The organism is Ruegeria sp. CH5 (assembly GCF_056537025.1).
This window is the reverse complement of the sequence record NZ_JBQFQT010000001.1, coordinates 677,030-899,095: the sequence shown is the minus strand read 5'-3', so window position 1 is coordinate 899,095 and position 222,066 is coordinate 677,030. Positions and strand designations below refer to the sequence as shown.

The window sequence follows — 222,066 nt, the reverse complement described above, 5'->3', positions numbered from 1 at the left end:
TCGGCGGAATACGCCGTGGAACACGTATTTGATCGATGGGTTGCCGCCCACACCGATTGCCAACCCGGGTCTGGCCAGCTTGCAAGCTGCCGTGGCGCCAGACGAGACCGATTTCGTGTTCTTCGTCGCAGATGGAACCGGCGGCCATGCCTTCGCCAAGACGCTGCAGGAACACAACCGAAACGTTGCCAAATGGCGTGAGATCGAAGCCGAGCGGAACAATTCGGGTAACTGATCCGCTCGCTGGTCGAGAGCAGAGCCGGCATAAATCAGGCGGACAACCCGCCTGAGAAATAAAAAGTCAAAATCCTGGAAAAAAACTGCGCGCATGGAGACATGCGCGCAGTTTTTTATGCGGCCGATTTGCGGCGCGGACGGCGCCGACGGTTGGCGGGGCCATTTGTGCCCTGCGGTTTCGGGCCACGGCGTCGATTGCGCTGGCGATTGCCGGGCTTGGCGGCCTCTGCGGCTTCGGGTGCCGCTCCGCTGGCGACCGGGATCTCGATCTTCATCAATTTCTGAATCTGACGCAGCAGATCAAATTCATCTGGTGCACAGAAGGCGATGGCTTCGCCTTCGCGGCCGGCCCGAGCGGTGCGGCCAATGCGGTGCACATAGTTGTCAGGAACGTCCGGCAGGTCATAGTTGATGACATAGGCCACCCCGGGAATGTCGATGCCACGGGCTGCCACGTCGGTGGCAACCAGAACTGTGATCTCGCCGGCGCGGAAGGCCTTGATGGCGCGATCCCGCTGGCCCTGGCTCTTGTTGCCATGGATCGATGCTGCGTTGTAGCCGTCGGCCACCAACCCTTTCATCAGCTTTTCCGCACCATGCTTGGTCCGGGAGAACACAAGCGTCAGGGCGTCGGTATCACGCGAAAGGATCTCGCGCAGCTTGGCGGGTTTTCCCGGCTTTTCAACGAAATGCACCGACTGGGTGATCTTGTCGGCCGCCTTGCCCGGAGGCGAGACCTGTACCCGTTGCGGGTTGGTCAGGTAGGCGCGGCTGAGTTCCTCCATCTGCTTCGGCATGGTGGCCGAGAACAGCATGGTCTGGCGCGGAGTGCCCAGTTGCGGCGCGATTTTGCGCAGAGCGTGGATGAAGCCGAGGTCCAGCATCTGGTCGGCCTCATCCAGAACTAGGTGCCGAACCGAGCCGAGATCGACCGCGCCACGTTCCATCAGGTCGATCAAACGACCGGGGGTCGCGACAAGAATATCGGTCCCACGCGACAGGAACATGATCTGTTTGTTGATCGACTGTCCGCCAACAACTGTGGCCACGCGCAGTTTCGTCTTTTTGGTAAGCGTGCGGAGGCTTTCAGCGATCTGGTTCACCAGTTCGCGGGTTGGGGCGAGGATCAGGGCCTTGGCAGTCTTCGGCGCCGGTTTGCCGGGCTGCGCCAGAAGGTGGTCGATCAGCGGCAGGCCAAAGGCCAGCGTCTTGCCGGTGCCGGTCTGGGCAAGGCCCAGAATGTCATGTCCTTCCAAGGCCAACGGGATGGCCTGGTTCTGGATCGGTGTGGGTTGAGTGAAATTTGCGCGCTCGAGCGCGTCGTTCAGTGCCGGCGCGAGGCCGAGCATGTCGAAATCGAACAAGTCGTCTTCCTTTGTGATCCGCGTCGGCATTGGCCGTGCGCGAAAAAGAATAGCTGGCCGTGCGGATTGCACGACCGGCAGGGAGTGTGCGCAGCCTCAGGATTTGCGGGCGAGTCCCGCAACATCCGGCTTTTGCGTCAAGAACCCTGCGTGAATGGGAACTGGGAAAATTGGGCGCTATCTCGGACCTCGGTTCGGTCCGCGTGCTCACGCGGCAGCGCTGTGGCGTAGATGAGCGCTGCTGAGGCGAATGTCAAGCCGACACCGGCAGTCAAGGCTGCCGGTGTCCTATTCGTTGCAAATGGATGGTCAACCACGGGGCGGCGGGGCGGCGGCCGCCAGCGCTTTTTCGACTGCCTGTGCGGTGGAGGGGTGACCGGCCTTGGACAGGCACGAAGCAATTAAACCCGCGTCAGGGCGCTCGGGGCGCTTGCCGGGCTTGGGACGATCGCCCAAGCAGTTTTGGAGCGCAGATTGCGGAACGCCAATCTCGCTGGCGATCTTGCCAAGATCAGGTCCGCGGTGCCCTGTCTGAGCCTGCGCCACTGTGCCGAAGAGCATCAGGCCTCCCAAACAGATTACCGAGACATAGCTGAGGGGATGGTACATTTTTTGTCCTTCAGTAATTTTCCGTATGCTTGCGGTTCTTGGCGTTGATGCAGATTGCGTGTGCAATCAGTTTTTGAAACGCACGACGGGAGTTACTCCGTCGCGGAAGTCTTGCCGATCAGAGAATTGGTTGCTATTCCTGAGCTGGATTAGGATTTTGTTAACATTGACAGTGCGTTATTTGTTGCGCGCTGTTGCGTCGGAGCTTGACTGAGCGCCCAATTTCGCGTATAAGTTGTGTCATGCTAGAAGAAGTGGGCGACGGCCCCGGGGCGACCCGGCGGCCGTTTTTTATTTCTCTCGTGCGGAGATCACTCACGCATGAGGTCACAGGCAAACATGACTTTGATTACCCCGGAAGAGCGGATGTCCCGGACGGCCGAGCTGTTGCAGTCGTTGGAGGTGTCCATTCGCGGTTTGCGGCAAGCGGCGGAAGACCTGCGCAAGCGGATCGAGACCGGGGAGGATGCAGACCTGGCGAGTTCAGCCAGACAACTCGGGCAGCTAGAGGGGCTGATCCGAAGTTGCCAGAAAGTGGAGACAAGCTTTGTCGAACAATGTCACAGACAGGCGGGAATTGCCCAAGGGGGGTATGCGCTCGACTTGGAGCGGGCCCGATCTGAGATCGGGTGCCGATTGGCTCGCCTCCGCGCCTGCTGCGGTGCGGGACAGATTCCTGAGTGAGATCGGGGAGGGGGGGCTGTGTGCCCTCCCTTTCCTGTTCGAGTTCTGGGCGCTGCCGCATCAACTGCCGCCCGAGGGTGATTGGAGGTCCTGGGCCATTATGGGCGGGCGCGGCGCGGGCAAGACGCGGGCCGGGGCCGAGTGGGTGCGGTCGATGGTCGAAGGGGCCAAGCCGTTTGATAAGGGCGAGGCCCGGCGCGTGGTGCTGGTGGGCGAGACCTTTGACCAGGTGCGCGACGTGATGATCTTTGGCGACAGCGGGATCATGCAGTGCTCGCCGCCTGACCGGCGGCCGAAGTGGAAGGCATCGGAACGCAAGCTGGTCTGGCCCAACGGGGCCGAGGCGCAGGCCTTTTCGGCGCATGACCCCGAGGGGCTGCGGGGGCCGCAGTTCGATGCGGCTTGGGTGGATGAGCTGGCCAAGTGGAAAAAGGCAGGCGAGACCTGGGACATGCTGCAATTCGCGTTGCGGCTGGGCGAGCGGCCGCGGGTCTGTGTGACCACGACGCCGCGCAACGTGAAGGCACTGAGGGATCTGCTGGCGGCGCCGTCAACGGTGATGACCCATGCGCCGACGGAGGCGAACCGGGCCAACCTGGCGGAGTCATTTCTGGAGGAGGTGCGCGCGCTTTATGCGGGCACACGGCTGGGGCGGCAGGAGTTGGACGGGGTGCTGCTGGCCGATGCCGAGGGGGCACTGTGGACCGGTTCGATGCTGGATGCGGCGCGGGTCAAGGCGGTGCCCGAACTGGACCGCGTGGTAGTAGCGCTGGACCCGGCGGTGACGGGCGGGTCGGGCGCGGATGCCTGCGGGATCGTGGTGGTCGGCGCACAGCTGCAGGGGCCGCCCGAGGACTGGCGCGCCTATGTGCTGGCCGACCGGACTGTGCAGGGCGCTGGCCCAGCGGGCTGGGCGCGGGCGGCGATCGAGGCGATGGATGAATTTGGGGCCGAGCGGCTGGTGGCCGAGGTCAACCAAGGCGGGCAGTTGGTGGAGGAGGTGGTGCGGCAGGTGGACCCTCTGGTCCCGTTCCGGGCGGTGCGGGCCTCGCGCGGGAAGGTGGCGCGGGCCGAGCCGGTTGCGGCGCTGTATGAGCAGGGGCGGGTGCGCCATGTGGCCGGGCTGGAGGCGCTTGAGGAGCAGATGTGCCAGATGACCGCGCGCGGGTATGAGGGGCAGGGCTCGCCGGACCGGGTCGATGCGCTGGTCTGGGCGTTGCATGAGCTGGTGGTGGGGCCGGCGGCGGCATATCGGAGGCCGAAGGTGCGGGTTCTGTGATCAGCCCTCGGGCTTTTCGAACTTTGCGAAGGCCTCGGCATAGTCGGGGTGCCATCGCGAGAGGGCGGGGCGGTTGTGGATGATGTCCTCGGCAGCCCATTGAACCCGGCGGCGGTCGCGTTCCGCATCGACGTCGTTGTCGGGGCAGAGGATGTAGAAATCGCCCTGGGCCATGCGGTCGAGGAAATAGTCAACGGTCTGCTCGCTGGTCCAGGCGGCGGCCGGTTTTTCGGGCAGGAATGACGCGACCATGCCGGTATAGGTAAAGCCCGGAACGAAGAGATGCGCGGTGATCGGTGCGCCGGCCTCGCGCAGCTCGTGCGCGAGCTGTTCGGTCAGCGTTTTGACGGCGGCCTTGGACACGTTGTAGCCGGGGTTGCCCGGCGGGGAGGTGATCCCCTGTTTTGACCCGGTGTTGATGACGACGGCCGGGCGGTCAACCTCGATCATGCGAGGCAGGAAGGCGTGGATGCCGCGCAGGACCCCCAGAAAGTTCACGTCGAGAAGCTTCCGCCAGTTGTCGAATGACTCCCATGTTTTCGTCGGCAGGCTGATCCCTGCATTGTTCATCAAGACGGCAACCTGCCCGGCGGCAAAAGCTGTGTCGGCCAGGTTTTCCATGTCGGCTTGCGAGGTGACATCCGTCGGCACCGCGGTGATGTTTACTGCGTCAAGACCTGCCTTCAGGTCTTCCGTTGTTGCGTCGAGCGCCTGTCCCGGAAGATCGGCCAGTATGACGTTTAGCCCGGCTTGGGCAAAACGCTGTGCCGCGACGCGACCGACTCCGCTGGCGGCGCCGGTCACGACAGCGATCCCTCCGGTCTTCACTGCGCTTTCATACATGGCTGGTCCCTCGTGATGCTCAAATGCAGAGGATAGCGCATTTCCGTCGGATGCCGAGGTTTATCCTGCGGGCACACGTTCCGAAGCCGTTGCGCAACCGCCGTACGCCCCATTCCCGAGGCTTAAAGATCTTTCCGTCATAACTACTTTCAACAAGCCGGGCAGAGCGGCGGCAGAAAGGAGCATCTGGACATGGTATTCGATTTCTTGCGTCGTGGATCGGCTGAGAAAGCCCCCGAGGCAAAAGCAAGCGCAGCCGGGCCGGTGGTGGCCTGGCAGACCGGTGGGCGCGTAGCCTGGAGCCCGCGGGACACCGTCTCGCTGACGCGCACGGGGTTCTCGGGCAACCCGGTGGGGTTCCGGTCGGTCAAGCTGATTGCCGAGGCCGCGGCGGCGCTGCCCCTGGTTCTGCAGGATGATGCGCAGCGGTACGAGACGCACCCGGTTCTGCGCCTGATGCGCCGTCCGAACGCGGCGCAGGGCAAGGCCGAGCTGCTGGAGGCGCTGTTCGGGCAGCTGCTGCTGTCGGGCAACGCCTATGTCGAGGCGGTGCAGGCCGAGGGTGTGCTGCCGGTTGAGCTGCATGTGCCGCGCTCGGACCGGATGAGCGTGGTGCCGGGGGCGGATGGCTGGCCCAGGGCCTATGACTACACCGCCGGGGGCAAGACGCACCGGTTCCCGGCCGAAGCCATCTGCCACATCAAGTCGTTCCATCCGCAGGATGACCATTACGGCTTCTCGCCCTTGCAGGCGGCGGCGATGGCGATCGACGTGCACAACAGCGCCTCGCGCTGGTCGAAATCGCTGTTGGACAATGCCGCGCGGCCCTCGGGGGCGCTGGTGTGGAAGGGCGGCGACGGGCAGGGCGCGATGGCCGAGGAACAGTTCCGCCGCCTGAGCGACGAGATCGAGGCGAACTATCGCGGGGCGCGCAACGCCGGGCGTCCGATGGTTCTGGAAGGGGGGCTGGATTGGAAGCCGATGGGCTTTTCCCCCTCGGACATGGAGTTTCAGAAGACCAAGGAAGCCGCCGCCCGCGAGATCGCGCTGGCCTTCGGTGTCCCGCCGATGCTGCTGGGGATCCAGGGGGACGCGACCTATTCGAACTATCAGGAGGCCAACCGGGCGTTCTATCGCCTGACCGTTCTGCCCCTGGTGACGCGGGTGGCGGCGGCGTTGTCGGACTGGTTGTCGGGCTTTACCGGCGAAGATCTGGTGCTGAAGCCCGATCTGGACCAGGTGCCGGCGCTGGCGACGGAGCGTGACGCGCAATGGGCGCGGGTGGCCAATGCCGATTTCCTGACGGATGCCGAAAAGCGTGCTCTGCTGGGCCTGCCGGCGCTGGCGGAGACGGCGGATGGCTGACACGCCGGGATACCCGCCCTTTGACTGCGCGCCGGGCCTGCGTCTGGCCGCGCACGAGAGGGTGGCCGAGATCCAGCATGCGCATCTGTGCAGGCGACTGGATCAGATCGAGGAAATGATGGAACGGCTGGAGCGGCGGTTGTGGCTGACGGTCTATGGCGTGGCGGCGGTGATCCTGGCGCAGGCGTTCCAGTCTTTCCTGACGGTGGCGCCATGAATTCAGTGGCTTACGAGGAGTTGTTCATGGATTTGGAACGCAAGTTCGCGCGGTTCGGCGATGGGCTGTCGGTGACCGAAGACGCGGTGATCGAGGGCTATGCCAGCCTGTTCGGCCAGGTCGATCAGGGCCGCGACGTGGTGCAGAAAGGTGCCTATGCCGCGTCGCTGGCCGGGCTTAAGGCGGCCGGTCAGCGGGTCAAGATGTTGTGGCAGCACGACCCGGCCCAGCCCATCGGCGTGTGGGACGAGGTGCGCGAGGATGAGCGCGGCCTGTGGGTCAAGGGGCGGTTGCTGGAGAGCACCCAGAAGGGGCGCGAAGCGGCCGAGCTGATCCGCGCGGGTGCGCTGGACGGGCTGTCGATCGGCTATCGCACCAAGCGGGCCGTGAAGGATGACAAGGGCCGGCGGCTCTTGACGGAACTGGAGCTGTGGGAGGTGTCGCTGGTGACCTTCCCGATGCTGCCCAGTGCGCGGGTGGCGGCAAAGGGGACGGACCCCGATGCCGAGGACACCTGGCGCAGTATTGCCGAGGTGTTCGAGAACGCCCGGCAGGAGCTGGCGCGACCCTAGCGCGCCTCAACCCCCACCCAGAAAGGAAGTGCTGATGAGCAAGACCGAGACCGCGGCCTTGACCGGAGAGGGTGTGCCCCTGGTTCAGGAGGTGAAGCAGGCGATGGCTGGCTTCGCAAGAGAATTCAAGGGCCTGAAGGCTGAAGTTCAACACAAACTGCAACAGACAGAAGAGCGACTGACCATGCTGGATCGTAAATCAACCATCGCGGCGCGCCCGCATCTTGCGGCCTCGACCCTGGAGGAGGCGCCGCACCAGAAGGCCTTTGATGCTTATGTGCGCTCGGGCGATGACGATGCCCTGCGCGGGCTGGAGATCGAGGCCAAGTCGCTGTCGACGGCCGTCAACAGCGATGGCGGCTACCTTGTCGATCCGCAGACCGCCGAGATGATCAAGTCGGTGCTGAAATCCACCGCGTCGATCCGTTCGATCGCGTCGGTCGTGAATGTCGAGGCGAATTCGTTCGACGTGCTGATCGATCATACCGATGTGGGCGCAGGCTGGGCTGCCGAGAACGCCACCGCCGCCGAGACCGGCACCCCGTCGATCGACCGCATCTCGATCCCGCTGCACGAGCTAAGCGCGCTGCCCAAGGCCTCGCAGCGGCTGCTGGATGACAGCGCATTCGACGTCGAGGGGTGGCTGGCCGGCCGTATCGCTGACAAGTTCGCCCGCGCCGAGGCGGCGGCTTTCATCAACGGTGACGGCATCGACAAGCCCAAGGGCATCCTGAGCCATCCGGCGGTGGACAATGATGTCTGGACCTGGGGCAACCTGGGCTACGTGCCCACCGGTGTCGCGGGCGGCATCGACGCGGATGCGATCGTGGACGTGGTCTATGCGCTGGGCGCGCAGTACCGCGTGAACGGCACCTTCGTGATGAACTCAAAAACCGCCGGCGTGATCCGCAAGCTGAAGGATGCCGACGGCCGCTTCCTGTGGTCGGACGGCCTAGCCGCGGGTGAGCCCGCGCGCCTGATGGGCTATGCCGTGCTGATCGCCGAGGACATGCCCGATCCGGGCACCGACAGCTTCTCGATCGCCTTCGGTGACTTCTCGGCCGGCTACACCATCGCCGAGCGCCCCGACCTGCGCGTGCTGCGCGACCCGTTCAGCGCCAAGCCGCATGTCCTGTTCTATGCCACCAAGCGCGTGGGCGGCGACATCAGCGACTTTGCCGCGATCAAGCTGGTGAAACTCGGCACCGCCTAAGTGGTGACGGATCCGGGGGGCCGGTGGGCCGGTCCCTCGGGCGGCGGGCGCGGGCCGGGGTGAGATCCCCCGCGTTGTCTAGCTGCTCCCCTCCGTCCGAGCAACGTGGGGCGGCGCGTGCCCGCCATTTTCCAAGGATGCGGCCCCCGGAGGGGTCCGAGATTGCGGAGTGAATGGATGATGTTGATCGAAGAAACCGCCATCGCGGATGCGGCGCTGCCGGTGGATCAATTCAAGGCGCATCTGCGGCTGGGCACGGGATTTGCCGAGACCGGCCTGCAGGACGACGTGTTGAAAGGGTTCCTGAGGGCGGCGATGGCCGCGATCGAGGCGCGCACGGGCAAGGTGCTGATATCGCGCAGTTTCACCTGGACCCTGAGCCGCTGGCGCAACGACGTGGGCGAGGTTCTGCCGGTCGCGCCGGTGACGAGCATCGACGCGGTGACGCTGACCGACGCGCGGGGCACCCAGCAGGTGGTGGCGCCCGGGACTTACCGCCTGGAGCGCGACAACCAGCGCCCCTGCCTGCGCCCGATGGGGGCTTGCCTGCCCGCCATTCCCACCGGTGGAGAGGTGACCATCGCGCTGACGGCCGGGATGGCGGCGGACTGGGGCGGGCTGCCGGCGGATCTGGGGCAGGCGGTGCTGCTGCTGGCGGCGCATTACTACGAGTATCGTGACGAGACCAGCTTGAGCGACGGCTGCATGCCCTTCGGCGTGACCAGCCTGATCCAGCGCTATCGCATGGTGCGCTTCGGCGCGGGGGTGATGCAATGAGCGCGCCCCGTCTAAACCGGCAGCTGGTGCTGGAGGCGCCGGTGCGGGTGGCCGACGGTGCGGGGGGCTATGCCCAGACATGGACGCCGCTGGGCACGCTGTGGGCCGAGGTGACTGCCCGGGCCGGAACCGAGCGCGCGATCGCGAATGTTCCGGTGTCGCGCGTGAGTTACCGCATCGTCATGCGCGGCGCGCCCGAGGGGTCGTCGATGCGCCCGGCGCCCGATCAGAGGTTTCGCGAGGGCAATCGGCGCTTCGTGATCCGCGCCGTGGCCGAATACGACGCGGCCGGGCGATATCTGACCTGTTTCGCGGATGAGGAGGTGGCGGCATGAGCTATGGCGTTTCGGCGGCGCTGCAGGCGGCGGTGTTCCAGCAATTGGTGGCGGATGCCCAGGTGGGCACGCTGAGCGGTGGCGCGATTTATGACGCGGTGCCTTCGGGGACGGTTCCGCAGACCTACGTGACGCTTGGCCCCGAGGAGGTGCGCGAGGCTTCGGACAAGACGGGGCAGGGCACTTTGCATCGTTTCACGGTGTCGGTGGTGTCCGAGGCGGCCGGGTTCGGCGCGGCCAAGACGCTGGCCGGGGCCGTGTGCGACGCGCTGGACGGCGCCCCGCTGACGTTGGATCGGGGGCGGCTGGTGGGGCTGTGGTTCGAGCGGGCCTCGGCCCGGCGCACCGGGACCGGTGGCGCGATCCGGCAGATCGACCTGAGATTCCGCGCCCGCGTGGAAGACAACTAAGCAATCAATGGAGAGAGAAAATGGGTGCCCAGAACGGTAAGGACCTGCTGGTCAAAGTGGACATGAACGGCACGGGTCTGTTCCAGACCATCGCGGGGCTGCGGGCCACGCGGATCAGTTTCAACGCAGAAAGCGTGGATGTCACTTCGTTGGAAAGCCAGGGCGGCTGGCGCGAGCTGCTATCGGGGGCGGGGGTCAAGTCGGCCTCGATTTCCGGATCGGGCGTGTTCAAGAACGCCGGCACGGATGAACGCGCGCGGCAGCTGTTCTTTGACGGTGAAACGCCCGCCTTCCAGGTGATCATTCCCGATTTCGGCATCGTCGAAGGACCGTTCCAGGTGACCGGGATCGAGTATTCGGGCTCGCACAATGGCGAGGCGACCTATGAGATGAGCCTGGCCAGCGCCGGCGCCCTGACCTTTACGGCGCTGTGATGGTCAATCCGTGGACAGGCGAGGTGGCGCTGGTGGTCTATGGCCAGCGCCGGGTGCTGAAGCTGACGCTGGGCGCGTTGGCCGAGCTGGAGCAGGAGCTGGGTGCCGGGTCACTGGTCGAACTGGTGCAGCGGTTCGAGAGCGGCGCTTACTCGAGTGGCGACGTGCTGGGGCTGATCGTTGCGGGGCTGCGCGGAGGCGGCACGGATGTGACCCGCGCCGACATGTTGCGGGCCGAGATCGAGGGCGGCCCGATGGCCGCGGCGCGGGCGGCGGCCGAACTGCTGGCGCGGGCCTTCATGGTGCCGGGTGAGTCATGAGCGGCTTTGACTGGCCCGGCCTGATGCGGGCCGGGCTGCACGGGCTGCGGCTGACGCCGGATCAGTTCTGGCGTCTGACCCCGGCCGAACTGCGGCTGATGCTGGGGCAGGGCCGCGGGATGCCGGCGATGAACCGGGCGCGGCTGGACAAGTTGCTGGCCGCCTGGCCGGACAAGATACAAGGAGAGCGTGATGACGGATCGGGACGGGTTTGACGACCTGCAGGAGCGCGGCGAGGCGCTGGGCGACGCCCTGGGCGATGCCGCCACGATGGCGGCGGCCTTCGACGCCCAGATGAAGCGGATCAGCGCCGCTTTTGAGGAGACCGGCAAGGATGTCGCCACCCTGGAACGCGGCATGTCGAGCGGGCTTCGCAAGGCCTTCGACGGCGTGGTTATGGACGGAATGAACCTGTCGGATGCGCTGGACGTGCTCAAGAACTCGATGATCCGCACGGCCTATTCGGCGGCGATCAAGCCGGTGACGGATCATTTCGGCGGCATGCTGGCCAATACGGTCGGCGGCCTGGTTCAGGGGCTGCTGCCCTTTGCCGATGGCGGCAGTTTCGCGCAGGGGCGCGTCATGCCTTTTGCCAATGGCGGCGTGGTCACCGGGCCCACCACCTTTCCGATGCGCGGTGCGACCGGGTTGATGGGCGAGGCCGGCCCCGAGGCGATCATGCCGCTGGCGCGCGGACCCGACGGCAAGTTGGGCGTGCGCAACTCGGGCGGCGGAGGGGCGGTGAACGTGGTGATGAATATCACCACGCCCGACGTGCAGGGCTTCCGCCGCAGCCAGGGCCAGATCGCCGCCCAGATGAGCCGTGCCATGGGGCGCGGCAATCGCAACCGGTAGTTTAGGGAGCAGGACATGAATTTCCACGAAGTTAGATTTCCCGCCAGCCTGAGTTTCGGCTCGGTCGGTGGACCCGAGCGGCGCACGGATATTGTGACGCTGGCCAACGGGTTCGAGGAACGCAACACGCCCTGGGCACATTCGCGGCGGCGCTATGATGCCGGATTGGGGATGCGGTCGCTGGACGACATCCAGACGCTGATCGCCTTCTTCGAGGCGCGTCAGGGTCAGATGTACGGGTTCCGCTGGAAGGACTGGTCGGACTACAAGTCCTGCGCCGCATCCGTCGGGGTCGACAAGGGGGACCAGGTGATCGGGCAAGGCGACGGGGTCACGACCGAATTCCAACTGGTCAAGACCTTTGCCTCGGGAGGGGTCAGCTATGTCAGGCCCATCGTCAAGCCGGTGCAGGGTACGGTCAAGATTGGGCTGGATCAGGACGAGGCTCGCGAAGGCGTCGATTTCGAGGTGGACCTCAATAGCGGTCTGGTCCAATTCGCGGTCCCGCCGGCCGAGGGGGTCGAGGTGACCGCAGGGTTCGAGTTCGACGTGCCGGTGCGGTTTGACACCGACAGGATCCAGGTCAGCGTGGCCAGCTTTCAGGCAGGCGACGTGCCCAATGTTCCTGTTGTGGAGGTGCGGGTTTGATGAGCGGCGACAAGCAGGCATTGCTGACCCATCTTCAGTCCGGTTTAACTACGGTCTGCCGCTGTTGGGCGATCACCCGAACCGATGGCATGTCCTTCGGGTTCACCGACCATGACCGCGAATTGGCCTTTGACGGGCTGGTGTTCAAGGCAAGCACCGGTCTCACAGCCTCGGCCATCGAACAGGCGACGGGCCTGTCGATCGACAATTCCGAGGCCATGGGGGCGCTGTCTGATGCGGCCGTGCGCGACGAGGATATCGAAGACGGCCGCTTTGACGGTGCCGATGTCCGAGCATGGCTGGTCAACTGGGCCGCGCCGGAACAGCGCATGTTGCAGTTCCGTGGCTCAATCGGCGAGCTGCGCCGCGCTGGGGGCGCGTTTCACGCCGAGTTGCGCGGGCTGACCGATCTTCTGAACCGACCCTTGGGGCGGATCTACCAAAAACCCTGTACGGCCGTTTTGGGTGACAAAGCCTGCGGCTTCGACAGGTTGACGCCCGGCTACTGGGCCGAGGCCGAGATTGCGGAGATCGACGAAGGTCCGATCCTCAGACTGCAGGGTGCCGAGGCGTTTGAGGACGGCTGGTTCGAACGTGGCCGCGTCGATGTGCTGACCGGCCGCTCTCAGGGTCTTTGGGCTTCGGTGAAGACGGACCGAAGCATCAAGATCGGGCGGGAATTGCACCTTTGGACCGCTCTGGGCTCGGGTCTGGCCGCCGGTGACCGTGTGCGGGTGCTGGCGGGCTGCGACAAGCGGATGGAGACCTGTCGGTTGAAATTCAACAACATCATAAATTTCCAGGGTTTTCCGGATCTGCCGAGCGAAGACTGGGTGATGGCCGTGCCGAAACAGGGCAACGCGAACAATGGAGGCAGCAGGCGGTGATGGTGACGGCGCAGGATATCGTGGACGAAGCGCGAGGCTGGCTGGGAACGCCCTATGTGCATCAGGCCTCGGTCAAGGGAGCGGGAACCGATTGCTTGGGATTGCTGCGCGGCGTCTGGCGATCCGTCATCGGCCACGAGCCCGAGGCGGTGCCTACCTACAGCATGGACTGGTCCGAACCGCAGGGCGAAGAGCGCATGTGGGCGGCTGCGCGGCGCAATCTGGTCGAACGTCCGCGCAACTTTCTGGCCCCTGGATGCGTGCTGCTGTTCCGGATGCGCGATGCCGGTGTGGCCAAACACTTTGGTATCGTGAGTGAAGCGGGCGCCGTGCCACGCTTCATCCATGCCTATTCCGGACATGGCGTTGTCGAAAACGCACTGAGCGACCCCTGGCGCCGCCGGGTGGTCGCCTGCTTTGAATTTCCTTTGGAGGGCAACTGATGGCGACGATAGTTTTATCTGCGGCGGGGGCTGCGCTGGGCGGGTCCATCGGTGGAACCGTTGCTGGGCTGTCAACGGTCATCGTGGGCCGGGCAGTCGGCGCGACGCTCGGGCGGGTTATCGACCAGCGATTGATGAGCCAGTCGGTCATGGGTGCCGGAAGCGAGGTGGTCGAGTCTGGCCGGCTGGACCGGTTCAGACTTACGGAAACAGGCGAGGGCGCGCCGTTGTCCACCGTGTTCGGCCGAATGCGGGTCGGTGGGCAGGTGATCTGGGCGTCGGATTTCCTTGAGACCCGCAAAACCACGACGTCTACGCAGTCTGCTGGCGGCAAAGGAACGCCAAAACCAGCCGAAGTCACCACGACCACCCATAGCTACAGCTACTCGATATCACTGGCGATTGCTGTCGGCGTCGGAGAGATCGCGGTCATCGCGCGGATATGGGCCGATGGGGAAGAGCTTGAGCGCAACAGTCTGAACATGCGGGTTTATTCCGGTAGCCAGGATCAGCTGCCGGATCCATTGATCGAAACGATCGAAGGTGCCGGAACGGTTCCGGCCTATCGCGGCACTGCGTATGTTGTGATTGAAGACCTGCCGCTGGCGCAATTTGGCAATCGCGTTCCCCAGTTCTCTTTCGAGGTTGTTCGGCCTGATCAGAAATCCGCACCAGACTACGAATCCGAATTGCAACAGATTGTCCGGGCCGTGGCCCTGATGCCTGGCACCGGGGAATACACGCTGGCCAGCACGCAGGTAAACTATTCCAAAGGGTCGGGCCAAAGCTGGGCCGCCAACGTCAATTCGCCCTCGGGCGAGCCCGATCTGGTGGCCTCGGTGCGTGCCCTGAACAAAGAACTTCCGGGCTGCAAGGCTGCGTCGCTGGTGGTCTCTTGGTTCGGAGATGACTTGCGTTGCGGCGCTTGCAGCGTTCGACCCAAGGTGATCCGCGACGACGTGGACGGCGCCAACATGCCGTGGAAAGTCTCTGGGCTAAAGCGCAAATCGGCCCAGGTCGTGCAACATGTGGACGGGCGACCCGTCTATGGCGGTACCCCGGCCGATGCGTCGGTGGTTCAGGCCATTCAACACCTCAAGGGCTCCGGCAGCCGGGTAATGTTCTATCCTTTCATCCTGATGGATCAGATGCAGGGTAATGGTCTTCCAGACCCATGGTCGGATGCCGGCGATCAGCCGCATCTGCCGTGGCGCGGCCGGATCACGCTGGACGTGGCTCCGGGGCGCCCCGGGTCCTTGGACGGAACCGCAGGTGCGGACGCTCAGGTGGCAAACTTTTTTGGTGCAGCCCAAGCCTCGGATTTCATCATCGGTAATGGCACTGTCACCTATACCGGACCGGAAGAATGGAGCATGCGCCGTTTCATTCTTCACTACGCGGCGTTGTGCAAGGCAGCAGGCGGGGTCGAGGCGTTCTGCATCGGCTCGGAAATGCGTGGCCTTACCCAGATACGCGGCGCGTCCGGGTTCGCGGCCGTTGCTCAGCTGAAGGCATTGGCGGCGGAAGCGCGGCAGATACTGGGGCCAGACACCAAGATAGGCTACGCCGCGGATTGGACGGAATATTTCGGGTACCAGCCTGCCGATGGCAGCGGTGACCGATACTTCCATCTGGACCCTCTGTGGGCAGACGAAAACATCGATTTCGTCGGGATCGACAACTACATGCCGGTCTCGGACTGGCGGGATGGCAACGAGCATCTGGATGCGCTGGATGGTGCTAGGTCAATCTACGACCTGGATTATTTGCGCGGCAACATCGAAGGCGGTGAAGGATACGACTGGTACTATCCAACACCCGAAGAACAGGACGCGCAGATAAGGTATCCGATCGAGGACGGCGAACATGCAGAGCCATGGGTGTGGCGATACAAAGACATCCGCAACTGGTGGTCGAACTTGCACCACGAACGGATCGGAGGAGTGCGCAAAGCTGACCCGACCGATTGGGTTCCGGGATCAAAGCCGATCTGGTTCACGGAATTGGGTTGTGCGGCCATAGACAAGGGAACGAACCAGCCCAACAAGTTTTTGGATCCGAAATCCTCGGAATCCGATCTGCCCAAATACTCGAACGGTCAACGCGACGATTTCATTCAGGTTCAGTATTTGAAGGCAGTTCTTGGATATTGGGCCGATCCGCAGATCAACCCGGTTTCGGACATCTACGATGGTCCGATGGTGGACGTTTCGAACGCCTATGTATGGGCGTGGGACGCGAGACCTTACCCGACATTCCCGAACCTGCGTTCGCAGTGGAGCGACGGCGAAAACTACGCCCGTGGTCATTGGTTGAACGGACGTTCTGGTGCCAGGACACTGGCCTCGGTGGTGGCCGAGATTTGTCAGGCTGCAGGCGTCTCCGATTTTGATGTGTCTGCGCTGGACGGAGTTGTCCGTGGATACGTGATCGAAGATGTTTCGGACGCGCGGGCGGCCCTTCAGCCACTGATGCTGCGCTACGGATTTGATGCGATCGAGCGGGACGGTGTCCTGACATTCCGCATGAGGGCCGGGCGCCAGGCATTTGATCTGTCGCTGGATCAGGTCGCGGAAAGCCCCGAGGTCGATGGCAGGGTCCAGTACCAGCGCGAAGCCGAGGCCGAAATGGCCGGCCGCGTGCGTCTGCGCTTTGTTCAGTCGGATGCGGACCACGATGTGGTAGCGGAGGAGGCCGTGCTGCCCGATGATCGGACCCATTCTGTAGCCGTGAACGAAATGCCTCTGTCGATGACCCGCGCCGAAGGACGGCAGACGGTCGAACGGTGGCTGGCCGAGGCCCGCGTCGCGCGCAATACCGCGCGCTTCGCGCTGCCGCCGTCGCAGATGCATCTGGGCGCCGGCGACATTGTTCGACTTCCATCCTGGAATGGGGGAGCCGGTGCGCTGTATCGCATAGACAGGTTGGAACAGGCTGACATCCAGCTGGCAGATGCCGTGCGGATCGAGCCCGGGGTCTATTCGCCGTCCGATATGGCGGATGATGGGTTTGTCTCTCAACCCTTTGTGGCCCCAGTCCCGGTTCTTCCGATTTTTCTGGATCTGCCACTCATTACCGGCGCCGAGGAGCCGCACGCGCCTTATCTGGCCGTCACGGCCGATCCCTGGCAAGGCAGCGTCGCCGTCTATTCTTCGGACGCCGACGAGGGCTACGCGTTGCGCGATCTGGTGACTGGTCAGGCTGTGATCGGGTTCACCGAATCCGCCTTGCCGTCCGCGAGCGCAGGGGTATGGGATGAAGGTGCGCCGCTGCGCGTGCGCAGTGTCGATGGCGTCTTGCAGTCGCGGTCGCGTGACTCGCTTCTGACCGGCGCCAACTTGGCGGCGATCGGAGACGGCACGCGCGGAAATTGGGAAGTGTTTCAATTCGCGGATGCCGCCCTGCAGGAACCCGGTGTTTATGACCTGTCTGGCCGCCTGCGCGGTCAATTGGGTACGGACGCAATCATGCCCGAAATCTGGCCGGAGGGTTCCGTGTTCGTGTTGCTCGACGAGAGGGTTCTTCAGACCAGCCTGCTGCGGACCGAACGCCGAATTGCGCGGCACTACCGGATCGGGCCCGCAACTCGCGGATACGACGACGATTCTTATGTCCATAAGGTCGAGGCCTTTGATGGAAACGGTCTGCGACCCTACGCTCCAGTTCATCTGAAGGTCGAAAGACACGGGGGCGATGACCTGTTCACTTGGGTGCGCCGAACCCGGCTCGACGGCGACGATTGGGACGTGCTGGACGTGCCGCTGGGCGAGGAGTCCGAGACTTATCTGATCCGGATTCGGTCAGGTGGCGCACTTGTTCGGGAAGAGATCGCCACGACGCCAAGTTGGACCTATTCCGCGGCGGCACAGTCTTCGGACGGGGTCACGGGCCTCTACGAGGTCGAGGTGGCGCAGGTTTCGGCCAGCTACGGGCCGGGCGCGGCCGCGCGGCTGAGTGTGGGGTAGGGAGACCATGCGCCCTGTTTTGCACGGCGATGTCAGTTCTGCGGCGCGGGTTTTGCTGACCGTGCCGCAAGCCCAGCGTGAGCGGCTGTGCGCGCGCATGATCGCCGAGGCCGAGTTGGCTGACCGTCACGTGGCCGCGACGGGTCGTTTGCATCCTGTTCACGGGAACGGAGGATTGATGGCAGCGGCACGCAGCCGCCCGTTGGCAGATGAGCCAAGCTTCAGCGACACCGAGTATTGCCGGTGTTTCGAGACGGTACTGCGCCAACTTATCCGGTTTCAACTCAACCGGCCGCGCAGCTGACGCACTTGCTGGCGGCCGGGTCCAGGTCCAGGCGTCTGCGCGGAATGTCGTCACCGCAGTCCTCGCAATACCCGAATTCGCCCTCGGCCATTCGGTCGAGGGCGGCTCTCAGCCGTCGGGCTTCGAGATCTCGTCGCGTTTGTTGCGCCTTGGCCATGGCTTGATTCTGCAGCGCATCCATTCGGCTGAGCCGCCCGACCGCCTGCTGGTCAAGCTCGACCACGGATTGAGCGTCCTGACCGGCCAGGGAATTGCGTTCCAATTCCTCTAGCCGGGACAGGATAAGTGTTTCAAATTCCCTGAGTTCGGACCGGTTCATTTTCTGTTGTGTTGCACATCAAGGGTTTGCGTTTGGCCTTTTTGGGCCTAGATGGCTATTCTAGGCGCAGCAGAGGATCAAAAGCCATGTTTGAAACGCGCACCCAAGTAACGTCAGTTGACCCCGTCTGGGACCGGATCACGGCCGAAGCACAGGCCGCCGTCGAAAAAGAGCCTTTGATGGGCGGACTGGTGCATGCCTGTATCCTGCACCACAAATCTCTGGAACGTGCGTTGTCCTATCGGATCTCGGCCAAGCTGTGCTCGAACGAGATGTCGATGATGGTTCTGCGTGAAATCGTCGAAGAGGCATATGCCGATGACAAGGCGCTGATGAATGCAGCCCGCGCGGATCTGATGGCCGTGTACGAGCGCGACCCGGCCTGCCATCGTCTGCTGCAGCCGATTCTGTATTTCAAAGGCTACCAAGCCATGCAGGCCTATCGCGTGGCACACTGGCTGTGGCAGAAGGGCCGGCACGATCTGGCCTATTTCTTCCAGATGCGCAGTTCGGAAATCTTCGGGATCGACATTCACCCCGCCGCGAAGATCGGCAAGGGGATCATGATCGACCACGCGCACTCCATCGTGATCGGTGAAACTGCGGTCGTGGGCGACAACGTCTCGATGCTGCATTCGGTGACTCTTGGCGGGACCGGCAAGGAAGAAGAGGATCGTCATCCCAAAATCGAGGATGGCGTTCTAATCGGGGCCGGGGCCAAGGTTCTGGGCAACATCCGCGTGGGTCATTGCAGCCGCATTGCCGCCGGTTCGGTGGTGCTGCAGGATGTGCCGCCCTGCAAGACCGTAGCGGGTATCCCCGCCAAGATCGTGGGTGAGGCGGGGTGCGACCAGCCCTCGATCTCGATGGATCACATGCTGGGCAAGGATCAGTAAGCCTGTTCTCAGGTACGAAAAAAGCCGCCTCGGGGTCCGAGGCGGCTTTTTTGATTTTTGTGACTTGGATCAGGCCAGCATGACCATGGGGTTTTCGAGGTTGTCCACGATGGCTTGCAGGAGCTGTGCCCCAAGCGCGCCGTCGATCACCCGGTGATCGACCGACATGGTAACCGACATCACGGTCGCCACGGTCAGCTCCCCATCCTCGCCCACGACTGGCTTCTTGGCGCCGGTGCCGACGGCCAGGATGCCCGCATGCGGCGGGTTCACGATGGCGTCGAAATTGTCGATGCCATACATGCCCAGGTTCGAAACCGCGAAGGTGCCGCCCTGATACTCATGCGGGGCCAGCTTGCGCTCGCGCGCGCGCGCGGCTAGGTCCTTCATTTCGGTCGACAGGGCCGACAGAGATTTGGTGTCGGCGTCTTGCAGGACCGGGGTGAACAGGCCGCCTTCGATCGCCACGGCCACGGCCACGTCCGAGGGTTTCAGCTGCAGCACCCGGTCGCCCGCCCAGACGGCGTTGCACTCGGGCACTTGCTGCAGCGCGTTGGCGACGGCCTTGATGATGAAGTCGTTGACGCTCAGCTTTACGCCACGGGCTTCCAGCTGCTTGTTCAACTGGCTGCGGAATTTCAGCAGCGCGTCCAGCTTGATATCGCGGCGCAGGTAGAAATGCGGGATAGTCTGCTTGGCCTCGGCCAGACGGGCGGCGATGGTCTTGCGCATGCCGTCCAACATGACCTCCTCGTACTCGCGGCCCTCGTACATGCGAGCCACCATGTCGGCCGAGGGGCCTGCAGGAGCAGCGGCAGTGGCCGGCGCCGCGCTTGCCGAAGCAGCCGGTGCCGGTGCCGCTGCCGGAGCGGTTGCGCCTTCGACATCTGCTTTGACGATGCGGCCATGCGGGCCCGAGCCCTTGATCTGTGCTAGATCCAGACCCTTTTGGGCGGCAATGCGACGGGCCAGCGGAGAAGCAAAGATGCGACCGCCATCTGCCTTGACCGGAGCCGCAGGTGCCGAAGCGGGGGCGGGCGCCTCGGACGCCGCAGGTGCGGCGGCCTCGTTGCCCGCGTCGGCTGCGGGTGCAGCCTCGGGCGCTTTGGCGGCGGCGGCGATGTCATCGGCGCTTTCGCCCTCTTCCAGCAGCACGGCGATGGGGGTGTTGACCTTGACCCCTTCGGTGCCCTCAGGAACCAAGATCTTGCCGACGATACCTTCATCGACGGCTTCGAACTCCATCGTGGCCTTGTCGGTCTCGATCTCGGCCAGCAGGTCGCCGGAGGAGACGGTGTCGCCTTCCTTGACCAGCCATTTGGCAAGCGTGCCTTCCTCCATGGTCGGCGATAGGGCGGGCATCAGAATTTCGGTGGGCATCTGTCAGTCGCTCCTTACCGATAGGTCACTTGTTTGACGGCGGCGATCACCTCGTCGGTGGTAATCAGCGCCAGCTTTTCCAGGTTCGCCGCATAGGGCATGGGCACATCCTTGCCGGTCAGCGTGATGACGGGCGCGTCTAGATAGTCGAACGCTTCCTGCATGACCACGGAACTGATGTAGCTGCCGACTGAGCCTTGCGGCCAGCCTTCTTCCACGGTGACCAGACGGTTTGTTTTCATCACCGAGTTGATGATCGCGCCAGTGTCCATCGGGCGGATGGTGCGCAGGTCGATCACCTCGGCGCTGATGCCGTCCTCGGCCAGCTTGTCGGCGGCTTCCAATGCGTATTGCATGCCGATGCCAAAGCTGACGATGGTCACATCGGTGCCTTCGCGCCAGATGCGGGCCTTGCCCAGCGGCACGGTCAGGTCATCGACCTGCGGCACGTCGAACGAGCGGCCATAGAGGATTTCGTTTTCCAGGAACACGACCGGGTTGGGATCGCGGATGGCCGATTTCAGCAGACCTTTGGCGTCGGCTGCCGAATAGGGCATCACCACCTTCAGGCCCGGGATCTGCATGTACCAAGCGGCATAGTCCTGAGAGTGCTGGGCCGCCACGCGCGCGGCGGCGCCGTTGGGGCCTCGGAACACGATCGGACAGCCCATCTGACCGCCGGACATATACAGCGTCTTGGCGGCAGAGTTGATGATCTGGTCGATCGCCTGCATGGCGAAGTTGAATGTCATGAACTCGACGATCGGCTTCAGGCCGCCAAAGGCGGAACCCACGGCAATGCCGGTAAATCCATGCTCGGTGATCGGCGTGTCGATCACGCGTTTTGCGCCGAATTCGTCCAGCAGGCCTTGGCTCACCTTGTAGGCGCCCTGGTATTCACCGACTTCTTCGCCCATCAGGTAGACGTCTTCGTCCGAGCGCATTTCCTCGGCCATCGCGTCGCGCAGAGCCTCACGGACCGTCATCGATTTCATCTCGGCATCTGCCGGCCAGTCCGGCGACAGGTCCACGGTAGGCGCGGCCGGTGCAGCAGGGGCAGGAGCGGGGGCCTCGACCGCCGCCGGGGCGGCTTCGGCCTCCGCTGCGGCTGCGGGTGCAGCCGTGGTCACGGCCGAGGCGTCTTCGCCCTCTTCGACCAGGATCGCGATCGGGGTGTTGACCTTTACGCCTTCGGTGCCCTCGGCAATCAGGATTTTGCCGACGATGCCTTCATCGACGGCTTCGAACTCCATCGTGGCCTTGTCGGTTTCGATCTCGGCCAGAATGTCGCCAGAGCTTACGGTGTCGCCTTCCTTGACCAGCCACTTGGCCAGTGTGCCTTCCTCCATGGTCGGCGAAAGGGCGGGCATGAGAATTTCGGTTGCCATGTCTTATTCGTCCTCTCAGGCGTAAATGTCGGTCCAGAGCTCGTCCAGCGACGGCTCGGGGCTTTCCTTGGCGAACTCGGCGGCCTGGTTGACGACCTCCTTGATTTCCTTGTCGATCGCCTTCAGGTCATCCTCGGTGGCGTGCTTGCCGGTCAGCAGCAGCTCGCGCACGTGTTCAATCGGGTCGCTCTGCTCGCGCACCTTCTGAACCTCTTCGCGGGTGCGGTACTTGGCGGGATCCGACATCGAGTGTCCGCGGTAGCGGTAGGTCTTGACCTCGAGGATGTACGGGCCCTTCCCGGCCCGGCAGTGCGCCACGGCCTTTTCACCGGCCTCTTTCACCGCCAGAACGTCCATGCCGTTGACAATTTCGCCGGGAATGCCGAACGCCTCGCCGCGGTGATAGATGTCCTTGGTCGAAGTTGAGCGCGCTTGCGCCGTGCCCATCGCGTACTGGTTGTTCTCGATCACGAAGACCACCGGCAATTGCCAAATGGCCGCCATGTTGAAGGTTTCATAGACTTGACCCTGGTTCGCTGCGCCGTCACCGAAATAGGTAAAGGTCACGCGGCCGTTGTCTTTGTACTTGTCTGCAAAGGCCAGGCCTGCACCCAGCGGAACCTGTGCGCCGACGATGCCATGGCCACCGTAGAAATGCTTTTCTTTCGAGAACATGTGCATCGAGCCGCCCTTGCCCTTGGACAGGCCGCCTTCGCGTCCGGTCAATTCAGCCATGACGCCGCCCGGATCCATCCCGCAGGCCAGCATGTGGCCGTGGTCGCGGTAGGAGGTGATGCGCTTGTCGCCATCCTCGGCCGCAGCTTCGAGCCCCACGACGACGGCTTCCTGACCGATGTAGAGGTGGCAGAAACCGCCGATCAGACCCATGCCGTACAGTTGACCGGCCTTTTCCTCGAATCGGCGGATCAACAGCATCTCGCGGTAGTAGGTTTTGAGTTCTTCCGCAGAAACATTTGGTTTCTTTGTGGTTTTTCGCACAGCCATCGTGGCGACCTCTCCCTTCCGGCAAGATAGTTTAGCGTTAAACTATCTCATAAAGCATTTCGCGCTTTCTGGCGAGCGGAAATGTGACGCAGCGTCCTGGACGGGGTGGGGTATCTGTTTCTACCCGAAATCCGGCAGGTTTTCGCCTTTTGGTTCAACGTATGCACGGGTAGTATGCCTCCATTGGCAGGCAATTTTTGACAGGCGCCGGAGACAGATTGGAATGATGATCCTTAGAGAGCCGAAGCTGGTTTTCATCAAAACGAAGAAAACCGCCGGATCATCCATCGAAATTGCACTGAGCGCGAAGCTGCAGGACGGAGATTTCGCAACACCGTTCGGCAAGGAAGCCGAACTTCAACGTCCGGGGAAGCAATACATCGTCCGCCGGTCGGTTAAGCTTTTGCGGGACAGAGCCAAAGGCGAAGTGCAAGCCCGGTATCCCCACAATGGGATCGGCGTGGTCAATCGGTATCTGTCCGATATTGCGGAGGGCTGCAGCAGCATTTGCGTTGAGAGAAATCCCTGGGACAAGGCTGTCTCAGCGTTCTATTTCTGGATGCATCAGCGCAGAACACAGATCAACGACGCAAATGCACTGTTCCTGAGCTTTTGCCGGACTCGCCTGAAGTTCTTCTCTGACTTCCATCTTTAATCTGAGGGCGGGGAGATCGCGGTTGATCGGGTGTTGCGATACGAAAGCCTGGACAGCGATCTGGCGCAGGTGCTGGATGACTTCGGCCTTGGCGATGTCAGCCTCGGCGACAAGCGTTTGAATTCCGGCATTCGAAAGTCAAAGCAGTTCGATGTTTTCTACGGTGAAAACTGGGACGGCGAAGCCGTGGACTTGGTGGCTAACCTGTTCCGACGGGAAATCGACGCTTTCGGGTATCAGTTGCCGACTGCAGAGGAACCCGGGGCGGTCGGGCAAACAGCTAGTTAGCGGATGACGATTTCATCAGCCCGGATCATTCCCAAAACGGTTCGGGCCTGCTGATCCAGCAGGTCGAGATCAAGGTAGGTGTCTGAAAGGCGTCGGGTCAGGTTTTCCATCCGAGCGATGTCGGCGTTCAGCGCCGCAAGGTCGCGTGACAGAGCGTCCCGTTCCGCTGAAATCTCGATCCGTCGGAACAGGCCGTAGTCGCCCTGAACGGCAGCAAAGGTGAAATAGACACCCAGCATGAAGGCCACCGAGAAGAATGCGACTGCGCCCAGACCGGGCCGATTGGAACGGGACACTCTGTTGACCGCCGTATGAATACTGCCTCAAAAACGTGCCCTTTGCGGGCATCTGTCGGCACTATGTCACAGGTGATTCGGGTTGTGAATCCCCCGATTCGCACTTTTTGCAATTCGACGAAAAAAGTGATGCTCGAAGAGCCATAACCGCGTAGGTATCCGCTCAACGCAAAGCGGTCAGTTCCTGATTTCGATTCAGGGTCTGTTCTTCCATGCAAGACCAATAGAACATTTGCGCGGCACTGCCATCGCTTTTGAGTTCGGGGTCACAAGTTGCGTCCCTGCGTTTCAACCAAGCGCGCTGTTCGTTCAACAAAGCCTCGCCGTTTCCGCGCCTGTCCGCCGCTGATTTGACCTCTTTCCAAAGGCGGTTCAGTTCTTTATCGGCGATTTCCCATTTCTCTTTGGCACAGAAAGTGGCGTCGATCTGAGTTTGCCCGGCACAATGGGACTGCGCGCCAGAAACACTGGGCAAGAGGATAACAGCAAACGTGGCAACGGCTTTCATGGCCCATCTCCCGGTCTGTGAGAGAATACCACGAATGCCGATCGCCAACTAGAATGGGGTTATTGGGCCAGCGCTGCCACACCGGGCAGGGTTTTGCCCTCCATCCATTCCAGGAACGCACCGCCGGCGGTCGAGATGTAGGTGAAGTCCTGCGCGGCACCTGAGGCGTTGAGGGCTGCAACCGTATCGCCGCCACCGGCGACCGACACAAGTTTGCCCGCCCGCGTCAGTTCTGCGGCTTTCAATGCAGCGGCATTTGTCGCTGCGTCGAAGGGTTCCAGTTCGAACGCCCCCAATGGGCCGTTCCAGATCAGAGTCTTGCTCTGTTCGAAGATGGTGCAGATTGCGGCGACGCTGTCCGGCCCGGCGTCCAGGATCATCGAATCTGCGGGGCACTTGTTCGCTGGGACGACCTTGTGTGGGGCGTGTGCTTCGAATTTCTCGGCAACGACAACATCGCTGGGCAGGACGATCCGGCAGCCTGCCTTGTCTGCTTTTGACATGATTTCGGCTGCAGTATCGGTCATCGCGTGCTCGGCCAACGATTTGCCAACGTCCAGCCCTTTGGCCAACAGAAAGGTGTTGGCCATGCCGCCGCCGATGATCAGGTTGTCGACCTTCTCGATCAGGTTGCCCAGTAGATCCAGCTTGGTTGATACCTTGGCCCCACCGACCACGGCGGTCACCGGACGCTGAGGATTGCCCAGAGAGGCTTCGAGTGCGCTGAGCTCTGCCTGCATCAGGCGCCCGGCGCAGGAGGGCAAAAGGCGCGCCAGTGCCTCGGTCGAACTGTGCGCCCGATGAGCCGCCGAGAAAGCGTCGTTGCAGTAGATGTCTCCCATCTTGGCCATACCTTCGGCCAAGGTCATGCTGTTCTGGGTCTCCTCGGCGTGAAAGCGGGTGTTCTCCAGCAGCAAGACCTCGCCGTCACCTTGGTTTGCCGCGGCGATTTCAGCCTCGTATCCGACGCAATCCTCTCCGAAGCGGACCTTGGTTCCAAAGGCGGCTTCCAGCGCGGGCACCAGCTGTTTCAGCGACAGGTTCTGCCGACGCTCACCGCCGGGCCGGCCGAAATGGGCCAGCAGGATGGGTTTGCCGCCAGCGGCCAGAATGTCGCGCACCGTGGGCACGATCCGCTGGATCCGCGTGTCATCGGTCACGGCGCCATCCAGAACCGGGACGTTGATGTCTACGCGCACAAGAACGCGTTTGCCCTGCAAATCCATGTCGTCCAGAGTTTTCCAGCCCATCGTGTCATCCTCGCCGTTGTCACCACGCGTAAGCGGTTCTTTTCCTGCATTTTGCCCTCAGGTCAATGCGTCACTTGGCTTTCGCGCGTCCGGCGCATAGGTATTTGCGCAAATCAATTCCACAGGAGGGCCCCATGGCCGAGATCAAGGATCCCGAAAACACCATCATCATCGAGCTGAAGGACGGTAACGTCGTCATCGAACTGCTGCCGGACGTGGCGCCTCAGCACAGCGAGCGCATGAAGGAACTGGCGCGCGCGGGCGAGTATGACAACGTGGCCTTTCACCGGGTGATCGACGGCTTCATGGCGCAGACCGGCGACGTGCAGCACGGCGACATGGAAGACGGCTTCAACATCCGCATGGCAGGCACTGGCGGGTCGTCCTTGCCGAACCTTCCGGCCGAGTTTTCCAAGTTGCCGCATGACCGGGGCACCCTGGGTGCCGCTCGTTCGGCCAACCCGAACTCGGCCAACTCGCAGTTCTTCATCAACTTCAAGGACAACCACTTCCTCAACGGTCAATACACCGTTTACGGCCGCGTGATCGAGGGGATGGAGCATGTCGATGCCATCACCCGCGGCGAGCCGCCTGCGAACCCCGACCGCATGATCAGCGTCAAGGTGGCCGCCGATGTATAAGCTGGCCGCCGTTTTTACCTTGTTGGCCAGCCCCGCGCTGGCCGCAGGCCTGCAGATCGAAGTCGAGGGCGAGGCCAACGGCACGATCACCATCGACCTGTTCGAGGACGTCGCGCCCAAGCATGTCGAGCAGATCACCGCTCTGGCCGCCGAAGGCAAGTATGACGGGGTGGTGTTCCACCGCGTGATCGAGGGGTTCATGGCACAGACCGGGGACGTGGAATACGGTAAACTGGGCAGCGACATGCGTCGTGCCGGCACCGGCGGTTCAAGCCGTCCGGACCTACCAGCCGAGTTTTCCGAAGTCCCTTACGAGCGCGGCATTGTCGGAATGGCTCGCGCAAGCAATCCGAACAGCGCAAATTCGCAGTTCTTCATCATGTTCGAACCGGCCCCGACCCTGAATGGCCAGTACACGGTGGTGGGCAAGGTGACCGACGGCATGGATGTTGTTGATGCGATCAAACGCGGCACAGGCCCGAACGGCGCGGTGGTCGGCCAACCGGACGTCATGACCAAGGTGACCGTCACCGAATGATCCCTAGACCCGGCGCGGATTGCGCGCCGGGTTGTCCGCGCACGGCGCTTCACGTCCCTGTGTAAGGGGCTTGGCCTGGCCGCACTGCCTGACGCACGATGGCAGCTAGCCAAAGGTGCCTCATGCGATGCCGTCTGTTTGCCCTTCTGCTGTTCTGCGCAACCGCGGTGTCCGCGGACCCGAACCTGTGGCGCGACGAATGGCCCAAAACCGATTTTTCGGTCACCTCGATCGGTGACTGGTCTGAAGTCCGGTCCGGCGGACCGCCGAAAGACGGCATCCCGGCCATCGACAAGCCCGAGTTTGTCCCAGCTACGGCGGAAACCGGGCTGGGGCTGACCGAGGCCGTGATCACGGTGGAACTGCCCGGTACGCGCCCGCGCGCCTATCCCCTGCGTTACCTGATCTGGCATGAAATCGTGAATGATCGGATCGGTAACCGTCCAGTCGCGGTTACCTATTGTCCACTGTGCAATTCGGGGCTGGTTTTTGATCGGCGTATCCCGGGACGGGTTCTCAGTTTCGGCGTGTCCGGCAAGCTGCGAAATTCGGACATGATCATGTATGACCGCGAAACCGAAAGCTGGTGGCAGCAAGCCACCGGCGAGGCGATTGTGGGCCAGTTTACCGGTGCTCAGTTGACAGCGCTGCCAGCGTGGATGGAAGGGTGGGATCAGTTCCGCAAGCGCAATCCCGACGGTCTGGTGATGGCCGAGCCGAATTTTGCGCGGGACTACGGGCGCAACCCTTATCGAGGGTATGACAGCGCGCGCAGACCGTTCCTGTATGACGGCGCGCTGCCTCCGCATGGTATTCAACCGCTCGAACGGGTGGTGCGTGTCGGAGAGCGGGCCTGGCCTCTGACGCGATTGCGTGCGGCTGGGCGATTGTCAGAAGCAGGCGTTGTCATCGTTTGGTCGGCGGGGCAGGCTTCGGCTCTGGACGCCGGGCGCGTCGACAAGGGACGCGACATAGGATCGATCCGCGTCACGGATGGTGCCGGACGGGATGTCGTTCATGATGTGATGTTCGCGTTTGCCTTCCACGCCTTCTGGCCCGACGGTATCTGGATGACAGGGCGCTGACCCGCGCGCCGCGCGATCAATTCACCTGTCTGGCAACGCTCCGGGTCCAGCCGCTCAGGCCGCGTCGGATGCGGGCCAGAAGACCGTATTCGTTCACGTGCTTTTTGTAGGCTCGGTAGGACGGCGCGCGTGACAGGCAGCGCTCTTCGTGCCAGGCCCGTGCGAAATAGATCAGGTTCACACCCAGGAGGGCCAGACAGTTGGCCAGGCCTGCCCAGAAGTCGACCGCGATGAACGGGATCGAAATCATCCACCAGGTGATGTTCTTGCTGATGTAGGACGGGTGTTTGCTGATGTTGTAGGGAAAGTCGCAGGCCAGCCCGCGATAGGTCAGGTTCGAGAACCGCAGACCCATGCGCGCGGCGGTCAGGCAATAGACCGCCAGGAAGAACAGGATGGTGCCGCCCCACAATCCGTAGAGGACAGGGTAATCCCACAGCCAGACACCCCAGGCGAAGCCATCCTCGACATAGTTGAAATAGCTGCGTGACAGCAGTTGCCAGAACGGGGCATAGCAGATCACGCAGACCAGCCATCCGCTCACCGTCGTCTCGGTCCAGCGGATATGAGAGGTCAGAAGCCGGGTGGCAGTGGCATAGCCGATGGTGACGATTGTCAGGTCCAGAAAGAAGGCAAAGCGGTAGAGATATGCATAGGCCTGCTGAAAATCCTGCGCATCCCACAGCGAACGGGTCTGCAGAAAGCTCCAGTCATAGACCAGATAGCAGAACATCAGTGGCAGAAAGAATCCTTTGACGCCCAGCCCAAGAAGAAAGGATTTCAACTCGCGGGCCCCGGTGGATTGGCGACCAAAAGACAAAACCACACGTCCCAGATGCCACATGCCGTCGCGAGGATGCCGCATCGAGAAATGAACCGCCGTGACAACGGAAAGGACAATCGCAAGGATCAGCGGCCAGTAGTCGCCGAACAGCGAAAAGAACGGCTGATACCATTCATCCCGGTAGAGGTCGGCGGTGGAGTAGAACAGCGCAAGCAGCGCGAGACTGGCCGACAGACCAATAAGTTTGATCCAGAAATCAGCCAGATACGCCGGGTCTTTGAAGTTTTCCGGGTTGTAGACCAAGCCGCTGCCCGGCTTGCGATGAATTCGTGCTATGAAAATCTCGGATAGGGCCAGAATGGCAAAGATCGTCAGAGCGAACAGAACAGTCTGATCCCGATCAGAGACCGCGCCGAGGTCTGGCCAGAAATAATGAACCAGCGGAATACTGGCCATAGCAATCCATGCGGTGGATGCGGGAATTGCGGAAGCGGGGCGCCGGAACTTTGGCCAGGAAATCATGATCAGGTCTTTCACAGAGTTATGCGAATTCTGGCGGTTCGTTCCGGAAATTCAACCACCCTGATCCGACCGGTCGAATTCTTGCCGCGGGTGTGGCCCTCGCAACCGGAAAACAGGGTCACCTCCCGGCGTGGGCCGGGAGGGGTTTTGCATTAGTAGGACGAGTTCCTATTCGTCCGAGGCCATCATCTTCCAGATCGCGGCCCCCAAAGCGCCACCGATCAGTGGGGCGACCCAGAACAGCCACAGCTGCGCCAATGCGGGTCCATCGGCAAACAGCGCCACCCCGGTCGAGCGGGCCGGATTCACCGACGTATTGGTGACCGGGATCGAAATCAGGTGGATCAGCGTCAGCCCAAGGCCGATGGCAATGGGCGCAAATCCGGCTGGAGCCTTTTCGGATGTCGCGCCCAGAATGATGATAAGGAAGAAGGCGGTCAAAACGATCTCTATCACCAGCGCCGACATCATCGAAAACCCTTCGGGCGAGGCCTCACCATACCCGTTCGAAGCAAAACTGCCAACGCCTTCGAAGCCGGGTGCGCCGCTCACGATCACGTACAGAACGGCTGCGGCCAGTATCGCCCCAAGCACCTGCACAGCCCAGTAGGGCAGCAGATCCTTGGACGGGAAACGCCCACCGATCATCAGCCCGAGGCTGACGGCGGGGTTGAAGTGACCACCCGATATGTGGCCGACCGCAAAGGCCATGGTCAGGACCGTCAGGCCGAAGGCGAACGACACGCCCAGCCATCCGATGCCCACATCGGCGACCCCGGCAGCCAGCACCGCGCTGCCACAACCGCCGAGAACCAGCCAGAACGTGCCGAAGAATTCGGCCATCAGTTTTGCTCGCATGATAAAACCTCCCAATTTCAACGAGGTGAAGTTTAATTCAAAAAACACCTTTTGTGAAAATGTATCGCGCGTGCAGGGCTTTGCGGCCCTGATAGGGGGCCGGATTGTTGCCTGATGGGCATAGAAAAACGCCGCGGACAGGGGCCGCGGCGTTCTTGGAGCTCGGTACTCGGAGCGGTTTACTGGCTGACTTCAGCCGCCGGATTGGCTCCGGTTTTGCCGCTGCGTCCTGGGTTCAGCGGATCGTCCTGACGCTGAACCGAGCCTTCGAAATGCGCGCCGCTTTCGATGGCGATGGTCTTGTGGATGATGTCGCCCTCAACCCGAGCGGTCGAGGTCAGACGTACTTTCAGACCACGCACGCGACCCACGATGCGGCCGTTCACGACCACGTCGTCCGCGGTCACTTCGCCTTTGATGGTCGCGGTTTCGCCGATGGTCAGCAGATGCGCGCGGATATCGCCTTCGATGGTGCCTTCGACCTGGATGTCACCGGTGGTCTTGATGTTGCCGGTGATATGCAGGTCCGACGACAGAACCGATGCCGGCGGCTTGGGCTTGGGCGCGGTGCTTGCGGCCTTCTGTTCGGTCGGGGCAGGGGTCGCCTGAGGCGCCGGGGCTGCCGGCTTGGCCGTTTCGGATGCCTTGGGTGCGGGCTCGTTGATTTTGCTTTTAGAAAACATTGTTCGCAGCCTTGATGAAGTCCATTGGGTTTACAGGTTTTCCGTTCACGCGCACCTCGTAGTGCAGATGCGTTCCGGTCGACCGTCCGGAATTACCCATATCAGCAATGTGATCCCCGCGCGAGACCCTTTGGCCGACCTTCACGCGGATCTTCGAGTTATGGGCATAAAGTGTCTCAACCCCGAAGGCGTGCTTTATCTTGATCAGACGGCCATAGCCGGATTGCCAGCCCGCATGGGTCACGACACCGTCGGCGGTGGCGAAGATATCCGTGCCCGTCGGGGCCGCAAAGTCGGTGCCCTTGTGCATCCGGCGCCCGCCGGTTTTGGGGTCGCGGCGATAACCATATCCGCTGGTGAACCGGAACGCCGATTTGACCGGTGTGGCAAACGGGGCCTTTTCGGCCGCTATGCGATACAGATTCAGCTGGTCCATCTGCTGCAGAAGCTGATTTGCGCGCACCTCATCTGCCGAAAGCTCTTCGCCGCGGGTACTGAAGGAAATCGGCGTCAGCGGCCCACCCATGCCGCTGTAGCCGCGCCGCACTTCGTCAAGCATCCGGTCGGTGGGCATTCCGGCCTCGCGGAACATCTTGTCCAGCGGTTCGACCGAGATCACCATGGCTTCTTCCAGCTGGCGGAAGATCTCGTCATTGCGCTCCTGCATCAGCAGGATTTCCAGCTCAAGCTCATCGCGCTGGTCCAGCGCCGCCTGTGCATCCGTGGCGATCTGGTCCCGCTGCTGTGCTGTCCGGGTCAGGGCGTCGGCCATGAATTCGATCTGTGCCGGAGCGGCAGAGGCGAACATCGCAACCGATGCGCCATCGGATTTCGCCTGAAGCTCGGCGAGCTGGGCCCGGGCTTCCTCACGCTGCTTCATGGTCGACCGCAGGGTGGTCTGAATGACCTCGATGCCGGTTTCCAGCTCGCGTCGACGGTTTTCGGATTCCAGCAGTTCCGACTGCATCGCCGAGATCTGCTGAAGCGCCGAGTTGAACCGGGCGTGTGCGGCCAGTGCTTCCTGAGCCCGCGCGTCGCGTTCCTGCGACAGAATGTTCAGCCGTTCCTGGTATGTCGCCTGATCGCGTTTGGCCTGTTCACGGAAATTGCCCGACCCGATGCTGTCCATCAGAAGGATCGCCGTGGCGACCGCCGTCCAGCCGACCATGATCGAAACGCCAAGTGCGGCCACGATCTGCGTCTCCGAGCTGAGCCGGATGAAGCGTGTGTCATTGTCGGATTTCAAGAAGACCCGGCGTTCCGGGAAGTGCCGTTCGAGCAGTGAGTGTAGTTTGATTGCCAGACGTGTTCTCACGCGCCTTACCTCTCATCCCCAATGTCGGGACCGGTCGTGAGTGGATCGCCGCCCCTTGGGCCGATTGCTTAAAGGGCCGGTCCCGGTTGGGCAAGTTTGTTAACCGATTGGTCGACAATTACGGTGTTTTCCCGCACGTCATCGGCAGAAAATTGCCGAAAGCGGCGCGACTCCGTCAGCGTTTCGCGTCTCCCGGGGCCGGCAGATCCTCGGTCAAAGGCCAGTAGAAATCGGGCGGCAGGCCGGCTTCGGCCCGCTTTTCCTCGTTGAAGGGCGGCTTGAGCGCGCCATGGAAATAGCGCCGGACCAGTTGATGGAACACGTCCTTGGGGTCGGCATTCTCGCGGCCGCACAGAAAGTGGAACCATTTCGAGCCATAGGCCACATGCCCGACCTCTTCGGCGTAGATCACCTCAAGCGCGGCCACGGCCTGATCGGCCTTTGCCTTGCGGAAGATGTCGATCATGCCCGGTGTCACGTCGAGGCCGCGAGCCTCGAGCACCATCGGCACCACCGCCAGCCGGCCCATCAGGTCTTCGGCGGTGTCCTCGGCCGCACGCCACATCCCGGCATGGGCGGGCAGGGCGCCGTAGTGGCTGCCCATCGCTTCCAGGCAGTCGCAGACCATTTCGAAATGGCGCGATTCCTCCTCGGCGCATTTGACCCAGTCGTCGTAGAATCCGATCGGCATCGGCACATGTCCAAACCGGGCGATGACGTCCCAGTGCAGGTCCACGGCATTCAACTCGATATGGGCCACAGCGTGCAGCAGCGCGATGCGTCCAGCCTCCGAGCCGGGGCGACGGCGCGGCACGTCGCGTGGCGACAGCAGCTCGGGCTTGTCAGGACGCGACGGATGCAGCGGTGGCGTGGCTGTTCCGACTTCGATCGCGGGGGCGTCGCCGCTGCGCGCTGCAAACCAGTCGGCGGCATAGCGTTTTGAGAGGGCGGTCTTGGACCGCCCATCCGCAGTGGTCAGAACCTCGGTTGCCATCTGGGTCAGGGTTTTGGCCACGGTAATCCTCGGGTTGGATGAAAACTGCCGCCTCTTAGACCGGATGGCCCGCAGCGTCAAAGCGCGCGTACGGCCTCCAGCACCTCATCCACATGGCCGGGAACTTTGACCTTGCGCCAGACGCGGGCGATCTTTCCGTCGGCGTCGATCAGGAAGGTCGAGCGCTCGATCCCCATCGACTTCTTGCCATACATGTTTTTTTCGACCCAGACGCCGTAATCCTCGCACACGGTCGAACCTTCGTCGGACAGCAGCGGAGTGGTCAGCCCGTGCTTGGCGACGAACTTGTCATGCTTGGCAACGCTGTCGCGAGAGATGCCGAAAACCTGTGCGCCGGCGTCGGCAAAGGATTGAAGCTGCTCCGAGAAACCGATGGATTCCTTGGTGCAGCCCGGCGTATCATCGCGGGGATAAAAGAACAGAACAACGGGACGACCTCGCAGGTCCGACAGGGTGACCGTGCCGCCGCCATCGCGGGGCAAGGTGAAATCGGGGGCGATGTCTGCAACGTCAGGCATTTTGAACTCCGGTCAGGATTTGTAGGTGATGCCGCGTATCATAGGGCGGCTCGGGCAGGTTGAAAGACGTGGACGGCAAATTGGCGCAAGACGAACAGGACGAGGCTGAGAAGGGCGGGAAACCGCTGCGCCGCCGATCCCGTCGGCGGACAGCCGGGCTGTGGGCCTTGCGCGGGGTGTTCCTGCTGGTGTTTCTGGCCGTCCTGTCCGGGGTCATGGTGTTTGGCCATCGGATCCACGCGCCGGAATGGCTGCGCGACCGGGTCGAAACGCGGCTGGAAAACGCATTGGGCGGCCTGCAGATCCGGTTCGGCGACGTCAGCTTTATCATCAACAAGGAATGGCGCCCGCGTCTGCGGCTCAGCGATGTTTCGATCAGCGACGCCGAGGGGCGCCAGATCGCACAGGTCTCGAGCATGCAGGCCAGCCTGGCGATGCGCCCGCTGCTGCGCGGCCATGTCCGGCCCAAGCGGATCACCCTCAACGGCGCGCAGATCGCATTGACCCGAGCCGAGGACGGATCGCTCTCGCTGACCGTCGGTTCCGGCAGCGCGCCTGTGCAGAATGCGCCAACCTTGGCCGAATTGATCGAACAGTCCGATCAGGTCTTCCTGTCACCGGTCCTGTCGTCCCTGACTTCGGTCGAGCTTGACGCCATTACGCTGGATTACCGCGACTTGCGCCTTGGGCGGTCCTGGGTTCTGGACGGCGGGCATATTCTGGCGACGCGGAGCGAAGGCGCCTTGCGCCTGGCGACCGGGTTCTCGGTGTTGGCGGGCCGTGACTATGTCAGCATGATCGAAGCGAACTACACCAGCACGCTCGGCTCACCCGAGGCGCAGTTCGGGATTTCGATCACCGATCTTCCGGCGACCGACGTGGCGGCGCAATCCCCGGCACTGGCCTGGTTGCAGGTATTGGACACGCCGATCTCGGGCGCATTGCGCGGCAGTATCGACGGGGCCGGCGCGCTCGGGCCGGTATTTGCAACCTTGAACCTTGGGGCCGGGGCCGTTCAGCCCAACCCCGAGACCCGACCGGTTCCGTTCGACTCGGCCCGCACGTATTTCACCTATGACCCGGCGCAGCAGGTTCTGGATTTCAACGAGGTTTCCGTGGTGTCGGGCTGGGGCAGCGTACAGGGCGAGGGCAAAGCCTATCTGAAGGGTGTAGAGGCCGGCGCGCTGGAAAGCATGGCGGTGCAGTTCCGTCTGAACGGTATCCGGGTGAACCCAGCCGACCTGTTCGTTGATGCGCTAGAGGTCAAGCAGGCCGATCTGGACTTTCAAGTGCGCCTGAACCCCTTCCGGCTGCAGCTGGGGCAGGTCGTGGTCGAGGATGGCGAAGACCTATTGCGCGCTTCGGGCGAGCTTGTGGGCCTGCCGGAGGGGTGGAGCGTGGATCTGAACGCGCGGCTGGGGCACATGGCATCAGACAAGCTGCTGCATTACTGGCCGCCCCGATTGGCTCCGAAGCCGCGCAAATGGGTGACCGAGAACCTGTACGAAGGCAATCTGTCGGACATGGACTTCGTTCTGAGGCTGCGGCCCGGAGACTCCAAGCCCGAACTGTATCTTGATTTCGATTTCGATGATGCGCTGGTTCGGTTTGCCAAGACCTTGCCGCCGATCCAAGGCGGGCGTGGGCAGGCCACGCTGATTGGCCGTCGATTCACGGTGACCGCCCGCAAGGGCGTGGTGATCGCCGATGACGGTGGCGCGGTTGATGCCTCTGGGACGTCGTTCATCATCCCGGATACAGACATCAAAAAGAATACACCGGGCATTGTGCGTGTTCAGGCCAGTGGCAGTGTGACCTCGGCCTTGTCGTTGCTTGACCGGGCGCCGCTGCAATTGCTGACCAAGGCAAACCTTCCGGTCGATCTGGCTTCGGGCAGCGTGCGACTGGGCGGCACTCTGTCTCTGCCCTTGATCAAGGGGTTGAAATTCGAGGACACGCAATTTCACTTTCTGGGAGAATTGATTGATCTGGATACGGAAAAACTGGTTCCGGGCTTCCGCATCAGCGCCGCCAAACTGCGCCTGAGCGGGGATCAGACCCAGGTGGCCATAGACGGAGACGGTCTGTTCGGTGAGGTGCCGATACAGGCGACTTGGCGACAGCCGATCGGCGGCAAGACAGCACAACGCAGCACGCTCAGCGGGCAGATCGAACTGTCCCCGCGGCTGATGGATGAACTGAAGGCCGGATTGCCGTCCGGTATGCTGACCGGGCAAGGCGTGGCGGAGATCAGTCTTGGAATTGGAGGGGGAGAGCCGACAAAGCTGACCGCGACCTCTGATCTGGTCGGCGTCGGAATGGCAATTCCCGAACTGGGTTGGCAAAAATCCGCAGCCACTGCCGGCACGTTGGCCACCGAGGCGGCGCTGGGCGATCAACTGCGAGTGGACAGCCTGCGGATTGATGCCGCCGGATTGCGCGCGGTGGCTTCGATCTCGATCGCGAATGGCGCTTTGGATCGGGTTCAGTTCAGTTCTTTTGAACTGGGCGATTGGTTGGCTGTTCCGGCCGAGTTGATCGGCCGTGGTGCCGCGGCGCCGGATATCCGCGTTTTGGGCGGCGTTCTCAACCTGGGCAAAGCGACGTTCGGCAGCGGCAGCGGCGGCGGCGCGTCATCGGGTCGAGGTCCGAACCTTGACGTGGCGCTGGACCGGCTGCAGGTGACCGAGGAAGTGGCCCTGACCGGTTTGAAGGGCAATTTCGAAACGACCGGAGGGTTGAAGGGTGGATTTTCCGCTCAGGTCAACGGAGGCGCCCCGGTCCAGGGGCAGGTTGTGCCCAGCGGATCGCGCAGTGCGGTCAGCCTGCAATCCGTGGACGCCGGTGCGGTACTGCGGTCTGCCGGTTTGTTGACCCAGGCCAGAGGAGGAAAGCTGCAACTCCGGTTGAATCCGGTGGCTGGCCCGGGCAACTACGATCTGACCCTGAAAATCACGGACACGCGGATCCAGGATGCTCCGGCCATGGCGGCGTTGCTGAATGCCATCAGTCTGGTCGGTCTACTGACCGAGATGGCCGGGCAGGGGATCTACTTCTCATCAATCGACAGCGAGATGCGGATCACGCCGACCGAGGTCAAGATTCTCAGCGGCAGTGCGGTTGGACCGTCGATGGGGCTGTCCTTCGACGGGACTGTGGATACCGAACGAAAGTTCCTGAACCTGCGCGGCGCGATCTCTCCGATCTATATGGTGAACGCGATTGGCAGCGTCCTGACCAAGAAGGGCGAGGGCGTATTCGCGTTCAACTATACGCTGGTGGGCCCGATCTCGGCCCCGCAAGTGTCCGTGAACCCGCTGTCCGGTCTGGCGCCACTGTTTCTGCGCAACTTGCTACGAGAACCTGCCCCAACCGTTTCCGACGGCCCCAACGCAACGCCTGTCGCACCGGACGGACCCAGCCCGTCGGTGGGAAGCCGGGGCGAGGACCGCTGACGCAGAGTGTGGCCGAATCTGTTCGGGCGATGTATGGCGCGGCCATGAAGCTGAGTGATTTCGATTTCTACCTGCCTGATGACCTGATTGCCACGCGGCCCGCCAGTCCGCGGTCTTCGGCGCGCCTGCTGGTGGCACAGGGTGACGCGATCTCGGATGATCGGGTGTTCAACCTGCCCGACTGGCTTAGCCCCGGTGATCGGCTGGTGCTTAACGACACGCGCGTCATCCCGGCCCGGCTGAGCGGCCGGCGTCATCGCGACAGCGCCCAGGGTCCGGTCTCGGCCGCGATCGAGGCCACCTTGCTGGAGCCCAGCGCCGACGGGACCTGGGGTGCATTACTGAAACCGCTCAAGAAGATCCGGGTGGGCGAAGAAATTGTGTTCTCCGACGACCTCAGCGCGGTTCTGGAAGGGGTCGCTGACGGCCAGGCCCATCTGCGCTTCAATCTGAAGGGCGATGATTTCGACCAGGCGCTCGAGCAGGCCGGAGCAATGCCTTTGCCCCCCTACATCGCGGCCAAACGGCCCGCGGACGAGCGTGACAAGACTGATTATCAGACCGTTTGGGCGCGGCAGGCCGGGGCTGTGGCGGCACCGACCGCCTCTCTGCACTTTGACGAGCCATTGTTGCAGGCCCTTGCGGATCGGGGAGTCGAGTTCACCCATGTTACCCTGCACGTCGGGGCCGGAACGTTCCTGCCGGTCAAGGTCGAGGATGTGACGACCCACAAGATGCACGCCGAATGGGGACAGGTCAGCCCGCAGGCCGCAGCCGAGATTCAGGCGACCAAAGCCTCGGGTGGTCGCGTCATCCCGGTCGGCACCACCGCCTTGCGACTGATCGAAAGTGCCGCGCGCGATGGATCGATCCAGCCTTGGGAGGGGGAGACCGACATCTTCATCTACCCCGGCTTCCAGTTTCAGGTCACCGACGCGCTGATGACCAATTTCCATCTGCCGAAATCGACGCTTCTGATGCTGGTTTCGGCGCTGATGGGACGGGACAGGATGCTGAGGGTCTATGATCATGCGATCAAAAGTGGCTATCGCTTCTTTTCCTATGGTGACGCGTCGCTTTTGATCCCTTAGAGGGCGGGATCGCGGGATCGAATCTGGTGAATGTCGTAGACAAGCGCGACCGGGACATCGTTTGATCCTTTAACGAAAGCCATTGTTCAGCGGATTTGGAGTGCAAACATGCTTCAGGTACTTGCCAGCGCGTGGGCGCTTCTACTCGGAATGGGTCTGCTGATGATCGGCAACGGCCTGCAGGGCACCCTGTTGGGTGTCCGGGGCGAGATCGAAGGGTTTTCGACCCTGCAGATGTCATTTGTCATGTCCGCGTATTTCGTGGGCTTTCTGGGCGGATCCCGACTTGCACCCGAGATGATACGGCGGGTCGGGCACGTGCGGGTCTTCGCGGCGCTGGCGTCCTTCATCTCTGCCGTGATGATCAGCTATCCGATGCTGACCGATCCGATCGCGTGGTCGCTGGGTCGTGTGGTGATCGGGTTCTGCTTTTCCGGCGTGTACGTGACCGCCGAAAGCTGGCTGAACAACGCCGCGAGCAACGAAAACCGTGGCCAGGCATTGTCGCTTTACATGATCGTCCAGATGATCGGCATTGTAAGCGCGCAGGCACTGATGCTTGCGGGTGACCCGGCCGGGTACGAAACCTTTGTGATTGCCTCGATCCTGGTTTCCGTTTCCTTTGCTCCGATCCTGTTGTCGATTTCTCCGACCCCGGCTTTTGATACGACCAAGCCGATGACGCTCAGGCAGCTGATGGACACGTCGCCCTTGGGCTGTGTCGGCATGTTTCTGTTGGGTGGCATCTTCTCGGCTCAGTTCGGCATGGCCGCGGTTTATGGCGCGCGGGCAGGGCTGACACTGGTCGAGATTTCAACCTTCGTGGCGTCATTCTACATCGGCGCGTTGGTTCTGCAGTATCCGTTGGGCTGGTTTTCGGACCGTATGGACCGGCGCCTGTTGATCCTGCTGGTGTCGGTCGTGGGCGGCATCAGTGCGGCGGTGGGCATGGTTTTCGGGGTCGACTTCCCGGTTTTGCTGGCTGCGGCCTTTGTCATCGGCGGCATGTCCAATCCACTGTATTCCCTGCTGATCGCCTACACCAACGACTACCTCGAACACGAAGATATGGCAGCCGCGTCCGGCGGGCTGATTTTCATCAACGGGCTTGGCGCAATTGCCGGCCCGCTGATCACCGGTTGGTTGATGGGGGATGCCGTGTTCGGGCCGTCCGGCTTCTTCCTGTTCATTGCCGCACTACTGTTTGCCATGGCGGTCTATGCGGTCTACCGGATGACCCAGCGGGCCTCGGTGCCCGTGGACGAGACCGGCACCATGTCGCCCCTGTACCCGACGGCATCGCCGGTCGCACTGGAAGTTGCGCAAGAAGTCGCGATCGAAGCGGCGCAGGACGAAGAGGAAGAACACCAACCTGCCTGACCGCCGGATTTGTGTCGTCAATGTTGCAATATGTTACTGTAACAGGTCTGTAAAACCGACTTATATGACGTTACGTCCCTCGGGGGGGAACAGACGGAGTCAAGGGCAATGGTTGGTCCTGAAGAAGTACTGAGTTTCTGGTTGGATGAAGTAGGCCCCGAGGGGTGGTACCGCGAAGATGAAGCGCTAGATGCGCAGATACGGGACCGCTTCCTTGAGACATGGCAAGCCGCGTGCGGGGGTAAGTTCTCTCTTTGGTTGACATATCCCAGCGGATCGCTGGCCTATATCATCCTCATGGATCAGTTTCCGCGCAACATGTTCCGAGGCAGCGGCAAAGCCTTCTCATCCGACAAGGCGGCACTGGCAGCAGCGAAATGTGCCGTCGACAAGGAATGGGATCTGAAGATCGACGAGCCAGCCCGACAGTTCTTCTACCTGCCGATGATGCACTCAGAGAATCTGTGCGATCAGGAGCGTTGTGTGCGCCTGATGTGCCAGCGCATGCCGGAACATGGTGCAAGCAATCTGCTGCATGCCCGCGCCCATCGTGAGGTGATCCGCAAGTTCGGGCGTTTCCCGTACCGCAACGCGGCGCTTGCCCGTGAGACTACGGCACCCGAAGCCGCATATGTCAGCGGCGGTGGATACGGCACAACGGTGCGTGAGTTGCAGGCGGCGGGCTAGGCCGCCTCTCCACATCCGCGCAATTCGATCAGCCTGGCCGTTGTGGCATCGACGGCCGTGGTGATTGCGTAATCAATCAGTAGCTGAGGATTTTCGACCAGTTCGTTGAGGCGAGCCTGCGTGGTTTCCAGCTTGGCCTGAACCTCGTCCAATCGCACCAGCGCCTGCTGAAGCTTCTGCTTCAACTCCGGCTCATCATCTCCCAGGATGCGAATACCGGACAGATCAGCGCGCAGACTTGCAAGATCCTCTCGGACGCCCTGCGCCTGTTCACGCAGCGGCTGAACGATTTGCAGGCTTTCTCTGAAGTTGTCCTGAATATTCTCGACGCTTCGCGCCAGCTTCCAACCAAGGAACAGACACAGAGCCACAAGGATCAGTGTGGCGTTCAAAAGGGCAAGCAACAAATCTTTGAGAGTCTTGGCCATGATTGGTTTCCCTAAAATCTGCAGATCCGAAATTCGAACATGGTTGCAGGTCTTTTCTAGCCTTCAAGGGACGCGGGGTATAGGCTGAATACCGCGCGCTCTTGTTTTGATGACCCTGCGTCACATATGTCGCGGGGCAGCATATTGATGCGTTCGAAAAAATAGTTTAACGGTAAACTAGTTTTCAATCGACCTGCGCCGAGAGGTAAACATGGCTGCACAATCCTTTGATCTGATCGTAATCGGTGCGGGCCCCGGCGGCTATGTGGCTGCCATTCGTGCGGCCCAACTGGGCCTCAAGACCGCCGTGGTCGAGCGCGAGCATCTGGGCGGCATCTGCCTGAACTGGGGCTGCATCCCGACCAAGGCCTTGCTGCGGTCGGCCGAAGTGTTCCACCTGATGGAGCGCGCCAAGGATTTCGGTCTGAGTGCGGACAAGATCGGTTATGATCTGGACGCGGTCGTCAAACGCTCGCGCGGGGTTGCCAAGCAGCTGACCAGCGGCGTCGGTCATCTGCTGAAGAAGAACAAAGTCACCGTCGTGATGGGCGAGGCGACAATCCCGTCGAAAGGCAAGGTGACGGTCAAGACCGACAAGGGCACCGAGGAGCTGACGGCGAAGAACATCATCTTGGCCACCGGTGCCCGGGCGCGCGAGTTGCCGGGCCTGGAGGCAGACGGCGATCTGGTCTGGACCTACAAACATGCGCTGCAACCGGCCCGGATGCCGAAAAAGCTGCTTGTTATCGGGTCCGGAGCGATTGGGATCGAGTTTGCCAGCTTCTACAATACGTTGGGCGCAGACACGACCGTGGTCGAAGTGATGGATCGGGTCTTGCCGGTCGAAGATGCCGAGATCAGCGCGTTCGCCAAGAAATCCTTTGTCAAACAGGGCATGAAGATCATGGAGAAATCCATGGTCAAGCAGCTGGATCGCGGCAAAGGCAAGGTGACGGCTCATATCGAAACCGGCGGCAAGGTCGAAAAGCACGACTTCGATACTGTCATCTCCGCCGTTGGGATCGTCGGAAATGTCGAGAACCTCGGGCTTGAGGCGCTGGGCGTCAAAATTGACCGCACCCATGTGGTGACGGATGCATACTGCCGGACCGGGGTCGATGGCCTCTATGCAATCGGCGACATCGCCGGGGCGCCTTGGCTTGCGCACAAGGCCAGCCACGAAGGCGTGATGGTCGCAGAACTCATCGCTGGCAAACATGCCCATCCCGTGAAACCGGAGAGCATCGCTGGATGTACCTATTGTCATCCCCAGGTCGCGTCGGTTGGCTATACCGAGGCCAAGGCCAAGGAGCTTGGCTTTGATGTCAAGGTGGGCCGCTTCCCGTTCATCGGCAATGGCAAGGCAATTGCATTGGGCGAGCCGGAAGGCATGATAAAAACCGTATTCGACGCGAAAACCGGCGAGTTGCTGGGCGCCCATATGGTTGGTGCGGAAGTGACCGAACTGATTCAGGGCTATGTCGTCGGTCGCCAGTTGGAGACCACCGAAGAAGACCTGATGAATACAGTCTTTCCGCACCCGACCTTGTCGGAAATGATGCATGAATCGGTTTTGGACGCCTACGGGCGCGTGATCCACATGTAAAACGGTCTGTCCGCGGGCTGCGGCTTATGGGGGCGGTGCCCCCGGCCGCGTTGCCCGCGACACGCCGGGATACCGCCGGCCGGATGAAGTTCGCATCCGCGCTTCACCCGGCTCGGAGTATCCCGGAGCGCAAGGCAGCGCCTTGCGATATTCGCGGCTATCGGCTCAGAGCGTCCAGAATTCGGGCCCACGAGCGGATCCCTTTGTGAAAGCTCTTCACGTCGTATTTTTCATTGGGCGAATGGATTGCGTCATCGTCGTTGGCATAGCCGACCAACATTGAATCCAGACCCAGGACCGTATTGAAATACCCCACCACCGGGATCGATCCTCCCATGCCGGTGAAAACGGCTTCGCGCCCCCATTCGTCGGACAGTGCGGCGCGTGCCGCTTCGAATTCCGGGCGATCCAGGTTCATGACCGACGCAGGGGAGCCCTCGAGATCATTGTCCCAGACGACTTTGGCGTCAGGAGAGAGCCGGTATTCAACATGCTTACGGATCTTGTCGCGCAGTTTGTCCGGGTCCATTTCACCGACCAGGCGACATGTGATCTTGCAATGGGCCTGGCTGGGGATCACCGTTTTCGAACCGGCGCCGTTGTAGCCGCCCCACAACCCGTTGATCTCCAGCGTCGGTCGCGCCCACTGCTGTTCAAGGGTCGAGTACCCATTCTCACCATGAGGTTGCGTGTAACCCACCGAGTTGAGGTATTCGGCCTCGTCGAAACCACAGTTCTCCCACTGGCGCAGCTGTTCGGCGGGGACTTCGTGGACTCCTTCGTAGAAACCTTCCACAGCGACCCGTCCGGTTTCCTCATCGTAGAACGAGGCAACGATCCGCGAGATTTCCCGCAGCGGGTTCAAGCCGGGGCCGCCGTAATGGCCGGAATGCAGGTCGATGCGCGGACCGATGATGGTGAATTCGTCCTTGAGCATGCCGCGCAGTTGCGATGCGATCGAGGGCACCCCGCGTGATACCATCGAGGTGTCGCAGACCAGCGCCAGATCGGCCTTCAACTCTTCCGTGTTGGCCTCGAGAAATGGGACCAGCGAAGGTGAACCGGATTCCTCTTCGCCTTCGAAGAAAAACGTGATGCGGCAAGGCAGCTTGCCGTTGACCGCCTTCCAGGCGCGGCAGGCTTCGACAAAAGTCATCAACTGGCCCTTGTCATCCGAAGAGCCCCGTCCGCGGATGACCTGACCGTGTTCTGTCTCTTCCAGCGCCGGGTCGAACGGGTCACGGTTCCACAGGTCCAAGGGATCAACGGGCTGCACATCGTAGTGGCCGTAGAACAGCACGTGCGGGGCGTCCGCATCGTCGCCGACATGGCCCACGACCATCGGGTGGCCCGGGGTGGGGTGCTTTTTCGCATCGATCCCGATGCTTTTGAGGTCGTCGACCAACCAGTCGGCTGCCTTGTCCACGTCTTTCTTGAAGGCCGGATCGGTGGAAATCGACGGGATTCGCAGAAACTCCATCAGCCGCTCGATGGAGGCTGAGAGGTCAGAGTCGATTTTGCTCAGAGTGGCGTCAAGCGACATGGGTGTACTCCTGAATGGATGAGATATTGCGGCGGACCCTAACAGCGCTGGCAGCGCCGTCCAGCCCGTAGCGGCGGGAAAACGCGCGTCTGATCGGAAACATTCTGCGCGAAACGGGACGTAACCTGCGTCGTTTCCTCGCGCCTTATGGTCTCAACTTTACTTGTCGCTGCGGGTTCAAGGCGATAATTGATGCAAATCAAAGTTGCGACCCCTGTCTGGGCGTTAGGCAGGAAACCTGAAAATAGGCGCGGATGCGGCCGAAAAATCGGTTATGATACGCATCGGAACACAGCCTTGCCGTGCAATCACCCTGCGGCGGGGTCACGAAGGAGGGTCCTTTGGACTACACTGCTCAGCTCGACTCAGCGATTGCCAGGCTGCACGACGAAGGCCGTTACCGGACCTTCATCGACATCGAACGCCGCAACGGACATTTTCCCCATGCCGTGCGTACGCGTCCGGACGGGTCACAGCAGAACATCACCGTCTGGTGCGGCAACGACTATCTTGGCATGGGGCAGCACCCCGTCGTGCTGGCGGCGATGCACGAGGCGATCGACGCAGCCGGAGCGGGCTCTGGCGGGACGCGCAACATCTCGGGGACGACCGTCTACCACAAGCGGCTCGAGGCCGAGCTGGCCGATCTGCACGGCAAGGAAGCGGCCCTGCTGTTCACCAGCGCTTATATTGCAAATGACGCCACGCTAAGCACGTTGCCCAAGCTGTTTCCCGGGCTGATCATCTATTCCGACGAACTGAACCACGCTTCGATGATCGAAGGCGTGCGCCGCAATGGCGGGGCCAAGCGGATATTCCGCCACAATGACGTTGAGCACCTGCGCGAGCTGCTGCAAGCCGACGACCCGGCGGCGCCGAAGCTGATTGCGTTTGAGTCGGTCTACTCGATGGATGGCGACTTCGGTCCGGTCGAACAGATCTGCGACCTAGCCGACGAATTCGGCGCGCTGACCTATATCGACGAAGTGCACGCGGTTGGGATGTACGGCCCGCGCGGCGGCGGTGTGACTGAGAGAGACCGCCTGGCGCATCGGATCGACATCATCAATGGCACTTTGGCCAAAGCCTACGGCGTGATGGGTGGGTATATCGCAGCAAGCGCGAAGATGTGCGATGCGGTCCGTTCATATGCGCCGGGCTTCATCTTCACCACCTCGCTGCCACCATCGGTCGCCGCCGGTGCTGCGGCCTCGGTGGCGTATCTCAAGACAGCGCCCGAACTGCGTGAGCAGCATCAGACCCGAGCCAAGATCCTCAAGCTGCGACTGAAGGGTCTGGGCTTGCCGCTGATCGATCACGGCAGCCACATCGTTCCGGTGATCGTGGGCAACCCGGTGCACACCAAAAAGCTCAGCGACATGCTGCTGGACGACTACGGGATCTACGTGCAGCCGATCAATTTCCCAACCGTTCCTCGGGGGACGGAACGTCTGCGCTTTACGCCTTCGCCGGTTCATGGACCCAACGAGATGAACCGTCTGGTCCAGGCCATGGACGAACTTTGGTCACATTGTGCGCTAAATCGCGCCGAACTTGCTGGTTAACCTAACGCCGACATGTGCAACTTGTTTGCCGCGTGTTAAGCTTACGCTAACAAAAGTAGCGGACGAATCGTTATGGGGATGATTCGCCGTTAGCGTGAAACACGCGATGGGCAGAATGGGGCAGCAGGAATGATTGGGCGCAGAACACAGCGCAATTCCGAAGAAGACGTGGACGTCAGGCCCAAGGGGTTCGACGACTACGAAGTACGGCTTGGAGACGTGATGCGCGGTGAGCGCGCGACGATGGGCAAGTCTCTTCTCGACGTACAGCGCGAACTGCGGATCAAGGCCAACTACATCGCTGCCATCGAGAATGCCGATCCCGACGCATTCGACACACCCGGCTTCATTGCCGGGTACGTGCGTTCTTACGCCCGCTATCTGGGGATGAACCCTGACGACACTTTCGCCGCGTTCTGCAAGGAAAGCGGGTTCGAAGTGGCACATGGAATGTCCGCACAGGCATCCGTGGTCAAAAAATCGGTCGGGGACCTTCCGAACCGTGGCCCGATGGGGCGCGATCCGTTCATTTCGCCGAACACGCCCTACATTCCCGGCCGCGAGTCCGTGTTCAGCCAGATCGAGCCGCGTGCCGTAGGCTCGTCGCTTGTCCTCCTCGCGCTGATTGCCGGGATTGGGTACGGCGGTTGGTCGGTTCTGAACAAGATTCAGCAGGTTCAGGTCTCGCCCGTCGAACAGGCCCCGGTCGTGCTGTCCGATCTTGACCCGCTGTCGGCCATCCGGACCGAGTCCGGAACGACCGAGGTTGCGGCCGCTGAAATTCCCAGCCCCGAAGCGCTGGACCGTCTTTACCGCCCCCAAGCACTGGATGTACCGGTGATGGTTGCGCGGGATGCCCCGATTTCCACACTCGATCCGCGGACCGTAGGAACTTTCCGTCCGCCCGAAGTCCCGGAAATCGCGCTGGCCGAAATTCATACTGTTGAAAGAACTGCCGCGACCCTTCCGCAGGTGGTCGAGAAGGTCGACACGTCGCTGAAAATCGTCGCGGTCGAACCGGCCTGGATGCGGGTCACCGCAGCGGATGGCAGCGTGATCTTCGAAGGCACGTTGGGAACCGTCGAAAACGGCAAGAGCTTTGAGGTTCCCCTGACGGAAGAGCCACCGCAACTGCGGGCCGGTGCGTCGGGCAACGTGTATTTCTCGATGAACGGCGAGCTCTATGGGCCGGCCGGTGCACCGGGAACCGTCGCCAAGGGTGTGGTTCTGTCCAAGGACGCGGTGGCCGAGACTTATGCCGTGGCGGATCTTGAGGCTGAGCAAAACATTGCGCTCAAACAGCTGGTGGCCGAGCTTCAGACACAATCCGCCGAGGCGCCGGCAGAGTGATCTTACCATTGCGGCGGGCTTGCCCCCGGACTATCTAAAGGCCAGACCCCAGGCTGACGCGGATCCGTTTTCATGTCTCTGAACCATGTGCGCCCTTGGCGCGACATCTATCGCCGCAAATCCCGCCAGATCATGGTTGGCAATGTCCCGGTAGGTGGCGACGCGCCGATTGCCGTTCAGACTATGACCAACACGCTGACGACCGATGTCGCCGCAACCGTGGCGCAGGTACAAGCTGCGGCAGAGGCGGGGGCTGATATCGTGCGCGTTTCGGTCCCGGACGAGGCGTCGTCGAAGGCGTTGAAAGAGATCGTGCGCGAAAGCCCGGTGCCGATCGTGGCGGATATCCATTTCCACTATCGCCGCGGCATCGAAGCCGCCGAGGCCGGTGCCGCCTGCCTGCGCATCAATCCCGGAAATATCGGCGACGAGAAGCGGGTGAAAGAGGTCATCAAGGCCGCACGCGACCATAATTGCTCGATCCGCATCGGCGTGAACGCGGGCAGCCTGGAAAAACACCTGCTGGAGAAATACGGCGAGCCGTGCCCCGAGGCGATGGTGGAAAGCGGGCTGGAACATATCCGCATTCTGCAGGACAACGATTTCCACGAATTCAAGATCAGCGTGAAGGCCAGCGACGTGTTCCTGTCGGCCGCGGCCTATCAGGGCATCGCCGAGGCCACCGACGCCCCGATCCATCTGGGCATCACCGAGGCCGGTGGGCTGGTAAGCGGTACGATCAAATCGGCCATCGGGCTGGGCAACCTGCTGTGGATGGGGATCGGCGACACGATCCGCGTCAGCCTGTCCGCCGATCCGGTCGAAGAGGTGAAAGTCGGGTTCGAAATCCTCAAATCTCTTGGCCTGCGCCATCGGGGCGTGAACATCATATCGTGCCCCTCCTGCGCGCGGCAGGGGTTCGACGTGATCAAGACGGTTGAGACGCTGGAAAAGCGGCTGGAACACATCAAGACGCCCATGAGCCTGTCGATCATCGGCTGCGTCGTGAACGGCCCCGGCGAGGCCCTGATGACCGATGTCGGTTTTACCGGTGGCGGCGCAGGCTCGGGCATGGTGTATCTGGCGGGCAAGGCCAGCCACAAGATGTCGAACGAACAGATGATCGACCACATCGTCGAGCAGGTGGAAAACAAGGCGGCTGAGCTGGACGCTGCTGCAGAAGCTGCGGAGTAGTACTTTAACTTCGATCCGGAACTAATTCTTCATAAGCCATTTTTAGGACCATTTTCTCGGTATCAATCGCGATACCAACTGACATGGACCGGAGTTCGATTCTTTGAAACCAATGCCTTTCGTGACGGCGTTTGCTGTCGTCCTTCTTTCTGCGTGCAGCAGCCCCTCTACCGGGTCGGACAAACGCCCAGGTTTCTTTAGTGTTCCAGTTCCGCAGTCTGCACCGGGGACGCAACTTGGGTATATGTCGGTGCATGTGTCCGGTTTCGGAAATGACGGAGTGACGACTCGCGCAGACGTCCGGCTCAGCCCGGGTGGAACCGGCAAGCCGCGGGGCCGTTTGACCCCGATCATGAATGTCGACCCGCAGCTGGCGTCTCGGGTCGCGGTATCTTTCAAAACCGGTCAGGATGCCCAGGCGGCCTATGATTTGGCAAAACAGATCGCCCGGGCGACCTACTGCCCAACCGGCCCAATTTCTGAAAACACCGGTATTCGCAAATACGACAATCCCCAGGACCTGCAGGCAATTCTGGCTGAAAGCAAACGGCAGGGGCGTGACGTCATTCCATCAGGCATTCGTGGCAAATCCGTGCCGGCGACCCAATTCAGAAAAACTGGAACTCCGACTTGGGTCGTGTCGATGAAATGCGACGCCCCGTATCCATACGACTAGGGCGTCGTTTCAACGGGGCGGCGATCAGGCCGCCCCAGCTGCTTCAGCCGCGTTCAGCCCGCACACCGTCAGCGATCTGTTTCATCTGATCTGCAGGCAGGAAGCCCCGCAGCATCTCGGTGCCCAGAACAAAGGATGGGGTGCCCGAAATCCGCATGCGCTGTGCCAGTGCCCGCGTCTTGGCAATTTCTTCGGTCACTTCGTCGCTGTCCATCGCCGCAAGGATGGCGTCACTGTCCAGTCCCAGCCCGTCCGAGATACGGCGCAGCGTCACCTCGGAAGGCTCGCCCGTGAATTCCAGCAGGGCGTCATGGACTTGCTTGTACGCGTCATCCCCGGCGACCTGCTTGGTGGCGATGGCAAAGCGCGACGAAAGAACAGACGCATCGCCCAGAATTGGGAATTCCTTAATGATCAGGCGGATGTTGCCATCCTCGGCCAGCAGCGCGTCCACTTCGGGGACCGCGCGGCGGCAGTATCCGCAGCGGTAGTCCATGAACTCGACCAGGGTGATGTCGCCGTCCGGGTTGCCACCGACCCAGCTATAGCCGTCATTGAACAGCTCGTCGGCGTTTTCTGCGATCAATTGCTGGTCGGCCTGTGCTTCGGCGGCAGCGTTGCGCTGCTCCAGTATGTTGATCGCCTCGAGAATGACTTCGGGATTTTCCAAGAGGTATTCCCGCACTTGCGCTCCGAACTCTGCTCTTTCGGATTCGGTCATCGAGGACAGATCCAGCGCATTGGCCGGACCGGCAATCAGGGAAAGCCCCAGAAGGGCAGGTGCTGCGTGTCTGAGGATCATTTCCGGTTCCTTTTCGATTTCTCAGCTTGTTCTGCGGCAATCAGCACATCCTGTGCCCGTTGCCAACCCGTCGAGCCTTCGGGCAACTGACCGATGGCTCGTCTTGCGTGAATTCCGGCATCCAGCAGACGCCCCTCAAGAGCGAAACGTTCGGCAGTGACGGCAGATGCCATACCGTTGTTGCCGACCTTTGAATAGGCCATTCCCAGATCCTGCATCAGGCGGCCGTTCCGGTAGTCGCGGGCGCGTGCGCTTTCCAACACCTGCAGGGCCTTTTTCGTCTGTCCGTCAGCAAGCAGCGCGCGCCCGTAGCCTGCCATGATCAATGCGTCGGTCGGAGCCAGCTCGGACGCCTTGGCATAGGCCGTGACCGCCTCCGAGACCCGAAGGTTCTCCAAAAGGATCTGCCCCTTCAGTTCGTGATAGAACGGATCGTCAGGGCGGATCGCCAGCGCACCATCAATGGCCGCCCGCGCAGCCGAAAGGTTGCGGTTCTGATGATGGGCGGCGGCCTCGCGCATCAGGCGAATATCCTGCGCCGTTTCTTCCTTGGCCCGCCGCAGGGTCCAGCCGGGAGAGCGCAGAAACGCGGACAGCTTGCCCTTGACTCGCGCAAACCAGTAGTCGGCATTCGGGTTAGACTTCGCCCGATCCCCGAACTGGTACAGAAATTCCTCGGCAGCGCGCAGGCGTTCACGGCTGGTCGGGTGCGAGCGCATATAGGGGTCCTGATTGATCTCGCTCAGCAATTCCTGGCCTGCGAATTTGCGGTGCAATTCGACCATGCCGATGGGAGAAATCTCGGCCCAACGCAGGTAGCTGGCGGCGCTGCGATCCGCCGAGGATTCTTCGGCCCGCGTGTGGCCCAGAAAACTGCGGATTGCGGCCCCTTGGGTGCCGGCGGCAATGCCCGCGGCGGCCTCTCCGCCGCCCGCAGCGGCGGCAATCAGAGCCAGCGCGGTGCCAAAACCGGCCGCGCGTTGAGCCGCCCGAAGGTTCTCGGCCCGGCGGGCAAGGTGCCCGTTGGCAATATGGGCCGCCTCATGCGCGATCACGGCCTGCAGCATCTCGGGGCTGTCGACCGTCAGGATCAGTCCGTGGTTCAGGTAGATCGTGTTGTAGTCGATGACGAACGCGTTGAACGTCCCGTCCTTGACGACCATCACCCGCACGCGGTTGGTGTTCAGGCCGGCGGCGCGCAAGATCGGAAAGGCCAGTTCGCGCAGCCCGTGTTCGATATCGGGGTCGCGGATCAGGCTTTGCGCGTGGCTTTGTGCGACGGTTGCGATCCACAGCGCCACCGCCAGCAGAAATGCCGGGATTGACGCCAGCCGGGATCCGCGTTCAAAAGCCATGGTCGCAACATGGGAGATGGGCATGCGAAACTCAACCCGGTCGGGCGTTGATCCCTTCATCGTGATGGACGTGATGGAGGCCGCGCGCCGCGCCGAAGAGGCCGGGCGCCACATCATCCACATGGAGGTCGGCCAACCCGGAACCGGCGCCCCGCAAGGCGCGCTGGAGGCGCTGGCCGACGCGATGCGGCAAGGCCCGCTGGGCTATACCGTCGCGCTGGGTCTGCCGGCGCTGCGGCAACGCATCGCACGGATGTACGGCGAATGGTACGACGTCGACCTGAACCCCGATCGGGTGGTGATCACTCCCGGATCCTCGGGCGGATTCCTGCTGGCCTTCACCGCGCTGTTCGACAGCGGTGACCGGGTGGGGATCGGCGCGCCGGGATATCCGTCCTATCGGCAGATTCTGCGGGCGCTGGGTCTGGTGCCGGTCGATCTGCCGACCGCACCGGAAAACCGCCTGCAACCGGTGCCACGGGATTTTGCCGGGCTCGACCTGCAGGGGCTGATGGTGGCCTCGCCCGCGAACCCGACCGGAACCATGCTGGACCACGCCGCCATGGGCGCGCTGATCGAGGCCGCGCGGGGGCAGGGGGCATCGTTCATCAGCGACGAAATCTATCACGGGTTGGAATACGAGGCCAAGGCGGTCACTGCGCTGGAATTGACCGACGAGTGTTATGTCATCAACTCGTTCTCCAAGTATTTCTCGATGACTGGCTGGCGTGTCGGCTGGATGGTGGTGCCCGAAGATCAGGTGCGCGTGGTCGAGCGCATCGCCCAGAACATGTTCATCTGCGCGCCCCATGCCAGCCAGGTCGCCGCGCTGGCCGCGATGGATTGCGAGGAGGAGTTGCAGGGCAACCTCGCCGTCTATCGCCGCAACCGCGACCTGATGCTGAAGGGCCTGCCCGAGGCCGGGTTCACCAACATCGCGCCACCCGACGGGGCGTTCTATGTCTATGCCGATGTCTCGGACCTGACCGACGACAGCCGCGCCTTTGCCGCCGAGATCCTGGACAAAGCCGGCGTCGCCGCGACGCCGGGGCTGGATTTCGACCCGGTACGCGGCCACACGACTCTGCGCTTTTCCTACGCCCAGTCGACCGAAGACATCGAGCAGGGCCTGGAACGGCTGCGCAGCTTTATGGCGGATCGCCGGACGGCGCAGAAGTCGGCCTGAGGCGTTCACAAAGCGGCCACGCTGCGATAGGCTCCTGCCAAACGATCTCGGGAAAACTTGAGGCCATGAGCAGGATCTTCTTCGTATGTGCGCTGATTTGGGCGCTGGCCGGAGCCGTTTGGGCGCAGGAATTCAACGCCTTGGCGCGGGTCCTGCCCGAGCAGAGCCGGATCACTGACGGCAAGGGTGCGGGGGTGACGCTTGAGCTGGGGCTCAGTCAGGGCGTCCCGTATCGCGTTTTCACGCTTCAAGACCCTTACCGTATGGTCATCGATTTCCAGGAGGTCGACTGGAGCGGCCTTGATCGGGCCAAGCTGTTGCAGACCCGTCGGATCAGCGGGGTCCAGTTCGGCGCCTATGTGCCCGGATGGTCCCGGATGGTGCTGGATTTGGGGGCGCCCTTGGCCGTCGATAAGGCGGCCATGCGCGTGGACCCCGACAGCGGGGCCGCGGTTCTGACGCTGAATCTGAAAGGTACGGATTTCGACAATTTTGCCGCCAGCGCGGGTGCGCCGCGCAATCCGGGCTGGGATTTGCCTGCGCCTGCCGTCACGCCCCCGGTCGTGCCGCGAGATGGCGAAAGACCGCTGCGCGTGATGCTGGACCCGGGGCATGGTGGCATCGACCCCGGCGCGGAATCGGGTGGCGTTAACGAAAAAACCCTGATGCTCACGTTTGCGCGCGAACTGCGGGAACACTTGCTGCGCGCTGGCGGATACGAGGTCGTGATGACCCGGGTGGACGATCACTTCGTGTCGCTCGAACGCCGAATATCTCTGGCCCATCGGGCAAGCGCCGATGTGTTCATTTCGTTGCACGCGGATGCATTGTCCGAAGGGCAGGCTCATGGGGCCACTGTCTATTTCCTCTCCGATGAGGCCTCGGACGTGGCCAGCCAGAAACTGGCAGAACGGCACGACCGCAGCGACCTGATCGCGGGTATCGACCTGAGCGGCTCGGACGACCAGATTGCTGACGTTTTGCTGGACATGGCACGGCAGGAGACCCAGCCGCGCTCGGAAGCTTTGGCCCATGCGCTTGCGCACGGCATGGGGCAGCAGGGCGGCCCCATGAATCGGCGCCCGATCCGCAGTGCGTCGTTTTCCGTCCTCAAGGCTGCCGACATTCCCTCGGTTCTGGTCGAGATCGGATTCATCTCCAGCCCCAGAGACTTGAAAAACCTCGTAAATCCCGAGTGGCGCATCGGAATGGCGCAAGGAATTCACCAAGGTCTTGAAGCCTGGCGCCAGCAGGATCTGATCCGCCGCGGCTTGATTGGGCAGTGACCCTGCGGCGCAAAGTGGCTAGAATGCGCCCGTGTGTTTTGACCCTTGGGTGCAGCGACACTATATAGGCGTCACCGCGAACAAAAGGCAGCAACGTGATCCGGTTCATTCTTTCGATTTTCGGGGCGGTTTTCAGCCTCGTCACCTTGGGTATTTTCATGGTCGCGCTGGTGATTGGCGCGGTCTTCTGGATGTATGGCCGCGACCTGCCCAGCCACGAGTCGCTGGCCCAGTACAAACCGCCCACCATCAGCCGTATCTATTCGGGCAAGGGTCAACTGATCGACGAATTCGCGCAGGAGCGCCGCCTGTTCACCCCGTCCGAAGAAATCCCGGACCTCGTGAAGCACGCGTTTATCTCGGCGGAAGACAAGAACTTCTATTCGCATCAGGGGTACGACCCGCGCGGGATCATCGCAGCCGGGATCGAGGCGGTCCAATCCAAGGGTGAGACGCTGCGCGGCGCGTCGACCATCACCCAGCAGGTGATGAAGAACTTCCTGCTGTCCGGCGACCGGCGGGTCGAACGCAAGATTCAGGAAATCATCCTCGCGACCAGATTGGAAAAAACGCTGAACAAGGAACAGATCCTTGAGCTGTATCTCAACGAGATCTTCCTTGGCCAAAACTCCTACGGCGTGACCGCCGCTGCGCAGACGTATTTCAACAAGACTTTGCAGGAACTGGCCCCGCATGAGGCCGCGACGCTGGCTGCGATGCCCAAGGCGCCTTCGGACTATCACCCGGTGCGCCAGAAACAGCGTCTGTTGGATCGCCGCAACTACGTGCTGCGCGAGATGTATCAGAACGGATATATCGATCAGGCAACCTATGAGACTGAAGTGGCGCAACCGCTGCGTTCGGTTCAGAACGGTGATTTCGAAAGCTTCCGCACCGCACTGCCACCGCGCGACTATTTCACCGACGAAATCCGCCGCCAGCTGAGCGAGGACTTCGGCGAGGGTGAGTTCTTTACCGGTGGTTTCACCGTCCGGGCCTCGGTTGACGAGGAGATGCAGGTTGAAGCCGCACGCGCCCTGCGCGAGGCGCTTCAGAAATATGACCAGTCGCGCGGCAAGTGGCGCGGCACGGGTGAAACCATCCCCGAGGAAAAACTGGCAGACGAAGCGCAGTGGCGCGAAGCTCTGGCGATCATGGAAATTCCGCGGGACGTGGTGCTGCCCACGCAATGGTACCCCGCGGTGGTGCTGGATGTGGCCGATCAGCAGTTGACGGTAGGGATCGAGAACGGTCCGGCTGACGGCATCATCCCGCGCAGCGACATCAAATGGATGCAGGGTGACTTCAAGGCAAACTTCAAACGCGGCGACGTGATCCTGGTCGTTGCCGGGGAAGAGGGCCAGTGGTCCGCCCGTCAAGTTCCCGAGGTCCAAGGCGGCTTCGTGGCGATGGATGTGAACTCGGGCCGCGTTCTGGCGATGCAGGGCGGGTTCTCGTACCAGGACTCGGTGTTCAACCGGGCAACCCAGGCGCAGCGCCAACCGGGATCGGCCTTCAAGCCTTTCGTCTATGCGGCAGCACTGGACAGTGGCTACAGCCCAGCGACCATCGTCGTAGACGCCCCGATCGAGGTGAACACACCGCAGGGCTTGTGGACCCCGAAGAACTCGACCAACAAATTCTACGGGCCGACGCCCCTGCGCACCGGGATCGAGCAGTCGCGAAACCTGATGACCATCCGACTGGCGCAAGAGGTTTCGATGCCGGTGGTTGCGGGATACGCGGAGCGGTTCGGTGTGTATGACAACATGGGTCCCTACCTGGCCAATGCGCTGGGGGCCGAGGAGACGACGCTCTACAAGATGGTGGCGGCCTATGCGATGTTCGCCAACGGCGGCGAGCGGGTCGAACCGACTCTGGTCGACCGGATCCAGGACCGGTTCGGCAAAACGATCTATCGGCATGATGACCGGCAGTGCCTGGATTGCAACTCCAGCTGGCTGGAGCCCGACGCCTCACCCACGATCGTGACCGACCGAGAGCAGGTGATGGATGCAATCACGGCATATCAGCTGACGTCGATGATGAAGGGCGTGGTTGATCGCGGCACCGCGTCTCGTGTGGTCAATCTGCCGGTTCCGACGGCTGGCAAGACCGGTACGACCAACGAATCCAAGGACGCCTGGTTCATCGGCTTCACCTCGAACATCGTTGCCGGGTGCTACATCGGGTATGATCGCCCGCGCCCGATGGGGCGGGGTGCTTACGGCGGCACGCTGTGCGGTCCGGTCTTCCAGAGCTTTATGGAAAAGGCCGTCGAGAAATACGGCGGCGGTCCGTTCGAAGTGCCGCCGGGTGGGCACTTCATCAAGATCGACCGTTTCAGCGGTGCCCGTCTGCCGGATGACGCATCGGGTGACTATGTGGTGGCCGAGTATTTCCGTGATGGCGTCGACGGGTTCATCGACCGTGTCTATGACGGTGGTTTTGCGATGGGGTCCGATCTGCCGTTGTTCGAAGAAGTGACCAATGGCGGGCGCCAGGTCCAGACCTCGACCGGGCAGACCATCATCGTGGGGCCCAAGGCCAGCCAGGGCGATCTTCAGGGCGGCGGACTTTACTGATCTGCAGCGCTTAGAAACAGGCGCAGCAGATCGGCCTCCGGGTCACTCTCGACCGATCCGCCGGACCGCCAGCATATGGACAGGGCGCATTTGGCCGCCGCCCATCGGGCCAGACGCGCCCGCGAAACATTCATCGCCGCGGCGTACAGATTCAGGCACGCGGAAATCTGCCCATCTTCGCGCACAAGGTCCGGCATGCCTTTCGGGTGCCGCAGCGCATTTGCCAGTTCGAACGCCGGATCTCCGACATAACCCTTGGCATCGACCACGCGCGGGCCGGATGCAGTCAGGATGACATTGTCGGGGTGCAGGTCTCCATGCAGGGGGAGATGCACGGGCTGCGTCTGCAGCAAATCCTGAGCCAAAGCTATGGCGCGCCGCATATCGGTTTGCAGGGGCCGCGTACATTGATCGGCAAATCCGACGTCAAAAAGCGGTGCAAACACTTGCTCCAAAGGCCTCAGCCCGCTCACTTCGACAATCGGATCAGCATGCAGGTTCCGCGCCGTTTCAGCCAGTAGTGTCAGGGCGTCGGCCACGTTGCCTGCCCGTGCAAGATCGCCGAGGGTCGGACCCTCGAGCCACTCCATCATGACCGCCCGGCGGCCCTCGGCCAGGATCGCGACGGCGCCCCGGTTGCGCCAGGCAGCCAGCAGGCGGCATCCCGGCGCCTCGTTGCCCCGATCGGCACGGCGATAGAGTTTGAGCGCAACTTCAGACCCGTCCTCACGTTTGGCCCGCCAGACACGCGCCGCGCCGGTATCCACCACCAGCCGCGGGTCGGCCAGATGCCATTTCTTCAGGAACTGCTCCGGTCCGTGCTGCATTTGCCTTTCGGGTCATCTTGTGGTGGCCTGAACCTCTTGCTATCACGCAGGCCTGATTGAGCAAGTTGGGACCTGACCATGCGCGCCGAAATCCAGAACATCGTGGCCGAGATCCAAAAATCGCTGGAGCTGCTGGCCCAGCGTATGGACTATGAAACCGCGCCGCACCGGCTGGAGGAGTTCAACGCCCGCGTCGAGGATCCCAACCTGTGGGACAACCCCGAAAACGCGCAGAAGCTGATGCGCGAACGGCAGGTTCTGGTCGATGCGATCGAGACCTACGAGTCGATCAAGACTGATCTGAACGACAACATCGAACTGATCGAACTGGGCGAGATGGAGGGCGACGAAGAGGTCGTCAAGGATGCCGAAGAGGCCCTGAAGAAACTGCGCGACAAGGCGGCCGAAAAAGAGCTCGAGGCGCTTCTGGACGGCGAGGCCGACGCCAACGACACCTTCCTTGAAATCAACGCGGGCGCCGGGGGCACCGAAAGCTGCGACTGGGCCTCGATGCTGGCGCGGATGTATGTCCGCTGGGCCGAGAAAAAGGGCTACAAGGTCGAGCTGCAGTCGGAAACTCCGGGCGAAGAGGCGGGGATCAAGTCGGCGGCCTACAAGATCTCGGGCCATAACGCCTATGGCTGGCTGAAGTCCGAAAGCGGCGTGCACCGGCTGGTCCGCATCTCGCCCTATGACTCGGCGGCTAAGCGGCACACGTCGTTCAGCTCGGTCTGGGTCTATCCGGTGGTGGACGACAATATCGAGATCGAAGTGAACCCGGCCGATATCCGCGTCGATACCTACCGGTCCTCGGGGGCGGGCGGTCAGCACGTCAACACCACCGACTCGGCGGTGCGGATCACCCACATCCCGACCGGCATCGTGGTGACCAGTTCGGAAAAATCGCAGCACCAGAACCGCGACATCGCCATGAAGGCGCTGAAATCGCGCCTGTACCAGATGGAACTGGACCGCCGCAACGCCGAGATCAACGCCGCGCACGAAGCCAAGGGCGATGCCGGCTGGGGCAACCAGATCCGGTCCTATGTCCTGCAGCCCTATCAGATGGTCAAAGACCTGCGCACCAGCTACGAGACGTCGGACACCAAAGGGGTCCTGGACGGTGATCTGGATGCATTCATGGCAGCCACTCTGGCCCTCAAGGTCTCGGGCAAAAGCCGGGCCGAGGCGCAGTCGGACGACTGATGCCGCGCAGTTGAACTGCGTGGAAAAGATATATCCAAAACACCGGGTTTAAATGCACACATGGGGTCGCTAGGCTGAGCGCAAGCAAAGCCCGGACGTAACCCCATGAACCTAAGCGATACTTCAGCCGCTGATCTTCTCGAGAAACTCGCGACAGGGCATTTGTCAGCCGCTGAGTTGATGCGCGCGACGCTCGACCGGATTGCCCAGGTGAACGGGCAGGTCAATGCAATCGTCGCGCTGCAGGACGAGGATGTGCTTATGGCACAAGCCCGGGCCGCCGACGAAAAGTCGGGCCGCGGGTCGCTTCATGGGCTTCCGATTGCCGTCAAAGACCTGGTCAATGTGGCTGGCATCGCGTCGACCCAGGGGTCGCCGGTTTTTCGCAATCACGTCCCAGCCGTCGACGACCTGATCGCAGCACGGTTGCGGGCTGCCGGGGCTATCCTGATCGGAAAGACGAACACACCGGAGTTCGGGTTGGGCTCGCACACCTTCAATCCGGTCTATGGCGCAACCCGGAACCCATACGATCCGGCCCGATCCTGCGGTGGGTCGTCGGGTGGCGCAGCGGTGGCCTTGGCCACTGGGATGGTCGCGCTGGCGGATGGGTCGGACATGATGGGCAGCCTGCGCAATCCGGCCGCGTGGAACAACGTGTACGGTTTCCGGCCCAGCTGGGGCCGGGTTCCCTCGGAACCACAGGGTGATTTGTTCCTGCACCAGCTCTCGACCTTGGGACCGATGGCCCGCAGCCCGCAGGATATCGGACTATTGCTGGATGTGATCTCTGGCCCCGATCCGAGGCAGCCTTTGAGCGTTCCCTGCGAACCCGTCACCCCATTGTCTGTCGAAAGCCTGGAGGGGATGCGGATCGGATGGCTGGGCGATTGGGGCGGCGCATTCCCGACTGAGGAAGGGATTTTGACCCAATGCAGCAACGAGTTGGCGATTTTTGAGGGACTTGGCGCAACCGTCGAGGACGTACCGCCGCCCTTCGATGCCGAACGCCTGTGGAACAGCTGGATCACCCTGCGGTCGTGGAGCGTAGCAGCAAGTCTGCTGCCCTTGGCCGACCGAAAAGACGCCCTGAAGGACACCGCGCAATGGGAGCTGGAGCGAGGTCTGGCCCTGACAGCGATGGAGGTCCATGCAGCCAGCGTCACCCGTTCGGATTGGTACCGTCGGGCGGTTGAACTGTTCGCCGAGTATGATGCGCTGGTGTTGCCGGCAGCTCAGGTGTGGCCGTTCCCTGTGAATCAGCCGTATCCGCGCAGCATTGGTGGGGTCGCGATGGACACCTATCATCGCTGGATGCAGGTGGTCACACCGGTCAGCCTGATTGGTCTGCCCTGCCTTTCGATACCGGCGGGGTTTGGCCCCGGAGGACTGCCGATGGGAATGCAACTGTTCGGGCCGCGCGGCAGCGACGCGCAACTGCTGGCTTTGGGGGCCGCCTATCACGCCGTGACGCATTGGCCGCAAAAACGCCCGGCCATGGCCTGAGGGCAAGGGGAGGAGAAACGGAACATGGAAAAGCCATTCGGAGTGCCAACGCTGAAACCGGCGGATATCGGCATGTTGCGCACGGCGCTGCATCGCGCCTGGCAGGATTATCGCCGCGCACCGGTCTTTGGCCTGCTGTTCGGCGGCTTCTACGTTCTGGTCGGGTGGTTGATGGCCTGGGTAACCGTGCAAACGGGCACCTCGTTCTGGCTGGTGCTGGCTGCCATCGGCTTTCCGCTGATCGGGCCATTCGCCGCCGTGGGTTTGTACGAGGTATCGCACCGGCTCGAGCGGAATGAGCCTTTGGACTATGGCGCCATCTTCGGTGTCGTGATCCAGCAGAGCCGCCGTCAGTTGCCGTCGATCTGCGCGATCATCGTCGTGATGTTTCTGTTCTGGTTCTTTCTCGGCCACATGATCTTTGCGCTGTTCATGGGGCTGTCGACAATGACAAACGTGTCGTCATCGCTTGAGGTATTTCTGACACCCAACGGTCTGGCCATGCTGGCTGTCGGCACTGCTGTAGGCGCGATCTTTGCCATCCTGCTTTACATGATCACCGTGTTGTCGATCCCGATGCTGCTGGACCGGGAGCTCGACTTCGTCACTGCCATGATCTCGAGCTATGCATATGTCAGCGTGAACAAGCGGGTCATGCTGGGCTGGGGTGCTTTCATTGCGGTCACGACCTTTGTCGCCATGGTGCCCTGGTTTTTGGGATTGCTGATCGTGTTGCCTCTGTTCGGTCATGCCAGCTGGCACCTGTATCGGCAGATCACCGAAGACGACGCAGCGGCGGGGCCGGTCGCCGAGCCGGCCCAAGCCTAGGTTCTCGGGGTCAGGAATCGGGCACTTCGCGGCCCATGTCGACCAGCATCTGACGCAGACGTCCCGCGCCGGGCAGGTTGGCTTCAAGCGCATGGACATAGGCGTGGGTCAAAAAAAAGCTCCGGGCGTCGTCGTCCTGCTGGCTGGCGGCGGCCAATTCGTACAATTCAGCCAAAGCCGTGATGTCACCCGCCGCATGCGCCTGCAGAAGGCGGGTGTGCAGGTCGGTCATTCAGCGGCCAGTTCGTTGCGATGTGCCATCAGACGCTGCGCCACCCAGTCGTGGAACAGATGGGTCGGCCCGTCCATCGCCGGCGAGAAATGTCCGCCGTCAAACCCCGGCGCCGCGCGGCCACGCTGCATCCCTTCTACGACGAACACATCCTCTTCAAAGACCACTTTCCACTGCTCGGCATTGCGGGCGCGCAGATCCGCATCGGTATCCGGCGCCGAATAGAACAGGTGGATGTGCTCCGAGGTCCGGTTCTGGGCCTCGGGCCGCAGAATGATGGCGAAGGCGTGGTCCCGGTGCACGCCCAACAGCACGTTGGGGAAGGCGGCGATGTATTCGGCTGCGGTGTCCCATTTCTCGCTGAGGCCGTCGAAATCGGGAAAAACCCGACCGTCCTCAGTTTTCAGTTGCCGATAGACCAAGGTTCCCTGACCGGAATAAAGGCCGGGCTCCTGGATGTGATAGTGATCCTCAAGCCGCGAGTAACTGTTCAACCCGGGATGCACCCACGGCAGGTGATAGCTTTCACAGTAGTTCTCGACCGCCAGTTTCCAGTTGCAATTGACGTCCAACCGAAAGGAACTTTCCGGGCCGCCGTGGTACAGCGGTTTGTCGAACTCGGCCCAACGCTCGATCAGCCTGGCGTTGGCATCCTCGAACGCCGGCGCGTCGCCCGAGACGTTGATCCACACCACGTCGCGCCAGATATGGCTGCGCACCTCGATCAGGCCAAGTTCCGATTTGCTGACCGCGTCATGTGCGTTCTGGCCCGGGCCGCCCACATGCGGCGTGGCGACCAGCCGGCCTTCGGTGGAATAGCACCAGCTGTGATAGGGGCAGCGAATGGCGCCTTCGATCTTGCGGGGCTCTTCGACCAGGATCATGCCGCGGTGACGGCAGATATTCTGAAACACACGGACCGTACCGGAACGGTCACGCAGCAACAGGAGCGGAATACCCATGAACTCCAGCGGAACCGCGTCCCCGGGCTCGGGGACATCGGCGGTGACCGCGAGACCGGCCCAGCCATCCAGCAGCAGGGCGCGAGTTTCTTCGGCGTGCAGGGCAGGGTCCGTATAATGTGCGTTGGGCAGGCCCAGAGCGGTTTCAATGCTCTGACGAACAGCCGACAGTTCGGTTGGGGTGCTGGCCATCTGGTTCTCCTCGCTTCTCCACCAGCCTAGGCATCCGGGGCCAGCCCTCGCTTACACTTCTGCGACTCCGGCTTTTCTAACAACGACATGCACGGGAGTTTGGGCGGTTTCCTATGTCCGGCGCGCCAGTCTTGCTGCCTCCAGCGTTGCCCGGAAATCGTGGCCCAGATGGCGGATTTCCAATCTGTAGATGTGCGGAGTAGCCGCAGAGTGCTCCATGCACGAACCGATCCATACGCCGTTGCCATCGGTCATGTCTTTGCGGATTACGATCGTCTTGCTGTCACGACCAGCCTCGCGCGACAACACTGCGTAGATATTGGGCCCGGCGCAGGCGGCGAAGCCACGAAGCTCACGGCTCGTGGCGGAACGCGTGCCTGCCATTGCCGGCGGCAGGAAGCCGCGCAGGACAGCACATTGATGCAGGTGCCGGGTTTGAACCAGCCAATGATGGGCGCGTGGATCGTCTTCGCCGCCATGTTGCGTCACAAGATAGACGCCGCTTGGAAACGCGTCCTCGGTCAAGGCTGCCAGTCCGGGCCGAAGGAACTGGACCACGCTTTCAGGCAGGTCACAGCGCCGGGGCGCGGGGATTTCCTCAAGCGGTTTCAGCAGAATGCGGGCATCCACGTCAAAGAACCGGCAGATCCGGTCCAGAACGTCCGGGCGTGGAAAGCTCTCGCCAGAAAGATACCGGTTGAACTGCGTGCGGTTGACGCCCAGCTGTCTGCACAGCTCGGCGACCGAAGGATAGCGGTCGGCAAGTTGCCTGAGATTCGCCCCCAGCATGCTGCGCAGCTCGGCGGGCGTGCGAGTGTCTACGGCCATGTCTCACTCTGGTTTGCAACGGTTCGGGAAACACGACCGGAGCGGCCAGAAAGGCCGATCGCCAGTCAAGAAATCGTAAAATTGACCCCATGGAACACGCAGTTTGCGTGTTCTGGTCGAAGCGTAACGCGCTCAGGCGCGAACGCAATAGGCATTAAGCCCATTTGTATGGTCTTTTTCCTGTCAGTGCTCAGTTGTGCACCTGTGGAAACGATCTGACAACGCAAAACGCCCCGTCGATCGGGGTGACGGGGCGTTTTGATGGGTTCGCGAAAAATCAGTTGCCGCGCAGCAGGGCCGCGACGCCTGTCCGTGCAACCTCGACAGAGCCCAGCGGGCGCATCAGATCGGCAAATGCATCGATCTTGTCCGGCGCGCCGGTGATTTCGAAGATGAACGAATTCAACGTGCTGTCCACGACATTGGCCCGGAAAATGTCGGCAAGACGCAACGCCTCGACCCGCTTGTCGCCTTCGCCGACGACCTTGATGATCGCCAGTTCCCGCTCGACCGAAGGGCCTTCGACTGTCAGGTCATGCACGTCATGCACCGGGACGATGCGGCCCAGCTGAGCCTTGATCTGTTCGATCACCTGCGGGGTACCAGTGGTGACGATCGTGATGCGGCTGAGGTGTCCGGTATGGTCGACCTCGGCCACGGTCAGGCTTTCGATGTTGTAGCCGCGCCCCGAGAACAGCCCGATGACCCGGGCTAGAACCCCCGGTTCGTTTTCGACCAGAACAGCAATCGTGTGGCGTTCCTGCACGTCCGAGAAGGTCGGGCGCAGGTTGTAGGCCGAGTGGCGGGTGGAACCTTTTCGGATCTTGAGTGCAGTCATTGGAAGACCTCATCGTTGGCAGAGGAATAGTCTGGCGCCCGTAGCCGTTGAACAACGGCGCCGATGCAGACCAGACAGGAAAGATACAAAAGCGGTGCAAAAAGCAGGCGGATCGAGATGTCGGCCTCGCCGCGGAACAGAAAGGCGAAGAAAGCGGGGGCGGCACCCAGCCACATCGCTCCGGCCAGCACCAGGCCCCATGGGCTGTTCGTCAATACACCTGCGCGCAAAAGGAATAGTCCCGCAGCGGCGATCAGCGCAGATTCGTAGAACCACAGGTATGGGGTGGACAGCATGACCGCCAGCGCAAGCACAGCGGCGCGCAGGTCAAAACCGATGCGGGGGCTGCGCCACGTGATCGTGACCATGATGGCCGCGCAGGCTGTGATCGTCCACTGAACGGCCAAGGCGACGGGCTCGGGCAGCCCAAAGCTGGCGAGCGTCGAATAGGGGCTGAGCATCAGATTGTTTTCGACGATGGTTTCACGCACCACCGAAAAGTGGACCGCCATCATGTTGCGCATTTCCAGCCAGTATTCCGGACCGTAGAGCGCGGTTGCCAATCCCGAGATAACCAGAGTCGTGACGCCGGCCGAAATGATGGTCGGCCACGCCCGGCACGCCAGCAAAGCAAAGGGAATCAGGATGCCCAGCTGAGGTTTGAGCGTCAGAAGGCCGATAAAAAAGCCGGCAAGAACCAAACGTTGGTTCTTGAGCGCTGCAAGTGCCGCCAGCAAACCGGCCATCCACAGGGCTGCGGTCTGCCCCATGAACAGGGTCGGCAATATCGCGGGTGGCAGCGCAAATGCGAACCAGACCGGTGTGATGCCTTCCGCGAACGGCCGGGCGGCGAATATCATCGCGACGATCGACGCGATCGAGAAGACCAGCCAGGCAATGGGGAAGGGAAGGGCGCCCAAGGGTTGCAGCGTTGCAAGAAACGCCGGCGGGTAAGACCAGGGCATCCAGTCATCTTCCTTGATGACGTTGTGCATGGCGGTCAGGCTGTCGACACTGAAAGCCGACAGAGGCTCACCCAGATGGGCCAGACGTCCGGCGGCCCAAAAGACCCGAAAGTCGATCGGAAAGCCGGCGCTGCCATTGGCCGCGATCTCGCTCCAGCTGAGGCCGAGCCAGATGACAAAGACCCCAAGCACCAGCGCAGGGACAAGAATGCCCAACTGCCAGCCGCGACGCCCCGCAAAAATCTGCAGGTTCTCGCGTGGAGATGTCTGAGTGGGGATGCCGGGCATGTTCCGTCCTGTCCTGTGAGCGTCCATCAGGGCCAACAGCGTGGCCCTGTGTCCGCAAGCAATATCAAACCAGCACCGCGCCGCCAGCCTGAATGACACCCTTCGTTTCGGCCTCGCCCAGCAGCATCTCGTTATGGGCCTTGCCCGACGGGATCATGGGGAAGCAGTTCTCGTGCTTTTCCACCAGACAGTCAAAGATCACCGGACCGTCGTAATTGATCATCTCCATGATCGCGTCATCCAGATCGGCGGGGTCTTTGCAGATGATCCCCTTGGCCCCGAAGGCCTCGGCCAGCTTGACGAAATCGGGCAGGGCCTCGGACCACGAATGCGAGTAGCGTTCGCCGTGCAGCAGTTCCTGCCACTGGCGCACCATGCCCAGGCGTTCGTTGTTCAGGATAAACTGTTTCACCGGCAGGCGGTATTGGACGGCGGTGCCCATCTCCTGCATGTTCATCAGCCAACTGGCCTCGCCCGCGACGTTGATCACCAGCGCGTCCGGGTGTGCCATCTGCACCCCGATCGAAGCCGGGAAGCCATAGCCCATGGTGCCCAGCCCGCCCGAGGTCATCCAGCGGTTGGGGTCTTCGAACCCAAGGAATTGCGCGGCCCACATCTGGTGCTGGCCCACCTCGGTACAGACATAGCGATCGTGGTCCTTGGTCAGCGCCTCGAGCCGTTCCAGCGCGTATTGGGGTTTTATCGCCTTTTCGCTGTTGGTGTAGGCAAGGCAGTTGACCTTGCGCCAGTCCGAGATCTGGGCCTGCCACTTGGCGATCGCTTCGGTGTTGGTTTTGCGACCACGCGCCTTCCAGACCTTCAGCACGTCTTCCAGAACATGCGCCACGTCCCCCACGATGGGGATGTCCACCCGGATCACCTTGTTGATCGAGGACGGGTCGATGTCGATATGCGCCTTTTTCGACTTGGGCGAGAAGGCGTCGATACGCCCCGTGATCCGATCGTCGAACCTGGCGCCGACATTGATCATCAGATCACAGTCATGCATGGCCATGTTCGCCTCGTACAGACCGTGCATGCCCAACATCCCGACCCAGTTCTTGCCCGATGCCGGATAGGCGCCCAGGCCCATCAGGGTCGAGGTGATGGGGAACCCGGTCGCGTCGACCAGCTCGCGCAGCAGTTGGCTGGCAGCGGGGCCTGAGTTGATCACGCCGCCGCCGGTGTAGAACACGGGCCGCTTGGCGGTTTCGATGGCGGCGACCAGTTCGGTGATTTCTTCGATGTCGCCCTTGAGCGCCGGTTGATAATGCGAGGTCGATGGTTTCGGCGCGGTGTATTTTCCGGTGGCAAACTGGACGTCTTTGGGAATGTCGATCAACACAGGACCGGGACGGCCCGCGGTGGCGACATGAAACGCCTCGTGCATGGTTTCCGCCAACGAGTTGGTGTCTTTGACCAGCCAATTGTGCTTGGTGCAGGGCCGGGTGATGCCCACCGTGTCCGCCTCTTGGAACGCATCCGAGCCGATCATGAACGTCGGCACCTGACCGGTCAGAACCACGATCGGGATCGAATCCAGAAGCGCGTCGGTCAGGCCGGTCACCGCGTTGGTCGCGCCGGGCCCCGAGGTCACCAGTGCGACACCGGGTTTGCCGGTTGAACGGGCATAGCCCTCGGCGGCATGTATCGCGCCCTGTTCATGCCGCACCAGGATGTGACGGATGTCATTTTGCAGAAAGATCTCGTCATAGATCGGTAGCACGGCGCCGCCGGGGTATCCGAATACCGTGTCCACGCCCTGATCCTTGAGGGCCTGGACCACCATCTTTGCGCCGGTCATCTCACGTGTCATCTGCTTTGCTCCGTTCGCGACATGTGTCTTGCGTTTGACAAAAAAAAGCCCCCGAAGTTTCGGAGGCGCATGGGTTCGATTATGGTTTACCGTTACCGGCCCATGCGCGTGGTTCCTACGATTACTACTAGCGTTCTCATCGCCAGAGGCTCCTTTTTGCGTGGGGCAGACATTATGGGCGGCGCGAAGGGGCGTCAACAGGCAATCTGGCCAATTTCCTGACTCTGATGTCGAATTTTGCGACATTTTGTTGCGCAGATTGCCGCATGTGGGGAAATTTCCGGAAATACTGGCCGAGTTTTGCCGAGTTCCGAGCGGTGGTCGAGGTCAGAATGCGTCAGAGCGATGTCTGAAACGGGCATGATGCGGGGGCCGGGCTGGGTCAGGCTGGGGCTGCGAACAAGTCAGGGAGGACGGCATGCTGATGGATCTGGTGGACCTCGGGCGCTATCCGATAGATCGTCCGAATTCGGCGGCCTATGATCGGTTGATCGATGACATTCGTCGTGACCTCGACAAAGATGGTTGCGCAGTTTTACCCGGATTTGTCCACGAAGACGGGTTGGGTCAGTTGCTGACCGAAGCCGAAGCCGTCGCGCCGAGTGCGCATCGCAGTTTCAACCGGACCAACGCCTATTTCACCAAGGACGATCCCCGCTTTGGTATCGCCCACCCGATCCGTCAGTTCTATGACCGGTCGAACGCCTTTGTTCCGGCCGACAATTTCCCGTCTACCGGTCCCCTGCGCAGAATCTACGAGTTCGAAGGATTTCTGCCCTTCATACGCGAAGCTCTGAATGAACCCGCGGATCGGTTCTTTCGCTACGATGATCCATTGGCGGATGTGATCATCAACGTGGTCGAAGAGGGGCAGGGCTTTCCGTGGCATTTCGACACGAACAACTACACGGTTACTCTGGCGATCCAGAATGGCGAGCAAGGCGGCGCCTTTGAATACGCGCCGAACCTGCGCACCGCTGAGGAGGAGAACTTTGACAAGGTGGCCTCGGTTCTAGACGGCAATATGGGAATGGTACGCCAGTTGGAGCTCAATCCCGGTGATCTGCAGATCTTTCGGGGGCGCTATTCCTTGCATCGCGTGGCGCCAGTGTCGGGTGCACGGCCGCGCTACGTGGGGATATTCTCCTTTGTCGAGGCCGAAGGCATGTGTGGCGGGGTCGAGCGTACACGGCAGCTCTACGGCCGTGTGCTGCCGTGTCATCGCGACAGGGAGGGGGTGCGAAACGATGAGCTTCTGGACTGACCCGTGATAGGGTGGAGCAGTCAGATCCTGCCAGGGAGTGCAAGGTGCCACGTATTGTTCAGCTGACCCCCTTTGTCCTGTGTTCCTCGCTGAGCCGGCAAATTGCATTCTACTGCGATCGTCTGGGTTTCGCGTGTGGGTTCACGCAAGACAACTATGCTTTTCTCAGGCTTGGCCCGGTTGCAATTCGCCTGCTGGAATGCCCGCCGCGCGCGGATGGCCTGCCGCTGGGCCACGAGCAATCCTTCTATGTTGATGTCGAGGATATAGACGACTTGTACGAAAGCCTGCGTCCCAAACTCGAGGACCTCCCTGAAGGGCGGGTTCGTGCGCCATTCGATCAGCCATATCAACAGCGAGAGTTTCACGTTCTGGATGAGGACGGCACGCTGATCTTTTTCGGCGAAGGAATCCGTTGAAGCGCGGAAGCTGCGCTGATGGCGCGGCCGTCAGAAGGCCACGCCGGTTCCTTGCAGAACGCCATGTTCCAGCGCGTATCGGGTCAGGCCGGCAGTCGATGAGATGCCCAGCTTGCGCTTGATGTTTTTGCGATGGGTTTCGACCGTGCGAACCGAAATATCCAGCGCCAGCGCGACTTCCTTGTTCGACTTGCCCTGCGCCAATTCCAGAAGGATCGTCTGCTCGCGTCCGGTGAGCGCTTCGCGCGCCGCATCCTCTTTCGGTTCCAGCGATCCGATCGCCCCGGTGCACAGATAGCGCTCTCCACGCATGACCGCGTCTATGGCCTGCTTGATTTCGTCCGTCGGCACATCCTTGAGAACATAGCCCTTGGCCCCGTGGCTCAATGCGGTCGAGATGTATTCCGGGCTGTCATGCATCGACAGAATGAGGATGCGGGTGTCGGGCAGCCGTTCGAGGATCAGCTCCGTGGCGCTGAGCCCCCCGAGCCCCGGCATGTTCAGATCCATCAGGATGACATCGGGCTGCAGGCGCGCGGCCTGATCCACCGCGTCTCGGCCATTGCCCAACGTGCCGACGACCTTGATGTCGTCAAAACTCTCGAGGATCGACTGGATGCCCTCGGCGACCATGGGGTGATCGTCGACGATAAGGACTCGGATCGTTTCGGTCATCAGGAACCGGCCTTTCCTTTGGGTGTCGCGTCTTCCTGCGGCGGCAACAGGTGGCTCAGCGGCAGGCTGACTTCGATCACTGTACCACTTTGTGCGCCGCGTGATGACAGGATACGCAGGGATCCGTCAAGCTGTTCTATGCGCTCTTGCATGTTGCGCAGCCCGATCCCAGTGCTGACCCGGCCCGGTCGTGACCGAAGGCCACGGCCGTTGTCGGTGATGCGCATGGTCGCGCCCTTCTTGTGGCCGCGCAGGTCGATCGTGACGCGGGTTGCGCCAGAATGGCGTTCGATATTCGTCAGCGCCTCTTGCGCGATACGGTAGAGGGCGATCTTGCTGTCCTGGTCCAGACGATTGCGGAACACGACGGTCGAAAACTCGGTCTCGATCCCGGTCCGTTCGCGGAAATCATCGGTCAGCGCCTTCAGGGCCGGGCCAAGGCCCAAGTCATCCAATACGCCGGGCCGCAGGTCGCGACTGATGCGACGCACTTCGGTAATCGCGGTGCCCAGGTTGTCTATGCCCTTGTCCAGCGGCGCACGTGCGCCGTCATGATCGCCCTTGGACAGGCGCCGCCGGGCATTGTCCAGCGCATAGCGTACCCCGACCAGGATCTGGCTGATCCCGTCATGCAGCTCACGCGCAACGCGGCCGCGCTCTTCCTCCTGAGCGTCGATGACCCGCTTGGTCAGTTCCTTCAGCTTGGCATCCGCAAGCCGGCGTTCGCGGATGTTCAACAGCATCCCCGAGGCGAAGACGATCAGAACCGCCGCCAGAACGATACCGCCGATATACAGGAAAGTGCGTTGCACCCGCGCTTCGACCTCGGCGCGGGCATTGGCTACGGTTGCGACGATGTCGTCGATGAATACACCGGTTCCCACGGCCCAGCGCCAATCCTGCAGGCCGACGACATAGGCGATCATCATCGCCTCTTCGCCGGTCGAGGGCTTCTGCCACATGAAACTGTGCCATCCGGCACCCTGCCGGGCCAGGCGGATGAACTCGTCGACGACCGGAACACCCTCGCTGTCCGTCAGGCCTTCCCAGTTCTGATTGATGAACTCAGTCTGGCGCGGGCTGACAAGGTTGTTGCCGTCATAATCGTATACGAAGAAGAACCCGTCCTTTCCGTAGATCATCGCCGACAGGATCTGGGTTACCAGATTCTGGGCAACCTTGTCATCCGGAGACGCGCGTCCGTAGATATAAGCGAACCCGTTTCGGGCCTGTGTCACGTAATTGCGCAGCTCTTCCTTCTTGGCCTCGATCAGCCGACGTTCCAACGCCTTGATCTCGCGTTCAGCCGTCGCGCGGGCTTCGTAGGCCACCATGACCGCGATCGCGGCCACGGCCACGACCAGCGGAATGGCCGCAACCAGCGACAGCTTCTGAGCGTAGGTCAGTGAAAGCAGAGCGCGGAGTTTCCCCATGGTCGAATCGATACGCAAGCGGGGGTGAAATTGCAAAGAGATTGGGCATTCCGGCGCTCGAAACGCCCAGGACTCGCGGTTTGCGGGTCAAAATGAGCCCCTCAATTGCGCGTTCCGCAGAAAAAACCATCCGATCTACGTAGTAATAGGTATTCCTTTTCAAACGGCCTTCATTAGGGTGACGCTACCGTAAACGACTGGCTCGGGCGCTGCCCGAGTCGTGACTATGAAGGGGAGGATTACTCTTATGGATCGTCGTAAGTTTCTAAAGACGTCGGCACTGGGCGGCTCGGCCGCAGCGGCAACCGCATTGGCGGCACCCGCCTATGCGCAGGGCAAGCGCACGCTGACCATGGTTACCTCGTGGGGCCGCGGTCTGGCTGGCGTGTTCGACAGCGCGCAGCGTTGCGCCGACAGCATCACCGCAATGTCCGACGGCAACCTGACGGTTGACATCAAGGCAGCGGGCGAACTGGTGGGCGCGTTCGAAGTGTTCGACGCCGTCTCGTCGGGTCAGGCTGACATGTACCATGCCGCCGACTATTACTTTGTCGGTCAGCACCCGGGCTACGCGTTCTTCACGGCCGTTCCGTTCGGTATGACCGCGCAGGAACTTGTGAACTGGTACTATTTCGATGGCGGCATGGAGCTGCATGACGAACTGGGCCAGATCTTCGGCCTGAAATCGTTCCTGGCAGGCAACACCGGTGCGCAGGCCGGCGGCTGGTACTCGAAAGAGATCAACAGCCCCGAAGACTTCAATGGCCTGAAGTTCCGCATGCCGGGTCTGGGCGGCAAGGCGCTGGGCAAGCTGGGCGCATCGGTTCAGAACATCCCGGGTTCGGAAGTGTATCAGGCGCTGTCCTCGGGTGCCATCGACGGCACCGAGTGGATCGGTCCCTGGGCGGACGAAAAGGCCGGTTTCCAGGAGATCACCAAGATCTACTACACCGCCGGTTTCCACGAGCCGGGCGCAGGCCTGTCGCTGGCCACCAACCGCGACGTGTTCGAAAGCCTCTCGCCGGCGCACCAGAAGATCATCGAGATCGCTGCCGGCGAAGCGCACCAGTGGAACCTGGCACAGTTCCTGGCCAACAACGGCGCGGCGCTGCAGCGTCTGCAGGCCGGCGGCGTAAAGGTCATGGAATTCCCCGACAGTGTCTGGGATGCCTTCGGACAAGCCAGCCAGGAAGTTCTGGCCGAGAACATGAGCGACGAGCTGTTCAAGAAGATCCACGACAGCGCGATGGCATCGATGAAAGCCTCGTCGTCGTGGCTGAACATGTCGTCGGGCGTCTACACCGCTCAGCGCGACCGCGTTCTGGGCTAACTGGCCGTCTGGCAATCAAACGGTTTCCCCGCCACGTGCGGGGAAACCTTTCCTGTTGCAGATGCGCGGATCGCACGGTTTTCCGCTATAATCAGCGTCGCAACCAACGGGACCTGGGGACATTATGCAGGACGAAAACGGTATCTCGTTCTTCGGCGCCCTGTGGAACGGACTGGTCTGGTTCGTTCAGAGCATCGCCGAAGCCTTCTATAATTTCGGATACGCCATCACGCATCCGCAGTTGTGGCTGAACTGGTCGGACAAAGAAGCGATCATGCGCTTTGTCTACTACGGCGGGTCGGTCGAGTTCTTTTTCGTGGTCTTCACGATCTTCCTCGTGCTGACCGCTATCGGGCTTTACTTCCGTGGCTTCATGTGGGGCATGGTGCGCGTTTTGGAAGGGTTCGCCAACACGACCGGGCGTTTCTTTGCCTGGGCGGGCCTGCTGATGGTGATCCAGCAAATCGTCATCGTATTCATGCAGCGTGTGTTCGCGCGGCCTGACATGGCGTTTGGTCTGGGTATCCCGTTCCAGATGGATATCAGCTGGTACGCCGAAGAGCTGAAGCTGTACAACGCGCTCGTCGTCTGCCTGTGCTGCACCTACACCTTCGTGCAGGGCGGCCACGTCCGCGTGGACCTCGTATATGCCGGTATCTCGCACCGGGCCAAGCGCGTGGTCGACATGCTGGGTTCGATCCTGTTCATGATGCCCATCGCCGTGCTGACCTGGATGTATGGCTGGTACTTCATGTGGCGTCACCTGATCGTGCCGAAGCCCTCGGCCAGCGACACGCTGGACAGGCTGGTGATGAAATCCCGCGCGCTGCGCTGGAACGTCGAAACCATCGGCTTCAGCCCCAACGGCTTCAATGCCTACTTCCTGTTCAAGATCCTGCTTGTGGCCTTTGCCGCGATGGTATTCCTGCACGCGATCGCGTTCTTCTACCGGTCCTATCTCGAATATGTCGAAGGCCCGGAAAGCGCTGGAAAATACCTCGACAAGGACAGCCTTGGCGAGGGTGAAGAAGCCTACGAAGGCACACATTAAGGACGGAGACCAAGACAATGCTATTCGGACTTGATGGCGTCGAGATAGGCCTCATTATCGTATTCCTCTGCCTGTTCGGCGGGATTCTCAGCGGCTTTCCGGTGGCGTTTGCCATCGGCGGGGCCGGCATCATCTCTTTCGGGATCATCGCCGCGCTGGACAGCGCCGGATTGTTGATCCACCAGGCGATCGACACAAGCTCGCAAGCCTATCGGGACATCGTGAACTCGGGCGTGAAACCCGATGTGATATCCGTGTTCCGATACCCGGACCTGCCAAGGATCGCCGAGCCGGTCTTTGTTCAGGGTTGGGAAACCGCGTTGGACCGCAACGTGTCCTTCATCGTGAACCGCATCAACGAACGGGTTCTGGCCGGTCAGTCGATCGAGACTCTGCTGGCGGTGCTGATGTTCGTGCTGATGGGCATCACGCTGGAACGCTCGAAAATCGCCAACGATCTGCTGACCACGATGGCGCGCGTCTTTGGCCCGCTGCCGGGTGGTCTGGCGGTGTCGATCGTGGTTGTGGGGGCATTCCTTGCGGCCTCGACCGGGATTGTCGGCGCGACCGTGGTGACGATGGGCCTGCTGGCCCTGCCGACCATGCTGCGCAACAATTACTCGCCAGAACTGGCGACGGGTGTGATCGCAGCCTCGGGTACGCTGGGGCAGATCATTCCGCCCTCGATCGTGATCGTTCTGCTGGGCACGCTGGCGGGTGACTTGTATTCGACGGCGCAAGAGACCCGCGCAGTCGAAGCGGGCTGTACCGACGCGCTGACCTATCTGGGCGAGCCTGCCGTGGTTTCGGTGGGGACGCTGTTCCAGGCGGCGCTGCTGCCGGGGATCATGCTGGCGCTGCTCTATGCGCTTTATGCCTTTGGCTACGCGCTGCTCAACCCGCACAAGGCACCTGCGGTCGAACTGTCAGGCGGCAGCGGCGAGACCATCACCCGCTCGGAAGGCCTGACCTGGCTGCTGGGTGCCCCGGTCGCACTGATCGTGGGCGCGGTTCTGCTGGGCAGCGCCGGTGTCATCGGCAGCCAGAACATCACCGTTTCCGGCTTCTCGGATATCGGTGAGGCAGCCTCGTTGCGCACCAATGTGTCCGAAGAGTGCAAGGCCTCGATGATAGACCTGCATGGTCAGGCGGCTTGGGACAAGGCCGTGGCCGAGCAGGAAGCCATCGATGCTGCCGGCGGCGCAACCGAGGCGCAACGGCTGAGTGAAGAAGAACTGGCCTCGGCCCGTGAAGCCAAGATTGCGGCTGCCGCCCCGATCGGCACCGGTGTTGCGGTCATGGTCGTACTGCTGGGTCTGACGCTGGTTCTGGGCCGCGGCATTGCGCCTTCGCAATCGCCGCAGCCGCTGATCGTGGGTGCAATCGGGCTGATCCTGATGCTGCTGGTCGATGTGCTGATGATTGCGCCGACCACTTCGTCGGGGGCGACCTTCCTGCTGCTGGCGCTGCCTTTCGGGCTTGCCATGTATGGCTGCAAGGAAGCGGCGGCGCGCTGTGCGACCAATGATCTGATCCGCGTGGTATTCCCGCCGCTGGTTCTGATCATCGCGGTTTTGGGATCGATCCTGGGTGGTGTGACCAACCCGACTCCGGCCGCAGCGCTGGGGGCAGGCGGGGCCATCATGCTGGCGGCCTATCGCAAACTGCAAGATCAGGGGCGGTCGGGCAAAGTGATCATCTGGTCCACCTTCGCCGTCATCATCTGCCTTCTGCTGGGTGTCAACTTTGACCTCCGCGTGAACCAAGGCGATGTAAGCGTCGAGACCTGGATTGCGTTCATTCTGGCCTATGCCACCTACCTCTATGCGCTGTTCGGCCTGCTGTTCGCCTGCTGGGTGCTGTATGCCAGCGGCGTTCTGACACCGGTGGTGCGGGAGACCGCCAAGGTGACCTCGATGGTCTTCACCATCCTGATCGGCTCGCAGCTGCTGAACCTGGTGGTGATCTCGTTCGGCGGGGAACACTACATCCAGCAGTTCCTCAAGAGCTTTGACAACGAGTTCACGGTCTTCCTGATCGTGATGCTGGTGCTGTTCATCCTCGGCTTCGTGCTGGACTTCCTCGAGATCATCTACATCGTGATCCCGATCGTGGGTCCGGTGATCTATGGCGGGTCGTTCGACCCGAAATGGGTGACGATCATGGTGGCGGTGAACCTGCAGACCTCGTTCCTGACGCCGCCATTTGGCTTTGCGCTATTCTATCTGCGCGGCGTGGCGCCGAAAGAGGTAACGACGGGCCATATCTACCGCGGGATCATCCCCTTCGTGCTGATCCAGGTGGTTGGCATCGGAATCCTGTGGTTCTTCCCGTCGATCGTGACGATCGTGCCGGACCTGATCCCGAACTGATCGGTGATGGCGTTGTCAAACTGAAAAGGGGGCCGCGAGGCCCCCTTTGCTTTGGTCCCGGCTGACGCCGGTTGTCAGGTGAACTGGATCAGGTCCCAACGGTTCCCGAACGGATCCTGCCAGACGGCAACGATGCCATAGGGTTCGTGGCGGGGCTCTTCCTCGAACCGGACCCCGTTGGCCAGCATGTCTGCGTGATCGCGGGCGAAATCATCGGTTCTGAGGAAAAACCCGACACGACCACCGGTCTGATTACCGATTGCGGCCCTTTGGCTGTCTCCGTCCGCCTTGGCCAACAGCAGAGCAGCCCCATCGCTGCCGGGGGGCGTAACCAAAACCCATCGTTTGCCTTCGCCCAAATCGATGTCCTGGGTCAGCCGGAACCGAAGCGTCTTGGTGTAGAACGCGATCGCGTCATCATAGTCCGGCACCACCAGGGTGACGGCGTGCAAACCTTGCTGCATCAGAATTCAACCTTTGGTGGGGTGGCGATCGGGAAGTTGGATATTCGCGACCTGCTCGGCAATCGGAGCAGTCGAAAGCGGGTGATGCGTTGAGTCGGTGAACGCCTCCGGGTCGTCCACACGCTGCCACCCGCCTTTGACATAGACCTCGAGCCCGGCGAATTTCACCTTGTAGCCCATCTTGGGGCTGCCGGGGACCCAATAGCCCAGATAAACATAGGGCAGCCCGGCCTCGCGCGCGATGTCGATATGATCGAGGATCATATAGGTTCCCAGTGAGCTTTGCGGCTGGTTCGGATCATAGAAGGAATAGACCATGCTCAACCCGTCATCCAGAACATCGGTCAGGCTGACGGCGATCAGGTTTCCGGTCTTGGGGTCGGTATATTCAACGACGCGGCTGCGGATCGGAGTCTCCTCGATCATCGCTGCGAATTCGAACACGTCCATATCCGCCATGCCGCCATCAGCGTGCCGTGTGTCCAGGTACCGCCGAAACAGCTCGTACTGGTCGTCGGTGGCCCAAGGTGAGGTCGCGCGTCGCTGAAGATGCGCATTGCGCCGCGCCGCGCGTTTCTGGCTTTTGGTCGGAGAAAATGCCGAGACGTCGATCCGGGCCGACAGGCAGGCCGCACAATCGGTGCAGGAAGGCCTATAAAGTACGTTTTGAGACCGGCGAAAACCCTGCTGCGACAGAGAGTTGTTCAGCTGATCCGCGCCTTCGCCCTGAAGGGCGGTGAACAGCTTACGCTCGATCCTGCCCTCGAGATAAGGGCAGGGCTGTGGTGCAGTCACATAGAACTGCGGCGCAATCGGCAGCGTGTGTCGCATGAAGGCCCCGTGTTTCCTCGGGGCCGATGATAGCAACCGTTTCTGGGGTCGCCAAGTCCCAGAAACGGGCCGTGTCAGGCGCGCTGGTTCAGCATTACGGTGCCGAGGAAGGCATCGGTCAGGCCCTGGTTGCGGGCACTGGTAAGCATCATGATGACCGAGATGATCTGCAGGATCGGAAACGCCATGCTGACAAAGTAACCGGCTGTATGCGCGACGGCCTTGCCGGTATCCATACGTTCGCCAAATGCGTCGCGCAGCTCAATCCCCATAAAGCGCATGCCCAGCGTGGCAGACCCGTTTGCGATGGTGACGACTCGGTAGATGAAACTGACGACCGCATAGATCAGCGCGATGACGAACAGGCCCATGCCGAAGGTCAGCAGAATGGCAACCGTGCACAGCAGCGAAATGAAGGCGATATCGAACAGCCACGCAAAAAAGCGTTTGATCGCCACGGATTTGTAGAAGTCCGGCTGACGATCCGGGTCGGGCAGATGAGACATGAAGGAATTTCCAGTCGGTTGTTGAGGTTTGCCCTGTCCCACAGAGAGGGGGCAGGGCGGTAGGGTATCAGGCGGTTTCGTCCTTGTCGTCCGCCGTATTCTCCTGAGCGCGTTCGTTCATGAACTGGTCGAACTCGGCCTTGTCCTTGGCTTCGCGCAGGCGGTGCAGGAAGGCTTCGAAATCCTGTTGTTCCCGTTCCAGGCGGGCCAGCGTGTCGGCCTTGTAGGCGTCGAATGCGCTGTTGCCCGAGGGCTTCATCGCGCTCATGTGGCTGTGCCAGGAATGGCGGCGGCTGCAGGATTTGCTGAACATGCGTTTGCTCCAGATCATATAGGCCAGAAGGGACAGGCCGACGGGCCAGAAGAAGATGAAACCAAGGACCATGGCAGCGATCCAGGCGCCTTTGCCCTTGTCGTCAAGCCAGGCCTCTGCACGGTGCAACCATCCCGGGTTGCGGGGGACGGCGTGTTCGGACAATGCGGTCATTTGGGCTCTCCAGGTTGATGTAAATTGTGTTCACATTGGTCTAGATGGGGTGGCCCGGCCCGGATGCAAGGGGTGATGTGAAAAAGATTTACATTTAGTGCCCCGGTTGACGGCAGTTCTGATCCTGCGCAACGTGCGGGCATGAACACGCACAACGACAAGCCCGCCCCGACGCTTGAAGAAATCCTGAACCTGGAGCAGCAGGTCTGGACCGCTTTGATCGAGGGTGATGCGCAGGCGGACCGGGCGTTGCTGAGCGCCGATTTTCTGGGCGTCTACCCATCCGGTTTTGCCAATCGCGACGATCATGTGGGTCAGTTCGCAGACAACCCGACCATGGAGTCATATGAGTTGAGCGCGGCGCAACTGCGCGTTTTGACATCGGATATCGTCCTGTTGTCCTACCGGGCGGACTATCAGCGGCCGGGTGCGTCCGCGCGCGAGGCGATGCTGATCTCATCGTTGTGGGAACGCCGGGATGATGGCTGGATCAATACCTTCAGCCAGGACACTCCAGTCGAGGTTACCTGACCGGAATTCGCCCATGACCGACAATCTTACCATCCAACGCGTCCCGCGTCCCTACGACCCCGAATTGGGGCGAGAAGCCTGCGCCGCAGTGCCGGATCTGACCGCTGATCAATCCGAACTGGTGACCGGTGCCGCAGGCAGCAGCCCGTACCTCAAGAGCTTGATCGACCGTGAACGCAATTGGTTGGCCCCGGCGCTGGATCGGCCGCAGCACGCTCTTGCGCAGATCATGGACGACGCGCGCGCGCTGGCTCCTGACCAGTTGAAACCGGGCCTGAGGCAGGCCAAGCATCGGCTTGCCTTGCTGACGGCCCTCGCCGACCTGTCCGGAGCCTGGAACCTCGAGCAGGTCACCGGCGCGCTGACCGACTTCGCGGCGCTTGCCGTGGACATCGCGGCCAAGGCCGAGATCGCGGCGCTGATCCGGCGCAAGAAGCTGCCCGGCATGACCGAAGACGACGTCGAGACCGCCGCCGGGATGGTGATCCTGGCGATGGGCAAGATGGGCGCGCACGAGCTGAACTACAGCTCGGATATCGACCTGATCGTGCTGTTCGACGAAACCCGGTACGATCCCGACGATTTCTATGAGGCGCGGCAGGGCATGGTGCGGGCCACGCGCAATTTCTGCGCTACGCTCAGCGACAAGACGGCCGATGGGTACGTGTTCCGCACCGATCTGCGCCTGCGCCCGGATCCCGCGGTCACCCCCGTCTGCATGGCGACCGAGGCGGCCGAGCGCTATTACGAAAGCCTGGGTCGCACATGGGAGCGTGCAGCCTATATCAAGGCCCGCCCTTGCGCCGGCGACATCGCCGCCGGGCAGCGGTTTCTGGAAACCCTGCGGCCCTTTGTCTGGCGCCGCCATCTGGATTTCGCCGCCATCCAGGACGCTCACGACATGCGCCTGCGCATACGCGAGAACAAGGGCACCGGGGGGGCTCTGACGATCCCCGGCCATGACATGAAGCTGGGGCAGGGCGGCATTCGCGAAATCGAGTTCTTTACCCAGACGCGGCAGTTGATTGCCGGGGGCCGCGACCCCGACCTGCGCGTGCGCGGCACGGTGCCGGGACTGGCCGCGCTGGCAGCCAAGGACTGGGTACCGCAGGACGTGGCCGACAAGTTGACCGACCATTACCGCGCACATCGCGAGGTCGAGCACCGCATCCAGATGGTGCATGACGCGCAGACCCACAAGGTGCCGCAGTCGTCCGACGGGATCGAGCGCATCGCCTGCCTGATGGGCACCACCAGCGCCGACCTGACAGCCGATCTGACACGCCGCCTGACCGAGGTGCACGAGCTGACCGAGGGCTTTTTCGCGCCCGGCGCCGGCCCCGCGCCGACCGCAGCGCCCCCGGTCGAGTTCGACGCCGGCGTTCTGGCCCGATGGACAACCTATCCCGCGCTGCGTTCGCAACGGGGCGCGCGCATTTTCGAGCGGCTCAAACCCGAATTGCTGGCCCGGCTGGCCAAGACCGCCCGCCCCGACGAGGCGCTGCTGGCGCTGGATGGGTTTCTGGCCGGCTTGCCCGCCGGTGTGCAGCTGTTTTCGCTGTTCGAAGCCAACCCGCATCTGATCGACCTGCTGGTCGACATCGTCGGAACCTCGCATGCACTGGCCGCGCATCTGTCGCGCAATGCCCAGGTGTTCGACGCGGTGATCGGTGGCAGCTTCTTTGCCGAGTGGCCCGGTCAGTCCGCCTTGCAGGCTGAACTGTCCAACGCGCTGGCGGCTGAGTCGGACTATGAAACGCAGCTGGATCTGGCGCGGCGCTGGTGCAAGGAATGGCATTTCCGTATCGGTGTGCACCACCTGCGCGGTCTGATCGACGGGTTGCAGGCGGGGCGGCAATACGCGGACCTCGCGCAGGTTGTCATCGCCGCGATCTTACCCTGCGTAGAGCGACAGTTTGCGCAGAAACACGGCTCCCCCCCAGGGCGTGGCGCTGTGGTGCTGGGCATGGGGTCGTTGGGGGCCGCTCGGCTGAACTCGCAATCCGATCTGGACATGATCGTGATCTACGACCCGCAAGCGGTGGACATATCCGACGGCCCCAAGCCACTGGCCACACGCACCTACTACGCGCGCCTTACACAGGCGCTGATTACCGCCCTGTCGGCACCGATGGCGCAAGGACGGTTGTACGAGGTCGACATGCGACTGCGGCCGTCCGGCAATCAGGGGCCAGTCGCCACAAGCTGGGCCAGCTTCACTCATTACCAACAAGAGGAAGCCTGGGTTTGGGAGCATCTGGCCCTGACCCGCGCGCGCGCAGTTGCAGGCAACACGGATCTGGCCGACGATTTCGAAGCTTTCCGCACGCAGTTCCTGTCTCGCCCGCGCGACAAGGATCAGGTCCTGCGCGAAGTGTCCGACATGCGCGCACGCCTCGCGGCCGCGAAATCTCCCGCCGGTGTCTGGGATGTCAAGAATGGCCCCGGCCGTCTGCTGGATATCGAACTGATGGCCGAAACCGGCGCACTGTTGTCCGGCGCGCCACGGCGCGACGTCGACTCGGGCCTGGACGGAGCGGTCGCTGCGGGTCTCTTGGATGTCGCTCAGGCGCAGGTGTTGAAGGACGCATATGATCTATGCTGGTCGGTGCAATGCGCGGCGCGGCTACTGTCGGGCAAGGTGATCGAGGCCGACAAGATCGGGCAGGGGGGCACGGCCTTTCTGTGCCGGGCGACCGGGTTCGAGCAGGTCGAGCAGTTACAGTCCGCCTTGCAGGACAGCTATGCTGCCGCAGCCGAAGTTATCGGCGCGGTGATCGAGGAGAGTGCGGATGGCGCGCAGTGACGACCCGAACGACCCCAAGGGCCTGATCCGCGAGGCCTATCGCATCGACGGAATCACGCTGCCCGAGTGTCGCAGCATCTTTTTGGACTGGGCGCTCAGCCTGCCGGACGGGCGCGACCAGAAGCAGGCGCTGACCGAGTTGCATGCTGTCTATACCGCACAGGATGCCGACCATCCCATGACACAGGTTCTGCGCGAAGGGCTGGACACCGCGCAGGCTCCGCGCCGGCGCGGCGGCTGGCGGGCGCGCCAACGCTGACGGATCGCCAGAGGGGCTTTTCTGCCCGCGCAATCGCGACTATGAGGGCGCCATGACCCATGCCGACATGCCCGACCGCCCCAGAATCCGTTTGAAACCTAAAGCCAACGCGCGCGGTCTGCGCCACGGCTTTCCCTGGGTCTATGCCAATGACATCGTCACCGACCGGCGCACCCGCAAGATCGCGCCGGGTGCGCTGGCCGTGCTTGAGGATGACAAACGCGCCCCGATCGCGTTGGTGGCAGTGAACCCGGATTCCAAGATCATGTGCCGGGTGTTGGATCGCGACCTGTCGGCGCAGCTGGATGCCGGGTGGTTCGAAACCCGCCTGCGCCGCGCGCTCGACCTACGCGAACGGCTGTTCGATGCGCCGTTCTACCGGCTGGTCCATGCCGAGGCCGACGGTTTTCCTGGTGTCATCATCGATCGGTTCGGCGACGCTTGCGTGATCCAGCCCAACGCCGCCTGGGCCGAAGCGCACCTGGACCTTCTGACCGACGCGCTCGTCGCGGAGACGGGGGTGACGACTGTGCTCAAGAACGCCTCGGGCCGCACCCGCGGGCTGGAAGGTCTGGATGACGTGAGCCAGACCCTGCGCGGCACCGCGCCCGATGCCCCGCTGCCCGTTCCGATGAACGGCGCAACTTACATGGCCGACCTGACCGGGGGCCAGAAAACCGGGCTGTTCTACGACCAGCGCCCCAACCACGCCTTTGCCGCCCGGCTGGCGGGGCCCGGCGCGCATGTGCTGGATGTGTTCAGCCACGTGGGCGGGTTTGGTCTGGCCATGCTGGCCGGTGGCGCCGACCACGCGCTATCGGTCGATGGCTCGGCCGCCGCGTTGACTCTGGCCAAGCAGGGCGCCGTCGCCTCGGGCTTTGGCGACCGCTTTGAAACCCGACAGGGCGATGCCTTCGACGTCTTGACCCAGCTGGGCGAAGACGGTGCGCAGTTCGACGTGGCCATCTGCGATCCGCCGGCCTTTGCGCCGTCGAAACAGGCGCTGGATGCCGGGCTGCGGGCCTATGAGCGGATCGCCCGCCTGGCCGCGCCGCTTGTCAAACCGGGCGGTTATCTGGGCCTGTGTTCGTGCTCGCACGCCGCCGACCTGACCCGTTTCCGCGAGGCCTGCGCCCGCGGCATCGGCCGGGCCGGGCGTCAGGCGCAGATGATCCACACCGGCTTTGCCGGTCCCGACCATCCGCAACTGCCGCAGCTGGCCGAGAGCGGTTATCTGAAATCCGTGTTCTACCGGCTGTGAAGGCGGTTCTCGACACCTGCGTCATCTACCCGACGGTGATGCGCGAGATGCTGCTGGGCGTGGCGGCGCGGGGCCACTTCACCCCGCTCTGGTCGGCTCGCATCCTCGAGGAATGGGCCCGCGCCGCCCGCAAACTTGGCCCCGAGGGCGAGGCGCAGGCCCGGGCCGAAATCGCCTTGGTGCAGGCACATTGGCCGCAGGCCGAACGCCCCGAGGCGCCCGGTCTCGAACAGCGCCTCTGGCTTCCCGATCCGGCCGATACGCATGTGCTGGCCACCGCCGTCGCCGCTTCGGCCGATACGATCATCACCGTTAATGCCAAAGACTTTCCAAGGAATATTCTGGCGGAAGAGGGCCTTGCCCGCATCGACCCCGACAGCTTCCTTCACGGCATCTGGCAGAATGATCCGACCAGTGTCGAACAGGTGGCTCAATCGATCCTGACCGAAGCCAACCGCCTGTCGGGCGACCGATGGACTCTGCGCGCATTGATGAAAAAAGCCCGCCTGCCGCGTCTCGGCAAGGCTCTGGCGGCCTGACCGCTTCATCTGGCCCAAAATATCCCGGAGAGCGCGAGAGTGTGGCCTCTCGCACCCTGACCCTCAGCCACGCTCCCAACGCTGTTCAAGGGCCTCCAGCGCGGCAATCCGCTCGTCCGTCTTGGGATGGCTCATCAGCCAGGCCGGAACCACGCCTGCCCGCTGCTGGGTCAGATCCTCAAGCTTGTGAAACAGGGATTTCTGCGGTCCGATCCCGATCCCGGCCTTGGTCAGCAGGGCGGCTGCGTATTCGTCCGCCTCATACTCGTCCGCCCGCGACAGGCGCGAGGCCAGCAGCGCGGTCAGCGCATTTGCGATCCACGCGCCGATGAAGGGAATGAACCGGTTGAGCAGCATCATCAGCGCCGCCCGCATCGCGTTCTGACCGGAAAAGTCGATCATCCGCCGCCGGGCGTGGCCCAGCGCCACATGGCCCAGTTCATGCGCTATGACGCTGGCCATCTCCTCGGCTGAGACCTCGCCGTTGCGGAACTTGCGATAGAAGCCTCGGGTGATGAAAATGCGCCCGTCCGGTGCGGCCAGCCCGTTCACCGGGTCGATTTCATAGATATAGACCGGCACGCGCGCCACATCCAAGGCGGCGGCCAGGCGGTCGGTCATACGCTTCAACTCGGGATCAGCCAGTTCGGTCGACTTCGCATCCAGCTCGCGATGGGTGCGCCAGACGGAAATCCGATACATCACAATGGCATAGGCGATCGCCAGCAGAATTGGGGTCAGACGCAACATATCTCAGATATGGGCGGATCGGGATGCGGGGGCAAGTCGTTCCTCATCACTTTCGGGCAACATGGGCGACCTGGGGCAGTTCGTGAGACGGAAATCGCGCGGCGTCAGATCGCAGTTTCCATATTTCAAAGGTTGAAATGAAGGCAAAAGCCTTCTAGGGCACGGCGCACGCTGTGCGAGCGCGCGCTATTCAAGAGGGACAAATGGCCAACAATGATTTAGAAGCCCGGCACCTTGAAACACTGGATCGTGACCTGCGGAGGTTTTCCCGCCTCGAGGTTGCAACGGCGCAGGTCGGGCGGCCGTTCGTCGGATCGGGCATCGCCTTCGTGTTCATCGTGATCGCCGGGATCACGGCTGCATTGTTGTTCGGACAGGCCAGCAACACGATGATCGTCGTGATCGCGGCCATGTTCGGAGCCTACATGGCGCTCAACATCGGGGCGAACGATGTGGCCAACAACATGGCCCCGGCGGTGGGCGCGAACACCCTGACCATGGGCGGCGCCATCGCGATTGCAGCAATTTTCGAAAGCGCCGGCGCCCTGATCGCGGGTGGAGACGTGGTCTCGACCATCGCTAAGGGCATCATCAATACCGAAAGCATGGGAACGGCAACCGTCTTCATCTGGGCCATGATGGCCGCGCTGTTGTCTGCTGCGCTTTGGATCAACCTGGCCACCTGGGTCGGCGCTCCGGTCTCGACCACGCATTCGGTCGTGGGGGGCGTCATGGGGGCAGGGATCGCGGCGGCGGGGTTCGGCGCGGTCAGCTGGGTCAAGATGAGCCAGATCGCTGCAAGCTGGGTCATCTCGCCGCTTCTGGGCGGCATCATCGCCGCCGGGTTCCTGTGGTTCATCAAGGCGCGGATCATCTACCAGGACGACAAGATCGCCGCTGCGCGCAAATGGGTTCCGGTTCTGGTCGGCATCATGGCCGGGGCGTTTGCCTCGTACCTTGCGCTGAAGGGCCTGAAACATCTGTTCAAGATCAACCTGCAGACGGCTCTTGTGATCGGTCTGGTCAGCGGAGTGCTGATCTGGATGGTGACGATCCCGGTCATTCGCCGTCAGGCCGAGGGGCTGGAGAACCGCAACAAGTCGCTGAAGATCCTGTTCGGCATCCCGCTGATCATTTCAGCGGCGCTGCTCAGCTTTGCGCATGGGGCCAATGACGTGGCCAATGCCGTCGGGCCTCTGGCCGCCATCGTTCAGGCTTCGGCAATGGGTGATTTCACCCATGCGGTGAGCATTCCGCCCTGGGTCATGATCATCGGCGCCTTCGGTATCTCGTTCGGCCTGTTCCTGTTCGGGCCCAAGCTGATCCGGGTTGTCGGCAGCCAGATCACCAAGCTGAACCCGATGCGCGCCTATTGCGTGGCGCTGTCGGCGGCGATCACCGTGATCGTGGCCAGCTGGCTTGGCCTGCCGGTCAGTTCGACCCACATCGCCGTGGGCGCAGTGTTCGGTGTCGGGTTCTTCCGGGAATGGGACGCCGAGCGACGCCTGATCAAGGCACGCGGCGCCGTGCCGGAACGCCCGGTGCTTGCCCCCGAAGAGCGCCGCCGCCGCAAGCTGGTGCGTCGGTCGCACTTCCTGACGATCATCGCGGCCTGGGTGATCACCGTGCCTGCAGCGGCCCTGCTTTCGGGTCTACTGTTCTTGGGGATTCAGGCAATCGCCGGATAAAAACAAAACCGGGCTGGCGCTATCGCGTCAGCTCGCGCATGCCGCGTTCCAACCCGGCCAGCGTCATCGGCACCATCCGGTCTTCGAAGATCTCGCGGATCATGCCGATGGAATGGGTGTATTCCCAGTATTTCTCGGGCACCGGGTTGATCCACAGGTTTGACGTCCACTGTTCGCGCGCGCGCTGCAGCCAGACCTGACCGGCCTCGGCGTTCCAGTGCTCGTTTGCGCCGCCGGGATAGGCGATCTCGTAAGGCGACATCGACGCGTCACCTACGAAGATGCACTTGTAGTCGGGGCCGTAGGTCCGCAGCACCTCATGCGTGGGGGTCTGCGCATCCCACCGGCGGCGATTGTCGCGCCAGACGCCTTCGTACAGGCAATTGTGGAAATAGAAATATTCCAGGTGCTTGAACTCGGCCCGCGCGGCCGAGAACAATTCCTCGACCACCTTGATATGCGGGTCCATCGAGCCGCCCACATCGAGAAACAGCAGCACTTTCACCGCATTGTGCCGTTCGGGCCGGGTCTTGACGTCCAGGTATCCGTGCTCGGCCGTGGCGCGGATGGTGCCGTCCAGGTCCAGCTCTTCGGCGGCCCCCTCGCGGGCCCAGCGGCGCAGGCGTTTCAGCGCGACCTTGATGTTGCGGGTGCCCAGTTCGACCGTGTCGTCCAGATTGCGGAACTCGCGCTTGTCCCAGACCTTGACCGCGCGCTGGTGGCGGCTTTCCTTCTGGCCGATGCGCACGCCCTCGGGGTTGTATCCATAGGCGCCGAAGGGCGATGTGCCCGCCGTTCCGATCCACTTGTTGCCGCCCTGGTGGCGGCCCTGCTGATCCTTCAGCCGCTCGCGCAGCGTCTCCATCAGCTTGTCGAAACCGCCAAGCGCTTCGATCTCAGCCTTTTCCTCGTCTGACAGGTGCTTCTCGGCCATCTTGGCCAGCCACTCGGCCGGGATGTCCACGGCCTCGAGCACCTGATCGAAGGTGATCTCGGACAGCCCTTCGAAGCTGGCGGCAAAGGCGCGATCGAACTTGTCGATGTTGCGCTCGTCCTTCACCATCGAGACACGGGCGAGGTAGTAGAACGCCTCGATGTCGTAGGTGGCCAGCCCCTTTTTCATCCCCTCCAGAAAAGTCAGGTATTCCCGCAACGAGACGGGGATGCCTGCTTTTCTGAGGTTGTCGAAAAAGGGGATGAACATCGGCTCAGCCTATCACCCGCACTAGAACAAGCGAAATGGCCAGTCCCGCCAATGCAAATGCAATGCCGTAGCCGGCCGCATACTGGGCGATATCCGCGCCGCTGCCATTGCGTTTTCGTGCCGTCAGCGCGCCCAGAGCCGCCCCCAGGACCGCCATTCCCACAACCACTAGCATGTGTTAGTCATCCGTCTTTTGCGATGTTATGGGGCCCCCAGTGCGACGTCCTGCATCAACGAGCTGACCACCAATTCCGAGCCAAACCCGTAGCGCGCCCACCCCAGACTGTCCAGCCTGACGGAGCGTGCCTGTTCGGGTTTGCCGGCCTGCTTCAAGGCCTCGGCCTTCAGCAGCAGCAGCGTCGCCAACATCGAGGCGTTTTCGGCCCGCGTCATCGTCGCGATGGCCCGGTCGAGGTCCGGCAGGGCTGCGGGGCCGCGCCCTTGGGTCAGGGCATAGGCCGCCGTCTGAACCGAGATATGCGCGCGCTGAAGCTCGGTTCCGGGGGTCGCGCGAAGGTATTGCAGGGCGATGGCGTATTCGCGCTGCGCTTCCTCGGGGGCGTCGAATTCACCCAAACGGGCCTTCAGATAATGGGGGTACGCCCGGCGGTGATCGGTCCAACCTTGCTCTCGGCCGATCCGCATCGCGCGGTCGATGGCCCGCATTTGCCGCGGCGAGGCCCGGCCCTTGCCGACCGCCAGTTGCACGGCGTCGATCCATTCACGCGGGGTTTCCGAGATTGGCTGGACGGGCAGGTCGGCACCGCGCGGGTTCAGGCGGGCGATGACCCCGGGTATGACCTGCGCCACCTGTTCCCGGGTCATTCCGGTCTGTAGTTCCGGCGCATAGGTCGCGCGCAGGATCAGCATATCGAACCCGGTCAGGACAGTGTGGAAATTATCGTCGTTGAAGACTGAATCCGGCAGGCGGTACATGTCGTTCAGAGGCCCGATCGCCTGTGCAAGCTCTTCGTGAAGGCAATCCCGCATTTCCTGGGGGCTGACATCGTTGGGAATGAAGATCGCCAATCGCTCGCGGCTGCGCAGTGCGCGCCAACTGCTTTTGGTCTTGCGCTTGTCGCGATTGTATTCCTCGAGGCTGGACGCGTTGGGCACGACGAAACACGCGGCCTGCGGCAGCAGCCGCTGGATCTGGCGCTGGGTCACTGCTTCGATCGTGATGTTGGCCTGCCCATCGTTGACCTGGCGGATGTCGATCCGGGCTTCGCGCTGCAGTCTGGTCAGCAGACGCGTCAGGTCGGATTGCATCGTGGGGGCAGGGGCGCCCGTCAGCCGAACTGTGATCGGACCCTCGAACCGCGTGAACACCGGCAGGGCAGTGCCACTTTCCAGCGAGAAATGCAGCTCCACGAAATCCGCCGCGATGTTCGTATTCGACCGGGCCGGCGGGAAAGGACGTGGCGTGCCGAAAGCCTGAGTCACCGGTGCCGCGGCCTCGGTCACCTTGATTTCATCGGGCAACTCAATCCGGTCGACCGAACTGCAGCCGGCAAGGACAAAGCCAAGAAATATGCCAGCCAGACGTTTCATGGACGCCGATACTTGAGGAAAGGCGTCAGTTGGCCGACGCGGTCATAAAGCTGGCGCGCCGTATGGTTGAACTCTTGCGTCAACCAATAGACATCGGGCGCGCCTTTTCGATCGGCTTCGGCATATACGGCCTCGATCAACGCCCGACCGACACCGGTGCCGCGTACATGCGGGCTGGCATAGAGATCCTGCAGATAACAGACGTTTTCGATCTTCCAGGCATGGCGGTGAAACAGGAAGTGGGTCAGCCCGATCAATTCGCCGTCCAACTCGGCCACAAGGCATGAAAAGTCCTGCGGATCATCCCCCAGCAGGCGCGCAAACGTGCTGTCGTAGACCTCGTCGGGCAATACCGTTTCGTAGAATTCAAGATACGCCCGCCACAACAAGTCCCAGCTCGGCCGGTCTTCGGGCTTGAGGGGACGAATGCGCGGCGCTTGGGTCAATTCGGGTGGTCCTGCTCTACAGCGTGCTCGGTGTCGTGTTCTTTGATCTTTGTTGCAGCAATGCTGGCATCAGGCTTGCCGCAAGGCAAGCCGTGATCACCAAGTATTCATGAATGGGCGGGCTTCAGCGCTTGGCGCGCGCCATGAAGGCCAGCCGTTCGAACAGATGCACGTCCTGCTCGTTCTTCAGCAGGGCGCCGTGCAGCTTGGGCAGGGCATTGACCCCGTCGCGCTTCAGGTCTTCGGCATCCAGATCCTCGGCCAGGAGCAGCTTGAGCCAGTCCAGCACCTCGGAGGTCGAGGGTTTTTTCTTTAGCCCCTGCGTTTCGCGGATTTCGTAGAACTGGGTCAGGGCGGTGGTCAGCAACGCCTCTTTGATGCCGGGGTGATGCACTTCGACGATGCGGCGCATCGTGGCTTCGTCGGGGAAACGGATATAGTGGAAGAAACAGCGGCGCAGGAAGGCGTCGGGCAGTTCCTTTTCATTGTTCGAGGTGATGATCACGATGGGGCGGTGTTTGGCCCGGATCGTTTCGCCGGTCTCGTAGACGTGGAACTCCATCTTGTCGAGTTCCTGCAGCAGGTCGTTGGGGAACTCGATATCGGCCTTGTCGATCTCGTCGATCAGCAGCACGACCTTTTCATCGGCGTCGAAGGCCTGCCACAGCTTGCCTTTGCGAATATAGTTCGACACGTCGTGCACACGTTCGTCGCCCAGCTGGCTGTCGCGAAGACGGCTGACGGCGTCATATGCGTAGAGACCCTGCTGCGCGCGGGTGGTCGACTTGACGTTCCACTCGATCATCCTGAGACCCAGCGCGCCGGCGACCTGTTTGGCCAGTTCGGTTTTGCCCGTGCCGGGCTCACCCTTGACCAGCAGCGGTCGTTCCAGCGTGACGGCTGCGTTTACGGCAATGGTCAGGTCGTCGGTGGCAACGTATTCGGCTGTGCCTTTGAAACGTGCGGTCATGGGGCCCTCGTATGATGGTCGCAGCAACAGGAGACGGGAACCGGGTTACCTAGGGCGGGGCCGAATGACAAGCCGGGCCGCAGCGTCGCGGGCTGCCAACGGCGCGCGCGAGGGACGAATCGCACCGATTCCATCATCCGCTCGCGGGTGTTCTGCCGCAAAATAGTCTTTTCGCTTTCACAGAATGGCAACGATTTGGTGCCCAAAGTCTCATGTTTATACCGGTTCTCATAACGGCGCGTCGGGGTTGCGTTTGGATAGTGACATTCCCCGTCCCGTCAGTTAAACGCTGCGCAGAAGGGGGTGCCAAATGTCAGGCGACACGACCGCAAAAGACGTTTCTGGCCATACCGAGGGAGCCAATATGAAGCAGGAAGTTTTTCTGCCGGAGGACTATCGTCCGGCCGAAGATGAACCTTTCATGAATGAACGCCAGCTTGAGTATTTCCGCCGCAAGCTGCTGAACTGGAAAAACGAACTTTTGGCAGGCAGCCGGGATACGATCGAGGGGCTGCAGGACAGCACCCGTAATATTCCCGACGTTGCAGACCGCGCCAGCGAGGAAACCGACCGTGCGCTGGAACTGCGCACCCGGGACCGACAGCGCAAACTGGTTGCCAAGATCGACGCCGCTCTGCGCCGGATCGACGAGGGCGAATACGGTTACTGCGAAAAGACCGGTGACCCGATCTCGCTCAAGCGTCTGGATGCGCGTCCGATCGCGACCATGACGCTGGAAGCGCAAGAGCGTCACGAGCGTCGCGAAAAAGTTCACCGCGACGATTGATCGCTGGGTTCTTTCAAAAAAGACAAGCGCCGGGGCCTGTGGCTCCGGCTTTTTTGCGTTAAGCCCGTGCCATGAAGATCGACGGTTTGCAAATCGGTGTCATCGGCGGCGGGATCGGCGGAATGGCCGCTGCGCTGGCCTTGCAGCAACGCGGTGCACGGGTGACCGTTCTCGAGCAGGCCGAGGCCTTGACCGAGGTCGGGGCCGGTCTGCAAATCAGCGCCAACGGCATGGCGGTCCTGCATGCGCTGGGTGTTGTGGATGATCCCGGTCGGGTCGCACAACTCTCTCACGGCACTGTTCTGCGCGATTTCCGGCGGGGCCGCGTCGTCAGCCGTCTTCCGGCACCCGCGGCCGGACCTACGTGGTATTTCCACCGTGCTGACCTTCTGGAAACGTTGCAAAAGGCGGCCGAGCGCGCAGGGGTGTCGATCAGGCTGAATGCCCGCGTCACCAATGTTCGGAAGCATCCGGCCGAAGCCGAGGTTGCACTGCAGGATGGCACCCGGCTGCGCGCGGAATTCGCCGTTGCAGCGGATGGCGGGCGCAGCGGTATCCGGCCCATCCTGAACGGAACCGAAGCGCCCGCGTTCACGCATCAGGTGGCTTGGCGGGCAACGGTGCCCTGGATCAACCACGAAGCCGAGCCCATGGCATCGCTGACAATGGGCCCCGGGCGTCATGTCGTGACCTATCCGCTGCGAAAGCAGTCCATGTTGAACATCGTGGCGGTCGAAGAGCGGTCCGATTGGCGGGAGGAGGGCTGGCGTCTGCGCGGTGACCCCGAGGACCTGCGGGCGCGTTTTGCCGATTTCGGCGGTCCTGCAGGTGCCGCGCTTGCGCAGGTGCAAGATGTTCACCTGTGGGCTTTGTTTCTGCGCCCGGTGGCACAGAAATGGCAGAATGGTCGCGTTGCCCTTTTGGGGGACGCCGCGCATCCCACATTGCCGTTTATGGCTCAAGGGGCGTGCCTCGCCCTTGAGGATGCTTGGATCCTGGCCCGATCTTTTGACGAACAGTCGGGTGTCCGCCGCGCACTCGAAGCCTATGAAAGCACGAGGAAATCCCGCGCGCGCAAGGTGGTCGCAGCTGCCGGTGCCAACGCGCGGAACTTTCATTTGCGCGGTCCCGCACGACTGGCGGCGCAGGCGGCCTTGGCCCTGATCGGTCCGCGCCTGACGCGTCGATACGACTGGATCTACGATTACGACCCGACGGCCTGACGAGTCAGGTGTCGAGGTCCACCCAAACAGGGACGTGATCGGACGGTTTTTCATGTCCGCGCACTGCGGCGTCGATCTGGCAATCGCGCATCAGGTCCGCCGCTTGTGGTGTCAGAAGGAAGTGGTCAATGCGAATGCCGTCATTCCGGTTCCACGCGCCGGCCTGATAATCCCAGAACGAATAGTGGCCCGGACCTTGCGTCCGCGCACGGAATGCTTCGGTGAAGCCAAGGTTAAGAACCTTGCGAAACGCCGCGCGGCTTTCCGGCCGAAACAGGGCGTCTTCGCGCCAGGCCTCCGGACGTTTCGCGTCCTCGGCTTGCGGAATGATGTTGTAGTCCCCTGCCATGAGGGCCGGCTCTTCCGTGGCCAGAAGATCGCGGGCGCGCTCGTACAGCCGCTCCATCCACGCAAGCTTGTAGTCGAATTTCGGCCCCGGAGCAGGGTTCCCGTTGGGAAGATAAAACCCGCAAATCCGCAGCGCCCGCTTGCCGATGACGGTTGCTTCGATCCATCGCGCCTGCTCGTCCTCTTCATCCCCAGGCAGCCCGCGCGAGACGTCTTCGAGCGGATACTTGGAAAGTATCGCCACGCCATTGAAGCTTTTCTGACCATGGGTTTCGACGTTGTACCCGCGTTCCTCAAAGATCTCGCGGGGAAAGTTTTCGTCGACGGATTTGATTTCCTGCAGCAGGACCACATCGGGCTGGGCTTCGTCCAACCAGCGGGGCAGAGCCTCGGCCCGCGCCTTGATGCCGTTGATGTTGAATGTTGCGATTTTCATCCCGGTCCCTCCGAAGCTCTGCCGAAACCTATCGCCCAGAACGGATGCCATCACAAGGTGTCAGTCAGGTCTGCCGCGGGTGCCGGGGCGTACGGGGACCGATGACGCCATGACGAACTGGCCCATTTGGCACGGGGCCCAACACGGTAAACCGCGCCCTAAGGCCTGATCGCGGGACGGCGGGCGCTCCTGCAGATCATAGAGATATTCAGAGGACGGGGCCGCAACGCCCCCACGATTGATCACATCGAAAAAGACGTGCCGCACCCACAGGAAGAGGTTGCGTTGGGGTTGTCGATCACGAACCGGGCGCCGATCAGTTCCTGCGTGAAATCAATCGTCGCATTTTCCAGGAACGGCAAAGAAATTTCGTCGACGACAACCTTCTGGCCTTTGCCTTCCAGTACCAGATCATCGTCCTTGGGCTCGTCCAAGGCGATTTCGTACTGAAAGCCTGAACACCCTCCGCCTTCAACGGCTATGCGCAGGGCCTTGCCGTTGTCGGCGGCGCCGATCTCGGCAAGCCTCTCGAAGGCGCGTTCTGTGACTCTCGGAGGCAGATTCATGCCATGCTCCAAAGGTTTATTTCCTCGTTAGTCTACAATATAGAAACCCCGGAGACAGGCGACAAGGACAAGACCATTGGAGCGAGCAGGATTTGCTGCCGATCCGGGCCGGGCGCGCGGGCGGCTGGTGCCAGAGGAAGAAAGCAGTTTCCGGTCGTGCTTTCAGCGGGACCGGGACAGGATCATACACGCCAGCGCGTTCCGACGTCTTAAGCACAAGACACAGGTTTTTGTCGAGCATGAGGGCGACAGCTATCGCACGCGCCTGACCCATTCGATCGAGGTGGCGCAGGTCGCGCGCACGATCTCGGGGGCATTGGGGCTGAACCCCGAACTGACCGAGGCCGTGGCCCTGGCGCATGATCTGGGCCACACGCCGTTTGGCCATACCGGCGAGGACGCTCTGCATGCGCTGATGGCGCCCTACGGGGGCTTCGACCACAACGCCCAGGCGATCCGCATCGTCACCAAGCTGGAACAGCATTACGCGGATTTCGACGGGTGCAACCTGACATGGGAATGCCTTGAGGGCATCGCCAAGCACAACGGCCCGGTTACGGGCGAGCTGCCCTGGGCGCTGGCCGAGTGCAATGCCGATTTTGACCTTGAACTGCACACCCATGCCAGCGCAGAGGCGCAGGTTGCGGCACTGTCCGACGACATCGCCTACAACAATCATGACCTGTTCGACGGCCTGCGGGCCGGACTTTTTACCGACGACGAGATCGCCCAATTGCCGATTGTCCGGGAGTGTTATGCCGAGGTGGATCGCAAGTATCCCGGGTTGGATTTCTACCGGCGTCGTCACGAGGCGCTGAGGCGGGTGTTCGGCGTGATGGTTTCGGATGTAATCGACACCTCGCGCGAGGTTTTGGAGAGATCGGGCGCGCAAACAGTCGAAGATGTTCGTCACCTCGGGGCTCCTGTCATCCGCTTCTCGGATGATCTTTGGGCGCAGCTCAACGATATCCGGGCGTTTCTGTTCACCCGCATGTACCGGGCGCCCAGCGTCATGGAGGTGCGCGCCAAGGTCAGTCGCGTAGTCGAGGAGCTGTTCCCGATCTATCTGAGCGACCCGCGCCAGATGCCTCGGCATTGGCATTCGGATATCGAAGCGGCGCCGGACGAGACCGCGCTGGCCCGGATCGTATCAGACTATATTGCGGGCATGACCGATCGGTTTGCCTTGCAGGATCATGCCCGCCTGACCGGCACGCAGCCCCCGCAGGTTTAGGGCTGCATGCTGCGAATGCTGGTTTGGACCGCTTGCCCGCATTGACCTTGCCGCCTTGCGTGGTAAACCGCTGCGCAAGCAAAAGGACATCCGAAATGAACCTGTTCTCCGAGATCCGCGGCCTTGTTCTGGACGCGCTGACGCAGATGCAGTCCGAAGGCGCGCTGCCCGAGGGGCTGAGCTTTGACAACGTTGCGGTCGAACCCCCGCGCGACGCCGCCCATGGAGACATGGCGACCAATGCCGCGATGGTGTTGGCCAAGCCGGCCAAGATGAAGCCGCGTGACATTGCCGACGCGCTGGCCGCGAAACTGGCCGCCGATGAGCGGATCACGAGTGCCGAGGTTGCAGGTCCGGGCTTTCTCAACCTGCGGCTCGCTGCGTCGGTCTGGCAGGGCGTTCTGGGTGCGGTGCTGGAACAGGGCACGGATTATGGTCGCTCGACTATGGGGCAGGGGTTGAAGGTGAACGTGGAATACGTCTCGGCCAACCCCACGGGACCGCTGCATGTGGGCCACACACGTGGCGCAGTGTTCGGCGACGCGCTGGCCAGCCTGTTGGCCTATTCCGGCCACGACGTGACCCGTGAATACTATATCAACGATGGCGGCGCGCAGGTCGATGTTCTGGCCCGGTCCGCGTTCGAGCGGTACCGCGAGGCCAACGGCCTGAGCCCGGAGATCGCCGAAGGCCTGTACCCGGGCGACTACCTGATACCGATCGGCGAGGCGTTGAAGGAAAAATACGGCGACAGCTTGCTGGACAAGCCTGAAAGCGAATGGCTGGCCGAGGTCCGCGTTTTTGCAACCGACGCGATGATGGATCTGATCCGCGCCGACCTGAAGGCGCTGGGCGTCGAGATGGACGTGTTCTTCTCGGAGAAGTCGCTGTACGGAACCGGCAAGATCGAGGCCGCACTGAAGTCGCTCAGCGACAAGGGTCTTATCTATGAAGGCGTTCTTGAGCCGCCCAAAGGTAAAACCCCCGAAGACTGGGAGCCGCGCGAGCAGACCCTGTTCAAGTCCACCGCGCATGGCGACGATGTGGACCGCCCTGTCAAAAAATCCGACGGCAGCTGGACCTATTTTGCTCCGGACATCGCTTATCACTACGACAAGGTGAGCCGCGGATTTGACGCTCTGATCGACGTGTTCGGTGCAGATCACGGTGGCTACGTCAAGCGGATGAAGGCCGCCGTTTCGGCCTTGTCGGACGGCAAGGTGCCGCTGGACATCAAGCTGACCCAGTTGGTGAAACTGTGGAAAAACGGTGAGCCGTTCAAGATGTCCAAGCGGGCCGGCAATTTCGTCACGCTGCGTGATGTGGTTGACCAGGTTGGCCCGGACGTGACCCGGTTTGTGATGCTGACCCGCAAGAACGATGCGCCGCTGGACTTCGACTTCGACAAGGTGCTTGAGCAAAGCCGCGAGAACCCCGTGTTCTACGTGCAATACGCCCATGCCCGGGTCATGAGCGTGCTGCGCCGGGCCGCCGAAGCGGGCGTTGCCGCGGACGATGCAACTCTCAAAGCTGCTGATCTGAGCAAGATCGACCACGCGGCCGAGCTGGGTGTTGCCAAAAAGCTGGCCGAATGGCCACGGCTGGTCGAGATCGCTGCGCGTACCAACGAACCGCATCGGGTTGCCTTCTATCTGTATGAACTTTCAGGGGATTTCCACGCATTGTGGAACAAGGGCAACGAAGAAATGTCGCTACGCTTCCTGCAAGATGGTGACGCGGCAACAAGCCAGGCAAAAATCGCACTGGCCCGGGCCGTTTCTGTTGTGATTTCAGCAGGCTTGGGTATTCTTGGTGTCACGCCGGCGCAGGAGATGCGGTAACCAACACTGCCCGAACCGCCGGCCCGAGGTAGGCAAGAAATGACCCGCGCGCCCCAATTTCAGGCGCGAAACGGGCAGTGAGGCGGATATGACCAGTTACGATTTCTCGGGGCAGACCAGCCCCGAGCACGCGCATTACTCGAATCAGTTCCACCCCGAAGATGGGTATGAATATCCCGACGATATGATGGATCAGGCTGAGGGTGCGCCGGCTGGCGCGGGCCTTGGGCGGGTGGTCAACCTGCTGGGCGCTGCCGCGTCTCTGGCGCTTGTCGCTGGTGTCGCGATCTGGGGGTACAAGCTGGTCATGCGCGATGTGAGCGGCGTACCGGTCGTACGCGCGGCCGAGGGGCCGATGCGGGTGCAGCCGGAAGCTCCGGGCGGCACCCCCGCCGATCACCAGGGACTTGCGGTCAATGCCGTTGCGGCGGTCGGGACCGCCGCGCCTCCGGCCGACCGGCTGATCCTTGCGCCGCGCCCCATTTCTCTGACGGATGAAGACGTGGCGATGGGTGAGCTGAAGCCGACCCCTGCCGTGCATGTTGTCGAACAAGAAATCTCGAACCAGGAAGCGGCCGAACTGCGCCAAGGCGCGGTTGACGCCGTGGTGGCCGAACTGTCCGGCGCGCCTGCCGCTGAGGCACCGCAGACCGAAGAGGGCGTGCAGCTTGCATCCCTGAACTTGGACGATGACGAGCCAGCCATTGATCCGGCCGATCTTGCCGCTCAGCTGCCCGATCCCGAAATCGCGGCCCTGCCGGGCGTGCGCCGGTCTCTGCGTCCGCTCCGCCGCCCGGCGCGCGCAGCTTCGGCTGTACAGCCTGCAGTCAGTGAAGACGCGATCAACGCCGCGGTCAAAGCTGCTGTAGGGTTGGATGTCGACCCGAACACCTTGACCAAAGGTACCCGGCTGGCGCAGCTGGGTGCGTTTGAAAGCCCCGAGGTCGCGCAGGCCGAATGGGACAGGCTGTATCGTCGGTTTGGTGAATATATGGACGGGAAGCAGAGGGTTATCCAGAAAACCTCAAGCGGAGGCCGCACGTTTTACCGTCTGCGGGTCCTGGGGTTCGATGACCTGAGCGACTCGCGCCAGTTCTGCGCCGCCCTGGTCGCACAGGACGCTGACTGTATCCCGGTTGCCGTGCGGTGAGGTTTGGCGCCACGATCACGGATGCGGCCGGGCTGCGATTGACACCCGAAGAAAAGGCGTTGTTTCGCCAGATGAACCCGTTTGGGTTCATTCTGTTTGCCCGCAATATCGAAACTGCGGATCAGGTCCGTGCCTTGTGTGACGACTTTCGCGAGGCCGTCGGTCGAAACTGTCCGATCACCATCGACCAAGAGGGCGGACGGGTCCAACGTTTGCGCGCGCCACTTGCGCGGCAATGGATGCCCCCATTGGATCATGCGGAGCGTGCCGGCGACCATGCCGAGCGAGCCATGTACCTTCGGTATCGCCTGATCGCGCATGAACTGTATTCCATGGGGATCGATAGCAACTGCGCACCGATGGTGGATCTGGCGCGTCCGGACACCCACGCATTTTTGCGCAACCGGTGCTACGGTAGCGATGCTGCTACGGTCGCAAAAATCGGCCGGGCCGTTGCGCAGGGTCATTTGGACGGTGGCGTGTTGCCCATCGTCAAGCATATTCCCGGCCACGGGCGGGCGACCTTGGACAGCCATTTCGATCTGCCACACGTCAATGCGCCGTTGGTCGATCTGTTGCAGACCGATTTTGCCCCGTTTCGCGCCTTGAACGACCTGCCGATGGGCATGACAGCCCATTTGGTCTTTGAGCAGCTCGATGAACGACCGGCAACGATCTCTCCGCAGATGATGGCTGTGATCCGGGATCAGATCGGGTTTGATGGCCTGATCATGACCGACGACATCTCGATGAAGGCGCTCAGCGGGTCTTTGGCCGACCTGTCACGTCAGGCGCTGGCCGCAGGATGCGATGTTGTGCTGCACTGCAACGGCTCGCTTGCCGACAGGGCGACGGTCATGGAAGCTGCGGGCGAGATGTCCGAGGCGGCACAAGCCCGCGCAGACAAGGCGCTGGCACAGCGGCAATCGCCCGAGGAACTTGACATCCGTGCCGCCGAGACGGAACTATCCCGTCTGATGGGCGGGCAGGTATATGACGGATAACCTTTTCAGCGAAGACCCGGTTTCGGTCGCCGATCGGCTGGCCGCAGAGGCGCTGATCGTGGACGTCGACGGGTTTGAAGGCCCGCTGGACGTTCTGCTGACCCTGTCGCGGACGCAAAAGGTCGATCTGCGCAAGATCTCGGTTCTGGCGCTGGCGCAGCAATATCTGGCCTTTGTCGAACGGGCCCGCGCCCTGCGGATCGAACTGGCCGCCGACTACCTGGTGATGGCCGCGTGGCTGGCCTTTCTGAAATCCCGGCTGTTGTTGCCGCCCGACCCCGACGAAGAGGGGCCGACGGGCGAGGAACTGGCCGCTCACCTGGCCTTTCAGCTGGAACGCCTGCAGGCGATGCGCGACGCGGCGGCGCGCCTGATGGCGCGCGACCAACTCGGGCGCGATTTCTTCAGGCGCGGGCAGGGCGAGGATGTCACCCGCATCCGCACGGTCACTTATTCCGCGACCTTGCTGGACCTGATGCAGGGCTATGCCCGCATCCGCACCCGCGACGAGTTCCGGCCCTTCGTGATGGACCGCGACGCCGTTTTCACGATGGAGCAGGCGCTGGAACGGATGCGCCCGCTGATCGGATTTGCCGGAACCTGGACCGACATGGAAACCTACCTGCCCGACGGATGGGACGTTGACCCGGTGCGGCGGCGCTCGGCGACGGCGGCGACGTTTGCGGCCTCGCTGGAACTGGTCAAGGAAGGACATATGGAGATCAAGCAAAGCGAGACCTTTGCTCCGATCCAACTGCGCAGAAGGACTGACAAACGTGACTGACGCCCCCGAAGACGACGGCACCGGCACCCTGTTCGAAGCGCCTCCGCTGGCTGAGCAGGAGCGTATGGTCGAGGCGGTACTGTTCGCCAGCGCTGAGCCGGTGACAGTGGCCGATCTTGAGGCGCGGATGCCGCATGGATGCGACGCCGCGCAAGCGCTGGAACTGCTGCAGAAACGTTATGAAGGGCGCGGAGTCCGCGTGGTCAAAGTGGGCGAGGCGTGGGCCATTCGCACGGCCCCCGATCTGGGCTTCCTGATGCAGAAGGAAACGGTCGAGACCCGCAAGCTGAGCCGAGCCGCCATCGAGACCCTGGCGATCGTGGCCTATCATCAGCCCTGCACCCGCGCCGAGATCGAAGAAATCCGCGGCGTGTCCGTGTCGCGGGGCACCATCGACCAACTGCTGGAGATGGAGTGGATTCGGCTGGGCCGTCGCCGCATGACGCCGGGCCGCCCGGTGACCTTTGTCGTCACGCCTCAGTTCCTGGACCATTTCGGTCTGGAAAGCGCGCGTGACTTGCCGGGCCTTAAGGAGCTGCGCGCTGCTGGCTTGCTGGAAAACCGGCCACCGCCGGGGGCGATGCCGATCGGCGAGGCCAACGAAGATGAAACGGGTGACGAAGATCAGTCCGAACTGTTCGAGGAAGATTGATTGCGTCGCCCATTTGTCGGCGCATATCGCCGTTAGGTTCGGCGCAGAGGAACGGAGACCGAAATGAACGCAAACCGCATCATCGACATGATCGTTCGGCAAGTCATGCGCAGGCTGGTCACGCGTGGTGTCGACAAAGGTTTTGACCTTGCCGATCGTGCGACCCGCAAGCCGGGCCAACAGAGCCAGGCGCGCGATCCTCAGACCGACCGGCGCATGGCGCAAAGTGCAGGCGGACAGAGCCCGAGCATGAAACAGGCCAAGCAGCTGACCCGCCAGATGCGGCGGTTCATGCGGTTCTGAGGTTTACTGTACGGACTTGAAATGCTTCGACAATTTCAGGCCTTGGCCCTGATAGTTCGAAGCAATTCCTGCGCCGTACAGCTGTGTCGGCATCTCGGCCATGCGCTCATAGACCAGCCGCCCGACGACCTGTCCATGCTCCAGTACGAAGGGCGCTTCGTGACAGCGAACTTCCAGAACTCCACGTGACCCGGCGCCTCCGGCTTCGGCATGACCGAAGCCCGGATCGAAAAAGCCCGCGTAGTGCACCCGGAATTCGCCCACCATCGCCAGATAGGGCGCCATTTCGGCCGCGTACATCGGTGGGATGTGAACTGCCTCTCGGCTGACCAGGATATAGAATGCGCCCGGATCCAGAATGATCCGCCCGTCCTTGGTACGCACCTCTTCCCAGTATTCCTGTGGGTCGTATTCGCCGATCCGGTCAAGGTCGATCACGCCGGTATGCGGTTTCGCGCGATAGCCAACAAGGTCAGTGTTGGGCAGGCGCAGGTCGACCGAAAACCCCAGACCGTCCTGAATGACGGCCGGACCATCGACCAATGGTGATTCCGCATGCAGAGCGGTCAGGTCTGCATCGGACAAAACCGCCTGGCCTTGCCGGAAACGGATCTGGTTCAGCCGCATGCCCGGACGCACCAGAACAGAAAAGGACCGCGGGCAGATTTCGGCGTAGAGGGGCCCCGAATAGCCTGCGGGCACCCGGTCGAACTCGGTTCCGCCGTCGGTGATGGTACGGGTCAGAAGGTCCAGACGCCCGGTCGAGCTTTTGGCGTTGGCGACAGCGGTCACGTCACCGGGCAGGGACAACGCTTCCATCAGGGGCACAAGGTAGACGCAACCTTTTTCGAGAACGGCGCCGTCGGTGATGTCGATCCGGTGCATTTCGAACTCGGCCAGCCGTTCGGACACCGAACGGCTTTCGCCCGCCAGAAATGACGCACGGACGCGGTAAGCAACTGTTCCCAAACGAAGATCAAGGCTGGCGGGCTGGATCTGAGCGGGCAGAATGGCCGGCTCGGCGGAGATCTCACCGCGCGCGATCATCGCCTCGATTTGCTGGTTCGGGCATACACCTGTCATTCCGATCCCCCCTGGTGCCAGAGCGGGATCTGGCCTGTCTGCCATAAACGTCGGTGTGATTTGGTCGGGCTAGCAGGACTCGAACCTGCGACCTTCCGTCCCCCAGACGGACGCGCTACCAGGCTGCGCCATAGCCCGACGTTGGGCTGTTCATAATGATTTTCCCGGCAGGGGCAAGAGGAAAACATTGCCTTTCTTCTTATCCCGCCTTTTGACCTTCGACCCGGCTGAGCCATGCCCTGAGGTCCCTCGCGATCGGGGCGATCTGGCGCAGCGCCTCAGCGTCAAAATCCGTAGTCTGCCAAGCTTTGGAGGCGATGCCGCCGAACAGCGGGGCAGGGCTGATGCCATCGTCCCCGTTGACCGCAGTGGGCGCGGGCGCCGGCTCGGGGTCTGGGGAACTGGGTGTTTCCTGAGGCTCTGGCGATCCGGGACCATCAGTGCCGGCCTGCAGATCGAGGTCGATTTGCTGACCGGTCGATTTGGGCGGAAAGGACACCACCACGTCCTGTGGCGTCTGTGGTGATTCTGCCCTGACATCGATGTCGGGTGACAGCGCCGCCACATGGGCCACGCCCTGTTCCCTCAGGATGCGTTGAACGCCTTTTATCGTGATGCCGTCCTCGTGCAGCAGCTTCTTGATGCCGCCCAGCAGGCGCATGTCGTTGGGGCGGTAGTAACGGCGACCGCCAGCCCGTTTAACCGGTTTGACCTGTGCAAACCGGCTTTCCCAGAATCGCAGGACATGGGCCTGAACACCGAGCCAATCCGCAACTTCACTGATGGTGCGAAACGCGTCGGGTGACTTGCTCATATCCTCCTGGCCCCGGGTTTACTTGCGATTCCCGGCGGCGACGCGATCCTTCATCAGATGCGACGGGCGGAAAGTCAGCACGCGGCGCGGCTGGATCGGAACCTCTTCACCGGTTTTCGGGTTGCGTCCAATACGGGCTGATTTGTCACGAACGCTGAAAGTGCCGAAGGACGAAATCTTGACCTGTTCGCCACGCACCAGCGCGTCCGACATGTGGTTCAGAATGCTTTCGACAAGCTGTGCACTTTCGTTGCGTGACAGCCCAACTTCGCGAAACACGGCTTCGCTCAGATCCATTCGCGTCAGTGTATTATCGCCCATGACATTTCCCCTATTGATTTTCGAGCATAGGGGTAGCGCAAATTCGCTGTCAATATCAATGAATTGCGGGCGGCTGTGTAAGCCGGATTGCGCCGGTTACCAGCGCAGGACCACCGAGCCCCATGCCAAACCGCCGCCAATCGCCTCGGTCACGATCAAATCACCTTGCTTGATCTGGCCCCGTTCCTTGCCCACCGACAGGGCCAGGGGAATCGAGGCGGCCGATGTGTTTCCGTGGTCCTGAACGGTCACCACAACGTGATCCATGGGCAGGCCCATCTTCTTTGCGGTGCCCTGAATGATGCGGATATTGGCCTGATGCGGCACGATCCAGTCGACGTCCTGGCTGTTCAGTCCGGCGCGTTCCAGGGCGGTTTCGGCCGTGGCGGTGAGCTTTTCGACCGCATGGCGGAACACCTGGTTGCCCTGCATCCGAAGATGGCCCGTCGATTGCGTCGACACCCCGCCGTCCACGTACAGAAGGTCCTTGTAACGTCCATCCGAATGCAGATCCGTGGACAAGATACCTCGATCATCGCTTGTTCCGGCACCGTCCTGCGCCTCGAGCACGAGAGCACCGGCCCCATCCCCGAACAACACGCAAGTCGATCTGTCGGTCCAGTCCATGATCCGCGAAAAAGTTTCGGCGCCGATCACCAGCACCCGCTTGGCCTGACCCGAAAGGATCAGGGCGTTGGCGTTGCTCAGCGCAAACACGAAACCGGCGCAGACGGCCTGAACATCAAAGGCAAACCCCCGGGTCATGCCCAGATTGGCTTGAACCATGGTTGCGGCCGACGGGAACGTCAGATCCGCGGTCGAGGTCGCCAGTACGATTGCGTCAATGTCATCAGCTGTAAGGCCGGCGTCCTGCAAAGCGGCTTTGGCCGCATAGGTTGCCAGATCGGACGTGGTTTCATCTTCGGCCGCAAAGTGCCGACGCTCGATACCGGAACGGGTGCGAATCCATTCATCGGTCGTATCAAGCGTCTTTTCGAATTCGGAGTTCGGAACCACCCGCTTGGGCAGGTAATGCCCGACACCTACAACGACTGAACGGCCTGCCATCTGGGGTACTGCCTTCTTTGTTCTTATTTGGTCTGCAGCGCAGATTGCGCCGCATCTTGTTCAAGCTCAGCCGTGGATGCAACCCGTGCTGCCAATTTTTCCGCAAAGCCGGACTTGGCCAGGGTGAAAGCCAGCTTGATCGCGGCCGACATGCCGGTGGCGTCGGCGCCTCCGTGGGATTTTATGACAGTGCCGTTCAGGCCAAGAAAGACCCCGCCGTTGACGCGGCGCGGGTCGATGCGTTTCTTCAATCGCTGCAGCGAGGTGATGGCCAGAACCGAGGCCAGGCGGGATAGGGGCGAATACTTGAAGGCCTCGCGCAGCAGGTCACCGATCAGGCTGGCCGTGCCTTCGCCGGTCTTGATGGCGACGTTTCCGGTAAACCCATCCGTTACAATGACATCCGCCTTGTCGCCGGGAATGTCGCTGCCTTCCACGAAGCCCACGAAATCAAAGTTTGCCTGATCCGCGAAGTCGGTGATCAGGGCATGGGCTTCCTTGAGTTCGGCGCGGCCCTTGTGCTCTTCGGTGCCAACGTTCAGCAGCCCGATACGCGGGCGGGTCAGTTCCATGCCGTTGCGCGCATAAGAGGCGCCCATCAATGCGAACTGCAGCAGATCCTTGGCGTCGGCCCGCACATCCGCGCCCACGTCCAGCATGACGTTGAAGCCCTGAGGGTTGCGGGATGGCCACAGAATCGCGATGGCGGGGCGGTTCACCCCGGGCAGTTTGCGCAGCCGCATCATCGACAGCGCCATCAGCGCGCCGGTATTGCCGCAGGAGACGGCACCATGGGCCTCGCCCTGACGCACCGATTCCAGCGCCGACCACATCGAGGTGTTCTTGCCGCTGCGCACCACCTGGCTGGGCTTGTCCTGCATCGTGACCACGTCCGGGCAATCACGAAAAACGACGCGTCCGTCGAGGACACGCCGTTTCGATACAAGCTTGCTCAGCACATCTTTCGGGCCGTGCAGAAGAAATCCGACCTCGGGGTTCTTCTTTGCTGACTTCGCGATTCCAGCCACGACCACGCCGGGACCTGAATCCCCGCCCATTGCGTCAACCGAGATGATGATCTTTCCGGTCTGCGTGGGCTGCGCTGTCATGCCAGAACCTGCGTTCAATCAGGCTTAGGCCGCGTCTTCGTCCAGGTCGATGTCGTCGGCCTGAGCGACGACTTCACGATCGTCATAGTGGCCGCATGCTGCGCAAACGTGGTGCGGGCGCTTCAGCTCGCCGCAGTTCGCGCATTCGTTCGGGTTTGCAGCAACCAGAGCGTCGTGTGCGCGGCGGTTGTTGCGACGCGACTTGGAAACTTTGTTCTGTTGGACGGCCATGGTCTCAACCTTTGTCTACTAAGGGCCAGCAGATTCGCTGCAGGCCGGGTTTCATTCTTCGTTTTCTCGTGGTGTGACGTGCGTTTAGGGAACAAGCCCCGCGATGTCCAACCCAAATTCCGATGAGCGCGCGAAAATACTGCGATTCTCGACATGTTCAAGCGATTTTTCTGAGCGCCTGCTATGACAGGAAATCGATCCCCTGTCACTCGTCTTTTTTAAGTGCGTCACGCAGGGACGCCAGCCCGGCAAAGGGTTTGGCATCCTCGTCGGTCATCGCCTGTTTGCCCGGTTCGGTATAGTTCGCGTCGCCCAGATGTGCGCCGTCTTTCCGGGGGTATTGGGGCAACGCAAGGGACAGCGCCTCGCGCATCACCTGGTCCAGATCGATTTCCGGGCCCAAGGCTTCGGTCTCGTCATCTTCGGGCATTTCGAACTCGGGTTCGTCCGGTTCGGTCCAATTGGCCAGGAAAATGCGCCGCACCGGGGCCTCGATCCGGGTCGTGACCGGGTCCAGCGTCACCACGCAGGGCTGAATGACGGTCGCGCCCAGCTTGGCGGTCAACACCCAATCACGCTTGCCCTGCGCGCGCAGCTCGCCGACAAAACTCAGCTTGCGCAGCCCGAGCAGGCCCAACGCATCACGAATTTCCTCGAGTTGCCGGGCAGAGGGGCGCAATTCGAACGCGGTCGGGCTGTTTTGAGGCAGATCGGCGACGCGCAATGTTGAGAGGTCGGACATTGTGACCCTTTCCTGTGTTGAACCGGGGCATGGGTTTCTGTAATCGGATAGAAGCCGCAAGGGACCAAGGCAAGAGGGTGAACATGTTGAAAGTACTGAACAGGCTGAAACCGGCGTCCAGGGCGGTTGCCTGCACGCTTGTTCTGGCCACCGCTGTTGCCTGTACCCCGGTCTACAAGAAACACGGCTATATCCCCACCCCGGAAGAGCTGGCCGAGATCAAGGTTGGCGTCGATACCCGCGACACGGTTCTGGAAAAGGCTGGCGCGCCCAGCTCGTCAGGTGTGTTGAAGGATTCGGGTTTCTATTATGTGGCGTCGCGCGTACGCCACTATGGCCCCAAACGCCCCGAGGTCGTCTCGCGTGAATTGGTAGCGATCAGCTTTGACCAGCGTGGCGTCGTCCGCAATATCGAGAAATTCGGTCTCGAAGACGGCTATGTCATCGTGCTGGATCGCCGTGTGACGGACTCCAGTGTTCAGGACAAAGGCTTCCTGCGGCAGCTGCTGGGCAACATCGGCCAATTCAGCCCGTCGAACATCCCGGGAGCCAGCTAATTTCCGGCCGCCGGTTGAAAGCTTCACACGGCGGTCACACTATTGGTGCATGGGATCAGGCAGATCGCAATCGGTGAGAAACCGTGGAGGATGCGACCATGGCCGATGATATTTTGCTGGACAAGGGCCGCTACCGCGCGCGCCTGGCGCGGTGTCCCGAGGACGTGCGGGCGGCCCAGAAGCTTCGTACACTTGCATTCCGAACAGCCGAGACGGATCGGGACGACTTCGACGTTACCTGCGCCCATGTTCTGGTCGAGGATTCGCAGGCAGGCGACCAGTTGGTCTGCTGTTTCCGGATGCTGGTCATGGACAGCGGCAGCGAAATCAGCCGCAGTTATTCGGCCCAGTTCTATGACCTTTCCGCTTTGCAGAGCTTTGATGGACGCATGGTGGAAATGGGGCGGTTCTGCATCCATCCCGATTGGACGGATCCAGATATCCTGAGGGTGGCCTGGGGCGCGATGACGGCCTTCGTCGACCGCAACGGCGTCCAGTTGCTGTTCGGATGCTCGTCCTTCGCAGGGACTGAGACTGCGGAATATCTGGATGCCTTCGCGATGCTTAAACATCGCCACCTTGCGCCCACGCGCTGGTTGCCGCGGGTCAAGGCGCCGGACGTGTTCCGCTTTGCCGCGCGGCTGCGGCGCCGCCCGGATGCCAGAAAGGCCATGCTGCGCATGCCGCCGTTGCTGCGTACCTATCTTTTGATGGGTGGTTGGGTCAGCGATCATGCGGTGGTGGACCGCCAGCTGAACACGCTGCATGTCTTCACCGGTGTCGAGATCGGCGCGATTCCCGCGGCGCGGAAACGCCTCTTGCGGATGATCGCGGGCTGAAGCCGCGCTGCTGTCAAAAGGTGAGGCTGGGGCGTTGACGCCCAATGCCTGCCGGTTTAGCTGGCGCTTATGGCACGTATTCCTTTGTTGCAGATGTCCGGTATCTCGCTGACCTTCGGGGGCGAGCCGGTGTTTTCCGACCTGGACCTGGTGGTTCAGCCCGGCGACCGCGTTGCGCTGGTCGGGCGGAACGGCTCGGGCAAATCCACCCTGATGAAGGTCATGGCCGGTCTGGTCGAACCGGACCGGGGCGAGATCGTGGTGCCGCCCGGCAAATCCGTCGACTACATGGAGCAGGACCCGACGATGGAGGGCTTTGCCACGCTGGGCGATTATGCGGCCAGCGGGCTGGAACCAGGTGAACTGTACAAGGTGGAGCGAGCCGGCGAGGGGCTGAAATTCGATCCCTCGCGCGCGGTTCAGACCGCCTCGGGCGGTGAAAGGCGGCGCGCGGCTCTGGCCAAGCTGATGGCCGAGGCCCCCGACCTGATGCTGCTGGACGAGCCGACCAACCATCTGGACATCGAGGCCATCGGCTGGCTGGAGCGTGAACTGGGCGCGACACGGGCGGCCTTTGTCCTGATCTCGCATGACCGCGCGTTCCTGCGGGCGCTGACCCGGGCAACACTGTGGATCGACCGCGGTGAGGTGCGCCGGCAGGAGCAGGGGTTCGAGGCCTTCGAGGCCTGGCGCGACAAGATCTGGGAAGAGGAAGATCAGCAACGCCACAAGCTGGACCGGCTGATCAAGTCCGAATCCCGCTGGGCTGTCGAAGGGATCAGCGCCCGCCGCAAGCGCAACCAGGGCCGGGTGCGGGCGCTGCAGGCCTTGCGGGCCGAACGCGCCGCGCAGATCAAGCGTCAGGGGTCGGCGGCCATGTCCTTGGACTCCGGTCCGAAATCGGGGCGCAAGGTGATCGAGGCACGCGGTCTCAGCAAGGCATTCGACGGCAAGCCCATCGTGCGCAACCTGGACCTGCTGGTACAGCGCGGCGACCGGGTGGCCTTTGTCGGTCCGAACGGCGTTGGCAAGACTACCGTTCTGAAGATGCTGCTGGGCGAGGTCGCGCCGGATGAAGGCACCGTGAGCCTGGGCACCAATCTGGAAATCGCGGTCTTCGACCAGACCCGCGCGCAGCTGGACCACGAGATGACCCTGTGGGACAGCCTGACCGGCGACCCCGAGATGCGCGTCTCGGGCAAGGCCGATCAGGTGATGGTGCGCGGCCAGCCCAAGCATGTGGTCGGCTATCTCAAGGAATTCCTGTTCGACGAACGGCAGGCCAGAGCGGCCGTCAAGTCCTTGTCGGGCGGCGAAAAAGCGCGGTTGCTGCTGGCCAAGCTGATGGCGAAACCGTCGAACCTGTTGGTGCTGGACGAACCGACCAACGACCTAGATGTCGAGACGCTGGACCTGTTGCAGGAACTGCTGGACGACTATGACGGCACGGTGCTGCTGGTCAGTCACGACCGGGATTTCCTGGATCGTGTGGCGACCACCACCATAGCGATGGAGGGCAACGGCCGCGCGACCGTCTATGCGGGCGGCTGGTCGGATTATGTCGCGCAGCGCGGCGATCTGGTCGAGAAAAAGTCCGAGAAATCAAAAGAGAACAAGCCGAAGGTCAAGCAGGAAGCCAAGCCGAAAGCCGGCCTGTCCTTTTCCGAAAAGCACCGGCTGGAGAAGCTGCCCGCCGAGATCGCGCGGCTGGAAGCCGAGATCGCCAAGCTGGAGGAACTGATGTCGGACCCCCAGCTGTTCACCCGCGAGCCGGTGAAATTCCAGAAGGCGACCGAAGCCCTTGTCGAGCGGCAGGAGAAGCTGGCCGCCGCTGAGGAGGAATGGCTGGAACTGGAAGAGAAGGCCGAGGCGGGCTGAGCCAATTCGTCTGTTTTGTACCGGCCCCGGGACGGAGGTCTTCCGTTTTGTACGAAACGAAAATGGCCGGCCCGGACGAAGATCGACCGGGCCGGAAATCGTCAGTGACGGTCAGCGCATCCGCAGGGCGCCGTCGATGCGAATGACTTCGCCGTTCAGATAGCCAATCTCGACGATGAATCCGGCCAGCCGGCCATATTCGCGCGGGTCGCCCAGGCGGGCGGGGTTCGGAACGTCGGTGGCCAGCTGCTGCTGCACCTCTTCGGGCAGGCCGGCCAGCATCGGCGTCATGAAGATGCCCGGTGCAATGGTCATCACCCGGATCCCGGTCGAGGCCAGGTCGCGCGCCATCGGCAGGGTCATGCCCACGACACCGCCCTTGGACGCCGCATAGGCCGCCTGACCTTTCTGTCCGTCAAACGCGGCAATCGAGGCGGTGTTGATGATCACGCCACGCGCGCCATCCGACTCGGGCGCGTTCTTGGCCATCTCGGCGGCGGCCAGACGCGACACGTTGAAGGTGCCCACCAGGTTGATGTCGATTGTGCGCTGAAAGGCGTCCAGCGGATGCGGGCCGTCCTTGCCGACGGTTTTGATGCCATAGGCGATGCCGGCACAGTTCACGCAGGCGGTGATCTTGCCCATCTTCTCCATCGCCAGCGCAATGGCCGCGGCCACCGAGTTCTCGTCCGTCACGTCGGTCTGGGCGAAATGTCCGCCGATCTCGGTCGCGACCTGCGCGCCATGCTCGGCATCGCGGTCGAGGATGGTGACCTGCGCGCCGTTCTCGGCAAAGTAACGGGCGGTGGCCTCTCCGAGGCCCGAGGCGCCGCCGGTGATGACGGCAGCGGTGGTGGACAATTGCATGGCGGGCTCCTCCCCAGTGATCTGAACGTTCGTTCAAATAATCCGAGATGGCACGTCCTGTCCAGTCGGCAGTGAATCAGTCCAGCCGGCTGCGCTGCTGCATCGGGGTGACGCCGAAGGCGGCGCGGTACACGCGTGAAAAATGGCCCGGGCTTTCAAAGCCGCATGCAAAGGCCACGTCGGTGACCGAGGATTCGGTCTGCAACAACAGGTTGCGCGCGCGGTCCAGCCGCAGTTCCATAAAGTATTTCTTGGGCGAGGCGTTGAGGTATTTGCCGAAGAGCCGTTCCAGCTGGCGGGTCGAGATGCCGATCTGTTCGGCGATCACCGCCGGCGAGATCGGGTCGTTGATGCGGTCGGCCATGATCTGGATCGCCTTGGCCAGATGCGCGTTGCGCATGCCGTTGCGCGATTGCAGCGACACACGCTGATCGGCGGTCGCGTTGCGCACGGCGTTGTAGACCATCTGGTCGGCCACCGCGATCGACAGGTCCTGCCCGTGGTCGCGCTCGATCAGGTGCAGCATCAGGTCGGCCGTTGCGGTGCCGCCCGAGGCGGTCATGTGCTTTTCATCGGCCACGAAGACGCTGCGCACCAGATTCACGTCCGGGAAAGCCTCCATGAAGGCGTCGTGATATTCCCAATGGATCGCCGCCTGCATCCCGTTCAGGAACCCGGCCTCGGCCAGCAGCCACGCACCCGAACACAGCGCCCCGATGGCCGTGCCGCGCGCCCGTTCGCGGCGCAGCGCGGCCAGCAGGGGTCGGCTGACGTGATCGCGCATGTGAATGCCCGACAAAACAAAGATCTGGTCGCATTTCGGCAGGTCCGCCAACCCGCCATGCACCAGTGTCACGGACCCGTTCGAACACACCGCCTGCGCGCCGTCCTCCGAGGCGAAGGACCAGCGGTACAGTTCCTCGCCGCTGACCCAGTTGGCGATCCGCAGCGGCTCGACCGCGCAGGAGAAGGCCAGGTGCGAGAACTCGGGAACGAGGATGAAACAGAAATGTTGCGGGCGGGTCATGCGCTCAGTCTATCACGGGCGGTCAGACTGATTGTGTACAAGTTGCATTTTATCGGGCAAGAGCAGAGGCGACATCCTGGGTGTCGCGATTCGACCAAAGCGAAGGTTGGGGATGAAAGACGACACGAAAAGCCGCAAGGCGGCGCTGGCCGCGCATCTGAAGGCGGCGGTGATGACGCTGAAACTGCGCCCTGGCGATGATCTGGACGAGGCGCAGCTGTCCGAGGCGTTCGGCCTGTCGCGCACGCCACTGCGCGAAGTGTTCCGGCATCTGGCCGGGCTGGGCTATCTTGAACTGCGTGAAAACCGGGGCGCGCGGGTGTCGCAGATGTCCTATGCCACGCTGCGCGATTTCTTCCTGGTGGCGCCGATGATCTATGGCGCGGTGCTTCGGCTGGCGGCGCAGAACGCGACAGGTGACCAGATCGATCGGTTGAAGGCGGCGCAGGCGGCGTTTCGGGAAACGTTGCGGGCGAGCTCGGCCGAAGATCGCGCGCTGGCCAACAACCAGTTCCACGAGATCACTGGCGAGATGGCGGCGAATGTGTACCTGCTGCCGTCGTTTCAGCGGCTGCTGATCGACCATGCGCGTATTGGCATGACCTTCTACCGCCCGGGTCAGGCCGGGATGGGCGAAAGCCTGGCTCTGGCCTGCGACCAGCATGACGCCATCATTGCCGCGATCGAGGCGCGCGACGAGGCGGCGGCGGGGCAGCTGGCGGCCGATCACTGGGCGCTGTCGCGCGATCAGATCGAGCTGTTCGTGACGCCGGCCGGTCTGGACCTGCCGCTGGGCTCGGTCGAACGCGGATAGAAAAACGGCCGCCCGAAGGCGGCCGTCGTGTTCGGGGGCAGGCGGTTCAGCCCAGCTGCACCAGCGCGTGCCGCTTCTTGCCCGCGCTCAGCTTGATGGGCGAGGAAAGGGCCGCTGCGTCGATCATGAGCCCCGCATCGGTCAGCGGTGCGTCGTCCAGACGGGCGCCGTTTTCGGAGATCAGGCGCTTGGCCTCTTTGCCCGATTTCGCCAGGCCCGACTTCACGATCAGCTGCACGATCGATATGCCGTCGCCCAGATCTTCGGCGGTCAGAGTCAGGGTAGGCAGGTCGCCGCCCACACCGCCCTTTTCGAACACTTCGCGCGCGGTGGCCTCGGCCTTGGCCGCGGCCTCGGGCCCGTGCAGCAGTGTCGTCACCTCGTTGGCCAGACGGATCTTGGCCTCGTTGATCTCGGACCCTTGCAGCGCGCCCATGCGGTCGCATTCGTCCACCGGAAGTTCGGTGAAGATCTTCAGGAAGCGGCCCACGTCGGCGTCAGTAGTGTTGCGCCAGAACTGCCAGAACTCGTAGGGCGACAGCATGTCGCCGTTCAGCCAGATGGCGCCGCCCTGGCTTTTGCCCATCTTGCGCCCGTCGCTGGTGGTCAGCAGGGGCGTGGTCAGGCCATAGATCTCATGATCCAGCACGCGTCGGGTCAGGTCGATGCCATTGACGATGTTGCCCCACTGGTCCGATCCACCCATCTGCAGGATGCAGCTGTAACGACGGTTCAGCTCCAGAAAGTCATAGGCCTGCAGGATCATGTAGTTGAACTCGAGGAACGACAGGGATTGCTCCCGGTCCAGCCGCGATTTCACCGATTCAAAGGATAGCATCCGGTTGACCGAGAAATGCCGCCCGATGTCCCGCAGGAAATCGAGGTAGTTCAGGTCGTCCAGCCATTCGGCATTGTTCAGCATCAGCGCGCCGGTGCCGCTGTCGTCATAAGACAGGTACTTGTCGAACACCTTCTGCATGCCGGCGATGTTGGCGTCGATTTGCTTGGGGCCCAGCAGGGGGCGTTCGTCCGAGCGGAAAGACGGATCGCCCACCTTGGTGGTGCCGCCCCCCATCAGGGTGATCGGCTTGTGCCCCAGCTTCTGGAACCAGCGCAGAACCATGATGTTCATCAGATGCCCGACATGCAGGGATTGGGCGGTGGCGTCATACCCGATATAGGCAGTCTGGACCCCGCTTGTCAGAGCATCGTCAAGGCCCTGATAATCGGTGCAGTCGGCCAGAAAGCCGCGCTCGATCATCGTGGCGATGAAATCCGATTTGGGGTGATACGTCATGTCTTGCCTCGGGGTTGAATTGCGGGGCACGTTATAGGCGGCGAACGAGAGAAGGAAAAGGCCATGAATAAGGCCCGAGGCAAAGTTGGGGCAGTGCGGGCACTGGGGGCCATGTCGGGCACCTCGCTCGATGGGGTCGACGCGGCGGTGGTGGAAACCGACGGGCGGCAGATCCTGCGGTTCGGCGACAGCGCGTACAGGCCCTATACCGAGGACGAGCGCAAGCTGCTGCGCGCCGCGCTGGGAAAATGGAGCGGACCCGAAGTGCACGCCGCCGAAGACCTGGTGACCCGCGCCCATGCCGAGCTGCTGTCGGAATTCGAGGACGTGGACCTGATCGGCTTTCACGGCCAGACTCTTGCGCACGAGCCGCGGGGAAAGGGCACGTTGCAGGTGGGCGATGGCGAGGGGCTGGCGGTCGCGCTGGGTGTGCCAGTGGTTTGGGATTTCCGCAGCGATGACGTGGCCATGGGCGGCGAGGGCGCGCCGCTAGCGCCGTTCTTCCACTTTGCCTGCGCAAAATACGTCGGGGCCACGGCGCCCGTGTGCTTTCTGAATCTGGGTGGTGTCGGCAACCTGACCTATGTGGACCCGTCCTTTGACGGGCCCGAGGCGCCCGGCGCGCTGCTGGCCTTTGACACCGGCCCGGCCAATGCGCCGATCGACGATCTGGTGCAGGCGCGCCTGGGTCTGCCGATGGACCGCGACGGCGCGCTGGCCCGGCAGGGCACGGTCGAGACCGGAGCGCTGGAGCTGTTCCTGGCCGAGCCCTATTTCAACCGACTGCCGCCCAAATCTCTGGACCGCAACGATTTCGCCGAGATGATCGGCCTGGTGAGGGAATTGAGCGACGCTGACGCCGTCGCCACCCTGACAGGCATGAGTGCGGCGGCGGTGGTGCAGGGGATGGAGCATTGCCCCAGACCGCCCGCGCGGGTGCTGGTCACCGGCGGCGGGCGCAGGAACCCGGTCTTGATGGAGATGCTGCGCGTGGCGCTGGACTGCCCGGTCGATCCTGTCGAGGCCGTGGGGCTGGATGGCGACATGCTTGAGGCGCAGGCCTTTGCCTATCTGGCGGTGCGCGTGGCGCGGGGGATGCCGACCTCTTGCCCCGGCACCACCGGGGTCAAGGCGTTGGTTGGCGGGGGAACGGTCAGCCGGGTGTCGCAGGGCGCACCGCGCTGAAACGCGGCGAAAAATGATCCTGCCAAGGCGCTCGGGCGTAATTGTAGCAGTAGCCACAAAAACGCCGGAGATGAAGATGATCGGTTCCCTTGTCAAAAATGCGGCCGGGTGTGCCGTCGCGTTCATGCTCGCAGTGCCCGCCATGGCCGACGTGCAGGTTGAGTTCGTCGAGGGAGCGCCAAAGGACCGCTTCGTTCTTCGCAACGCCAGCGATTGCAGCCTGTCTGCTGCAACGGTGCGTCTGGATTTGTCCTCGTCGCAGGGCGGGCTGATCTTTGATGTCACCGGTGCGGGGGCAGGGGTTGAAGTATTTCAGCCCTTTGAAATGGTTTCGGGGTCCGAGTTTCTGAACGGGTTGCCTCAGGTTCAGGACGGGCAGTCAATGGTCGATCTGGACATCCGTGCCATGCCGCCCGGTGCGGAAATCGCCTTTACGATCGACGTGGATGACACGGGCGGCGGACGCGAGATCACCGTGTCGGGGGCCGAGATTCAGGGCGCGACGGTCTCTCTGGAAAGCGCGAAGAACCCGCAGCGTGGTGTCTTTTCGTCGGCGGCCCGCGCGGCTATACCGGTCGGGACCTGCTGAGCGGCAGTGCACCTGCGGATGGAACCGGCATGACCAAGACCCTGACACGTATCGCATTTCTGGTTCTGGTAATGGGAGGCGGCATACTGATCGGTACTCTGACGGGGCCGGGGGAGTGGTATGCAAACCTGAACAAACCGGTCTTCAACCCGCCGGGCTGGGTGTTCGGCCCGGTCTGGACGGTTCTGTACGTGCTGATCGCGATGGCGGGATGGCGGCAGTTCGAACGCGACCGGGGATCGCCCGCGATGCGCCTGTGGTGGGCGCAGCTGGGCCTGAACTTCTTGTGGTCGCCCGCATTCTTCGTGCTGCACCAACCTTGGCTGGCATTGGTCGTGATCCTGTCGCTGCTGGTGGTGATTGTTCTGTTCATCACACGTGTCCGCCCGGTGGATCGCGTTTCGGCATGGGCCTTCGTGCCCTATCTGGCATGGGTGGCGTTTGCGACTGTTTTGAACCTGTCGATCGCGGTCCTGAACTGACGCCAGCGGTGGTCAGAGCATCCACTCGACCGGCAGCCATCTGACGACGGCGGCAAGGCCGCGCTGGAACCGAGAGGTGTTGGGGTCGGTTTCAAAGGTCGTGGTCGTCCCGTCCTTGGTCTGCTGAACCCAGACCAGCCCACCGTCATCGTCCATCTCGACGCGATAGGCAAATTCCGGCGTGTCCAGTTGCCGGGCCAGATCTGTCGCGATCGTGGGGCTCTCGATCAGCAGCCCCATCTCGGTGTTCAGCCGGGCCGAACGCGGGTCCAGATTGTATGAGCCGATGAAGATCCGTTTGCCATCCGAGCCAAAAACCTTTGCATGCAGGCCCGAGGCGGAGCCTGCAAGAATTTCGGGCAGGCTGCGTTCCTTGTGCTCGTCGCGCAACGCGCGCAGCTCCAGCAACTGAACCCCGCTTGCCAGCAGGTCGTCGCGATAGGCCATGTAGGCGGCATGAACCGGCATCACATCGGTCGCATCCAGTGAATTGGTCAGGACCCGGACTTTGACCCCGGATGACGCCAACCGTTCGAGCAGCTCGGCCCCGCGGGGACCGGGAATGAAATAGGCCGAGACCAGATCCAGCGAAGTCTCGGAGTTTTCGGCTAAGGCGATGAGACGCTCGACCATGAGGTTCTCGTCCTCGACCTCTCCAAGCCCCTTGGCCGGGTCATCGACAAAAAGTTCGACCGCGCTCCATTCGAACGGTAGATCGCGGGCGGCGATGCGGTCGGCCAGTTCATTGTCGCGGATCGCCTTTTGGTATCCGGCCCCGGCCGCGGTCTGGCGCGCGGCCTCGGCCAGTGCTTTCAGGCTTGGGGCGGTCGCAGCGGGCAGGAACAACGCGGCATCATAGGCCGAGCCGCTGTTCCAGTAGGCATCGAACGACTCGGCCACCTCGTCCACGATCGGACCGATCGCGATGGTATCGACATCCAGATAATGCGTCCCGGCCCCGTAGTCGAAATAGATGTCGCCGATGTTTCGGCCCCCGACAATCGTGGCCACACCGTCCACCGTCATGGACTTATTGTGCATGCGGCGGTTCAACCGGCCGAAATCGAACACATAGGACAGCAGCTTGGGATTGCGCAGCGTGAACGGGTTGAAGATGCGGACATGGGCCGTTGGCATGGCATCCAGTTCAGCCAAAAGCGGGTCCAGCCCCGAGATGCCGTTGTCATCGACCAGAAGGCGCACGCGCACGCCCCGTTCCGCCGCCGCACGCAATTCGTCCAGCAACATCAGGCCGGTCACGTCATCCTGCCAGATATAGTATTGGGCATCTATGGACGAGACCGCCTCACGCGCGAGGATGGCGCGGGCGGCAAATGCGGTATGCCCCTGACCGAGGGGGCGGACGCCGTCCAGTCCGGGGTTGCGCTGCATCGCCGGCTCGATGGCTTGGCCCAGCGGACCAGTCCAATCCGCCGGCTGGCGGTATGTCTGCTCCGAGAAATTGGTCTCGGGCAGAGGAAAGGCCAACCGCAGCCCAAGCACGCCCAGGCCGAGGATCACGGCCACGGTCACCAAAGTCTTGATCAGCCGCATCGCGCCCTCGTCCTTGCTCAATCATACACACGCGAACCTTGCCGCATCGGGCAGGGCAAGTTCAAGCATGGTTCGGCAGGGCTTGAGGTTTAACCCCGGGGAATGTCGAACTCCGGCGGCGCCAATTCGAACCCGTCGAACTGGAACCCGGGCGAGACGACGCAGCTGACCAGCGTGTGGTCCCCGGTGCTGCGGGCGGCCTGCCAATGCCCGGCGGGTACGATGACCTGTGGCGCGCCCGCGCTCAGGTCGGGGGACAGCATGTGATCGCTTGCAGGTCCGGTATCGGTTTCGCTGATCGACAGGATCAGTGGCGCTCCGGCGTGAAACAGCCAGATCTCGGTCGCATCAACCCGGTGCCAGTGGCTGACCTCGCCCCGTTTCAGCAGGAAATAGATGCAAGTCGCGGTGGGGCGGCCTGTGTTGTCCGCGCGCCAGGTCTCGGCATACCAGCCGCCTTCGGGGTGGGGCTGCAGTTGCAGGTGGTCGATGATCTGGTCGGCGGTCATGGCGGGCCTTTCACGGCGATGGGATTTGGTGCTGGCAATACTGCGCACAGATCATATGTTTGCGCCATGACCCTGACGATCCCCTTCGACAATTCCTATGCCCGGCTGCCCGGCGCCTTTTATGCGCGCCAGTCGCCCGAACCCGTGCGCGCGCCGCGGCTGGTGGCCTTCAATGACGATCTGGCGCGGGTGCTGGGCATCTCGCCCGGTGACGCGCAGGACATGGCCGAGGTTTTTGCGGGCAATACGCTGCCGGACGGGGCCGAGCCGCTGGCGCAGCTGTATTCAGGCCACCAGTTCGGCAATTACAACCCGCAGCTGGGCGATGGGCGCGCGGTGCTGCTGGGCGAGGTGGTGGGCACGGACGGGATCCGCCGCGACATTCAGCTCAAGGGCTCGGGGCGCACACCGTTTTCGCGGCAGGGGGACGGGCGGGCCTGGCTGGGGCCGGTTCTGCGCGAATATGTCGTGTCCGAGGCGATGCATGCGCTGGGCATTCCCACCACGCGGGCGCTGGCGGCGGTGGAAACCGATGAGGTCGTGCTGCGCGAGGGCCCGATGCCCGGCGCGGTACTGACCCGCGTGGCGCAAAGCCATCTGCGGGTGGGTACGTTCCAGGTGTTCGCCGCACGCGGCCAGATCGCCGACCTGCAGCGGCTGACCGACTATGCCATCGCGCGCCACTACCCGGACGCCGTCGGGCCGATGGGCCTGCTGCGCGCTGTGCGTGACGCGCAGGCCGCGCTGATCGCGCAGTGGATGGCGGTGGGCTTCATCCACGGGGTGATGAACACCGATAACTGCGCCATTTCGGGCGAAACCATCGACTATGGCCCCTGCGCCTTCATGGACAGCTATCATCCGAACACCGTCTACAGTTCGATCGACCGGATGGGGCGCTATGCCTATTCCAACCAGCCCGAGATCGCGGTGTGGAACCTGGCGCAGCTGGCGACGGCGCTGATCCAGCAGATCGAGGACAAGCAGGCCGCCGTGGAAGAGGCGACCGAGATCGTACATGCCATGCCCGATTTGATGCAGAAGCACTGGCTGCGCCGGTTCCGGGCCAAGATCGGCCTGACCACCGAGGAGGACGGCGACCTTGCGCTGATCTCGGACCTGCTGACGCGGATGGCGCAGAATCAGGCCGATTTCACCAATACCTTCCGCGCGCTGGGCAGCGATGCGGCGCGGGACCAGTTCACCGATCCGGCGGCTTTCGACAGCTGGGCCGAGGGGTGGTGCGCGCGACTGACGCGCGAGGCGGACCCGGCCGCGGTGATGCACGCGGCCAACCCCGCCTTCATCCCGCGCAACCACCGGGTCGAACAGATGATCCAGGCCGCCGTTCAGGGCGACTATGCCCCGTTCCACCGGCTGAACGCAGTGCTGGCCCGGCCCTATGACGACCAGCCCGACGCCGCCGACCTGAGGCGCCCGCCCACGCAGGACGAGGTGGTGCATGCCACCTTTTGCGGCACCTGAGCGGGTTTCGGCAACTGTGCTGAACTATCGGCTTGCGTCCGGGCGCGATCCTGCGAATCCTGACGGGGTACAACCGTAGAAAACCGATGACCACTTTGCCCAAGCTGCGCCTTGCCAGCTACAACATCCAGAAATGCGTCGGGCTGGACCTGCGCCGCCAGCCGCAGCGCATCCTGCAGGTGCTGGACCGGCTGGGCGCCGATATCGTGGTGCTGCAAGAGGCCGACAAGCGCCTGCCGCCGCGCCCGGCGGCGCTGCCGCATTTCATGCTGGACGAAGCTGGGTGGAAGATCGTCGATCTGGGCGGTGCGGGTAGTCTGGGCTGGCATGGCAACGCGGTGATCTGGCGGGGCGACCGCATTCAGGTGCGCCGCGCCGCGCATCACGACCTGCCGGGGCTGGAGCCGCGCGGGGCGGTCCGGGTCGAGTTCGACACCCATATTGGGCCTTTGCGGGTGATGGGGATGCATCTGGGACTGTTCTCGGCGTGGCGTCGGCAGCAGATCGTCCATCTGCGGCAGGATGAGCGCGCTCTGGAGCAGATGCCTACGGTCTGGGCCGGGGATTTCAACGAATGGTCACGCCAGCCCGTGCTGGACCACCTGGCCCCCGGCATGCGGTTCCTGCCGCCGGTGCCCAGCTTTCCTGCCGCGCAGCCGCTGGGGGCGCTGGACCGGATCGCGCTGGGCGGCGGGCTCGAGGCGCTGGCCCACGGTGTTCACGGGGAAAGGCCCGCGCATATCGCCTCGGACCACCTGCCGGTCTGGGCCGATCTGCGGTTGTCGGGCTGAAGCGCAGCGGGCGCAAATCGCAGTGGCGAAATCCGCGCGGACGTACTAAGACAGAAACCCGAACGGATTCTGGGGGATGACATGGCGGACACGATCATCGCGCGTTGCGAAGCCAAAGGCCTGCGCATGACCGGCCAGCGTCGGACCATCGCGCAGGTGCTGCAGGACAGTGATGATCATCCCGATGTCGAGGAATTGTACGCTCGCGCCTCGGCGCTGGATGCGGGCATTTCGATCGCAACCGTCTATCGCACCGTCAAGCTTTTCGAAGAGGCCGGCATCCTCGAACGGCTGGAATTCGGCGACGGGCGCGCGCGCTATGAGGACGCCGAACGCGACCACCACGATCATCTGATCGACATGAACTCGGGCGAAGTGATCGAATTCGTGGACCCCGAGATCGAAGCCCTGCAGGAAAAGATCGCCTCGAAGCTGGGCTATCGTCTGAAAGGTCATCGGTTGGAATTGTACGGAGTTCCGCTGGACAAGGACTGACCCAGCCGGGACACATCACCAAAAGCGATTGGTCATCTAAAATCTATTCATGATTCGAAGCCCTCTTCGCGCTTGCCACAGGGACGCGATCCGGGTCTTCTGCGTTGCGACGCGGCAATAAAGCCGCCCGAAATCAATAGGCAACGACATGAACAACGCGAACGGCATCCTGCTGGTCATCGGCGCTATGGCCGCCTTCACGCTTGAGGACATGTTCATCAAGCATCTGTCGGTCACCGTGCCGACCGGTCAGGTCATGATCGTGCTGGGGCTGTTCTGCGCACTTGTATTTGCCGCCATGGCCATCATCACGCGCAAACCGATCTTTGACTCGGCCGCTTGGCAACCGCTGTTCGTGATCCGCGCGTGCACCGAGGCGGTCGGGGCGCTGAGCTTTGTCACCGCATTGTCCCTTGTCGACCTGTCGACCGTTGCGGCCGTGTTCCAGGCGATGCCGCTGGTGGTCACGATGGGGGCCGCACTTTTCCTGCGAGAGCAAGTCGGCTGGCGCCGTTGGAGCGCAATCGGCGTCGGGTTCATCGGCGTTCTGATGATCATCCGCCCCGGTCTGGACGGGTTTCGGCCGGAGGCTCTGTTTGTGGTGGCCAGCGTCATTGCGATTGCCGCGCGGGACCTGATCACCCGCCGGCTGGACGCGCGGGTGGCCTCGGCCGTGGTGGCGCTGCAGGCCTATGCGGCGGTCGCGATTGCCGGCGGCGTGCTGATGCTGACCTCGGCGCAGCCTTTGGCGCCGCTACAGATGGGGCAGATCGGACCCTATGTCGGTGCCGTTGGCTTCGGTGTTCTAGGCTATCTGGGGATCGTGACCGCAATGCGCGTGGGCGAGGCCTCGGCCCTGACGCCGTTCCGCTATACGCGGCTGCTGTTCTCGATTCTGGCCGGGATGTGGATGTTCGGTGAACGGCCGGACCTGATGACCATGATCGGCGCGTCTCTGATCATCGGGTCGGGCATGTACACGTTCATCCGCGAACGGCGCATCGCGCGGTCCATGGCCCCGGCGGTCTGCTGACCTGTTGGCGCAAACACGCCGCTGTTGGCGCTAAAGGCCGGAAAATATGCGTGTTAGCGATAACGGACCCGGTTTACTTTTCCCCGCGTGCTGGTATGAGGCATGCAACCGAACGCATTTTCAGGGACCGGTATCATGAGCACCATCATCGACATCCACGCACGCGAAATCCTGGACAGCCGGGGCAACCCCACCGTCGAGGTGGACGTGGTTCTGGAAGACGGCACCATGGGCCGGGCGGCAGTGCCTTCGGGCGCATCGACCGGCGCCTATGAGGCGGTTGAAAAGCGCGATGGCGACAAGTCCCGTTACATGGGTAAGGGCGTGCTTGAAGCCGTGGCCGCCGTGAATGGCGAGATCGCCGAAGAGCTGGTGGGCTTTGACGCGACCGAGCAGGTGGCGATCGACGCCGCGATGATCGAGCTGGACGGCACCCCCAACAAGGCCCGCCTGGGTGCGAACGCAATTCTGGGCGTCTCGCTGGCGGTGGCCAAGGCGGCCGCGGATTTCACCACCCAGCCGCTTTATCGCTACGTGGGTGGTACCTCGGCGCGCGTCCTGCCGGTGCCGATGATGAACATTATCAATGGCGGCGAACATGCCGACAACCCGATCGACATTCAGGAATTCATGATCATGCCCGTGGCCGCCAGCAACATCCGCGAGGCCGTGCGCATGGGTTCGGAAGTGTTCCACACCCTGAAAAAGGAACTGTCGGCCGCCGGGCTGGCCACTGGCGTCGGCGACGAGGGCGGGTTTGCCCCGAACATCGCCTCGACCCGCGAGGCGCTGGATTTCATCCTCAAGTCGATCGAGAAGGCGGGCTACAAGCCGGGTGACGAGATTTATCTGGCGCTGGACTGCGCCGCGACCGAATATTTTAAGGACGGAAAATACGTTCTGGCGGGCGAGGGCAAGACGCTCAGCAGCGACGAGAACGTGGCCTATCTGGCAGCCCTAGTGAAGGACTACCCGATCATCTCGATCGAGGATGGCATGTCCGAGGATGACTGGGACGGCTGGAAGGCGCTGACCGACGAGCTGGACGGCAAGGTGCAGCTGGTAGGTGACGACCTGTTCGTGACCAACCCCGCGCGTCTGGCCGAAGGGATCGAGAAGGGCTGCGCCAACTCGATGCTGGTCAAGGTGAACCAGATCGGTTCGCTGACCGAGACCCTGCGCGCCGTGGATATGGCGCACCGCGCCCGCTATACCAACGTGATGTCGCACCGCTCGGGCGAGACCGAGGACGCCACCATCGCCGATCTGGCCGTGGCCACCAACTGCGGTCAGATCAAAACCGGCTCGCTGGCGCGGTCGGACCGGCTGGCCAAGTACAACCAGCTGATCCGCATCGAGGAAACGCTGGGCGAGGTCGCCGAATACGCGGGGCGTTCGATCCTTCGCAAGTAATGCACAAGCTGCTAGGCTGACCCCCGACATTGGCCGGGGGTCCGTCATGCTAAGTATCGTTGAACCTAAAACGCCGGACCAGTTCGATGCTGTCCGGCGTTTGTGTTGGGATTATCACGCCTACCTGCTGACGCTGGATGAACGGTCGCGACAGGTCGTGAACACGTTCTATCCACCCGAGAAATATGCAGCTGTTCTGTCCGCCATCGAAATCGAGCATATGCCTCCCAAGGGCGGGACCCGGCTGGCGATGCTGGACGGGCTGGCGGTCGGCTGCGGGATGTTTCAGACGATCGGTCCGGGTATCGCCGAGATCAAGCGCGTGTTCGTGACCGATGACGCTCGGGGCACTGGTGCGGGGTGTGCGATCATGCAGGCGCTGATTGCCCAGTGCCGCAAAGACGGGTTCGAGATGATCCGGATGGACACCGGAAAACCGCTGGAAGCGGCGACTCGGCTGTATCTGTCGCTGGGGTTCAAGCTGCGCGATGCCTATTCGGATATACCCGAGATCGCCCAGGGCCAGCTGTTGTTCTTCGAAATGTCACTGACGGGTGACTCTTCCGAATCCGATGGAATTGCAGGGTAATTTCCCATTACCCCAGGGTTTGATTCAGGCAGGAAGAAAAAATGCAAGCATAAATGTGATTATGTGTGAACTTGTTCCTACAAGTGCGAGGTTGTCGGGCGTAGCTTGACGGTACAGCAGAAAAGGAGAACGTGATGTCCGCTTCAAGAATCCTTCTCGTTATTTCCGTGCTTTCCGTCGGGGTTCTGGCGGCCTGCGCAGGGCCTGACACCTACCCGATCACCGGCGAGCCGGTGTCGCAGAACGATCCGGTGCAAGAGATGTACTACAATCCCGGGCTGATCTTCCGCGGCGAGTCACGCTAGAGCTTTTTGCTCATCAACATGTAACGGTCGCGCGGTTTGAAACCGGTCCGAAGGTAGAGTTTCTGCGCGGCCTCGTTGGTTCGATCCACTTCCAGATGCAGGGCCGTGAGGCCGGCACCGGCCAGCGCTTTGGGCAAGTCCAATAGAACCTCGGTGGCAATTCCGCGGCCGCGAATTGCAGGCCGGATGTAGATTTCGTCCACGAACCCGTCCATCCCCCCGAACTCGACCGACCAACCGAAGGTCAGGATGATGTAGCCCAGCGGCGCGCGCGACGGGCCGATCAGATAGATGCAGCCATGCGGGATGCCTTCCAGCAGCGGCGTCAGCGCATCGCGCCTTTGGTCGGGGTCCTGTTCGATCCCGGCCTCAGAGTGAAAGGCCGCGACCAGGCCCATCAGGCGATCAAGGTCCTCGGGGCGGGCAAGGCGCAGAGCGGCACTCATAGCCGCGCCAGCCGTTCGGTCAGCAAGGCAAAGAACCCGTCGGCGTCCACGTCGCCGATGAACAGCGTGTTGGGCTTGCGGTCGGTGACGCCCCACCAGTCGGCGACGGTCATGCCAAGTGTGAGGTCCGACTGGGTTTCGATCTCGACGTTGACGTGTCGGCCCGAGAACAATTCGGGGCGGATCAGATAGGCGGTCACGCAGGGATCGTGCAGGGGCGCGCCCTCGCTGCCGTATTTTTCCTTGTCAAAACGTTCGAAGAAATCGGTCATCTCGGCCACTGCGATTCCAACCTTGGTTCCAAGGGCGCGGAAGGCGTCGTTGCGCGGTTTGGTAACCAGCGCCTTGTGCGTCACGTCCAGCGGCATCACCACGATCGGAACGCCGGATTTGAACACGATATCAGCGGCCTCGGGGTCGACATGAATGTTGAATTCGGCGGTGGGTGTGATGTTTCCGACTTCGAAGTAAGCGCCACCCATCAGCACGATTTCCTGTACGCGCCCGATGATGTCGGGGGCCTTCTGGAAGGCTGTGGCGATGTTTGTCAGCGGCCCCAGCGGGCAGAGGGTGACGGTGCCGGAATCCTGCGCGCGCAGTGTGTCGATGATGAAATCGACGCCATGCCCCTCGGCCAACGGCATCTGCGGATCAGGCAGGACGGGGCCGTCCAGCCCGGTCTTGCCATGCACGTGCTCGGCGGTGATCAGCGGGCGATTCAGCGGGCGGTCGCACCCGGCAAAGACCGGAATGTCCGTGCGCCCGGCCATTTCGCAGACGATGCGCGCATTCTTTGCAGTCAGCTCCAGCGGCACGTTTCCGGCGACGGCGGTGATGCCCAGAACCTCGATCTCGTCGGGGCTGGCCAGGGCCAGAAGGATGGCGACGGCATCGTCCTGTCCGGGGTCGGTGTCGATGATGATCTCGCGCGCGGTCATGGGGCCTCCGGGGTCTTGAAGGGCGGACACTGGCAAGCGCGGCCCGGCTTGTCCAGCGGTTTCAGGCGTCGCTTGCGGCCTTGAGCGGCGGGAGTTTGCCATTTGCCCGGTGTTCTTCGGTTTTCACCGCGTCCCACAGGGCGTCCATCTCTTCCAGCGTGCTGTCTGACGGCGTCTTGCCACGTGCGGCCAGCCGGGCTTCGACCTGTTCGAACCGGCGGGTGAACTTGGCGTTGGTGCGGCGCAGCGCGGCCTCGGGCTCGATGCCCAGATGGCGGCCGAGATTGACGATCACGAACAGCAGGTCGCCGAATTCGTCCTCGAGCGCGTCGGCGTCCATCTGGTTGCGCGCCTCTGTCAGTTCGGCGGCTTCTTCGGTGATCTTGTCCAGCACATGGCTGACATCGGGCCAGTCAAACCCCACCCGAGCGGCGCGTTTCTGCAGCTTGTAGGCGCGCAGCAAGGCGGGCAGGTTGGCGGCGACACCGTCCAGCGCGCCTTTCTGTTCCTTTCCGGCGCGCTCGGCGGCCTTGATCGCCTCCCAGTCGCGGGTCTGTTGTTCGGCAGACTTGTCGCGGGATTCGTCGCCGAAGACATGCGGGTGGCGGGCCACCATCTTGTCGGACATGGTGCGCACCACGTCCTGAAAAGTGAAATGCCCGGCCTCTTCGGCCATCTGCGCGTGAAAGACCGACTGGAACAGCAGATCTCCTAGCTCGCCCTTGAGCTCGTCCCAGGCCTGGCGTTCGATGGCGTCGGCGACCTCATAGGCCTCTTCGATCGTGTAGGGGGCGATGGTGGCGAAATCCTGTTCGATGTCCCACGGGCAGCCGGTTACCGGGTCGCGCAGGCGGCGCATGATCTCCAGCAGCCGCTCGATTCCGGCGTCGGTATCGTGGATCAGTGGATTTTCAGCCATTGCGAAGCCCCTTGTTCCGGTGTCAGATGCATCCATCCCGCAGCTTGGATCAGGAGTCCACCCCCGATGCCCGTCGTCAACCGCATTGCCGATTACGCCGCCGACATGGCCGAATGGCGCCAGCACCTGCACACGATCCCGGAACTGGAGTTCGACTGCCACGAGACCGCCGCCTTCGTGGCCGAGCGGCTGCGTGAATTCGGCGTGGACGAATTGCACGAAGGGATCGCGCAGACAGGGATCGTGGCGATCATCACCGGGCAGGGCGATGGCCCCACGATCGGGCTGCGCGCCGACATGGATGCGCTGCCGATCGCTGAAGAAACGGGTGTGGACTATGCCTCGAAGACACCGGGCATGATGCATGCTTGCGGGCATGACGGGCACACCACTATGCTGCTGGGCGCGGCGCGGTACCTGGCCGAGACGCGGAATTTCCGGGGCCGGGTGGCGTTGCTGTTCCAACCCGCCGAGGAAGAGGGCGGTGGTGCCGATATCATGGTCAAAGAGGGTGTGATGGACCGGTTCGACATCGCTCAGGTCTATGCCCTGCACAACGCGCCGGGCTTTGCCGAGGGCGCGTTCTATACTACGCCCGGGCCGATCATGGCGGCGGTCGATACGTTCGACATCCACATTCAGGGCGTCGGTGGCCACGGTGCCATGCCGCACGAGACGCGCGACCCGGTCATGGCCGCCTGCGGAATCGCCCAGGCGATCCAGACCATCGTCAGCCGCAACCACTATGCGCTGGACGATCTGGTGATCTCGGTCACCCAGATCCACACCGGGACCGTGAACAATGTGATCCCCGACACCGCCTATCTGAACGGCACCGTCCGCACTTTCGATCCGGCGGTGCAGCAGATGGTGATGACTCGTCTTGAAGAAATCGTGCAGGGGCAGGCGGCATCCTACGGGGTCACGGCGACTCTGGACTATGTCGTGGGCTATCCGGCCACGGTCAACGATGCGGACAAGACCGGTTTCGCCGCCGAGGTTGCGCGCGAGGTCTCGGGCGCCGATCGGGTGATCGCCGAAGCCGGGCGCGAGATGGGGGCCGAAGACTTCTCGTACATGCTGCAGGAACGTCCGGGCGCCTATCTGTTCCTGGGGCAGGGCGACGGGCCGGGGTTGCACCACCCCAAGTACAATTTCAACGACGAGATCGCACCGGTGGGTGCCTCGTTCTTTGCGCGCATCGTCGAAAAGGCGCAGCCGTTGACCTGACGGTCCGGTCGATATCAGGAAGGAAACGGGCCAAAATGGCATTGGAAGACGCGAAAAATCAGGTCGATGAGGCCTTTACCAACCCCGACCTGAAGGGGTTGAGCTTTGAAAACACCTTTGGCGGGGCCACGTCCTTTCTGCGGCGGCTGTACACCAAGGACCTGACCGGCGCCGATATCGCGGTGACCGGCGTGCCGTTCGATCAGGCGGTGACCAACCGCCCCGGCACCCGTCTGGGCCCGCGCGCGATCCGCGAGGCCAGCGCGCTGCAATCACCCGATGCGCCTTATGGCTGGCCCTTCGATGCGCTCAGCGAGCTGGCGATCATCGACTATGGCGACATGGCCTATGACTATGCCAACATCCCGGCCTTTCCCGACACGCTGACCGATCATATCCGCACCATTCTGGCGGCGGATGTGGCCTCGGTCACGCTGGGGGGCGACCACTATATCAGCTTTCCGATCCTCAAGGCCTATGCCGAGAAATACGGCCCGATGTCGCTGTTGCAGTTCGACGCCCATACCGACACCTGGGCCGATGACGACATGAGCCGGGTGGACCACGGCACCATGTTCTACAAGGCGGTGAAGTCGGGAATCGTGGACCCGAAGCGCTCGGTTCAGGTGGGGATCCGCACCACCAACGAGGACACGCTGGGCGTCAACATCATCGATGCGCGCGAGGTCTATGAATCCGGCCCCGCCACCGTGGCGCAGAAGATCAAGGGCATTTTGGGCGACAGCCCGGTCTATCTGAGCTTTGACATCGACGGGCTGGACCCGGCCTTTGCCCCCGGAACCGGCACGCCGGTCTGGGGTGGGCTCAGCTCGATCCAGGCGCAGATCATTCTGCGCGACATCGCCGGGATCAACATCAAGGGCGGCGACGTGGTCGAGGTGTCTCCGCCGTATGATACGTCCGGTGCAACGGCGATTGCGGGGGCGCATGTGGCGACCCAGATTATCTGCCTGCTGGGATGGACCAAACTGGCAAAAGACGGGCGGCTTTAACCATTGGTTAGCCATGGTTTTGCTATGGCCGGTATCAGGTGAACCAAAGGGACAAGGGGCGCGCACGCCATGAGCCAATACAACCAACCCATCAGCGGCAATGATTTGGCGCGGTTTTCGGGCCCGAACACCTTCATGCGGTTGCCCGCGGCCGATACGCTGGCGGGGCTGGACGTGGCGGTGCTGGGCGTGCCTATGGACATCGGAACCTCATGGCGGTCCGGCACCCGGTTCGGCCCCAAGCAGATCCGCGCTGAAAGCGCGATGATCCGGCCCTACAACATGGCCACCTTCGCCGCGCCTTTCGACAGCCTCCAGATCGCTGATATCGGAGATCTGGCGATCAACACCTTCTCGCTGGCCGACAGCCTTCGGATCATCAAGGAAAGCTATGACGCGATCCTGGCGCAGGGCGTGATCCCGGTGGCGATGGGGGGCGATCATTCGATCACCCTGCCGATTCTGCGGGCCGTTGCCGCGAAACACGGCCCCGTTGCCCTGGTCCATGTGGACGCCCATGCCGACGTCAATGACGAGATGTTCGGTGAGCGCGAGACCCACGGAACCGTCTTCCGCCGCGCGTATGAAGAGGGGCTGATCGTGCCCGACAAGACCTTTCAGGTCGGTATCCGCGGCTCGGGCTATGCGGCCAGCGATTTCACCGAGGCCAAGGGCTGGGGGTTCCGGCAGTTTCCTGCGTGGGAGTTGTGGCAACAAAACCTGACTCAAATCGGAGCGTTGATCCGCAAGGAAATCGGCGAACACCCGGTCTATGTCACCTACGACATCGACAGCCTGGACCCAGCCTACGCCCCCGGCACCGGCACGCCCGAGATCGGCGGGCTGACCACGCCGCAGGCGCTGCAGCTGATCCACGCGCTTGGGGGCATGAACGTGGTGGGCTGCGACCTCGTCGAGGTCTCACCGCCCTATGATCCGTCGGGCAACACTGCGCTGACGGCGGCCAACCTGCTGTTCGAGCTGCTGTGCATCCTGCCCGGTGTGACGTCACGGTAAGCGGGGCCGGCAGGTCTTGCCAGGTACCGGCGGGCGGCTAGGGTTCTGCCGGAAGGTCTGATTGGAATGAAACGCATGGTTCTTTGGTTGATCGTCGCCGCGGTTGTCGGGCTTGGCCTCTATGTGCGGCTGGCACCGGCCGATCCCGCGCGCTGGCATGTGCCAGTCGCGGCCGAGGCAGATCGTGACCTGCCCGGAGGCGTGATCCGCGCGGTGCAGACCGGGCCGGACGGCCTCGCGCGGCTGGACAAGATGGCGCGGTCGACGCCGCGTACGACGGTGCTGGCCGGATCGGTGGATGAGGGCCTGATCACCTATGTGTCCCGCAGCCGGGTGTTCGGCTTTCCCGACTACACTACCGCCCAGCAGGACGGCGACACGTTGCGCATCTATGGACGGTTACGATTTGGCCGACGGGATTTCGACGTCAACCGCACCCGGGTCGACGGTTGGCTGGCGGCTCTGCAGTCCTGAAGACAGGCACCCCTCGGACACCTCGCGCCACATCGGCACGTTCAGCGACATCTGGCACTGGGCCATGAACATGCGGCCATCGACCTGCAGGCAGACCATCTCGCCCAGTTCGACGCGGCTGCCGGACGTGTCGGTGCAATAGCAATCCTGCACCTTGCCACCGGGGCCGATGACATCGGCCAAACCGGGCGTTGCGCAGACAATCAGCAGGGCAATGATCCGTTTCATGGGCATAGCTTAGCACAAGCCGGGGCCTTGACCAAAGCCGTCGGATGATAGACACCGCCCCAATGATCCCCGAAGAACGTCTTGAACAGATCACCCAGCGATTCCAGTACCTCGAAGCGGCCATGTCCGATGGCGCTTCGGGCGGCGATATCGCGGCTTTGGCCAAGGAATATTCCGACCTCAAGCCGGTGGTCGAACAAATCGCAGCCTGGCGCCAGCTGCGGGTCGATCTGGCCGAGGCCGAGGCGATGCTGGACGACCCCGACATGAAAGAGCTGGCCGAGGAGGAGATCCCGCAGCTCAAGGCGCGCATCCCCGAGGCCGAGCATGCGCTGCAACTGGCGCTGCTGCCCAAGGACGCGGCCGATGCGCGGCCGGCGATGCTGGAGATCCGCCCAGGCACCGGCGGCGACGAGGCGGCGCTGTTCGCGGGCGACCTGCTGCGGATGTATCAGCGCTATGCCGAGGCCCGCGGCTGGCAATTCGAGATCATCGAGGAACAGCAGACCGAACTGGGCGGCATCAAAGAAGTGGTGGCCCATATCAAGGGTGACAACGTCTTTGCCCGGCTGAAATACGAATCCGGCGTGCACCGCGTACAGCGTGTACCCGAAACCGAGAGCGGCGGGCGCATCCACACCTCGGCGGCGACTGTGGCGGTTCTGCCCGAGGCCGAGGACGTGGATATCCAGATCGACCCGAATGACATTCGCATCGACACGATGCGCAGCTCGGGCGCAGGCGGGCAGCACGTGAACACCACCGACTCGGCCGTGCGGATCACCCACCTGCCGACAGGGATCGTGGTGACCAGTTCCGAGAAGTCGCAGCACCGCAACCGCGAGATCGCGATGCAGGTGCTCAAGACGCGTCTCTATGACCTCGAACGTCAGCGGATCGACAGCGAACGCTCGGCCGACCGGGCCAGCCAGGTGGGGTCGGGCGACCGCTCCGAGCGCATCCGTACCTATAATTTCCCGCAGGGCCGGATGACCGATCACCGGATCAACCTGACGCTCTACAAGCTCGACCAGATCATGCAGGGCGATCTGGACGAGGTGATCGACGCGCTGACCGCCGACGATCAGGCCCGCCTGTTGGCGGAGATGGCGCAATGATCGCGGCGCTGACAGCGGCACAGGCCATGGTGGCCGCCACCGCGCGCCTGCGGGCCGCAGGCGTGGACGACCCGGCGCGGGACGCCCGGGTTCTGCTGGCCCATGCCGCCCGGATCGAGGCCAGCCGCGTGACCCTGATCGCGCCCGAAGAGCTCTCGCCCGAGATCGCCGAACGGTATGAGCAACTGGTGTCGCTGCGCGCGATCCGGGTGCCTGTTTCCCATCTGCTGGGCGAGCGCGAATTCTACGGCCGACGCTTCCGCGTCAGCCGCGACGTGCTGGACCCGCGACCCGAAACCGAAGCGCTGATCGAAGCGGCCCTGAGCCAGCCGTTTGACCGCGTGCTGGATCTGGGCGTTGGCTCGGGCTGCATCCTGATCACCTTGCTGGCGGAGCGCACCAGCGCAACCGGGCTGGGTGTCGATCTGAGCGAGGCCGCCTGTCTGCAGGCCAGCGCCAATGCGGTGGCCCACGGGGTGCAGGATCGGGCGGAAATCCAACGCTCGGACTGGTTTGAGAACATTGGTGGCCATTTCGACCTGATCGTTTCCAATCCGCCCTATATCGCGCTGGATGAGATGGATGGCCTGTCGCCCGAAGTGCGCGAGCACGAGCCGCGTCTGGCTTTGACGGATGAAGCGGACGGGCTGGACGCCTATCGCCGGATTGCGGCCGGCGCCCCTGATCACCTTGTGCCCGGCGGACGGCTTCTGGTGGAAATCGGCCCGACACAGGCGCAGGCGGTCGGCGCGTTGTTCGACGCGGCGGGGCTGGCGGATATCCGTGTCGTTCCTGATCTGGACGGGCGGGACCGGGTGGTGGGCGCCAGAATGCCGGGCTAGCCGCGGATTCTGAGGCCGATTTACGCCGGTCGGGGTAAAAAACCCGGCATTTGGTGTATTAACCCCTTGTCTGCGCCGTCAGGACATGCTTACTCAGAGTAGTCAGCGCGGTTGACGCCCCTTCGGCGCACCCCTGACGCCAAGCCCAAAAAAGTCGACATCCCGTGACGGCACAGGCCACAGAGCAGCGCAGAATACGGGTGGATCGACAGTGCAAGACAAGGCTGACGTACAGTAAGATGAGATCCTCCAAATCCCGCTCGCGGGCAAAGAACAACCGCAATCGTCCCTCTGGTGGAAACGTCGTTAACCGGGTTTTCGACAGCTCGGGGCCCGAGGGCAAGGTGCGCGGCACGCCGCAGCAGATCATTGACAAGTACAACCAGCTGGCGCGCGATGCACAGCTGGCCAATGACCGCGTCGCTGCCGAAAACTTTCAGCAACATGCCGAGCATTACCTGCGCCTGCTGAGCGAGGCGCAACGCGAAATGGAAGCGCGTCGGGAAGAACAGGAACGCCAGAACCGCGAGCGTCAGGCCGAGCGCGACCGGGAGCGGGCGGAACGGCAGGAACGTGAAGCCGCACGCCAGGCGGACCCGGCCGAGGCTCCGCAGCCGGACATCGTCGATCTGAACGCCGATTCGGATACTCCTGAATCCGGGCTTGTCGAGACGCCCGAAAGCACGGGCGCCAAGGCCGAAGCGGCCGAGCGCAAGGACAAACCGGCCCGGAGACCGCGCGCCCGCAAGCCCAAGGCCGTAGAAGAGCAGGCCCCCCAAGGCGGCGGCGATGCACCAGAGGCTGCCGAATAAGCCATAGCGGTTGCGCACAGAGTTCAAAGGCCCCGGTCAGAGATGTCCGGGGCCGTTTTCGTTCGGGATCAGGTTTTTTGTATCTCACGCGCCAGCGCGCAGAACGCTTCGAGTGATATCTGCTCGGCACGGTCGGTGGGCTTGATGCCGGCGGCGTTCAGGCGGTCCTCGATATCGGGGGCCATCCCCTTGAGCGACGCGCGCAGCATCTTGCGGCGTTGATTGAACGCAGCGGCCACGACACGTGACAGAATACCGGCATCGGCCGGAAAGCGGGGTTCGGGCAGGGCGGTCAGGTGGACCACGGCGCTGCTGACCTTGGGCGGCGGCGTGAACGCACCGGGGGGCAGGGACATGGCGATGCGCGCCTCGGCCCGCCACTGGGCCAGGATCGCCAGCCGCCCATAAGCCTTGGTGCCGGGCTGCGCCACGATGCGCTCGGCCACCTCGCGCTGGAACATCAGGGTCAGGCTCTGCCAGAAGGGTGGCCATTCCGGCGGGGTCAGCCAGCGCACCAGCAGTTCCGTGCCCACATTGTAGGGCAGATTGGCCGCCACGCGGATGGGCGGGTTCAGATGTTCAAGCGGATCGATTTCAAGAGCGTCGCCATTGATGACCTCGAGCCGCCCGGGATAGGCAGCGGCGATTTCCTGAAGCGCGGCGATGCAGCGGATATCTTTTTCCACCGCCACCACCTTGCGCGCACCTTCGGCCAGCAAACCGCGGGTCAGGCCTCCGGGGCCGGGGCCGATCTCCAGCACGTCGCATTGGCTCAGGTCGCCGGCCTGCCGGGCGATCTTGGCCGTCAGGTTGAGATCGAGCAGGAAGTTCTGACCCAGCGACTTGCGCGCCGAGAGCTGGTGCTTGGCGATGACCTCGCGCAGCGGGGGGAGGGTGTCGATTGCGCTCATGATCCGGTTACCGTGGCGCGAGGGGCAGGCGGTGCGCCAGAGAATTTTTGCCTCCGGCGGGGATATTTGGCGCCAGATGAAGGATCAAGTGCTTTGTGCCATGCGTTGGGCGAGTTTCAGCGCCTCGATCAGGCTGGTGGGGTTTGCGATGCCCTGTCCGGCGATGTCGAGCGCGGTGCCATGGTCGGGCGAGGTGCGGATGAAGGGCAGGCCCAGGGTCACGTTCACGCCACGGTCGAAGTCGAGGGTCTTGATCGGGATCAGCGCCTGATCGTGATACATGGCGATGGCGGCGTCATAGCGGGCGCGTGCGGCGGCGTGGAACATCGTGTCTGCCGGGTGCGGGCCGGTGACGGTGTAGCCCTCGGGGGTGAGATCGGCCAGCAGAGGGGCGATCCAGTCCAGTTCCTCGCGGCCCATCTTGCCACCCTCGCCGGCATGGGGGTTGAGCCCGGCCACCGCGATGCGAGGATGCGGGATGCCGAATTGGCGGCGCAGGCCGTCGGCGGTGATTGCGATCGTGTCGCGCAGCAGGTCGGGCGTGAGACGCGAGGGCACCTGTGACAGTGGGATGTGGATCGTGGCGGGTACCACGCGGAGTTGCTCGCTGGCTAGCATCATCACCACGCGGGAACGGCCTGCCAGCGCCGCCAGAAATTCGGTATGGCCAGGATAGGCGAAATCGGCGCCGTCGATCAGGGCCTTCTTGTGGATCGGTGCCGTGCAGAGGGCCGAGGCCGCGCCCGATTGCACCAGTGACACGCCGGTTTCGATGGCGTCTATCACCGAAGGCGCATTGGCTGGATCGGGGTGGCCGGGCAGGTTCGGGGCCGGAAAGGTCAGCGGCAACACCGGCAGCGCCTCTGCGCAGATGTCAGCCACTTGGGCCGGGTCTACGATCTCGGTCGTGGGGATGTCGTCGGGCAGGTGACCGGCGTCGCCGATGTAAAAGAATGGGCAGCTGTCGCGCAATGCGGTCCAAGCCTTGGCGGCGATCTCCGGACCGATGCCCGAAGGTTCTCCGCAGCTGAGCGCGATGGGCGCGGTCATTGCTCGATGATGGTGGCGTCGGCGCGCAGTTGTTCGACGAGGCTGTTGGCGAATGCCTGCAGGCGTTGCTGCGTCAGCGCGTTGGCCACGTCCTCGCGCGACGTGTCCTCACCCAGATCGCGCGTCCGATTGCACAGCATGAGAAACACCAGCGTCTGGCCATTGTTTCGGGTCAGAGTGGTCGACACCTCGTTGGGGTCCAGCTTTGCGAGTTCCAGCGCGATGTCGCGCGGGATTTCGGAGGGACTTGCCGAGACCCGGTCGAGTACCTCAGGCGGTTGCCCCTTGGCGATGCCGTACAGGTCGTCACAGGTATCCACCGTTTCCTTCAGTTCAGCGGCTCTTTGCAACGTATCGGGGCTGAGTCCGCCAGGCAGGTAATAGGCCGCATAGTCGATCTTGGAGAACCGCGGCGTGCTGGCGGCCACTTCTCGCAGGCCGCGCATCTGAAACAGGGCTACGGCGTTGGGCAGGCTCAGCGGCGCCGTGACCTCGCCATTCTTCAGGCCAAGGATAACCGGTTGCAGCGCCGGAGGCAGGTTGGTGACGTTCAACCAGTCCAGGCGTCCGCCATTTTCGCGTGTCGGCGCTGCCGAGTACTGCGTGGCGGCGGCTGAAAACGCATCGATGGTTTCGACACGGGCGATCTCGTCGGCCAACGCCTCGGCCTGTGCCAAGGTCTGCGCATTCACGGGGATGATGATTTCGGACAGCAAAACCTGGAGACCGCCACCGCCGGTCTGACCCATTGCACGGTCAATCTCGTCGTCCGTCGGACGGGCCTGAGAGATAAAGCGGGCGCTGACATAGTCGCGCCATGCCAGCTGACTGGATACGTAATCCCGCACGGTTTCCCGGTCGATGCCTGCGTCGGCCAGTGCCTTCAGGAACTGATCCGGGGTCAGCTGACCACGCGAAGCGAATTCGTCGATCGCAACCTGAATGTCTTCTGGTGTGGGCTGGATGCCGGCTTCGCGCATGGCCTGTTTGCGCAGGCGCTCGTCGATCAGCGCCTTGCGGACTTCGGCCTCCGAGCTGCCCGGGATACCCAGAATTTCGAGAAACCGCTGGCGCTGATCCAGTTCGTACCAAGTGACGATATCCTGATTCACGCGGATAGCCGGTGAAAACAAGCTTTGCGCGGGGGCTTGCTGAGGCGCAACTGCCAGCATGGCGACCGCGAGGCCGGGCGCAAATGCCGTCAGCCAACGGGAACGAAAGAACCTGGAAAAACCTGAAATCAGCTGCATTTTCTTTTATACTTCTTGCCCCCGCCTTCAACGGCGTATCCTGTCAGTGCAACGGTAAAGCCGAATTCCGTCGAAGGCTCAATACTTGATGTCGAAGTATATCGCCGGCTGACGGACATGTTAACCTGCACACATTCATTTTCATACGTCACACCCAAGCCCAGCCGCAGCGGTTCGGATTCTGCCAGATCATAGCGGGCCAGGGCGTTGGCTCTCCAGTTTTCATCCAGTCGTTGACGTGCGGTCAACCGTATCTCGGATGTCTCCATGTCAAGGTTTTCGGCCGGGTCCGGCTTCTGCCAGATATAGCTTCCGCCCAGTTGGGTCCCCTCGTTCGCCCAGGTTCCGCGCAATTCAGCCTTGGTAAAGCTGAAATCGCCATCCATCAATCCACGTGCGGCCAGCGTCAGGCCATTGTTCGTCTTGATCTGCCCTGCCAGCAGCAGGTCGGACGAAGTTCCCTGGAGGCCGGACGTAGCCGTGAAGTTCGGATCGGCGGTCGAGCGGAAGACCTGGCCGACCGTGGCCAATGCCCGCCAACCGCCCGGGGCATACCGCGCCCAGTTCACGCCCACGACCGCGGTCGTGCCGTCTTCGCGTCGATCCTCGGCCGGAAAGCGCGACAGGGACAACAGGTTGCCCTGGTCAAATTCCTGGAAGGTGCTTTCGTCATCGGGCACATCGGTGTCCGAAACATGGGTCCAGCCAAACTGCGCGATCGGCTCCAAAAACTGGGTCGCGCCAGAGGCTTCGCGCCGGGTCATCGGGTAGCGCAGCGTCAAAGCCGCGCGCGGGGTCGACCGGGTGATCTGGTCGGGGTATGCGCTGTCGTTGCGAATGTCGAACGTGTCGACCGAAGCCCCCAGTTCCGCATCCGCCCGCAGCCCGGAGGCAAAGGTCCAGCTGCGCAGCCACTGGGCGTCGAATGTGGCGCGCGCCACATCGCGCCCGATGATATCCTCGTCGCTGGTCCGGGTGTGGGTGTGGGTGACGAAGCCCAACCGCACCTCGCCGCCGACAGCGGACGCGGGGAAATAGCGTTTCTGGTAGAACAGATCGAAGACCTGCGACGGGATCTCATCCTGTTCCTCGCTGTCGCGCAGGGTCTTGTAGTGAATGAAGCTGGTCCGAAACGCCGTGTCGCGTTTGATGCGCTCAAGCGCGATCTCGCTGCGCAGACGGTCATAGTCAGGCAGCCCGTAATCCGCCAGGTATGAGTCGTCCGATGCAGTCTGGACGTCGAAGGTCAGCCGGAAGTCGTTCGGAAGATTGAACCAGCCATTTGCAAAGAAATAGCCCCGATCCTGCTCCTGCTGGACATCGTCGCGGGTATAGGCCCCTTCGAACTGGATGCGGCCGTTCTTGAAGGCCTGCCGGTAACGATAACCAAGCGTCGCGGTCTTGGACGACAGGTAGGGGGTCAGCGTCAGATCCCTGTGATCGCCCAGTTTGAAGAAATACGGCATCTTGACGCCGGTACCCAACTGCGAGGTCGTGCGGATTGACGGCACCAGAAATCCGGTTGCCCGGTCCAGTGTCGGGTCCGGCAGCCTCAGGGTTGGAAAGTAGAAAACCGGCACATCCAGAATGCGGAACTGGGCGCCCTCGAAGTACAACTGCCGTTCGAGCTGATCATGCGTGACCTTGCGTGCCCGGATCTGCCAGAGGGGCGGCCGACCGTCGGCGCAGACATGGCAGGAGGTGGCCGAGACCTTGCTGAACTGCGTGTATCGTCCTGCCGCGCGGGTCGCCTGAACCGACGCGATCTGCACCTGCTGGTCGAACACCAGCCGTGCGCCGGTCAACAACCCGTTCTGGATGCCGTCATCCAGCTGCGCTGAGTCCGCAAGGACGGTCGAGCGTCCGCCCTGATCGATCCGGATCGGACCTTCCAGCGTCAGCTCGCCCGACTCGCGGTCGAACACCACGCGCTGTGCGGACAGTTTGACGTCGCCCTGAAAGGCTTCGACATTGCCCTCGGCCACCAGTTTGCGATCCGGGGTGATGAAGATCCTGTCAGCCACCAGCAAGGCAGGCTGATCCTGTTGTTGTGCCGTGTCAGGCGCGGGCGTTCTGGTCTCCGAGGTCTGGGCCAATGCCAGCCCCGGACCGGAAAAGAACACGGCACTGGACAAAAGAAGGGGCAGAAGGCGCCGCATCAACCGTCCTCCGCGTGCAGCAGAAGGCCGAGCGACAGCAATATGGCCGCAAACGGCGGTGCCCAGGCCGCAATCACAATTGGCAATTGGCCGTTCTCTCCCAAAATCTGAGCGAAATTGCGCACGAAATATACGCCGAACCCCAGAAGAACAGCCGTCAGCACGGCGACGCCGGTGCCGCCGAACCGCACGTGCCGCATGGTGAAGGCCGCGCCGATCAACACCATCGAAATAAGGAAGAATGGGCGCGCCAGCTGCACCTGCAGCCAAACCTCGTATTGCTTGGTTGAAAAGCCCGCCTCGCGCAGGTCGCGGATCAGTTGGGGCAGGTCATAGACCGAGACGCTGTCCTGTTGGCCCAAGGTTTCAAGGATGCGCTGACGGGTCAGCGAAGTGGGCAACCGCAGGGTCTCATGCGTGACGGCGTGGGTCTCGGGGTTGGTGTCGCTGGACAGGGGCCATTCCTTGGTGTTACGCAGGATCCAGACCCCGTCGTCGAGGCGAGCGCCGTCGGCGATGATCTGACGGGACGGAAGACCTTCGGGCGAAAACGTGATGATGGTCACGTCGATCAATTCAAGCTCGGCGTCGTTGGTCGATGCGCGGGCATGAATCACCGATTGGCCCTGCGGTGAGCCCTGACGCAGCCAAAGCCCGTCGCGGCTGATCGACAGGGCGGAACTGCCACCGTTTTTGTATAGATCCGAGAAATGCCGGTACTGCTCGGACGTGGCCGCCGCAATCGGGTTCAGCAGGGCCACCGCCAGAAATCCGATTATCAGCGCCAGAAGGACCGGTGCCACCAGCGCGCGGATACCCGAGCGGCCGATCGCCCGGGTCACCACCAACTCCGAGCTGCGTGCGAGGCCGACAAACAGGGCAATGGTCGACAGGATCATCAACAGCGGCAGCATCTCGCTTATCGCAGCGGGTGTGTTCAACAGCGTCAGCTGCAGAACCTGGCCAAATGACAGGTCGGCGTCATTGAACCGACGGGCCTGTTCGATCAGGTCGATCAGGATCATCAGTGTCAGGAAGATGGCCCCAATCACCAGAAAGCTCTGCAAAAAGCGGCGGGCGAAGTACCGGTCCAGAATCACGGCCGCATCCCCGGCACGGGGCGTCCAGCAGGCCTGTTGCCAGAATCGCCAAGGCACAAAAACATGCGCGACGGCCTATGCCTGCCGAATGATGCCAAGTTTTCTCCCCCGAGCCTGCCGGTCATTTTGGCGCGACCTTAATGCAATTGGCGGGCGGGGAAAACTGCTATCTGGTCAATGGCGGCGGCGCGGGCTAGGTCTGTGGGCAGAGTTTTTCAGGAGCAAGAAATGAGCAGTCTGGTACCGATCCGTTTTCAAGCCTTCGAACTGGACCTGATGGCACAGGCCCAAGGCCGGGTGGCCATTCTCATACCGACCGATGGCAAGATGAACCCCGCCGCGCGTCGCGCAAACCGACTGACCCGTGGTGCCGTGGCCCGGCTGGTGGAAAGCGACCGTTTCGCCAAGGTCAAGACTGGCGACGTGATCTCGTTGGCTTGGCCCGGCGGGATGGAGGCAGAGGCATTGGACATTCTGGTCCTGCCACGCCGCCCCGAGCCGGACGAAGCCCGCAAGGGCGGTGCCGCGCTGGCCAAGCTGGCAGGTGGCAAGGACCTGCTGGTCATGGCGGGCAACCAAATGCGGACCGAGGAATTGGCCCTGGGCATTGCCCTGCGCAGCTATGATTTCGACGCGCACAAAACCAAGGACGATGACGCAAAGGGCGCGGTGACCATCTGCCACGCCAAGCCCGACGACGCCGAGGCCGCCTTCGTGCCGCTCTATGCGGTCGCCGATGGTGTGCGCATGACCCGCGACCTGACGAACGAACCGGCCAACATCCTGACAACGACCGAATTTGCCAACCGTCTGAAAGAGATGGAGGAGTTGGGCCTGAAGGTCGAGGTGCTGGACGAAGACAAACTGGCCGAGTTGGGCATGAGGACCCTGCTGAGCGTCGGGCAAGGGTCGGACAGCCCCTCGAAAGTCGTCGTGATGCAGTGGAATGGCGGCGATGCCGATGACGCGCCGCTGGCTCTGGTCGGCAAAGGGGTCGTTTTCGACACCGGCGGTATTTCGATCAAACCGGCCGCGGGCATGGAAGAGATGACCATGGACATGGGCGGCGCAGGCGTCGTTGCAGGCACCATGCGTGCATTGGCCAAGCGTAAAGCCAAGGCCAATGTCGTGGGCCTGGTCGGGCTGGTCGAGAACATGCCCTCGGGCAGTGCCACGCGGCCGGGCGACGTCGTCAAGTCGATGAAGGGCGATACGGTCGAGATCATCAACACCGACGCCGAGGGGCGTCTGGTGCTGTGTGACGTCATGTGGTACGCGCAGGAGCGGTTCAATCCGGTCGGCATGATCGATCTGGCCACCTTGACTGGCGCGATCATCATCGGACTGGGACATGAAAACGCAGGCGTGTTTTCCAACAACGACACCTTCTGCGACGCGTTCCTGAAGGCCGCCCGGGCCGAGGATGAAGGCGCGTGGCGTATGCCGCTGGGGCAGGCTTATGACGATCTGCTGAAGTCGCGCATCGCGGACATGAAGAACGTGGGCGGCCGGCCGGCCGGTTCGATCACCGCAGCACAGTTCCTTCAGCGTTTCGTCAAGGAAGAAACACCCTGGATCCATTTGGATATCGCGGGCGTGGCCTCGGTTGCGGCGGAAACGTCCTATGCGCCCAAGGGCGCAACGGGTTGGGGCGTCCGTGCGCTCAGCCGTTTCGTGCAGGACAATTTCGAGTAGGTCGATGGGCGCCGTCTACTTCTACCACCTGACCCGCCATCCACTTGAGCAGACCTTGCCGGTGTTGCTGGCCAAGGCACGGCAGGCCGGGTGGCGGATTGCGGTGCGGGGCACTGACCCTGCGCGGCTGGACTGGCTGGACGAAAGGCTTTGGCTGGGTCCCGAAGACGCGTTTCTGCCGCATGGTCAGGCAGGTGGGCCGCATGACGCGGTTCAGCCGATCCTGCTGACTACCGAGGCGGACGCTGCCAATAACCCGTCTTGCCTGATGGCGGTGGACGGGGCCGAAGTGACGCCGGATGAGGTGACCGCCTCGGAGCGGGTTTGCATCCTGTTCGATGGCAACGATCCAAGCGCGGTGGATCATGCGCGCGGTCAATGGAAGACGCTGACCGCGGCGGGTTGCGCGGCGCAGTATTGGTCGGAGGAATCCGGCCGCTGGGAGAAAAAGGCCGAATCCGGCTGACTCGGGACCGAAATCAGATTGCAGGCGTGGCGATCCGCGCGACAGGAGATTGATTGATGAAAATGAAACCGTTGGGCCGCACGGGCATCCAGGTCTCGGACCTGTGCCTCGGAACCATGACATTCGGTACGCAGACCCCCGAGGCGGATGCGCATCGTCAGATCGACACGGCGCTGGCGGCCGGGATCAATTTCCTTGATGCCGCCGAGATGTATCCGGTCAACCCGATCACCAAGGAGACCGTGGGCAAGACCGAGCAGATCATCGGCAACTGGAATGCGGCCCATCCGGCCCGTCGCGGCAGTTATGTTCTGGCGACCAAGCATTCGGGCGCCGGCTTCACCCATGCGCGGGACGGAGCACCGATCTCGGCCAGCACGATCCCCGGGGCCATCGAGGGATCGTTGCGGCGTCTGCAGACCGACTACATCGACCTGTACCAATTCCACTGGCCCAACCGCGGAAGTTACATGTTCCGGCAGAATTGGGACTATGACCCGTCGGGCGGTGATCGGCAGGACGTTCTGGACAATATGCGCGAATGCCTCGAGGCGCTGCAGTCGCAGGTGGACAAGGGCAATATCCGCGCCTTCGGCCTGTCGAACGAAAGCGCCTGGGGCACCGCCCAGTGGCTGCGCCTGTCGGACGAGATGGGGGCTCCACGGGTGGCCTCGATCCAGAACGAGTATTCCCTGCTGTGCCGCCTTTATGACACCGACATGGCCGAGCTGAGCGCCTATGAGGATGTGGGTCTTCTGGCTTTCTCGCCGCTGGCCGCCGGATTTCTGACCGGCAAGTATCAGAGCGGGGCGGTGCCCGAGGGATCGCGCATGTCGATCGTGCCGCAGATGGGCGGGCGCAAGGGCGACCGGGTGTTCGACGCGGTCGAAGCCTATCTGGCGATTGCCGCGAAACACGGGCTGGACCCGGTGCACATGGCGCTGGCCTGGTGCCAGGCGCGGCCGTTCATGACCTCGGTCATCTTCGGCGCGACCACGCAGGCGCAGCTGGAACGGATCCTGGAGGGGCGGGATGTCGTGCTGTCCGATGAGGTTATGGCCGAGATCAACGCGGCCCATCGCGCGCATCCGATGCCGTACTGAGGGATGGGGGCGCTGCCCCCGTCGCCGTGGCCAACTCCCCCCAAATCTATGACCAGATGAAGCTCGCCCGTCAGTGATGGGTGGGCTGGGTGCGGTCCTGCCTGAGGTCGCGGGCGGATAGTCCATGCGCCGTGCGGAAAGCGCGCGCAAAGCTGGATTGTGACGTGAACCCCGTGGCCAGTGCCACATCCATCAGCGCCATGTCGGTGTCGGTGACCAGTCGGCGGGCCTCGGCCAGGCGCAGTTGCAGGTAGTGGTCCTGTGGCGTGGTGTTCAGACGCAGGCGGAATTGCTGCTGCAGGGTGCGCGGGCTGGTTCCCAGGGCCCTTGCGATCTCGGCCAGGGGCAGCGGGTCGTCCAGCGCGGCCTGCATGATCGCGTTGGCGCGGGCGGTCAGGGCGTTGTGGCGGTGTGGCGCCCCGGTACGGCTCTGTGGTCTGCCGGGTTCGGGGGCGCCTTCGTAGAGGAACAGGCCCGACACACGGGCCGCGAAGCCGGCGCCGTGGCGTGCCGCGATGATGTGCAGCATCATCTCGACCGCGGGGATCGCACCGCCCGAGGTCAGGCGGTTGCCGGACACGGTGTACCGGTCGGGGCGCACGTCGACTTCGGGGAAACGGGTGGCGAAGGTCTCGAGATCCTCCCAGTGGGTGGTGGCGGCGTGGCCGTCAAGCAGCCCCGCCTCGGCCAGCAGCCAGGGGCCTCCGTCGATGCCCGCCATAGTGGCGCCGGTATTGGCGATGCGGCGCAGTCCGGCCAGCAGGCTGGGGGTGGCGTGGCGCACCAGATTGAACCCCGCGATCACGATCATCAGGTCACAGTGGTCGAGACGCGCCAGCGGGATGCCCGGCACTTGCAGCGCGCTGGTCAGCATCGCCGGCTCGGGCGTGGCGGTCACGTAGTCCCAGTCGAAGGCCGGGCGGTCGGCCAGCCGGTTGGCGGCGCGCATCGGGTCCACCGCCGAGGCGAAGCTGAGCGTGTTGCACTCGTCCAGCACCAGTACTGCGGTTTTCAGCGCGCGGTGCTCCGGCTGGAGGATGTTTTTTGCGGATTTCATCAAGTCTGATTCGCATTCTGGCAAGTTGTCTGGTCAAGGCTGCGCCAGAGTCGGGGCCAGACGCAAATCGGAATCCGGGGACAAGCCTGGGGAAAACCCATGGCGAAGCCGGGTATAACTTGGGGATAACACCATGCCTTTGGAAATGAACCGCGAAGTCTTCATCACTTGTGCCGTGACCGGCTCGGGTGGAACGCAGGATCGCAGCCCACATGTGCCGCGTTCACCCAAGCAGATCGCCGACAGCGCCATCGCGGCGGCCAAGGCCGGGGCGGCAGTGGTGCATTGCCATGTGCGCGACCCCGAAACCGGCGCGCCCAGCCGCCGTCTGGACCTGTATCGCGAGGTGACGGACCGCATCCGCGACGCCGAGGTGGACGTGGTTCTGAACCTGACCGCCGGCATGGGTGGCGACATCGTGTTCGGCGGGGTCGAAGCCCCGTTTCCCGTGGCCGAAGGTACCGACATGATCGGTGCCTCAGAACGGGTGGCCCATGTGGCCGAGTGTCTGCCCGAAATCTGCACGCTGGATTGCGGTACCATGAACTTTGCCGAGGCCGACTATGTCATGACCAACACGCCCGGCGCCTTGCGCGCGATGGGGCAGATGATGACCGACCTGGGCGTGAAGCCCGAGATCGAGGCCTTTGACACCGGCCATCTGTGGTTCGCCAAGCAACTGGTGAAAGAGGGCGTTCTGGCCCCGAATGCGCTGGTGCAGCTGTGCATGGGCGTGCCCTGGGGCGCGCCGGATGACCTGAACACCTTCATGGCGATGGTGAACAATGTGCCCGACGACTGGACCTTCAGCGCGTTCTCGCTGGGGCGGCATCAGATGGCCTATGTGGCGGCCTCGGTTCTGGCGGGCGGCAACGTGCGCGTGGGGCTCGAGGACAACCTGTGGCTGGACAAGGGGGTGCTGGCCGAAAACTGGCAACTGGTCGAACGCGCGGGCACCATCATCGAGAACATGGGCGCGCGGGTGATCGGTGCGCAGGAAGTGCGTGAGAAGCTGGGATTGGTCAAACGGGCGCCTGTCGCGACCTGACGGGCGGGGCGACCCTCAGAAGTTTTATCGAATAACGGTGGCCCTTGGTGCGGCCGGGACGTTCGGGGCGAAGGAGAGAAGATGAAAACGGCAGCGATCATCGGTGGTGGCGTGATCGGCGGCGGATGGGCCGCGCGGTTTCTGCTGAATGGTTGGAACGTGCGGGTGTTCGACCCGGACCCGGAGGCCGAGCGAAAGATCGGCGAGGTCCTGGACAACGCCCGGCGGTCGTTGCCCGGGCTGAGCGATGTGCCGCTGCCGCCCGAAGGCGCGCTGAGTTTTCATGACGACATGGCCGACGCGGTGCAGGAGGCCACTTGGATACAGGAGAGCGTGCCCGAGCGGCTGGACCTGAAGCTGAAGGTTTACAAGGGGCTGCAAGAAGCCTGCGATCCCGGGGCGATCATCGGGTCCTCGACCAGCGGGTTCAAACCGTCCGAGCTACAGGAAGGCGCGCTGCGGCCCCAACAGATCGTGGTGACGCACCCGTTCAACCCGGTCTATCTGCTGCCGCTGGTCGAACTGGTACCCTCGGCCGCCAACCCGCCGGAACTGGTCGCGCAGGCCAAGGATGTGTTGCGCTCGGTCGGTTTTTTCCCGCTGCAGGTCCGCAAGGAGATCGACGCGCATATCGCCGACCGGTTCCTCGAAGCCGTCTGGCGCGAGGCGCTGTGGCTGGTCAAGGACGGCGTGGCCACGACCGAGGAGGTGGACGAGGCGATCCGCATGGGCTTTGGCATCCGCTGGGCGCAGATGGGCCTGTTCGAGACCTATCGCGTGGCCGGGGGCGAGGCCGGGATGCGGCATTTCATGGCCCAGTTCGGCCCGGCGCTGAAATGGCCCTGGACCAAGCTGATGGACGTGCCCGAGTTCACCGACGATTTGGTCGATATGATCGCCGACCAGTCGGACACGCAATCGGGGATGCACTCGATCCGCGAGCTGGAGCGCATTCGCGACAACAATCTGGTGGGCATGATGCGCGCGTTGAAGGCGCGTGACTGGGGCGCGGGGGCGGTGCTGAACCAGCATGACGCGCTGCTAAAGCCAGGTGCCCTGCCGACGCTGGATCAGGCGGATCTGAGCCAGCCGATCCTGACACTGGCCCGCGCGGTGCCGCTGGACTGGACCGACTACAACGGCCACATGAACGAGGCGCGGTATCTTGAGGCCTTTGCCGCTGCGACGGACCGTTTCATGGAGATCATCGGCTGCGATGCCGACTACATCGCTTCGGGCGGAAGCTATTTCACCGCTGAAAACCACATCCGGTATCTGGACGAGGCCCATGCCGGGGCGAAAATCGAGGTGCGCACGCAGATGCTGTTGGGGCAGGGCAAGAAGCTGCACCTGTTCCACAGCATGTACGAGGGCGACAAACTGCTCGCCACGGGCGAGAGCTTTCTGCTGCATGTCAGCCTTGAAACCCGTCGGCCCTGTGCGCCGTCGCCGCAGATCGAGGCGGCCATGGCCCGCATCGCCGAAGCGCAGGCCGGGTTGCCCTATCCCGAGGGCGCAGGGGCGGCCATCCGCAAACCGGCATGACGGGGCGGGTTGTGATCACCGCCGGGGCCTCGGGCGTGGGGCGCGCGATGGCCGAGGCGTTCGACGCCGCCGGCGCTCAGGTCTGGGTGGCGGATGTGGACGCCGAGGCGCTTCAGACCTGCCCGGATCACTGGGGGCGGTCGCAGGTCGATGTCTCTGCTGAGGCCGCCGTTTCAGCCCTGTTCGACGAGATCGCGGCGCAGTGGGGCGGTTTGGACGTTCTGTGCGCGAATGCGGGTGTCGCGGGGCCGACTGCATTGATCGAGGATGTTGCGCTAAGTGATTGGCAAAAATGTATTTCCGTCAATCTAGACGGAGCCTTTCTGTGCGCGAAATACGCGGCGCCGATGCTCAAACGGCAGGGGCACGGCGCGGTGCTGATCACATCCTCGACCGCGGGGCAGTACGGCTATCCCAACCGCGCGCCCTATGCAGCGGCGAAATGGGCGGTGATCGGGCTGGGCAAGACCCTGGCGATGGAGCTGGGGCCGCACGGCGTGCGCTGCAACGTCATCTGCCCCGGCGCGGTGGAGGGCCCGCGGATGGAGGGCGTGCTGCAGCGCGAAGCGGCCGCCAAGGGCATGACCCGCGATCAGGTCTATCGGGGCTATGCGGCGGGTACTTCGATGGGCCGCTTCGTCGAAGCGCGTGACATTGCCGCAATGGCGGTGTTCCTGGCCTCGGATGCGGCGCGGCTGGTGTCGGGGCAGGTCATCGCCGTCGATGGGCACACCGTGAACCCCGACCCCAAGCTCTAGCCCTGGTTTGGGCCGCGCATCTGGCGGATCGAGGCGCGGACGGCCTGCCAGTTCTGTGCCTCTTCCACGTTTCCGGCGGCTTCGAATTCGCGGGCTTTCTGGGCGGCTTCGGCCTCGGCCTTGTCGCCATGCGCCGAGTAGAGGGCGCGCGCGTACTGAGCGGTTTTGAGAGCGTCCATTCCTGATATCCTCCTTTGGGTCGGATCGTTCGGATTTTCGCGCATCTCAATATAGGCGATCGGTCGGGAAATTGCACCCGTGGACTGGCGTCACCCTGCCGCTATTGCCGCGCGCAGTTGGCGAAGATGGGTCGGGAAATGCCGGGCGGTCAGATCAGCTTCGCGGACCAAGGTATCGAAATGGCGCGAAAAAACCTCGATTCGGTCCCGGTCGCGAAAGGCCATGTAATGGCTGCCGGCATAGAACACGCAGAGCAGCGGACCAAAGATGGTGACCGGCGCGGAATAAAGCCGTTTGGCATCGAACAGGTAGATGCGCATACGCGGGTAAAGCTGCTCGCACAGCTCCAGCATGTGGTCGATCTGGTCCAGCCGAACATTCAGGGGCAGCCCGTCATGATAGCCGGTACCATGGGCAAAGCTGTGAATCTCGTACAGTGGCATGGCGATTTCATAGTCTGACTGAGCACCGCGCATCCAGGTCAGTCGGTCCTCGGAGGCGCCGATGGCCTGGTCGGCGGTTCGGCCCAGATGCGGCGCGTATTCCCATTCCAGCACGGCGCGGGTTTTCAGCATGTCGGGCAGGGTGGCCGGAACATAGCGGATTTTGTAGCCGGCGGCCTCCTGATGCCATTCAAAGATGCGCTCGTCGACCAGGGCGCGGGGTGCCTCGGTCATGGTCAGAGAACTGGCCAGCAGCTCGGCCGCGCTCTCGGGTCGGTTCGAGAGGCTGAGCAGCCAATCCGCCGACACCCCCAGAGCCGAGGCGCAGCTGCCCACGACATGGGCGTTGGGCAGGCGTGCGCCCGTATCGGTCAGCAACTGGGAAACGGTTGAGCGATCGACCCCGATGGTGCGCGCCAGCGCGCTTTGGCTCATCTTCCGCTGGTCCATTGCGCGGGCCAGGCGCAGGCGGAACTGCGCGGCGCGGTCGCGTTTGTCGAAATTTTCCTGCATGTGGTGATAAATATCACGAACGCTGAGATTTGTTAATCATATTCGGAATTCTCGACAGGGCCACTGGCAGGTAACGCTTGTGTGAAAACCCAAAAGACTGGGGACCGGAATGGAAACGCGGCGAAGATCTGTCGTGAAGGCAATCATTTGGAATGCGATGGGCCTTGCGGTCATGACCGTGGTGGGGCTGATCGCCACCGGCTCGGCCGCCGTCGGAGGCGTATTGGCGGTGGTGAACACGGCCATCGGGCTGACGCTCTACGTGATTTACGAACGCATATGGGCCGGAATTTCCTGGGGGCGGCATGGCTGAGGCGACCACCCCCAAATCCCCGGAATGGCCGACCTTTGCCCTGATCGTTGCCTGCTATGGCCTTTGGCTGATTGCGATTTTCGGCGTCGCGGCGTGGTCGCTCTGGCTGGCGGTGCCGATGATGGGAGTCGTCGCGGCGCTGCATTCTTCGCTGACGCATGAAGCGCTGCACGGCCATCCGTTCCGCGCAAAGTGGCTGAACGAGGTGCTGATGGCGCTGCCGCTGACACTGTTCATCCCCTACAACCGCTTCCGCGATCTGCATCTGGCGCACCATCAGGATGCCAACCTGACAGACCCCTATGACGATCCGGAGTCCAACTATCTGGACCCGGCTGTCTGGGCTAGGTTGCCTCGGTGGCAGCGGTGGGTCTATCAGGCGAACAACACGCTGTTGGGGCGTATGGTGCTGGGCCCGATCATCGGCCAGCTGGCCTTTCTGCGCGACGACTGGCGGGGCGCAGTGCGCGGGGACCGCGACATCTGGCTGGCCTGGGCCTTGCATCTGTCGGGCGTGGCGGTGGTTCTGTGGATCGTGGCACACTCGGCCATGCCGGTCTGGGCCTTTGTCCTGGCGGCCTATCTGGGGCTGGCGCTGGTCAAGATCCGCACCTTTTTGGAACACCGCGCGCACGAGAAATCGCGCGCCCGCACGGTGATCGTCGAAGACCGCGGACCGCTTGCCTTTCTGTTTCTGAACAACAACCTGCACGTCGTTCATCACATGAACCCGGCGGCGCCATGGTATCGGCTGCCAGCGCTCTATCGCCGTGGGAAAGAGCGGTATCTGGCCTGCAATGAGGCCTATGTCTATCGCTCGTACGGACATGTTTTCCGGCAGTATTTCTGGCGTGCCAAGGATCCTGTAGAACATCCGCTCTGGCCAAAACCCTGATTTGACGACAGAAGGGAAGCCATGAGTTTGTGGATTCCCGTAACCTTGGCCGCCGCCACCTTTCAGACGGTGCGCTTCATGCTGCAGAAATCGCTGAGCAGCGTGAAGCTGTCGGCGACCGGCGCGACCTTTGCGCGCTTTGCCTATTCGATGCCTCTGGTGCTGCTGGGTCTGGTGGTGGCGATGCGTCTCAGCGGTCTGCCGCTGCCTGCGCTGCCGCCTCTGTTCTGGCTCTATGCCGCCATCGGTGGGGTGTCCCAAATCCTCGCCACGATCTGCGTCGTGGCGCTGTTCAAACAGCGCAACTTTGCCGTTGGCATCACCTTCAAGAAAACCGAGGTGATCCAGACCGCAATCGTCGGTTTCGTCGTGCTGGGCGACCGGGTTTCGGCCGGTGCCTTCGGGGCCATCCTGCTGGGGCTTCTGGCGGTTCTGCTGTTGTCGAAAACGCCGGGCGGCAGTGGGGCGTGGTGGCGTCACCTGACCAACCGCGCCTCGCAATTGGGGTTGGGATCGGGTGTCTTGTTCGCCTTTTCCGCGGTCAGTTATCGCGGCGCATCGCTGCAACTGGGCGATGGCGAGGCCTGGTTTCGGGCGCTGGTGACGCTGGCAGTCGTAGTCTCGATCCAGTTCCTGTCGATGGCGCTGTGGCTGGTTTGGCGCGACCGGGCCGAGCTGCGCGCGGTATGGGACACGCGGCGCACCGGCATCTTCGTCGGGCTGACCAGCCTGGGCGGGTCGTTCTGCTGGTTCTGGGCCTTCAGCCTGCAGAACGCGGCCTACGTCAAGGCGCTGGGGCAGGTGGAGCTGATTTTCAGCCTCATGGCCTCGGTCCTGGTCTTCCGCGAGACGGTGACGCGGCGCGAGATTATGGGGATGGTCCTGCTGGGTCTCTCGATCCTGATCCTGGTCGCCGCGATCTGAGATGCAAAAAGGCGCGCGGAGGTCCGTGCGCCTTCTGATCTTTTTGCCATGCAGGCGAGTCAGCCCGCGCGGCGTTCGTCAAAGCTGAGAGCGATAAAGCTGGGCAGGTGATCGCCCATGCCGACGACGGCTGGTCCGCCATCGTCGCGGCGTCCACGGCTTTTGCCGCGTTGGCCCTTTTCTCGTGCCGGCTTGTCCTTGGGGGCTGTTTCCCTGGGCGTAGCGTCCTTGGCGGGCTTGTCCTTCCCGGTGTCCTTGGCCTCGGATTTGTGCTCGCCCTTGCGGGTCGACGCGCGCGATCTCTTCTCGGGCTTCTTGTCCTCGTCCCCGGCCGGTTCGGCCTGAACCGGGTTGTCCAGACGTGGGATTTCCTTCTGGATCAGCTTCTGGATCGCTTCCAGCGCTTTTTCATCGCGGGCCGTGCACAGAGTGATGGCCTTGCCTTCGCGCCCGGCGCGGCCGGTACGGCCGATGCGGTGAACGTAATCCTCGGGGTGGCTGGGCACATCGAAGTTGAACACATGGCTGACCGACGGAACGTCCAGTCCCCGCGCGGCGACATCGGACGCCACGAGGAAACGCAGCGTTCCTTCGCGGAAGCCCTCAAGGGTCCTGGTGCGCACGGACTGGTCCAGATCGCCGTGGATCGCGGCCGCGTCATAGCCGTATTTCTTCAGCGATTTCGCGGTGATATCCACGTCGGTTTTGCGGTTGCAGAAGACGATGGCGTTGGTGCATTTGTCACCTTCGGCATCGATCAGTGCGCGCAGGACCTTGCGCTTGGTGCTGCCCTCACGGTCACGGCGGCCGCCTTTGACCATTACGACGCCCTGTTCGATGGTCTCGGACGCGGTGGCCTGACGGGCCACTTCGATCCGGGCCGGGGCCGACAGGAACGTGTCGGTGATCCGCTCGATTTCGGGCGCCATGGTGGCCGAGAAAAACAGCGTCTGCCGGGTAAAGGGCGTCAGCGAGAAGATGCGTTCGATATCGGGAATGAACCCCATGTCCAGCATCCGGTCAGCCTCGTCCACGACCATGATCTGCACGCCGGTCAGCAGCAGCTTGCCACGTTCGAAATGGTCCAGCAGACGGCCGGGTGTGGCGATCAGCACGTCCACGCCGCGGTCGATCAGGGCATCCTGTTCCTTGAAGCTGACGCCGCCGATCAGCAGCGCCTTGGTCAGCTTTAGATGCTTGGTATAGGTGTCGAAGTTTTCGGCCACCTGCGCCGCCAGTTCGCGCGTCGGGCATAGCACTAGGCTGCGCGGCATTCGCGCCCGCGCACGACCGCGCGCCAACAGGGTGATCATGGGCAAGACGAAACTGGCCGTCTTGCCGGTTCCGGTCTGGGCGATGCCCAGAACGTCACGTCCCTCCAAGGCTGGCGGGATGGCGCCTTCCTGGATCGGGGTCGGGGTTTCGTAGCCGGCTTCCTCAATAGCTTTGAGGACCTTGGGGTTCAGATTCAGATCGGTGAATTTCGTCATGTATGTCCGGTTCATGCGGACACTGACCTGGCCCGCGCGTATGAAAAATGCCGGGCCCGGATGGCCATGCGCACCATGCGCGTTTCGGCTTGGATGCGGACATAACAAAAAGGTGTGGCAGGGTCAAATGAAGACAGTTTCATCTGTACCGCTACATCGCGTCACTGGCGATTTCGTGCAACAATTCAGAAGCTTCCGGGAAAGTGTTTCTGCAGCTTTTCCTCAAGATCAAGCGGTCGGTGCTTGATCAGACCCCGTTCCTGCAGGCGCGCGCGGACCTGCGGGTCGGTGGCGCTGAGTTCGTCGAAGAACTTGCGCAGACCTTTCTCGCCTTCTTCGGCCTCGATCCAACTGAGCAGTTCGTTCATGTTCAGCCCACCCCGATCGCGATGTACGTTCGGAGCCATGCCGGGCTGGTACGACCCACGCTCCAGTCGAAACCGATAGTGTGACCACCAATGCTCCCAATCCGTGGCATGGCGGTGGCACAGGTCGATCTGCGGCATTTCGGTCCTGCAGGGCAAGATGACCTTGTTCTGAAACAGGTTGTGGATGCGATAATTGAGGTTCTCCATCCCCGTTCGCACGAACAGCTTGCCCTGTACGTGACTCAGAAAGCCGCCCAGAACGAAGGCGCCGTAGTTTGGATAGATCGTTTCGACAAGCGCTTCGCGTTCGGGGCCCTGGGGGATGAACGCTTTGTAGAGATCGTCGCCGCAGGCCAGGGCCTCGATCGGACGAACCCGAACCGCGTGCACCGTTTCGGGCACTTCGCCCAGCAAGTTCGCGATGGGGGCCGTGGGCCACAGGAACTCGTCCACATCGATATGCGCCAGCCAATCGAGACCGGTGTGGCGATAGGTAAAGGTCGCATGAACGGTCTGGCGGACCTGGTGGCGCTCGGGCTTGTCCCGTTTGCGCGCCGCCCAGAACGCATCGTCGCAGATGCGGACGGTCACCTTGGGGTGGCGGCGCAGGGGGCGAAAAGCCCGCCGGTTGGGCTCATCAAGGTAGAGGTAGAGGTGATCCGCGCCCAGATCCAGGTGGTAGGCCGCAAAACTCAGAATGTCGCGGGCCGATCCACGCACCGTCGAGACGATGCCCCAGCTCGGCCCGGCTGCGGTCATGCGATGACGGCCGCTGTTGCTTTGGCGGGGGGCGGGGTCAGCATCAGGTCATCATTTCCTTGGTCGCGGTAAGCGTCAGTTTGGGATAATCGCGCACCACGCGGTCGATGTCCCATTGCAGGCGGGTGAGATAGACGATGTCGCCATCGTGGTCGAGGGCAATGTGCTGCTTGTTCGCATTTACGAACTTCTCGACCTCAGCCTTGTCGCCCGACACCCAGCGCGCACTGGTGAATTGCGAGGCCTCGAACCGCACCGGCAGGCCGTATTCCAGCTCGATCCGGCTGGCCAGCACCTCGAACTGCAGCGCGCCCACCACGCCGACGATAAAGCCCGAGCCGATCGAGGGTTTGAACACCTTCGCCGCGCCTTCCTCGGCAAACTGCATCAGCGCCTTTTCCAGGTGCTTGGCCTTCATCGGATCGCCCGCGCGCACGCCCTGCAACAGCTCGGGCGCGAAGGATGGAATTCCGGTTACGCGGATCGCCTCGCCCTCGGTCAGAGTGTCACCGATGCGCAGCTGGCCGTGGTTGGGGATGCCGATGATATCGCCGGCCCATGCCTCGTCGGCCAGTTCCCGGTCAGAGGCCAGAAACAGAACTGGGTTCGTGATCGCCATGGGCTTCTTGCTGCGCACATGGGTCAGCTTCATGCCGCGCTTGAAGTGGCCGCTGGCCATGCGGACAAAGGCCACCCGGTCGCGGTGCTTGGGGTCCATGTTGGCCTGCACCTTGAAGACAAAGCCCGCCACCTTTTTCTCGTCCGGCGAAATCTGGCGCGGTTCGGCCGATTGCACCTGCGGCTGCGGTCCATAGGCACCGATACCTTCCATCAGTTCCTTGACGCCGAACGAGTTGATGGCCGAGCCGAACCAGATCGGGGTCATGTGGCCTTCAAGCACCGCCTGCGGGTCCAGCGCAGGCAGCAATTCGCGCGCCATCTCGACCTCTTCCAGCAGCTTGTCCAGCAGTTCTGCGGGCACATGCTCGGCCAGTTTGGGGTCGTCCAGCCCGTTGATCTCGATGCTTTCGGCCACCTTGTTGCGGTCGGCGCGGTCCATGAGTTCCAACCGGTCACGCAGCATGTCGTAGCAGCCGATGAAATCGCGCCCCACGCCGATGGGCCAGCTGGCCGGGGTCACGTCGATGGCCAGCATTTCCTGGATCTCGTCGATGATTTCGAACGTATCGCGGCTCTCACGGTCCATCTTGTTGCAGAAGGTCAGGATCGGCAGATCGCGCAGGCGGCAGACCTCGAACAGCTTCTGCGTCTGGCTTTCCACACCTTTGGCCCCGTCAATCACCATGACCGCGGCGTCAACGGCGGTCAGCGTGCGATAGGTGTCCTCGGAAAAGTCCGAGTGGCCGGGTGTGTCCACCAGGTTGAACCGGTAGGGGCCATAGTCAAACGACATGGCCGAGGCCGAGACCGAGATACCCCGGTCCTTTTCCATTTGCATGAAGTCCGAGCGCGTACGCCGTGCCTCGCCCTTGGCGCGCACCTGTCCGGCCATCTGGATAGCACCCCCATACAGAAGGAACTTTTCGGTCAAAGTCGTCTTGCCCGCATCCGGGTGCGAGATGATGGCAAAGGTCCGGCGCCGAGCGATCTCGGGCGGCAGGGTGGGTTGGTTCGAGGCGGTATCAAGCATGAAGGCGCGTATAGGCGGGGAATCCTGCCGAGGCAAGACAAAGGGGGTGGTTCGAATCGGGTGGATATGCCAATAAGAACATATAGTGAACAAATAATGGAGTGGATCAATGAATTTGAAAGAAATCGCCCAAGAACTGGTGGCAGGTTGCCGCGAAAACCGCGCCAAGGAGAATCTGGAGAAGTTGTATGCAGCCGATGCCGTCTCGGTCGAGGCGATGGACATGCAGGGCATGGGCCGCGAGACCCACGGCATCGAGGGCATCCGCGGCAAGCATGATTGGTGGGAAAGCGCGCACGAGGTCTCGGGCGCGTCAGTCAGCGACCCGTTCTTGCATGGCGAAAACAGCTTTGCCGTGATTTTTGAAGTGCAGGGCAAGGTGAAGGAAAGCGGTGAAGCTTTCGACATGCGCGAGGTCGGAGTCTATCACGTTGTCAACGGCAAGATCGTGCGGGAAGAGTTCTTCTACTGATTTGCCGACGCCAATCTGGTCTTCCCTGTCTGGCCGGTGCTAGACATGCGGGTAACAACTGACTGGGGGGATCACATGGATCTGGGACTACAAGGAAAACGCGCGCTGGTCTGCGCCAGCAGTAAGGGCTTGGGGCTGGGCTGCGCCGAGGCGCTGGCCGCCGAGGGTGTCGATTTGGTGATGAACGCACGTGGGCCTGACGCGCTGGAGGCGCAGGCCGATCGGTTGCACGCCGATTACGGTGTCGAGGTGCAGACAGTCGCTTGCGACGTGACCACGCCCGAAGGCCAAGCGCAGGTGATCGAGGCCGCGCAGGGCGTTGATATCCTTGTGACAAACGCTGGTGGCCCGCCGCCGGGCCTGTGGTCCGACTGGGACCGCGAGGATTTCATCAAGGCGCTGGATGCCAACATGCTGACGCCGATCGCCTTCATGAAGGCGCTGTTGCCGTCGATGATGGACAAGGGGTGGGGCCGGGTGGTGAACATCACCTCGCAATCGGTGCGGGCGCCCATCGCGGTGCTGGGCTTGTCGAACGCGGCGCGCACCGGGCTGACCGGCTATGTGGCCGGAACCGCGCGGCAGGTGGCGCCCTATGGCGTGACCATCAACAACCTGTTGCCCGGCATTCATGCCACCGACCGGGCGGACTCGCTGGATGCCGGGGTTTCGGCACAGAAGGGCATCTCGCTGGACGAGGCAAGGGCCGAGCGCGCGGCCACGATTCCGGCGCGGCGCTATGGCACGCGGCAGGAATTCGGCGCGACCTGCGCGTTTCTGTGCTCGCAACATGCCGGGTTCATCGTAGGGCAGAACATCCTGCTGGATGGTGGCGCAACCAACCTGACGATGTGATCGTGGCGCAGGGGTTTTCGCTGAAGGATCAGCTGTTCAACGCGGAAAAGACCCGTTACCTTGCCGGCCTGTTCACGCAGGCCGACGCCGGGTTTGACGGCGACGCATTCGTGGCGCGGGTCATGTCGCGCCTGCCGGAGCTGGAGCTGAAGCAGCGGATCGCGTGGATTGCCGATTGTTTGCAGACGGCCTTTCCCGGCGCGCTGCCCGACGTGGCACCGGTGATCCTGCGCGCCTTGCCGCCGCCTCTGGACCCATCCCTGAGCGATGATGATTTCGGTGACTTCATCATTGCCCCATTGGGTGAGTGGGTGGCGCAGGTCGGCGCGGACCATCCCGACGTGGCGCTGGATGTGTTTGCAGAGATCACTCAGCGATTTTCGATGGAATGGGCGATCCGGCCTTTTCTGAACAGTCATCCCAATCTGGTGCTGGATCGGATGCAGGACTGGTGCGGGCATTCCAGCTATCACGTCCGGCGGCTCGTCTCCGAAGGCACGCGCCCGCGGCTGCCCTGGGGGCAGGCGGTCGGGCTGGATCTGACGGACCCGCTGCCGCTGCTGGATCGGTTACACTCGGATCCGACGCGTTATGTCATACGGTCGGTGGCGAACCATCTCAACGACATCACCAAGAAAGACCCCGACTTGGCATTGAACCGCCTGAAGGCGTGGCATGCCTCGGGCGCGCAAGACAGCGACGAGATGCGGTGGATCACCGCACATGCGCTGCGCGGGCTGGTCAAGTCCGGCCATGGCGGGGCGATGGCGCTGCTGGGTTATGATCCCGACGCACCACTGGAGGTGAATGTTGAGGTGATTGGCGAGGCCCGCATCGGCGGGGTTCTGGAGTTCGCCGTCTCGGTATCAGGGCCCGATGATCATCCGGTCTTGATTGACTATATCGTGCATTTTCAGCGACCTGGCGGGAAAATCTCACCTAAGGTTCACAAGCTCAAGCAGGCCAGTCTGTCAGATGGCCGCCTGCGGCTGAGCAAGCGTCACAAGCTCAAGGGCGACGCCACCACGTTTCGACTGGTTCCGGGGCCGCACAGGCTTGAGATTCAGGTCAACGGCAGGGTTCGCGCGGGCGTGCCGTTCGAGCTGCTGGCCTAGCGCCTCTCTTGCGCCCGATGGGCGGGGTTGTTATCCCGGCGCAAGCCCGATGAAATTGATCGGGAAAAGGTAATTGGGGTCCGTCGGTGGCAATCAACACAGCTCCTCCGCGATTGGAAATCCGCAATCTGGTCTGCCGGTTCGGCGGGCGCACGGTGGTGGATGATGTCTCGCTGACCGTTCAGGCGGGGCAGGTGACCTGTCTGCTGGGTCCGTCGGGCTGCGGCAAATCCACTACGTTGCGGATGATTGCTGGCGTCGAAATGCAGGACTCGGGCGAAATCTACGTCGATGGCAAGCTGGTCTGTGACACGGTGTTCCGAGTCCCGCCGGAACGTCGCGAGATCGGACTGATGTTCCAGGATTTCGCTTTGTTTCCGCACCTCAGCGTGGCCGACAACGTTGCCTTTGGCCTGAAAGGGGCCAAAGAGCAAAAACGGGAACGTGTCGAAGAGTTGCTGAGAAAGGTCGACCTGATCCGCCATATCGACGGGTTTCCGCATCAACTGTCAGGGGGCGAGCAGCAGCGGGTCGCGCTGGCCCGAGCGTTGGCGCCGCGTCCGCGGATCATGCTGATGGACGAGCCGTTTTCTGGCCTCGACAACCGTCTGCGCGACGGCATCCGCGACGAGACCCTCGCCATCCTCAAGGAAGAGGACGCCGCCGTGTTGCTGGTCACGCACGAGCCCGAAGAGGCGATGCGCATGGCCGACGAAATTGCACTGATGCGCCGCGGCAAGATCGTGCAGCAGGGCGCGCCCTACAATGTCTACACCCGACCCGTAGACAAGGCTGCTGTGGCATTTTTTAGTGATGTCAATGTGTTGCAGTCCCAGGTGAATGGAGCATTGGCGCAAACGCCATTTGGTCAATTCCTGGCGCCGGGTGTTCCTGATGGCACCGACGTCGAAATCGTTTTCCGCCCTCAGCACGTGCGGCTGGACTTTGATCGCAACGGCAAGGGGCCGCTGCCGACGGCGACCGATGGCGTTGCGGCCCGCGGCGTGGTCGAGCGCGCTCGCTTTCTGGGCAACGAAAGCCTGATCGAGTTTCGGATGGACTATGACGGCTCGATCCTCAAGGCGACCGTCCCGAACGTGTTCGTGCCCAATCCGGGCCGGGTGATGTGGTTGACCATCCGGCGGGATCGCTGCTTCGTTTTTCCAGCCTAGACGCCGCAACCGGTCGATTTCCCGGCGAGTGGTGCGCGAATGCCGCAGAATGCGCCGGGGCATCGCTTGCCGCATCCTTTGGGGCCGTCTATCAAGGGCGAAACGCGGGGGCACAGGCAGGCAATGCGCATACTTCTGACAAATGACGACGGGATCAACGCCCCGGGCCTAATCGCGCTCGAGGCGATTGCCGCGGATGTGGCCGGCCCGGATGGTGAGGTCTGGATCGTGGCTCCGGCTTTCGAACAGTCGGGGGTCGGGCATTGCATCAGCTATACCCATCCCATGATGGTCGCCAAACTGGGCGAGCGTCGTTTCGCGGCCGAAGGGTCGCCGGCCGACTGCGTGCTGGCCGGGCTGCATGACGTGATGAAGGACGCGCGACCTGATCTGGTTCTTTCTGGCGTGAACCGGGGCAACAATTCGGCCGAGAACACTTTGTATTCTGGCACGATCGGCGGCGCGATGGAGGCGGCACTCCAGGGCATTCCGGCGATCGCCTTGTCGCAGTATTTTGGTCCGCGCAATCTTGGGCTGGACGACCCGTTCGAGGCCGCCACGCGGTTCGGAGCGGACTTGGTACGACGCATTCTTGAGGCCGATCCGCCCGCGCAGGAAGACTACCGCCTGTTTTACAACGTGAATTTTCCTCCGGTGCCTGCCGATGAAGTTCTTGGTACCCGCGTCGCGCGTCAGGGATTCCGACGCGACACGCATTTTGGGGTGGAACCGCACAGCTCGCCCTCGGGCCGCCGTTTCCTGTGGATCAAAGGGGGCTATCAGCACAACCCGACGGCTCCGGGAACGGATGCGGCGGCGAACTTGGACGGCTATATCTCGGTCACGCCGATGCGGGCCGACCTGACCGCCGATGATGCGCTGGAGGCGTTGAAGACGATCGAATGACCGGACTGGACCCCGAAACCAAGATGCAGTTCCTGTTCGCCCTGCGGTCGCGCGGGGTGACGGATGCGCGTGTTCTTGACGCGATGGAGCAGATCGACCGCGGCAAGTTCGTGCGGGGCCTGTTCGCCGAGCGTGCCTACGAGGACACACCACTGCCGATTGCATGCGGCCAGACGATCAGCCAGCCCTCGGTCGTGGGTCTGATGACGCAGGCGCTGCAGGTCACGCCGCGCGACAAGGTGCTCGAGGTGGGGACGGGTTCGGGGTATCAGGCTGCAGTGCTATCCAAACTGGCGCGGCGGGTCTACACCGTGGAACGCCACAAGCGTCTGGTACGCGAAACCGGTGAGCTGTTTCGCGAGTTGGGTCTGACGAATATCACGGCGATGCTGTCGGATGGATCTTTCGGGTTGCCCGAACAGGCTCCTTTTGACCGCATCATCGTCACCGCCGCAGCCGAGGACCCGCCGGGCCCGCTCTTGGCGCAGCTCAAAATCGGCGGTATCATGGTCTTGCCCGTTGGGCAGTCGGATGCGGTTCAGACCCTGATACGGGTCACCAGAACCGAGACCGGGCTGGAATATGACGAACTGTTGCCTGTTCGGTTCGTGCCCTTGCTGGAAGGGCTTGGAAAGGACGAGGCGTAACGTAGGTTTAGGAATTGGGCGCCAGAACCCCGGCAAACAGGGGCAGGTGTTGAGGACAGTGATATGAGAGCAGTTTCCAAGTCAGTCTTGGGTCGTGGAACAACGGCGATGGTTGCCGCGCTGGTGCTTGCCGGTTGCGAAGGCCCGCTGGATTACGACCTGCGCGGTCAGGTCGGCGGTTTTTCGACCACTCCGGCCGCACAATCAGCCACCACGAACCGGCCGGCGCCGGACAGCCGTGGCGTGATCACCTATCCGACATATCAGGTTGCCGTCGCGCAACGGGGTGACAACGTCGCCGCCGTGGCTGCGCGGGTTGGTCTGCCCGAGGCCGAGCTGGCCCGGTTCAACGGTCTCAAGCCCACCGACCAGCTGCGCGAAGGCGAAGTGCTGGCCTTGCCACGGTCCGTCGGCGCCGGAGCGGGGAATGTCGATATCGCCTCGATTGCCACGACCGCAATTGATCAGGCGCCGGACACGGGCGGCGTGCGGGTCACGAACCTTGAGCCGGCCAAACCGGCGCCCGTCACCTCAACGGACGAGCCGATCCGGCACAAGGTCAAGCGGGGTGAGACGGCTTATACCATTTCGCGCCTGTATCAGGTTCCGGTCGATGCGCTGGCTGAATGGAACGGTTTGGGTTCGGACTTCGCCGTGCGCGAAGGGCAGTTTCTGCTGATCCCCGTCAAAAATCAGGCTGCACCGCGCCAAGCTGCCGCCGCAGCGCCCACGGCGACCACCGAACCGGGGCAGGGATCGCCCACCCCGACGCCGCCCAGTGCAACGCAGCCGCTGCCGGACGAAAAAGTTGCGCCGTTGACGCCCGCTCCGGACGTGACGGCCGAGGCCCCGACGAATTCCAGCTCGTCAGCCTTGGCTCTGCCGGTAACCGGCAAGATCATTCGCCCGTATGCCAAGGGCAAGAACGAAGGGATCGACATCGCCGGTTCGCCCGGAGCATCGGTAAAGGCGGCCGAAGCTGGTACCGTGGCGGCCATCACGGCGGATGCGGATCAGATCCCGATCATCGTCGTCAAGCACACCAACGATTTGCTGACGGTCTACGCGAATGTCGAGAACATCTCGGTCAAGAAAGGCGACCGGGTCAGCCGCGGCCAGAGCATTGCCAAGCTGCGCGGGGGTGAGAATGCCTATGTGCACTTCGAGGTGCGCAAAGGGTTCGAATCCGTCGACCCCGAAACCTATCTGCGCTGAGGCTCAGAGTGCGGTTCCAAGTAGCCTTGGGTGAAAAACGGGATCAGGCGGTCGGGTCGTAGTCGGCCAGCCGCTTTCCGGGCTCGTCGGCAAAGATCTCGGGCAGCGGTGTGACGCTTTCGATCAGGTCGATGCGGAACACGCGGAAGGCCTCGCGCAGCTCGCACCAAGCGGTCAGGGTCCAGACCCGTCCCCAGTATTCCATGTGCAGGGGGCGGATCGTGCGTTCGGTCAGGGTTCCGTCGATGCGCCGGTAGGTCAGCCGCAGTTTCTGGCGCGATTTGATGGCCGCCCGGATCGGCGCCATATGCGCCAGCCCGCGCGCGGCGTCGGCAAATGGATAGACGGCGAATTTCCACGCATCGGCCTCGGCCACCACCTGGGTGGGCAGCACCGCGTCGATCTTGGCGGCCAGCGAGTCGGCGGCGGCCTTCAGGTCGGGGTCGGCGGCCTCGGCCACGATCGCCATGCCGAGGTTCAGGGCCTCAAGTTCGGCCGGGGTGAGGTTCAGCGGGGGCAGGGTGATCTGCTCGCGCACCATGTAACCCACGCCGCGTTCGCCCTCGACCGGGACGCCCGACGCCACCAGCGTATCCATGTCGCGATAGATCGTGCGGACCGACACTTCGAGCCGGTCCGCGATGTCCTGCGCGCGGTGCAGTTTGCCGTCGCGCAGGATCTGGATGATGTCGAACAGGCGGTCAGTGCGGCGCATGACACGCCGTCCGGACCGCGATCAGGCGGTCATGTTCCATAGCACTTTCTCGTGACGCATCTGGATGCTGGCGGGGTCGATGGCCGCCATCAGACCGGCGGCAAAATCCTGCTGCGGGAACTGCGCGGCGGCGTCCTGCGCGGCCTTCATGTCGGTCCAGATGACATAATCGGTCCAGCGGCCATCCTCGCCCTGGCTCAGCTGGCGGTGGGCAAAGCCGGGTGCCGCGCGCACGAAGGCCTCGGTCGTCTGGCTGAGCCTGACGAACTCTTCCGGCGTGGTGCCATCAGCGAGGGTGAAGGTGACGATTTCAGCAACATGGGTCATGTCAGTCTCCGTTGACTAGGTTTCGATGCCCTGTTCCTAGCCGCTCACAACTGACATAAACCTGTCAGTAGAGAATTGCCAGCCCGCAAAAAGCGCCCGAGCGGCCCGGATTTGAACGCGGATTTGACTTGCGTCACTTTTTTCGGCTGCCCGGTGGGCGTAGACAGGCTTCCAGATCACATTCCCGGCGCGGCGCGCCGACGTAGAAGGAGAAGAGACATGCTCAACAATATCGGCCTTCCCGGCCTGCTGCTGATCGCCGTCGTGGTGCTGGTGCTGTTCGGCCGCGGCAAGATCAGCTCGTTGATGGGTGAAGTGGGCAAGGGCATCACCGCATTCAAGAAAGGCGTCAAGGACGGTACCGAAGAGATCGAACAGGACGCGTCCGAGCTGGCCAAGGATGTCACGCCCGAGTCCGACAAAGACAAGGTCTAATCGCCCATGTTTGATCTGGGCTGGACCGAGCTTCTGGTCATCGGCATCGTTGCCCTGATCGTCGTGGGGCCCAAGGACCTGCCGGTTCTGTTCCGCAATGTCGGACGGTTCGTCGGCAAGGCCCGCGGCATGGCGCGCGAGTTCTCAAGCGCCATGAACGAGGCGGCCGACCAGGCGGGCGTGAATGACATAAAGAAAGGACTGGACGCGGCCACCAACCCGGTGGGCAGTGCGATGGACGGCGTCAAGCAGGCGGCCCAGGACATGGCCAAGAGCATGGACCCGACCAAGTTCGACCCCGACAGCGAAACCGGCAAACTGGCCGCTGAGCGCGCCGAGCAGGCCAAGAAGATCCAGGCCTCAACCGCCCGTGCGGCTGCCGAGCGCAAAGCGAAAGAAGCCGCCGAGGCCCTGGCCAAGGCCGAAGAGGCCGAAGCCGCGCTGAAAACCGAAGGCAAGTCATGAGCAATACCGACGAGATCGAAGATACCTCGGCCCCCCTGATCGAGCATCTGGCCGAGCTGCGCACGCGGCTGATCCACAGCGTCGTGGCATTTTTGATCGGTATGATCATCTGTTTCACGGTAGCCACGCCGATCTTCAACTTTCTGACCCAGCCCCTGTGCGATGTTCTGTCCGAGCGGGGACAGGACTGCGACCTGATCTTCATTTCGCCGCAGGAGGGCTTCTTCGTGGCGATCAAGGTTTCGCTCTTGGGTGGGTTCATTCTGGCCTTTCCGTATATCGGTATGCAGATGTGGCGGTTCGTGGCCCCGGGGCTCTATCGATCCGAGAAGAACGCCTTCCTGCCGTTCCTGCTGGCCTCGCCCTTCATGTTCCTGCTGGGCGCGAGCTTTGCCTTTTACGTGGTCACGCCGCTGGCCTATGACTTCTTCCTTGGGTTCCAGCAATTCGGGGCCGAGGGTGAGGCCTTAGCGGATGGTGCCACTGCGCCGCTGAGCGTGGTTTTCCAGGGTTCGGCACAGGAATACCTGAACCTGACGATCAAGTTCATCGTGGCCTTTGGCCTGTGTTTCCAGCTGCCGGTTCTGTTGACCCTGATGGGCAAGGCCGGGCTGGTCAGCGCCGAAGGCTTGGGCGCGGTGCGCAAATATGCCGTGGTGGGCATTCTGGTTCTGGCCGCCATCGTGACCCCGCCGGACGTGATCACCCAGATCATCCTGTTCGTCGTGGTCTATGGCCTGTACGAGATTTCGATCTTCCTGGTGGCCCGGGTCGAGCGGAAGCGCGAAGAACAGCTGCGGGCCGAAGGCTACTATGACGATGAAGAAGCCGCCGATGATGCGATGATGGACGAGTTTGACGCAGAAGACGGCAAATAAACCCGAGCAGTAAATGGGGAAGGGCGTGCCTTGGCGGGAGCGCCCTTTCTTCATGCGGGTCTTGTTGGCGGCCCTTGAACGTGGTTGAAATCGGCCGCAAGACTTCGGAGGACCCATGGACGACCAAGCCCTGAACCGCATCGCCGACGCATTGGAACGCATGGCCCCGGCGCCGCTGGCCGCGCCTGATTTCTCGGCCGCGCCCGCCTTTGTCTGGCACATCGGGCCCGACCGGCTTGAGCCGGTGCACCATGTCAACCGCGTCGATCTGGATCTACTGGTGGGCATCAACCGGTCGCGCGATACGCTGCTGGACAACACGCGCCGCTTCGCTGCCGGGTTCAAGGCCAACAACGCGCTGCTGTGGGGTGCGCGCGGCATGGGCAAGTCCAGCCTTGTCAAGGCGGTGCACGGCACCCTTCAGCCCGAGTTTCCCAACCTGAAGCTGGTTGAGCTGCAGCGCGAGGACATGGGCTCGGTCGCGCGGCTGCTGAACCACCTGCGCGCCGCACCTTACCGGTTCATCCTGTTCTGCGATGACCTGTCGTTCAGCCATGACGACCAGCACTACAAGTCGCTGAAAGCCGTGTTGGATGGCGGGATCGAGGGCCGGCCCGAAAACGTGGTGTTCTATGCCACGTCAAACCGCCGCCACCTGATGCCGCGTGACATGATCGAGAACGAGCGCTCAAGCGCGATCAACCCGTCCGAGGCGGTCGAGGAAAAGGTTTCGCTGTCCGACCGGTTCGGCCTGTGGCTGGGGTTCCACCCCTGCGATCAGGACGAATACCTTGCGATGATCGACCGGTATTGCGCGGCCTATGGCGTCAGCGTCGATGCCGACGTACTGCGGGCCGAGGCGATCGAATGGCAGGCCACGCGCGGCGCGCGTTCGGGCCGGGTGGCGTGGCAGTTCTTTGTCGATCTGGCGGGCCGGCAGGGCGTTCACATCGAATGAAAACGGCGCCCGCTTGGGGCGCCGCAACATCTTTCCCGTCGATCTGACCGAAAGGTCTCAGCCCAGCATGGACAGCAGGCGCGCTGCCTCGTCCGAGGGGCTGGCCAGCTTCGACCGGTCCTCACCGGGGAAGAAACGCGCGCGCAGGGCTGTGGCCATCGGCCTGGGCTGCAACACATGAACCTTCGGCCCGGTGCGGACGGTTTCGGCGGCCCAGCTGCGCGCCATGGCGATCTGCGCGGCCTTGGTTGCGCCGTAGGTGGCGCAGAACTTCTCGCCGGCACGCGGGTCGTCAAAGAATACGGCCTGTCCAGCCTCACCCAGCAAGGGCGCGACATAGGGGATCAGCACCGAAGTTGCCGAGGCGTTCACGTCCACGGATTTCTGCCAATCCTTGGGGTCGATGAAATTCGCGGGCGTCAGCGGTGCGGTGTGGATGGCCGTATGCAGCCACAGGTCCAGCTTGCCCCAGCGGTCATGGATGCCCCGGCACAGCGTGGCCATGGCATTGGGGTCGGCGATGTCCATCGGCGCCAGGGTGGCCGCGCCCCCTTTGGCCTTGATACGGTCATCCAGGTCTTCCAGCCCGCCGGTGGTGCGGGCAACGGCGACGATGTGATACTCGGGCGCCAGGGCCTCGGCCAGAGCGGCACCCAGGCCGCGCGACGCGCCGGTAACAAGTGCGATTTTGGTCTGATCGGTCATGCGCGGGGTTTGAACCCAAGCGCGCAGCCCGTCAAGCCCGGATCAGCTTCCGGGGATGGCGATGCGCTGGGTCCGGCCGCTTTGTCGCAGCATGATGCCGTCTTTGTCGATGGCTACGATCGTGCCCGAACCAAAGCGGCTGCCGGTCTTGACCTCTTTCACCCGTCCAGACGATGAGCGCATCAGGGCGCGCATGTCGTTCTGCGGGCCAAAGACGCCCAGGACGGTCGTACCATTCTTGCTGAGCGCGCCCTTTTGGGTGGCCGCGCTGTCGACTCTGGGATTTGCCATGTAAACTGGCCGGCCCGGTGGCCCGGCCTCCGTGTGATTGCGTGAGTGAGCAGCCGGTTGGCTAGCAGAGCCCAAGCGGAAGGAAAAGCCGGTGCAGCAGGTTTCGGCCATGTTTCGCCACGCCGATCCGGTCCATGAAAAAAGGGGCTCTGCGGCCCCTTGGAGAAGTCTCTGAATTCCGGCCTTATTCGGCCGCCGGTTGCATCTTGAACCCTTGTTCAACCATGTCCGCCGGAGTGACGGGATACTCGCCCGAGAAGCATGCATCGCAGTATTGCGGGCAGTCCTTGCTGCGACCCTGCGGCTCGCCGACCGCCCGGTACAGCCCGTCCAGCGAGATGAACTTGAGGCTATCGACCGCCAGATGCTTGGTCATTTCTTCCTCGGTCATCGTGGCGGCCAGCAGCTTTTCGCGCTGTGGCGTATCCACGCCGTAGAAACAGGGCCAGGCCGTGGGCGGCGAGGCGATGCGGAAATGCACCTCTTTCGCACCGGCATCCAGGATCATTTCCTTGATCTTGCGGCTGGTTGTACCGCGCACCACCGAGTCGTCGACCAGTATCACCCGCTTGCCCTCGATCAGGGCGCGGTTCACGTTCAGCTTGAGCCGCACGCCCATATTGCGGATCTGTTCGGTGGGTTCGATGAAGGTGCGGCCCATGTATTGGTTGCGGATGATCCCCATCGCATAGGGGATGCCCGACTCCAGCGAGTACCCAATGGCCGCGGGCGTACCGCTGTCGGGCACGGGGCAGACCAGATCCGCCTCGACGGGGCTTTCCTTGGCCAGCTCGCGCCCGATGGCTTCGCGTGTCTCATAGACCGAGCGTCCACCCAGAATCGAGTCTGGGCGCGAGAAGTAGACATGCTCGAAGATACAGAACTTGCTGGGTTGCCGGCGGAACGGGAAGTGGCTCTCAACACCGTTCTGGGCATTGATCACAACCATTTCGCCGGGTTCGATCTCGCGCAGGAATTCGGCACCGATGATGTCGAGGGCACAAGTTTCCGAGGCCAGGCACCAGCCATCGCCGATTTTGCCCAATACCAGCGGGCGCACACCCAGAGGATCGCGGACGCCGATCAGCTTGGTACGGGTCATGGCGACCACCGAGAAGGCGCCCTCGACCCGGCGCAGCGCGTCTTCCATCCGTTCCGGGATGTTGCGTTGTAGCGAGCGGGCCATCAGGTGGATGATGCATTCGCTGTCGGACGAACTTTGGAAGATCGAGCCGCGCTCGATCAGCTCGCGCCGCAGGGCATTGGCGTTCGTGATGTTGCCATTGTGCGCAATCGCGGCGCCGCCCATCGAAAACTCGCCAAAAAACGGCTGGACGTCACGGATGGCGGTTTGGCCCTTGGACCCGGCCGTGGAATAGCGCACATGGCCGATCCCGATCGGTCCAGGCAGGCTTTCCATCACGTCGGACGAGGTGAAATTGTCGCGCACATAGCCAAATCGACGGGCCGAGTTGAAACCGAGTTCGGGATCATGGGTGACGATCCCGCCGGCTTCCTGCCCGCGGTGCTGCAGGGCATGCAGACCAAGAGCAACGAAATTGGCGGCATCCTTGACGCCGACGACCCCGAAAATCCCGCATTCCTCGCGGAGCTTGTCATCATCGAACGGGTGGGCGGGGGGCATCTGCGGGCTATGCAAGACAGGCAGCTCCGATTCCATGGCGAGTTGGCCCTCACATAATGCCTAATGCCCCCCATGTCACCAAAGGATCATAATTCGTTTTGCCGCAGGCCGGGTTTCTGGTTTGATGGGGCCGCGAACATGAGTGTTTCCCGTGTTTTGAACGCGCTGCGTGGAAAGTTGCCGGCAGCATTTGACCGAGGGCAAAACAGGTATGTGGCAGGGACGACCGGGCCAGAAAAAGGAAGAGCACGTCAAACGCCGGTGCCATCGATGCCGCGGAATGGGACGTGCACCTTGCCAGATATGCAACGGCAAGGGCGAAGTCCTGAAGGGCCGAGATCACTTGGGCAAGCCGCAGTTCAGCCGGTGTGACGGATGCTTTGGCCTGAAAACCAACCGCTGCTCGGTTTGTGGGGGCGAAGGGTTCGTCTGACCCTCTGACAAAAGAAAAGCCCGGCTGGCAGCCGGGCTGGTTCGTTTTGCTTGGCTGGCGGCTGTTACTGGCCCTGCGAATCCGCGGTGCAGGATGCAACAAGCTCTTCGTACTGGGTGGTCACCCAACCCAGGGCGGCCTCGGGGTTCTGCTCTTCGATCCTGTCGCTGAACTGTTCGAACACCTTGGCCGAGCGGCTTTCGTCGACGATCGTGTAGGACTGGCCGGTCATCACGGTGTCGTAGACAAAGAAGGCGATGGCAACCAGCAGAATGCCGCGGGCAATGCCGAAGAAGAAACCCAGCGCCTGATCCAGCCCACCCAGTGCCGAGCGCTGTACCAAGGACGAGAACAACGGAGTGAAGATGCTGACCACGATGAGCGCAATGGCGAACACTGCGGCAAAGCCCGTAATCACCGACAATTCGCAGCTGTCACGCAAGAAGTCTCCGACCACCGGGATTTCCTTGACCAGCGGAACGGCCTGCGGTGCAAAGATGAAGGCCAGAACTGCGGCGGCGACCCAACCTGCAATGGCCATGACCTCGCGCATGAAGCCGCGCGAATAGGCCAGAATCCCCGACAGCACGATGATCAGGGCAACGAGCCCGTCAATTATTGTAAAACCTTCCATGGCCCTCGCCTGTTCTTTTTCTGCCCCTCGAGGCGCGACTTTAACCTGCTCCGAAGGTTTCGCCAACAAACCCAACCAAATCAGAGGGTCGGGTGAGTGTCAGACCTGCCACAGTACCGGTTTTGCCGCCTGCCGGAGCAATTGCTGCTGTGAAACCAAGTTTTTGCGCTTCTTTCAACCTGTTTTCGGTCTGCGGCGCTGGTCTAAGTGCCCCGGATAGCGAGATTTCTCCGAAAACCACGGTGTCGGCGGGCAGGGCGGTGTCCTCGCGCGCGCTCAGCAGGGCGGCGGCCACGGCAAGGTCGGCTGCGGGCTCGCTGATCTTCAGGCCCCCGGCCACGTTCAGATAGACGTCGAGCCCCGCAAAGGGGATGCCGCAGCGCGCTTCGAGCACGGCGAGGATCATTGCAAGCCGTCCGCTGTCCCAGCCGACGACCGTGCGGCGGGGCTGTGAATGGGGCGAGGGCGCGACCAGCGCCTGCAGTTCGACCAGAACCGGCCGGGTGCCCTCGATGCCTGCAAAAACCGCCGAGCCGGGGCTGGGTGTGCCGCGTTCCGACAGAAACAGGGCCGAGGGGTTGGTGACCTGTGCCAGACCCTTGCCCGTCATCTCGAACACACCGATTTCGTCGGCGGGGCCAAAGCGGTTCTTGACCGCGCGCAGGATGCGAAACTGGTGGCCGCGCTCGCCCTCGAAATAGAGGACGGTATCGACCATGTGTTCGACCACGCGGGGGCCGGCGATCTGGCCTTCCTTGGTGACATGGCCGACCATGATGATGGACACGCCGTGGCGCTTGGCAAAGCTGGTCAACTCGTGCGCGGCGGCGCGGACCTGACTGACTGATCCCGGTGCGCTGTCGACATTGTCCGCCCACATGGTCTGGATCGAGTCGATGATGGCAAGGCCGGGTTTCTCGGCCTCGAGCGTGGTGAGAATGTCGCGAAGGTTGGTCTCGGCCGCCAGTTGCACCGGCGCGTCCTCGAGCCCCAGACGGCGCGCGCGCATGCGAACTTGGGCGCTGGCTTCCTCGCCCGAGACGTAGATGGTTTTCAGGCCCGACCGGGCAAAGCGCGCGGCGGCCTGCAACAGCAGTGTGGATTTGCCGATTCCCGGATCGCCGCCCACCAGCAGGGCAGAGGCCGGGACCAGCCCGCCGCCCAGGACACGGTCCAGTTCCTCGACACCGCAGACTGTGCGGGGCGGCGGGGTCTCCTCGGTGGAGAGGTCTGTCAGGGTGACGGCCTGGCCGCGTTTGCCGCCCAGCGACTTCTTGGCCGGGCCTGCCGACAAGGGGGCCTCTTGAACTATGGTGTTCCACTCGCCACAGCCGTCGCAGCGGCCGGACCAACGGGAATGCGAGGCGCCACAGGCCGAGCAGGTGAAAGTCGTCGTCTTTGCCATGGCGCAATTCGTGCCCGAGCTTGCGCGGTTCTTCAAGCCCTTCCGGTGTTCAATCCGGACTGACAGGCCGCGGCGTCAGGCCCGGGAGGGCCATCCTTCGCGGCTGATGCTGCCGCATCTGGTGAGTGAGTGGCTATTCGGCGGCGCGGGGCGGGGGCATGGCGATGACGCTCGACGCGGTCGGGTCGCTGTCGTCCGGCGGGGTCTGTAACTGGGCGGAAAGCTCGGGCAAAAGCTCGAACAATTCTTCGCGCAGGCGGGCCAGTTGCGCCTTGGCGATGGATTCCTCGATCTCGATGTCGCGGGTCCACTGGCGCAATTCATGCTGTATGGTCTGGGCGTCTTCGATCCGTTGCTGAAACAGTTCGACCTCTTCCTGCCGCTGTTGCAGGAACGCCCGCGCTCGGGCGACTTTGGCCGCGCCGTAGGTCTCGGCCAGTTCGTGGCTGACCTGGCTCATCTGCGCGGCCAGTTCAAGGATTTCGGGCTCCAGCGATTGCAGGTCGGGGTGATCGCGCAGGAAGGCCATGCGCTCCTTGACCGCGTCAAACTCCGAGGCCAGCGCGAACACACCGCTGCGGTCGGCCGCATGTGCGATCTGGTAGGCATCGACCACGTCCTGCATCTGCAGCGAGAACTTCCGATGCGCGTTTTCCAACGCCATCATGCGCGCGCTGGAGGGTAGATAGAAGGCGAGCATCAGAACCAGAGCGGTCAGGCCGATCTGGATGTAGAGGCCGGCGTTCGGAATGTCCTGCCCGCCCAATCCAGCTTGCATCGTCAGCCAGGGCCAGACATTCACGGCGGCAAGCAGGGTGGCGGACACGGCAAACAGGGCGGCGGCGCAGATCAGGAAAAAAGTCAGTCGCAGGAATACGTTCTGGAAATGAATTGAAATCGAATGGAGGGCGGCCATGACAGTCCTACTCCTTTGGAAACCGGCAATACCGGGCCCGGGCGGAGTATCCATCAAACGTGCAAGACGGTCCGCGTCGGACCCTGAAACAAAAATGACTTGGCTGCTCGAATACTGGCCATCATAGCCAGAAATGCGTTTTCAATCAATCAGGTCCGGAGGTTTCGTGAACCAAGTTTCACTTCGGTAACGTATCCCAGCGCGATCGACGCAAGGATGCAGCCGGTGAAAAGGTACAGGCCCCACGCTGTTTCGATCGTTGCGTATGAGATACCCTTGGCCAAAGTGATGTAGAGCGCGATGAGGAAGATATCTGCCATGGCCAGCTTGCCCATGATGTTCAGCGCGGGTTGGACACGCGGGTCCAGCAGGTCCCATTGGACCAGCGCGGTGCCGATGGTTTTGATGTATGGGGCGAACAGGGCAAAGACGGTGACGACCAGCGCGAGGAAGATGTCGGATTTCCAGAGGGATTGGAGGCCGGTGATGACGCTGATCTCGCTGAGGCCGAAGATCGGCAGCAGGCCCGCGCGCATCAGCGGGGCGAACCACGCGATGGGGTAGAGGATCAGCAGCGAGAGGGTGGCGAGGCGGAGGGTCATTATGCTTAAATCGTAGGGTTTATGGACGACGCTTTCTTCGACTGAATGATGTGATAACGTGTACAAGTGAAGTCATGTAAAGTCATTCGGCAAGGAGATAATTTCTATGCCCGCCTATTTGGCGTTCAAGTCGGTTGTTGATCCTTCCGATTGCGATTTCCTTGGGCACATGAATGTATCCAGGTATTTTGCAGCATGTTCAGATTCCGTTTTCGCCATGCAGGCAGAAATGGGTTTGACGGCAGACGATATGCGGAGCGGTAGGCGGCTTTCCTTCGCAGTGGTGAATATCAACAGCGACTTCCGGCAGGAACTTGGTTCGGGCGAAGCGATCCAAATGGAGAGCGAAATTCTGGAAATTGGAAAGAAATCCATGACTTTCCGCCACACGCTTAGAAAAGTAGCGGACGGTGAAACGGCTTTCACCGCTGTGTTTAAATGTGTTTTGCTGAACTTGGAAACACGCCGGGCTGAGGTGTTGCCCGGTGATGTTTCAGAAAAAGCGAAACTGTGGATGGATGTAGAATAGACCTACCGCACCGCCTCAATCGGCCCTTCCGCACTCCCACTGATGAACTGTTCGACATAAGGATCGCCGGAGGAATCCATCTGGCTGACCGGTCCGGTCCACTGGATCACCCCGTCATGCAGCATCGCCACGTTGTCGGCAATCGCGCGGACGGAGCTCATGTCGTGCGTGATGGTCATTGCGGTGGCGCCCATTTCGGTCACGATCTCGCGGATCAGGTCATTGATGACGCCCGACATGATCGGGTCCAGCCCCGTAGTGGGTTCGTCGAAGAAAATGATCTCGGGTTCGGCGGCGATGGCGCGGGCCAGACCTACACGTTTCTGCATGCCGCCCGACAGTTCGGACGGGTAGAGATCTGCCACCTTGGCGCGCAGGCCCACGCGGCGCAGTTTCTCGATCGCGATTTCACGTGCCTCGTCCGTCGGTCGTTTCAGCGAGCCGCGCAGCAGGCGGAAGGCCACGTTCTGCCAGACGGGCAGCGAGTCAAACAGGGCCGCCCCTTGGAACAGCATACCGAACCTGGCTAGAAAGGCGTCTCGGTCACCGGTCTGGGCGTCCTGCCCATCGACGAAAATCTTGCCGCTGTCGGGTTTGATCAGACCAAGGATGCATTTCAGCGCCACGGATTTTCCGGTGCCCGAGCCACCGATGATCACCATGGACGTGCCTTTGGCAATCTCGAGGTTCATGCCCCTGAGCACGTGGTTGTCGCCGAAGGCCTTGTGTACGTTCTCCATCCGGATCATAGCGAGAAGAACACCCCTGTAAGAACGAAGTTGGCGGCAAGGATCAGGACAGCGGCGGCCTCGACCGAGCCCTTGGTTGCGCGGCCCACGCCTTGCGCGCCGCGCCCCGAGTGCATGCCGAAATAGCAGCCCATGATGGCCGCGATCATGCCGAACGCCGCTCCTTTGACCAGCGAGGACAGGATGTCGAGCGGCTCGAGGAAATCGACCGTGTTTTTCAGATAGGCTGCCGGGTTGAAGCCGAGGTTCTGCGTCGCCACGGCGTAGCCGCCCGCGATGCCGATGATGTCGCCCACGGCAACCAGAACAGGGACGGTGATCAATGCGGCCAGAACGCGCGGGGCCGCCAGGTATTTCATCGGGTGGGTCGACAGGGTGACCAGGGCGTCGATCTGCTCGGTCACCTTCATTGTGGCGATCTCGGCGGCGATCGACGAGGTGACTCGCGCCGCAATCATCAGGCCGACCATGACAGGACCCAACTCGCGGACCATGCCGATGGCCACGATCTGGGGCACGACGGCTTCGGCGTTGAAACGCGCGCCGCCGGCGTAGATCTGAAGCGCCAGCGCCCCGCCGGTGAAAATGGTGGTCAGCCCCACCACCGGCAACGACAGCCAGCCGATGTTCAGCAGAGCCATGCCCAGTTCACGCGGGTAGAACGGCGGTCGAAAGATGTGTGACAGAGCATCCAATGCAAACAGCGCCACGCGGCCGAACGCCGCCAGCAGGTTCAGGACCGCGCGGCCCAGTTCGCCAAGCCATGCGAGTGGATTCATTCGACATAGCCCCGCGAGTAGCGGCTGCCGAGTGAGGTCAGGATCTCGTACCCGATGGTGCCCGCGGCCTCGGCCAGGTCGTCCACCGTCTGATGGCCGTTCAGAATGCGCAGACGTTCGGGCGTGTGCGGCAGGTCGGTCACGTCGACGGTGATCAGATCCATCGAGATGCGTCCGACGACGGGGCAGGGCAGGTCGCCGGCAAACGTGTCGATGCCGCCACCGATGGCGCGATGCAGTCCGTCGGCATAGCCCGCGGCCACGGTTGCGATCCGCGAGGGGCGCCGGGCCTTCCACGTGTTGCCGTAGCCGACGGTTTCTCCGATCGCCAGCTCGCGCACCTGTATCACCGGCAGATCGACGGTGACCACAGGTTTGGCGCCCGCAAAGGGCAAGCCGCCATACAGGCCGATGCCGGGCCGACAGAAATCAAAGTGGAATTCCGGCCCCAGCAGAAGGCCACCGGTGGCCGCCAACGAACGCGGAGCCGATACGCCATCGGTCATCTCGCGGAAGGTTTTCAGCTGTTGCCGGTTCATGGGATGGTCCGGTTCGTCCGAACAGGCAAGGTGCGACATGACCACGACAGGGTTCAGCGCCTCGGCCCGGCTGCGCAGAGCGGCCCAGTCGGAAGGCTCCAGCCCGAGGCGGTTCATGCCACTGTCCAACTGAATCCCGAACGGATGGACCGGCAGCGCCTGCAGGTGGCGTTGGAATTGCTCGGGCGAGTTGATCAGCGGCACAAGGTCGTGATCGCGCAACAGGTCGGCGTCGCCCTCCATATGGCCTGAAAAGACGCAGATCAGGGGGCCGGGGCCAATCGCTTGGCGGACGGCGGCTCCTTCCTCGGCAACGGCGACAAAGAACTTGCGGACGCCTTCTTCGGCCAGCGTGTTGGCCACAGGTCCGGCGCCCAGACCATAGGCGTCGGCCTTGACCACGGCTCCGGTCTCGACATCGGTTTTTGCGTCCAGCGCCCGCCAGTTACTGGCCAGCGCATGAAGGTTGATCGTCAAACGTGCAGTACTCATGACCCGTTCATGACATTGCGCCGCACGAGGTCAAGGGGGAATGCGCTGCAAACGCGCGTAAAGTCCTTGCCATGGGCGGCTTGTAGCCGGGTTGCGCAGGTCCGGGCGGGCTTGAACGCGGGCAAGACAGCCTGCCAGCATTGTCCGCCTATCCGGGCCAAAACCGTTGGCTGATCCAGATCGTTCATCCGGCGCATTGGGCCGCGGCACATGGATTCGGGCCTGATGGGCTTAGTAGCCTTCGATCTGGCCACCCTGCTGCCAGGGTTTGACAAGGTTGCCAAATCGGGTGAACTGCGCCTCGAAGGACAGCTCGACCGTGCCGATGGGGCCGTGGCGCTGCTTGCCGACGATGACTTCGGCCTTGCCGTGCAGGCGCTCCATCGCCTGCTTCCACTCTTCCATCTTCTCCAGCTCGTGATCGCCGGGCTTTTCGCGCTCTTTGTAGTATTCCTCGCGGAACACGAACATCACCACGTCGGCGTCCTGCTCGATCGAGCCGGATTCGCGCAGGTCGGACAGCTGCGGGCGCTTATCGTCGCGGTTTTCCACCTGACGCGACAACTGCGACAGGGCGATGACGGGAATATTCAGCTCTTTCGCGATGGCCTTCATGCCCATCGAGATCTCGGCGATCTCGTTCACGCGGTTGTCGGACATGCCGCGGCACAGCTGCAGATAGTCGATGACCAGCAGGTCCAGCCCATGCGTCCGCTTGAGCCGCCGCGCCCGGGCCGCCAATTGTGAGATCGGTAGAGCCGGTGTGTCGTCGATGTAAAGCGGACAGGCTTCCAGCGCTTTGGCCGCATCGACGAAACGGCGGAACTCGTCCTCGGTCATGTCGCCTTGACGGATCTTGTGGCTGGAAATTTCGGACGCCTCGGCCAGAACCCGTCCGGCCAGCTGCTCGGCGCTCATTTCCAGCGAAAAGAATCCGACGACGCCGCCGTCCACCGCACCCTCGGTGCCATCGGCGCGCTGACCCCGCTTATAGGCTTTGGCCACGTTGAACGCGATGTTGGTCGCCAGCGAGGTCTTACCCATCGACGGACGCCCGGCAAGGATGATCAGGTCCGACGGGTGCAACCCGCCCAGCTGTTTGTCCAGATCGACCAGCCCGGTCGAAATCCCGGCCATGCCGCCGCCGCGCTGATAGGCCTCGTTGGTGACATTCACCGCCTCGGTCACGGCCTTGAGGAAGGATTTGAACCCCTGTTCGGTCTGGCCCTGTTCGGACAGCTTGTAGAGCTTTTGCTCGGCCTCGACGATCTGTTCCTTGGGCTCACTGGCCACTTCGACCCGCGCGGCTTTGTCCGAGATGTCGCGACCAAGCCGGATCAGTTCGCGCCGGATCGCCAGATCATAGATCATCTGGGCATAGTCATGCACGGCGAAGGCGCTGATCGAGGCCCCGGCCAGCTTGACCAGATAGGCCGGGCCGCCGAGTTCCTTCAAACCCTCGTCCTCGGCCATGAAGGATTTCAGCGTCACCGGCGATGCCAGCGCGTTCTTGGCGATGCGCGCGGCGGCGACCTCATAGATGCGGGCATGGACCGGGTCATAGAAATGCTCGGGCCCGATGATCGAGGCGACCCGGTCATACAGGTCGTTGTTGGTCAGGATCGCGCCCAGAAGCTGCTGTTCGGCCTCGATGGAATGCGGCATGGTCTCGGCGTTCTGAATCTGCGCCGCTGCCTGCTCGATACTGCTGATCTCGTTCATTGCTGCTCTCGCTGTCCCCATGGGACAAAGGTCATATCGCGGCCCCGTGAGTCGGGGCAAATTGTATGTTTTCTGGGGATATGCTGTGCATATCTTCCGCTCCTGTATCCTGCCGCAGGGATCGGTCATTCGTCAACATCTTGTGGATAGGCAGCAAGGCTGACGGCCAGTGTTTCGCGGCCTTCAACAATGGCCGGATAGTCAGCTCTTGTTGGCCTCCTGCCAGCCGCGCGGGTCGTTCAGGAAGGCTTCGACCCCGTCCAGCGTTTCCGCGTCGAACGTGCCCTGCGCCTTGGCCTCGGCCAGAACATCCCACCAGGTGCACAGGTGGTGCAACTGCACGCCATGATCGCCCAGTGTCTTTTCGGTTTCGGGGAAGATGCCATAGTAGAAGATCACCGCCGTATGCCCACAGGTGGCGCCGGTTTCGCGGATCGCGTCCACGAAGGACAGTTTCGAGCCGCCGTCGGTGGTCAGGTCCTCGACCAGCAGCACGCGCTGGCCTTCGGTCATGGCCCCTTCGATCCGGGCGTTGCGGCCATAGCCCTTGGGCTTCTTGCGCACATAGGTCATCGGCAGGGCCATGCGCTCGGCCACCATCGCGGCGAAGGGGATGCCCGCGGTTTCACCGCCGGCGATGTTGTCGAAGGCTTCGAATCCGGCATTCCGCATGACGGTGACCGTCAGGAAGTCCATAAGGGTCGACCGGGTGCGCGGGTACGAGATCAGCTTGCGGCAGTCGATATAGGTGGGGCTGGGCAGGCCACTGGCCAGCGTGAACGGCTCGCGCGCGTTGAAATGCACCGCCTTGATCTCCAGCAGCATCCGCGCGGTCAGGCGGGCGATTTCCGTGCTGTCGGGAAAGGAACTGGGGATCATGGCGGGACCTCGGTGATGAAATGACGTTGCGGGCTGATAGCCTGCCGACCGGTCCGATGTCGAGAGGGGTTGGCCCAAAAGAAAAGCGGACCTCCCAAGAGGTCCGCTTGATGCCCGGATGGGCAGTCGAGTCAGCCAAGGTGGGCTTAGCTGCTCATGTCATAGGCCCGTTCGCCGTGGACCGACAGGTCGAGCCCGTTCGTTTCGGTCTCGGCGTCTACGCGAAGCGGGGTGACAAGCGCAACCACCTTGATCAGCACAAATGTGACAACTGACGTAAAGACACCCACGATCACCAATCCGCCCAGCTGCGCGGTCCAGGCGCCCAGGCCGAAGACGGCGATCATGATGGTGCCGAAAATGCCGCCCACGCCATGCACGGCGAACACGTCCAGCGTATCGTCGATGTTCAGCACGTTGCGGACCACGTTCACCGCCTCCTGGCACAGCACCCCGGCGACCGCGCCGATGATCAGCGCCTGTACCGGATCGACATAGCCCGAGGCCGGCGTGATCGAGGCCAGACCCGCGATGGTCCCGGTGACCAGACCGACCAGCGAGGCCTTGCCGTATTTGATCCGCTCCCACAGCGCCCAGCTGAGCGATGCGGTGGCGGCCGAGATATGCGTGACCGTCAGCGCCATGGCCGCGCCGCCATCCGCGGCCAGCTGCGAGCCGCCGTTGAAGCCGAACCAGCCGACCCACAGCATCGCGGCCCCGATCATGACGTATCCGGGGTTGTGCGGCGGGGTGGTGCGGTTCTTGCGCGGCCCCAGGACCCACGCGATGATCAGAGCGGCCAGACCGGCGGTTTCGTGCACCACGATGCCACCGGCAAAGTCGCGCACGCCAACCTCGCCCAGAATGCCGCCATCGGTCAGGATGCCGCCGCCCCAGATCCAATGCACCACCGGCGCATAGCACAGCAGCATCCAAAGGCCCGAGAAGACCAGCACGAAACCAAAGCCCACGCGTTCCACATAGGCGCCGACGATCAGGGCCGGGGTGATGATGGCAAAGGTCATCTGGAAGGCAAAGAACAGCACTTCGGGCAGGGTACCCGACAGGCTGTCGGCATCAACGCCGTTCAGAAACGCCTTGCCCAGCCCGCCCCACAGGCCTGAACCGCCGTCACCGAAGGCGATTGAATACCCCGCGACCAGCCACAGGATGCTCATCAGGCAGGCGATCGCGAAACAGTGCATGAAAACGCTCAGCACGTTGCGGGCGCGCACCAGCCCGCCATAGAACAGGGCCAGGCCCGGCAAGGTCATGAACAGGACCAGCGCCGTCGCGACGATGATCCAGGCGGTATCGGCTCCGTTCATTGGGCCGTTCTCCTCTTTCCTGAAGCTGCGCCAAGGGGCGCGGTGTGAGTGACGTGCCGTGGGTTCAACCGAACGGGCGCCGAGGAAAAAAGAGGCAGGGTGCGAAAAAGGTGCCTGTTTTGGCGTCCTTTTTCCAAGTGGTGACAAAAAGTGCGCCTTATCCGGGCAAGTGCTAAAAATTTAGGCTAGTTCGGAAAGGCCGTTTTCCAGCAGTTTCAGCGCATGATCCCGCGCCGCGCGTCGGACGTTGGCGCGGCCCGCGGCGCCGAACTCGACGGTTTCGGTCAGGGTGGGGTGGCCTGTGACGGCAAGGCCGAAACAGACCCGGCCCTCGGGCTTGAACTCGGACCCGCCGGGCCCCGCGATGCCGGTGATCGAGACCGCAAGCTGCGCCTGGGAATGCGCCAGCGCACCCTCGGCCATCTCGCGGGCGACCTCTTCAGAAACGGCACCATGGGCCTCCAGCGTCTCGGCACGCACGCCCAGCATGTCCTGCTTGGCGGCGTTGGTATAGGTGACGAAGCCTCGGTCAACCACGGCCGAGCTGCCGGGAATGTCGGTCAGCGCGGCGGCGACCATGCCGCCCGTGCAACTTTCTGCTGTGGCGATCATGACGTTCAGCGCCTTGGCGCGGTCGAGCAGTTCGGCGACGGTCATAAGCCCAGTACTCCATGTGAGATCCCGGCCAGGATCAGAACGCCCACGGCCGCGAACAAGCCCGCGATCACGTCATCCAGCATCACGCCCAAGGGGTCGCCACGACGGTCGGCCCAGCCGACGGGGCCTGGCTTGGTGATGTCGAACAAGCGGAACAGCAAAAACCCGGCGATCCAGCCTGGCCACAGGGCGGTGACCGCGATGTCATGCGCCCAGGCCGGATAAGACACGGCCCAGATAGCGATGAATTGGCCCGCGACCTCGTCGATGACGATCTCTGAAGGGTCGTGATCGTCCTGCCCGGCAGTCATGACGCCCGTGGCCCACGTGCCGGCCGCAAAAACGGCGACGGTTGCGACGGCCAGCAGCGGGAAGCCGCCCAGCAGGTGCAGCGCCAAGGCCAAAGGCAGGGCGGCCAGCGAACCCCAGGTGCCGGGGGCAGGGCGAAGGTAACCGATCCCGCCGACGGTTCCGATCAGGCGCGCCAGGGTCATGGTTTCACCAGACAGGCGGTTGCGATAGCGGCGATGCCTTCCTTGCGGCCGGTAAAGCCCAGCCGCTCGGACGTGGTGGCCTTGATCGACACGCGGTCGGCCTCCAACCCCATGATTTCGCTCATTTTCTGCCGCATCGCCGCAGCGTGCGGGCCGATCTTGGGGTATTCGCAGACCAGCGTGCAGTCGATGTTCGAGATGCGAAAGCCCATGCGCGCGGCCAGATCCACCGCATGGCGCAGAAAGATCTCGCTGGCGGCGCCTTTCCACTGTGGGTCGGATGGGGGAAAGTGCTGACCGATATCGCCCTGCGCCAGCGCGCCATAGATCGCGTCGGTGACGGCGTGCATGCCCACATCCGCGTCGGAATGGCCCTGCAGCCCCCGATCATGCGGGACCTCGACGCCGCACAGGATCACGTGATCGCCCGGCCCGAACCGGTGCACGTCATATCCGTTGCCCAGCCTTACATCCATGTCTGACCTCAATATCCTTTCGGCCCGGGCAAAATCCTCGGGCCGTGTGATTTTCAGATTGTCCGCGTCGCCCGGCACGATGGCCACGTTGATCCCGGCGGCGCGGGCAACCTCGACATCATCGGCGGCCCCACCGGGATACACCGCATGCGCGGCGACGATGGCGTCATAGCGGAACCCCTGCGGCGTCTGCGCGGCAAACAGGCCCGCGCGATCTCGGGTGCCGGTCACCTGATCCTCGGCCCCGGTCCACAGCGCATCGGTGACCGGCAGCCCCGGCGCCGCAGCGGCGTGGGTGTCGAGGGCCGCCAGCACGTCACCAATGACCCGCGCGCTGACACAGGGCCGGGCGACGTCATGGATCAGAACCTTGCTGACGCCGCGATCGGCCAGCGCCTGCAGCCCGTTGCGCACGGACTCGGCGCGGTCGGCGCCGCCGGGCGCAAGAATCAGGTCGCTGTCGGCGAATTCCGTCCAGGCCTCGGGGTCATCGGCGGACAGGACCAGCACGACCAGCGGCACCTGCGCCTTGATCCGTTCGATCGTCCAGTCGGCCACACGCCGCCCGGACAAGGGGCGCCACTGTTTGGGCTGGCCCCCTCCGGCGCGCAGGCCGCGCCCGGCGGCGACGATGATGGCGGCGGTTGTCATGTTTGAATTTCCGACCTTCGTTTGGCTTCCGTGTTTAGGCGGCGGTGAAAGCAGAGGCAATCACTCGCGGTAAGCTGATTAAAAAATGGGCATATGATGATTTTGCGGGCTTGTTGGTCGCGGATTTGTTGTTCATACGCCCCGTATTCGATATGAAAACCGCAATTGCTCAAGGATTAGGCACGTTGACGCTGCGCATTGCCGAGAAAACTTTGACCCCGCCGGTTCTGCTGGCGCCGATGGCCGGAATCACCGACCGGCCGTTTCGCGACCTCGTCATGCGGTTCGGCGCCGGGATGGTGGTCAGCGAGATGGTCGCCAGCCAAGAGATGGTGCAGGCCAAGCCCGGCGTGCGCGAACGGGCCGAGTTATCGGCGGATGTGGAAAACACCGCCGTACAACTGGCCGGGCGCGACGCCTATTGGATGGCCGAGGCCGCACGGCAGGTTGCCGACCGGGGCGCGCGGGTGATCGACATCAACATGGGCTGCCCGGCCAAGAAGGTAACGAACGGTTATTCCGGCTCGGCCCTGCTAAAGACGCCCGATCACGCCCTGACCTTGATCGAGGCGGTCGTGGGCGCGGTGGACGTTCCGGTGACGCTCAAGACCCGACTGGGCTGGGACGACACGCTACTGAACGCGCCGGACGTGGCGCGGCGGGCGCAGGAGGCCGGCGTTCAGATGGTGACGATCCACGGGCGCACGCGCTGTCAGTTCTACAAGGGCGAGGCGGATTGGGCCGCGATCCGCGCGGTCAAGGATGCCGTCAGCATTCCGGTCGTGGCCAATGGCGATATCACCAGCCCCGAGCGTGCGCAGGCAGCGCTGGAGCAGTCGGGCGCGGATGGCGTCATGGTGGGCCGCGGCGCGCAGGGCAAACCGTGGCTGCTGGCGCAGATCGCGCACGAGTTGTGGGGGACGCCGGCGCCAGAGGTTCCCGAGGGCGACGACCGGGCTGACATGGTGCGGGCGCATTACGAGGCGATGCTGGGCTTCTACGGCGCCGATCTGGGTCTGCGTGTCGCGCGCAAGCATTTGGGCTGGTACATGGACGAGGCTAGAACGCCGGCGTTGCTGCGCCGCGCTGTCCTGACCTCGCGCGATCCGGCCGAGGTTCTGCGGCTGATCGGCGACGCGTTGGCGGAAAATGCCGAGGTGGCAGCATGATTTCGGATCAGGTCATCTGGGCCTCGCTGCCGGTTCCCGCCTTCATCATCGACCCCGAGGATCGCATCGCCGACGTCAATTCCTCGGGTGAGGGGTTCCTGAACGCCTCGCGCAAATCGGTGGTCGGGCATCCGGTCTGGGACCAGATCGCCGTGGACGCGCCGTTGGAAGAGGCGTTCACGCGCGCCCGCGAGCAGGGCACGCCATTGTTCGTTAATGACGTGGACGTGGGCTCGGGCAATCGCGCGCCGCTGCAATGCGCGCTGCAGATCGCGCCTCTGCTGGGGCATCCGGGGTCGATGATCATGATCGTCTCGCCGCGCGAACTGGCCAGCCGCATGACCCGCGGCAACACGGTCAAATCGGCGGCGCAATCGGCGATCGGCATGGCCGAGATGCTGGCGCATGAAATCAAGAACCCGCTGGCCGGGATCACCGGTGCCGCACAGTTGTTGAGCATGAATATCGGCCCGCAAGACCTTGAGTTGACGGATCTTATCGTGGCCGAGAGTCGCCGGATCGTGAAGCTGCTCGAGCAGGTCGAGCAGTTCGGAAACCTCTCGCGGCCCGAGTTCAAGCCGGTCAACATCCACGATGTTCTGGACCGGGCGCGCCGCTCGGCGCTGCTGGGCTTTGGCGCGGACATGACCATCGTCGAGGACTACGACCCGTCGCTGCCACTGGCCTATGGTGACCCGGATCAGCTGTTGCAGGTGGTTCTGAACCTGCTCAAGAACGCGTCCGAGGCCGCCGGCCCCGAGGGCGGAACGATCCGCCTGCACACCTATTTCGAACATTCCTTCCGTCTGCGGCGTAGTGACGGCTCGGGGCACTCGCTGCCGCTGCAGATCGAGATCATCGACGATGGCCCGGGCCTGCCCGAGGACATCCGCGGCGATATTTTCGACCCGTTCGTATCCGGCAAGGAAAACGGCACCGGCCTTGGCTTGGCGCTGGTCAGCAAGATCGTGTCCGACCACGACGGTTGGATCACGGCCGAGTCGGTGCCGGGGCGGACAGTCTTCCGGCTGTCGCTGCGCCGCGCGCCGCGCGAGGCAGGGCAGGACAAAGAATAATCAAGGAGAACACCAGATGGATGGCACGGTACTGGTTGCAGATGATGACAGAACGATCCGGACGGTTCTGACCCAGGCCCTGACGCGGGCGGGCTGCAAGGTGCATGCGACCTCGTCCCTGACGACGCTGATGCGTTGGGTCGGCGAGGGCAAGGGCGACGTGGTGATCTCGGACGTGGTCATGCCCGATGGCAACGGGCTGGAAATGCTGCCCAAAATCGCGCAGGACCGGCCGGGCCTGCCGGTGATCGTGATCTCGGCCCAAAACACGATCATGACGGCGATTCAGGCGGCCGAGGCGGATGCCTATGATTACCTGCCCAAACCGTTCGACCTGCCGGACCTGATGAAGCGCACCGCCCGGGCGTTGGACCGCAAGCAACGGGTTCAGATCGAACCTGCGGACACATCCGAAGACCGCCCCGACGAACTGCCATTGGTCGGCCGGACCCCGGTGATGCAAGCCCTGTACAGGTTGGTTGCCCGGGTCATGAACACCGATCTTTCGGTCATGATTTCCGGTGAAAGTGGCACGGGCAAGTCGTTGATTGCGCGGGCAATTCACGATTTCTCAGACCGGCGGACACTGCCCTTTGTGACTGCTACTGCAGCGGACCTGCGCGACCTGGAGGGTCCGGCCCGGGTCATGGCCCGGGTGCGCGGCGGTACCTTGCTGATCGACGAAATTGCAGACCTGGACGATGAAATCCAAGCCCGGATCGTGCGGATGATGGATACGCCCGGCGACCACGTTCCACGCTTCATGGCGACCAGCCAGTCGGACCTGACCGAGGCGATGGAAAGCGGGAGGGTGCGGCAGGACCTTTATTACCGCCTCTGCGGTGCCACCATACATGTGCCAGCCTTGCGCGAGCGGGTCGACGACATCCTGTTGCTGGCCGAGCATTTTCTGGCCCGCGAGGAACGCGAAAACGGCACAAAGCGGCGGTTGGGCCCTGACGCGATCGAACTTGTGCGCCGGTATTCCTGGCCCGGCAACGTGCGGCAACTGGAAAACGCGATCCGCCGGCTGAGCCTGACCAGCCGATCCGACGAAATCACCAAGTCCGAGGTCGAGGCCGTCTTGGGCAGTCAGCCCGAGGCCGAACCACTGCTGAGCGGGAGCGAACGAGAGAAACTGTCGTCGTCGGTTGCGCGGCATCTGCGGCGTTACTTCGACCTTCATGGAAACATGCTGCCGCCACCGGGGTTGTACCAGCGCATTCTGCGCGAGGTCGAGGCACCGTTGATCGAAATCGCTCTGGATGCGACCGGAGGAAATCAGGCAAAATGTGCTGATTTGCTGGGGATCAACCGGAATACGCTGCGCAAAAAAATTACTGATCTCGATATTCAGGTGACACGTCGACGCAAACTGATGTAATCTCGCCACACAAACCGTGGCATCCGGGCACGATCCCGGAAAAGACCACGACATATGGCGGTACGCCGCGAAAGCGGCACATCAGGATGAGGGCAGACGGTGGTATCCCGGGCACAGAAACGGCCGGCATTAACCCTGAATCGGTGGCGTAAGTCCCGGAAACTGCGCAATTTCGGCACCTTGGGGCTGGTTGTGTTGGGGCCGGTCCTGACACTTGCGACCTACCTTGTAATCGGGCCGTTTGACCTGGGTGCGAATGCCCCCACGCTTCGGCTGATTCTGCTGGCAGACCTTGTCTACATTCTGGTCGTGGCGGCCCTGGTTCTGGGGCAGTTGGGCAATCTTATTGCGGCGCGCCGGGCCAAATCGGCGGGCTCTCGCCTACACCTGAGGCTGATCGGTGCGTTCACGCTGTTGGCGCTGGTGCCCACGGTGACGGTTGCGATTTTTGCCGGTCTGACCGTGAATATCGGGCTTGAGGGATGGTTCTCGGACCGGGTCAGGCAGGTGGTCGGATCTTCGCTGACGGCCGCCGAGGCCTATGAACAAGAGCACGAACAGGGTCTGACGCAGGATGCCACAGTTCTTGCGCGGTTTCTTGACAATGCACGCAAGCTGGACTTCTACATCTCGGATGCCGAGCTGCGCGAGGTGCTGGCCCAGGGGCAGGCACAGATTCAGCGCGGACTGCGCGAAGCCTACGTGATTGACGGCAGTGGTGAAATCCGGGCCCGCGGAGACAGGTCTTATCTGTTCAACTACGAACCGCCGAAACCCGAGCAGTTGGAGCAGGCCCGAGAAGAGGGTCTGTTGATCATCGCGGACTGGCCCAACAACGAATTTCGCGCTCTGGTGCCGCTGCGCGCCTATCTGGACCGATACCTGTATGTCAGTCGCGCCGTAGATGGCCAGTTGTTGACCCTTTTGGATGACACCAAGGAAACCGCGCAGTTCTATCAACAGTTGGAAAACGAACGGGGCAGGGTGCTGTTCGAGTTCGGGCTGCTGTATCTGGGGTTTGCGGTAATCCTTATTTTGGCGGCCGTTTCGCTGGGTATGTGGTTCGCCGAGCGGCTCTCGCGCCCGGTTGGTCGTCTGACCACCGCCGCGCAGCGGGTCGGGGCCGGTGATCTGGACGTGCAGGTCATCGAGGAGGCCAGCGACGACGAAATCGCCATGCTGGGGCGCTATTTCAACCAGATGACCCGGCAATTGAAGGCGCAGCGGGGTACGCTGCTTGAAAACACCCGCCAGATCGAAAGCCGCCGCCGACTGTTCGACTCGGTGCTCAGCTCGGTGACTTCTGGCGTTGTCGGGGTGGATCCGGATGGTCAGGTGACATTCGTCAACCGATCGGCCGAGCGCTTGCTGGACTGGAAGGGCCATGAGCAACAATTGGCAATCGGCATCGCCGTGCCCGAGTTCCTGCCTTTGTTCGAAGCGCTGAAAGAAGGCAACCAGGAAGCAATTCAGGACGAAATCAAGGTCACCCGCAAGGGACAGCTGGAAAACCTGCTGGTCCGGATGGCAACCCGGCGCGGCGAGGACGGCAGGCTGGAAGGTTACGTGGTCGCCTTTGACGACGTGACCGATCTGGTCAGCGCCCAGCGTATGGCGGCCTGGGGTGATGTGGCCCGCCGCATCGCGCATGAGATCAAGAACCCGCTGACCCCCATTCAGCTGAGCGCCGAACGCATCCGGCGGAAGTTCGCGCGGAAACTGGATGAAGAGGACAGCGCCAGCCTTGAATCCATGACCGACGTGATCGTTCGCCAGACCAGCGATCTGCGCCGGATCGTCGACGAATTCTCGAAGTTTGCCCGAATGCCCGAGCCCGACCAGCACGAGGAAGATATCGCGGGCCTGGTGCGCGAGGCGGTTCTGCTGCAGCAGGCCGGTCAGCCAGACGTTCAGATTGACGCGGAGATCCCGGACCAGCCAGTATTGGCCGATGTGGACGCGACGATGCTGAACCAGGCGCTCACAAATCTGATCAAGAACGCCGGCGAAGCCATCGAAACCCTGAAAAAGAAGGGTCCGCCCGACAACCTCAGCCCGCAGATAAAGGTGCGCCTGTCCACGGATGACGACGGAACACTGATTACCATCGCGGACAACGGCATCGGGCTGCCCGAAGACCGGGCGCGGCTGTTCGAGCCATATGTGACCACGCGCGACGAAGGGACTGGCCTGGGCCTGCCCATCGTCAAGAAAATCATTGAAGAACACGGCGGTACGCTGACCCTTGAGGATGCGCCCGTGTTCGACGGACAGGACCATTTTGGCGCAATGGCCGTGATCCGGTTGCCGAAGGCCAACACGGCCCCGGTCGCAGCGCCGCAAAAGCAGGCAATTAAAACCAAAACACTGAAAGCAGGCCAAAGATGAGTGACATTCTGATCGTAGATGACGAGCGCGATATTCGCGAACTGGTGTCCGACATTCTGGAGGACGAAGGATATTCCACCCGGCTGGCCGGCAACTCGGACGAGTGCATGGCCGCGATCAACGCAGAACCACCCGGGCTGCTGATCCTGGATATTTGGCTCAAGGACAGCCGCATGGATGGAATCGACATTCTGAAGGCGGTCAAACGCGACAATCCGGATGTTCCGGTGGTGATCATATCGGGGCACGGAAATATCGAAATCGCCGTCGCGGCGATCAAGCAGGGGGCATATGATTTCATCGAGAAGCCCTTCAACATCGACCAGTTGATGGTGGTAATCCGCCGCGCGATGGAAACTTCGCGCCTTCGTCGCGAGAATGCCTCGCTCAAGCGCAAGGAAGTCAGCAATTCCGACATGATCGGCAAGTCGGCTGCGTTCCGCGCGATGCTGAGCCAGTTGGACAAGGTGACCAAATCCAACGGTCGGGTGATGCTGCGTGGTCCTGCTGGATCGGGCAAGGAAATCGCCGCGCGCTACATTCATGCGCACTCGAACCGGGCGAACGCGCCCTTTGTCACGGTCAACTGCGCAGGGGTCGAGCCCGAACGCATGGAAGAAGTGCTGTTCGGCCGTGAATCCGCCGAGCGTGGCGTTGAGTCCGGTCTGCTCGAACAGGCCCATGGCGGTATGGTCTATTTCGACGAGGTTGCCGACATGCCGTTGGGCACGCAGTCCAAGATCCTGCGCGTCCTCGTCGATCAGCAGTTTCAGCGGGTGGGTGGCTCGGACAACGTCCGTGTCGATCTGCGTGTGATCTCTTCCACTAACCGCGACCTTGAAACCGAGATTGCCGCGGACCGGTTCCGCGAAGAGCTGTATCACCGCCTCAACGTCGTCCCGATCGCGGTGCCGTCCTTGGAAGAACGGCGCGAAGATATTCCTGTCCTAGCCAAGCATTTCATCGAGATGTGCAACGAAACCCAGGGCCTCCCCGTGCGCGAGTTGTCGGAAGAGGCCGTGGCTCTGCTGCAGACCATGAGTTGGCCTGGCAACGTGCGCCAGTTGAAGAACCTGGTCGAGCGGGTTTTGATCCTTGGTGATGGCACCGGACCGATCGAAGCGCGGGAATTGCCGAATGAAGAGGAAAAGGCCGACGATTCCGGCCGGGTCGTGCTGTCGGGCGCTTTGGCAACGCTGCCACTGCGCGAGGCACGAGAGGCGTTCGAGCGTGAGTATCTGCTGACCCAGATCAATCGCTTTGGCGGCAATATCAGCCGCACGGCCAGTTTCGTTGGAATGGAACGCAGCGCCCTGCACCGAAAGCTGAAGTCGCTGGGTGTGGTGACGTCGAACAAGTCGGGGGCGCGGGTGGCGCAACTGGACGAGCCTGAACCGGCGGAGTAGGGGCCGGCCACACCGGCAGGACAACGGGAGGCGCCCGGCCATGACGCTAGCGATGATCCAGCAGGGATTTCCCGCCTTTGGTCGTCGTCTCAAACGGCTTCGGCGGGCCACCGGGATGAAGCAGGCGGCGCTTGCACATGTGATGCGGGTCGATCAGGCCACGGTGTCGCGCTGGGAAAACGGGGTCCAGACCCCAAGCCCTGAACAACAATCTGCGGTTTTCACGGCGCTTTCGGATCACCGCGCCGATGATGCAGCACTGAAGCGGCTTGTCGGTAGTTCGCAAGCCTGTCTGCATCTGGTGGACGAAGCGAGCCATGTTTGTCTGGCCTATTCACCCAGCCGCGCACGGGATTGGTCAACCAGCCAGCACTCGTTGTTGGGGGTATCGCTGTGGCAGTTTGCGACCGACGAGATCCGCCAGGCCGAAATGGAGCTGACGGACGAGGGTTGGTGGGACCTGCAGGTGCCAAATCCCAAAGCATTCATTACTTCTCAGGCCGTGCACGACCAGATCACCATCAGCGCAGGCCAAATCGTATGGGAGCGGCTGTATCTGGCCGATGGAACCCCTGTGCGCTTGGTCAGTGGCACGCGCGTACGCGCCGCATAATATATGCGTTCACCTCGCCGGGGGGCGAGGGTAGAACGCGGGTGTGACTCAATCATTTCGCATATTTCTGCAGGTGATCCTGTTGTGGGTGGCCGGACTGGGCGCGGCCACGCAGTTCGCCAAGATCGCCGTTGCCTTCGACGCGGTTGGTGCATTGTACCCAGGCTATGGGGATTCGATCGGCTGGTTGTTGTCGATCATCAGTTTGATGGGCGCCGTGCTGGGGGCCATGTCAGGCGCCATTACCGCGCAGTTCGGACCGGTCCGCCTGCTGGTGTTCGGTTTGCTGCTGGGCGGCGTTGTATCGGTGTTCCAGTCCACCATGCCTAGCTTTCAAGTGATGCTGGCCAGCCGGATCATCGAGGGCGTTTCGCATCTGGCGATCGTGGTTGCCGCTCCGACGCTGATCGCACAGATCACACGCGGAGCCGCGCGCAATGCCGCCATGGTGTTGTGGAGTTCTTTCTTTGGAGTTGCCTTTGCGCTGAACGCTTGGTTCGGTCTGCCGATGATCCAGCGTTTTGGATTGGCGGATTTCTTCATGGGCCACGGGTTCCTGATGGCGCTGATTGCAGGACTGGTCGCCCTGTTTCCGCCAAAGGTTCCGCCCATCGCGACGGAACGGCAGGGGTGGGGGCTGGGGTCCATCCTGAAGACGCATCTTGAAACCTACCGCTCGCCCCGCATGGCAGCACCGGCGATCGGATGGTTCTTCTACACTCTGACCTTCGTGTCGTTGCTGGCGATCCTGCCCGGCCGTATGCCCGAAGATCAGTCGGTTCTTGTAGCCAGTCTGATGCCGCTGGCAGGTATCGTGCTGTCGTGGATCGCGGTGCCCGTGCTTTTGACGTTCCTGACCGCGGTCACGGTTGTAAATCTTGGTTTTGCGGCCGGGATGGCTGCCCTTGCCCTGCTGTTTTTCGGAGCGCCTCTGCCCGTTGTTGGCATTGCGCTGTTTGCGGTGTTGGGCCTGGTGCAGGGCGGCAGTTTCGCGGCGGTTCCTCAACTGAATGGCTCGGCCCGGGATCAGGCGCTGAGCTATGGGGCGATGGCGCAGATGGGAAATGCGGGCAACCTGCTGGGCACACCTGTTCTGCTTGCAATCCTTTGGCGCGCTGGAGAAGGCTCGATGTTCGTGGCTGTACTTGTATTTTATGCAGCCGCCATCGCAGCACATCTGTTCCTGTCACTCCGCCGGCGATCGTCACCCGACGATCTGGGCTGAGGTCAGTCGGTCAGCCCGGCAACCCCGGCGTGATGATCTGGAATGACCCGTCGTCGAATTTGACGAAACAAGAGGTCGTGCCCAATGGTGGCAGGACGGTTGTTCGGGTCGGCGGAACGCCCGATTTGACCGACTGTTTGCAGGGCGGCAGGCTGATGGGGCGGTATCCCTTCTTGGCCATGCACTGCGCCTCGACCGTGTTTCGCAGCCCCTGATTTACATCTACGGTGTAAACGCGGCCCGGCTCCCACCATCCTCCGGTGCGGTAGCATCGCCCGCGCCCGTCGCAATAGGTGCGGCCCGGCCAATAGGTGGGCGGGCTTTGGCGAACCTGATTTGCAACCGGTGCATCCTTCAACGCCTGCACTTGGCATTCGGTCGTTTCTGCCTGCATCCGCGAGACGCTTTCGCCTTCGCGATAATACATCGACAACGGCCCGCATCCGGCCAGCAGGGCAAGGGGAACAAGCAATCGAAGCACTGTTTTCATTCGCTTATCTTGCATCACACAGGCCGTCATGACAATTCGATTGACCGCTCTGTGGGCATCTGTCATTCAAAACGCTCAGGCAGAAAGGCCAAAGGCATGAAGGTCATCATTTGTGGCGCCGGCCAGGTGGGCTGGCAGATTGCTCGGCACCTTTCGGGCGAGTTGAATGACGTCACCGTTGTGGACAACAACCCTGACCTGGTACGCCGAGCGACCGAGACGCTGGACGTTCAGGGCATCGCCGGCTTTGCCAGCTATCCCGACGTGCTCGAGCGGGCCGGAGCCCGTGACGCCGACATGATCATCGCCGCGACCCATTCTGACGAGGTTAACATGGTCACCTGCCAGATGGCGCATTCGGTGTTCTCGATCCAGCGCAAGATCGCGCGGTTGCGGTCGAAATCCTACCTCGAAGCGATCCATCGCGACCTGTACCGCCGCGACCATCTTCCGATCGACGTGGTGATCAGCCCCGAACGTGAAGTGGCCGCCGCAGCCATGCGCCGCCTGTCGGCGCCTGCGGCTTTTGACACAGAACTGTTCATGGATGGCAAGGCGCAGCTTCTGGGCATTCGGATCGCCGAGGATTGCCCGATCGTCAACACGCCCTTGCGCCAACTGACAGACCTGTTTTCAACGCTCAGCGCCATCGTGGTGGGTATTCGCCGGGACGGAACGCTGTTCGCGCCGGAATCCGAGGACCAATTGTTCGTCGGTGACGAATGCTATGTCTTTACCAGTGTCCAAGACGTTGATCGTACGATGGAGGTCTTTGGTAAATCACAGAAGAAGCAGGATCGCGTGGTAATTGTGGGCGGCGGAAACGTCGGCCTTGAAGTCGCCCGGACGCTGGAAGAACGCGAGGGCCGCATCCGTGCAAAGGTTATCGAACGTGACCGGCGCTGTGCGGAACTGGCTGCCGAGTCGCTGGAGCGTACGATCGTTCTGAACGGCGACGGCCTGGATTCCGCGCTGTTGAGCGAAGCGGGGATCGAGCGCGCGGACGCGATGCTGGCCGTCACCGATGACGACCGGACCAACATGCTGGCTGCCGTGCGCGCCAAAGCCGAAGGTTGCCCGCTGGCGATTGCGCTGATCAACGACCCCAGCATGGTGGCCCTGATGGGGCCGTTGGGGATTGACGCCTATATCAACCCGCGGGCCACGACCGTCAGTTCGATCCTGCGCCATATCCGGCATGGTCGGGTGCGACAGGTCTATTCGATCGGCGATGCCGAGGCCGAAGTGATCGAGGCTGAAGTGCTGTCGACCTCGCCAATGGCCGGGCAGAAACTGCGGGACATCGACTTTCCCGAAGGCGTCCTGGTCGGCGCGGTGCGCAAGGGCGACGAGGTCCTGCGGCCCACTGGCAGTCTGCGGATTGATGAAAAGGACGTGGTTGCGATTTTCGCAATGGCCAATGATGTACCCGAGGTCGAACGCCTGATGCAGGTTTCGATCGACTTTTTCTGATGGCTGTCGCCCGCGCACCCAAAATCAGCGTTATTCGGCGGCTGCCGCTGTTTCTGTTGATCACGGCGGTTGTGTCCCTGGCCATGTGGATCCCGGCAATCTACGCCCTTGCCTTGGATGACCACCCCACGTCGCGGTCGTTCTTCTATTCGGGTTTGGTGGGGCTGTTCCTGGTCACGATCGTTGGCCTGGCGACGGCCAGCCGGCAGCCGCGGCGCGGAACCTTGGGGCAGTTGGCGGTCCTGCTGGGCTCGCTGACGGTATTGCCGCTGTTTCTGGCCGTTCCGGTCCATGACGCGTTGGGGAACACGACCTTTCTGAACGCCTATTTTGACATGGTCAGCGCCATCACCACCACCGGAGCGGACCTGTTTCCCGATCCTGAGCGCCTGTCGGCGCCGGTTCACCTGTGGCGGGCACTCGTCGGCTGGATGGGTGGGCTGCTGATGTGGATTTCGGCGGCTGCGATCCTGGCGCCTCTGTCGTTGGGCGGGTTCGAGATTACCGCGCGCGGACAGCCGGGCCGCCCGGTTTCTGGCGTAGCCCAGAGCGAAAAGGTCGACCCGCGGGGGCGACTGCTCCGTGTGACGGCGACATTGACCCCGGTTTACGCCAGCCTCACAGCGGTAATCTGGGTCTTGCTGTTGATCGCCGGAGAAAAGGGCCTGACGGCCATCTGCCACGCAATGTCGGTGATGGCGACGTCCGGTATCTCGCCAGTGGGCGGGTTGGAAGGGTCCACCGCCGGGATCACCGGCGAGGCCATCCTGTTTCTGTTCCTTTTCTTTGCCCTGTCCCGCCTGACGTTTTCGAAGGACACCGCGACGACCGGCTATTCCCGGCTGGACCACGATCCGGAATTCCGGATCGGCCTGATGATCGTCGTTGGCGTGGCGGCATTGTTGGTATTCCGGGTGCTGGCCGGGGTTGCCGGGATCGGCGGGCAGGTGACGGGCCTGCAAACGCTGAACGTCATCTGGGGCATGTTGTTCACGGTGATGTCGTTCCTGACGACGGCCGGGTTCGAAAGCGCTTATTGGAACGACGCGCAACAGTTGTCCGGTCTGGGAACACCGGGGCTTGTGCTGATGGGGCTTGCACTTATCGGGGGCGGGGTCGCCACCACCGCCGGCGGGGTCAAGCTGTTGCGGGTCTATGCGCTTTACCTGAATGGTGCGCGTGAACTGGACAGGCTGATCCACCCGTCATCGGTAAGCGGCGCAGGCGGTGGCAACCGCCGCATCCAAAGCCAGGGCGCGTTCATCGCGTGGGTCTTTCTGATGATGTTCGCGCTGACGCTCGCGTTGCTTGATGTCGTTCTGGCTGCCGAGGGGGTTGGGTTTGAACGCGCCATGGTGCTGAGCGTCGCGGTGCTGAGCACGACCGGTCCGTTGATCGAACTGGCCACCGATCTGCCGATCCGTCTGATCGATCTGTCGGCCGGAGCCAAGCTGACCATGTGCGCCGGGATGGTGATCGGCCGGCTGGAGACTCTGGCGATCATCGCGTTGATCACTCCGGCCCTGTGGCGGGATTGAACCGGCAATTCGGGCCTTCACGTTACTGCCTGATTTTTCATCTGGAATATCTCTGCGCGTCACTCCATACTCGCGCGGAGGGAGCGCGTTGGTCCGCAGCGCGTAAGCAAGAACAACGGCGAGATAACAAAATATGGCTTCGGACAGACAGAATCTTCAGGACGCGTTCCTGAACAATGTACGGAAAGCAAAGGTTCCCGTTACAATTTTCCTGATCAACGGCGTGAAATTGCAGGGTGTCATCACCTGGTTCGACAATTTCTGCGTATTGTTGCGCCGCGACGGACAGTCGCAGCTTGTCTACAAGCACGCGATCTCGACCATCATGCCGTCGCAGCCGATCAACCTGTATGAGGGCGAAGACGCCTCTTGATGGAACATGACCGGAGGCGCACCCGGGCTTGGGTGCTGCATCCCGATATCAAGTCAGATGACCAGCGCCGCGACCCCGTTCCGGCGCTGGAAGAGGCGGTGGCTCTGGCTGCCGCCTTACCCGATCTGGATGTGATCGGGTCCGAGATCGTACGCCTGCCGCGGGCGCAGCCCGGCCTGCTGTTCGGCAGCGGCAAGATCGAGGAATTGGGCGCGCGTTTTGCGGAAAACGAGATCGAGCTGGTTCTGATCGACGGGCCGGTCACCCCGGTTCAGCAGCGCAATCTGGAGAAGGCGTGGAAGGTCAAGATCCTCGACCGGACGGGGCTGATTCTGGAAATCTTCTCGGACCGCGCCCGCACGCGCGAGGGTGTGTTGCAGGTCGAGATGGCCGCGCTCAGCTATCAGCGCACGCGCTTGGTGCGGGCCTGGACCCACCTGGAACGTCAGCGCGGTGGGCTGGGCTTTGTCGGCGGACCGGGGGAAACCCAGATCGAGGCCGACCGGCGCGCGATCGACGATCAACTGGTGCGCTTGCGCCGCCAGTTGCAGAAGGTCGTGAAGACACGGACGCTGCACCGCGCCGCGCGGGCCAAGGTGCCCTATCCGATCGTGGCGCTGGTGGGCTATACCAACGCGGGAAAATCGACGCTGTTCAACCGCCTGACCGGGGCCGAAGTCATGGCCAAGGACATGCTGTTTGCCACGCTGGACCCGACCATGCGCCGGATCGAACTGCCCGACGGCCCCGAGGTGATCCTGTCGGACACGGTGGGTTTCATCTCGAACCTGCCGACCGAACTGGTCGCGGCGTTCCGGGCCACGCTCGAAGAGGTTTTGGCTGCCGACCTGATCGTGCATGTGCGCGACATCAGCCATCCCGAGACCGAAGAGCAGGCCGAGGATGTGCGTACGATCATGGCCTCGCTGGGTGTGGACGATACCCGCCCACAGCTTGAAGTCTGGAACAAGATCGACCTTCTGTCCGACGAAGACCGGCAGGCCGTGCAGGCTCGGGCCGAGCGCGATCCGGCGGTGTTCCCGATCTCGGCCGTGACCGGTGAGGGCATCGACCCGCTGCTGTCCGAGATCGCCACGATCCTGCAGGGCGTGCGCCGGGAAGAGGTTCTGAAACTGGGGTTCGCCGACGGCAACAAACGCGCCTGGCTGTTCCGGCAGGACGTGGTGCGCGGCGAAAAACAGACCGAGCACGGGTTCGAGATCACCGTTCTTTGGACCGACAAGCAGGCCAACCAGTTCGCGGGCCTCTGACGATCAGGCCCCGTCGATCTGGCTCTGATGGTCGTCGGCATCGAACCAGCCCAACGACGACTGGATTTTGTACTCTGCATCCAGCTCCCATTCTTCCCAGCCGCGCGTGATCACCGCATTGCCGGTCTGGGCATGGTGCCCTTCGAGGGTCCAGACGAAGATGGCGTGGGGACCGGCCCATCGCAGCATGTCGCAGCGCACTTCAAGATCGGGAAAGTCGGTCTGAAACCCACGCGCCATCTCTGCGATGGCCGCCCGCCCGACGATTGGGTCGCCGCGATTGATCGTGATCTGCCCGTCCGACGTAAAGAATTCGGCCACGGCATTGGCGTCACCCGAGCTCCAGGCGATGGCATAGTCGCGGGCTAGGTTGTTCAGGGTATCGCGCAAACTGGCCATGATTTTCCCCCTCGCGCTGCGGTCCGGGCGCTCCGGAATGGTAGGCCAAGCCACGGGGCCACGTCCACGGGGCGACAAAAAAGGGGCGGGGGTCCGCCGAAATCCCGCCTATTGCGGCATCAGACGGGTGGTCCCGACAGCGGCGGCGCGGGCCAGATCCAGATCCAGCGACATGGGAATGTACTCACCCCGGCGCCACAGTTGCGCCTGATCGTCATAGTAGCGTGACAGGAAGTGGCCCGATTGCCCGGTGGCCGTGATGAAGACCGAGCTGTCGGGGTCGGCAAAGTCATAGACCCCACGATAGCCCGCGCCGTGCACGTTCTGGAACGGGTCCGGTCCTTCGCCCGAGGTGCGTCCGCGCAGCAGGGTGTTGTCGCCGCCGCTGGTCGATTGGCGGATGTTGACGAAATAGCGCAGCACCGGAACCTCGCCCAGCACCGGGTGGTCATGGGTGGCCTGGTGGGCATCGCCCCAGCGCAGGGATTCCAGTTGGCTGCCATAACGCTCGGAAATCCAGACCAGCGCATCGTCCAGGGCCAGCCGGGCCATGTCGGTGCAGGTTTCCACCGGTGCGCTCTGCCGGACGTCGCACCAGGCCGAGGCTCCGTCGATGTCGCGGAATACGCGTTCGATGAACAGTGGCTCGACATGCTTGAATTCTTTGGCCAGCGGCCCGAGGTCATCGGCGATCAGGCGTTTTTGCAGCGCGCGGACCCAGGCCGCGTAGATCAGCGGCTCGGGCAGGTGCTCGTTCATCTCGCCGTTCCATTCGGCCAGCAGGGTCAGGGCGATTTGGCGCTGGCGTTCGGGGGTGCCTTCGGGCGCGGCCTCGCCTGTAAACCACAGGTCGGCCCCGATCAGCGGCAGCAGCGACCGCGCGGTGAAGCTGACCGTGTCCAGCTGCGCCTCGATGAAGCTGTCGCGGGTGTGCACCTCGCGGGATTGCATCAGGAATTCCCAGCGATGGACGCGCTGCGTATCGCCCCATTCATAGGACACATGCAGGGGGAAGGGCCGGTCGATGATCTTGTTGTTGGTGTTGCCCAGAACGCCGCCGGCGGGGGCCACGAATTCGGGGTTGTCGGAATAGGGCAGACGCCCCTGCCAGCGGTTTGCTGCGATCCAGCCCGGGGTCGGGATGCGCCCCCGGCTCTGGTTGTTGAGGTCGCGGCTGGGCATGGCGCCGATGAGTTTCATGCCGACGGTCGTCTTGTCGACCACCGACAGGTTTTGCGACGGCGCGATGAACCGCTCGGCAGCTTCGATCGCCTCACGCACGGTATCCGCGCTCATCAGCGCCATCGACGCGCTGATCGAGGTGTCGCGCGGGCTGAGCGCCGTCCAGGACAGCGAGGCGACATGCCCCGGCGGTGTGATGGTTTCCAGGTTGTAATGGGTGCCGGGCAGGACGGGGCCGTTCTCGGTCCAGCGCAGAGTCAGAGTGATCGGTGGGGCGTCCTTGATCTCGATGATTGAAGGGCGCGACTTGAAGGGTTTGAAGCCGTCGGGCGTCAGGTATTCCTCGGGGTTGTCGGGATTCACTCTTTCGATATGCACGTCCTGATCGTCCAGATAGGACGAGGTCAGGCCCCATCCCAGCCGGTCACTGCGGCCGGACATAACCGCCGGAATGCCGGGGATGGTGGCGCCGATCACGCCGCCCTTGGTCAGTTCAAGCCTTGCCAGATACCAGATCCCCGGCGCAGTCAGGCCCAGATGCGGATCGTTGGCCAACAGGGTTCCACCGGTGGCCGAACGCGAAGGAGCCGCAGACCATGCATTCGAGGCACCCGCCAACCCGCGCTGCGGGACCGGGTTCAGCCATGATGCCGCGGGTTCCGAATTGGCGGCATAGCGGGGCAGGTTGGGAAACAGCGCCGCATATTCGGGCAGCGCTGCAATGCCCGCGCCAGGCACGTCCGGCAGAACATCTGACAGCCGCTGCGGATCGTTCAGCATCAACGAGGTGCGCGCCCGCAGCACTTCGTCCTGCAAATGCCCGGATAGCTGAACCGCCATCAGCTTGATCATGGCTATGCTGTCACCCGGTTGCCAAGGAGCAACCGGTGCGTTGAACAAGAACATTTCGGGCGCGCCGCGGCCCAGGGCGTTTTCATTGATTTCGTCCAGCCGCGCATTGACACCGGCGGCATAGGCGCGAAGAGCGGCCTTGGTGTAATCGTCCTGAACCTCGAAGGACTGATGCGCCAGCCCGTATAGATCCAGGCGACGCATGAGTTTGTCGATATGCACGGTCCGCTGGCCAAAAACCTCGGACAGGCGTCCCTGCACGGTCCGGCGCATGACCGTCATCTGCCACAACCGGTCCTGGGCATGAGCATAGCCCAGACCGAAGAACACGTCAGGGTCGGTCTGCCCCAGGATGTGAGGCACGTTGGCTGTGTCGCGCACGATCTCGACCGGGGCATTCAGGCCTTTGACCTGCAGCGTTTGATCGTAGTCAGGCAGCGACTGGCTGGCCAGGAAATACACCAGACCGATCGCCGCGAGGGTCAGCAGGACCAGACCCGAGGCGATACGCATCAACCAGCGAAAGACGACACCCATCAGCAGCGCACCATTTGAATTTGCAGATCAGGCGAAGGTTAATTCATGGCTCTGGCGACCGAAAGAGGCCGCGCCGCGGAATCTGCGTCTGAAACGAAAAACTCCGCCACGGCATTGGCCAGTGACGGAGTTTTCTTGAGGGGGGTCAGGGGGTCAGGGAATAATGCGCGTGTATTTGATGCCCTCGACCGTCGCGCCCAATTGCAGCCCAGCCTGACCGAAGACCGCCGCCAGCACAGGTTTGCGCAGGGTGGTCAGGTCGGTCGACAACTGGTCCGCCTGGTCGCTGACGACATATCCGATGTCCGCGCCGGCGGTCCATCCGCTTGAGCGGCGGAAATCGTTCAGGGCGTCCTCGGTCATGAAGAACAGGACATGGGCGTATTGCTGGGCGCCAATCTGCAGCCCCGCGGTGCCTTTGACAGCCGAGTAGTAGTCGACCGTGGCGCCATTGATGCGCAATGCGCCTTTTCCGTAGCCACCGCCAAAGACGAACCCCGCCTCGGTGATCAGCGGCATGATCAGCATCCCGTTGGCCTTGTTGGCGATTTCCTGGGTGTTCGGGTAGCGGGTATACATCTCGGTCAGCGTGGCATCGACGCGGGCATCGATCGTTGCCGCGTTCGAGTTTCCGACGCCGTTGCCGCAAGCGGCGGTCAGGGTCAGTCCGGCCATGCCAAAGGCAAAGCCGCGACGGCTCAGTCGTGGTGTGTTGGAACTGCTCATGTTTCTTTTTCTCTGTCGATGTGCCTGAAAAGCCGGGTGGTCCCGGTCTTGTGTGCAAGAATACGCCGAACGGCGTCGGGTGTCACGGGAAAACCGGCAGGCCAAGGCCGGCCGATCGGCGAAAAATCGCGGAGTCCCGTGGGATTAGCCTTGCAGCAGCCTAGCGACCTGCGGTGCGAAATAGGTCAGGATGCCGTCACAGCCTGCGCGTTTGAAGGCCAGCAGGCTTTCCAGCATCACCTTTTCGCCGTCGATCCAACCGTTCTGCGCCGCGGCCTGGATCATCGCGTATTCACCCGACACCTGATAGGCATAGGTGGGCGCGCCGAACGTGTCCTTGACCCGCCGGCAGATGTCCAGATAGGGCATGCCGGGTTTGATCATCACCATGTCGGCCCCCTCGGTCAGGTCGCGTTCGATCAGGCGCAGCGCCTCGTTCGAGTTGGCCGGGTCCATCTGGTAGGTCTTCTTGTCGCCGGTCAGCGCGCCCGAGGCCCCCACCGCATCACGGAAGGGTCCGTAGAAGGCGCTGGCATATTTCGCGGCATAGCTGAGGATCATGACGTCGTGATGGCCGGCGGCCTCGAGCGCCCGGCGCATCGCGCCGATCCGGCCGTCCATCATGTCGGACGGGCCGATGATGTCGGCTCCGGCTTCGGCCTGGGCCAGCGTCATCTTGACCAGCGCCTCGACCGTTTCGTCATTCACGATCTTGCCGTCCACCACGTATCCGTCATGGCCGTTGATGTTGTAGGGGTCCAGCGCGACGTCGGTCATCACCGCGATTTCGGGCGCGGCCTGCTTGATCGCGCGGATGGCGCGGTTCGACAGGTTGTCGGGGCTCCACGCCTCGGCGCAATCCTGCGTCTTGAGGCTGGGATCGGTGTAGGGAAACAGGCAGATCGCCGGGATGCCCATCGCCTGCGCCTCGGCTGCGGCCTTGGCGATCAGATCGACCGAGCGGCGCACCACGCCGGGCATCGAGGGCACGGGCTCTTCGACACCTTCGCCGTCGCGCACGAAAACCGGCCAGATCAGGTCATCAACGGTCAGGGTGTTCTCGCGTACCAGGCCCCGGATCGCCTCTGACTGGCGGGCGCGACGAAAGCGGCCGTGGGGGTAGGGGGCGATTGTCGGTTTCATGGCGCGTTCTCCTTGAACATTCGCGCATTGGGTGGCATGAATTTGCACAGGTCTCAAGGGTACCAATAGCCGCGCCGTTGCGATAGAACCGCCTGAGAATTTTGAATTAAAGGACCGAGTTTGGACTGGTACTCCTCGATTTTCGAACTCATCGACATGCGCAGCTTTTCGAATCTGTGGTACTGGATCGCGCTTGCGGTGCTGTGGTCGACAGCCAGCCATTGGGTGATGGGCGTTCCCTATGATCTGGTCGTGCGCGCCCGCCGCGTCGGAGGCCAGGCCGAGACCGACCTGCTGGACATCGTGCGGATCAACACCAACCGCATCCTCTACATTGCCGACGTTTCGGGGGTCGTAATCTTGGCGCTGTGCTGTTTCTTGTTTGCGGGGCTGGCGACGCTGGGGTTTTACTATCAGGTCGAGTTCGCCCAGGCCGTGTTCCTGCTGTTGTTCCCGATGGTTCTTGTCGGCGCAAACAGCCTGCGGGTGGCCCGGAACCTGCGGCGGCAGGAGTTGACGATTGAAGCTGTGTCCAAGGCGCTGCATCGATGCCGGCTCGCGACCCAGGTCATCGGCATGTTTGCGATACTGGTCACTTCGATGTGGGGCATGTATCAGAACCTTTCGATAGGCGTTCTGGGATAGCAAAATCTGAAAGGCGAGGCGATGAAGGCTCCGAACCACGTGACAGTCGGCGGCGCCCCCGAGGGGTTTGACGCGCAGCTAGTGCTGAACGAGGTTGCCCGCTCGGGCGGGCCGGTTCTGCATGTGGCGCGCGACGACAAACGTGCCGAGGCGATGCGCGCCGCGCTGCGCTTCTTTGCGCTCGACATGCCGGTGATCCTGTTTCCCGGCTGGGATTGCCTGCCCTATGACCGGGTGTCGCCCAACCCCGACATCGCGGCGGCGCGGGTGGCGACCCTGGCGGCACTGGTGCACCAGATGCCCGAGCGGTTCGTTCTGCTGACCACGCTGAACGCGGCCACCCAGCGCGTGCCGGCGCGCGACGTGCTGCGGCAGGCGGCGTTCACGGCTCGGGTCGGTCAGCGCATCGACGAGGCCGCGCTGCGCGATTTTCTGGTGCGCATGGGGTTCAGCCAAAGCCCCACGGTGATGGAGCCCGGTGACTATGCCGTGCGCGGTGGGATCATCGACATCTTCCCGCCGGGCGAAGCAGGGCCGGTGCGGCTGGACCTCTTCGGTGACGTGCTGGACGGCGCGCGCCGGTTCGATCCGGCCACCCAGCGCACCACGGAAAAGCTTGATCTAGTCGAACTGGCCCCGGTTTCCGAGGTGATCCTGGACGAGGCCGCAATCACCCGGTTCCGTCAGAACTATCGCATCGAGTTCGGTGCGGCCGGTACGGATGATCCGCTGTACGAGGCGGTCAGCGCCGGGCGCAAGCATCAGGGCATGGAGCACTGGCTGCCCCTGTTCCACGAAAAGCTGGAAACGTTGTTCGACTACCTGCCGGACGCGACGATCACGCTGGACGATCAGGTCACGCCCGCCCGTCTGGCCCGGTGGGACAGCATCGCCGATCAATACGAAACCCGGCGTCTGGCGCTCGAGAATCGCTCGCGGATGGATTCGGTCTATAAACCCACGCCGCCGGGCCTGCTGTATCTGGATGATGACGCCTGGACCCAGGCGGTGGCGCAGCGGCGGGTGCTGCAGTTCAGCCCCCTTCCGCAGGCCAGTGGCCCGGGGGTGATCGATGCGGGCGGTCGGATCGGGCGCAACTTTGCCCCCGAGCGGCAGCAGGAAAGCATCAGCCTGTTCGGCGCGCTGGCCAGCCACATCAAGAACAAGCTGGAGAAGGGGCCGGTTCTGGTCGCGTCCTATTCCGAGGGCGCGCGCGAACGCCTGACCGGATTGATCGAGGATGAGGGCTTGGCCGAGGCGATTCATGTGCCCGACGGCTCGCGCATCGGCAAGCGCGGTTTACACCTTGCGGTTTGGGCGCTGGAGCACGGCTTCGAGACGCCCGACATGACCGTGATCTCGGAACAGGACGTGCTGGGCGACCGCCTGATCCGCCAGCCCAAGAAACGCCGCAAGGCCGAGAATTTCCTGACCGAGACCCAGTCGCTCAGCCCCGGCGATTTGGTGGTGCATGTCGATCACGGCATCGGCCGGTACATGGGCATGGAGGTCGTGAGCGCCCTGGGCGCCGCGCATGAATGCCTGCTGCTGGAATATGCCGAGGGCGCCAAGCTGTACCTGCCGGTCGAAAACATCGAACTGCTATCGAAATACGGGCACGAGGAAGGTTTGCTCGACAAGCTGGGCGGTGGCGCATGGCAGGCCAAGAAGGCCAAGCTCAAGGAACGCATCCGCGAGATGGCCGACCGGCTGATCCGCATTGCCGCCGAACGCGCCTTGCGCAAGGCCCCGATCATGGACCCGCCGCCCCACGCGTGGGAGGAGTTCAGCTCCCGATTTCCCTATCAGGAAACCGAAGACCAGTTGCGCGCCATCGCCGACGTGATGGAGGACCTGCACTCGGGCACGCCGATGGATCGCCTAATCTGCGGCGACGTGGGCTTTGGCAAGACCGAGGTCGCCATGCGCGCGGCCTTTGTTGCGGCCATGTCCGGCCTGCAGGTGGCGGTGATTGCGCCCACAACGCTGCTGGCCCGTCAGCACGCCGCCAGCTTCAAGGACCGGTTCCGGGGCTTCCCGCTGGAAGTCAGGCAATTGTCACGCTTCGTCTCGGCCAAAGAGGCGCAGCAGACCCGCGAAGGGCTGGCAAAGGGCACGGTCGATATCGTGATCGGGACCCATGCGCTGCTGGCCAAGGGCATCCGGTTCCAGAATCTGGGCCTGCTGATCATCGACGAAGAACAGCATTTCGGCGTGGCCCACAAGGAGCGGCTCAAGCAGTTGCGCTCGGACGTGCATGTGCTGACACTGACCGCAACGCCGATCCCGCGCACCCTGCAACTGAGCCTGACCGGCGTGCGCGACCTGTCGATCATCGGCACGCCGCCCGTCGATCGTCTGGCGATCCGCACCTATGTCAGCGAGTTCGATGCCGTCACCATCCGCGAGGCACTGCTGCGTGAGCACTATCGTGGCGGGCAGAGTTTCTATGTGGTGCCGCGCATCTCGGACCTCCCCGAGATCGAGGAATTCCTGAAGGAACAGCTGCCGGAACTGACCTATGTGGTGGCCCACGGCCAGATGGCCGCGGGCGAGTTGGACGACCGGATGAACGCCTTCTATGACGGCAAGTATGACATCCTGCTGGCCACCACGATCGTGGAAAGCGGTTTGGACATTCCCACCGCGAACACGATGGTCGTTCACCGGGCCGACATGTTCGGGCTGGCGCAGCTCTATCAGATCCGGGGCCGGGTGGGGCGGTCCAAGACCCGCGCCTATGCCTATCTGACCACCAAGCCGCGCGCGCGGCTCACCCCGGCGGCCGAAAAGCGGCTGCGGGTTCTGGGCTCGCTCGATACGCTGGGGGCGGGGTTCACGCTGGCCAGCCAGGATCTGGACATTCGCGGCGCGGGCAACCTGCTGGGCGAGGAACAGTCGGGCCAGATGCGCGACGTGGGCTATGAACTGTATCAGTCGATGCTGGAAGAGGCGATTGCCAAGATCAAGGCCGGCGAGATGGAGGGGCTGAGCGAAGCCGACGACCAGTGGGCGCCGCAGATCAACCTGGGCGTTCCGGTGCTGATCCCCGAAGACTATGTGCCCGATCTGGACGTGCGGCTGGGCCTCTACCGCCGCCTGTCGTCGCTGTCGACCAAGGTCGAACTGGAGGGCTTTGCCGCCGAGTTGATCGACAGGTTCGGCCCGCTGCCGAAAGAGGTGAACACGCTGCTGCTGGTGGTGCGGATCAAGGCCATGTGCAAACGCGCCGGCATCGCCAAGCTGGACGGCGGACCGAAGGGAGCAACGATCCAGTTCCACAATGACAAGTTCGCCTCGCCGCAAGGTCTGGTCGAGTTCATCCAGAACCAGCGCGGGCTGGCCAAGGTCAAGGACAACAAGATCGTGGTGCGGCGCGACTGGAAGAAGGACAGCGACAAGATCAAGGGCGCCTTTGCCATTGCCCGCGATCTGGCCGAGAAGGTGGCCGCCGAGAAAAAGAAGAAGGCCAGCGCCTGAGGGCGCGGCCTAGTCCCCGGCCACGAACGTACACAGCTGCCAGTCACCGCTGTCCGACTTCACGAAGGCCGCGCGATAGCCGACCATCGACCACAGGAAATCGGAATAGATATAGCCGCGCGTTCCGTCGGTCAGGATGACGCCCTGATACTCGGCCTCTTCCAGATAGTCCGGCACGATCACCACCTCGTGGCTGATCAGGTCCAGAATGGGCGCGCCGCGGTTTGGGGCCTGGCGCAGGGTGACATCCTGACCGGTCACGAAATAGGCGGTGAACGGATCCAGCTTCGCTGGCAGGGTAAGCCGCCACTGGTGCGGCATCCAGAATTCGCCATCCTCGTCGAAATAGCCGGGCTGGGCCAGCGTGGTCTCGAGGTCGCGCCAGTAGTCCTCGCGGATGGTGGCGGCGTGGCGGTGGTCGGCCTCGGGCAGGGTTTCGGGATCGACCGTCAGATTGGCGCGGAACGTCTCGGGGCCGTCCTCGTCGCCGTGGCTGGTGTAGATCTCGGGGCAGGTGGCGGCCATCACGCCCTCGAGGTCGCGGGCGGCGACCTTTGCCCGCAGGTCCGCACGAAAGGCTTCCAGTGCCGGGTCTTGGCTGGCCTCGTCCACAGGCGGAAAGGTCTGACGGTCGGCCCAGGCGGGACCGCAGCACAGCGCGATCAGCGCAGCGTTCAACAGTTTCATTCAGCGGCTCTCATCGCGGCCTGGGCGCAGAAGCACGAGGCGCCGACGCTGCGGTCGGCCCGCGCCAGGGCCAGGTCAAGTCGTTGTCGGATCAGCTGCAATTCCTCTACCGCGCCACGCGCCTTGAGGCAATCGTGCAAGCCCTTGAGGCTCCAGACATTGTCGGGATGGATCGAGGCGCGGCTGAGGGTGCCGCCCAGACCCAGATCCTCGCGATAGACGGCTTCGGCCTCGGCCACGTGGCCCTGCTCGAACAGCAGCGCCCCCAGCGCGTGGCGGGTGGGCTGCATCCAGCCCCAGGGCTCGTCATAGGGCAGATTGTCGTCCAACTCGACCGAGCGGCGCAGATGGGCGAAGGCCGTGTCGAAATTGCCTTTACGGTACTCGATCTCGCCCCGCAGCATCTCGCGCGCGATCTCCAGCAGGTCGATTACACGGTTATTGTGCAGCAGACGGGTTTCGGGCACGCGGTCCTTGGCGGCGAGGAACAGCAGTTCCTCGGCCTCGGCCTCGGCCACGTCGCCGGTGGCAGCATGGGCGATGGCGCGGGCGTAATGCGTGGTGGCCGTCACCGTCAGATACAGGTCGGGATCGGGGGGCAGGGGCAGGGCCTTGGCTTCCTCCCACCGGCCAAAGCGGATCAGAATATGTGGCCCCATGGCCATGTAGCTTTCGAAGTAATCCGCCATCGGCGGGCTTTCGATGCGTAGCATTTCCTCGGGCGTGGTGTCCCACAGGCCCTTGTTGGCACGCAGGGCGGGCTCCATCTGACCGAGGAACAACGCGCCATAGATGACAAAATGGTAATTGTGCTGGCGATAGCCGGTATAGATGTTGAACGCGCCTTCGCGCTGGTAATATTTCAGATCAGCGATGACGGCCTGTTCGTTCCAGTGGACGACGTTCTGGTAGTGGCCGCACAGCACGTCGATATGGGTGGGCATGTGCACCAGATGTCCGGCATCGGGCACCAGCGTGCGCAGCACATCACCGGCATTCAGCGCTTTTTCCGGTGTGGGCGACATCTCCATCAGATGCACATAGAGGTGCAGCAGACCCGGATGCGACATCGCCGCCGGATCGTGAGCCATGGCCCATTCCAATGCTTCCTGCGCTTCAAGCGTGGCGGCGCCTTCGGCAGGCTGGCCTGTCCTCAGGTCCCACATCTGCCAGGGGGTCAGGTTCAGCAGCGACTCGACATAGATGGTGCGCAGGTCCAGATGATCAGGCTGGGCCGCGAAGGCGGCGCGCATGGCGTCGGCGAAGTCGTGGTCCCAGCGGTGCATGTCGGGCGCCGGGTCCCGCTGGGGATAGCGGGCAGGCAGGGCGCGGATCAGTTCGCGTTCGACCGGCGTGCAGCGATCCAGCAAGGCCAGTGCGCTCTGGGTTGCGTCATAGGCGCAGTTCAGGGCCTTGGCCTTACCGCGGTCGTCCAGCAGATCCCAGGGCAGGTTGTAGTTGGGCCCGGCGGCATAGGCCACGCCCCAATGGGCCATGGCGCAGTCGGGGTCATGCTCCAGCGCGCGCTGGAAACACACGACCGCCTCTTCATGGTTGTAGCCGTAGGTCCAGACAAGGCCCCGGTTAAACCAAAGCTGCGCCTGATCCGAGGACGTGGTGACGGGGCAGCCATGCGTGCCCAGATCGTAATAGTCGCTCATGCCGAACTCTCCCCTGACTGGGGCGAGCCTAGCGCAGTTCAGGTGCGCTGCACAGGTCAGGCGGGAACGCGGTCTTCTATCCGGCCCATGTGGACCATCAGCCCGAAGGCCAGCACGCACATGGTCAGGATGCCGATACTCAGCGGCCCCAGCGTACCGTCGAACAGCAGGCCCACCGGCGCGGCGATCGCGGCGGCCAGCACGGTCGAGATCGACCCGATGACCGAGGCCGCCATGCCGGCGATATGGCCCATCGGCTCCATCGCGATGGCGTTCAGGTTGCCCATGGTGACGCCGGCCATGAAAAAGACCGTGGTCTGCCAGAACACGAACAGCGCAAACGAGGCTTGCGGTGACAGGTTCGACATGTTCAGGGCAATCACCAGCGAGGTGATCAGGATCTGTCCGGCCAGCGCCCAGGTCACCATACGGCGCATCCCCACGCGCACCACGACGGCCGCGTTCAGCAAGCTGGCCGAGCCGGACATCAGCGCCACGAATCCGAACCAGAAGGGGAAGCTGTCGGCGCGGTCGTGGATCACGTCATAGATCGGCTGCACCATGGTCAGCATGGTGAACAGCATGCCCATGCACAGGGTCTGGACAAAGATCGACAGGCGCACAGTGGGGTGGGCAAACATCTCTTTCACCGCACCGACCATCAGCGGCAGGCGGAACGGGCGGCGGTTTTCCGGCGCAAGCGACTCCGGCAGTCGGAACCCCATCCAGACAATGATCACCAGCGCAAACAGGATGAACGACATGAACACGCCGCGCCAACCGGCGAAGGCAATCACGGCGGCTCCGGCCATGGGCGCGATGGCGGGCACCAGGGTGAAGATCATCATTGCGATGGACACGATCCGCGCCATTTCCCGGCCCGAGAACAGATCGCGGATGATCGCCATGGCGACCACGCGGGGCCCGGCGGCCCCCAGCCCCTGAACCACCCGGGCGGCCAGAACCAACTCGAGCGACGAACTGGCCCAGGCCACGGCCGATGCCAGAATATAGACTGCTGCTCCGGCAAAAATCACCGGCCTGCGTCCGACCGCATCCGAGATCGGGCCGGTGAAGAACGTTCCGATCCCCATTCCCAGAACAAAGCTGGTCAGGATCAACTGCGCCCGGTTCACGTCATCAGGGCTGAGCTGCGCGCCGATCTCAGGTAGAGCAGGCAGCATTGAATCAATCGAAAATGCGATGGTGGCAAACATCATCGCGATCAGCGCGATGAATTCGGCCTTGGAAATACGGTCAGCCATGCGGGGACTCCTTGCCTCAACGCGCTAACACGACAGGGCAAGGTGGGCTAGGTGCAATCGCGCACAGAACTCTGTGCTATTCTGCAGAGGAAGGCTCAAGCTGAGACATGATTTCGCCGATCACTTGCGCCCACAATTCCGGTGGTTGCGCCCCAGGGACCGCGTGTTGGTTGGCGACGATGAAGGTGGGCACCGAGTTCACGCCCATCTCACGCGAGTGCGTATCCCGCTGACGAATGTCGTTCCGGTCGGCGTCGGATTTCAGCAGCTTCAGAACAACTGCGGCGTCCATGCCCACGCTGTCGGCGATGTCGGCCAGAACCTCGTGGTCGCCGATGTCGCGGCCCTGTACGAAATACGCGGTGAACAGCGCATCCACCACCGGGTTCTGCTTGCCCTCGATCCCGGCCCAATGGATCAGGCGATGGGCGTCCAGCGTGTTCGGGGTGCGTTTCATGGCCTCGAAATCGATGTTCAGGCCGGCCTTTTCGGCATGCTCCACCACCGGCGCATAGGCGCGAACCGCACCCTCCTTGCCACCGAATTTGCGTTCCAGGTATTCGCGCCGGTCCATTCCGCCTTCGGGCATGTCGGGGTTCAGCTGGAACGGATGCCATTCGATCACGAACGGATGCTCGGGGACCGTGGCCAGCGCCTTGTCCAGGTTGGTCTTTCCGATATAGCACCATGGGCAGATTGGGTCGGACAGGATATCAAGCTTGACGGTCTGGGTCATTCTTCGGGTGCCTTGAAATAGGCCGGCAATGCACGGCGCAGGAGTTTTCCGTTGCCCCCGGTGGGCAGTTCGGGAAGATGAATGAAGGCGCGGGGTTGCTTGTAGCGCGCCAGGTTGGCCTCGACATAAGCGCGCAGGGCGGTTTCGTCCAGTTTTTCCGGCCCGGAATAGAAGGCGGCGATCACGAAAGTGTCCGGTTTGACCTCGACCGCCGCCGCGCCGACCTGAGAGATTCCGGGAAAGCGCGACAAAACGGATTCGACCTCAACCGGGGACACGCGATAGCCGCCGGCATTCATCATGTCGTCGTCGCGCCCCAGATAGGTGATCTGCCCATCCACGGCCATCGCCCCCTGATCGCCGGTCAGGAACCAGTCGCCCTGCATGCGCGCGCGGGCCTCGTCCGGGGCGTTGAGGTAGGTCAGCATCAGCCCCGGGTCTGAGCGGTGAATGGCGATGGTGCCTTCCTGCCCCTGCGGAACCGGCCCGTCAGGCCCAAGGATCTCCACGCGGCGCCCCGGTTGCGGCTGGCCCAGCGCATCGCCGCGCGCGGGGTGGGATGGGCTGGATGAGATGAAGGTCGAACATTCCGACATGCCGTAGGCCTCGTACAGCTCGGTCCCGGTGGCCTGAACCCAGCGTTCGTGCAGGGCGCGCGACAGTTTCTCGCCGGCGCTCAGGCCGTGGCGCAGATCGGGCAGGGGCAGCGTGTCCGCCGCGTTCAGCATCTTGCGGTACACGCCGGGGGCGGCCGCAAAGATCGAGGCGCGGTGGCGGCGCAGCAATCCGGGCAGGGCGGCCGGGTCGGTTCCGGGTTCGGGGATCAGCGCGGTGGCGCCGATGGTCCACGGGTCCATCAGGCCGGTGCCCAGCGTGTAGGTCCAGTTGAACGCGCCCGCGTGGCACAGGCGGTCGGCCTCACGCAGGCCGTACCAGCCATCGACCATCATCTGCCGCGCCCAGATCGCCCGATGCGCATGGGCCACGGCGCGTGGTTTGCCCGAGGTGCCCGAGGTATAGACGACATAGGCCATGCGTTCCGGATCGCCCATGTCGAACGACGCGGGCGGCAGGTTGCGCATGGCGGCAAGGTCGGTCAGGCCGATCTGGTTGGGATGCGTGGCGCAGTTCACGGACGGATCGCGCAGAATGGCGGCTGGAGACAGTTCCCGGATCATCCGCTCCGTTTCCGGCTCGGTCAGTTGCGAGGAGGTCGGCACCGGGACCAGCCCGACCGCGATCGCGCCCAGATAGGCGATGGGAAAATCGACCGTATTGCCCAGACGCATCAGAACGATGTCGCCGGGCACGAGCCCCGCGCGCAGCAGCCCGGTTCCGGTGCCCAGAACCGCGGATTTCAGTTGCGCATAGCTCCAGTCGTCCGAGCCGTCGGCGCGCAGCACGGACAGCGCCACCTTGTCCGGAGTGGCATCGGCGCGGCGCAGTACGTGGGCGGCCAGGTTGAACGGCGCGGGGCAGGGCGGCGGTGGCCCTTGATCGAAGATCGACAACATGCGCCTTGGCTATTGCCCTTTGTCACGCGTTGCAAGCGCGCGGCGCTGGCCCTATAGAATGACGCATGACGAGCAAAGACCACAAATCCATCGTACGCATCGCCCGCGACAACGGTTCCCGCACCGAGCTGGAGCCGGTAGATCTGGGTGCCCGCGTGCGTGAACTGCGCAAGGCGCGGAAATGGACCCTCGAGCAGGCGGCGAACCAGGCCGGGTTGGCCCGGTCCACGCTCAGCAAGATCGAAAATGGCCAAATGTCGCCGACCTATGATGCGCTCAAGAAGCTGGCGATCGGTCTCGAAATCTCTGTACCGCAGCTGTTCACCCCGCCCGAGCGGGATCAAGTGATCGGTCGCATGGCGGTGACCAAGATGGGTGAAGGCACCGCGCACGCCACTACGACCTACGAGCACGAGTTGCTGGCCGAAACGCTGACCAAGAAGCAGATGCTGCCCTATCGGGCCCGCGTGCGCGCCCGGTCAATGGACGAGTTCGACGGCTGGGTGCGTCACGATGGCGAAGAATTCCTGTATGTGCTGACCGGCGTGATCCGCCTGTACACCGAGTTTTATGAACCGGTTGAGATGCGTCGGGGCGACAGCGCCTATTACGACGGCAGCATGGGGCACAACGTGATCTCGGTAAGCGATGAGGATGCAACCATCCTGTGGGTCACGTCGCTGGCCTAACGCCGGGCAAGCTCGCGGTTCAGGCCTTCGGTGTAAAGGAAATCCTCGACCTCTTCATGGGCCTCGTTCACTGTCAGGTGGTGCCGCTCGGCCAGATAGGCCTCAAAGCGTTTCCTGTCCGTCCTCACGCGCGCCATATCCTGATCGCGCAGGTTCGGAAAACGGCGCTTGGCACGTGCGTAGGACGCGCTCCAGTCTTGTGTCAAATCAGTCCAGTTCAACATCTGCGAGCCTTCCGTGGTTCGGGTTTCAGGACTGCTCTTCCCCAGACCAGCGTACGGAGCGCGCAGCGCGCGCGAAGACATGACAAAATGTCGCAGGTCGGGGTGCTGGAAAATCAAAGCGGTTTTTCACGCCGTGCTCGGCCCGTTTTCCCACTCACTGTCGGTTTTGGCGATCGTTCAAATGCTCGCACTCTGGACTGCGCCGAATACAGGGCTTTGTTCTATCTAAGAAATCTGTTTTCGGTGCAGGTGTCCGTTGCGTCGATCCTCACTTGGATTGCGAGATATCGTGGTATCAAGCGTTCCACCCGCAAAAAGTAGTCAAATGCTCTAGAAATAGCGGCCAGCGGATTTGTTCGATCACCTTTTGGTATTTGGCCACATGTGCCGAAAATTGCCGACGCCCGCGCGGCGTCCGATCCGAGCTAAGTGCATCACTTGAAATGGGCAGGGGCACAAGCCCCTACCGGTTGCCTGCTACTCCTCGTACCACCAGACATCGGGCATGAACTGCGGTCCGTCGCCGTAGATTGGCAAGATCTGAGGATGCTTCATTTCCTTCACATGGGCGATGCGGCCAACATCAAAGCTCCAGATTGGAATGACATACCGTCCGGCGGTCAGAATCCTGTCAAGCGCACGGGTGGCGGCCACGAAATCCTCACGGCTTTCCGAGGCCAGCATCGCATCGATCAGCCCATCCACCGCCGGAGAGGTGACCCCCATCAGGTTGCGTGTCCCCGAGGCATCCGCGCCTTCGCTGCCCCAGTAGAGGCGTTGTTCGTTGCCCGGCGACAGCGACAGCGCGCGGCGGAACGGGGTCATGTCGAAATCCAGCTCGGACACCCGCTGGGTGTATTGTGCGTCATCCACCTTGTCGACGGTCAGCTCGATCCCCAGCCGTTCCAGCGCGCGGGCATACATCTCGGCGATCGCATCCACGTTCTGAACCACATTCAAGCTTCCCTGACTGATGACCAGGGTTATCTTGAGCGGCTCTCCAGCTGCGTTCTTCAGCACGCCGTCCTGGATTGTCCATCCGGCTTGCTCCAGCAGATCAGCGGCCTTGCGGATGTCCTTTCGGTTGCGAACCGAGTCGTCGCCCTCGGGCAGAACATACCCTTCCAGAGTTCCCGGAGGCAGATCAGCCGCGTAGGGTTGCAACATCTCAGCCACCCGTCCGGTTGCCGGGCCAGGCTGCATCGCCAGTTCAGACCCCGAGAAATACGAGGTGATCCGAGGCTGAGCACCGCCAGTGATCGTGCCGTTGATGAATTCAAAATTGAACGCAAGGGTCAGCGCCTCGCGCACGCGCCAATCGTCAAAGGGCGCTTTGCGCGTGTTCATGACCAGACCTGTCATGCCCGAGGGCTTTTTATGCGGAATCTCGGTTTTGATGACATCGCCGCGCTGAACGGCCGGGAAATCGTATTGTGTGGCCCATTTGTCGGCGTTGAACTCGCGGACGGCCGACAGCGCGCCGGCCTTGAAGGCCTCGAACAGAACCGTCTGGTCGCCGTAGAACTCCAACCGCATCTCGTCGAAATTCATGGTACCCCGGCGGAACGGGACATCGTTGCCCCAATAATCCGGATTGCGTTCGAGGTTCACGAAACGCCCGGCCTCGTAGTCATCGATGACATAGGGGCCGGTGCCGATCGGGACATCGTGCAGCGCTGCCTCGGCGAAATCCTTGCCCTCCCATTGGGCTTTCTTGAGGATCGGCCGCAGCCCTGCGATCAGGGCCAGCTCGCGGTCTGGCTCGTTGAAGATGATCCGGACCGAGCGTGGTCCGGTCTGCTGAATACTGTCGATCTTGGCCCACAGACCGCGATAGCGCAGATGCCCCTGCGTTCCGAGGGTCTCGTAAGACCAGATCACATCATCAACCGTGACCGGCGATCCGTCAGAGAATCGGGCAGTCTTACGCAGGGTGAATTCGACCCAGGATCGGTCCGGCGCGGTGTCGATTGATTCGGCCAAAAGCCCGTAAAGAGTGAAAGGTTCGTCCCAGGAACGGCCCATCAACCCCTCGTGGGTCCAAAATCTCAGCTGCCACGGAGCGGTGCCTTTTTGCACAAACGGGTTGAGACTGTTATAGCCGCCGGTGTTGCCGAACACGACCTTGCCGCCCTTGGGCGCGTCGGGGTTGGCATAAGGCAGCGACACAAAATCCGGTGGTAGGGCCGGGTCTCCATACATAGCTATGCCATGGGTCGATTCTGCTTGCGCTAACGTGGCGACAACCGAGGCAGCGATTCCCGCGATCAACGGGCGGATGGGACGGAGAATATCGGGGCTCATTTTGGAAACAATCCTGCTCTGGCCTTATTTTGTTGGGATTCACCGTACCGATGATTTTTCTTATTATCAAACTTTTAGCTTGGATGACGGCGCGGAATTGCTTATAAAGGTTCCACTGCTCGATAGGTTTCTTGCCTGTATGAAACCTGCCTCAATAACTTAACGCCCGCTTCGTGCGGGCGTTTTTTTCTGCCTCGAGCTCCGAACTTCCCGCCCATAAATCGACCGTATCCGCAACCGGGTCTTTCCCCGTTTATTTTGCAGGTGCAGCATGGCACTGTGTCTCCAAATCATGAGTCTGTGGGAGACCCAAAATGAACCTGTCGGGAAAAACAGCAATCATCACCGGATCGAACTCGGGCATCGGGTTGGGCATTGCGCGCGAATTGGCCAAGGCGGGGGCCGACGTGGTTCTGAACTCGTTCACCGACCGCGATGAAGATCACGCGCTGGCGGCCGAGATCAGCAAGGAGACCGGAACCAACGCGCGCTACATCAAGGCCGACATGTCCAAGGGCGAGGAATGCCGGGCGCTGATCGAACAGGCCGGAGCCTGCGATATCCTGGTCAACAATGCAGGCATTCAGCACGTCGCGCCGATCGACCAGTTCCCGGTCGAAAAATGGGACGCTATCATCGCCATCAACATGAACTCGGCCTTTCACACGACGGCGGCGGCGCTTCCGTTGATGCGCAAGGCCGGGTGGGGGCGGATCGTCAACATCGCCTCGGCGCATGGGCTGACGGCGTCGCCCTACAAGGCAGCTTATGTGGCGGCCAAGCACGGGGTCGTCGGCATGACCAAGACCGTTGCGCTGGAAACCGCGCAGGAGCCGATCACCTGCAACGCCATCTGTCCGGGCTATGTGCTGACGCCGCTGGTCGAGGCGCAGATCCCCGACACGATGAAGGAATACAACATGAGCCGCGAGGACGTGATCAAGAACGTCATGCTCGAACGGCAACCCTCGAAAGAGTTCGCGACCGTCGAACAGCTGGGTGGAACCACCGTGTTCCTGTGCTCGGACGCCGCGGCCCAGATCACCGGCACCACGATCTCGGTCGACGGCGGCTGGACCGCCTTGTGATCCGCGGCGCGCGCCGGGGCCGGCGGAAATGGTAAAGCGCATCAATCTTGCCCTGCAGGGCGGCGGCGCGCATGGCGCATTTACCTGGGGCGTGCTGGACCGTCTGCTGGACGACGAAGACATTGAGGTTGCGGCGATTACCGGAACCTCGGCCGGGGCGCTGAACGGAGCCGCGTTCAAGGCCGGCATGGTTCATGCCGGTCGCGATGGCGCGCGCGAGACCCTGAACGCCCTGTGGGAGAGGATGGGCGCGGTGGGCGACATGCGCATCGCCAACTGGCTGGCCGGGATGGAGCCCGCTCAGATCGCGCAGGCGATGGAGTATTCTTTGCCGTTCTCGGTGGCTGATACCTGGTCGCGGATGGTGTCGCCCTATGCCTATGGACCGTTCTACCGCAATCCGCTGGCCCCGGTGGTCGAGGCGTTTGATTTTGGCGAGGTCTGCGCCGATCAGGGGCCACGCCTGTTCGTCTGCGCCACCTGTGTGCGCAGCGGCAAGATCCGTGTTTTCACGGGCGATGAGGTGACGACTGACGCGATTCTCGCCTCGGCCTGCCTGCCGAACCTGTTCCAGGCGGTTGAAATCCACGACCCCGAAACCGACCGGACCGAAGCCTATTGGGATGGCGGCTATACCGGCAACCCGGCGCTGTTTCCGCTGTTCAACGCGGGCCTGCCCGAAGATGTGGTGATCGTGAACATCAACCCGCTGGAGCGCGACGAGGTTCCCAAGACCCCGCAGCAGATTCAGAACCGGATCAACGAGATCAGCTTCAATTCTTCCCTTCTGCGCGAGCTGCGGGCGATCAACTTCGTGCAGCGCCTGTTGGTCAAGGGCAAGCTGAAGGCGGGTGAAATGAGCCGGGTCTTCGTGCACATGATCGCCGATGACGCGCTGATGAACAGCCTGTCGGTGGCGACCAAGACAGTGCCCAACCCGGTGGTTCTGCACAGCCTGAAACAGGCGGGACGGGCCGCGGCCGACCAGTTTCTGGCCGATCACAAACCCGATCTGGGTGCGCGAAGCTCCGTTGATCTGCCCGCGATGTTCGGCTGATCACTCGGGCGGCTGCGTGGGGTCTTTCTGGTTCGGATAGACCAGCCCGGCCGAGATCACCAGTTTGGCGGCATCCTCGATCGTCATGTCCAGCAGGATCACGTCTTCCTCGGGGAAGAACAGCAGAAAACCCGAGGTTGGGTTCGGCGTGGTTGGGATGAACACGCTCAGCAGGCCGCCGCCGGTTTCGGCGCGTTTGTTGATCTCGCCCTTGGCCTCGGTCGAGACGAAGCCGATGGCCCAGATGCCCCGGCGAGGATACTGGACCAGGCAGGCCTTCTCGAACGACCGCTCGGTCTGGGCAAAGACGGTTTCCGAGATCTGCTTGATCCCGGAATAGATCGACCGGACGACGGGCATCCGGTTGACCAGGCTTTCGGCAAAATGGATCAGTGACCGGCCCAGGATACCTTTGGCGATCCAGCCGACCAGAACCGTGAAGATCAGGAAGAACAGGACGCCCACGCCGCGCAGGTTGATACCCACATATTGTTCGGGTCGGAACTGGTGCGGGATCAGGGGCAGGACCGCGCTGTCGATCCAGCCGACTACCGACAGGATCAGCCACAGCGTCAGCCAGACCGGTGCGATGACGACGATACCCGTCAGAAACGACGCGCGTAGCCGCGACAGCAGGCCGGGGCGGCGGTGGGGTTCTTCATCAAACGGTGTGTTCATCGCGGTTCCGAGCGGTTTGCCGAACTAGTTAATCAGTCCGGCGCCTTGGTACAATAGGTCCGTTTGACGCTTAGTCAGCCTGAGCCTTCAAAGACTTGGCTATACCAGCCGCAAGGCGCGCATTGTTGCGCACCAGGGCGATATTGGCGATCAGGGATCGGCCCTCGGTCCGCTCGTAGATGCGTTGCAGAAGATAGGGCGTGACGGCCTTGCCGGTAATGCGATGCGCTTCGGCGTCCTGCTGGGCCGAGGCGATGATCGGGTCCAGTTCCTCGGACGGGATCTGGTCGGCCAGCGGGATCGGATTGGCCACCAGTTGCCCGCCGGGCAGACCCAGCGCGCGGCGCGTCGCATGGGCCTTGGCGATCTGCTCGGCCGTGTCCATCCGCAAGGGCGCGGCAAAAGGCGACTTGGCCGACCAGAAGGCCGGGAACTCATCCTGCCCGTGGGCGATGACCGGCACGCCCAGCGTCTCCAGCACTTCGAGCGTTTTTGCGAGATCGAGGATCGCCTTGGCCCCGGCAGCAACGACCGTGACCGGGGTCTGCGCCAGTTCGTGCAGGTCGGCCGAGATGTCAAAGCTGGTTTCCGCGCCGCGATGCACCCCGCCGATGCCGCCGGTGGCAAAGACCTCGATCCCCGCGAAATGGGCTGCGATCATCGTGGCGGCAACGGTCGTGGCCCCGGTCCCGTCCGAAGCGATGCAGGCCGCCATATCCGCGCGCGAGATCTTGGCTACGCCCTGCGCCTGTCCCAAATCCTTCAACTGATCGGGTTCCAACCCCACATGCAGCCGGCCGTCGATCACCGCGATGGTGGCCGGAACGGCGCCCGCGTCGCGGATGTCCTGCTCGACCTGGGCCGCCACCTCGATGTTCTGCGGGTAGGGCATGCCGTGGGTGATGATGGTGCTTTCCAGGGCAACGATGGGGGTTCCGTCGTCCTTGGCCGCGCGGACTTCGGCGGAATACTGGATGTCGATCACAGGGGGGTCTCTCCGGATACATAGGTTGCGGCGGCATGCAAGGCGCGGGTCAGCGCCTCGTCAATGCTGGCGCCATTGGCTTCGGCGGCGATATGGGCCGCCATGAACGTGTCGCCCGCACCGGTCACGCGCGTGACCAGAACCGACGGGGGTTTCTGGGTGATCACCGCCTGGGCACTGGCCACGGTGGCCGAGTTGCCCCCGTCGGTCACCAGCGCACGCAGCGCGCCCCGGTCCAGCAGCGCTCGGGCAGCGGATTCGGAGTCGGCGAACTCGCGCTGGCACAGCAGCCCGGCTTCTTCGAGGTTCACATACAGCGTGGCCCTGCCGTGCTTGAGGAAAGGCAGCAGCCGCTCGGCCTTGCCGGGCGAGGCCGGGGCTACGCGCAGGTCGGCACGGGCGAAGGCCGGGCTGACGGCGATTTCTTCCAGAAGGTCCAGCGTCAGGTTGCCGTCCAGCGCGATCTGCCCCCCGAACGGGGTGTTTTCATAGCCCAGCGGGCCATGAATCAGCGGGCGCAGGATCTTGGCGCCGGCGGCCTCCAGCGAATGGGCGTCGGCGATGGCGGCGATCAGGCCGTTTGCGCCTTCGACCGCCATGTAACGGTCGGTGGGCAGGTCCTGCGAGCGATAGATATGGGTCGTGTCCATGCCCAGCCGCTTGCAGGCGTGAACCAGCTCGTCGCCCTCGGGGTCGCTGCCGATGGCGGTCAGCAGGGTTGGGGTCATGCCAAAGCGCACAAGGGTCATGGCGATGTTCATCGCCACGCCACCGGGCAGGCGCGTGATGCGGCCGGGCACGTCCGACCCTTGCCGCATGTGGCTGGCGGATCGTCCGATCACGTCCCACAGGACGGATCCGATGCACAGGATGTCGCTGTTCTGAGTCATTTCCTCGTCATGCCGCAGGCGCAGGGCGCGCGCAAGCCGGAAGCTGCGCGGGCTGGGTCCACGTCGGCGATTTGGCTTGCCAATTGTTTGGAAGGACGAAACACTCGGACACAGTGTTTTTTGGTTCTTTTGGATATTTTCGGATGGGTCTCAATATCCGTTTGCTGACCTTCCTGCGGTTTCGCGCCTGGATCATTGCGCCATTGCTGGCATGTATTTTTTTGGCAATGCCGGCATGGGCGCAACAGAGCGGACGGACAATCGTTGACTTTCAGGCCCGGGACGGTCGGCTTCTGGTCGAAATCGCCTTGAACGCCGAGGCCGTTCTGGCCGGGGTCGATCCGCAAGAAGTCGCGCAGGGCGGCGACGGCGGGAGCGCGCGTTACGCACAGCTGCGCCGGCTTGTCTCGTCCGAGCTTGAGGAACACGTCCACGATTTTGTAACGGATTGGAAGCAATCCTTGCAGATCGACGTGAACGGGCCGGTTGCATTGTCCTATGAAGGCGCAAGTATTCCAGTGGTCGGCAACCCGGACGTGCCGCGGATTTCCCGAGTGCTGTTGGCCGGTCCTCTGCCACCCGATGCAAGCAGTCTGCGCCTGACCTGGCCTGAAGGAATCGGCCCCGTGGTCTTGCGCCAGCAAGGGGTCGAGGCGCCTTATACCGGGTTTCTGAGCGGCGGCGAGGTCAGTCCTCGCATTCCCTTGGCAGGCGGGGCCGGGCTGGGGGCGCAGCAAGCGGCCGAGGCTTTTTTCCGGGCCGGGCTGCTGCATGTCGCGGGCGCGGGGGCACAGCTTCTGGCGCTGGCCTCGGTGCTGGTTTTCTTGTCACTGAAGTTGCGCCCGGTCCTTGTTCAACTTGCCGCGCTGGGGCTGGGCGTTCTGGTGACGCTGCCGCTTGGGATGTTCGACGTGTTGAGTGCGAGGCCGTTCCTGCCGTGGCCGGTCGTGCCGGCTGCCATCGCCTTGTTGGCGCTTTGGAACCTCGTCACCGACCGGTTGGGGGTCTGGCGCGTGCTGTTCCTTTTGGCGGCCGGTGCAGTCCTTGGCCTGACACTGTCAGAAGCATCGTCGCGCCTTGGTGTGCCGCCGCACCATGTCGCGCCGGCGGTGCTGGGTTTTGCCGCTGGCATCCTGTTGGCGCTGAGCGGAGTCGCGATCCTGATCCTCGCCACCCTGACCGTGCTTTTGCCGGATTCGCCCAGGCTGCGCGGTCGTATCTCCACAGTCGCCTCGCTGTTGTTGGCGGGCTTGGGGCTGTACTGGGCGGTTATGTCCTAACCGCCGGTTTTCATCGGCGCGATCAGCGTGTTCAGCGCGCTGAGCGGGTCCTCTGCGGTCCAGATCTCGTCTCCGATTCCGAAGAAGTCGGTGCATTCAGCCAGTTCGGCAACCAGTTCGGGTGTCAGGCCGCCTTCGGCGACAACCGGAACCTCGATCATCTCGGACCACCATTGGAACAGATCACGCTCGGCGCGGGTCCCTTTGCCCAACGACACGTCCCCCACGGGCCCAAAGGCCACATAGTCGGCCCCGGCTTCGCCCGCGGTCATCCCGTCATGGCGCGAGGTTCCGCAGAAACTGCCGACGATGGCATCCGCCCCCAGCTCTTTGCGCGCGGCCCGGACCGAGCGGGCCGCATCCTCCAGATGCACCCCGTCCAGCCCCAGCCGTTGCGCCAGCAGGACATGGTTCGAGATCACCAGCGCCACGTCGCGCGCATGGGCCACCTCGCGGCAGGCGTCGGCCGCGCGGGCGATGGCGTCCTCGTCGCTGCCGGCCAGCGCCAGCCGGATGCAGGCGATCTCGGTCCCGTCCAGAACGCGGGCCAGCCGGTCGGGAAAGGTGGCCGGGTCGATGGTCGGCGGGGTGATCAGATAGATCTGAGGCTGCTCGGGGGTGTCCATTGGCGGATCCTTCGCGGTTGGTCTTTGGCGCGGTTTAGCCGATTGCGGCGGCGAAGCAAACTTTATTGCCCGCAGACCGCGTGATTTGCAATCGGGCAGGGCGGCCGGGCTTGCTCTGTGCCAGCGGCGGCATTATGGCAGGCGCAACTTTCGGAGATCAGGATGCTCAGCGACAGACCCCAGCCCTCATTCGTGCTTGTCCGCCCGCAGATGGGCGAAAACATCGGCGCCGCGGCGCGGGCGATGTGGAATTTCGGCCTGGACCGGATGCGTATCGTCGCCCCGCGCGACGGCTGGCCCAACCCCAAGGCCGTGGCCATGTCGAGCGGTGCCGGGCGGCTGCTGGACGAGGCGCAGCTGTTCGACGATCTGGCCGGCGCGTTGGGCGACCGCACATACGTTTTCGCCACCACCGCCCGTCAGCGTGGCCTGACCAAACCCGTCTACAGCCCCGAGCGTGCCATGCAGATCGCGGCCCAGAAGGTGGCGGCGGGCGAAAAAGTGGCCGTGCTGTTCGGGCCTGAGCGGGCCGGTTTGGAGAATGAAGACATCGCCAAGGCCAATGCGATCATCTCGGTGCCGGTGAACCCCGAATACGCCTCGCTGAACCTGGGGCAATGCGTGTTGCTCACCGCCTATGAGTGGATGCGCCAGACCGGCGACGTGGTGCACGAGGCCACCGATCTGGGCAAAGGCGACTGGGCCACCGGCATCGAGGTCGAGAAACTGGTCGAGCATTATGAGCAGCGGCTGGACGAGGCCGGGTTCTTCTACCCGCCGGAAAAGGCCGAAGGGATGAAGGTAAACCTGCGCAACCTGTGGTCGCGCATGCAGATGACGCGGGCCGATGTGCAGATGCTGCACGGGATCATGCGTCAGATGGTCCGCTGGAAGGACAAGGGCTGAGGCTGGACCTTCCCGGGCACTGGCCCTAGCTTGCGGGAAAATCAAGGACATGAGGACGGCATGAGCGGCAAGCGCAGCATCTTCGAAGAAGTCTCGGGTGAACAAAAGCAGGGAACGGTCCAGCCCGGCATGATCGACCGCGGCCGGGGTGGCGCACGCAAGGCCATCCGTATCTGGCTGATGATCCTGTTCGCGCTTGTCGTCATGATGATCGCGGTGGGTGGGCTGACCCGCCTGACCGACAGCGGCCTGTCCATCACCGAATGGCGACCGGTCACCGGAGCGATCCCGCCGATGTCCGAGGCGGACTGGCAGGCCGAGTTCGACAAGTACAAACAGATCGACCAGTGGCGCATCATGAACCAGTGGATGGAGTTGGATGACTTCAAGACCATCTACTGGTGGGAATGGGGTCATCGGCAGCTGGGCCGTGTGATCGGCCTGGTCTGGGCGCTTGGGTTCTTTGGCTTTCTGGTGTTGCGCAAGATCCCCGCAGGCTGGACCGGGCGCCTTGCGATCCCCGGACTGCTGGGCGGCGTTCAGGGCGCCGTCGGTTGGTGGATGGTGGCCTCGGGGGTGACGCAGGGCGAAGGGATGACCGCGGTCGCCAGTTATCGCCTGGCCACCCATCTTGGCCTCGCGTTCGTGATCCTGGGCTTTCTGGCCTGGTACATCTTCATGCTGGGGCGCGAGGAACGCGACCTGATGCAGGCCCGTCGCGCGAAAGAGGCGCGGCTGTTCTCGCTGTCGACCGGGCTGCTGCACTTTGCCTTTCTGCAGATTCTGATCGGCGCATTGGTGGCGGGCATCGACGCCGGTCGGTCCTATACCGACTGGCCGCTGATCGGCGGGCAACTACTGCCGCCGGACGCCACCGCGCTGGAACCGTTGTGGCGCAATTTCTTCGAAAGTCCGGGGCTGGTGCAGTTCATCCATCGCTGCGTGGGCTATGTGCTGTTCGCCTTCGGCATCTTCGTCTGGCGACGCGGCAGCAGCAGCGCCCACCCGCAGACCCGGTTCGCCTTCAACGCCATGTTCGCGGCGCTTTCGCTGCAGGTGGTCGTAGGCATCCTCACCGTGGTCTATGGCGCGCCCTGGAAGATCGCCATCTTTCACCAGTTTATGGCCGTGGTCGTCTGGACCCTGATCCTGCGCGCCCGGTTCCTGACCGCTTATCCCATCGCAACCTCGCTGCGCGGAGCTTGACCCAATGACTGCATTCAATGACCTGATGGCCTTTCAGCGCGAAACCTCGGCCCTGGCACAGATCGCCGGGCGCCTGGGCTGGGACCAGGAGACTGTCATGCCGCGCGGGGCCGCCAACCAGCGCGCCGAGGAGATGGCCGCAATCGAAGCCGTGTTGCATGCGCGCCGTTCGGATCCGCGCGTGGCCGAGTGGCTGGAAAACGCCCATGCCGACACCGAGGTTGGTCAGGCGCAACTGCGCGAAATCCGCCGCACATACGAGCGCACGGTCAAGGTGCCCGCTGATCTGGCCACGGCCATCGCCCGCGTGACATCGGCCGCGCAGGGCAAGTGGGCACAGGCCCGCGCCGACGAGGATGTTGCCGCGTTTCTTCCGGTTCTGGAGGAAGTCGTGGCGCTGCGGCGCGAGGAAGGGGCGGCTCTGGCGCAAGGCGGCGATGTCTATGACGCACTGGTCGAGGATTACGAGCCCTACACGACCGCTGCCCAGATTGGTGCGATCTTTGATGCCATGCGCCCACGCCTGGTTGCGCTGCGCGCCGCGGTTCTTGACCGGCCGTCCCCCGCGGGCGTGACCGGAACGTTCGACGAAGCGGCCCAGATGAAGCTGACGCAAAAGCTGGCGGAGACTTTCGGGTACGACTTGAACCGGGGGCGGGTGGACAAGGCCGTACACCCGTTCTGTTCGGGCAGCGGCGACGACGTGCGCGTCACCACTCGGACCAGCGAAACCGACCCGTTCAACTGCTTCTACTCGACCATCCACGAGGTCGGGCACGCCTGCTATGAGCAGGGCATCGATCCGGCTTTCGCTCTGACTCCGCTGGGTGAGGGCGTTTCGATGGGCGCCCATGAAAGTCAGAGCCGCATCTATGAAAATCAGCTGGGCCGCTCGCGCGCCTTCACGGGCTGGCTGTTCCGGCAGATGACGGACACCTTCGGTGACTTCGGCATCGCGGATGAAGATGCCTTCTATGCCGCCGTCAACCGGGTGCACAACGGATACATCCGCACCGAGGCGGACGAAGTTCAGTACAATCTGCACGTCATGCTGCGGTTCGATCTGGAACGCGCCTTGATGTCGGGCGATCTGCAGGTGCAGGACCTCGAAGCCGCGTGGAACGACCGCTTCCATGCCGATTTCGGCTATGCGGTCGACAAGCCTTCGAACGGGTGTCTGCAGGACGTGCATTGGTCGGTCGGTCTGTTTGGCTACTTCCCGACCTATTCGCTGGGCAATGTGTACGCAGGCTGTCTGTATCAGGCTCTGCGGGCGGCAGTTCCAAGTCTGGATGATCAACTGGCGCAGGGCGATACCTACGCGGCAACCGGATGGCTGCGCGAGCATGTTCAGCAGCATGGCGGTCTGTATGCCCCACGCGATGTCATCCGCCGCGCCAGCGGCATGGAGCCCGGACCCGAGCCGTTGTTGGCCTATCTCGAAGACAAATTCGGCACGCTCTACGGTCTATGAC

The 222,066-nt window shown here is 62.7% G+C and carries 223 protein-coding genes and 1 tRNA gene (1 of these 224 running past the window's edge); 121 read left to right on the top strand and 103 right to left on the bottom strand.

Annotation, left to right across the window (positions count from 1 at the left end; all coding sequences use genetic code 11):
* Positions 1-235, top strand: partial view of an endolytic transglycosylase MltG gene (mltG, locus tag ACR0JC_RS04430; protein WP_170338572.1) — the 3' portion only. The gene continues 926 nt to the left of window position 1, outside the view; only the last 235 of its 1,161 coding nucleotides appear in the window; its start codon lies off the left edge, out of view; its stop codon occupies positions 233-235.
* 115 nt (positions 236-350) lie between these two features.
* Here the strand turns inward: mltG and ACR0JC_RS04425 are convergent, their stop codons facing one another.
* Positions 351-1,601 carry a DEAD/DEAH box helicase gene (locus ACR0JC_RS04425; RefSeq protein WP_170340027.1) on the bottom strand — a complete coding sequence of 417 codons (1,251 nt, stop codon included), beginning with the start codon at positions 1,599-1,601 and terminating at the stop codon, positions 351-353.
* A 309-nt stretch (positions 1,602-1,910) separates the two neighbouring features.
* The gene (locus ACR0JC_RS04420) at positions 1,911-2,210 is read right to left on the bottom strand and encodes a hypothetical protein (protein ID WP_170338574.1); all 300 of its coding nucleotides are present in this window, start codon (positions 2,208-2,210) and stop codon (positions 1,911-1,913) included.
* A 592-nt stretch (positions 2,211-2,802) separates the two neighbouring features.
* On the opposite strand from ACR0JC_RS04420, the gene ACR0JC_RS04415 reads away from it, so the two are divergent.
* Complete coding sequence (locus ACR0JC_RS04415) at positions 2,803-4,173, top strand: terminase large subunit domain-containing protein (RefSeq protein WP_170338578.1); 1,371 nt, start codon at positions 2,803-2,805, stop codon at positions 4,171-4,173.
* Here the strand turns inward: ACR0JC_RS04415 and ACR0JC_RS04410 are convergent, their stop codons facing one another.
* On the bottom strand, positions 4,174-5,016 hold the full coding sequence (locus ACR0JC_RS04410) for an SDR family NAD(P)-dependent oxidoreductase (protein ID WP_170338580.1): 843 nt from the start codon (positions 5,014-5,016) through the stop codon (positions 4,174-4,176).
* Positions 5,017-5,208: 192 nt separating this feature from the next.
* On the opposite strand from ACR0JC_RS04410, the gene ACR0JC_RS04405 reads away from it, so the two are divergent.
* The 16 genes from ACR0JC_RS04405 to ACR0JC_RS04330 all read left to right on the top strand — a co-directional run bounded on the left by ACR0JC_RS04405 (position 5,209) and on the right by ACR0JC_RS04330 (position 17,761).
* Positions 5,209-6,381, top strand: coding sequence for a phage portal protein (locus ACR0JC_RS04405; protein WP_170338582.1), 1,173 nt, complete (start codon positions 5,209-5,211; stop codon positions 6,379-6,381).
* Complete coding sequence (locus tag ACR0JC_RS04400; protein WP_093962401.1) at positions 6,374-6,598, top strand: GTA head formation protein, RCAP_rcc01685 family; 225 nt, start codon at positions 6,374-6,376, stop codon at positions 6,596-6,598. The genes ACR0JC_RS04405 and ACR0JC_RS04400 overlap by 8 nt, the downstream gene beginning before the upstream one ends.
* Positions 6,599-6,624: 26 nt before the next feature.
* Complete coding sequence (locus ACR0JC_RS04395) at positions 6,625-7,170, top strand: HK97 family phage prohead protease (RefSeq protein ID WP_170338585.1); 546 nt, start codon at positions 6,625-6,627, stop codon at positions 7,168-7,170.
* Positions 7,171-7,204: 34 nt separating this feature from the next.
* Complete coding sequence (locus ACR0JC_RS04390; RefSeq protein ID WP_170338587.1) at positions 7,205-8,383, top strand: phage major capsid protein; 1,179 nt, start codon at positions 7,205-7,207, stop codon at positions 8,381-8,383.
* Positions 8,384-8,560: 177 nt separating this feature from the next.
* Entirely contained in the window at positions 8,561-9,160 is a 600-nt protein-coding gene (locus ACR0JC_RS04385) for a head-tail connector protein (RefSeq protein WP_170338590.1), read from the top strand.
* Positions 9,157-9,495: a phage head closure protein gene (locus tag ACR0JC_RS04380; RefSeq protein ID WP_170338592.1), complete on the top strand. Its 339-nt coding sequence runs from the start codon at positions 9,157-9,159 to the stop codon at positions 9,493-9,495. The genes ACR0JC_RS04385 and ACR0JC_RS04380 overlap by 4 nt, the downstream gene beginning before the upstream one ends.
* Positions 9,492-9,905 (top strand): DUF3168 domain-containing protein, encoded by a 414-nt coding sequence (locus tag ACR0JC_RS04375; RefSeq protein ID WP_170338594.1) that lies wholly within the window; start codon positions 9,492-9,494, stop codon positions 9,903-9,905. The genes ACR0JC_RS04380 and ACR0JC_RS04375 overlap by 4 nt, the downstream gene beginning before the upstream one ends.
* A 20-nt stretch (positions 9,906-9,925) precedes the next feature.
* Positions 9,926-10,339 (top strand): phage major tail protein, TP901-1 family, encoded by a 414-nt coding sequence (locus ACR0JC_RS04370; protein WP_170338596.1) that lies wholly within the window; start codon positions 9,926-9,928, stop codon positions 10,337-10,339.
* Entirely contained in the window at positions 10,339-10,659 is a 321-nt protein-coding gene (locus ACR0JC_RS04365; protein WP_170338599.1) for a gene transfer agent family protein, read from the top strand. The genes ACR0JC_RS04370 and ACR0JC_RS04365 overlap by 1 nt, the downstream gene beginning before the upstream one ends.
* Positions 10,656-10,874, top strand: coding sequence for a rcc01693 family protein (locus ACR0JC_RS04360; protein ID WP_005982488.1), 219 nt, complete (start codon positions 10,656-10,658; stop codon positions 10,872-10,874). Before ACR0JC_RS04365 ends, ACR0JC_RS04360 begins: the two co-directional genes overlap by 4 nt.
* Entirely contained in the window at positions 10,852-11,514 is a 663-nt protein-coding gene (locus tag ACR0JC_RS04355; protein WP_093962991.1) for a phage tail tape measure protein, read from the top strand. Before ACR0JC_RS04360 ends, ACR0JC_RS04355 begins: the two co-directional genes overlap by 23 nt.
* Positions 11,515-11,529: 15 nt before the next feature.
* Positions 11,530-12,162 carry a DUF2460 domain-containing protein gene (locus tag ACR0JC_RS04350; RefSeq protein ID WP_170338601.1) on the top strand — a complete coding sequence of 211 codons (633 nt, stop codon included), beginning with the start codon at positions 11,530-11,532 and terminating at the stop codon, positions 12,160-12,162.
* Positions 12,162-13,049, top strand: a complete 888-nt coding sequence (locus tag ACR0JC_RS04345; protein ID WP_170338602.1) for a DUF2163 domain-containing protein — start codon at positions 12,162-12,164, stop codon at positions 13,047-13,049. Before ACR0JC_RS04350 ends, ACR0JC_RS04345 begins: the two co-directional genes overlap by 1 nt.
* Complete coding sequence (locus ACR0JC_RS04340; RefSeq protein ID WP_170340028.1) at positions 13,049-13,492, top strand: C40 family peptidase; 444 nt, start codon at positions 13,049-13,051, stop codon at positions 13,490-13,492. Before ACR0JC_RS04345 ends, ACR0JC_RS04340 begins: the two co-directional genes overlap by 1 nt.
* A complete protein-coding gene (locus tag ACR0JC_RS04335; RefSeq protein ID WP_170338604.1) occupies positions 13,492-17,457 on the top strand; it encodes a baseplate multidomain protein megatron in 3,966 nt (1,321 codons plus the stop codon). Before ACR0JC_RS04340 ends, ACR0JC_RS04335 begins: the two co-directional genes overlap by 1 nt.
* A gap of 7 nt (positions 17,458-17,464) precedes the next feature.
* Positions 17,465-17,761: a DUF7742 family protein gene (locus ACR0JC_RS04330; protein ID WP_170338606.1), complete on the top strand. Its 297-nt coding sequence runs from the start codon at positions 17,465-17,467 to the stop codon at positions 17,759-17,761.
* Here the strand turns inward: ACR0JC_RS04330 and ACR0JC_RS04325 are convergent.
* A complete protein-coding gene (locus ACR0JC_RS04325) occupies positions 17,742-18,080 on the bottom strand; it encodes a TraR/DksA family transcriptional regulator (protein ID WP_170338608.1) in 339 nt (112 codons plus the stop codon). The genes ACR0JC_RS04330 and ACR0JC_RS04325 overlap by 20 nt on opposite strands.
* An 86-nt stretch (positions 18,081-18,166) precedes the next feature.
* Here ACR0JC_RS04325 and cysE point away from each other — a divergent pair, with 86 nt between their 5' ends.
* Positions 18,167-18,976: a serine O-acetyltransferase gene (gene cysE / locus ACR0JC_RS04320; protein ID WP_093962389.1), complete on the top strand. Its 810-nt coding sequence runs from the start codon at positions 18,167-18,169 to the stop codon at positions 18,974-18,976.
* Between the two features lie 69 nt (positions 18,977-19,045).
* Here the strand turns inward: cysE and ACR0JC_RS04315 are convergent, their stop codons facing one another.
* The 3 genes from ACR0JC_RS04315 to pdhA are packed head-to-tail and all read right to left on the bottom strand — an operon-like array spanning position 19,046 to position 22,749.
* Positions 19,046-20,356: a pyruvate dehydrogenase complex dihydrolipoamide acetyltransferase gene (locus ACR0JC_RS04315; protein ID WP_480763316.1), complete on the bottom strand. Its 1,311-nt coding sequence runs from the start codon at positions 20,354-20,356 to the stop codon at positions 19,046-19,048.
* A 14-nt stretch (positions 20,357-20,370) separates the two neighbouring features.
* Positions 20,371-21,744 (bottom strand): pyruvate dehydrogenase complex E1 component subunit beta, encoded by a 1,374-nt coding sequence (locus ACR0JC_RS04310; RefSeq protein ID WP_480763313.1) that lies wholly within the window; start codon positions 21,742-21,744, stop codon positions 20,371-20,373.
* Positions 21,745-21,759: 15 nt separating this feature from the next.
* Complete coding sequence (gene pdhA, locus ACR0JC_RS04305) at positions 21,760-22,749, bottom strand: pyruvate dehydrogenase (acetyl-transferring) E1 component subunit alpha (protein WP_170338614.1); 990 nt, start codon at positions 22,747-22,749, stop codon at positions 21,760-21,762.
* Positions 22,750-22,972: 223 nt separating this feature from the next.
* Between pdhA and ACR0JC_RS04300 the strand changes: the two genes are divergently transcribed.
* Both ACR0JC_RS04300 and ACR0JC_RS04295 read left to right on the top strand, forming a co-directional pair.
* Complete coding sequence (locus ACR0JC_RS04300) at positions 22,973-23,404, top strand: hypothetical protein (protein ID WP_217361071.1); 432 nt, start codon at positions 22,973-22,975, stop codon at positions 23,402-23,404.
* A gap of 30 nt (positions 23,405-23,434) precedes the next feature.
* On the top strand, positions 23,435-23,692 hold the full coding sequence (locus tag ACR0JC_RS04295) for a hypothetical protein (RefSeq protein ID WP_217361072.1): 258 nt from the start codon (positions 23,435-23,437) through the stop codon (positions 23,690-23,692).
* Here ACR0JC_RS04295 and ACR0JC_RS04290 read toward each other — a convergent pair.
* From ACR0JC_RS04290 to ACR0JC_RS04280, 3 genes are all read right to left on the bottom strand, one after another.
* On the bottom strand, positions 23,689-23,988 hold the full coding sequence (locus tag ACR0JC_RS04290) for an FtsB family cell division protein (RefSeq protein WP_170338112.1): 300 nt from the start codon (positions 23,986-23,988) through the stop codon (positions 23,689-23,691). The two genes, ACR0JC_RS04295 and ACR0JC_RS04290, sit on opposite strands and share 4 nt — an antisense overlap.
* A 163-nt stretch (positions 23,989-24,151) precedes the next feature.
* Entirely contained in the window at positions 24,152-24,496 is a 345-nt protein-coding gene (locus ACR0JC_RS04285; RefSeq protein WP_170338620.1) for a lysozyme inhibitor LprI family protein, read from the bottom strand.
* Between the two features lie 59 nt (positions 24,497-24,555).
* Complete coding sequence (locus ACR0JC_RS04280; RefSeq protein WP_480763303.1) at positions 24,556-25,746, bottom strand: phosphoglycerate kinase; 1,191 nt, start codon at positions 25,744-25,746, stop codon at positions 24,556-24,558.
* 134 nt (positions 25,747-25,880) lie between these two features.
* Between ACR0JC_RS04280 and ACR0JC_RS04275 the strand changes: the two genes are divergently transcribed.
* The 3 genes from ACR0JC_RS04275 (at position 25,881) to ACR0JC_RS04265 (ending at position 28,010) form a co-directional block, all read left to right on the top strand.
* Positions 25,881-26,387, top strand: a complete 507-nt coding sequence (locus tag ACR0JC_RS04275) for a peptidylprolyl isomerase (RefSeq protein ID WP_093962382.1) — start codon at positions 25,881-25,883, stop codon at positions 26,385-26,387.
* Entirely contained in the window at positions 26,380-26,925 is a 546-nt protein-coding gene (locus ACR0JC_RS04270) for a peptidylprolyl isomerase (RefSeq protein WP_170338115.1), read from the top strand. The genes ACR0JC_RS04275 and ACR0JC_RS04270 overlap by 8 nt, the downstream gene beginning before the upstream one ends.
* A 122-nt stretch (positions 26,926-27,047) precedes the next feature.
* Entirely contained in the window at positions 27,048-28,010 is a 963-nt protein-coding gene (locus tag ACR0JC_RS04265) for a DUF3179 domain-containing protein (protein ID WP_170338116.1), read from the top strand.
* Positions 28,011-28,026: 16 nt separating this feature from the next.
* Here the strand turns inward: ACR0JC_RS04265 and ACR0JC_RS04260 are convergent, their stop codons facing one another.
* The 6 genes from ACR0JC_RS04260 to ACR0JC_RS04235 all read right to left on the bottom strand — a co-directional run bounded on the left by ACR0JC_RS04260 (position 28,027) and on the right by ACR0JC_RS04235 (position 33,705).
* Positions 28,027-29,250 carry a hypothetical protein gene (locus ACR0JC_RS04260; RefSeq protein WP_170338625.1) on the bottom strand — a complete coding sequence of 408 codons (1,224 nt, stop codon included), beginning with the start codon at positions 29,248-29,250 and terminating at the stop codon, positions 28,027-28,029.
* 234 nt (positions 29,251-29,484) lie between these two features.
* A complete protein-coding gene (gene aqpZ, locus ACR0JC_RS04255; RefSeq protein WP_170338627.1) occupies positions 29,485-30,174 on the bottom strand; it encodes an aquaporin Z in 690 nt (229 codons plus the stop codon).
* Positions 30,175-30,353: 179 nt separating this feature from the next.
* Positions 30,354-30,857 (bottom strand): bactofilin family protein, encoded by a 504-nt coding sequence (locus ACR0JC_RS04250; RefSeq protein ID WP_093962377.1) that lies wholly within the window; start codon positions 30,855-30,857, stop codon positions 30,354-30,356.
* Positions 30,847-32,172: a DUF5930 domain-containing protein gene (locus ACR0JC_RS04245; protein ID WP_170338629.1), complete on the bottom strand. Its 1,326-nt coding sequence runs from the start codon at positions 32,170-32,172 to the stop codon at positions 30,847-30,849. Before ACR0JC_RS04245 ends, ACR0JC_RS04250 begins: the two co-directional genes overlap by 11 nt.
* 175 nt (positions 32,173-32,347) lie before the next feature.
* Entirely contained in the window at positions 32,348-33,166 is an 819-nt protein-coding gene (locus ACR0JC_RS04240) for a ferritin-like domain-containing protein (protein WP_170340029.1), read from the bottom strand.
* A 77-nt stretch (positions 33,167-33,243) separates the two neighbouring features.
* Complete coding sequence (locus tag ACR0JC_RS04235; RefSeq protein WP_170338632.1) at positions 33,244-33,705, bottom strand: peroxiredoxin; 462 nt, start codon at positions 33,703-33,705, stop codon at positions 33,244-33,246.
* A 68-nt stretch (positions 33,706-33,773) separates the two neighbouring features.
* On the opposite strand from ACR0JC_RS04235, the gene ACR0JC_RS04230 reads away from it, so the two are divergent.
* The 4 genes from ACR0JC_RS04230 (at position 33,774) to ACR0JC_RS04215 (ending at position 40,318) form a co-directional block, all read left to right on the top strand.
* On the top strand, positions 33,774-37,160 hold the full coding sequence (locus tag ACR0JC_RS04230) for a YhdP family protein (RefSeq protein WP_367647276.1): 3,387 nt from the start codon (positions 33,774-33,776) through the stop codon (positions 37,158-37,160).
* 44 nt (positions 37,161-37,204) lie between these two features.
* Positions 37,205-38,251 (top strand): tRNA preQ1(34) S-adenosylmethionine ribosyltransferase-isomerase QueA, encoded by a 1,047-nt coding sequence (queA, locus tag ACR0JC_RS04225; protein WP_170340030.1) that lies wholly within the window; start codon positions 37,205-37,207, stop codon positions 38,249-38,251.
* A 108-nt stretch (positions 38,252-38,359) separates the two neighbouring features.
* Positions 38,360-39,631, top strand: coding sequence for an MFS transporter (locus ACR0JC_RS04220; protein ID WP_170338636.1), 1,272 nt, complete (start codon positions 38,360-38,362; stop codon positions 39,629-39,631).
* Between the two features lie 108 nt (positions 39,632-39,739).
* Complete coding sequence (locus tag ACR0JC_RS04215) at positions 39,740-40,318, top strand: DUF924 family protein (RefSeq protein ID WP_170338640.1); 579 nt, start codon at positions 39,740-39,742, stop codon at positions 40,316-40,318.
* Here ACR0JC_RS04215 and ACR0JC_RS04210 read toward each other — a convergent pair.
* Entirely contained in the window at positions 40,315-40,746 is a 432-nt protein-coding gene (locus ACR0JC_RS04210; RefSeq protein WP_170338134.1) for a hypothetical protein, read from the bottom strand. The genes ACR0JC_RS04215 and ACR0JC_RS04210 overlap by 4 nt on opposite strands.
* A gap of 211 nt (positions 40,747-40,957) precedes the next feature.
* Between ACR0JC_RS04210 and lpdA the strand changes: the two genes are divergently transcribed.
* The gene (gene lpdA, locus ACR0JC_RS04205; RefSeq protein ID WP_170338642.1) at positions 40,958-42,352 is read left to right on the top strand and encodes a dihydrolipoyl dehydrogenase; all 1,395 of its coding nucleotides are present in this window, start codon (positions 40,958-40,960) and stop codon (positions 42,350-42,352) included.
* Positions 42,353-42,509: 157 nt separating this feature from the next.
* Here the strand turns inward: lpdA and ACR0JC_RS04200 are convergent, their stop codons facing one another.
* A complete protein-coding gene (locus ACR0JC_RS04200; protein WP_170338644.1) occupies positions 42,510-43,895 on the bottom strand; it encodes a dipeptidase in 1,386 nt (461 codons plus the stop codon).
* Between the two features lie 341 nt (positions 43,896-44,236).
* On the opposite strand from ACR0JC_RS04200, the gene hemA reads away from it, so the two are divergent.
* The 4 genes from hemA to ACR0JC_RS04180 all read left to right on the top strand — a co-directional run bounded on the left by hemA (position 44,237) and on the right by ACR0JC_RS04180 (position 48,680).
* Positions 44,237-45,460, top strand: coding sequence for a 5-aminolevulinate synthase (gene hemA, locus ACR0JC_RS04195; RefSeq protein ID WP_170338646.1), 1,224 nt, complete (start codon positions 44,237-44,239; stop codon positions 45,458-45,460).
* A 129-nt stretch (positions 45,461-45,589) separates the two neighbouring features.
* Positions 45,590-46,810 carry a helix-turn-helix domain-containing protein gene (locus tag ACR0JC_RS04190; RefSeq protein WP_170338648.1) on the top strand — a complete coding sequence of 407 codons (1,221 nt, stop codon included), beginning with the start codon at positions 45,590-45,592 and terminating at the stop codon, positions 46,808-46,810.
* A 72-nt stretch (positions 46,811-46,882) separates the two neighbouring features.
* Positions 46,883-48,004 (top strand): flavodoxin-dependent (E)-4-hydroxy-3-methylbut-2-enyl-diphosphate synthase, encoded by a 1,122-nt coding sequence (gene ispG / locus ACR0JC_RS04185; protein ID WP_170338650.1) that lies wholly within the window; start codon positions 46,883-46,885, stop codon positions 48,002-48,004.
* Between the two features lie 280 nt (positions 48,005-48,284).
* Complete coding sequence (locus ACR0JC_RS04180; RefSeq protein WP_170338652.1) at positions 48,285-48,680, top strand: hypothetical protein; 396 nt, start codon at positions 48,285-48,287, stop codon at positions 48,678-48,680.
* 43 nt (positions 48,681-48,723) lie between these two features.
* On the opposite strand, the gene ACR0JC_RS04175 is transcribed toward ACR0JC_RS04180, so the two are convergent.
* On the bottom strand, positions 48,724-49,482 hold the full coding sequence (locus ACR0JC_RS04175; RefSeq protein ID WP_170338145.1) for a DsbA family protein: 759 nt from the start codon (positions 49,480-49,482) through the stop codon (positions 48,724-48,726).
* Complete coding sequence (locus tag ACR0JC_RS04170; RefSeq protein WP_170338654.1) at positions 49,479-50,861, bottom strand: M48 family metalloprotease; 1,383 nt, start codon at positions 50,859-50,861, stop codon at positions 49,479-49,481. The genes ACR0JC_RS04175 and ACR0JC_RS04170 overlap by 4 nt, the downstream gene beginning before the upstream one ends.
* Here ACR0JC_RS04170 and ACR0JC_RS04165 point away from each other — a divergent pair.
* The 3 genes from ACR0JC_RS04165 to ACR0JC_RS04155 all read left to right on the top strand — a co-directional run bounded on the left by ACR0JC_RS04165 (position 50,860) and on the right by ACR0JC_RS04155 (position 55,894).
* On the top strand, positions 50,860-52,023 hold the full coding sequence (locus ACR0JC_RS04165; protein WP_170338656.1) for a pyridoxal phosphate-dependent aminotransferase: 1,164 nt from the start codon (positions 50,860-50,862) through the stop codon (positions 52,021-52,023). The two genes, ACR0JC_RS04170 and ACR0JC_RS04165, sit on opposite strands and share 2 nt — an antisense overlap.
* Positions 52,024-52,088: 65 nt before the next feature.
* The gene (locus ACR0JC_RS04160; RefSeq protein ID WP_170338658.1) at positions 52,089-53,309 is read left to right on the top strand and encodes an N-acetylmuramoyl-L-alanine amidase; all 1,221 of its coding nucleotides are present in this window, start codon (positions 52,089-52,091) and stop codon (positions 53,307-53,309) included.
* Between the two features lie 95 nt (positions 53,310-53,404).
* Positions 53,405-55,894 carry a penicillin-binding protein 1A gene (locus ACR0JC_RS04155; protein WP_170338660.1) on the top strand — a complete coding sequence of 830 codons (2,490 nt, stop codon included), beginning with the start codon at positions 53,405-53,407 and terminating at the stop codon, positions 55,892-55,894.
* Here the strand turns inward: ACR0JC_RS04155 and ACR0JC_RS04150 are convergent.
* Entirely contained in the window at positions 55,888-56,721 is an 834-nt protein-coding gene (locus ACR0JC_RS04150; protein WP_170338663.1) for an aminoglycoside phosphotransferase family protein, read from the bottom strand. The two genes, ACR0JC_RS04155 and ACR0JC_RS04150, sit on opposite strands and share 7 nt — an antisense overlap.
* Before the next feature lie 78 nt (positions 56,722-56,799).
* Here ACR0JC_RS04150 and prfB point away from each other — a divergent pair, with 78 nt between their 5' ends.
* From prfB to ACR0JC_RS04135, 3 genes are all read left to right on the top strand, one after another.
* Positions 56,800-57,927, top strand: coding sequence for a peptide chain release factor 2 (prfB, locus tag ACR0JC_RS04145; protein ID WP_170338666.1), 1,128 nt, complete (start codon positions 56,800-56,802; stop codon positions 57,925-57,927).
* A gap of 105 nt (positions 57,928-58,032) precedes the next feature.
* Positions 58,033-59,433, top strand: coding sequence for an amidase (locus ACR0JC_RS04140; protein ID WP_170338668.1), 1,401 nt, complete (start codon positions 58,033-58,035; stop codon positions 59,431-59,433).
* A gap of 24 nt (positions 59,434-59,457) precedes the next feature.
* On the top strand, positions 59,458-60,261 hold the full coding sequence (locus ACR0JC_RS04135) for a DUF2189 domain-containing protein (protein ID WP_170338670.1): 804 nt from the start codon (positions 59,458-59,460) through the stop codon (positions 60,259-60,261).
* 10 nt (positions 60,262-60,271) lie between these two features.
* Here the strand turns inward: ACR0JC_RS04135 and ACR0JC_RS04130 are convergent, their stop codons facing one another.
* The 6 genes from ACR0JC_RS04130 to ACR0JC_RS04105 form a co-directional block, all read right to left on the bottom strand.
* Positions 60,272-60,493, bottom strand: coding sequence for a hypothetical protein (locus tag ACR0JC_RS04130; protein WP_170338672.1), 222 nt, complete (start codon positions 60,491-60,493; stop codon positions 60,272-60,274).
* On the bottom strand, positions 60,490-61,647 hold the full coding sequence (locus ACR0JC_RS04125) for an aromatic ring-hydroxylating oxygenase subunit alpha (protein ID WP_170338675.1): 1,158 nt from the start codon (positions 61,645-61,647) through the stop codon (positions 60,490-60,492). Before ACR0JC_RS04125 ends, ACR0JC_RS04130 begins: the two co-directional genes overlap by 4 nt.
* Before the next feature lie 111 nt (positions 61,648-61,758).
* Positions 61,759-62,475, bottom strand: a complete 717-nt coding sequence (locus ACR0JC_RS04120; RefSeq protein WP_254430701.1) for a helix-turn-helix domain-containing protein — start codon at positions 62,473-62,475, stop codon at positions 61,759-61,761.
* Positions 62,476-62,752: 277 nt separating this feature from the next.
* A complete protein-coding gene (ilvN, locus tag ACR0JC_RS04115; protein WP_093962354.1) occupies positions 62,753-63,313 on the bottom strand; it encodes an acetolactate synthase small subunit in 561 nt (186 codons plus the stop codon).
* The gene (locus ACR0JC_RS04110; protein WP_170338677.1) at positions 63,310-64,566 is read right to left on the bottom strand and encodes a glycosyltransferase family 87 protein; all 1,257 of its coding nucleotides are present in this window, start codon (positions 64,564-64,566) and stop codon (positions 63,310-63,312) included. Before ACR0JC_RS04110 ends, ilvN begins: the two co-directional genes overlap by 4 nt.
* A 64-nt stretch (positions 64,567-64,630) precedes the next feature.
* Complete coding sequence (locus tag ACR0JC_RS04105) at positions 64,631-66,382, bottom strand: acetolactate synthase 3 large subunit (protein ID WP_170338679.1); 1,752 nt, start codon at positions 66,380-66,382, stop codon at positions 64,631-64,633.
* Between the two features lie 418 nt (positions 66,383-66,800).
* Between ACR0JC_RS04105 and ACR0JC_RS04100 the strand changes: the two genes are divergently transcribed.
* Both ACR0JC_RS04100 and ACR0JC_RS04095 read left to right on the top strand, forming a co-directional pair.
* Positions 66,801-67,646, top strand: a complete 846-nt coding sequence (locus ACR0JC_RS04100; protein ID WP_170338680.1) for a HalD/BesD family halogenase — start codon at positions 66,801-66,803, stop codon at positions 67,644-67,646.
* 44 nt (positions 67,647-67,690) lie between these two features.
* Positions 67,691-68,065 carry a bleomycin resistance protein gene (locus ACR0JC_RS04095; protein ID WP_170338682.1) on the top strand — a complete coding sequence of 125 codons (375 nt, stop codon included), beginning with the start codon at positions 67,691-67,693 and terminating at the stop codon, positions 68,063-68,065.
* Between the two features lie 30 nt (positions 68,066-68,095).
* Here the strand turns inward: ACR0JC_RS04095 and ACR0JC_RS04090 are convergent, their stop codons facing one another.
* The gene (locus tag ACR0JC_RS04090) at positions 68,096-68,740 is read right to left on the bottom strand and encodes a response regulator transcription factor (protein ID WP_170338171.1); all 645 of its coding nucleotides are present in this window, start codon (positions 68,738-68,740) and stop codon (positions 68,096-68,098) included.
* A complete protein-coding gene (locus tag ACR0JC_RS04085; RefSeq protein WP_170338684.1) occupies positions 68,740-70,173 on the bottom strand; it encodes a cache domain-containing protein in 1,434 nt (477 codons plus the stop codon). Before ACR0JC_RS04085 ends, ACR0JC_RS04090 begins: the two co-directional genes overlap by 1 nt.
* A 247-nt stretch (positions 70,174-70,420) precedes the next feature.
* On the opposite strand from ACR0JC_RS04085, the gene ACR0JC_RS04080 reads away from it, so the two are divergent.
* The 3 genes from ACR0JC_RS04080 to ACR0JC_RS04070 all read left to right on the top strand — a co-directional run bounded on the left by ACR0JC_RS04080 (position 70,421) and on the right by ACR0JC_RS04070 (position 74,926).
* A complete protein-coding gene (locus tag ACR0JC_RS04080; protein WP_170338175.1) occupies positions 70,421-71,503 on the top strand; it encodes a TRAP transporter substrate-binding protein in 1,083 nt (360 codons plus the stop codon).
* A gap of 124 nt (positions 71,504-71,627) precedes the next feature.
* On the top strand, positions 71,628-72,554 hold the full coding sequence (locus tag ACR0JC_RS04075; protein WP_170338177.1) for a TRAP transporter small permease subunit: 927 nt from the start codon (positions 71,628-71,630) through the stop codon (positions 72,552-72,554).
* Positions 72,555-72,571: 17 nt separating this feature from the next.
* On the top strand, positions 72,572-74,926 hold the full coding sequence (locus ACR0JC_RS04070) for a TRAP transporter large permease (RefSeq protein WP_170338687.1): 2,355 nt from the start codon (positions 72,572-72,574) through the stop codon (positions 74,924-74,926).
* A gap of 74 nt (positions 74,927-75,000) precedes the next feature.
* Here ACR0JC_RS04070 and ACR0JC_RS04065 read toward each other — a convergent pair whose 3' ends face one another.
* The 4 genes from ACR0JC_RS04065 to ACR0JC_RS04050 form a co-directional block, all read right to left on the bottom strand.
* Positions 75,001-75,390: a VOC family protein gene (locus ACR0JC_RS04065; RefSeq protein WP_170338689.1), complete on the bottom strand. Its 390-nt coding sequence runs from the start codon at positions 75,388-75,390 to the stop codon at positions 75,001-75,003.
* A gap of 6 nt (positions 75,391-75,396) precedes the next feature.
* On the bottom strand, positions 75,397-76,221 hold the full coding sequence (locus ACR0JC_RS04060; RefSeq protein WP_170338691.1) for an arginyltransferase: 825 nt from the start codon (positions 76,219-76,221) through the stop codon (positions 75,397-75,399).
* A 74-nt stretch (positions 76,222-76,295) separates the two neighbouring features.
* A complete protein-coding gene (locus ACR0JC_RS04055; RefSeq protein ID WP_093962341.1) occupies positions 76,296-76,727 on the bottom strand; it encodes an RDD family protein in 432 nt (143 codons plus the stop codon).
* 67 nt (positions 76,728-76,794) lie between these two features.
* Positions 76,795-77,214 carry a DUF2852 domain-containing protein gene (locus ACR0JC_RS04050; RefSeq protein ID WP_170338693.1) on the bottom strand — a complete coding sequence of 140 codons (420 nt, stop codon included), beginning with the start codon at positions 77,212-77,214 and terminating at the stop codon, positions 76,795-76,797.
* Between the two features lie 141 nt (positions 77,215-77,355).
* Here ACR0JC_RS04050 and ACR0JC_RS04045 point away from each other — a divergent pair, with 141 nt between their 5' ends.
* The 5 genes from ACR0JC_RS04045 to ACR0JC_RS04025 are packed head-to-tail and all read left to right on the top strand — an operon-like array spanning position 77,356 to position 82,610.
* On the top strand, positions 77,356-77,745 hold the full coding sequence (locus ACR0JC_RS04045; protein ID WP_170338695.1) for a nuclear transport factor 2 family protein: 390 nt from the start codon (positions 77,356-77,358) through the stop codon (positions 77,743-77,745).
* Between the two features lie 13 nt (positions 77,746-77,758).
* A complete protein-coding gene (locus ACR0JC_RS04040) occupies positions 77,759-80,551 on the top strand; it encodes a [protein-PII] uridylyltransferase family protein (protein ID WP_170338697.1) in 2,793 nt (930 codons plus the stop codon).
* Positions 80,538-80,810 carry a hypothetical protein gene (locus ACR0JC_RS04035; protein ID WP_170338699.1) on the top strand — a complete coding sequence of 91 codons (273 nt, stop codon included), beginning with the start codon at positions 80,538-80,540 and terminating at the stop codon, positions 80,808-80,810. Before ACR0JC_RS04040 ends, ACR0JC_RS04035 begins: the two co-directional genes overlap by 14 nt.
* Before the next feature lie 52 nt (positions 80,811-80,862).
* Positions 80,863-82,071: an RSP_2647 family RNA methyltransferase gene (locus ACR0JC_RS04030; protein WP_170338701.1), complete on the top strand. Its 1,209-nt coding sequence runs from the start codon at positions 80,863-80,865 to the stop codon at positions 82,069-82,071.
* A complete protein-coding gene (locus ACR0JC_RS04025; RefSeq protein WP_170338703.1) occupies positions 82,068-82,610 on the top strand; it encodes an RSP_2648 family PIN domain-containing protein in 543 nt (180 codons plus the stop codon). The genes ACR0JC_RS04030 and ACR0JC_RS04025 overlap by 4 nt, the downstream gene beginning before the upstream one ends.
* A gap of 63 nt (positions 82,611-82,673) precedes the next feature.
* Here the strand turns inward: ACR0JC_RS04025 and ACR0JC_RS04020 are convergent, their stop codons facing one another.
* A complete protein-coding gene (locus ACR0JC_RS04020; protein ID WP_093962334.1) occupies positions 82,674-83,360 on the bottom strand; it encodes a M48 family metallopeptidase in 687 nt (228 codons plus the stop codon).
* A gap of 203 nt (positions 83,361-83,563) precedes the next feature.
* On the opposite strand from ACR0JC_RS04020, the gene ACR0JC_RS04015 reads away from it, so the two are divergent.
* On the top strand, positions 83,564-85,048 hold the full coding sequence (locus ACR0JC_RS04015; RefSeq protein ID WP_170338705.1) for an inorganic phosphate transporter: 1,485 nt from the start codon (positions 83,564-83,566) through the stop codon (positions 85,046-85,048).
* A 19-nt stretch (positions 85,049-85,067) separates the two neighbouring features.
* Here ACR0JC_RS04015 and ACR0JC_RS04010 read toward each other — a convergent pair whose 3' ends face one another.
* The 5 genes from ACR0JC_RS04010 to ACR0JC_RS03990 form a co-directional block, all read right to left on the bottom strand.
* Complete coding sequence (locus ACR0JC_RS04010) at positions 85,068-86,252, bottom strand: vWA domain-containing protein (RefSeq protein WP_170338707.1); 1,185 nt, start codon at positions 86,250-86,252, stop codon at positions 85,068-85,070.
* 4 nt (positions 86,253-86,256) lie between these two features.
* Positions 86,257-86,427, bottom strand: coding sequence for a hypothetical protein (locus ACR0JC_RS04005; protein WP_170338709.1), 171 nt, complete (start codon positions 86,425-86,427; stop codon positions 86,257-86,259).
* Positions 86,428-86,453: 26 nt separating this feature from the next.
* A complete protein-coding gene (locus ACR0JC_RS04000) occupies positions 86,454-87,803 on the bottom strand; it encodes a DUF2927 domain-containing protein (RefSeq protein ID WP_170338711.1) in 1,350 nt (449 codons plus the stop codon).
* Positions 87,800-88,249 carry a GNAT family N-acetyltransferase gene (locus tag ACR0JC_RS03995; RefSeq protein WP_170338202.1) on the bottom strand — a complete coding sequence of 150 codons (450 nt, stop codon included), beginning with the start codon at positions 88,247-88,249 and terminating at the stop codon, positions 87,800-87,802. The genes ACR0JC_RS04000 and ACR0JC_RS03995 overlap by 4 nt, the downstream gene beginning before the upstream one ends.
* A gap of 124 nt (positions 88,250-88,373) precedes the next feature.
* Positions 88,374-89,219, bottom strand: a complete 846-nt coding sequence (locus ACR0JC_RS03990) for an AAA family ATPase (RefSeq protein WP_170338714.1) — start codon at positions 89,217-89,219, stop codon at positions 88,374-88,376.
* Between the two features lie 364 nt (positions 89,220-89,583).
* Here ACR0JC_RS03990 and dksA point away from each other — a divergent pair, with 364 nt between their 5' ends.
* A complete protein-coding gene (dksA, locus tag ACR0JC_RS03985) occupies positions 89,584-90,006 on the top strand; it encodes an RNA polymerase-binding protein DksA (protein WP_093962986.1) in 423 nt (140 codons plus the stop codon).
* Between the two features lie 71 nt (positions 90,007-90,077).
* Positions 90,078-91,229 (top strand): FAD-dependent monooxygenase, encoded by a 1,152-nt coding sequence (locus ACR0JC_RS03980; RefSeq protein WP_170338716.1) that lies wholly within the window; start codon positions 90,078-90,080, stop codon positions 91,227-91,229.
* A 4-nt stretch (positions 91,230-91,233) separates the two neighbouring features.
* On the opposite strand, the gene xth is transcribed toward ACR0JC_RS03980, so the two are convergent.
* Together xth and ACR0JC_RS03970 are read right to left on the bottom strand one after the other, a co-directional pair.
* Positions 91,234-92,013 (bottom strand): exodeoxyribonuclease III, encoded by a 780-nt coding sequence (gene xth / locus ACR0JC_RS03975; protein ID WP_480763277.1) that lies wholly within the window; start codon positions 92,011-92,013, stop codon positions 91,234-91,236.
* Between the two features lie 242 nt (positions 92,014-92,255).
* The gene (locus ACR0JC_RS03970) at positions 92,256-92,579 is read right to left on the bottom strand and encodes a HesB/IscA family protein (RefSeq protein ID WP_093962326.1); all 324 of its coding nucleotides are present in this window, start codon (positions 92,577-92,579) and stop codon (positions 92,256-92,258) included.
* Between the two features lie 76 nt (positions 92,580-92,655).
* Here ACR0JC_RS03970 and ACR0JC_RS03965 point away from each other — a divergent pair, with 76 nt between their 5' ends.
* The 7 genes from ACR0JC_RS03965 to ACR0JC_RS03935 all read left to right on the top strand — a co-directional run bounded on the left by ACR0JC_RS03965 (position 92,656) and on the right by ACR0JC_RS03935 (position 99,547).
* Positions 92,656-93,813: a deoxyguanosinetriphosphate triphosphohydrolase gene (locus tag ACR0JC_RS03965; protein ID WP_170338720.1), complete on the top strand. Its 1,158-nt coding sequence runs from the start codon at positions 92,656-92,658 to the stop codon at positions 93,811-93,813.
* Positions 93,814-93,908: 95 nt separating this feature from the next.
* Positions 93,909-95,654: an arginine--tRNA ligase gene (argS, locus tag ACR0JC_RS03960; protein ID WP_170338722.1), complete on the top strand. Its 1,746-nt coding sequence runs from the start codon at positions 93,909-93,911 to the stop codon at positions 95,652-95,654.
* 88 nt (positions 95,655-95,742) lie between these two features.
* Complete coding sequence (locus ACR0JC_RS03955) at positions 95,743-96,804, top strand: SPOR domain-containing protein (RefSeq protein ID WP_170338724.1); 1,062 nt, start codon at positions 95,743-95,745, stop codon at positions 96,802-96,804.
* Complete coding sequence (gene nagZ / locus ACR0JC_RS03950) at positions 96,801-97,808, top strand: beta-N-acetylhexosaminidase (RefSeq protein WP_170338725.1); 1,008 nt, start codon at positions 96,801-96,803, stop codon at positions 97,806-97,808. The genes ACR0JC_RS03955 and nagZ overlap by 4 nt, the downstream gene beginning before the upstream one ends.
* Positions 97,798-98,592: a segregation and condensation protein A gene (locus ACR0JC_RS03945; RefSeq protein ID WP_093962321.1), complete on the top strand. Its 795-nt coding sequence runs from the start codon at positions 97,798-97,800 to the stop codon at positions 98,590-98,592. The genes nagZ and ACR0JC_RS03945 overlap by 11 nt, the downstream gene beginning before the upstream one ends.
* On the top strand, positions 98,585-99,244 hold the full coding sequence (gene scpB / locus ACR0JC_RS03940; protein ID WP_170338220.1) for an SMC-Scp complex subunit ScpB: 660 nt from the start codon (positions 98,585-98,587) through the stop codon (positions 99,242-99,244). The genes ACR0JC_RS03945 and scpB overlap by 8 nt, the downstream gene beginning before the upstream one ends.
* Positions 99,245-99,307: 63 nt before the next feature.
* The gene (locus tag ACR0JC_RS03935; protein WP_093962319.1) at positions 99,308-99,547 is read left to right on the top strand and encodes a hypothetical protein; all 240 of its coding nucleotides are present in this window, start codon (positions 99,308-99,310) and stop codon (positions 99,545-99,547) included.
* Between the two features lie 3 nt (positions 99,548-99,550).
* On the opposite strand, the gene ACR0JC_RS03930 is transcribed toward ACR0JC_RS03935, so the two are convergent.
* From ACR0JC_RS03930 to ACR0JC_RS03895, 8 genes are all read right to left on the bottom strand, one after another.
* Positions 99,551-100,630: a 2'-deoxycytidine 5'-triphosphate deaminase gene (locus ACR0JC_RS03930; RefSeq protein ID WP_170338728.1), complete on the bottom strand. Its 1,080-nt coding sequence runs from the start codon at positions 100,628-100,630 to the stop codon at positions 99,551-99,553.
* A 61-nt stretch (positions 100,631-100,691) separates the two neighbouring features.
* Positions 100,692-100,768 (bottom strand) — tRNA-Pro (locus tag ACR0JC_RS03925).
* A gap of 61 nt (positions 100,769-100,829) precedes the next feature.
* The gene (locus ACR0JC_RS03920) at positions 100,830-101,444 is read right to left on the bottom strand and encodes a MerR family transcriptional regulator (protein ID WP_170338730.1); all 615 of its coding nucleotides are present in this window, start codon (positions 101,442-101,444) and stop codon (positions 100,830-100,832) included.
* 18 nt (positions 101,445-101,462) lie between these two features.
* Entirely contained in the window at positions 101,463-101,765 is a 303-nt protein-coding gene (gene ihfA, locus ACR0JC_RS03915) for an integration host factor subunit alpha (RefSeq protein WP_093962316.1), read from the bottom strand.
* Between the two features lie 96 nt (positions 101,766-101,861).
* On the bottom strand, positions 101,862-102,833 hold the full coding sequence (locus tag ACR0JC_RS03910) for a beta-ketoacyl-ACP synthase III (protein ID WP_093962315.1): 972 nt from the start codon (positions 102,831-102,833) through the stop codon (positions 101,862-101,864).
* 23 nt (positions 102,834-102,856) lie between these two features.
* Positions 102,857-103,942, bottom strand: coding sequence for a phosphate acyltransferase PlsX (gene plsX, locus ACR0JC_RS03905; RefSeq protein ID WP_170338732.1), 1,086 nt, complete (start codon positions 103,940-103,942; stop codon positions 102,857-102,859).
* Positions 103,943-103,966: 24 nt separating this feature from the next.
* The gene (gene rpmF, locus ACR0JC_RS03900) at positions 103,967-104,173 is read right to left on the bottom strand and encodes a 50S ribosomal protein L32 (protein ID WP_093962313.1); all 207 of its coding nucleotides are present in this window, start codon (positions 104,171-104,173) and stop codon (positions 103,967-103,969) included.
* A gap of 205 nt (positions 104,174-104,378) precedes the next feature.
* Positions 104,379-104,915, bottom strand: coding sequence for a YceD family protein (locus ACR0JC_RS03895; RefSeq protein ID WP_170338734.1), 537 nt, complete (start codon positions 104,913-104,915; stop codon positions 104,379-104,381).
* An 83-nt stretch (positions 104,916-104,998) separates the two neighbouring features.
* Between ACR0JC_RS03895 and ACR0JC_RS03890 the strand changes: the two genes are divergently transcribed.
* The 3 genes from ACR0JC_RS03890 (at position 104,999) to ACR0JC_RS03880 (ending at position 108,189) form a co-directional block, all read left to right on the top strand.
* Complete coding sequence (locus ACR0JC_RS03890) at positions 104,999-105,472, top strand: outer membrane protein assembly factor BamE (protein ID WP_093962985.1); 474 nt, start codon at positions 104,999-105,001, stop codon at positions 105,470-105,472.
* 98 nt (positions 105,473-105,570) lie between these two features.
* Complete coding sequence (locus ACR0JC_RS03885) at positions 105,571-106,311, top strand: GNAT family N-acetyltransferase (protein WP_170338736.1); 741 nt, start codon at positions 105,571-105,573, stop codon at positions 106,309-106,311.
* A gap of 69 nt (positions 106,312-106,380) precedes the next feature.
* Positions 106,381-108,189, top strand: a complete 1,809-nt coding sequence (locus ACR0JC_RS03880) for an ABC-F family ATP-binding cassette domain-containing protein (RefSeq protein ID WP_480763270.1) — start codon at positions 106,381-106,383, stop codon at positions 108,187-108,189.
* Between the two features lie 111 nt (positions 108,190-108,300).
* On the opposite strand, the gene ACR0JC_RS03875 is transcribed toward ACR0JC_RS03880, so the two are convergent.
* Positions 108,301-109,056, bottom strand: a complete 756-nt coding sequence (locus ACR0JC_RS03875; RefSeq protein WP_170338738.1) for a 3-hydroxyacyl-CoA dehydrogenase — start codon at positions 109,054-109,056, stop codon at positions 108,301-108,303.
* Between the two features lie 76 nt (positions 109,057-109,132).
* A complete protein-coding gene (locus ACR0JC_RS03870) occupies positions 109,133-110,083 on the bottom strand; it encodes a GlxA family transcriptional regulator (RefSeq protein ID WP_170338740.1) in 951 nt (316 codons plus the stop codon).
* A 112-nt stretch (positions 110,084-110,195) separates the two neighbouring features.
* On the opposite strand from ACR0JC_RS03870, the gene ACR0JC_RS03865 reads away from it, so the two are divergent.
* Positions 110,196-110,897, top strand: coding sequence for a GntR family transcriptional regulator (locus tag ACR0JC_RS03865; protein ID WP_170338742.1), 702 nt, complete (start codon positions 110,196-110,198; stop codon positions 110,895-110,897).
* 46 nt (positions 110,898-110,943) lie between these two features.
* On the opposite strand, the gene tyrS is transcribed toward ACR0JC_RS03865, so the two are convergent.
* On the bottom strand, positions 110,944-112,194 hold the full coding sequence (gene tyrS / locus ACR0JC_RS03860) for a tyrosine--tRNA ligase (RefSeq protein WP_170338744.1): 1,251 nt from the start codon (positions 112,192-112,194) through the stop codon (positions 110,944-110,946).
* A 63-nt stretch (positions 112,195-112,257) separates the two neighbouring features.
* Here tyrS and ACR0JC_RS03855 point away from each other — a divergent pair, with 63 nt between their 5' ends.
* From ACR0JC_RS03855 to ACR0JC_RS03845, 3 genes are all read left to right on the top strand, one after another.
* A complete protein-coding gene (locus ACR0JC_RS03855) occupies positions 112,258-113,379 on the top strand; it encodes an anhydro-N-acetylmuramic acid kinase (RefSeq protein ID WP_170338746.1) in 1,122 nt (373 codons plus the stop codon).
* A 76-nt stretch (positions 113,380-113,455) separates the two neighbouring features.
* On the top strand, positions 113,456-113,968 hold the full coding sequence (locus ACR0JC_RS03850) for an aggregation factor core (protein WP_170338748.1): 513 nt from the start codon (positions 113,456-113,458) through the stop codon (positions 113,966-113,968).
* Between the two features lie 29 nt (positions 113,969-113,997).
* Positions 113,998-114,450 (top strand): TspO/MBR family protein, encoded by a 453-nt coding sequence (locus tag ACR0JC_RS03845; RefSeq protein ID WP_170338750.1) that lies wholly within the window; start codon positions 113,998-114,000, stop codon positions 114,448-114,450.
* Positions 114,451-114,462: 12 nt separating this feature from the next.
* On the opposite strand, the gene ACR0JC_RS03840 is transcribed toward ACR0JC_RS03845, so the two are convergent.
* A complete protein-coding gene (locus ACR0JC_RS03840) occupies positions 114,463-116,025 on the bottom strand; it encodes a phospholipase D family protein (RefSeq protein WP_254430703.1) in 1,563 nt (520 codons plus the stop codon).
* 68 nt (positions 116,026-116,093) lie between these two features.
* The gene (locus ACR0JC_RS03835) at positions 116,094-116,513 is read right to left on the bottom strand and encodes a cupin domain-containing protein (RefSeq protein WP_170338752.1); all 420 of its coding nucleotides are present in this window, start codon (positions 116,511-116,513) and stop codon (positions 116,094-116,096) included.
* Positions 116,514-116,579: 66 nt separating this feature from the next.
* Between ACR0JC_RS03835 and ACR0JC_RS03830 the strand changes: the two genes are divergently transcribed.
* The 7 genes from ACR0JC_RS03830 to ACR0JC_RS03800 all read left to right on the top strand — a co-directional run bounded on the left by ACR0JC_RS03830 (position 116,580) and on the right by ACR0JC_RS03800 (position 122,624).
* Complete coding sequence (locus tag ACR0JC_RS03830) at positions 116,580-117,998, top strand: protein adenylyltransferase SelO (protein ID WP_170338754.1); 1,419 nt, start codon at positions 116,580-116,582, stop codon at positions 117,996-117,998.
* Positions 117,999-118,084: 86 nt separating this feature from the next.
* Positions 118,085-118,789: an endonuclease/exonuclease/phosphatase family protein gene (locus ACR0JC_RS03825; RefSeq protein WP_170338756.1), complete on the top strand. Its 705-nt coding sequence runs from the start codon at positions 118,085-118,087 to the stop codon at positions 118,787-118,789.
* Positions 118,790-118,870: 81 nt separating this feature from the next.
* Positions 118,871-119,284 carry a Fur family transcriptional regulator gene (locus tag ACR0JC_RS03820; RefSeq protein ID WP_093962302.1) on the top strand — a complete coding sequence of 138 codons (414 nt, stop codon included), beginning with the start codon at positions 118,871-118,873 and terminating at the stop codon, positions 119,282-119,284.
* 148 nt (positions 119,285-119,432) lie between these two features.
* Entirely contained in the window at positions 119,433-120,317 is an 885-nt protein-coding gene (locus tag ACR0JC_RS03815) for a DMT family transporter (protein ID WP_170338758.1), read from the top strand.
* A gap of 135 nt (positions 120,318-120,452) precedes the next feature.
* The gene (gene eno, locus ACR0JC_RS03810; protein WP_170338760.1) at positions 120,453-121,730 is read left to right on the top strand and encodes a phosphopyruvate hydratase; all 1,278 of its coding nucleotides are present in this window, start codon (positions 120,453-120,455) and stop codon (positions 121,728-121,730) included.
* Positions 121,731-121,776: 46 nt separating this feature from the next.
* The gene (locus ACR0JC_RS03805; protein WP_170338762.1) at positions 121,777-122,319 is read left to right on the top strand and encodes a GNAT family N-acetyltransferase; all 543 of its coding nucleotides are present in this window, start codon (positions 121,777-121,779) and stop codon (positions 122,317-122,319) included.
* Positions 122,320-122,453: 134 nt separating this feature from the next.
* Entirely contained in the window at positions 122,454-122,624 is a 171-nt protein-coding gene (locus ACR0JC_RS03800; RefSeq protein WP_170338259.1) for a hypothetical protein, read from the top strand.
* Here the strand turns inward: ACR0JC_RS03800 and ACR0JC_RS03795 are convergent.
* The 3 genes from ACR0JC_RS03795 to mazG all read right to left on the bottom strand — a co-directional run bounded on the left by ACR0JC_RS03795 (position 122,621) and on the right by mazG (position 124,927).
* On the bottom strand, positions 122,621-123,070 hold the full coding sequence (locus tag ACR0JC_RS03795) for a GNAT family N-acetyltransferase (RefSeq protein WP_170338765.1): 450 nt from the start codon (positions 123,068-123,070) through the stop codon (positions 122,621-122,623). The two genes, ACR0JC_RS03800 and ACR0JC_RS03795, sit on opposite strands and share 4 nt — an antisense overlap.
* Positions 123,067-124,008, bottom strand: coding sequence for a nucleoside hydrolase (locus ACR0JC_RS03790; RefSeq protein ID WP_170338766.1), 942 nt, complete (start codon positions 124,006-124,008; stop codon positions 123,067-123,069). Before ACR0JC_RS03790 ends, ACR0JC_RS03795 begins: the two co-directional genes overlap by 4 nt.
* A gap of 61 nt (positions 124,009-124,069) precedes the next feature.
* Positions 124,070-124,927: a nucleoside triphosphate pyrophosphohydrolase gene (gene mazG, locus ACR0JC_RS03785; RefSeq protein ID WP_170338768.1), complete on the bottom strand. Its 858-nt coding sequence runs from the start codon at positions 124,925-124,927 to the stop codon at positions 124,070-124,072.
* 66 nt (positions 124,928-124,993) lie between these two features.
* Between mazG and ACR0JC_RS03780 the strand changes: the two genes are divergently transcribed.
* The 4 genes from ACR0JC_RS03780 (at position 124,994) to ACR0JC_RS03765 (ending at position 128,661) form a co-directional block, all read left to right on the top strand.
* Entirely contained in the window at positions 124,994-126,157 is a 1,164-nt protein-coding gene (locus tag ACR0JC_RS03780; protein ID WP_170338770.1) for a M20 aminoacylase family protein, read from the top strand.
* 35 nt (positions 126,158-126,192) lie between these two features.
* A complete protein-coding gene (gene speB, locus ACR0JC_RS03775; protein WP_170338772.1) occupies positions 126,193-127,170 on the top strand; it encodes an agmatinase in 978 nt (325 codons plus the stop codon).
* 69 nt (positions 127,171-127,239) lie between these two features.
* Positions 127,240-128,187, top strand: coding sequence for an agmatinase (gene speB / locus ACR0JC_RS03770; protein ID WP_170338270.1), 948 nt, complete (start codon positions 127,240-127,242; stop codon positions 128,185-128,187).
* Positions 128,188-128,253: 66 nt separating this feature from the next.
* On the top strand, positions 128,254-128,661 hold the full coding sequence (locus ACR0JC_RS03765; protein ID WP_170338775.1) for a DUF1499 domain-containing protein: 408 nt from the start codon (positions 128,254-128,256) through the stop codon (positions 128,659-128,661).
* Here the strand turns inward: ACR0JC_RS03765 and ACR0JC_RS03760 are convergent.
* Entirely contained in the window at positions 128,587-128,889 is a 303-nt protein-coding gene (locus ACR0JC_RS03760) for a hypothetical protein (RefSeq protein ID WP_170338777.1), read from the bottom strand. The two genes, ACR0JC_RS03765 and ACR0JC_RS03760, sit on opposite strands and share 75 nt — an antisense overlap.
* A 62-nt stretch (positions 128,890-128,951) precedes the next feature.
* Between ACR0JC_RS03760 and prfA the strand changes: the two genes are divergently transcribed.
* The 3 genes from prfA (at position 128,952) to ACR0JC_RS03745 (ending at position 131,661) form a co-directional block, all read left to right on the top strand.
* Positions 128,952-130,007 (top strand): peptide chain release factor 1, encoded by a 1,056-nt coding sequence (gene prfA / locus ACR0JC_RS03755; RefSeq protein WP_170338779.1) that lies wholly within the window; start codon positions 128,952-128,954, stop codon positions 130,005-130,007.
* Complete coding sequence (gene prmC / locus ACR0JC_RS03750; protein ID WP_170437758.1) at positions 130,004-130,849, top strand: peptide chain release factor N(5)-glutamine methyltransferase; 846 nt, start codon at positions 130,004-130,006, stop codon at positions 130,847-130,849. The genes prfA and prmC overlap by 4 nt, the downstream gene beginning before the upstream one ends.
* Before the next feature lie 239 nt (positions 130,850-131,088).
* Positions 131,089-131,661 carry a DUF4167 domain-containing protein gene (locus ACR0JC_RS03745; RefSeq protein WP_170338785.1) on the top strand — a complete coding sequence of 191 codons (573 nt, stop codon included), beginning with the start codon at positions 131,089-131,091 and terminating at the stop codon, positions 131,659-131,661.
* Between the two features lie 68 nt (positions 131,662-131,729).
* Here the strand turns inward: ACR0JC_RS03745 and rsmA are convergent, their stop codons facing one another.
* The 5 genes from rsmA to lptG form a co-directional block, all read right to left on the bottom strand.
* Entirely contained in the window at positions 131,730-132,572 is an 843-nt protein-coding gene (gene rsmA / locus ACR0JC_RS03740) for a 16S rRNA (adenine(1518)-N(6)/adenine(1519)-N(6))-dimethyltransferase RsmA (protein WP_170338787.1), read from the bottom strand.
* 84 nt (positions 132,573-132,656) lie between these two features.
* Complete coding sequence (pdxA, locus tag ACR0JC_RS03735; protein WP_170338282.1) at positions 132,657-133,622, bottom strand: 4-hydroxythreonine-4-phosphate dehydrogenase PdxA; 966 nt, start codon at positions 133,620-133,622, stop codon at positions 132,657-132,659.
* Positions 133,619-134,872 (bottom strand): peptidylprolyl isomerase, encoded by a 1,254-nt coding sequence (locus tag ACR0JC_RS03730; RefSeq protein WP_170338789.1) that lies wholly within the window; start codon positions 134,870-134,872, stop codon positions 133,619-133,621. The genes pdxA and ACR0JC_RS03730 overlap by 4 nt, the downstream gene beginning before the upstream one ends.
* Positions 134,863-137,031, bottom strand: a complete 2,169-nt coding sequence (locus tag ACR0JC_RS03725; protein WP_480763256.1) for an LPS-assembly protein LptD — start codon at positions 137,029-137,031, stop codon at positions 134,863-134,865. The genes ACR0JC_RS03730 and ACR0JC_RS03725 overlap by 10 nt, the downstream gene beginning before the upstream one ends.
* Positions 137,031-138,131 (bottom strand): LPS export ABC transporter permease LptG, encoded by a 1,101-nt coding sequence (gene lptG / locus ACR0JC_RS03720; RefSeq protein WP_170338793.1) that lies wholly within the window; start codon positions 138,129-138,131, stop codon positions 137,031-137,033. The genes ACR0JC_RS03725 and lptG overlap by 1 nt, the downstream gene beginning before the upstream one ends.
* 228 nt (positions 138,132-138,359) lie before the next feature.
* Here lptG and ACR0JC_RS03715 point away from each other — a divergent pair, with 228 nt between their 5' ends.
* From ACR0JC_RS03715 to ACR0JC_RS03705, 3 genes are read left to right on the top strand one after another with little or no spacing between them, the layout of a single operon-like run.
* Positions 138,360-139,826, top strand: a complete 1,467-nt coding sequence (locus ACR0JC_RS03715; protein ID WP_170338795.1) for a leucyl aminopeptidase — start codon at positions 138,360-138,362, stop codon at positions 139,824-139,826.
* Positions 139,827-139,830: 4 nt separating this feature from the next.
* On the top strand, positions 139,831-140,292 hold the full coding sequence (locus tag ACR0JC_RS03710) for a DNA polymerase III subunit chi (protein ID WP_170338797.1): 462 nt from the start codon (positions 139,831-139,833) through the stop codon (positions 140,290-140,292).
* Positions 140,293-140,348: 56 nt separating this feature from the next.
* Positions 140,349-141,395, top strand: coding sequence for an aldo/keto reductase (locus ACR0JC_RS03705; protein WP_480763252.1), 1,047 nt, complete (start codon positions 140,349-140,351; stop codon positions 141,393-141,395).
* Positions 141,396-141,465: 70 nt separating this feature from the next.
* On the opposite strand, the gene ACR0JC_RS03700 is transcribed toward ACR0JC_RS03705, so the two are convergent.
* Positions 141,466-142,452 (bottom strand): GlxA family transcriptional regulator, encoded by a 987-nt coding sequence (locus ACR0JC_RS03700; protein WP_170366147.1) that lies wholly within the window; start codon positions 142,450-142,452, stop codon positions 141,466-141,468.
* A 133-nt stretch (positions 142,453-142,585) separates the two neighbouring features.
* Between ACR0JC_RS03700 and bcoG the strand changes: the two genes are divergently transcribed.
* The 3 genes from bcoG (at position 142,586) to ACR0JC_RS03685 (ending at position 145,803) form a co-directional block, all read left to right on the top strand.
* Entirely contained in the window at positions 142,586-143,500 is a 915-nt protein-coding gene (bcoG, locus tag ACR0JC_RS03695; protein ID WP_170338802.1) for a 3-dehydrocarnitine:acetyl-CoA trimethylamine transferase BcoG, read from the top strand.
* An 81-nt stretch (positions 143,501-143,581) separates the two neighbouring features.
* Positions 143,582-145,045, top strand: coding sequence for a carnitine 3-dehydrogenase (locus tag ACR0JC_RS03690; RefSeq protein ID WP_170338804.1), 1,464 nt, complete (start codon positions 143,582-143,584; stop codon positions 145,043-145,045).
* Positions 145,042-145,803 carry an SDR family oxidoreductase gene (locus ACR0JC_RS03685; RefSeq protein ID WP_170338807.1) on the top strand — a complete coding sequence of 254 codons (762 nt, stop codon included), beginning with the start codon at positions 145,042-145,044 and terminating at the stop codon, positions 145,801-145,803. The genes ACR0JC_RS03690 and ACR0JC_RS03685 overlap by 4 nt, the downstream gene beginning before the upstream one ends.
* Here the strand turns inward: ACR0JC_RS03685 and ACR0JC_RS03680 are convergent.
* Positions 145,800-145,982 (bottom strand): hypothetical protein, encoded by a 183-nt coding sequence (locus tag ACR0JC_RS03680; RefSeq protein ID WP_093962276.1) that lies wholly within the window; start codon positions 145,980-145,982, stop codon positions 145,800-145,802. The genes ACR0JC_RS03685 and ACR0JC_RS03680 overlap by 4 nt on opposite strands.
* 90 nt (positions 145,983-146,072) lie before the next feature.
* A complete protein-coding gene (locus ACR0JC_RS03675; RefSeq protein ID WP_170338809.1) occupies positions 146,073-146,939 on the bottom strand; it encodes a helix-turn-helix domain-containing protein in 867 nt (288 codons plus the stop codon).
* Positions 146,940-147,048: 109 nt separating this feature from the next.
* Between ACR0JC_RS03675 and ACR0JC_RS03670 the strand changes: the two genes are divergently transcribed.
* Genes ACR0JC_RS03670 through ACR0JC_RS03660 form a run of 3 tightly spaced genes read left to right on the top strand, consistent with a single transcriptional unit; the run spans position 147,049 to position 149,071 of the window.
* Positions 147,049-147,252 carry a DUF2061 domain-containing protein gene (locus ACR0JC_RS03670; RefSeq protein WP_149774534.1) on the top strand — a complete coding sequence of 68 codons (204 nt, stop codon included), beginning with the start codon at positions 147,049-147,051 and terminating at the stop codon, positions 147,250-147,252.
* On the top strand, positions 147,245-148,147 hold the full coding sequence (locus tag ACR0JC_RS03665; protein ID WP_170338811.1) for a fatty acid desaturase: 903 nt from the start codon (positions 147,245-147,247) through the stop codon (positions 148,145-148,147). Before ACR0JC_RS03670 ends, ACR0JC_RS03665 begins: the two co-directional genes overlap by 8 nt.
* Before the next feature lie 21 nt (positions 148,148-148,168).
* Positions 148,169-149,071 carry an EamA family transporter gene (locus tag ACR0JC_RS03660; RefSeq protein ID WP_170338813.1) on the top strand — a complete coding sequence of 301 codons (903 nt, stop codon included), beginning with the start codon at positions 148,169-148,171 and terminating at the stop codon, positions 149,069-149,071.
* A 59-nt stretch (positions 149,072-149,130) separates the two neighbouring features.
* Here the strand turns inward: ACR0JC_RS03660 and ACR0JC_RS03655 are convergent, their stop codons facing one another.
* The 3 genes from ACR0JC_RS03655 to ACR0JC_RS03645 all read right to left on the bottom strand — a co-directional run bounded on the left by ACR0JC_RS03655 (position 149,131) and on the right by ACR0JC_RS03645 (position 153,339).
* Positions 149,131-150,561 (bottom strand): DEAD/DEAH box helicase, encoded by a 1,431-nt coding sequence (locus ACR0JC_RS03655; RefSeq protein WP_170340038.1) that lies wholly within the window; start codon positions 150,559-150,561, stop codon positions 149,131-149,133.
* Positions 150,562-150,746: 185 nt separating this feature from the next.
* Complete coding sequence (locus ACR0JC_RS03650; protein ID WP_480763247.1) at positions 150,747-151,688, bottom strand: glycosyltransferase family 2 protein; 942 nt, start codon at positions 151,686-151,688, stop codon at positions 150,747-150,749.
* 43 nt (positions 151,689-151,731) lie between these two features.
* Complete coding sequence (locus ACR0JC_RS03645) at positions 151,732-153,339, bottom strand: peptide chain release factor 3 (protein ID WP_170338819.1); 1,608 nt, start codon at positions 153,337-153,339, stop codon at positions 151,732-151,734.
* Positions 153,340-153,448: 109 nt separating this feature from the next.
* Here ACR0JC_RS03645 and ACR0JC_RS03640 point away from each other — a divergent pair, with 109 nt between their 5' ends.
* The 7 genes from ACR0JC_RS03640 (at position 153,449) to ACR0JC_RS03610 (ending at position 159,721) form a co-directional block, all read left to right on the top strand.
* Entirely contained in the window at positions 153,449-153,811 is a 363-nt protein-coding gene (locus ACR0JC_RS03640; protein ID WP_170338820.1) for a nuclear transport factor 2 family protein, read from the top strand.
* 75 nt (positions 153,812-153,886) lie between these two features.
* On the top strand, positions 153,887-154,666 hold the full coding sequence (locus tag ACR0JC_RS03635; protein ID WP_170340040.1) for an SDR family oxidoreductase: 780 nt from the start codon (positions 153,887-153,889) through the stop codon (positions 154,664-154,666).
* Positions 154,667-154,668: 2 nt separating this feature from the next.
* A complete protein-coding gene (locus ACR0JC_RS03630) occupies positions 154,669-155,781 on the top strand; it encodes a hypothetical protein (RefSeq protein ID WP_170338822.1) in 1,113 nt (370 codons plus the stop codon).
* An 86-nt stretch (positions 155,782-155,867) separates the two neighbouring features.
* Positions 155,868-156,953, top strand: coding sequence for an ABC transporter ATP-binding protein (locus ACR0JC_RS03625; RefSeq protein ID WP_170338320.1), 1,086 nt, complete (start codon positions 155,868-155,870; stop codon positions 156,951-156,953).
* Positions 156,954-157,076: 123 nt separating this feature from the next.
* On the top strand, positions 157,077-157,859 hold the full coding sequence (gene surE / locus ACR0JC_RS03620; protein WP_170338825.1) for a 5'/3'-nucleotidase SurE: 783 nt from the start codon (positions 157,077-157,079) through the stop codon (positions 157,857-157,859).
* Positions 157,856-158,506 carry a protein-L-isoaspartate(D-aspartate) O-methyltransferase gene (locus ACR0JC_RS03615; protein ID WP_170338827.1) on the top strand — a complete coding sequence of 217 codons (651 nt, stop codon included), beginning with the start codon at positions 157,856-157,858 and terminating at the stop codon, positions 158,504-158,506. The genes surE and ACR0JC_RS03615 overlap by 4 nt, the downstream gene beginning before the upstream one ends.
* A 63-nt stretch (positions 158,507-158,569) precedes the next feature.
* On the top strand, positions 158,570-159,721 hold the full coding sequence (locus tag ACR0JC_RS03610) for a M23 family metallopeptidase (RefSeq protein WP_170338325.1): 1,152 nt from the start codon (positions 158,570-158,572) through the stop codon (positions 159,719-159,721).
* Positions 159,722-159,764: 43 nt separating this feature from the next.
* On the opposite strand, the gene ACR0JC_RS03605 is transcribed toward ACR0JC_RS03610, so the two are convergent.
* Together ACR0JC_RS03605 and ACR0JC_RS03600 are read right to left on the bottom strand one after the other, a co-directional pair.
* A complete protein-coding gene (locus ACR0JC_RS03605) occupies positions 159,765-160,436 on the bottom strand; it encodes a helix-turn-helix transcriptional regulator (protein ID WP_170338831.1) in 672 nt (223 codons plus the stop codon).
* 21 nt (positions 160,437-160,457) lie between these two features.
* Positions 160,458-160,763, bottom strand: coding sequence for a hypothetical protein (locus tag ACR0JC_RS03600; RefSeq protein WP_149774521.1), 306 nt, complete (start codon positions 160,761-160,763; stop codon positions 160,458-160,460).
* Between the two features lie 219 nt (positions 160,764-160,982).
* Between ACR0JC_RS03600 and ACR0JC_RS03595 the strand changes: the two genes are divergently transcribed.
* From ACR0JC_RS03595 to ACR0JC_RS03580, 4 genes are all read left to right on the top strand, one after another.
* Positions 160,983-161,198: a twin-arginine translocase TatA/TatE family subunit gene (locus ACR0JC_RS03595; RefSeq protein ID WP_170338833.1), complete on the top strand. Its 216-nt coding sequence runs from the start codon at positions 160,983-160,985 to the stop codon at positions 161,196-161,198.
* Between the two features lie 6 nt (positions 161,199-161,204).
* A complete protein-coding gene (tatB, locus tag ACR0JC_RS03590) occupies positions 161,205-161,663 on the top strand; it encodes a Sec-independent protein translocase protein TatB (RefSeq protein WP_170338835.1) in 459 nt (152 codons plus the stop codon).
* Positions 161,660-162,541, top strand: a complete 882-nt coding sequence (gene tatC, locus ACR0JC_RS03585; protein ID WP_170338837.1) for a twin-arginine translocase subunit TatC — start codon at positions 161,660-161,662, stop codon at positions 162,539-162,541. Before tatB ends, tatC begins: the two co-directional genes overlap by 4 nt.
* Positions 162,542-162,656: 115 nt before the next feature.
* The gene (locus tag ACR0JC_RS03580; protein ID WP_170338839.1) at positions 162,657-163,499 is read left to right on the top strand and encodes an ATP-binding protein; all 843 of its coding nucleotides are present in this window, start codon (positions 162,657-162,659) and stop codon (positions 163,497-163,499) included.
* 57 nt (positions 163,500-163,556) lie between these two features.
* Here the strand turns inward: ACR0JC_RS03580 and ACR0JC_RS03575 are convergent, their stop codons facing one another.
* From ACR0JC_RS03575 to ACR0JC_RS03545, 7 genes are all read right to left on the bottom strand, one after another.
* A complete protein-coding gene (locus ACR0JC_RS03575; RefSeq protein ID WP_170338841.1) occupies positions 163,557-164,204 on the bottom strand; it encodes an SDR family NAD(P)-dependent oxidoreductase in 648 nt (215 codons plus the stop codon).
* A 42-nt stretch (positions 164,205-164,246) separates the two neighbouring features.
* Entirely contained in the window at positions 164,247-164,495 is a 249-nt protein-coding gene (locus tag ACR0JC_RS03570) for a hypothetical protein (protein ID WP_093962257.1), read from the bottom strand.
* Positions 164,496-164,679: 184 nt separating this feature from the next.
* Positions 164,680-166,140 (bottom strand): amidophosphoribosyltransferase, encoded by a 1,461-nt coding sequence (gene purF / locus ACR0JC_RS03565; protein WP_170338843.1) that lies wholly within the window; start codon positions 166,138-166,140, stop codon positions 164,680-164,682.
* Between the two features lie 497 nt (positions 166,141-166,637).
* The gene (locus ACR0JC_RS03560) at positions 166,638-167,207 is read right to left on the bottom strand and encodes a CvpA family protein (RefSeq protein ID WP_093962256.1); all 570 of its coding nucleotides are present in this window, start codon (positions 167,205-167,207) and stop codon (positions 166,638-166,640) included.
* A gap of 40 nt (positions 167,208-167,247) precedes the next feature.
* Positions 167,248-168,612 (bottom strand): DNA repair protein RadA, encoded by a 1,365-nt coding sequence (gene radA, locus ACR0JC_RS03555; protein ID WP_170338845.1) that lies wholly within the window; start codon positions 168,610-168,612, stop codon positions 167,248-167,250.
* Positions 168,613-168,745: 133 nt separating this feature from the next.
* Positions 168,746-169,528 (bottom strand): kinetochore Spc7 family protein, encoded by a 783-nt coding sequence (locus ACR0JC_RS03550; protein ID WP_170338847.1) that lies wholly within the window; start codon positions 169,526-169,528, stop codon positions 168,746-168,748.
* Positions 169,529-169,677: 149 nt separating this feature from the next.
* Positions 169,678-170,130, bottom strand: a complete 453-nt coding sequence (locus tag ACR0JC_RS03545) for a paraquat-inducible protein A (RefSeq protein ID WP_170338849.1) — start codon at positions 170,128-170,130, stop codon at positions 169,678-169,680.
* 106 nt (positions 170,131-170,236) lie between these two features.
* Here ACR0JC_RS03545 and ACR0JC_RS03540 point away from each other — a divergent pair, with 106 nt between their 5' ends.
* Positions 170,237-170,659 (top strand): acyl-CoA thioesterase, encoded by a 423-nt coding sequence (locus ACR0JC_RS03540; protein WP_170338851.1) that lies wholly within the window; start codon positions 170,237-170,239, stop codon positions 170,657-170,659.
* A 2-nt stretch (positions 170,660-170,661) separates the two neighbouring features.
* On the opposite strand, the gene ACR0JC_RS03535 is transcribed toward ACR0JC_RS03540, so the two are convergent.
* The 9 genes from ACR0JC_RS03535 to ACR0JC_RS03495 form a co-directional block, all read right to left on the bottom strand.
* Positions 170,662-171,408, bottom strand: a complete 747-nt coding sequence (locus ACR0JC_RS03535; protein WP_170338853.1) for an ABC transporter ATP-binding protein — start codon at positions 171,406-171,408, stop codon at positions 170,662-170,664.
* On the bottom strand, positions 171,405-172,187 hold the full coding sequence (locus tag ACR0JC_RS03530; RefSeq protein ID WP_170338351.1) for an MlaE family ABC transporter permease: 783 nt from the start codon (positions 172,185-172,187) through the stop codon (positions 171,405-171,407). The genes ACR0JC_RS03535 and ACR0JC_RS03530 overlap by 4 nt, the downstream gene beginning before the upstream one ends.
* On the bottom strand, positions 172,184-173,218 hold the full coding sequence (alr, locus tag ACR0JC_RS03525) for an alanine racemase (protein ID WP_170338353.1): 1,035 nt from the start codon (positions 173,216-173,218) through the stop codon (positions 172,184-172,186). The genes ACR0JC_RS03530 and alr overlap by 4 nt, the downstream gene beginning before the upstream one ends.
* A 231-nt stretch (positions 173,219-173,449) precedes the next feature.
* Positions 173,450-174,940, bottom strand: a complete 1,491-nt coding sequence (locus ACR0JC_RS03520; RefSeq protein ID WP_170338856.1) for a replicative DNA helicase — start codon at positions 174,938-174,940, stop codon at positions 173,450-173,452.
* A 201-nt stretch (positions 174,941-175,141) separates the two neighbouring features.
* Positions 175,142-175,819: an orotate phosphoribosyltransferase gene (locus tag ACR0JC_RS03515; protein WP_170338858.1), complete on the bottom strand. Its 678-nt coding sequence runs from the start codon at positions 175,817-175,819 to the stop codon at positions 175,142-175,144.
* A 146-nt stretch (positions 175,820-175,965) separates the two neighbouring features.
* Positions 175,966-177,147 (bottom strand): ammonium transporter, encoded by a 1,182-nt coding sequence (locus ACR0JC_RS03510; protein ID WP_170338860.1) that lies wholly within the window; start codon positions 177,145-177,147, stop codon positions 175,966-175,968.
* Between the two features lie 180 nt (positions 177,148-177,327).
* Positions 177,328-177,804 carry a CinA family protein gene (locus ACR0JC_RS03505; RefSeq protein WP_170338862.1) on the bottom strand — a complete coding sequence of 159 codons (477 nt, stop codon included), beginning with the start codon at positions 177,802-177,804 and terminating at the stop codon, positions 177,328-177,330.
* Complete coding sequence (locus ACR0JC_RS03500) at positions 177,801-178,298, bottom strand: phosphatidylglycerophosphatase A family protein (protein ID WP_170338864.1); 498 nt, start codon at positions 178,296-178,298, stop codon at positions 177,801-177,803. The genes ACR0JC_RS03505 and ACR0JC_RS03500 overlap by 4 nt, the downstream gene beginning before the upstream one ends.
* Positions 178,295-179,425, bottom strand: a complete 1,131-nt coding sequence (locus ACR0JC_RS03495) for a bifunctional 2-C-methyl-D-erythritol 4-phosphate cytidylyltransferase/2-C-methyl-D-erythritol 2,4-cyclodiphosphate synthase (RefSeq protein ID WP_170338866.1) — start codon at positions 179,423-179,425, stop codon at positions 178,295-178,297. Before ACR0JC_RS03495 ends, ACR0JC_RS03500 begins: the two co-directional genes overlap by 4 nt.
* A 152-nt stretch (positions 179,426-179,577) precedes the next feature.
* Between ACR0JC_RS03495 and dusB the strand changes: the two genes are divergently transcribed.
* From dusB to ACR0JC_RS03460, 7 genes are all read left to right on the top strand, one after another.
* On the top strand, positions 179,578-180,594 hold the full coding sequence (dusB, locus tag ACR0JC_RS03490) for a tRNA dihydrouridine synthase DusB (protein ID WP_170338868.1): 1,017 nt from the start codon (positions 179,578-179,580) through the stop codon (positions 180,592-180,594).
* Complete coding sequence (locus tag ACR0JC_RS03485; protein ID WP_170338870.1) at positions 180,591-181,670, top strand: two-component system sensor histidine kinase NtrB; 1,080 nt, start codon at positions 180,591-180,593, stop codon at positions 181,668-181,670. Before dusB ends, ACR0JC_RS03485 begins: the two co-directional genes overlap by 4 nt.
* Before the next feature lie 16 nt (positions 181,671-181,686).
* Positions 181,687-183,054, top strand: a complete 1,368-nt coding sequence (locus ACR0JC_RS03480) for a response regulator (protein WP_170338872.1) — start codon at positions 181,687-181,689, stop codon at positions 183,052-183,054.
* A gap of 99 nt (positions 183,055-183,153) precedes the next feature.
* A complete protein-coding gene (locus tag ACR0JC_RS03475) occupies positions 183,154-185,442 on the top strand; it encodes a sensor histidine kinase NtrY-like (protein ID WP_170338874.1) in 2,289 nt (762 codons plus the stop codon).
* On the top strand, positions 185,439-186,848 hold the full coding sequence (gene ntrX / locus ACR0JC_RS03470) for a nitrogen assimilation response regulator NtrX (protein ID WP_480763235.1): 1,410 nt from the start codon (positions 185,439-185,441) through the stop codon (positions 186,846-186,848). Before ACR0JC_RS03475 ends, ntrX begins: the two co-directional genes overlap by 4 nt.
* Before the next feature lie 40 nt (positions 186,849-186,888).
* Positions 186,889-187,461 (top strand): helix-turn-helix domain-containing protein, encoded by a 573-nt coding sequence (locus tag ACR0JC_RS03465; protein WP_254430704.1) that lies wholly within the window; start codon positions 186,889-186,891, stop codon positions 187,459-187,461.
* Between the two features lie 43 nt (positions 187,462-187,504).
* Positions 187,505-188,686: an MFS transporter gene (locus ACR0JC_RS03460; RefSeq protein ID WP_170338878.1), complete on the top strand. Its 1,182-nt coding sequence runs from the start codon at positions 187,505-187,507 to the stop codon at positions 188,684-188,686.
* 10 nt (positions 188,687-188,696) lie between these two features.
* Here the strand turns inward: ACR0JC_RS03460 and ACR0JC_RS03455 are convergent, their stop codons facing one another.
* On the bottom strand, positions 188,697-189,176 hold the full coding sequence (locus ACR0JC_RS03455) for a hypothetical protein (RefSeq protein ID WP_170338880.1): 480 nt from the start codon (positions 189,174-189,176) through the stop codon (positions 188,697-188,699).
* 96 nt (positions 189,177-189,272) lie between these two features.
* On the opposite strand from ACR0JC_RS03455, the gene trkA reads away from it, so the two are divergent.
* From trkA to hflX, 4 genes are all read left to right on the top strand, one after another.
* Positions 189,273-190,649 carry a Trk system potassium transporter TrkA gene (trkA, locus tag ACR0JC_RS03450; protein WP_093962234.1) on the top strand — a complete coding sequence of 459 codons (1,377 nt, stop codon included), beginning with the start codon at positions 189,273-189,275 and terminating at the stop codon, positions 190,647-190,649.
* On the top strand, positions 190,649-192,187 hold the full coding sequence (locus ACR0JC_RS03445) for a TrkH family potassium uptake protein (RefSeq protein WP_170338882.1): 1,539 nt from the start codon (positions 190,649-190,651) through the stop codon (positions 192,185-192,187). The genes trkA and ACR0JC_RS03445 overlap by 1 nt, the downstream gene beginning before the upstream one ends.
* A 133-nt stretch (positions 192,188-192,320) precedes the next feature.
* A complete protein-coding gene (gene hfq, locus ACR0JC_RS03440; RefSeq protein ID WP_005982826.1) occupies positions 192,321-192,560 on the top strand; it encodes an RNA chaperone Hfq in 240 nt (79 codons plus the stop codon).
* Positions 192,560-193,831, top strand: a complete 1,272-nt coding sequence (hflX, locus tag ACR0JC_RS03435) for a GTPase HflX (RefSeq protein WP_170338884.1) — start codon at positions 192,560-192,562, stop codon at positions 193,829-193,831. The genes hfq and hflX overlap by 1 nt, the downstream gene beginning before the upstream one ends.
* Before the next feature lie 3 nt (positions 193,832-193,834).
* Here hflX and ACR0JC_RS03430 read toward each other — a convergent pair whose 3' ends face one another.
* The 4 genes from ACR0JC_RS03430 to hemB all read right to left on the bottom strand — a co-directional run bounded on the left by ACR0JC_RS03430 (position 193,835) and on the right by hemB (position 198,670).
* Entirely contained in the window at positions 193,835-194,230 is a 396-nt protein-coding gene (locus ACR0JC_RS03430; RefSeq protein ID WP_170338886.1) for an SgcJ/EcaC family oxidoreductase, read from the bottom strand.
* A 108-nt stretch (positions 194,231-194,338) separates the two neighbouring features.
* The gene (locus tag ACR0JC_RS03425; protein WP_480763230.1) at positions 194,339-196,801 is read right to left on the bottom strand and encodes a penicillin acylase family protein; all 2,463 of its coding nucleotides are present in this window, start codon (positions 196,799-196,801) and stop codon (positions 194,339-194,341) included.
* Between the two features lie 153 nt (positions 196,802-196,954).
* Complete coding sequence (locus tag ACR0JC_RS03420; RefSeq protein WP_170338890.1) at positions 196,955-197,527, bottom strand: lipid-binding SYLF domain-containing protein; 573 nt, start codon at positions 197,525-197,527, stop codon at positions 196,955-196,957.
* Between the two features lie 144 nt (positions 197,528-197,671).
* Complete coding sequence (gene hemB / locus ACR0JC_RS03415; RefSeq protein WP_170338892.1) at positions 197,672-198,670, bottom strand: porphobilinogen synthase; 999 nt, start codon at positions 198,668-198,670, stop codon at positions 197,672-197,674.
* A gap of 120 nt (positions 198,671-198,790) precedes the next feature.
* On the opposite strand from hemB, the gene ACR0JC_RS03410 reads away from it, so the two are divergent.
* Both ACR0JC_RS03410 and mfd read left to right on the top strand, forming a co-directional pair.
* Positions 198,791-199,315 (top strand): component of SufBCD complex, encoded by a 525-nt coding sequence (locus tag ACR0JC_RS03410; RefSeq protein ID WP_170338895.1) that lies wholly within the window; start codon positions 198,791-198,793, stop codon positions 199,313-199,315.
* A gap of 21 nt (positions 199,316-199,336) precedes the next feature.
* Positions 199,337-202,795 (top strand): transcription-repair coupling factor, encoded by a 3,459-nt coding sequence (mfd, locus tag ACR0JC_RS03405; protein WP_170338897.1) that lies wholly within the window; start codon positions 199,337-199,339, stop codon positions 202,793-202,795.
* Between the two features lie 9 nt (positions 202,796-202,804).
* Here the strand turns inward: mfd and ACR0JC_RS03400 are convergent, their stop codons facing one another.
* From ACR0JC_RS03400 to ACR0JC_RS03380, 5 genes are all read right to left on the bottom strand, one after another.
* Positions 202,805-203,482, bottom strand: coding sequence for an SH3 domain-containing protein (locus tag ACR0JC_RS03400; RefSeq protein ID WP_170338899.1), 678 nt, complete (start codon positions 203,480-203,482; stop codon positions 202,805-202,807).
* On the bottom strand, positions 203,479-205,143 hold the full coding sequence (locus ACR0JC_RS03395; RefSeq protein WP_170338901.1) for a tetratricopeptide repeat protein: 1,665 nt from the start codon (positions 205,141-205,143) through the stop codon (positions 203,479-203,481). The genes ACR0JC_RS03400 and ACR0JC_RS03395 overlap by 4 nt, the downstream gene beginning before the upstream one ends.
* Positions 205,144-205,199: 56 nt before the next feature.
* Positions 205,200-206,408 (bottom strand): multidrug effflux MFS transporter, encoded by a 1,209-nt coding sequence (locus ACR0JC_RS03390; protein ID WP_170338903.1) that lies wholly within the window; start codon positions 206,406-206,408, stop codon positions 205,200-205,202.
* A gap of 76 nt (positions 206,409-206,484) precedes the next feature.
* On the bottom strand, positions 206,485-207,144 hold the full coding sequence (locus tag ACR0JC_RS03385) for a DsbA family oxidoreductase (RefSeq protein ID WP_170338905.1): 660 nt from the start codon (positions 207,142-207,144) through the stop codon (positions 206,485-206,487).
* Entirely contained in the window at positions 207,141-208,658 is a 1,518-nt protein-coding gene (locus ACR0JC_RS03380; RefSeq protein WP_170338907.1) for a class I adenylate-forming enzyme family protein, read from the bottom strand. The genes ACR0JC_RS03385 and ACR0JC_RS03380 overlap by 4 nt, the downstream gene beginning before the upstream one ends.
* Positions 208,659-208,723: 65 nt before the next feature.
* On the opposite strand from ACR0JC_RS03380, the gene ACR0JC_RS03375 reads away from it, so the two are divergent.
* Entirely contained in the window at positions 208,724-209,347 is a 624-nt protein-coding gene (locus ACR0JC_RS03375) for a helix-turn-helix domain-containing protein (RefSeq protein ID WP_093962221.1), read from the top strand.
* Here ACR0JC_RS03375 and ACR0JC_RS03370 read toward each other — a convergent pair.
* Together ACR0JC_RS03370 and ACR0JC_RS03365 are read right to left on the bottom strand one after the other, a co-directional pair.
* Positions 209,344-209,571: a hypothetical protein gene (locus tag ACR0JC_RS03370; protein ID WP_093962974.1), complete on the bottom strand. Its 228-nt coding sequence runs from the start codon at positions 209,569-209,571 to the stop codon at positions 209,344-209,346. The genes ACR0JC_RS03375 and ACR0JC_RS03370 overlap by 4 nt on opposite strands.
* A gap of 477 nt (positions 209,572-210,048) precedes the next feature.
* Entirely contained in the window at positions 210,049-211,875 is a 1,827-nt protein-coding gene (locus ACR0JC_RS03365) for an extracellular solute-binding protein (RefSeq protein WP_480763222.1), read from the bottom strand.
* A 314-nt stretch (positions 211,876-212,189) separates the two neighbouring features.
* On the opposite strand from ACR0JC_RS03365, the gene ACR0JC_RS03360 reads away from it, so the two are divergent.
* Positions 212,190-212,963 carry a 3-hydroxybutyrate dehydrogenase gene (locus ACR0JC_RS03360; RefSeq protein WP_170338911.1) on the top strand — a complete coding sequence of 258 codons (774 nt, stop codon included), beginning with the start codon at positions 212,190-212,192 and terminating at the stop codon, positions 212,961-212,963.
* Positions 212,964-212,991: 28 nt separating this feature from the next.
* Entirely contained in the window at positions 212,992-214,020 is a 1,029-nt protein-coding gene (locus ACR0JC_RS03355; protein WP_170338912.1) for a patatin-like phospholipase family protein, read from the top strand.
* Here the strand turns inward: ACR0JC_RS03355 and ACR0JC_RS03350 are convergent, their stop codons facing one another.
* The 3 genes from ACR0JC_RS03350 to ACR0JC_RS03340 all read right to left on the bottom strand — a co-directional run bounded on the left by ACR0JC_RS03350 (position 214,021) and on the right by ACR0JC_RS03340 (position 216,573).
* A complete protein-coding gene (locus tag ACR0JC_RS03350; protein WP_149774457.1) occupies positions 214,021-214,698 on the bottom strand; it encodes a DUF502 domain-containing protein in 678 nt (225 codons plus the stop codon).
* A 70-nt stretch (positions 214,699-214,768) separates the two neighbouring features.
* The gene (locus ACR0JC_RS03345) at positions 214,769-215,683 is read right to left on the bottom strand and encodes a pseudouridine-5'-phosphate glycosidase (RefSeq protein ID WP_170338915.1); all 915 of its coding nucleotides are present in this window, start codon (positions 215,681-215,683) and stop codon (positions 214,769-214,771) included.
* The gene (locus ACR0JC_RS03340; protein ID WP_170338917.1) at positions 215,680-216,573 is read right to left on the bottom strand and encodes a PfkB family carbohydrate kinase; all 894 of its coding nucleotides are present in this window, start codon (positions 216,571-216,573) and stop codon (positions 215,680-215,682) included. The genes ACR0JC_RS03345 and ACR0JC_RS03340 overlap by 4 nt, the downstream gene beginning before the upstream one ends.
* A 143-nt stretch (positions 216,574-216,716) precedes the next feature.
* Here ACR0JC_RS03340 and ACR0JC_RS03335 point away from each other — a divergent pair, with 143 nt between their 5' ends.
* Positions 216,717-217,853 (top strand): HupE/UreJ family protein, encoded by a 1,137-nt coding sequence (locus ACR0JC_RS03335; RefSeq protein ID WP_170338919.1) that lies wholly within the window; start codon positions 216,717-216,719, stop codon positions 217,851-217,853.
* Here the strand turns inward: ACR0JC_RS03335 and ACR0JC_RS03330 are convergent.
* The gene (locus tag ACR0JC_RS03330; RefSeq protein ID WP_170338921.1) at positions 217,850-218,479 is read right to left on the bottom strand and encodes a thiamine phosphate synthase; all 630 of its coding nucleotides are present in this window, start codon (positions 218,477-218,479) and stop codon (positions 217,850-217,852) included. The genes ACR0JC_RS03335 and ACR0JC_RS03330 overlap by 4 nt on opposite strands.
* Before the next feature lie 162 nt (positions 218,480-218,641).
* Between ACR0JC_RS03330 and ACR0JC_RS03325 the strand changes: the two genes are divergently transcribed.
* The 3 genes from ACR0JC_RS03325 to ACR0JC_RS03315 are packed head-to-tail and all read left to right on the top strand — an operon-like array spanning position 218,642 to position 222,065.
* Entirely contained in the window at positions 218,642-219,385 is a 744-nt protein-coding gene (locus ACR0JC_RS03325; protein WP_170338923.1) for an RNA methyltransferase, read from the top strand.
* Positions 219,386-219,445: 60 nt separating this feature from the next.
* Positions 219,446-220,591: a heme A synthase gene (ctaA, locus tag ACR0JC_RS03320; RefSeq protein ID WP_170338925.1), complete on the top strand. Its 1,146-nt coding sequence runs from the start codon at positions 219,446-219,448 to the stop codon at positions 220,589-220,591.
* 4 nt (positions 220,592-220,595) lie between these two features.
* Entirely contained in the window at positions 220,596-222,065 is a 1,470-nt protein-coding gene (locus ACR0JC_RS03315; protein WP_170338927.1) for a carboxypeptidase M32, read from the top strand.
* Position 222,066 lies beyond the last annotated feature (1 nt).

Excerpts from the sequence above, each read along its gene's own strand:
- ACR0JC_RS04420 (WP_170338574.1), bottom strand. The coding sequence starts at position 2,210 with ATGTACCATCCCCTCAGCTATGTCTCGGTAATCTGTTTGGGAGGCCTG.
- ACR0JC_RS04415 (WP_170338578.1), top strand. The coding sequence starts at position 2,803 with ATGCGCTCGACTTGGAGCGGGCCCGATCTGAGATCGGGTGCCGATTGG.
- ACR0JC_RS04410 (WP_170338580.1), bottom strand. The coding sequence starts at position 5,016 with ATGTATGAAAGCGCAGTGAAGACCGGAGGGATCGCTGTCGTGACCGGC.
- ACR0JC_RS04405 (WP_170338582.1), top strand. The coding sequence starts at position 5,209 with ATGGTATTCGATTTCTTGCGTCGTGGATCGGCTGAGAAAGCCCCCGAG.
- ACR0JC_RS04400 (WP_093962401.1), top strand. The coding sequence starts at position 6,374 with ATGGCTGACACGCCGGGATACCCGCCCTTTGACTGCGCGCCGGGCCTG.
- ACR0JC_RS04395 (WP_170338585.1), top strand. The coding sequence starts at position 6,625 with ATGGATTTGGAACGCAAGTTCGCGCGGTTCGGCGATGGGCTGTCGGTG.
- ACR0JC_RS04390 (WP_170338587.1), top strand. The coding sequence starts at position 7,205 with ATGAGCAAGACCGAGACCGCGGCCTTGACCGGAGAGGGTGTGCCCCTG.
- ACR0JC_RS04385 (WP_170338590.1), top strand. The coding sequence starts at position 8,561 with ATGATGTTGATCGAAGAAACCGCCATCGCGGATGCGGCGCTGCCGGTG.
- ACR0JC_RS04380 (WP_170338592.1), top strand. The coding sequence starts at position 9,157 with ATGAGCGCGCCCCGTCTAAACCGGCAGCTGGTGCTGGAGGCGCCGGTG.
- ACR0JC_RS04375 (WP_170338594.1), top strand. The coding sequence starts at position 9,492 with ATGAGCTATGGCGTTTCGGCGGCGCTGCAGGCGGCGGTGTTCCAGCAA.
- ACR0JC_RS04370 (WP_170338596.1), top strand. The coding sequence starts at position 9,926 with ATGGGTGCCCAGAACGGTAAGGACCTGCTGGTCAAAGTGGACATGAAC.
- ACR0JC_RS04365 (WP_170338599.1), top strand. The coding sequence starts at position 10,339 with ATGGTCAATCCGTGGACAGGCGAGGTGGCGCTGGTGGTCTATGGCCAG.
- ACR0JC_RS04360 (WP_005982488.1), top strand. The coding sequence starts at position 10,656 with ATGAGCGGCTTTGACTGGCCCGGCCTGATGCGGGCCGGGCTGCACGGG.
- ACR0JC_RS04355 (WP_093962991.1), top strand. The coding sequence starts at position 10,852 with ATGACGGATCGGGACGGGTTTGACGACCTGCAGGAGCGCGGCGAGGCG.
- ACR0JC_RS04350 (WP_170338601.1), top strand. The coding sequence starts at position 11,530 with ATGAATTTCCACGAAGTTAGATTTCCCGCCAGCCTGAGTTTCGGCTCG.
- ACR0JC_RS04345 (WP_170338602.1), top strand. The coding sequence starts at position 12,162 with ATGAGCGGCGACAAGCAGGCATTGCTGACCCATCTTCAGTCCGGTTTA.
- ACR0JC_RS04340 (WP_170340028.1), top strand. The coding sequence starts at position 13,049 with ATGGTGACGGCGCAGGATATCGTGGACGAAGCGCGAGGCTGGCTGGGA.
- ACR0JC_RS04335 (WP_170338604.1), top strand. The coding sequence starts at position 13,492 with ATGGCGACGATAGTTTTATCTGCGGCGGGGGCTGCGCTGGGCGGGTCC.
- ACR0JC_RS04330 (WP_170338606.1), top strand. The coding sequence starts at position 17,465 with ATGCGCCCTGTTTTGCACGGCGATGTCAGTTCTGCGGCGCGGGTTTTG.
- ACR0JC_RS04325 (WP_170338608.1), bottom strand. The coding sequence starts at position 18,080 with ATGAACCGGTCCGAACTCAGGGAATTTGAAACACTTATCCTGTCCCGG.
- cysE (WP_093962389.1), top strand. The coding sequence starts at position 18,167 with ATGTTTGAAACGCGCACCCAAGTAACGTCAGTTGACCCCGTCTGGGAC.
- ACR0JC_RS04315 (WP_480763316.1), bottom strand. The coding sequence starts at position 20,356 with ATGCCCACCGAAATTCTGATGCCCGCCCTATCGCCGACCATGGAGGAA.
- ACR0JC_RS04310 (WP_480763313.1), bottom strand. The coding sequence starts at position 21,744 with ATGGCAACCGAAATTCTCATGCCCGCCCTTTCGCCGACCATGGAGGAA.
- pdhA (WP_170338614.1), bottom strand. The coding sequence starts at position 22,749 with ATGGCTGTGCGAAAAACCACAAAGAAACCAAATGTTTCTGCGGAAGAA.
- ACR0JC_RS04300 (WP_217361071.1), top strand. The coding sequence starts at position 22,973 with ATGATGATCCTTAGAGAGCCGAAGCTGGTTTTCATCAAAACGAAGAAA.
- ACR0JC_RS04285 (WP_170338620.1), bottom strand. The coding sequence starts at position 24,496 with ATGAAAGCCGTTGCCACGTTTGCTGTTATCCTCTTGCCCAGTGTTTCT.
- ACR0JC_RS04280 (WP_480763303.1), bottom strand. The coding sequence starts at position 25,746 with ATGGGCTGGAAAACTCTGGACGACATGGATTTGCAGGGCAAACGCGTT.
- ACR0JC_RS04275 (WP_093962382.1), top strand. The coding sequence starts at position 25,881 with ATGGCCGAGATCAAGGATCCCGAAAACACCATCATCATCGAGCTGAAG.
- ACR0JC_RS04270 (WP_170338115.1), top strand. The coding sequence starts at position 26,380 with ATGTATAAGCTGGCCGCCGTTTTTACCTTGTTGGCCAGCCCCGCGCTG.
- ACR0JC_RS04265 (WP_170338116.1), top strand. The coding sequence starts at position 27,048 with ATGCGATGCCGTCTGTTTGCCCTTCTGCTGTTCTGCGCAACCGCGGTG.
- ACR0JC_RS04260 (WP_170338625.1), bottom strand. The coding sequence starts at position 29,250 with ATGGCCAGTATTCCGCTGGTTCATTATTTCTGGCCAGACCTCGGCGCG.
- aqpZ (WP_170338627.1), bottom strand. The coding sequence starts at position 30,174 with ATGCGAGCAAAACTGATGGCCGAATTCTTCGGCACGTTCTGGCTGGTT.
- ACR0JC_RS04250 (WP_093962377.1), bottom strand. The coding sequence starts at position 30,857 with ATGTTTTCTAAAAGCAAAATCAACGAGCCCGCACCCAAGGCATCCGAA.
- ACR0JC_RS04240 (WP_170340029.1), bottom strand. The coding sequence starts at position 33,166 with ATGGCAACCGAGGTTCTGACCACTGCGGATGGGCGGTCCAAGACCGCC.
- ACR0JC_RS04235 (WP_170338632.1), bottom strand. The coding sequence starts at position 33,705 with ATGCCTGACGTTGCAGACATCGCCCCCGATTTCACCTTGCCCCGCGAT.
- queA (WP_170340030.1), top strand. The coding sequence starts at position 37,205 with ATGAAGCTGAGTGATTTCGATTTCTACCTGCCTGATGACCTGATTGCC.
- ACR0JC_RS04220 (WP_170338636.1), top strand. The coding sequence starts at position 38,360 with ATGCTTCAGGTACTTGCCAGCGCGTGGGCGCTTCTACTCGGAATGGGT.
- ACR0JC_RS04215 (WP_170338640.1), top strand. The coding sequence starts at position 39,740 with ATGGTTGGTCCTGAAGAAGTACTGAGTTTCTGGTTGGATGAAGTAGGC.
- ACR0JC_RS04210 (WP_170338134.1), bottom strand. The coding sequence starts at position 40,746 with ATGGCCAAGACTCTCAAAGATTTGTTGCTTGCCCTTTTGAACGCCACA.
- lpdA (WP_170338642.1), top strand. The coding sequence starts at position 40,958 with ATGGCTGCACAATCCTTTGATCTGATCGTAATCGGTGCGGGCCCCGGC.
- ACR0JC_RS04200 (WP_170338644.1), bottom strand. The coding sequence starts at position 43,895 with ATGTCGCTTGACGCCACTCTGAGCAAAATCGACTCTGACCTCTCAGCC.
- ACR0JC_RS04190 (WP_170338648.1), top strand. The coding sequence starts at position 45,590 with ATGATTGGGCGCAGAACACAGCGCAATTCCGAAGAAGACGTGGACGTC.
- ispG (WP_170338650.1), top strand. The coding sequence starts at position 46,883 with ATGTCTCTGAACCATGTGCGCCCTTGGCGCGACATCTATCGCCGCAAA.
- ACR0JC_RS04175 (WP_170338145.1), bottom strand. The coding sequence starts at position 49,482 with ATGATCCTCAGACACGCAGCACCTGCCCTTCTGGGGCTTTCCCTGATT.
- ACR0JC_RS04165 (WP_170338656.1), top strand. The coding sequence starts at position 50,860 with ATGCGAAACTCAACCCGGTCGGGCGTTGATCCCTTCATCGTGATGGAC.
- ACR0JC_RS04170 (WP_170338654.1), bottom strand. The coding sequence starts at position 50,861 with ATGCCCATCTCCCATGTTGCGACCATGGCTTTTGAACGCGGATCCCGG.
- ACR0JC_RS04160 (WP_170338658.1), top strand. The coding sequence starts at position 52,089 with ATGAGCAGGATCTTCTTCGTATGTGCGCTGATTTGGGCGCTGGCCGGA.
- ACR0JC_RS04150 (WP_170338663.1), bottom strand. The coding sequence starts at position 56,721 with ATGCAGCACGGACCGGAGCAGTTCCTGAAGAAATGGCATCTGGCCGAC.
- prfB (WP_170338666.1), top strand. The coding sequence starts at position 56,800 with ATGCGCGCCGAAATCCAGAACATCGTGGCCGAGATCCAAAAATCGCTG.
- ACR0JC_RS04140 (WP_170338668.1), top strand. The coding sequence starts at position 58,033 with ATGAACCTAAGCGATACTTCAGCCGCTGATCTTCTCGAGAAACTCGCG.
- ACR0JC_RS04135 (WP_170338670.1), top strand. The coding sequence starts at position 59,458 with ATGGAAAAGCCATTCGGAGTGCCAACGCTGAAACCGGCGGATATCGGC.
- ACR0JC_RS04130 (WP_170338672.1), bottom strand. The coding sequence starts at position 60,493 with ATGACCGACCTGCACACCCGCCTTCTGCAGGCGCATGCGGCGGGTGAC.
- ACR0JC_RS04125 (WP_170338675.1), bottom strand. The coding sequence starts at position 61,647 with ATGGCCAGCACCCCAACCGAACTGTCGGCTGTTCGTCAGAGCATTGAA.
- ACR0JC_RS04120 (WP_254430701.1), bottom strand. The coding sequence starts at position 62,475 with ATGGCCGTAGACACTCGCACGCCCGCCGAGCTGCGCAGCATGCTGGGG.
- ilvN (WP_093962354.1), bottom strand. The coding sequence starts at position 63,313 with ATGACTGCACTCAAGATCCGAAAAGGTTCCACCCGCCACTCGGCCTAC.
- ACR0JC_RS04110 (WP_170338677.1), bottom strand. The coding sequence starts at position 64,566 with ATGCCCGGCATCCCCACTCAGACATCTCCACGCGAGAACCTGCAGATT.
- ACR0JC_RS04105 (WP_170338679.1), bottom strand. The coding sequence starts at position 66,382 with ATGACACGTGAGATGACCGGCGCAAAGATGGTGGTCCAGGCCCTCAAG.
- ACR0JC_RS04100 (WP_170338680.1), top strand. The coding sequence starts at position 66,801 with ATGCTGATGGATCTGGTGGACCTCGGGCGCTATCCGATAGATCGTCCG.
- ACR0JC_RS04090 (WP_170338171.1), bottom strand. The coding sequence starts at position 68,740 with ATGACCGAAACGATCCGAGTCCTTATCGTCGACGATCACCCCATGGTC.
- ACR0JC_RS04085 (WP_170338684.1), bottom strand. The coding sequence starts at position 70,173 with ATGGGGAAACTCCGCGCTCTGCTTTCACTGACCTACGCTCAGAAGCTG.
- ACR0JC_RS04080 (WP_170338175.1), top strand. The coding sequence starts at position 70,421 with ATGGATCGTCGTAAGTTTCTAAAGACGTCGGCACTGGGCGGCTCGGCC.
- ACR0JC_RS04075 (WP_170338177.1), top strand. The coding sequence starts at position 71,628 with ATGCAGGACGAAAACGGTATCTCGTTCTTCGGCGCCCTGTGGAACGGA.
- ACR0JC_RS04070 (WP_170338687.1), top strand. The coding sequence starts at position 72,572 with ATGCTATTCGGACTTGATGGCGTCGAGATAGGCCTCATTATCGTATTC.
- ACR0JC_RS04065 (WP_170338689.1), bottom strand. The coding sequence starts at position 75,390 with ATGCAGCAAGGTTTGCACGCCGTCACCCTGGTGGTGCCGGACTATGAT.
- ACR0JC_RS04060 (WP_170338691.1), bottom strand. The coding sequence starts at position 76,221 with ATGCGACACACGCTGCCGATTGCGCCGCAGTTCTATGTGACTGCACCA.
- ACR0JC_RS04055 (WP_093962341.1), bottom strand. The coding sequence starts at position 76,727 with ATGTCTCATCTGCCCGACCCGGATCGTCAGCCGGACTTCTACAAATCC.
- ACR0JC_RS04050 (WP_170338693.1), bottom strand. The coding sequence starts at position 77,214 with ATGACCGCATTGTCCGAACACGCCGTCCCCCGCAACCCGGGATGGTTG.
- ACR0JC_RS04045 (WP_170338695.1), top strand. The coding sequence starts at position 77,356 with ATGAACACGCACAACGACAAGCCCGCCCCGACGCTTGAAGAAATCCTG.
- ACR0JC_RS04040 (WP_170338697.1), top strand. The coding sequence starts at position 77,759 with ATGACCGACAATCTTACCATCCAACGCGTCCCGCGTCCCTACGACCCC.
- ACR0JC_RS04035 (WP_170338699.1), top strand. The coding sequence starts at position 80,538 with ATGGCGCGCAGTGACGACCCGAACGACCCCAAGGGCCTGATCCGCGAG.
- ACR0JC_RS04030 (WP_170338701.1), top strand. The coding sequence starts at position 80,863 with ATGACCCATGCCGACATGCCCGACCGCCCCAGAATCCGTTTGAAACCT.
- ACR0JC_RS04020 (WP_093962334.1), bottom strand. The coding sequence starts at position 83,360 with ATGTTGCGTCTGACCCCAATTCTGCTGGCGATCGCCTATGCCATTGTG.
- ACR0JC_RS04015 (WP_170338705.1), top strand. The coding sequence starts at position 83,564 with ATGGCCAACAATGATTTAGAAGCCCGGCACCTTGAAACACTGGATCGT.
- ACR0JC_RS04010 (WP_170338707.1), bottom strand. The coding sequence starts at position 86,252 with ATGTTCATCCCCTTTTTCGACAACCTCAGAAAAGCAGGCATCCCCGTC.
- ACR0JC_RS04005 (WP_170338709.1), bottom strand. The coding sequence starts at position 86,427 with ATGCTAGTGGTTGTGGGAATGGCGGTCCTGGGGGCGGCTCTGGGCGCG.
- ACR0JC_RS04000 (WP_170338711.1), bottom strand. The coding sequence starts at position 87,803 with ATGAAACGTCTGGCTGGCATATTTCTTGGCTTTGTCCTTGCCGGCTGC.
- ACR0JC_RS03990 (WP_170338714.1), bottom strand. The coding sequence starts at position 89,219 with ATGACCGCACGTTTCAAAGGCACAGCCGAATACGTTGCCACCGACGAC.
- dksA (WP_093962986.1), top strand. The coding sequence starts at position 89,584 with ATGAAGCAGGAAGTTTTTCTGCCGGAGGACTATCGTCCGGCCGAAGAT.
- ACR0JC_RS03980 (WP_170338716.1), top strand. The coding sequence starts at position 90,078 with ATGAAGATCGACGGTTTGCAAATCGGTGTCATCGGCGGCGGGATCGGC.
- xth (WP_480763277.1), bottom strand. The coding sequence starts at position 92,013 with ATGAAAATCGCAACATTCAACATCAACGGCATCAAGGCGCGGGCCGAG.
- ACR0JC_RS03970 (WP_093962326.1), bottom strand. The coding sequence starts at position 92,579 with ATGAATCTGCCTCCGAGAGTCACAGAACGCGCCTTCGAGAGGCTTGCC.
- argS (WP_170338722.1), top strand. The coding sequence starts at position 93,909 with ATGAACCTGTTCTCCGAGATCCGCGGCCTTGTTCTGGACGCGCTGACG.
- ACR0JC_RS03955 (WP_170338724.1), top strand. The coding sequence starts at position 95,743 with ATGACCAGTTACGATTTCTCGGGGCAGACCAGCCCCGAGCACGCGCAT.
- ACR0JC_RS03945 (WP_093962321.1), top strand. The coding sequence starts at position 97,798 with ATGACGGATAACCTTTTCAGCGAAGACCCGGTTTCGGTCGCCGATCGG.
- ACR0JC_RS03935 (WP_093962319.1), top strand. The coding sequence starts at position 99,308 with ATGAACGCAAACCGCATCATCGACATGATCGTTCGGCAAGTCATGCGC.
- ACR0JC_RS03930 (WP_170338728.1), bottom strand. The coding sequence starts at position 100,630 with ATGACAGGTGTATGCCCGAACCAGCAAATCGAGGCGATGATCGCGCGC.
- ACR0JC_RS03920 (WP_170338730.1), bottom strand. The coding sequence starts at position 101,444 with ATGAGCAAGTCACCCGACGCGTTTCGCACCATCAGTGAAGTTGCGGAT.
- ihfA (WP_093962316.1), bottom strand. The coding sequence starts at position 101,765 with ATGGGCGATAATACACTGACGCGAATGGATCTGAGCGAAGCCGTGTTT.
- ACR0JC_RS03910 (WP_093962315.1), bottom strand. The coding sequence starts at position 102,833 with ATGGCAGGCCGTTCAGTCGTTGTAGGTGTCGGGCATTACCTGCCCAAG.
- plsX (WP_170338732.1), bottom strand. The coding sequence starts at position 103,942 with ATGACAGCGCAGCCCACGCAGACCGGAAAGATCATCATCTCGGTTGAC.
- rpmF (WP_093962313.1), bottom strand. The coding sequence starts at position 104,173 with ATGGCCGTCCAACAGAACAAAGTTTCCAAGTCGCGTCGCAACAACCGC.
- ACR0JC_RS03895 (WP_170338734.1), bottom strand. The coding sequence starts at position 104,915 with ATGTCCGACCTCTCAACATTGCGCGTCGCCGATCTGCCTCAAAACAGC.
- ACR0JC_RS03890 (WP_093962985.1), top strand. The coding sequence starts at position 104,999 with ATGTTGAAAGTACTGAACAGGCTGAAACCGGCGTCCAGGGCGGTTGCC.
- ACR0JC_RS03885 (WP_170338736.1), top strand. The coding sequence starts at position 105,571 with ATGGCCGATGATATTTTGCTGGACAAGGGCCGCTACCGCGCGCGCCTG.
- ACR0JC_RS03880 (WP_480763270.1), top strand. The coding sequence starts at position 106,381 with ATGGCACGTATTCCTTTGTTGCAGATGTCCGGTATCTCGCTGACCTTC.
- ACR0JC_RS03875 (WP_170338738.1), bottom strand. The coding sequence starts at position 109,056 with ATGCAATTGTCCACCACCGCTGCCGTCATCACCGGCGGCGCCTCGGGC.
- ACR0JC_RS03870 (WP_170338740.1), bottom strand. The coding sequence starts at position 110,083 with ATGACCCGCCCGCAACATTTCTGTTTCATCCTCGTTCCCGAGTTCTCG.
- ACR0JC_RS03865 (WP_170338742.1), top strand. The coding sequence starts at position 110,196 with ATGAAAGACGACACGAAAAGCCGCAAGGCGGCGCTGGCCGCGCATCTG.
- tyrS (WP_170338744.1), bottom strand. The coding sequence starts at position 112,194 with ATGACGTATCACCCCAAATCGGATTTCATCGCCACGATGATCGAGCGC.
- ACR0JC_RS03855 (WP_170338746.1), top strand. The coding sequence starts at position 112,258 with ATGAATAAGGCCCGAGGCAAAGTTGGGGCAGTGCGGGCACTGGGGGCC.
- ACR0JC_RS03850 (WP_170338748.1), top strand. The coding sequence starts at position 113,456 with ATGATCGGTTCCCTTGTCAAAAATGCGGCCGGGTGTGCCGTCGCGTTC.
- ACR0JC_RS03845 (WP_170338750.1), top strand. The coding sequence starts at position 113,998 with ATGACCAAGACCCTGACACGTATCGCATTTCTGGTTCTGGTAATGGGA.
- ACR0JC_RS03835 (WP_170338752.1), bottom strand. The coding sequence starts at position 116,513 with ATGACCGCCGACCAGATCATCGACCACCTGCAACTGCAGCCCCACCCC.
- ACR0JC_RS03830 (WP_170338754.1), top strand. The coding sequence starts at position 116,580 with ATGACCCTGACGATCCCCTTCGACAATTCCTATGCCCGGCTGCCCGGC.
- ACR0JC_RS03825 (WP_170338756.1), top strand. The coding sequence starts at position 118,085 with ATGACCACTTTGCCCAAGCTGCGCCTTGCCAGCTACAACATCCAGAAA.
- ACR0JC_RS03820 (WP_093962302.1), top strand. The coding sequence starts at position 118,871 with ATGGCGGACACGATCATCGCGCGTTGCGAAGCCAAAGGCCTGCGCATG.
- ACR0JC_RS03815 (WP_170338758.1), top strand. The coding sequence starts at position 119,433 with ATGAACAACGCGAACGGCATCCTGCTGGTCATCGGCGCTATGGCCGCC.
- eno (WP_170338760.1), top strand. The coding sequence starts at position 120,453 with ATGAGCACCATCATCGACATCCACGCACGCGAAATCCTGGACAGCCGG.
- ACR0JC_RS03805 (WP_170338762.1), top strand. The coding sequence starts at position 121,777 with ATGCTAAGTATCGTTGAACCTAAAACGCCGGACCAGTTCGATGCTGTC.
- ACR0JC_RS03800 (WP_170338259.1), top strand. The coding sequence starts at position 122,454 with ATGTCCGCTTCAAGAATCCTTCTCGTTATTTCCGTGCTTTCCGTCGGG.
- ACR0JC_RS03795 (WP_170338765.1), bottom strand. The coding sequence starts at position 123,070 with ATGAGTGCCGCTCTGCGCCTTGCCCGCCCCGAGGACCTTGATCGCCTG.
- ACR0JC_RS03790 (WP_170338766.1), bottom strand. The coding sequence starts at position 124,008 with ATGACCGCGCGCGAGATCATCATCGACACCGACCCCGGACAGGACGAT.
- mazG (WP_170338768.1), bottom strand. The coding sequence starts at position 124,927 with ATGGCTGAAAATCCACTGATCCACGATACCGACGCCGGAATCGAGCGG.
- ACR0JC_RS03780 (WP_170338770.1), top strand. The coding sequence starts at position 124,994 with ATGCCCGTCGTCAACCGCATTGCCGATTACGCCGCCGACATGGCCGAA.
- speB (WP_170338772.1), top strand. The coding sequence starts at position 126,193 with ATGGCATTGGAAGACGCGAAAAATCAGGTCGATGAGGCCTTTACCAAC.
- speB (WP_170338270.1), top strand. The coding sequence starts at position 127,240 with ATGAGCCAATACAACCAACCCATCAGCGGCAATGATTTGGCGCGGTTT.
- ACR0JC_RS03765 (WP_170338775.1), top strand. The coding sequence starts at position 128,254 with ATGAAACGCATGGTTCTTTGGTTGATCGTCGCCGCGGTTGTCGGGCTT.
- ACR0JC_RS03760 (WP_170338777.1), bottom strand. The coding sequence starts at position 128,889 with ATGAAACGGATCATTGCCCTGCTGATTGTCTGCGCAACGCCCGGTTTG.
- prfA (WP_170338779.1), top strand. The coding sequence starts at position 128,952 with ATGATCCCCGAAGAACGTCTTGAACAGATCACCCAGCGATTCCAGTAC.
- prmC (WP_170437758.1), top strand. The coding sequence starts at position 130,004 with ATGATCGCGGCGCTGACAGCGGCACAGGCCATGGTGGCCGCCACCGCG.
- ACR0JC_RS03745 (WP_170338785.1), top strand. The coding sequence starts at position 131,089 with ATGAGATCCTCCAAATCCCGCTCGCGGGCAAAGAACAACCGCAATCGT.
- rsmA (WP_170338787.1), bottom strand. The coding sequence starts at position 132,572 with ATGAGCGCAATCGACACCCTCCCCCCGCTGCGCGAGGTCATCGCCAAG.
- pdxA (WP_170338282.1), bottom strand. The coding sequence starts at position 133,622 with ATGACCGCGCCCATCGCGCTCAGCTGCGGAGAACCTTCGGGCATCGGT.
- ACR0JC_RS03730 (WP_170338789.1), bottom strand. The coding sequence starts at position 134,872 with ATGCAGCTGATTTCAGGTTTTTCCAGGTTCTTTCGTTCCCGTTGGCTG.
- ACR0JC_RS03725 (WP_480763256.1), bottom strand. The coding sequence starts at position 137,031 with ATGCGGCGCCTTCTGCCCCTTCTTTTGTCCAGTGCCGTGTTCTTTTCC.
- ACR0JC_RS03715 (WP_170338795.1), top strand. The coding sequence starts at position 138,360 with ATGAGCAGTCTGGTACCGATCCGTTTTCAAGCCTTCGAACTGGACCTG.
- ACR0JC_RS03710 (WP_170338797.1), top strand. The coding sequence starts at position 139,831 with ATGGGCGCCGTCTACTTCTACCACCTGACCCGCCATCCACTTGAGCAG.
- ACR0JC_RS03705 (WP_480763252.1), top strand. The coding sequence starts at position 140,349 with ATGAAAATGAAACCGTTGGGCCGCACGGGCATCCAGGTCTCGGACCTG.
- ACR0JC_RS03700 (WP_170366147.1), bottom strand. The coding sequence starts at position 142,452 with ATGAAATCCGCAAAAAACATCCTCCAGCCGGAGCACCGCGCGCTGAAA.
- bcoG (WP_170338802.1), top strand. The coding sequence starts at position 142,586 with ATGCCTTTGGAAATGAACCGCGAAGTCTTCATCACTTGTGCCGTGACC.
- ACR0JC_RS03690 (WP_170338804.1), top strand. The coding sequence starts at position 143,582 with ATGAAAACGGCAGCGATCATCGGTGGTGGCGTGATCGGCGGCGGATGG.
- ACR0JC_RS03685 (WP_170338807.1), top strand. The coding sequence starts at position 145,042 with ATGACGGGGCGGGTTGTGATCACCGCCGGGGCCTCGGGCGTGGGGCGC.
- ACR0JC_RS03680 (WP_093962276.1), bottom strand. The coding sequence starts at position 145,982 with ATGGACGCTCTCAAAACCGCTCAGTACGCGCGCGCCCTCTACTCGGCG.
- ACR0JC_RS03675 (WP_170338809.1), bottom strand. The coding sequence starts at position 146,939 with ATGCAGGAAAATTTCGACAAACGCGACCGCGCCGCGCAGTTCCGCCTG.
- ACR0JC_RS03670 (WP_149774534.1), top strand. The coding sequence starts at position 147,049 with ATGGAAACGCGGCGAAGATCTGTCGTGAAGGCAATCATTTGGAATGCG.
- ACR0JC_RS03665 (WP_170338811.1), top strand. The coding sequence starts at position 147,245 with ATGGCTGAGGCGACCACCCCCAAATCCCCGGAATGGCCGACCTTTGCC.
- ACR0JC_RS03660 (WP_170338813.1), top strand. The coding sequence starts at position 148,169 with ATGAGTTTGTGGATTCCCGTAACCTTGGCCGCCGCCACCTTTCAGACG.
- ACR0JC_RS03655 (WP_170340038.1), bottom strand. The coding sequence starts at position 150,561 with ATGACGAAATTCACCGATCTGAATCTGAACCCCAAGGTCCTCAAAGCT.
- ACR0JC_RS03650 (WP_480763247.1), bottom strand. The coding sequence starts at position 151,688 with ATGACCGCAGCCGGGCCGAGCTGGGGCATCGTCTCGACGGTGCGTGGA.
- ACR0JC_RS03645 (WP_170338819.1), bottom strand. The coding sequence starts at position 153,339 with ATGCTTGATACCGCCTCGAACCAACCCACCCTGCCGCCCGAGATCGCT.
- ACR0JC_RS03640 (WP_170338820.1), top strand. The coding sequence starts at position 153,449 with ATGAATTTGAAAGAAATCGCCCAAGAACTGGTGGCAGGTTGCCGCGAA.
- ACR0JC_RS03635 (WP_170340040.1), top strand. The coding sequence starts at position 153,887 with ATGGATCTGGGACTACAAGGAAAACGCGCGCTGGTCTGCGCCAGCAGT.
- surE (WP_170338825.1), top strand. The coding sequence starts at position 157,077 with ATGCGCATACTTCTGACAAATGACGACGGGATCAACGCCCCGGGCCTA.
- ACR0JC_RS03615 (WP_170338827.1), top strand. The coding sequence starts at position 157,856 with ATGACCGGACTGGACCCCGAAACCAAGATGCAGTTCCTGTTCGCCCTG.
- ACR0JC_RS03610 (WP_170338325.1), top strand. The coding sequence starts at position 158,570 with ATGAGAGCAGTTTCCAAGTCAGTCTTGGGTCGTGGAACAACGGCGATG.
- ACR0JC_RS03605 (WP_170338831.1), bottom strand. The coding sequence starts at position 160,436 with ATGCGCCGCACTGACCGCCTGTTCGACATCATCCAGATCCTGCGCGAC.
- ACR0JC_RS03600 (WP_149774521.1), bottom strand. The coding sequence starts at position 160,763 with ATGACCCATGTTGCTGAAATCGTCACCTTCACCCTCGCTGATGGCACC.
- ACR0JC_RS03595 (WP_170338833.1), top strand. The coding sequence starts at position 160,983 with ATGCTCAACAATATCGGCCTTCCCGGCCTGCTGCTGATCGCCGTCGTG.
- tatB (WP_170338835.1), top strand. The coding sequence starts at position 161,205 with ATGTTTGATCTGGGCTGGACCGAGCTTCTGGTCATCGGCATCGTTGCC.
- tatC (WP_170338837.1), top strand. The coding sequence starts at position 161,660 with ATGAGCAATACCGACGAGATCGAAGATACCTCGGCCCCCCTGATCGAG.
- ACR0JC_RS03580 (WP_170338839.1), top strand. The coding sequence starts at position 162,657 with ATGGACGACCAAGCCCTGAACCGCATCGCCGACGCATTGGAACGCATG.
- ACR0JC_RS03575 (WP_170338841.1), bottom strand. The coding sequence starts at position 164,204 with ATGACCGATCAGACCAAAATCGCACTTGTTACCGGCGCGTCGCGCGGC.
- ACR0JC_RS03570 (WP_093962257.1), bottom strand. The coding sequence starts at position 164,495 with ATGGCAAATCCCAGAGTCGACAGCGCGGCCACCCAAAAGGGCGCGCTC.
- purF (WP_170338843.1), bottom strand. The coding sequence starts at position 166,140 with ATGCCCCCCGCCCACCCGTTCGATGATGACAAGCTCCGCGAGGAATGC.
- ACR0JC_RS03560 (WP_093962256.1), bottom strand. The coding sequence starts at position 167,207 with ATGGAAGGTTTTACAATAATTGACGGGCTCGTTGCCCTGATCATCGTG.
- radA (WP_170338845.1), bottom strand. The coding sequence starts at position 168,612 with ATGGCAAAGACGACGACTTTCACCTGCTCGGCCTGTGGCGCCTCGCAT.
- ACR0JC_RS03550 (WP_170338847.1), bottom strand. The coding sequence starts at position 169,528 with ATGGCCGCCCTCCATTCGATTTCAATTCATTTCCAGAACGTATTCCTG.
- ACR0JC_RS03545 (WP_170338849.1), bottom strand. The coding sequence starts at position 170,130 with ATGACCCTCCGCCTCGCCACCCTCTCGCTGCTGATCCTCTACCCCATC.
- ACR0JC_RS03540 (WP_170338851.1), top strand. The coding sequence starts at position 170,237 with ATGCCCGCCTATTTGGCGTTCAAGTCGGTTGTTGATCCTTCCGATTGC.
- ACR0JC_RS03535 (WP_170338853.1), bottom strand. The coding sequence starts at position 171,408 with ATGATCCGGATGGAGAACGTACACAAGGCCTTCGGCGACAACCACGTG.
- ACR0JC_RS03530 (WP_170338351.1), bottom strand. The coding sequence starts at position 172,187 with ATGAATCCACTCGCATGGCTTGGCGAACTGGGCCGCGCGGTCCTGAAC.
- alr (WP_170338353.1), bottom strand. The coding sequence starts at position 173,218 with ATGAGTACTGCACGTTTGACGATCAACCTTCATGCGCTGGCCAGTAAC.
- ACR0JC_RS03520 (WP_170338856.1), bottom strand. The coding sequence starts at position 174,940 with ATGAACGAGATCAGCAGTATCGAGCAGGCAGCGGCGCAGATTCAGAAC.
- ACR0JC_RS03515 (WP_170338858.1), bottom strand. The coding sequence starts at position 175,819 with ATGATCCCCAGTTCCTTTCCCGACAGCACGGAAATCGCCCGCCTGACC.
- ACR0JC_RS03510 (WP_170338860.1), bottom strand. The coding sequence starts at position 177,147 with ATGAACGGAGCCGATACCGCCTGGATCATCGTCGCGACGGCGCTGGTC.
- ACR0JC_RS03505 (WP_170338862.1), bottom strand. The coding sequence starts at position 177,804 with ATGACCGTCGCCGAACTGCTCGACCGCGCCAAGGCGCTGAACGTCATG.
- ACR0JC_RS03500 (WP_170338864.1), bottom strand. The coding sequence starts at position 178,298 with ATGACCCTGGCGCGCCTGATCGGAACCGTCGGCGGGATCGGTTACCTT.
- ACR0JC_RS03495 (WP_170338866.1), bottom strand. The coding sequence starts at position 179,425 with ATGACAACCGCCGCCATCATCGTCGCCGCCGGGCGCGGCCTGCGCGCC.
- dusB (WP_170338868.1), top strand. The coding sequence starts at position 179,578 with ATGAAAACCGCAATTGCTCAAGGATTAGGCACGTTGACGCTGCGCATT.
- ACR0JC_RS03485 (WP_170338870.1), top strand. The coding sequence starts at position 180,591 with ATGATTTCGGATCAGGTCATCTGGGCCTCGCTGCCGGTTCCCGCCTTC.
- ACR0JC_RS03480 (WP_170338872.1), top strand. The coding sequence starts at position 181,687 with ATGGATGGCACGGTACTGGTTGCAGATGATGACAGAACGATCCGGACG.
- ntrX (WP_480763235.1), top strand. The coding sequence starts at position 185,439 with ATGAGTGACATTCTGATCGTAGATGACGAGCGCGATATTCGCGAACTG.
- ACR0JC_RS03465 (WP_254430704.1), top strand. The coding sequence starts at position 186,889 with ATGACGCTAGCGATGATCCAGCAGGGATTTCCCGCCTTTGGTCGTCGT.
- ACR0JC_RS03455 (WP_170338880.1), bottom strand. The coding sequence starts at position 189,176 with ATGAAAACAGTGCTTCGATTGCTTGTTCCCCTTGCCCTGCTGGCCGGA.
- trkA (WP_093962234.1), top strand. The coding sequence starts at position 189,273 with ATGAAGGTCATCATTTGTGGCGCCGGCCAGGTGGGCTGGCAGATTGCT.
- ACR0JC_RS03445 (WP_170338882.1), top strand. The coding sequence starts at position 190,649 with ATGGCTGTCGCCCGCGCACCCAAAATCAGCGTTATTCGGCGGCTGCCG.
- hfq (WP_005982826.1), top strand. The coding sequence starts at position 192,321 with ATGGCTTCGGACAGACAGAATCTTCAGGACGCGTTCCTGAACAATGTA.
- hflX (WP_170338884.1), top strand. The coding sequence starts at position 192,560 with ATGGAACATGACCGGAGGCGCACCCGGGCTTGGGTGCTGCATCCCGAT.
- ACR0JC_RS03430 (WP_170338886.1), bottom strand. The coding sequence starts at position 194,230 with ATGGCCAGTTTGCGCGATACCCTGAACAACCTAGCCCGCGACTATGCC.
- ACR0JC_RS03425 (WP_480763230.1), bottom strand. The coding sequence starts at position 196,801 with ATGGGTGTCGTCTTTCGCTGGTTGATGCGTATCGCCTCGGGTCTGGTC.
- ACR0JC_RS03420 (WP_170338890.1), bottom strand. The coding sequence starts at position 197,527 with ATGAGCAGTTCCAACACACCACGACTGAGCCGTCGCGGCTTTGCCTTT.
- hemB (WP_170338892.1), bottom strand. The coding sequence starts at position 198,670 with ATGAAACCGACAATCGCCCCCTACCCCCACGGCCGCTTTCGTCGCGCC.
- mfd (WP_170338897.1), top strand. The coding sequence starts at position 199,337 with ATGAAGGCTCCGAACCACGTGACAGTCGGCGGCGCCCCCGAGGGGTTT.
- ACR0JC_RS03400 (WP_170338899.1), bottom strand. The coding sequence starts at position 203,482 with ATGAAACTGTTGAACGCTGCGCTGATCGCGCTGTGCTGCGGTCCCGCC.
- ACR0JC_RS03395 (WP_170338901.1), bottom strand. The coding sequence starts at position 205,143 with ATGAGCGACTATTACGATCTGGGCACGCATGGCTGCCCCGTCACCACG.
- ACR0JC_RS03390 (WP_170338903.1), bottom strand. The coding sequence starts at position 206,408 with ATGGCTGACCGTATTTCCAAGGCCGAATTCATCGCGCTGATCGCGATG.
- ACR0JC_RS03385 (WP_170338905.1), bottom strand. The coding sequence starts at position 207,144 with ATGACCCAGACCGTCAAGCTTGATATCCTGTCCGACCCAATCTGCCCA.
- ACR0JC_RS03380 (WP_170338907.1), bottom strand. The coding sequence starts at position 208,658 with ATGTTGTCGATCTTCGATCAAGGGCCACCGCCGCCCTGCCCCGCGCCG.
- ACR0JC_RS03375 (WP_093962221.1), top strand. The coding sequence starts at position 208,724 with ATGACGAGCAAAGACCACAAATCCATCGTACGCATCGCCCGCGACAAC.
- ACR0JC_RS03370 (WP_093962974.1), bottom strand. The coding sequence starts at position 209,571 with ATGTTGAACTGGACTGATTTGACACAAGACTGGAGCGCGTCCTACGCA.
- ACR0JC_RS03365 (WP_480763222.1), bottom strand. The coding sequence starts at position 211,875 with ATGAGCCCCGATATTCTCCGTCCCATCCGCCCGTTGATCGCGGGAATC.
- ACR0JC_RS03360 (WP_170338911.1), top strand. The coding sequence starts at position 212,190 with ATGAACCTGTCGGGAAAAACAGCAATCATCACCGGATCGAACTCGGGC.
- ACR0JC_RS03355 (WP_170338912.1), top strand. The coding sequence starts at position 212,992 with ATGGTAAAGCGCATCAATCTTGCCCTGCAGGGCGGCGGCGCGCATGGC.
- ACR0JC_RS03350 (WP_149774457.1), bottom strand. The coding sequence starts at position 214,698 with ATGAACACACCGTTTGATGAAGAACCCCACCGCCGCCCCGGCCTGCTG.
- ACR0JC_RS03340 (WP_170338917.1), bottom strand. The coding sequence starts at position 216,573 with ATGACTCAGAACAGCGACATCCTGTGCATCGGATCCGTCCTGTGGGAC.
- ACR0JC_RS03335 (WP_170338919.1), top strand. The coding sequence starts at position 216,717 with ATGGGTCTCAATATCCGTTTGCTGACCTTCCTGCGGTTTCGCGCCTGG.
- ACR0JC_RS03330 (WP_170338921.1), bottom strand. The coding sequence starts at position 218,479 with ATGGACACCCCCGAGCAGCCTCAGATCTATCTGATCACCCCGCCGACC.
- ACR0JC_RS03325 (WP_170338923.1), top strand. The coding sequence starts at position 218,642 with ATGCTCAGCGACAGACCCCAGCCCTCATTCGTGCTTGTCCGCCCGCAG.
- ctaA (WP_170338925.1), top strand. The coding sequence starts at position 219,446 with ATGAGCGGCAAGCGCAGCATCTTCGAAGAAGTCTCGGGTGAACAAAAG.
- ACR0JC_RS03315 (WP_170338927.1), top strand. The coding sequence starts at position 220,596 with ATGACTGCATTCAATGACCTGATGGCCTTTCAGCGCGAAACCTCGGCC.